Origin of the sequence: Edaphobacter sp. (assembly GCF_028283685.1) — a bacterium.
GTDB lineage: Bacteria > Acidobacteriota > Terriglobia > Terriglobales > Acidobacteriaceae > Edaphobacter.
In genome coordinates this window covers 632,550-863,235 of sequence record NZ_JAPWKF010000001.1, presented here as the reverse complement: position 1 = coordinate 863,235, position 230,686 = coordinate 632,550, and the positions used below count along the sequence as shown (strand labels likewise).

At 58.7% G+C, this 230,686-nt stretch carries 197 protein-coding genes, 1 tRNA gene, 3 pseudogenes and 1 riboswitch (2 of these 202 only partly in view); of the genes and pseudogenes, 81 read left to right on the top strand and 120 right to left on the bottom strand.

Annotation, left to right across the window (positions count from 1 at the left end; all coding sequences use genetic code 11):
- Positions 1–1,981, bottom strand: partial view of a TonB-dependent receptor gene (locus PW789_RS03675; RefSeq protein WP_299371415.1) — the 5' portion only. 1,595 nt of this gene lie to the left of the window's left edge; the window shows 1,981 of its 3,576 coding nt (coding positions 1–1,981); it begins with the start codon at positions 1,979–1,981; its stop codon lies beyond the left edge, outside the window.
- A 551-nt stretch (positions 1,982–2,532) separates the two neighbouring features.
- Entirely contained in the window at positions 2,533–3,834 is a 1,302-nt protein-coding gene (locus tag PW789_RS03670; protein ID WP_299371412.1) for a carbohydrate porin, read from the bottom strand.
- Positions 3,835–4,127: 293 nt separating this feature from the next.
- Here PW789_RS03670 and PW789_RS03665 point away from each other — a divergent pair, with 293 nt between their 5' ends.
- The 5 genes from PW789_RS03665 (at position 4,128) to PW789_RS03645 (ending at position 13,710) form a co-directional block, all read left to right on the top strand.
- Positions 4,128–6,065 (top strand): DNRLRE domain-containing protein, encoded by a 1,938-nt coding sequence (locus PW789_RS03665; RefSeq protein WP_299371410.1) that lies wholly within the window; start codon positions 4,128–4,130, stop codon positions 6,063–6,065.
- Positions 6,066–6,214: 149 nt separating this feature from the next.
- On the top strand, positions 6,215–6,337 hold the full coding sequence (locus tag PW789_RS03660; RefSeq protein WP_299371407.1) for a hypothetical protein: 123 nt from the start codon (positions 6,215–6,217) through the stop codon (positions 6,335–6,337).
- Between the two features lie 31 nt (positions 6,338–6,368).
- Entirely contained in the window at positions 6,369–8,330 is a 1,962-nt protein-coding gene (locus PW789_RS03655) for an Ig-like domain repeat protein (RefSeq protein ID WP_299371404.1), read from the top strand.
- Between the two features lie 539 nt (positions 8,331–8,869).
- Complete coding sequence (locus PW789_RS03650) at positions 8,870–11,923, top strand: TonB-dependent receptor (protein WP_299371401.1); 3,054 nt, start codon at positions 8,870–8,872, stop codon at positions 11,921–11,923.
- A gap of 227 nt (positions 11,924–12,150) precedes the next feature.
- Positions 12,151–13,710 carry a sulfatase-like hydrolase/transferase gene (locus PW789_RS03645; RefSeq protein WP_299371398.1) on the top strand — a complete coding sequence of 520 codons (1,560 nt, stop codon included), beginning with the start codon at positions 12,151–12,153 and terminating at the stop codon, positions 13,708–13,710.
- Positions 13,711–13,958: 248 nt separating this feature from the next.
- Here the strand turns inward: PW789_RS03645 and PW789_RS03640 are convergent, their stop codons facing one another.
- Positions 13,959–14,819 carry a helix-turn-helix transcriptional regulator gene (locus PW789_RS03640; RefSeq protein ID WP_299371395.1) on the bottom strand — a complete coding sequence of 287 codons (861 nt, stop codon included), beginning with the start codon at positions 14,817–14,819 and terminating at the stop codon, positions 13,959–13,961.
- Here PW789_RS03640 and PW789_RS03635 point away from each other — a divergent pair.
- The 3 genes from PW789_RS03635 (at position 14,785) to PW789_RS03625 (ending at position 19,631) form a co-directional block, all read left to right on the top strand.
- Positions 14,785–16,146, top strand: a complete 1,362-nt coding sequence (locus PW789_RS03635) for a PepSY-associated TM helix domain-containing protein (RefSeq protein WP_367182467.1) — start codon at positions 14,785–14,787, stop codon at positions 16,144–16,146. The two genes, PW789_RS03640 and PW789_RS03635, sit on opposite strands and share 35 nt — an antisense overlap.
- Complete coding sequence (locus PW789_RS03630) at positions 16,143–16,343, top strand: hypothetical protein (RefSeq protein WP_299371392.1); 201 nt, start codon at positions 16,143–16,145, stop codon at positions 16,341–16,343. Before PW789_RS03635 ends, PW789_RS03630 begins: the two co-directional genes overlap by 4 nt.
- 84 nt (positions 16,344–16,427) lie before the next feature.
- Positions 16,428–19,631 (top strand): TonB-dependent receptor, encoded by a 3,204-nt coding sequence (locus PW789_RS03625; protein WP_299371389.1) that lies wholly within the window; start codon positions 16,428–16,430, stop codon positions 19,629–19,631.
- 342 nt (positions 19,632–19,973) lie between these two features.
- Here PW789_RS03625 and PW789_RS03620 read toward each other — a convergent pair whose 3' ends face one another.
- Both PW789_RS03620 and PW789_RS03615 read right to left on the bottom strand, forming a co-directional pair.
- A complete protein-coding gene (locus tag PW789_RS03620; RefSeq protein ID WP_299371386.1) occupies positions 19,974–20,612 on the bottom strand; it encodes a DUF2306 domain-containing protein in 639 nt (212 codons plus the stop codon).
- Positions 20,613–20,923: 311 nt separating this feature from the next.
- Positions 20,924–22,648, bottom strand: a complete 1,725-nt coding sequence (locus PW789_RS03615) for a winged helix-turn-helix domain-containing protein (protein WP_299371383.1) — start codon at positions 22,646–22,648, stop codon at positions 20,924–20,926.
- Between the two features lie 142 nt (positions 22,649–22,790).
- Between PW789_RS03615 and PW789_RS03610 the strand changes: the two genes are divergently transcribed.
- The 6 genes from PW789_RS03610 (at position 22,791) to PW789_RS03585 (ending at position 29,856) form a co-directional block, all read left to right on the top strand.
- Entirely contained in the window at positions 22,791–23,333 is a 543-nt protein-coding gene (locus tag PW789_RS03610) for an SgcJ/EcaC family oxidoreductase (protein ID WP_299371380.1), read from the top strand.
- A gap of 26 nt (positions 23,334–23,359) precedes the next feature.
- Positions 23,360–23,695, top strand: coding sequence for a sulfatase/phosphatase domain-containing protein (locus PW789_RS03605; RefSeq protein WP_299371377.1), 336 nt, complete (start codon positions 23,360–23,362; stop codon positions 23,693–23,695).
- A gap of 962 nt (positions 23,696–24,657) precedes the next feature.
- Complete coding sequence (locus tag PW789_RS03600; protein ID WP_299371375.1) at positions 24,658–24,945, top strand: hypothetical protein; 288 nt, start codon at positions 24,658–24,660, stop codon at positions 24,943–24,945.
- Positions 24,946–25,022: 77 nt separating this feature from the next.
- Positions 25,023–25,148: an SDR family oxidoreductase gene (locus tag PW789_RS03595; protein WP_299371372.1), complete on the top strand. Its 126-nt coding sequence runs from the start codon at positions 25,023–25,025 to the stop codon at positions 25,146–25,148.
- A 25-nt stretch (positions 25,149–25,173) separates the two neighbouring features.
- Complete coding sequence (locus PW789_RS03590; RefSeq protein ID WP_299371369.1) at positions 25,174–26,109, top strand: fatty acid desaturase; 936 nt, start codon at positions 25,174–25,176, stop codon at positions 26,107–26,109.
- 480 nt (positions 26,110–26,589) lie between these two features.
- Complete coding sequence (locus tag PW789_RS03585) at positions 26,590–29,856, top strand: TonB-dependent receptor (protein ID WP_299371366.1); 3,267 nt, start codon at positions 26,590–26,592, stop codon at positions 29,854–29,856.
- A gap of 282 nt (positions 29,857–30,138) precedes the next feature.
- Here PW789_RS03585 and PW789_RS03580 read toward each other — a convergent pair whose 3' ends face one another.
- The 5 genes from PW789_RS03580 to PW789_RS03560 all read right to left on the bottom strand — a co-directional run bounded on the left by PW789_RS03580 (position 30,139) and on the right by PW789_RS03560 (position 37,294).
- The gene (locus PW789_RS03580) at positions 30,139–31,197 is read right to left on the bottom strand and encodes a 3-deoxy-7-phosphoheptulonate synthase (protein WP_299371363.1); all 1,059 of its coding nucleotides are present in this window, start codon (positions 31,195–31,197) and stop codon (positions 30,139–30,141) included.
- Between the two features lie 200 nt (positions 31,198–31,397).
- Positions 31,398–32,327 carry a diguanylate cyclase gene (locus tag PW789_RS03575; RefSeq protein WP_299371360.1) on the bottom strand — a complete coding sequence of 310 codons (930 nt, stop codon included), beginning with the start codon at positions 32,325–32,327 and terminating at the stop codon, positions 31,398–31,400.
- Positions 32,327–35,083 carry a response regulator gene (locus PW789_RS03570; protein WP_299371357.1) on the bottom strand — a complete coding sequence of 919 codons (2,757 nt, stop codon included), beginning with the start codon at positions 35,081–35,083 and terminating at the stop codon, positions 32,327–32,329. The genes PW789_RS03575 and PW789_RS03570 overlap by 1 nt, the downstream gene beginning before the upstream one ends.
- Before the next feature lie 140 nt (positions 35,084–35,223).
- A complete protein-coding gene (gene agaR, locus PW789_RS03565; protein WP_299371641.1) occupies positions 35,224–35,985 on the bottom strand; it encodes a transcriptional repressor AgaR in 762 nt (253 codons plus the stop codon).
- A 73-nt stretch (positions 35,986–36,058) separates the two neighbouring features.
- Positions 36,059–37,294 (bottom strand): DUF5009 domain-containing protein, encoded by a 1,236-nt coding sequence (locus PW789_RS03560; RefSeq protein ID WP_299371355.1) that lies wholly within the window; start codon positions 37,292–37,294, stop codon positions 36,059–36,061.
- A gap of 214 nt (positions 37,295–37,508) precedes the next feature.
- Here PW789_RS03560 and PW789_RS03555 point away from each other — a divergent pair, with 214 nt between their 5' ends.
- From PW789_RS03555 to PW789_RS03535, 5 genes are all read left to right on the top strand, one after another.
- Positions 37,509–38,840 (top strand): Gfo/Idh/MocA family oxidoreductase, encoded by a 1,332-nt coding sequence (locus PW789_RS03555; protein WP_299371353.1) that lies wholly within the window; start codon positions 37,509–37,511, stop codon positions 38,838–38,840.
- A 180-nt stretch (positions 38,841–39,020) separates the two neighbouring features.
- Entirely contained in the window at positions 39,021–39,878 is an 858-nt protein-coding gene (locus PW789_RS03550; RefSeq protein WP_299371351.1) for a formylglycine-generating enzyme family protein, read from the top strand.
- A gap of 76 nt (positions 39,879–39,954) precedes the next feature.
- Positions 39,955–40,353 (top strand): BlaI/MecI/CopY family transcriptional regulator, encoded by a 399-nt coding sequence (locus PW789_RS03545; RefSeq protein ID WP_299371349.1) that lies wholly within the window; start codon positions 39,955–39,957, stop codon positions 40,351–40,353.
- A gap of 2 nt (positions 40,354–40,355) precedes the next feature.
- Positions 40,356–41,669 carry a M56 family metallopeptidase gene (locus PW789_RS03540; RefSeq protein ID WP_299371347.1) on the top strand — a complete coding sequence of 438 codons (1,314 nt, stop codon included), beginning with the start codon at positions 40,356–40,358 and terminating at the stop codon, positions 41,667–41,669.
- A gap of 93 nt (positions 41,670–41,762) precedes the next feature.
- Entirely contained in the window at positions 41,763–43,235 is a 1,473-nt protein-coding gene (locus PW789_RS03535) for a Do family serine endopeptidase (RefSeq protein ID WP_299371345.1), read from the top strand.
- A 110-nt stretch (positions 43,236–43,345) separates the two neighbouring features.
- Here the strand turns inward: PW789_RS03535 and PW789_RS03530 are convergent, their stop codons facing one another.
- From PW789_RS03530 to PW789_RS03515, 4 genes are all read right to left on the bottom strand, one after another.
- Positions 43,346–44,773: a diguanylate cyclase gene (locus PW789_RS03530; RefSeq protein ID WP_299371343.1), complete on the bottom strand. Its 1,428-nt coding sequence runs from the start codon at positions 44,771–44,773 to the stop codon at positions 43,346–43,348.
- A gap of 238 nt (positions 44,774–45,011) precedes the next feature.
- Complete coding sequence (locus tag PW789_RS03525) at positions 45,012–45,188, bottom strand: hypothetical protein (RefSeq protein WP_299371341.1); 177 nt, start codon at positions 45,186–45,188, stop codon at positions 45,012–45,014.
- On the bottom strand, positions 45,185–45,601 hold the full coding sequence (locus PW789_RS03520; protein WP_299371339.1) for a DUF6677 family protein: 417 nt from the start codon (positions 45,599–45,601) through the stop codon (positions 45,185–45,187). The genes PW789_RS03525 and PW789_RS03520 overlap by 4 nt, the downstream gene beginning before the upstream one ends.
- A 51-nt stretch (positions 45,602–45,652) precedes the next feature.
- Complete coding sequence (locus PW789_RS03515) at positions 45,653–46,822, bottom strand: Xaa-Pro peptidase family protein (RefSeq protein ID WP_299371336.1); 1,170 nt, start codon at positions 46,820–46,822, stop codon at positions 45,653–45,655.
- Between the two features lie 395 nt (positions 46,823–47,217).
- Here PW789_RS03515 and PW789_RS03510 point away from each other — a divergent pair, with 395 nt between their 5' ends.
- Complete coding sequence (locus tag PW789_RS03510; protein WP_299371334.1) at positions 47,218–47,709, top strand: DUF3455 domain-containing protein; 492 nt, start codon at positions 47,218–47,220, stop codon at positions 47,707–47,709.
- A gap of 205 nt (positions 47,710–47,914) precedes the next feature.
- On the opposite strand, the gene PW789_RS03505 is transcribed toward PW789_RS03510, so the two are convergent.
- On the bottom strand, positions 47,915–48,880 hold the full coding sequence (locus PW789_RS03505) for a carbon-nitrogen hydrolase (RefSeq protein ID WP_299371638.1): 966 nt from the start codon (positions 48,878–48,880) through the stop codon (positions 47,915–47,917).
- Positions 48,881–49,094: 214 nt separating this feature from the next.
- Here PW789_RS03505 and PW789_RS03500 point away from each other — a divergent pair, with 214 nt between their 5' ends.
- The 5 genes from PW789_RS03500 to mqo all read left to right on the top strand — a co-directional run bounded on the left by PW789_RS03500 (position 49,095) and on the right by mqo (position 55,678).
- Complete coding sequence (locus PW789_RS03500) at positions 49,095–50,522, top strand: glutamine synthetase family protein (RefSeq protein ID WP_299371332.1); 1,428 nt, start codon at positions 49,095–49,097, stop codon at positions 50,520–50,522.
- Positions 50,523–50,665: 143 nt separating this feature from the next.
- Positions 50,666–51,574 carry a hypothetical protein gene (locus PW789_RS03495; RefSeq protein WP_299371330.1) on the top strand — a complete coding sequence of 303 codons (909 nt, stop codon included), beginning with the start codon at positions 50,666–50,668 and terminating at the stop codon, positions 51,572–51,574.
- Positions 51,575–51,632: 58 nt separating this feature from the next.
- Entirely contained in the window at positions 51,633–52,409 is a 777-nt protein-coding gene (locus tag PW789_RS03490) for an SIMPL domain-containing protein (RefSeq protein ID WP_299371328.1), read from the top strand.
- Positions 52,410–52,526: 117 nt separating this feature from the next.
- A complete protein-coding gene (locus tag PW789_RS03485; RefSeq protein ID WP_299371326.1) occupies positions 52,527–53,930 on the top strand; it encodes an NADP-dependent isocitrate dehydrogenase in 1,404 nt (467 codons plus the stop codon).
- A gap of 269 nt (positions 53,931–54,199) precedes the next feature.
- Complete coding sequence (gene mqo / locus PW789_RS03480; RefSeq protein ID WP_299371322.1) at positions 54,200–55,678, top strand: malate dehydrogenase (quinone); 1,479 nt, start codon at positions 54,200–54,202, stop codon at positions 55,676–55,678.
- A 76-nt stretch (positions 55,679–55,754) separates the two neighbouring features.
- Here mqo and PW789_RS03475 read toward each other — a convergent pair whose 3' ends face one another.
- Complete coding sequence (locus tag PW789_RS03475) at positions 55,755–56,276, bottom strand: peptidylprolyl isomerase (protein WP_299371319.1); 522 nt, start codon at positions 56,274–56,276, stop codon at positions 55,755–55,757.
- Between the two features lie 58 nt (positions 56,277–56,334).
- Complete coding sequence (locus PW789_RS03470; protein ID WP_299371316.1) at positions 56,335–57,087, bottom strand: peptidylprolyl isomerase; 753 nt, start codon at positions 57,085–57,087, stop codon at positions 56,335–56,337.
- Positions 57,088–57,311: 224 nt separating this feature from the next.
- Between PW789_RS03470 and PW789_RS03465 the strand changes: the two genes are divergently transcribed.
- Entirely contained in the window at positions 57,312–57,605 is a 294-nt protein-coding gene (locus PW789_RS03465) for an antibiotic biosynthesis monooxygenase (protein WP_299371313.1), read from the top strand.
- Positions 57,606–57,633: 28 nt separating this feature from the next.
- On the opposite strand, the gene PW789_RS03460 is transcribed toward PW789_RS03465, so the two are convergent.
- Entirely contained in the window at positions 57,634–58,764 is a 1,131-nt protein-coding gene (locus PW789_RS03460; protein WP_299371309.1) for a dipeptidase, read from the bottom strand.
- A 188-nt stretch (positions 58,765–58,952) separates the two neighbouring features.
- Here PW789_RS03460 and PW789_RS03455 point away from each other — a divergent pair, with 188 nt between their 5' ends.
- On the top strand, positions 58,953–59,153 hold the full coding sequence (locus PW789_RS03455; protein WP_299371306.1) for a hypothetical protein: 201 nt from the start codon (positions 58,953–58,955) through the stop codon (positions 59,151–59,153).
- A 129-nt stretch (positions 59,154–59,282) separates the two neighbouring features.
- On the opposite strand, the gene sdhB is transcribed toward PW789_RS03455, so the two are convergent.
- The 8 genes from sdhB to PW789_RS03415 all read right to left on the bottom strand — a co-directional run bounded on the left by sdhB (position 59,283) and on the right by PW789_RS03415 (position 66,799).
- Positions 59,283–60,044, bottom strand: a complete 762-nt coding sequence (gene sdhB, locus PW789_RS03450; RefSeq protein ID WP_299371304.1) for a succinate dehydrogenase iron-sulfur subunit — start codon at positions 60,042–60,044, stop codon at positions 59,283–59,285.
- A gap of 13 nt (positions 60,045–60,057) precedes the next feature.
- A complete protein-coding gene (locus PW789_RS03445) occupies positions 60,058–61,053 on the bottom strand; it encodes an acyltransferase (protein WP_299371301.1) in 996 nt (331 codons plus the stop codon).
- Between the two features lie 103 nt (positions 61,054–61,156).
- A complete protein-coding gene (locus tag PW789_RS03440; RefSeq protein WP_299371298.1) occupies positions 61,157–61,360 on the bottom strand; it encodes a hypothetical protein in 204 nt (67 codons plus the stop codon).
- A gap of 89 nt (positions 61,361–61,449) precedes the next feature.
- Positions 61,450–63,225, bottom strand: coding sequence for a succinate dehydrogenase flavoprotein subunit (gene sdhA, locus PW789_RS03435; RefSeq protein ID WP_299371295.1), 1,776 nt, complete (start codon positions 63,223–63,225; stop codon positions 61,450–61,452).
- A 75-nt stretch (positions 63,226–63,300) separates the two neighbouring features.
- On the bottom strand, positions 63,301–64,092 hold the full coding sequence (locus tag PW789_RS03430; protein WP_299371292.1) for a succinate dehydrogenase: 792 nt from the start codon (positions 64,090–64,092) through the stop codon (positions 63,301–63,303).
- A 177-nt stretch (positions 64,093–64,269) separates the two neighbouring features.
- Positions 64,270–64,896: a non-canonical purine NTP pyrophosphatase gene (locus PW789_RS03425; protein WP_367182466.1), complete on the bottom strand. Its 627-nt coding sequence runs from the start codon at positions 64,894–64,896 to the stop codon at positions 64,270–64,272.
- Positions 64,897–64,919: 23 nt separating this feature from the next.
- A complete protein-coding gene (locus PW789_RS03420; protein WP_299371289.1) occupies positions 64,920–66,212 on the bottom strand; it encodes a hypothetical protein in 1,293 nt (430 codons plus the stop codon).
- A gap of 212 nt (positions 66,213–66,424) precedes the next feature.
- The gene (locus PW789_RS03415; protein WP_299371286.1) at positions 66,425–66,799 is read right to left on the bottom strand and encodes a hypothetical protein; all 375 of its coding nucleotides are present in this window, start codon (positions 66,797–66,799) and stop codon (positions 66,425–66,427) included.
- 76 nt (positions 66,800–66,875) lie between these two features.
- Between PW789_RS03415 and PW789_RS03410 the strand changes: the two genes are divergently transcribed.
- Positions 66,876–67,307, top strand: coding sequence for a secondary thiamine-phosphate synthase enzyme YjbQ (locus PW789_RS03410; protein ID WP_299371283.1), 432 nt, complete (start codon positions 66,876–66,878; stop codon positions 67,305–67,307).
- Here the strand turns inward: PW789_RS03410 and PW789_RS03405 are convergent.
- From PW789_RS03405 to PW789_RS03395, 3 genes are read right to left on the bottom strand one after another with little or no spacing between them, the layout of a single operon-like run.
- The gene (locus tag PW789_RS03405) at positions 67,273–68,028 is read right to left on the bottom strand and encodes a flagellar motor protein MotB (protein ID WP_299371280.1); all 756 of its coding nucleotides are present in this window, start codon (positions 68,026–68,028) and stop codon (positions 67,273–67,275) included. The genes PW789_RS03410 and PW789_RS03405 overlap by 35 nt on opposite strands.
- A complete protein-coding gene (locus PW789_RS03400; RefSeq protein ID WP_299371277.1) occupies positions 68,025–68,804 on the bottom strand; it encodes a flagellar motor protein in 780 nt (259 codons plus the stop codon). Before PW789_RS03400 ends, PW789_RS03405 begins: the two co-directional genes overlap by 4 nt.
- A gap of 60 nt (positions 68,805–68,864) precedes the next feature.
- Complete coding sequence (locus PW789_RS03395; protein WP_299371275.1) at positions 68,865–69,140, bottom strand: flagellar FlbD family protein; 276 nt, start codon at positions 69,138–69,140, stop codon at positions 68,865–68,867.
- 232 nt (positions 69,141–69,372) lie between these two features.
- On the opposite strand from PW789_RS03395, the gene PW789_RS03390 reads away from it, so the two are divergent.
- The 3 genes from PW789_RS03390 to fliS all read left to right on the top strand — a co-directional run bounded on the left by PW789_RS03390 (position 69,373) and on the right by fliS (position 72,218).
- A complete protein-coding gene (locus tag PW789_RS03390; protein WP_299371272.1) occupies positions 69,373–70,224 on the top strand; it encodes a flagellin in 852 nt (283 codons plus the stop codon).
- Positions 70,225–70,374: 150 nt separating this feature from the next.
- On the top strand, positions 70,375–71,739 hold the full coding sequence (gene fliD / locus PW789_RS03385; RefSeq protein WP_299371269.1) for a flagellar filament capping protein FliD: 1,365 nt from the start codon (positions 70,375–70,377) through the stop codon (positions 71,737–71,739).
- A 17-nt stretch (positions 71,740–71,756) separates the two neighbouring features.
- Complete coding sequence (gene fliS / locus PW789_RS03380) at positions 71,757–72,218, top strand: flagellar export chaperone FliS (protein ID WP_299371266.1); 462 nt, start codon at positions 71,757–71,759, stop codon at positions 72,216–72,218.
- A gap of 11 nt (positions 72,219–72,229) precedes the next feature.
- Here the strand turns inward: fliS and PW789_RS03375 are convergent, their stop codons facing one another.
- From PW789_RS03375 to PW789_RS03335, 9 genes are all read right to left on the bottom strand, one after another.
- A complete protein-coding gene (locus PW789_RS03375) occupies positions 72,230–74,038 on the bottom strand; it encodes an ABC transporter ATP-binding protein (RefSeq protein WP_299371263.1) in 1,809 nt (602 codons plus the stop codon).
- A 96-nt stretch (positions 74,039–74,134) separates the two neighbouring features.
- The gene (locus PW789_RS03370; protein WP_299371260.1) at positions 74,135–74,830 is read right to left on the bottom strand and encodes an FKBP-type peptidyl-prolyl cis-trans isomerase; all 696 of its coding nucleotides are present in this window, start codon (positions 74,828–74,830) and stop codon (positions 74,135–74,137) included.
- Positions 74,831–74,868: 38 nt separating this feature from the next.
- Complete coding sequence (gene lptF / locus PW789_RS03365) at positions 74,869–77,241, bottom strand: LPS export ABC transporter permease LptF (RefSeq protein ID WP_299371257.1); 2,373 nt, start codon at positions 77,239–77,241, stop codon at positions 74,869–74,871.
- 63 nt (positions 77,242–77,304) lie between these two features.
- Positions 77,305–79,953, bottom strand: coding sequence for an ABC transporter permease (locus tag PW789_RS03360; RefSeq protein ID WP_299371254.1), 2,649 nt, complete (start codon positions 79,951–79,953; stop codon positions 77,305–77,307).
- Positions 79,950–80,294, bottom strand: a complete 345-nt coding sequence (locus PW789_RS03355; protein ID WP_299371251.1) for a PadR family transcriptional regulator — start codon at positions 80,292–80,294, stop codon at positions 79,950–79,952. Before PW789_RS03355 ends, PW789_RS03360 begins: the two co-directional genes overlap by 4 nt.
- Before the next feature lie 104 nt (positions 80,295–80,398).
- Positions 80,399–81,139, bottom strand: coding sequence for a response regulator transcription factor (locus PW789_RS03350; RefSeq protein ID WP_299371249.1), 741 nt, complete (start codon positions 81,137–81,139; stop codon positions 80,399–80,401).
- Positions 81,132–82,082 (bottom strand): ATP-binding protein, encoded by a 951-nt coding sequence (locus tag PW789_RS03345; protein ID WP_299371246.1) that lies wholly within the window; start codon positions 82,080–82,082, stop codon positions 81,132–81,134. Before PW789_RS03345 ends, PW789_RS03350 begins: the two co-directional genes overlap by 8 nt.
- Positions 82,083–82,235: 153 nt before the next feature.
- Positions 82,236–82,760 (bottom strand): DUF3011 domain-containing protein, encoded by a 525-nt coding sequence (locus tag PW789_RS03340; RefSeq protein WP_299371243.1) that lies wholly within the window; start codon positions 82,758–82,760, stop codon positions 82,236–82,238.
- 241 nt (positions 82,761–83,001) lie between these two features.
- Positions 83,002–83,994, bottom strand: coding sequence for a fatty acid desaturase (locus PW789_RS03335; protein WP_299371240.1), 993 nt, complete (start codon positions 83,992–83,994; stop codon positions 83,002–83,004).
- 597 nt (positions 83,995–84,591) lie between these two features.
- Here PW789_RS03335 and PW789_RS03330 point away from each other — a divergent pair.
- Complete coding sequence (locus PW789_RS03330; protein WP_299371237.1) at positions 84,592–87,600, top strand: hypothetical protein; 3,009 nt, start codon at positions 84,592–84,594, stop codon at positions 87,598–87,600.
- Positions 87,597–88,673: a VWA domain-containing protein gene (locus tag PW789_RS03325; protein WP_299371234.1), complete on the top strand. Its 1,077-nt coding sequence runs from the start codon at positions 87,597–87,599 to the stop codon at positions 88,671–88,673. Before PW789_RS03330 ends, PW789_RS03325 begins: the two co-directional genes overlap by 4 nt.
- Positions 88,674–88,677: 4 nt before the next feature.
- Here the strand turns inward: PW789_RS03325 and PW789_RS03320 are convergent, their stop codons facing one another.
- Complete coding sequence (locus PW789_RS03320; protein ID WP_299371231.1) at positions 88,678–88,857, bottom strand: hypothetical protein; 180 nt, start codon at positions 88,855–88,857, stop codon at positions 88,678–88,680.
- A 299-nt stretch (positions 88,858–89,156) separates the two neighbouring features.
- On the opposite strand from PW789_RS03320, the gene PW789_RS03315 reads away from it, so the two are divergent.
- The gene (locus PW789_RS03315; RefSeq protein ID WP_299371228.1) at positions 89,157–90,083 is read left to right on the top strand and encodes an alpha/beta hydrolase; all 927 of its coding nucleotides are present in this window, start codon (positions 89,157–89,159) and stop codon (positions 90,081–90,083) included.
- A gap of 51 nt (positions 90,084–90,134) precedes the next feature.
- Here PW789_RS03315 and PW789_RS03310 read toward each other — a convergent pair whose 3' ends face one another.
- The gene (locus PW789_RS03310) at positions 90,135–92,681 is read right to left on the bottom strand and encodes a glycoside hydrolase family 95 protein (protein ID WP_299371225.1); all 2,547 of its coding nucleotides are present in this window, start codon (positions 92,679–92,681) and stop codon (positions 90,135–90,137) included.
- Between the two features lie 337 nt (positions 92,682–93,018).
- Here PW789_RS03310 and PW789_RS03305 point away from each other — a divergent pair.
- A tRNA-Asn gene (locus PW789_RS03305) sits at positions 93,019–93,093 on the top strand.
- Positions 93,094–94,031: 938 nt separating this feature from the next.
- On the opposite strand, the gene PW789_RS03300 is transcribed toward PW789_RS03305, so the two are convergent.
- Both PW789_RS03300 and PW789_RS03295 read right to left on the bottom strand, forming a co-directional pair.
- Entirely contained in the window at positions 94,032–94,604 is a 573-nt protein-coding gene (locus tag PW789_RS03300; RefSeq protein ID WP_299371222.1) for a hypothetical protein, read from the bottom strand.
- A 44-nt stretch (positions 94,605–94,648) separates the two neighbouring features.
- A complete protein-coding gene (locus PW789_RS03295) occupies positions 94,649–95,023 on the bottom strand; it encodes a heparan-alpha-glucosaminide N-acetyltransferase domain-containing protein (protein WP_299371218.1) in 375 nt (124 codons plus the stop codon).
- Here PW789_RS03295 and PW789_RS03290 point away from each other — a divergent pair.
- Positions 95,015–95,566, top strand: a complete 552-nt coding sequence (locus PW789_RS03290; RefSeq protein ID WP_299371215.1) for a hypothetical protein — start codon at positions 95,015–95,017, stop codon at positions 95,564–95,566. The genes PW789_RS03295 and PW789_RS03290 overlap by 9 nt on opposite strands.
- 315 nt (positions 95,567–95,881) lie before the next feature.
- Here PW789_RS03290 and PW789_RS03285 read toward each other — a convergent pair whose 3' ends face one another.
- The 12 genes from PW789_RS03285 to PW789_RS03230 form a co-directional block, all read right to left on the bottom strand.
- Complete coding sequence (locus PW789_RS03285; protein ID WP_299371212.1) at positions 95,882–96,715, bottom strand: alpha/beta hydrolase; 834 nt, start codon at positions 96,713–96,715, stop codon at positions 95,882–95,884.
- A 127-nt stretch (positions 96,716–96,842) separates the two neighbouring features.
- The gene (locus PW789_RS03280) at positions 96,843–97,571 is read right to left on the bottom strand and encodes an SDR family NAD(P)-dependent oxidoreductase (protein WP_299371209.1); all 729 of its coding nucleotides are present in this window, start codon (positions 97,569–97,571) and stop codon (positions 96,843–96,845) included.
- A 169-nt stretch (positions 97,572–97,740) separates the two neighbouring features.
- Positions 97,741–98,052, bottom strand: coding sequence for an antibiotic biosynthesis monooxygenase (locus tag PW789_RS03275; protein WP_299371206.1), 312 nt, complete (start codon positions 98,050–98,052; stop codon positions 97,741–97,743).
- Between the two features lie 140 nt (positions 98,053–98,192).
- A complete protein-coding gene (locus tag PW789_RS03270) occupies positions 98,193–98,834 on the bottom strand; it encodes a DUF1109 domain-containing protein (protein WP_299371632.1) in 642 nt (213 codons plus the stop codon).
- Between the two features lie 2 nt (positions 98,835–98,836).
- Positions 98,837–99,436 carry a sigma-70 family RNA polymerase sigma factor gene (locus tag PW789_RS03265; RefSeq protein WP_299371204.1) on the bottom strand — a complete coding sequence of 200 codons (600 nt, stop codon included), beginning with the start codon at positions 99,434–99,436 and terminating at the stop codon, positions 98,837–98,839.
- Positions 99,437–99,479: 43 nt separating this feature from the next.
- A complete protein-coding gene (locus PW789_RS03260; protein ID WP_299371201.1) occupies positions 99,480–100,034 on the bottom strand; it encodes a DoxX family protein in 555 nt (184 codons plus the stop codon).
- Positions 100,021–100,830, bottom strand: a complete 810-nt coding sequence (locus PW789_RS03255) for a DUF2063 domain-containing protein (protein WP_299371198.1) — start codon at positions 100,828–100,830, stop codon at positions 100,021–100,023. The genes PW789_RS03260 and PW789_RS03255 overlap by 14 nt, the downstream gene beginning before the upstream one ends.
- Positions 100,814–101,668: a DUF692 domain-containing protein gene (locus PW789_RS03250; protein WP_299371629.1), complete on the bottom strand. Its 855-nt coding sequence runs from the start codon at positions 101,666–101,668 to the stop codon at positions 100,814–100,816. Before PW789_RS03250 ends, PW789_RS03255 begins: the two co-directional genes overlap by 17 nt.
- 137 nt (positions 101,669–101,805) lie before the next feature.
- Positions 101,806–102,135 (bottom strand): DUF2282 domain-containing protein, encoded by a 330-nt coding sequence (locus PW789_RS03245; protein WP_299371195.1) that lies wholly within the window; start codon positions 102,133–102,135, stop codon positions 101,806–101,808.
- A 272-nt stretch (positions 102,136–102,407) separates the two neighbouring features.
- Positions 102,408–102,812 (bottom strand): hypothetical protein, encoded by a 405-nt coding sequence (locus tag PW789_RS03240; RefSeq protein WP_299371192.1) that lies wholly within the window; start codon positions 102,810–102,812, stop codon positions 102,408–102,410.
- 116 nt (positions 102,813–102,928) lie between these two features.
- On the bottom strand, positions 102,929–103,171 hold the full coding sequence (locus PW789_RS03235; protein WP_299371189.1) for an ATP-binding protein: 243 nt from the start codon (positions 103,169–103,171) through the stop codon (positions 102,929–102,931).
- Positions 103,172–103,464: 293 nt separating this feature from the next.
- Positions 103,465–103,908: a helix-turn-helix domain-containing protein gene (locus PW789_RS03230; RefSeq protein ID WP_299371186.1), complete on the bottom strand. Its 444-nt coding sequence runs from the start codon at positions 103,906–103,908 to the stop codon at positions 103,465–103,467.
- A 179-nt stretch (positions 103,909–104,087) separates the two neighbouring features.
- Here PW789_RS03230 and PW789_RS03225 point away from each other — a divergent pair, with 179 nt between their 5' ends.
- A complete protein-coding gene (locus PW789_RS03225) occupies positions 104,088–105,227 on the top strand; it encodes an MFS transporter (protein ID WP_299371183.1) in 1,140 nt (379 codons plus the stop codon).
- Between the two features lie 502 nt (positions 105,228–105,729).
- Here PW789_RS03225 and PW789_RS03220 read toward each other — a convergent pair.
- Together PW789_RS03220 and PW789_RS03215 are read right to left on the bottom strand one after the other, a co-directional pair.
- Positions 105,730–106,089 carry a DoxX family protein gene (locus PW789_RS03220; protein ID WP_299371180.1) on the bottom strand — a complete coding sequence of 120 codons (360 nt, stop codon included), beginning with the start codon at positions 106,087–106,089 and terminating at the stop codon, positions 105,730–105,732.
- An 85-nt stretch (positions 106,090–106,174) separates the two neighbouring features.
- Positions 106,175–106,609, bottom strand: a complete 435-nt coding sequence (locus PW789_RS03215; protein ID WP_299371177.1) for a DUF6640 family protein — start codon at positions 106,607–106,609, stop codon at positions 106,175–106,177.
- A 130-nt stretch (positions 106,610–106,739) separates the two neighbouring features.
- On the opposite strand from PW789_RS03215, the gene PW789_RS03210 reads away from it, so the two are divergent.
- Positions 106,740–107,375 carry a TetR/AcrR family transcriptional regulator gene (locus PW789_RS03210; RefSeq protein WP_299371174.1) on the top strand — a complete coding sequence of 212 codons (636 nt, stop codon included), beginning with the start codon at positions 106,740–106,742 and terminating at the stop codon, positions 107,373–107,375.
- 179 nt (positions 107,376–107,554) lie between these two features.
- On the opposite strand, the gene PW789_RS03205 is transcribed toward PW789_RS03210, so the two are convergent.
- From PW789_RS03205 to PW789_RS03180, 6 genes are all read right to left on the bottom strand, one after another.
- Positions 107,555–107,815, bottom strand: coding sequence for a hypothetical protein (locus PW789_RS03205; RefSeq protein ID WP_299371171.1), 261 nt, complete (start codon positions 107,813–107,815; stop codon positions 107,555–107,557).
- 305 nt (positions 107,816–108,120) lie between these two features.
- Positions 108,121–108,576 (bottom strand): EamA family transporter, encoded by a 456-nt coding sequence (locus PW789_RS03200; protein WP_299371168.1) that lies wholly within the window; start codon positions 108,574–108,576, stop codon positions 108,121–108,123.
- An 11-nt stretch (positions 108,577–108,587) separates the two neighbouring features.
- Positions 108,588–109,082 (bottom strand): EamA family transporter, encoded by a 495-nt coding sequence (locus PW789_RS03195; protein WP_299371164.1) that lies wholly within the window; start codon positions 109,080–109,082, stop codon positions 108,588–108,590.
- Positions 109,083–109,172: 90 nt separating this feature from the next.
- Positions 109,173–111,482, bottom strand: coding sequence for an alpha-galactosidase (locus PW789_RS03190; RefSeq protein ID WP_299371161.1), 2,310 nt, complete (start codon positions 111,480–111,482; stop codon positions 109,173–109,175).
- 72 nt (positions 111,483–111,554) lie between these two features.
- Positions 111,555–112,565 carry an alcohol dehydrogenase catalytic domain-containing protein gene (locus PW789_RS03185; RefSeq protein WP_299371158.1) on the bottom strand — a complete coding sequence of 337 codons (1,011 nt, stop codon included), beginning with the start codon at positions 112,563–112,565 and terminating at the stop codon, positions 111,555–111,557.
- 269 nt (positions 112,566–112,834) lie between these two features.
- On the bottom strand, positions 112,835–113,737 hold the full coding sequence (locus PW789_RS03180) for an SMP-30/gluconolactonase/LRE family protein (protein WP_299371155.1): 903 nt from the start codon (positions 113,735–113,737) through the stop codon (positions 112,835–112,837).
- Between the two features lie 222 nt (positions 113,738–113,959).
- Between PW789_RS03180 and PW789_RS03175 the strand changes: the two genes are divergently transcribed.
- The 4 genes from PW789_RS03175 to PW789_RS03160 all read left to right on the top strand — a co-directional run bounded on the left by PW789_RS03175 (position 113,960) and on the right by PW789_RS03160 (position 121,613).
- Positions 113,960–117,478, top strand: coding sequence for a carboxypeptidase regulatory-like domain-containing protein (locus tag PW789_RS03175; protein ID WP_299371152.1), 3,519 nt, complete (start codon positions 113,960–113,962; stop codon positions 117,476–117,478).
- 156 nt (positions 117,479–117,634) lie between these two features.
- Positions 117,635–118,753, top strand: coding sequence for a mandelate racemase/muconate lactonizing enzyme family protein (locus PW789_RS03170; protein ID WP_299371149.1), 1,119 nt, complete (start codon positions 117,635–117,637; stop codon positions 118,751–118,753).
- 31 nt (positions 118,754–118,784) lie between these two features.
- On the top strand, positions 118,785–119,786 hold the full coding sequence (locus tag PW789_RS03165) for a hypothetical protein (protein ID WP_299371146.1): 1,002 nt from the start codon (positions 118,785–118,787) through the stop codon (positions 119,784–119,786).
- Between the two features lie 513 nt (positions 119,787–120,299).
- On the top strand, positions 120,300–121,613 hold the full coding sequence (locus tag PW789_RS03160; protein ID WP_299371143.1) for an ROK family protein: 1,314 nt from the start codon (positions 120,300–120,302) through the stop codon (positions 121,611–121,613).
- Between the two features lie 179 nt (positions 121,614–121,792).
- On the opposite strand, the gene PW789_RS03155 is transcribed toward PW789_RS03160, so the two are convergent.
- A complete protein-coding gene (locus PW789_RS03155) occupies positions 121,793–122,191 on the bottom strand; it encodes a helix-turn-helix domain-containing protein (RefSeq protein WP_299371139.1) in 399 nt (132 codons plus the stop codon).
- Positions 122,192–122,285: 94 nt separating this feature from the next.
- Here PW789_RS03155 and PW789_RS03150 point away from each other — a divergent pair, with 94 nt between their 5' ends.
- Together PW789_RS03150 and PW789_RS03145 are read left to right on the top strand one after the other, a co-directional pair.
- Positions 122,286–123,155 carry an SDR family oxidoreductase gene (locus PW789_RS03150; protein ID WP_299371136.1) on the top strand — a complete coding sequence of 290 codons (870 nt, stop codon included), beginning with the start codon at positions 122,286–122,288 and terminating at the stop codon, positions 123,153–123,155.
- A 257-nt stretch (positions 123,156–123,412) separates the two neighbouring features.
- Positions 123,413–124,540, top strand: a complete 1,128-nt coding sequence (locus tag PW789_RS03145; protein WP_299371133.1) for a glycosyltransferase family 1 protein — start codon at positions 123,413–123,415, stop codon at positions 124,538–124,540.
- A 20-nt stretch (positions 124,541–124,560) separates the two neighbouring features.
- On the opposite strand, the gene PW789_RS03140 is transcribed toward PW789_RS03145, so the two are convergent.
- Positions 124,561–125,136 (bottom strand): acyltransferase, encoded by a 576-nt coding sequence (locus PW789_RS03140; protein WP_299371130.1) that lies wholly within the window; start codon positions 125,134–125,136, stop codon positions 124,561–124,563.
- A gap of 220 nt (positions 125,137–125,356) precedes the next feature.
- On the opposite strand from PW789_RS03140, the gene PW789_RS03135 reads away from it, so the two are divergent.
- Complete coding sequence (locus PW789_RS03135) at positions 125,357–127,123, top strand: hypothetical protein (RefSeq protein ID WP_299371127.1); 1,767 nt, start codon at positions 125,357–125,359, stop codon at positions 127,121–127,123.
- A 23-nt stretch (positions 127,124–127,146) separates the two neighbouring features.
- Here the strand turns inward: PW789_RS03135 and PW789_RS03130 are convergent, their stop codons facing one another.
- The 11 genes and pseudogenes from PW789_RS03130 to PW789_RS03085 all read right to left on the bottom strand — a co-directional run bounded on the left by PW789_RS03130 (position 127,147) and on the right by PW789_RS03085 (position 140,689).
- Positions 127,147–128,640, bottom strand: coding sequence for an MraY family glycosyltransferase (locus tag PW789_RS03130; RefSeq protein ID WP_299371124.1), 1,494 nt, complete (start codon positions 128,638–128,640; stop codon positions 127,147–127,149).
- A 22-nt stretch (positions 128,641–128,662) separates the two neighbouring features.
- Positions 128,663–129,304, bottom strand: coding sequence for a glycosyltransferase (locus PW789_RS03125; protein WP_299371121.1), 642 nt, complete (start codon positions 129,302–129,304; stop codon positions 128,663–128,665).
- Between the two features lie 40 nt (positions 129,305–129,344).
- Positions 129,345–129,905 (bottom strand): annotated as a pseudogene (locus PW789_RS20030) (glycosyltransferase); the annotation flags it as partial.
- On the bottom strand, positions 129,902–130,498 hold the full coding sequence (locus tag PW789_RS03120) for a WcaF family extracellular polysaccharide biosynthesis acetyltransferase (protein WP_299371118.1): 597 nt from the start codon (positions 130,496–130,498) through the stop codon (positions 129,902–129,904). The gene PW789_RS03120 and the pseudogene PW789_RS20030, both read right to left, overlap by 4 nt.
- Positions 130,495–131,736 carry a glycosyltransferase gene (locus PW789_RS03115; RefSeq protein WP_299371626.1) on the bottom strand — a complete coding sequence of 414 codons (1,242 nt, stop codon included), beginning with the start codon at positions 131,734–131,736 and terminating at the stop codon, positions 130,495–130,497. The genes PW789_RS03120 and PW789_RS03115 overlap by 4 nt, the downstream gene beginning before the upstream one ends.
- A gap of 2 nt (positions 131,737–131,738) precedes the next feature.
- Complete coding sequence (locus tag PW789_RS03110) at positions 131,739–133,028, bottom strand: glycosyltransferase (protein WP_299371115.1); 1,290 nt, start codon at positions 133,026–133,028, stop codon at positions 131,739–131,741.
- Positions 133,025–134,392: a hypothetical protein gene (locus PW789_RS03105; RefSeq protein WP_299371113.1), complete on the bottom strand. Its 1,368-nt coding sequence runs from the start codon at positions 134,390–134,392 to the stop codon at positions 133,025–133,027. Before PW789_RS03105 ends, PW789_RS03110 begins: the two co-directional genes overlap by 4 nt.
- The gene (locus PW789_RS03100; protein ID WP_299371111.1) at positions 134,392–135,540 is read right to left on the bottom strand and encodes a glycosyltransferase family 4 protein; all 1,149 of its coding nucleotides are present in this window, start codon (positions 135,538–135,540) and stop codon (positions 134,392–134,394) included. Before PW789_RS03100 ends, PW789_RS03105 begins: the two co-directional genes overlap by 1 nt.
- Before the next feature lie 224 nt (positions 135,541–135,764).
- Entirely contained in the window at positions 135,765–137,402 is a 1,638-nt protein-coding gene (locus PW789_RS03095) for an oligosaccharide flippase family protein (RefSeq protein ID WP_299371109.1), read from the bottom strand.
- The gene (locus PW789_RS03090) at positions 137,399–139,666 is read right to left on the bottom strand and encodes a polysaccharide biosynthesis tyrosine autokinase (protein ID WP_299371107.1); all 2,268 of its coding nucleotides are present in this window, start codon (positions 139,664–139,666) and stop codon (positions 137,399–137,401) included. Before PW789_RS03090 ends, PW789_RS03095 begins: the two co-directional genes overlap by 4 nt.
- Positions 139,667–139,732: 66 nt before the next feature.
- On the bottom strand, positions 139,733–140,689 hold the full coding sequence (locus PW789_RS03085; RefSeq protein ID WP_299371105.1) for a polysaccharide biosynthesis/export family protein: 957 nt from the start codon (positions 140,687–140,689) through the stop codon (positions 139,733–139,735).
- Positions 140,690–141,431: 742 nt separating this feature from the next.
- Here PW789_RS03085 and PW789_RS03080 point away from each other — a divergent pair.
- The 4 genes from PW789_RS03080 (at position 141,432) to manD (ending at position 146,116) form a co-directional block, all read left to right on the top strand.
- Positions 141,432–142,481, top strand: a complete 1,050-nt coding sequence (locus PW789_RS03080) for an acyltransferase (RefSeq protein WP_299371102.1) — start codon at positions 141,432–141,434, stop codon at positions 142,479–142,481.
- Between the two features lie 206 nt (positions 142,482–142,687).
- On the top strand, positions 142,688–144,028 hold the full coding sequence (locus PW789_RS03075; RefSeq protein WP_299371099.1) for a Gfo/Idh/MocA family oxidoreductase: 1,341 nt from the start codon (positions 142,688–142,690) through the stop codon (positions 144,026–144,028).
- Positions 144,029–144,087: 59 nt separating this feature from the next.
- A complete protein-coding gene (locus tag PW789_RS03070) occupies positions 144,088–144,903 on the top strand; it encodes an SDR family oxidoreductase (protein ID WP_299371096.1) in 816 nt (271 codons plus the stop codon).
- 4 nt (positions 144,904–144,907) lie between these two features.
- Positions 144,908–146,116 carry a D-mannonate dehydratase ManD gene (manD, locus tag PW789_RS03065; protein ID WP_299371093.1) on the top strand — a complete coding sequence of 403 codons (1,209 nt, stop codon included), beginning with the start codon at positions 144,908–144,910 and terminating at the stop codon, positions 146,114–146,116.
- 1 nt (position 146,117) lies between these two features.
- On the opposite strand, the gene PW789_RS03060 is transcribed toward manD, so the two are convergent.
- Positions 146,118–146,897 (bottom strand): DUF3050 domain-containing protein, encoded by a 780-nt coding sequence (locus PW789_RS03060; RefSeq protein WP_299371090.1) that lies wholly within the window; start codon positions 146,895–146,897, stop codon positions 146,118–146,120.
- A 24-nt stretch (positions 146,898–146,921) separates the two neighbouring features.
- Between PW789_RS03060 and PW789_RS03055 the strand changes: the two genes are divergently transcribed.
- Positions 146,922–147,116, top strand: coding sequence for a hypothetical protein (locus tag PW789_RS03055; RefSeq protein WP_299371087.1), 195 nt, complete (start codon positions 146,922–146,924; stop codon positions 147,114–147,116).
- Between the two features lie 78 nt (positions 147,117–147,194).
- On the opposite strand, the gene gltX is transcribed toward PW789_RS03055, so the two are convergent.
- The 9 genes and pseudogenes from gltX to PW789_RS03010 all read right to left on the bottom strand — a co-directional run bounded on the left by gltX (position 147,195) and on the right by PW789_RS03010 (position 155,184).
- Positions 147,195–148,694, bottom strand: a complete 1,500-nt coding sequence (gltX, locus tag PW789_RS03050; protein ID WP_299371084.1) for a glutamate--tRNA ligase — start codon at positions 148,692–148,694, stop codon at positions 147,195–147,197.
- A 42-nt stretch (positions 148,695–148,736) separates the two neighbouring features.
- Complete coding sequence (locus PW789_RS03045) at positions 148,737–148,949, bottom strand: copper resistance protein CopC (protein WP_299371081.1); 213 nt, start codon at positions 148,947–148,949, stop codon at positions 148,737–148,739.
- Positions 148,950–148,959: 10 nt separating this feature from the next.
- Positions 148,960–149,733, bottom strand: coding sequence for a cytochrome c oxidase subunit 3 (locus PW789_RS03040; protein WP_299371080.1), 774 nt, complete (start codon positions 149,731–149,733; stop codon positions 148,960–148,962).
- 39 nt (positions 149,734–149,772) lie between these two features.
- Positions 149,773–151,233 carry a cbb3-type cytochrome c oxidase subunit I gene (locus tag PW789_RS03035; RefSeq protein ID WP_299371078.1) on the bottom strand — a complete coding sequence of 487 codons (1,461 nt, stop codon included), beginning with the start codon at positions 151,231–151,233 and terminating at the stop codon, positions 149,773–149,775.
- 97 nt (positions 151,234–151,330) lie between these two features.
- Positions 151,331–151,513, bottom strand: a pseudogene (locus PW789_RS03030) (cytochrome c oxidase subunit I); the annotation flags it as partial.
- Positions 151,510–152,244: a cytochrome C oxidase subunit II gene (locus tag PW789_RS03025; RefSeq protein WP_299371076.1), complete on the bottom strand. Its 735-nt coding sequence runs from the start codon at positions 152,242–152,244 to the stop codon at positions 151,510–151,512. The gene PW789_RS03025 and the pseudogene PW789_RS03030, both read right to left, overlap by 4 nt.
- A 33-nt stretch (positions 152,245–152,277) precedes the next feature.
- Complete coding sequence (locus PW789_RS03020; RefSeq protein WP_299371074.1) at positions 152,278–153,075, bottom strand: CpsB/CapC family capsule biosynthesis tyrosine phosphatase; 798 nt, start codon at positions 153,073–153,075, stop codon at positions 152,278–152,280.
- A gap of 20 nt (positions 153,076–153,095) precedes the next feature.
- Positions 153,096–153,797 carry a phosphoribosylformylglycinamidine synthase subunit PurQ gene (purQ, locus tag PW789_RS03015; RefSeq protein WP_299371072.1) on the bottom strand — a complete coding sequence of 234 codons (702 nt, stop codon included), beginning with the start codon at positions 153,795–153,797 and terminating at the stop codon, positions 153,096–153,098.
- Between the two features lie 43 nt (positions 153,798–153,840).
- Positions 153,841–155,184: an alpha-amylase domain-containing protein gene (locus PW789_RS03010; protein ID WP_299371070.1), complete on the bottom strand. Its 1,344-nt coding sequence runs from the start codon at positions 155,182–155,184 to the stop codon at positions 153,841–153,843.
- A 154-nt stretch (positions 155,185–155,338) separates the two neighbouring features.
- Between PW789_RS03010 and PW789_RS03005 the strand changes: the two genes are divergently transcribed.
- The gene (locus tag PW789_RS03005) at positions 155,339–155,821 is read left to right on the top strand and encodes an AI-2E family transporter (RefSeq protein WP_299371068.1); all 483 of its coding nucleotides are present in this window, start codon (positions 155,339–155,341) and stop codon (positions 155,819–155,821) included.
- A 14-nt stretch (positions 155,822–155,835) separates the two neighbouring features.
- Here the strand turns inward: PW789_RS03005 and PW789_RS03000 are convergent, their stop codons facing one another.
- The gene (locus PW789_RS03000; RefSeq protein ID WP_299371066.1) at positions 155,836–157,641 is read right to left on the bottom strand and encodes an ABC transporter permease subunit; all 1,806 of its coding nucleotides are present in this window, start codon (positions 157,639–157,641) and stop codon (positions 155,836–155,838) included.
- Entirely contained in the window at positions 157,638–158,990 is a 1,353-nt protein-coding gene (locus tag PW789_RS02995) for a nitrate/sulfonate/bicarbonate ABC transporter ATP-binding protein (protein ID WP_299371064.1), read from the bottom strand. Before PW789_RS02995 ends, PW789_RS03000 begins: the two co-directional genes overlap by 4 nt.
- A 166-nt stretch (positions 158,991–159,156) precedes the next feature.
- On the opposite strand from PW789_RS02995, the gene PW789_RS02990 reads away from it, so the two are divergent.
- The 3 genes from PW789_RS02990 (at position 159,157) to PW789_RS02980 (ending at position 162,519) form a co-directional block, all read left to right on the top strand.
- Complete coding sequence (locus PW789_RS02990) at positions 159,157–159,537, top strand: response regulator (protein ID WP_299371062.1); 381 nt, start codon at positions 159,157–159,159, stop codon at positions 159,535–159,537.
- Between the two features lie 523 nt (positions 159,538–160,060).
- A complete protein-coding gene (locus PW789_RS02985; protein ID WP_299371060.1) occupies positions 160,061–161,470 on the top strand; it encodes a UDP-glucose/GDP-mannose dehydrogenase family protein in 1,410 nt (469 codons plus the stop codon).
- 110 nt (positions 161,471–161,580) lie between these two features.
- Positions 161,581–162,519 carry a UDP-glucuronic acid decarboxylase family protein gene (locus tag PW789_RS02980; RefSeq protein WP_299371058.1) on the top strand — a complete coding sequence of 313 codons (939 nt, stop codon included), beginning with the start codon at positions 161,581–161,583 and terminating at the stop codon, positions 162,517–162,519.
- A gap of 32 nt (positions 162,520–162,551) precedes the next feature.
- Here PW789_RS02980 and PW789_RS02975 read toward each other — a convergent pair whose 3' ends face one another.
- From PW789_RS02975 to PW789_RS02960, 4 genes are all read right to left on the bottom strand, one after another.
- Entirely contained in the window at positions 162,552–163,388 is an 837-nt protein-coding gene (locus PW789_RS02975; RefSeq protein WP_299371056.1) for a thiamine pyrophosphate-dependent enzyme, read from the bottom strand.
- 78 nt (positions 163,389–163,466) lie between these two features.
- Positions 163,467–166,151, bottom strand: coding sequence for a pyruvate dehydrogenase (acetyl-transferring), homodimeric type (gene aceE, locus PW789_RS02970; RefSeq protein WP_299371054.1), 2,685 nt, complete (start codon positions 166,149–166,151; stop codon positions 163,467–163,469).
- Positions 166,152–166,292: 141 nt separating this feature from the next.
- A complete protein-coding gene (gene argJ, locus PW789_RS02965; protein WP_299371052.1) occupies positions 166,293–167,519 on the bottom strand; it encodes a bifunctional glutamate N-acetyltransferase/amino-acid acetyltransferase ArgJ in 1,227 nt (408 codons plus the stop codon).
- Positions 167,520–167,572: 53 nt separating this feature from the next.
- Positions 167,573–168,652, bottom strand: coding sequence for a Gfo/Idh/MocA family oxidoreductase (locus PW789_RS02960; protein ID WP_299371050.1), 1,080 nt, complete (start codon positions 168,650–168,652; stop codon positions 167,573–167,575).
- Between the two features lie 250 nt (positions 168,653–168,902).
- Here PW789_RS02960 and PW789_RS02955 point away from each other — a divergent pair, with 250 nt between their 5' ends.
- From PW789_RS02955 to PW789_RS02940, 4 genes are all read left to right on the top strand, one after another.
- A complete protein-coding gene (locus tag PW789_RS02955) occupies positions 168,903–170,450 on the top strand; it encodes a TolC family protein (RefSeq protein ID WP_299371048.1) in 1,548 nt (515 codons plus the stop codon).
- 2 nt (positions 170,451–170,452) lie between these two features.
- On the top strand, positions 170,453–171,694 hold the full coding sequence (locus PW789_RS02950) for an HlyD family secretion protein (RefSeq protein ID WP_299371046.1): 1,242 nt from the start codon (positions 170,453–170,455) through the stop codon (positions 171,692–171,694).
- Positions 171,695–171,801: 107 nt separating this feature from the next.
- Positions 171,802–172,398, top strand: a complete 597-nt coding sequence (locus PW789_RS02945) for a DNA starvation/stationary phase protection protein (protein ID WP_299371044.1) — start codon at positions 171,802–171,804, stop codon at positions 172,396–172,398.
- A 141-nt stretch (positions 172,399–172,539) separates the two neighbouring features.
- Positions 172,540–173,571, top strand: a complete 1,032-nt coding sequence (locus PW789_RS02940) for a VTT domain-containing protein (RefSeq protein WP_299371042.1) — start codon at positions 172,540–172,542, stop codon at positions 173,569–173,571.
- A gap of 7 nt (positions 173,572–173,578) precedes the next feature.
- Here the strand turns inward: PW789_RS02940 and PW789_RS02935 are convergent, their stop codons facing one another.
- Positions 173,579–174,301: an energy transducer TonB gene (locus tag PW789_RS02935; protein WP_299371040.1), complete on the bottom strand. Its 723-nt coding sequence runs from the start codon at positions 174,299–174,301 to the stop codon at positions 173,579–173,581.
- A 149-nt stretch (positions 174,302–174,450) separates the two neighbouring features.
- Between PW789_RS02935 and PW789_RS20025 the strand changes: the two are divergent.
- From PW789_RS20025 to PW789_RS02920, 3 genes and pseudogenes are all read left to right on the top strand, one after another.
- Positions 174,451–174,678 (top strand): annotated as a pseudogene (locus tag PW789_RS20025) (hypothetical protein); the annotation flags it as partial.
- A 94-nt stretch (positions 174,679–174,772) separates the two neighbouring features.
- On the top strand, positions 174,773–175,699 hold the full coding sequence (locus PW789_RS02925; protein ID WP_299371649.1) for a DUF5009 domain-containing protein: 927 nt from the start codon (positions 174,773–174,775) through the stop codon (positions 175,697–175,699).
- Between the two features lie 80 nt (positions 175,700–175,779).
- A complete protein-coding gene (locus PW789_RS02920; protein WP_299371623.1) occupies positions 175,780–177,369 on the top strand; it encodes a UbiD family decarboxylase in 1,590 nt (529 codons plus the stop codon).
- Here the strand turns inward: PW789_RS02920 and PW789_RS02915 are convergent, their stop codons facing one another.
- Entirely contained in the window at positions 177,370–177,900 is a 531-nt protein-coding gene (locus PW789_RS02915) for a molybdopterin-dependent oxidoreductase (RefSeq protein ID WP_299371038.1), read from the bottom strand.
- Positions 177,901–177,978: 78 nt separating this feature from the next.
- On the opposite strand from PW789_RS02915, the gene PW789_RS02910 reads away from it, so the two are divergent.
- The 5 genes from PW789_RS02910 to PW789_RS02890 all read left to right on the top strand — a co-directional run bounded on the left by PW789_RS02910 (position 177,979) and on the right by PW789_RS02890 (position 181,173).
- Positions 177,979–178,482 (top strand): NADH-quinone oxidoreductase subunit I, encoded by a 504-nt coding sequence (locus PW789_RS02910; RefSeq protein WP_299371036.1) that lies wholly within the window; start codon positions 177,979–177,981, stop codon positions 178,480–178,482.
- A 126-nt stretch (positions 178,483–178,608) separates the two neighbouring features.
- Complete coding sequence (locus tag PW789_RS02905; protein ID WP_299371034.1) at positions 178,609–178,977, top strand: hypothetical protein; 369 nt, start codon at positions 178,609–178,611, stop codon at positions 178,975–178,977.
- 83 nt (positions 178,978–179,060) lie between these two features.
- Positions 179,061–179,173: riboswitch (SAM riboswitch) on the top strand.
- Between the two features lie 127 nt (positions 179,174–179,300).
- Positions 179,301–180,587 carry a threonine synthase gene (thrC, locus tag PW789_RS02900; protein WP_299371032.1) on the top strand — a complete coding sequence of 429 codons (1,287 nt, stop codon included), beginning with the start codon at positions 179,301–179,303 and terminating at the stop codon, positions 180,585–180,587.
- A 2-nt stretch (positions 180,588–180,589) separates the two neighbouring features.
- Entirely contained in the window at positions 180,590–180,871 is a 282-nt protein-coding gene (locus PW789_RS02895) for a MoaD/ThiS family protein (protein WP_299371030.1), read from the top strand.
- Positions 180,872–181,023: 152 nt separating this feature from the next.
- Positions 181,024–181,173, top strand: coding sequence for a lmo0937 family membrane protein (locus PW789_RS02890; protein WP_299371028.1), 150 nt, complete (start codon positions 181,024–181,026; stop codon positions 181,171–181,173).
- Positions 181,174–181,238: 65 nt separating this feature from the next.
- Here PW789_RS02890 and lon read toward each other — a convergent pair whose 3' ends face one another.
- From lon to tig, 4 genes are all read right to left on the bottom strand, one after another.
- Positions 181,239–183,668, bottom strand: a complete 2,430-nt coding sequence (gene lon, locus PW789_RS02885) for an endopeptidase La (RefSeq protein ID WP_299371026.1) — start codon at positions 183,666–183,668, stop codon at positions 181,239–181,241.
- Between the two features lie 205 nt (positions 183,669–183,873).
- Positions 183,874–185,163: an ATP-dependent Clp protease ATP-binding subunit ClpX gene (clpX, locus tag PW789_RS02880; RefSeq protein WP_299371024.1), complete on the bottom strand. Its 1,290-nt coding sequence runs from the start codon at positions 185,161–185,163 to the stop codon at positions 183,874–183,876.
- 192 nt (positions 185,164–185,355) lie between these two features.
- Positions 185,356–185,946 carry an ATP-dependent Clp endopeptidase proteolytic subunit ClpP gene (gene clpP / locus PW789_RS02875; RefSeq protein WP_299371022.1) on the bottom strand — a complete coding sequence of 197 codons (591 nt, stop codon included), beginning with the start codon at positions 185,944–185,946 and terminating at the stop codon, positions 185,356–185,358.
- A gap of 56 nt (positions 185,947–186,002) precedes the next feature.
- A complete protein-coding gene (tig, locus tag PW789_RS02870) occupies positions 186,003–187,424 on the bottom strand; it encodes a trigger factor (RefSeq protein ID WP_299371020.1) in 1,422 nt (473 codons plus the stop codon).
- A gap of 236 nt (positions 187,425–187,660) precedes the next feature.
- On the opposite strand from tig, the gene PW789_RS02865 reads away from it, so the two are divergent.
- Together PW789_RS02865 and PW789_RS02860 are read left to right on the top strand one after the other, a co-directional pair.
- Positions 187,661–188,374: a uracil-DNA glycosylase gene (locus tag PW789_RS02865; protein WP_299371018.1), complete on the top strand. Its 714-nt coding sequence runs from the start codon at positions 187,661–187,663 to the stop codon at positions 188,372–188,374.
- A gap of 154 nt (positions 188,375–188,528) precedes the next feature.
- Positions 188,529–188,858: a YtxH domain-containing protein gene (locus PW789_RS02860; RefSeq protein WP_299371016.1), complete on the top strand. Its 330-nt coding sequence runs from the start codon at positions 188,529–188,531 to the stop codon at positions 188,856–188,858.
- A gap of 35 nt (positions 188,859–188,893) precedes the next feature.
- On the opposite strand, the gene PW789_RS02855 is transcribed toward PW789_RS02860, so the two are convergent.
- From PW789_RS02855 to PW789_RS02805, 11 genes are all read right to left on the bottom strand, one after another.
- Positions 188,894–189,325, bottom strand: a complete 432-nt coding sequence (locus PW789_RS02855) for a cupin domain-containing protein (protein ID WP_299371014.1) — start codon at positions 189,323–189,325, stop codon at positions 188,894–188,896.
- A 91-nt stretch (positions 189,326–189,416) separates the two neighbouring features.
- Complete coding sequence (locus PW789_RS02850) at positions 189,417–191,885, bottom strand: ATP-dependent Clp protease ATP-binding subunit (RefSeq protein ID WP_299371012.1); 2,469 nt, start codon at positions 191,883–191,885, stop codon at positions 189,417–189,419.
- Positions 191,886–192,140: 255 nt separating this feature from the next.
- The gene (locus tag PW789_RS02845) at positions 192,141–192,854 is read right to left on the bottom strand and encodes an ABC transporter ATP-binding protein (protein WP_299371620.1); all 714 of its coding nucleotides are present in this window, start codon (positions 192,852–192,854) and stop codon (positions 192,141–192,143) included.
- Positions 192,855–192,868: 14 nt separating this feature from the next.
- Complete coding sequence (locus PW789_RS02840) at positions 192,869–193,324, bottom strand: carboxymuconolactone decarboxylase family protein (RefSeq protein WP_299371010.1); 456 nt, start codon at positions 193,322–193,324, stop codon at positions 192,869–192,871.
- Positions 193,321–194,241, bottom strand: a complete 921-nt coding sequence (locus PW789_RS02835) for an energy transducer TonB (protein ID WP_299371008.1) — start codon at positions 194,239–194,241, stop codon at positions 193,321–193,323. The genes PW789_RS02840 and PW789_RS02835 overlap by 4 nt, the downstream gene beginning before the upstream one ends.
- Positions 194,234–195,487: an FtsX-like permease family protein gene (locus PW789_RS02830; protein ID WP_299371006.1), complete on the bottom strand. Its 1,254-nt coding sequence runs from the start codon at positions 195,485–195,487 to the stop codon at positions 194,234–194,236. The genes PW789_RS02835 and PW789_RS02830 overlap by 8 nt, the downstream gene beginning before the upstream one ends.
- Before the next feature lie 228 nt (positions 195,488–195,715).
- Entirely contained in the window at positions 195,716–196,399 is a 684-nt protein-coding gene (locus PW789_RS02825) for a trimeric intracellular cation channel family protein (RefSeq protein WP_299371004.1), read from the bottom strand.
- Positions 196,396–196,671: a hypothetical protein gene (locus tag PW789_RS02820; RefSeq protein ID WP_299371002.1), complete on the bottom strand. Its 276-nt coding sequence runs from the start codon at positions 196,669–196,671 to the stop codon at positions 196,396–196,398. The genes PW789_RS02825 and PW789_RS02820 overlap by 4 nt, the downstream gene beginning before the upstream one ends.
- Positions 196,622–198,589, bottom strand: coding sequence for a hypothetical protein (locus PW789_RS02815; RefSeq protein WP_299371000.1), 1,968 nt, complete (start codon positions 198,587–198,589; stop codon positions 196,622–196,624). Before PW789_RS02815 ends, PW789_RS02820 begins: the two co-directional genes overlap by 50 nt.
- Positions 198,590–198,714: 125 nt before the next feature.
- The gene (locus PW789_RS02810; RefSeq protein WP_299370998.1) at positions 198,715–199,722 is read right to left on the bottom strand and encodes an NAD(P)-dependent alcohol dehydrogenase; all 1,008 of its coding nucleotides are present in this window, start codon (positions 199,720–199,722) and stop codon (positions 198,715–198,717) included.
- A 134-nt stretch (positions 199,723–199,856) separates the two neighbouring features.
- Complete coding sequence (locus PW789_RS02805) at positions 199,857–201,686, bottom strand: SpoIVB peptidase S55 domain-containing protein (protein ID WP_299370996.1); 1,830 nt, start codon at positions 201,684–201,686, stop codon at positions 199,857–199,859.
- 184 nt (positions 201,687–201,870) lie between these two features.
- Between PW789_RS02805 and PW789_RS02800 the strand changes: the two genes are divergently transcribed.
- Positions 201,871–203,055, top strand: coding sequence for a VWA domain-containing protein (locus tag PW789_RS02800; protein ID WP_299370994.1), 1,185 nt, complete (start codon positions 201,871–201,873; stop codon positions 203,053–203,055).
- Positions 203,056–203,132: 77 nt separating this feature from the next.
- On the opposite strand, the gene PW789_RS02795 is transcribed toward PW789_RS02800, so the two are convergent.
- Positions 203,133–205,115 carry a M1 family aminopeptidase gene (locus PW789_RS02795; RefSeq protein ID WP_299370992.1) on the bottom strand — a complete coding sequence of 661 codons (1,983 nt, stop codon included), beginning with the start codon at positions 205,113–205,115 and terminating at the stop codon, positions 203,133–203,135.
- A 98-nt stretch (positions 205,116–205,213) separates the two neighbouring features.
- Positions 205,214–206,431, bottom strand: coding sequence for a lipid-A-disaccharide synthase (gene lpxB / locus PW789_RS02790; protein WP_299370990.1), 1,218 nt, complete (start codon positions 206,429–206,431; stop codon positions 205,214–205,216).
- A gap of 36 nt (positions 206,432–206,467) precedes the next feature.
- Between lpxB and PW789_RS02785 the strand changes: the two genes are divergently transcribed.
- A complete protein-coding gene (locus PW789_RS02785) occupies positions 206,468–207,142 on the top strand; it encodes a YdeI/OmpD-associated family protein (protein WP_299370988.1) in 675 nt (224 codons plus the stop codon).
- A gap of 6 nt (positions 207,143–207,148) precedes the next feature.
- Here PW789_RS02785 and PW789_RS02780 read toward each other — a convergent pair whose 3' ends face one another.
- A complete protein-coding gene (locus tag PW789_RS02780) occupies positions 207,149–208,306 on the bottom strand; it encodes an alginate lyase family protein (protein WP_299370986.1) in 1,158 nt (385 codons plus the stop codon).
- Between the two features lie 97 nt (positions 208,307–208,403).
- On the opposite strand from PW789_RS02780, the gene PW789_RS02775 reads away from it, so the two are divergent.
- Positions 208,404–210,620, top strand: coding sequence for a TonB-dependent receptor (locus tag PW789_RS02775; protein WP_299370984.1), 2,217 nt, complete (start codon positions 208,404–208,406; stop codon positions 210,618–210,620).
- Positions 210,621–210,695: 75 nt separating this feature from the next.
- Here the strand turns inward: PW789_RS02775 and pgm are convergent, their stop codons facing one another.
- Complete coding sequence (gene pgm, locus PW789_RS02770) at positions 210,696–212,342, bottom strand: phosphoglucomutase (alpha-D-glucose-1,6-bisphosphate-dependent) (RefSeq protein ID WP_299370982.1); 1,647 nt, start codon at positions 212,340–212,342, stop codon at positions 210,696–210,698.
- A gap of 311 nt (positions 212,343–212,653) precedes the next feature.
- Between pgm and PW789_RS02765 the strand changes: the two genes are divergently transcribed.
- Both PW789_RS02765 and PW789_RS02760 read left to right on the top strand, forming a co-directional pair.
- Positions 212,654–214,690 (top strand): DNRLRE domain-containing protein, encoded by a 2,037-nt coding sequence (locus PW789_RS02765; protein ID WP_299370980.1) that lies wholly within the window; start codon positions 212,654–212,656, stop codon positions 214,688–214,690.
- Positions 214,691–214,778: 88 nt separating this feature from the next.
- Positions 214,779–216,707: a glycoside hydrolase family 88 protein gene (locus PW789_RS02760; protein WP_299370978.1), complete on the top strand. Its 1,929-nt coding sequence runs from the start codon at positions 214,779–214,781 to the stop codon at positions 216,705–216,707.
- On the opposite strand, the gene PW789_RS02755 is transcribed toward PW789_RS02760, so the two are convergent.
- The 4 genes from PW789_RS02755 to PW789_RS02740 all read right to left on the bottom strand — a co-directional run bounded on the left by PW789_RS02755 (position 216,691) and on the right by PW789_RS02740 (position 220,825).
- Complete coding sequence (locus PW789_RS02755; protein ID WP_299370976.1) at positions 216,691–217,032, bottom strand: Hpt domain-containing protein; 342 nt, start codon at positions 217,030–217,032, stop codon at positions 216,691–216,693. The genes PW789_RS02760 and PW789_RS02755 overlap by 17 nt on opposite strands.
- A gap of 142 nt (positions 217,033–217,174) precedes the next feature.
- On the bottom strand, positions 217,175–217,594 hold the full coding sequence (locus PW789_RS02750; protein WP_299370974.1) for a response regulator: 420 nt from the start codon (positions 217,592–217,594) through the stop codon (positions 217,175–217,177).
- Positions 217,595–217,709: 115 nt separating this feature from the next.
- Positions 217,710–219,413, bottom strand: a complete 1,704-nt coding sequence (locus tag PW789_RS02745) for a response regulator (protein ID WP_299370972.1) — start codon at positions 219,411–219,413, stop codon at positions 217,710–217,712.
- Between the two features lie 344 nt (positions 219,414–219,757).
- The gene (locus PW789_RS02740; RefSeq protein ID WP_299370970.1) at positions 219,758–220,825 is read right to left on the bottom strand and encodes a deoxyhypusine synthase; all 1,068 of its coding nucleotides are present in this window, start codon (positions 220,823–220,825) and stop codon (positions 219,758–219,760) included.
- A gap of 128 nt (positions 220,826–220,953) precedes the next feature.
- Between PW789_RS02740 and pncB the strand changes: the two genes are divergently transcribed.
- Together pncB and PW789_RS02730 are read left to right on the top strand one after the other, a co-directional pair.
- Positions 220,954–222,258, top strand: coding sequence for a nicotinate phosphoribosyltransferase (gene pncB / locus PW789_RS02735; protein ID WP_299370968.1), 1,305 nt, complete (start codon positions 220,954–220,956; stop codon positions 222,256–222,258).
- A 44-nt stretch (positions 222,259–222,302) separates the two neighbouring features.
- Positions 222,303–223,244 (top strand): S1/P1 nuclease, encoded by a 942-nt coding sequence (locus PW789_RS02730; protein WP_299370966.1) that lies wholly within the window; start codon positions 222,303–222,305, stop codon positions 223,242–223,244.
- A 9-nt stretch (positions 223,245–223,253) separates the two neighbouring features.
- On the opposite strand, the gene PW789_RS02725 is transcribed toward PW789_RS02730, so the two are convergent.
- Positions 223,254–223,802, bottom strand: a complete 549-nt coding sequence (locus tag PW789_RS02725; RefSeq protein ID WP_299370964.1) for a DUF2062 domain-containing protein — start codon at positions 223,800–223,802, stop codon at positions 223,254–223,256.
- Between the two features lie 53 nt (positions 223,803–223,855).
- On the opposite strand from PW789_RS02725, the gene PW789_RS02720 reads away from it, so the two are divergent.
- The 3 genes from PW789_RS02720 to PW789_RS02710 all read left to right on the top strand — a co-directional run bounded on the left by PW789_RS02720 (position 223,856) and on the right by PW789_RS02710 (position 226,342).
- Positions 223,856–224,629: a 1-acyl-sn-glycerol-3-phosphate acyltransferase gene (locus PW789_RS02720; RefSeq protein WP_299370962.1), complete on the top strand. Its 774-nt coding sequence runs from the start codon at positions 223,856–223,858 to the stop codon at positions 224,627–224,629.
- Positions 224,630–224,722: 93 nt separating this feature from the next.
- Positions 224,723–225,532 (top strand): GNAT family N-acyltransferase, encoded by an 810-nt coding sequence (locus PW789_RS02715; RefSeq protein ID WP_299370960.1) that lies wholly within the window; start codon positions 224,723–224,725, stop codon positions 225,530–225,532.
- Entirely contained in the window at positions 225,533–226,342 is an 810-nt protein-coding gene (locus tag PW789_RS02710) for a 1-acyl-sn-glycerol-3-phosphate acyltransferase (RefSeq protein ID WP_299370958.1), read from the top strand.
- Here PW789_RS02710 and udk read toward each other — a convergent pair.
- The 3 genes from udk to PW789_RS02695 form a co-directional block, all read right to left on the bottom strand.
- Positions 226,238–226,900, bottom strand: a complete 663-nt coding sequence (udk, locus tag PW789_RS02705) for a uridine kinase (RefSeq protein ID WP_299370956.1) — start codon at positions 226,898–226,900, stop codon at positions 226,238–226,240. The two genes, PW789_RS02710 and udk, sit on opposite strands and share 105 nt — an antisense overlap.
- On the bottom strand, positions 226,897–227,763 hold the full coding sequence (locus tag PW789_RS02700; RefSeq protein WP_299370954.1) for a purine-nucleoside phosphorylase: 867 nt from the start codon (positions 227,761–227,763) through the stop codon (positions 226,897–226,899). Before PW789_RS02700 ends, udk begins: the two co-directional genes overlap by 4 nt.
- Before the next feature lie 69 nt (positions 227,764–227,832).
- Positions 227,833–228,342 (bottom strand): hypothetical protein, encoded by a 510-nt coding sequence (locus PW789_RS02695; RefSeq protein ID WP_299370952.1) that lies wholly within the window; start codon positions 228,340–228,342, stop codon positions 227,833–227,835.
- 214 nt (positions 228,343–228,556) lie between these two features.
- Here PW789_RS02695 and PW789_RS02690 point away from each other — a divergent pair, with 214 nt between their 5' ends.
- The 3 genes from PW789_RS02690 to PW789_RS02680 form a co-directional block, all read left to right on the top strand.
- A complete protein-coding gene (locus PW789_RS02690; protein WP_299370950.1) occupies positions 228,557–229,531 on the top strand; it encodes a glycosyltransferase family 2 protein in 975 nt (324 codons plus the stop codon).
- A 118-nt stretch (positions 229,532–229,649) separates the two neighbouring features.
- The gene (locus PW789_RS02685; protein WP_299370948.1) at positions 229,650–229,982 is read left to right on the top strand and encodes a YegP family protein; all 333 of its coding nucleotides are present in this window, start codon (positions 229,650–229,652) and stop codon (positions 229,980–229,982) included.
- 32 nt (positions 229,983–230,014) lie between these two features.
- Positions 230,015–230,686: the 5' portion of a quinone oxidoreductase gene (locus tag PW789_RS02680; protein ID WP_299370946.1), read on the top strand. 303 nt of this gene lie beyond the right edge of the window; only the first 672 of its 975 coding nucleotides appear in the window; it begins with the start codon at positions 230,015–230,017; the stop codon falls past the right edge of the window.

The following is a 230,686-nucleotide window of genomic DNA, read 5'->3' as shown; positions in this document are numbered from 1 at the left end:
CGGTGACCTTCCAGTCATCCTGCCCAAAGAAGCCAAAGTACTTGTAGGACTCGTACGGTTGATTTTTGTATTGAACGCTGCCGCCGTTGGGGTAGCCGAGGAGAAGATCGGCGATGGCGGAGCCGTCGTTGTTCTGGACGAAGGGGTTCTTCGAGGTGAAGTCGTTACTGCCATTGGCACCGAAGGCGAAGGTCCCGTTCGGCTGTCCGATGCCTCCTGTGACATCGTGGTAGAGAGAAAACTCGCCGCCATAGTGGAGAGTGTGGCGGCCGATAGTGTGCGTCAGCGAAGGGCCGATGTCGTAGGTTTCAAAGATGGAGGGTGAGACAGTGTTGCCGATGACGGAGTTGTAGCCGTCGCCGAAGGTGAACTCGGGAGCGTAGTTTTTGTTCGTTGTGGGGAGCTGCGGCATATTGAGGCCGAGATCCGAGGCGGAGAGAGAAGCTTGGCCTGCGGCGACGGCTCCATTCGGAGAGTTGGTGAAATAACGGTTGAAGGAGACACGAACGTCGGCTACGAGACGATCGTTGAAGGAGTGCGTGAGGTCGAGCACCTGCGTGAGGCTGGAACGATAGTTTTGAACATTTCCTCGCATGGCCGGGCCGGTGAAACCATTTTGGTTGCGGTACTCATTGCCGGCCCACCAGGCGAAGATGCCGTAGAGGCGCGTGCGGTCGGTGAAGCTGTAGTCGACGCGCGCAAGGGGCATGTTGTAGCTGTAGTTATCTTTGCCATTGAAGACAAAGTTGTTGGTATATCCGGGGCGGTTGGGCTCAGGGAAGAGGTTCAACACCGCACGCCCAGTTGGGGTAATACGCGAGGCGGGGATGATGTTGTTGGGGAAGGGGGAGCGCGTGTAGGTGGAGCAGCTGCCGGTGGTTGGAGTGGCGCAGGTTGTGGTGAGCGGGTCGTAGATGCCGGTCTTGTTGACGGAGGCGAGATAACCGCTCAGGTTGACGTTCCCCGAGGCATCGGGTCGCATATCCGCAGTGGGGACGCTGGTGACGACACCGGCAGGAAGGACTTCGCGCCAGCCTTCGTAGCTGAAGAAAAAGTATGCGTTGTGCTTGAGGAAGGGGCCGCCGATGGTGCCTCCGTACTGATGTTGGTTGTGGAAAGGCTTGGACGCTCCCTGCTGGTTGAGCTGGTAGGCATTGGCGTCGAAGATGGAGTTGCGCCAGTAGTCGTAGACGGTTCCGTGGAAGTTAGGAGTTCCGGATTTGAGAATCGTGTTCATGGCGCCACCGCCGACGCGGCCATATTGCGCGTCGAAGGTAATGGTCATGACTTTGAACTCCTGAACTGCGTCGATGGACGGAGAGATGTTCCAGCTGCCTGCGCTGCCGCCGCCCTGCACAGAGATAGGCGCGCCGTTGAGCATGAACTGGTTGTAGGCTCCCTGTTGCCCGTTGATGGAGTAGGAGTTTGATACATCCCAGCCGCGGGTACCGGAGTATCCACCGGCGCCGAATTGTGTCTGTGTGAAACGAACGCCAGGGGTAAGGGACATGAGCATGTAAACCTGGCGCCCGTTGAGGGGAAGGTTCTGAACCTTCTCCGGGTCCATGACGGTTCCGCCGGAGGCATCGGTTGTAGCGAGTTGCATCTGGTCGGTAGTGACGGTAACGACATCGGTGGCGCCGCCCGGCGTAAGCCTGACAGAGAAGTTCAGCTTCTGGCTGATGCTGAGAATCTGGTTGAGATAGACCTCTCTGCGGAAGCCAGGGGCCTGTATGGCGATGGTGTAGGTTCCGGGCTGGACAAGCGGAATAACAAAGTTTCCGTGGCCGTCGGTCTTAATGGTGTAGGTCTGCTGATCACTCCGGGCCTCAATAGAGGCATTGGGAATATCGAACTCTTGGGGATCAGTGACGTGTCCGAGGATGGAACCGCGGTATTCCTGCGCTGTAATGGTGAGGGGAAAGATGCTGAGAAAGAGGAAGAGAATAACGCGAAAAATGTAGCCTGCTTTTGGTGCCAATTCGGGCCTCCTGAAAAGGGGAAGTGAACGTTTTTCAGTACCCGGAAGAGCTCTTAGAAAGATGAAAAGGTACAACTCCGCAAGATTTGTAGCTTACTGAATGAAGTCGCAATTTCTTTATGTTTAAGATCTGCGTCGCTATGCGCGTCTTAATGATTCCGACCACTATAGTGAAAGTGATCGTTTTCTCCAACTCAAGGTGGTAGAACCATTTAGGGCAACGAGCGCGATGGCGGATTCTATGAAAGCAATACCTGAAAGAGATGCCTCTGCATGGAGTGACAGGCAGGTAAGCCGTCGGTCGCCTACGTAGAAATGCACGTGTCCCATACCAGCTCTAGTAGAGCAAGTTTGGAGTCTTGGGCTCCGAGCTTAGCAATCTTGCGCTCCATCTCCAGCGCGGCTAGATCGATCACTTCCGAATAGAAGGGCACGGACCTTGCGAGTTGCGAAACCGCGCGTCGAACTCGCCCGATCCTCGCTGCTGCCGGCAGGCGAAAGAAATGGGCGCTGACTAAAAGATGTTCTTAGGCTGGCTGCCCGCTCGACGATTAGAAAATGATCCGCATTCTTGCACTCAAGAGCGTTGTGACATATTCCTTGCTCGCGTAAGTCGGATGCACGGACACTTCCACGTCAGGACCGAGATCTACGCTCTGCGTCAGCCGAAGGCGATAAAACGACTCAAACACGCTCTCATGATGTTTACCCGCGCTGGGTTCGCTGTAATTGAAGGCAGTGCCGAACATGTCTCCATGTCGCCCGAAGGGATGGACCTGCGTCAAACCGAATGCGGCCACTTCTTTCAGAGATGTTCCGGTATCGGTAGCAAGGGCATATCGCATAAATGGTGCCCAGCCACTGGAAAACTCGTGCTCGACAGAGAAGCCGCCGCCATATCCGCTGCCCTGACTCTTTGTATCGTCACGCCACATGCCGATATGGACGCCCTGGTACCGCTGGCCGAGGGAGCCGGAAAACCAGCCCACTTCGACGGCCTCCATATACTTCCGGTCAACCAGCGTTGCCAGACCCCTGTCCGCCGCTCCTTCTGTATCAACCGCAACAGCATGGATATAAAGATGAGGAGTCGCCTGAAATTCAACCGCTGCGCCTCCAGCGTACGTGCCGTTATAAGCAATTGCAGCATTGCCATCGTTGGCGCCATTTAGGAATTGCGAGGTCTCGTCGTCATTAAACATGCTGAGTGCTATGTGCTGGTTAGGATGAATCTTGCCAATATAAAAGGAAAGCCTCCTGCCAAGCAGGTCTTGTCGCCAGTAGAGGATATTCAAAGTAATTGGTTGCTGAGCACCGCCTCCCTGCAGGCAGTTCAGGGTGAGCCCGGAACCCAGGCCGTTGCTCAGATTGAACTGCTGACTAACGCCAATGTTGGTTCCGGAGCGGACAAGCAGGCTGATGGATCCAGCAGATCCATGGTTCTGATAGGCGCTCCAGGCTCCCGTGAAATCAAGTCTTCCGCTCAGTTGGTTGTGCCGGACAGACTCTGGCGTGACCGTCGCGTACTGATTCAGAAAGGTATATGTCGCCCCTAACTTTAGCCGTTCCGCTTGGGCAGCTCTGTCCGTAAGGCGGTCGATCGGCTGAAAGAGGGCACGGAGTGGATCTGGCTGAATGAGCGGTGTGACATGTATCTTTGACAACGCCTCCGAGTCCACGTCGAGTTGCTGTCTGAGCACGCTGGTCGCTTCTTTTGGCCTGGGTTGATCGATTTGGGCAGATTGACTCGGAGTGCCCGCAGCAGTGGTGACGCTCTGTCCCGCCGCAAAAAAACTCGCTGTGAAGAAAACAGCACGAGAACGCAATTTCTCAATGTGAGTTCCTTTACGCAATGAATACAGGACACTCGCTTCTCGAGCCGGCCTGATTGCTGCGATCGACTAGAAGAGTACAACTGAATTCCCCAGCGGACACTTTGGATTCATATATCAAGACCATTGAGGATGCCCCGGAAGTTGTACGGATTTCGCGATAGGTGTGCTATAGGATTTCGTTGCCACCCGTGAATCTATATTCACTTGCGACGCTAGATAGCGCGCGTGAGTCAGCTTTTCTTTCCTTGTTCTCTGTAATGACACGGTAGTTTCCTGTCCAACTCTATTGTCCTTACCTAGGAGTATGCATTTTGAAGCGATTTGAATTCGTGCAGTCGGTGATCTTTCTTGGCCTATTATTTTTGAGCAGCCATGAAGCCTCTGCCTCGGATGTAACTTTGAGCGGCGATGCAAGTGTAAATTCGGCCCATGCATCCATGGCCTACGGAGCGCTCTCGAACCTGTATGTCGGTAATGGCAACACAACCTTCCTGAAGTTCGATTTGAAGACGTTGCCTTCGGGAACGACCTCGGCACAGGTCTCCCAGGCGATGCTGACGGTCTTTGTGAACCGGGTCAATACCGCGGGCACGGTCACGGTGGCGCCGATCACCTCTGCGTGGAACGAGTACGGTGTCACCTCCGCTACGGCGCCTCCCATTGGAACCTCGTTCGGAAGTCTTGCGGTGACACTGCCCGGCCAATTTGTCTCGGTCGATGTGACCGCGCAGGTGCGGGCTTGGTTGGACGCGGCGGCTACCAATACCGGGTTCGCTCTGTCCTCCAATGCTGCCAACGTTCTCTTCGACAGTAAAGAAAATGATGAGACGGGCCATCCTGCACGGCTCGATGTGACACTGGTCAATCAAGGGCTCCAGGGTATTCAAGGTGTACCCGGCGTTGCTGGTGCCATCGGGCCGCAAGGTCTACAGGGCATTCCAGGGCCGATTGGTCTCGTAGGTCCAGTGGGCGTTGCGGGAGCTACCGGCGCCACGGGCGCTGCCGGAGCCGGGCTGGTCTATCGCAATGTGTATGTTGCCGGAACGGCCTACGCTGTAAACGATGCGGTGACGTTCAACGGGTCAACCTACGTCTCCTTGCAGGATCCAAACGTAGGCCATCAGCCTGATGGCTCACCCACCTTCTGGTCAGTCCTGGCCGCAGCCGGTGCGACCGGTGTTGCTGGCTCTGCCGGTCCCATCGGTCCGCAGGGATCTCAGGGCATTCAAGGCGTCGCTGGCCCTGTGGGGCCGACTGGTCCCACAGGAGCTATAGGAGCGGCTGGTCCGCAAGGCCCCCCGGTCAGCTTTCAGGGCACATGGAGTACCGTCACAAACTATGCTCTCGGTGATGCGGTTTTCTTCAATGGCTCCAGCTATGTCTCACTTGTAGGAGGCAACACTGCGCATCAGCCGAATACAGCTCCGACCTTCTGGTCGCCGCTGGCTCAGCAGGGAGCCGCCGGTGCGGCTGGCACTGCCGGTCCCATCGGTCCGCAAGGCCTACAGGGCATTCAAGGCGTCGTTGGCCCGGCAGGCTCGACCGGAGCCACTGGCGCTGCGGGAGCTGCCGGTGCGACTGGTCCGCAAGGCCCCCCGGTCAACTTTCGAGGCGCATGGAGCACTGCGACGCTCTATTCCGTGGGGGATGCGGTCGCTTTCAACAACTCCAGCTATATCTCACTGGTATCCAACCTGAATGTCCAGCCCGGTACCGACGGTACAGTATGGGCCCTCCTCGCGCAGGCAGGTGCACAAGGTCCGCAGGGTTCAATAGGACCTTATGGGCCGACTGGGGCGACTGGGCCGCAGGGGCCTGTTGGTCCGACAGGACCTGCTGGTGCCAATGGCAGCGGGGTGAATGCCATTACCTTTGCCATGCAGTTCGTAAACCCGGGAACTGCCGGAACCTATTATCTTTCGCCGCTCAACACCAACCCCAATCTGAACTCGAACACGACTCTCGATAGCAACTTTGTGGCTATGCCGGTGGCCTGCACGATGAGCGCACTCAACGTCGGGGTCAATAACTACAACTTTGCGGGTGCTGATACGACAACGCTCACTGTCTTCAAAAATAGCGTTGCTACCGCGATGACCTGTTCCGTGACCACGAACGCGAATGGATCGAGTTGCCAGGATAGGACGCACACCTTCTCTGTTTCTGGAGGCGACAGTATCAGCCTTGTCTTCTCCGAAACCAATATTAATCCGTACAACAGGGTAACGGTCAGCCTGGTCTGCCAGTAGCGGCTGTCTTTGCCTACTGATGACAGGGCAATCGAAAATACCCGCCGGAGCGAAAAGAGACAGCAGGCTGGCTCGCTCGATATGGAGGCCGCAATTGCGACAAAAGGCAGCGGCATAGATTCGGAATGCGGGTGAATATGAGGTTGCAGGTGATGAAGGAAAGCGCGGCTGAAAGGCTCTATCAACGGCTCGACTTCAGGGGCACGGGCGAAGATCCGCTGCGCAGGCAAATGGTCTGGATTGGGCGAGAGTTTGAAAAAGACAAGGAATGATTTGCAGTTCGAGAAGGTGGATATGCCGGAGATGGCAAAAGCAAGCGGGGCGCGCTGGCGGCTATTGATGCGAAAGCACCTGATACCTGGCTTGTCGGCGGTGGCTCTTGTCATTGGATGGGCGGATGGGAGCTTCCCGGTACATGCGCAGGGCGGACTGGTAAACAACGTACAGGCGACAGCGGCTCCTTTGGCTGCTCCCGCGCAAGTCGCATATGACACCGCCGGTAATCTCTATATTGCGGACCTGAACGATAACATTATTCGCAAAGTCGACCTCGCCGGTATGGTGACGACCGTGGCGGGAACAGGGGAGCAGGGCTTTGCAGGCGATGGTGGGCCGGCGACGAGCGCACAGCTTGATTCCCCTGCTGGGGTTACAGTAGATGCTTCCGGGAATCTCTATATTGCCGACACGCACAATCAGCGCGTCCGCAAGATTAGCAATGGAACGATAACGACTATTGCTGGAACCGGTAGTGCAGGCTTCTCTGGAGAGAACGGCGCGGCTGTCTCTGCGCAACTAAGCACTCCCAGCGCCCTTGCACTCGATTCGAGTGGCAATCTTTATATCGCTGACACCGACAACCATCGCATCCGCAAGATCAGCGGCACAACGATTACCACAGTGGCCGGAAATGGAGAACAGGGATTCTCTGGTGATGGGGCAGCAGCAACCGCTGCAGGTATCGATTCTCCCAACGGCGTGGCGGTCGATGCGTCAGGAAGAATTTATATCGGAGACACCCACAATCAGCGAGTCCGCGTTGTTAATACTGCCGGCGTGATTTCAACACTGGCGGGCAACGGCAGCAAGTCCTATGGTGGTGATGGAGGAGCGGCAACCGGCGCTTTACTGGCTCGGCCGCGTGGACTCAGCATCGATGCGGCGGGCAACATCTATATTGCGGACAGTGACAACCATCGCATCCGCCTGGTTGCAACGTCGGGAAACATGACGACGGTGGCCGGTAATGGCTCCCAGGGCTTTGCTGGCGATGGCGGTCCGGCCGTCAATGCAATCCTCGATACGCCTCGTACTCCCGCCGCGCAGGCTTCCGGCACATTTGCTCTCTCCGACACGAACAATCAACTGGTTCGGTGGGTGGGCCTTGACGGCGTGATCCGCACTATAGCAGGCCAGGCTTCAAGCGGCGGTCGGGGAACCCTAACGCTCAACGGAGCATCCTCTATTGCCTGGGGCAGCGGCTCGCTGACGGCGACCTTCAGTAATGCGGGACGCACGGCAACAGGGCAGGTCAGCCTGCTGGATATTAACAGCACTGGATCAACTTCAGTCGGCTCAGCGAGTTTGAGCAACAATGTGGCAACGATCAGCACTGCTACACTCTCGCCCGGAACGCACCGTCTTATCGCAAGCTATGTTGGCGATGCTCTGAACCCTGCGATGACAAGCAGTGTCTTTGTGCTCACGGTTGTTCCGCCGCCCATCTCAGACTTCACCCTCACCGCAACCGGAGCGACGACTCAGTCCGTCAATCCCGGACATACTGCCACCTTCAATTTTTCGATACAGCCACAGGGCGGTGTCCTGAACTCGGAGATTACGCTGACAACTGCAGGCCTGCCCGCAGGAGCGACGGCAGTTCTTACACCTTCAACCATCGCCTCGGGGAGCGGCGCGACTTCATTGAGTCTGGCGATCAAAATGCCAGCACTCAAGGCTGCAGGCCATCTGCCATCAACACCGGCACGAGCCCCCCTGCTTCCGATCAGCGCGGCAGTCTTCCTGCTGCCGCTGTTGCGGAACAAGCATATCCGCGCGAGGTTTGTCCGGACGCAGCACATGTTGTTCAGCCTGTTCTTCCTCTTGATCGCTGGAGCCGCAGCCCTCGGTTTGACTGGCTGCGGCAGTGGCGAGTTCTTCGCACAGGACCCGCAGCATTACACGATTACAGTTACCGCCACCGCCACCGGCGCAGCGAATACAACCTTGCAGCACACGACCACAGTAACGTTGATCGTTCGATAAGAACTTAGAAAGATCATGGATGGAGCAGATTTTAGCGTATGAGACTTGAGCTGTTTTTAGTGTTGGCAGTATTGATGTGAACAGTAGCGGCAGCTTCTGCCAGGCTGTTCCGTCCGTAGCCGACGATCTGGAGTCAACAGTATCGAAGAATTACCCCATCGTGCTTTTCGTCCGAACTCTGGGGACGTCTTAGGCTAATCGAGCACGAAACTTCTGATCATGTCTGAAGACCAAGACTGATGGGCGTGGGCAGCGGTGTTGACAAGCACATTGCGCCAATGTATTTCTCTCTTATGAACGTCGAAACAACCAATACTCAGAGTGCCTCGCTCCGCATGCGCCTTCGCGCCGTGCGCATTGGTTGTTGCCTCTAAGTCCCTTTCACATTTAGGTGCATGATCCGCAGAATCGTCTAAAAGTTCTGCGTCTTTTCGTTCGTATGAAGGCCTAAGCCTTCGCACACGTGTCCTTGCGATTCGTAACGGCGAAATCGTATCTGCACATGAGAAATCCCTGTTTCACGTAAGGAAGGGTGACTTATGCGACGTCGATCTCGCAGCATTGCGTTCTTATTATTTTTTGCTTCTATATTTGTTCGGTTGAGCTATGGCCAAGTGGATGCCGGAACAATATCGGGTGTTGTCTCCGATGCGAATGGCTCCGTGATCAGCGGTGCGACCGTTCGATTGGAAAATGTTGCAGACCATGCAATGGTCACACTCACGACCAATCGCGAAGGGGTTTATAGTGCTCCTTCACTTCATGCAGGGACATACGACATTAGCGCAAATGCGAAAGGCTTTCGGACCATCACGCGGAAGGGCGTGGATCTGCGTGTACAGGACAGGCTCGCGATTGACCTCACGCTTGCCGTAGGGAGCGCCGACACAACAGTTTTCGTTACGTCGACAGAGCCTCCGCTTGAAACCGAAACCTCATCCGTGGGACATGTGGTCGAGCAGGGAACGATCCAGGCTCTTCCGCTGAATGGACGCAACGCGATCCAGCTTGCCACCCTGGCCCCGGGAACTACTCCGGCGCAGCGGACCCAGGAGCGCAATACATTCATATCCAATGGGCAGCGTTCCATTCAAAACAGCTACCTGCTCGATGGAGTGGATAACAAAAATAAGATAGTAGGTTTTGATAATTCCACGGCGCAGTCCGTTGAGCCCATCGTCGACGCAATACAAGAGTTCAAGGTGCAGACGAGCACCTTCTCTGCAGAGTTCGGCCAATCCGCCGGCGCGGTGATCAATGCAACCTTGCGATCTGGCGGGGATCAGTTTCATGGCAGCGTCTTCGAATACATCCGCAATTCGGCAGTAGATGCATCACCGTTCTTTCAACCTGCCCTCACAGCCAAGCCGCAATTTATTCAGAATCAGTTCGGCGCGACGCTAGGAGGCCCTATCTGGAAGAACCACACCTTCTTTTTTGTGGCATGGCAAAGTTCGCGCATCGTCGATGCTGCTCCTCAGCTTGCAAATGTTCCTACACTCGCGCAGCGCAGTGGAATCTTTAGCAAGACGATCTACGATCCAGCAACGACGAGCGCGAAGGGAAGTAGCTATAGTCGCGCGCAGTTTGCGGGCAATCAGATTCCAGCATCACGTTTCGATAGCGTCGCGGCGCGCTTGCTTGCGCTCTATCCTGCCCCCAACCTTACAGGAACGTTCAACTATCTTTCCAACCAGACGGAACGCGTAGATAGCGATCAGTACATCATCCGCCTGGATCACCATCTGAGTGCGAAGGACTCTTTCTTCTCGCACTTTGTTCAGGTGCTTGGCCAAAACACGCTCCCTGCAACGCTCCCTCCGCCCGCCAGCAATCCCAGCATCGTAAAGCCGGAGGCGCACTCTTTTGTTGCCAGCGAAACTCATATCTTCTCGCCGTCTCTGGTGAATGAGGCACGCGTTGGCTATCAGGAGACCCGTGAGCGGCAGAACATCAATAGCCCTCGTCTCTTCGATCAGTTCGGCATCATCGGTGCGCCGAACGACCCAACTGTGAGTGGTCTGCCCACATTTGCAATCTCCGGACTTACGACAGTAGGTTCTACAGGACCGGGAACACTGCTCACCCCCGCGACTGGATCGGGTAATTTACCAATCGATAAGCAGGGCCGAACGATACAGGCCAGTGACAATCTCACCTGGCAGCTTGGGCGTCATTCGCTTAAGTTTGGTGTCGATATGCAACAGGTAACGCTCTACGCAAACTCAACGCTGAATGCGCGGCCTGCATACAATTTCAACGGTTCTTATACACAAGACCCGCAGAACCGCTCGACGACGGGTGATCCATTTGCGGATTTCCTTTTGGGCTACACCAGTTCTTCCACGGTTTCAACACGGTCTTTGAGCGAGAGCAGACAACACATATATCAGGGTTACGTGCAGGATGACTGGAAGGCCACGAAGAAGCTTGCGCTAAATCTCGGTGTTCGTTATGAAGTGCCGTTGCCTTTCTACGAAACTTCAAATCACTATTCAAACCTGATCCTCGAGAACAATTCGCTTCACGGCACGATCCTCGATGCAAGCAACGCTGGACAGGCGGGGTATCGTCGCTCTTTCAGTGACCCTAACTATCGCAACTTCGCGCCACGTGTTGGATTTGCATATCAGATCAACTCTGCAACGGTTCTGCATTCTGCATTCGGCATCTTCTATGGGCGAGACGAGAATGTTCCCGTCGCACGCCGTCCTACTAATAATCCGCCCTACTTTATCCAAACCAGCTATACGTCAGATCAGATCAATCCCGGCATCATTCTGGCAACAGGATTTCCTGCCGATGCGGTGGATCCATCTAATGTAAAAACACCTGCGGTGAATTCTTATCCCAAAGATATGCCGACACCGTATGTCCAGCAGTGGAGTCTGAGCCTCCAGCGTCAGCTTCCAGGTGAGACGGTCGCGCAGGTAAGTTATGTAGGTTCTGGCACGCATCGCCTTTACTACCCATTGCAGATCGACCAGCCCAGGCCAGGTGCAGGAGCCATTCAGGCCCGACGTCCCCTACCGCAGTACAGCGCCGTCTATGAATACGGCCCATTTATAGGTTCGCACTATGGTTCTTTGCAGGCGCAGTTGGAACGGCGCATGTCGCACGGCCTCTACTTTCTCGCTGCATATACGTGGGGTCATTCCATCGATAACGGGTCCAGCCAGGTCGATACTTCTCCGGCACCGCAGGACTCGCAGAATCTTGCGGCGGAACGCGGCAACTCAAACTTCGACGTGAGAAATCGCTTTGTCGCAAGTGCGGTCTACGATCTTCCATTCGGCAAAGGTCGGTCATTCGGCTCCGGATCTCGTCTGGTGAGTGCGCTGTTCGGTGGAATCACGGCAAAGGCAATCTTCTCTGTTCAGGGAGGCATCCCATTTACCCCGACTGAAGCGGTTGACCAGAGCAACACAGGTACAACGGCGCGGCCCCAATCGAGTGGGCAGCGGCAGTCTCGCCGCTGGCCAGCGCAGCTTCACGAAGTGGTTCGACGCCTCGGCATTCCCAACGCCTGCGCAGTATACCTTTGGCAATTCGGGCCGCAATATTCTGCGCGGCCCCGGATTCCACAATCTTGATCTGGCGCTATCGAAAAACTTTTCTCTCTTCGAACGCCTGAACAGCGAGCTACGGATTGAGTCGTTCAATCTGCTCAACACACCGCAGTTTGGACTTCCCAATGCGACACTCGGCCAGCCCACGACTGGCTCCATCTCGACGGTTGTCAATCCTCAGCGCCAGCTTCAGGCCGCTTTGCGTATCGCCTTCTAACCATCCACGATCTTTCAACGATAAGGAGATTTCCATGAGTAACGAAACTACGCGCCGCTCTCTTCTGAAGAGCGCAGCCCTTGCAGGACTCGCAACACTAACAGGCGGCGCTGCCGAGACCGCTTCTGCGCAGGACAATAAGGCGCCAGCACCAAAGATCGCGTGGAAAGCTCCCGCAGCTCAGTCCGGTAACAATCTAAACCTGATCGTTCTGGTGTCTGATACCTTCCGCGCAGACAATCTGGAGGCCTACGGTAGCCAGTGGGTGCAGACGCCACATCTGAATGCCTTCGCAAAGGAAGCTGTTCTCTTTGAGCATGTATATCCCGAAGGTATGCCGACCATACCCATCCGGCGACAGCTCTATACGGGACGCCGCATCCTGCCAACGCACCTCTACTTCCAGCAGGACACCGTTACGATTCCTGGATGGCACCAGCTCTTTATTGAAGACGTTACTCTTTCCGAGACGCTGCGCGCGGCGAACTACAAGACGGCGCTCATCGCCGACCTTCCACATCTCTTCAAGCCCGACCGTAACTTCCATCGCGGTTTTGGTTCCTTCCAATGGATTCGCGGTCAGGAGATTGACGCGCTCGGAACGCCTGGACGCACACCTCTGGATCTATCGCCCTACTATCCAGCGGAGTACATCGACCGTGTGCAGGAGGCGAAGCAATTTGCCCGCGGACAGCAGTTTTCAAAGTTTCTCGAACAGTACACTGCGAACCGCAAAGAATGGACGAAGAATGGAGATTCAATCGTGCAGCAGACGGCGAAGACCGCAATTAACTGGCTCGAAGAGAATCACGCAAGCGGGCCATTCTATCTGCAGGTAGAGGCTTTCGATCCGCATGAGCCATGGGACCCGCCACAACAGTTCCTCGAAAAATATCTAAAAGAACCCACGAAACATTCGTGGCCGGAGCCTCCATATGGCGATGTGAAGGTGCCGGAGGAGGGAGTGAAGCGTCTTCGCGCAAATTACGCAGGTGAAGCCTCAAACGTAGACTATTGGTACGGGCAGGTACTGGAGAAGATCAAGCAGCTTGGACTGTATGACAACTCGATCATCGTGTTCCTGGCAGACCATGGCGCGCTGCTGAATGAGCAGAATCAGTGGGTGAAAGGGCCGGAGAAGCTGCGAAAGCAGGTTACCCACGTTCCATTCCTTGTTCGCCTACCGAAGGGTGAGCACGGAGGAAAACGCATTAGCGGATTCGCACAGACACCGGACGTTGTTCCAACGCTTCTTGGCCGGCTCAATCTGAAACCTTCAGAACGCGTCACAGGAGAGGATCTCTGGACGTACGTCGACGGGGGCAAGCAGAACAACCGCGAGTATGCAGTGTCTGCTTATGGCTGGATCGCGTCCATACGGACCCACGAATGGAACTATTCCGCTGTATGGAACCCTTCGCGCTACACCGGAAACTACACGCCCCAGCTTTACGACGTGCAGAAAGACCCCGAGGAGCTACACAACGTCGCGGACCAACACCCAGCTGTCCTGAAGGAATTGCAGTCAAAGCTGGACGCCTACATCGAATCCGGACGTCATCTTACAAACGGCTCGTTTTCACAGGAACTCTAGCTATGCAGGCCGCGCAAGGCATCTCTTGCGCGGCCTGCATCAGACTTCAGATGCTATGCATTTTCGGGTGGCATTACTTCAATCCTGAGGTGACCCCCAGCTGTCGCGATAGTCGGTCTCGATGCCGGATCGTCCGATTAGGCTATCGAAGCCCGCTGGTCTATGCTCCTTGGATTGCGACACGCGCTACGCTCATCGGTCAATGCAGCTGAAGAAGCCTTGAGTGGCAGATTTCGCTTTTGCAGGATTCATGGTCGCTGCGTCTGGCGTGAATCCTGCGTTGCCTCGAAGTAACGGCTCGGCAGCTTGCCTGTGACCCGTTTGAACATGGCCGTAAAGCTCCATGCTGTCTCGTATCCAACGGCATCGGCAATCTCCGCGATCGGGCGGCCTTCCGCAAGTAGTGGCAGCGCGGCAAACGTCCGCAACTGGTCGCACCACATCTGGAACGACAAGTGCGTTTCGCGTTCCAGCAGACGCGTCAACGTGCGCGGCGAGACCTTCAGGCGTTTCGCCCATGTTTCCAGCGTGCTGCGGTCGTGCGGCGCCTTCGTCAAGCGGTCTTCCATCTTTTGCAGGCGAGGATCGCGCAGGGGCGGCAACTTCACGGGATCAAGCGCGGTCCAATCGATCTCACCAAGCATTACTTCCACGATGCGAGCGTCCTGACCATCTTCGTCATACTCGTGCGGCATCTCGATCACCCGCATGACCAGCGCATGCATCAATGCGGGGACGCTAAGCATCACGGGTTCCCGCGGGGCCTGCGCCGGGCAGGCATCTTCGCGGATGTAGATCGTCCGCATCTCGAGCTCGCCGATGCTTGACGTCTGGTGCGGATAGCGCGGTGGCAGCCAGACTGCTCGCTGCGGCGGAATAATCCAGCAGCCGGCGGCGCTCTGGATCTTCATGCTGCCGCTGGCAGCGTAGAGAAACTGCGCACGCGTATGGAAGTGCATGTATCCCGCATAGCCAGCCGGATAGTCCTTCGCCATGGCCGATACAGGCCGGGGCACCGTTTGCAGATATTCGTGATCGATGGATCGCTTCTTCATGACCGGATAGCCGTAGGCGATGGCCGCTTGCGCGGAGCATCGGCGACGTTTCATTCGCTATTCTAATCGGACCAAAGTAGTCGTATATAAAAATCCTACGGAAGTTCCCGAAAAGCGCTTTCTGACGGATCCCGATTCGACCGCCCAACCGCGCAAGCCAAGGGCGTGCACAGTTGGAAGACTGAGAGTGTTTCCCATGATGAGATCGCATTCAATCCGACCGCAAACGGTTCGCACGTGGTATCGCATCCACAAATGGTCCAGCCTTATCTGCACGGCATTCCTGCTTATTGCCTGCATCACGGGCCTGCCGCTCGTATTCTCTGAGCAGCTCGAAGCCATCTTGGAGCCCCACGTCGCTCCCGCGCAGGCGATGCCCGGAGCGTCCGTTGCCAACGTCGATGCTATGGTCGCAACCACGCAGGCGCGCTTTCCCTCGCTGCATCCCTACAACGTCTATTGGGACGACGATGAGCCGCGTGTCTTCGTCAACATGAGCCCCTCCGACCGTCCCAAGGACGGAGACATCAAGCAGGCCGTCTTCGATGTGCACACCGGCAAGCTTCTTGAACTGCCGCAGGACAAGTTCAGTATCCTCGGCTTCCTGCTGACGTTGCACAGCGAGCTCTTTCTTGGCTTGCCCGGGGAACTGATCATGGGCGCCATGGCCCTATCCTTCGTAATTTCGCTACTGTCGGGGGCACTTGTCTACGGGCCGTTTATGCGTAACCTGCGCTTTGGCACTTATCGCGCCAACGGCAAGCCCAGGACCCGCTGGTTTGACCTTCACAACCTGCTCGGGATCGTGACGCTCACGTGGGCGGTTGTTGTTGGAGCCACCGGCGTGATGAACGCGCTGTCAACGCCGCTCTTCGGCTTGTGGCGCGCGCAGGTCATGCCCGCAATCCTGGCACCCTACCAGGGCAAGCCGCAGCCAACGCACTTCTCGTCAGTCGACGCTGCCGTGCAAACGGTCGCAACCGCATTGCCGCAGATGAAGATCACCTCCGTGCTGTTTCCCAACAGCGTTTTTGGTAGCCCGCAGCATTACCTGGTCTGGACGGCTGGCAGAACGCCGCTCACGTCTCGCCTGATGACTCCTGTTCTTGTCGATGTGCAAACTGGCGCGCTGACTATCTCGCAAAGCCTGCCCTGGTATCTGCGACTACTCGAAGTCTCGCGGCCGCTCCACTTTGGTGACTACGGCGGACTACCGCTCCGCATTCTCTGGGCGCTCTTCGATATTGCATTGATCGTCGTCCTCAGTAGCGGCGTTTATCTCTGGCTCGTGCGCCGCAAGGCTCCGTTGGAGAAGGAGCTGAACCGGCTGGTAGCAGCAGACGAAAAGTCCGTGGCCCAGCAGATCGAGGTCGCACGATGAGCACAACGCTACCTTTTCGAAAAATCTACGCCGCGCCCTTCATCCTTGCCATCATCACGGCCTACGGTCTGCTCTCCGCGCTGCTGGGGGACGGTCTGTGGGATGCACTCTCCTGGATTGCGCTCGCCATTCCGATTGCGGTTCTCGCTATCTGCATCAGCCGCGGCAAGCAAGTCAGGGGTGCCATGACTCGATAGGCGCTGATAACCGCTAACCAGAGAAAACATAATTCGACGCGTCCGCATTCACCTGGCCGCATACCACGAAAGGCACGCACGCATATGTCTTACCGACCCATCTTTGCCTCTAATCGCAGCCGCTATCTCTGCTCCGTCGTCCTGCTCGGCCTCGCCATTCTTCCCGGCAGAGTTGCCCTCGCGCAGAGCGCCGCTGTCACCGGCTCAATATCGGATGCTTCGCACGCCATGCTGCCCAATGTCGCAGTCACGCTCACAAATCAAGACACGAGCGCCGCATTGCAGGCGAAGAGTAACAAGGCTGGCCTCTACAGTCTGCCCTTCGTGCAGCCCGGCACTTATACGCTCTCCGCCGATGCCAGCGGCTTCGCGCACTACGAGCAGACCAACATTACCTTTGCTGTCGGGCAGAAACTTAACCTCGATGTGCGTCTACAGGTCGGTGGCACGTCGCAGTCCGTCACCGTTGACGGGAACGGCATTGAGATCAACACCACTGACGCGACGGTCAGCACCGTCATCGACCGCCAGTTCGTCGAAAACATTCCGCTCAACGGTCGCAGCTTTCAATCGCTCATGACTGCAGTACCCGGCGTCTCCACCGTCGCCTCGCAGGGTGTAGGTACCAGTGGAGAAATCACCGTCAACGGCCAGCGCACCGAGGGCAATCAATTCACCGTCGACGGTGTCAGCGCCAACACCGGCGCACAGGGCTATCCCGCCGGTACCGGCGCAGGCTACTCCGGCTCGCTGCCCGGCGAGAGCATCTTGGGCACCACGCAAAGCCTCGTTTCGATCGACGCACTGCAGGAGTTTCGTGCCTCCACCTCCACCTACTCGGCCGAGTACGGCCGCACGCCAGGTGGCCAGTTCAGCTTCAACACACGATCTGGAACCAACAACTGGCATGGCTCCGTCTTCAACTACTTCCGCAACGACGCGCTCGACGCGAACAACTACTTCAATAAGCGCACCACGCCCATCACGCCCCGTCAGGTCGAACGCCAGAACGACTTCGGTGGCACCTTTGCCGGTCCCATCTCTGTACCGCACCTCTATAGCGGACGCGACAAAACCTTCTTCTTCTTTTCCTATGAAGGACTCCGCCTCCGCTCACCCGTAGCAGCCTTCACCATGGAAGTTCCTGACATCGCGCTGCGGCAGAACGCACCCGCCGTTCTCAAGCCCTTCATCAATGCCTTCCCGTTGCCCAACGGAGCAGAAAGCGGTGATGGCTACGGCCTTGCTTACTATACCGCTGGCTACTCAGCACCCAGTTCGCTCGATACGTATAGCATCCGCCTCGATCACCACTTCACCGACCGTTCCAGCGTCTTCGTGCGCTACAGCGATTCGCCCACCAGTTCCACCACCCGGGCCGGTGATTCCTTCAGCCCCAACCTCGCAGAGATCGACCCGCAAACCCTTCACGTCCGCACGATCACGGGCGGCAGCACCAATATGCTCACGCCGAGGCTCACCAGCGAACTCCGCGTCAACGGCACGTGGAATGACTATGCCGACAAGCCTGCCGTCGATAACTTCGGCGGAGCAACGCCCATGACACTCGCCACTAGTGGTGCGCCCGGCCTTACCGATAAGAGCTGGCTCTTCTTCTATCTCACAGGCCACGGCAACTACCCTGCCTTCCGACTCTATCCGCACTCCGCATCGCAGAACCAATTCAATATTGTGGAGAAGGTTAACCTCTCTTTTGGTCGCCATCAGTTCAAGGCCGGCATCGATTACCGGCGTCTCGCTACCAACAGCCCTATCGCCGACCTTTACGAGTCCGCAGGCTTCGACGACGCGGCACAGGTTCTTGCCAACAACGGCAACCCCGGAGTGACCCGTGCCACCCTACCCGCGCAACCCGTCTATAGCAACCTCTCCCTGTTCCTTCAGGATGAATGGAAGGTCAACCAGCGCCTCAGTCTTTCGCTCGGCCTCCGTTGGGACATGAATCCGCCCCCGCGCGATGCCGGTGGCAACCAGCCCTACGTGCTAGACCAGATCACTGATCTCGCCACGTCCAAACTGCTGCCGCATGGCTCTGACCTATGGCATACAACCCACGCAAACTTCGCACCACGTATCGGTCTCGCGTATCAGCTCCGACAATCACCTGGGCATGAGACCGTTCTGCGCGCTGGTTTTGGCCAGTTCTACGACACGGGCAATGCCCTCGCTTCTGCGGGCTATCAATATGGAGTCGGTATCACGCGTTCGGTGGACTACACTGCCACCGCTTTTCCGCTCTCGCAGGCTGTGCTCGATGCCGTTGCGCCACCCAGCACCAGTGCACCTTATAGCGGTGCAGTCTTCACCTACGATCCGAATCTCAAGCAGCCCTACACCCTGCAATGGAACGTTGCCGTAGAGCAAGCGATCGGCAGCCAGCAGACCCTTACCGTTAGCTACGTCGCCTCCTCGGGACAACATCTTTTGAGCCAGCTCGAGTACGACCCCAGCGCAGTCGGCAACCCCAACTTCACTCCGCGCTGGAATCTATACATCACCCAGAACGAGGGTGAAGCAAACTATCAGGCGCTCCAGGTGCAGTTCCAACGAAAGCTTTCACGCGGATTGCAGGTACTCGGCTCCTACACCTTCGCGCACTCCATCGATAACTCGACCAGCAACTTTACGCTCTCAGAACTCCTGCGTGCTTCGTCCGATTACGACATCCGGCATAACTTCCAACTTGCACTCACTTACGATCTGCCAACCTATGGTGGCAACGGCTTCAAATCCTACCTGCTCTCGCACTGGTCCACGGATCTGCGCACCACCGTGCGTTCCGCACTTCCCATTGATGTTTTCAGCGACTATGCCATCACCGACCTAACCGGCACCATGGTGAGCTATCACCCCAACCGTGTCGCAGATCAGCCGCTCTACATCCAGGGCAATAGTGCACCAGGTGGTCGCACCATCAACTTCAACGCCTATACCCCAGCCTACGCCGCCGACGGCACCACTCTTGTCGAAGGCAATGCAGGCCGCAACAGCGCGCGCGGCTTCGATGCCGTTCAGCAGGACATCGCACTCCGCCGCGACTTCCCATTCACCGAACGGATCGGTCTCCAGTTCCGGATGGAGGCGTTCAATCTTCTCAACCACGCCATCATGGGGAACGTGAATAACTACCTCTCATCAGGTTCCACCGGAGCCAGCCCCTTCGGCATCGCTATCAACACGCTCAACGGTCAGCTCGGTGGCCTCAACTCGCTCTACCAGACAGGCGGCCCACGCTCCCTGCAGGCATCGCTTAAAATCCACTTCTAAACTCTCGCAGTTGTTCGCGCAGCCGGGCGGGAAGCCGGAGGCTTACTTCCGAAAAGCATGTTTATAAGATGGTCCACTGCTTGATTCTTCCGAGTTGCCGGGAGAATCAGGCAGCTTTCTGAAAACGAGGGATCATCGCTATGCGGATACACTCGATTGGCATGAGCTCGGCAAGACTTTCTTTCGCCTTGTGGTGCTCGGAGTGCTCCAACGCGTCAGATATTCCATCGGGCTTCACCGACCTTTTTCTTAAATGAGGCGCACCAGGATGCACCCGGTGAGTTTCGAATGAGTACATCTTGCTGACCATCTGAAGTATTTATTGATTGACGAGGACAGCTGCTATGCAGAAGGTTGGGCGCGGCTGGTGGTGAGCTCGCGCCAATTGAAGAAAACATCGGAGAAGAATAAATAAGCGACGAAGAAGCCCATCAGGATCATGAAGAAGTGAGGATCGTCGAGGTGCGACCATGCCGGTATGGGGTTGGCAACGCGCGTGAAGACGAAGTTGAGCGTGAAGATATAAGAGCGGATCATCCACTGGCGATGCGCCTGGAGTTGGCGATTGCGCGCGGTCTGGTAGGCGGCGAAGGTGCAGGCCGCCCAGAGAAAACCGCCGACTCCGTTAGCGAGGTTTGGGGTGAGGAGATAGGCCGTGGGTGCGGCGACTGCAACGCAGATGACATAGACGCGGCCCATGATACGGTGGCGTTTGAGATGCCGCTGGCGAAAGCGCGTGGAGAAGAGGAATGGCCCCAGTGCCGTGGCGATCACTCCGGCGGTGGCGTGCGGAATGAGGATCAGCAGCTCGTGGAGCAGGCGCTGCCGCGCGTGGAGGGGATCTGAGCCGAGGAAGATGGGGTAGTCGGTGAAGGCGATGACAGAGAGACCCATGACGCCGAGGACGATCCAGAGGTAGTGATGCGGCCGCAGGCGGCGGCGCAGAGGAGCGCTTGTAGATGCTGTGGGAAGCGTGGACATGACAAGTGCCTTGGGATGGGGTGAGAGCCTGCGGAGAGTGTATCTTGTTTCCGCCCGTCTCAAAGAGATCCTCGACGCTTCGTTGTTGACGGTGGATAAGGAGCTCTACGCCAGTTCGAGAACGAAGATACCACCGGAAATCGTTCCTCAACAGATCGTGCACGGCTCGTCTTGCTCCGGGGAGGCGATGTGGATCTTGCACTCCAAAGATCAATACCTATGAGCGCACATTGCAGAAGTGTTCAATCGCTCCGCTGGACTCGATGAGTACCTCGACTTGTTGACGACAATGGTGAATCCCTCGAAGGAGGTTACAGATTTGGCAGGCCGGCGCGCATGAGAATGGGGCCAAAATGGCCCGAATTTCGCAGCGGCAGCCAGCGGGATTCGACAGCGAGGAAGATGAGGCGAAGATCGCGTTCCTCGAAGGCCTGATCGATGAGCTGAAGAGCTGCGGAATGGTTGCCAAGGCCAAGGTGAGCGAGGGCGAGGTGGACAGGCGAGGAGAAGGCCGAGATGCGCTGATGCTCCAGTGCTGCGAGGTCCGCGAGAGCGGCTTCGCGGTGTCCGGTACTTGCGAACGTGTAAGCGCGGAAGGCCAGAGGTTCGGTGTTGCCGGAGGAAAAGCTGAGAGCCTTGGAGAAGGACTCTATGGCAGCCTCCGGCTGTTCGAGCAAACCGAGGGCTTTGCCGCACATGAGGTGTGCAACCCAGAACTGCGGAACAAGCTCAAGAATACGGTCGAGGGGAGAGAGAGCCTGTTGGAACCTGCCTGCGTTATAGAGGAAGTGGCCGATATGGGTATTGACAATAGGGGAAAGTGGATCGAGATGCCGGGCGCGGTGGATGGTTGCGATGGCCTGGTCGTGCTGCTGCAGGATGGAGTGGACGTGGGCGAGGAACATGGGGCCATTGCTGTCGGAGGGATTGAGCAGTTCGATCTGTTGGAAATGATGGACAGCGAGTTGCCAGTTGCGCCAGTACCAGAATTGCACGAGTCCAAGCGCCATGTGGGCCTCAGGCTGCGCCTGAGAGCCGGTTTGAATAGCGAGCGCCTGTTCGGCGAATTGCTGAGCGAGAGGAAAACAGTCGGAGGGCCGGGCATTGGAGGTAATCGGTAGGATGGCGTAACAGGATGCAAGCCCTGCGTAAGCGGGGGCGCATGCGGGATCCAGGGTGAGGGCTTGTCGGAAGTATCCCATGGCGGCCTCTATGGTGGGACGTGTGCGTTGGACCCAGAGGTGACGAGCGCGGAGAAGAAGGTCGTGGACTTCAGGATTGAGTGCGGGTGAGGACGGAAGAGTATGGGTGAGCCTGGTTTGGACGGCGTGTGCGGTGGCGAGTGCGATCTCGGACTGAAGCTGGAAGAGATCAGTGAGATTTCGCTCGAAGGTCTGAGTCCAGAGAGCGGTGCTATCGGAAGCGCGGAGGAGCTTGACGGCAATACGAACACGGTTGTCGTTACGGCGAACGGAACCCTCGATGAGGTAATCGACGGCAAGGTCCCGGGCTATGGTTTCGATGGGGAGGCTGGTGCCTTTGAAGCGCATGACCGAGGTGCGAGCGATGATGCCGAGTCTGGCGCCGAATAGGCGAGCCATCGTGGCGATGAGTTCTTCGGTAAGGCCATCCGAGAAGTAGTCTTCAGCGGGATCGGGGTTGAGGTTGGCGAGAGGGAGGACCGCGAGGCGTTGAACCGTCTCAGGCACAGCCAGCAGCGTGGCCGACGCTGGAGGGAGGTTGAGCCGATAACCACGGCCGGAGACGGTGAGGACAAGGGTGTGGTCGCCGAGCGCGCGGCGGATTTTCTTAATGGCAGTGTAGAGCGCTGATTCTCCGTCGACATACACTCCTTCGCCCCAGACACGCGCGAGGGCCTCGTCATGAGTGACAAGAGCACCTTTGCGCTCGGCGAGAAGGAAGAGGAGCTCCAAGGGCTTTGGATCAAGACGAACGGGCGTGTCGCCGCGGCGGAGGGAGAAGGTATTGCGGTCGAGCTCGAAGTCGAGGAAGCGGATGCTTGCAGAGTCGGTCATCGGGATGCCTGATATTCCGCCGCGAAGCGGTCGATTTCAGGAAATGTACAGCCATTGGTCAGGACTTCTGTCGCAGCGGATCTCAGTATAGGTCTTGACGGTGAGACGACCGATCCGGGGTCGACCTCAAAAGGAGATGGCAATGAAACAGAAGGCGATATGGACGATGGCGATGGCAGCAGGAGTACTGACGATGACAATGGTGGGCATTGAGGGTTGTGGAAGTAATATCGTGAAGGCGCAGGAAGCGGATCCGACGGTGATGCTGATGGGTATCACAGCCGGATTAGAGACGGCGTGGAACCAGGGCGATGGAGCAGCGTATGCATCATATTTTACGGACGATGCGGACTTCATCAATATCCGTGGGGATATCTTTTCCGGAAGCAAACAGATTGCGCAGGTACACGGGATTATTCTCGCGGGGCCATTCAAGGGTAGCCATATCGCGATCACGATGAGGGCATTGAAGGTCCTGGCAGCGGACGTGGCAATGCTGGACACGGACCAGACAGTCACGGATTTCGCGGCTCTGCCGGCGGGTGTGGTGCCGACGGATAATGGAACATTGGTGACGCATTTTAAGTATGTAGCAGTAAAACAGACGGATGGAAGTTGGAAGCTAATCTCCGGGCAGAACACTTCGGAGCTGCCAGGGCGGACAATATTGCCACCAACTATTTAACGTGAGCAGCCAGTGAGTAGAGCAAATTGACGAGGCAACGGTATCAGCCCGAACAGTTGAGCGTGGCGGAATGGGTGCGTGACGAAATGGTGGTGGATGTCGATCTTGCTCCGGCCTTCCTGGATCTGGCAGGACTTCCTATACCAGCGCATATGCAAGAGCAAGAGTGTTTCCCCCTTGCAGAGCGCTCGAATCCGTCATTCCGCAAGGACACGTACTACGAGTACTACGAATGGCCAAACGATGAGGCGGTCAGGCCACATCGCGGCATACGATCTGAGCGGTACAAATACATCCATTACACGACGCATCCCGAAGAGGCTGGCTTGATCGGCCGCAAAGGCTCATTGTTGCGATTTTGAGATAGCCTCGCCAAAGGCTTCATCCAATTGCGAAGGCGTCCATCGCGTTTGGTCGATATCAAGTTTCGAGTTAGACGAACTGCAATGGCTGTAATGTCGTCATTGTCTTCTACGTCAAAGGCGTTTTTGACTGAAGCGTACTGTGCGTCAAGATCTTAACGCTCACGCGATTACTTATATATTGATTGACTATCCCTAAGTTGAAGTGAGGTATTTACCGCTCAGTCGATGTGCGATTTGATTCGATCTTCGATTCTTTTCCATTATCGTCATGTTCCATATTTGCAAAGATCCAGAATCATGCGACGTAATCAATTACGTAGCAAGGAGTATGGACAATGTTCAACACACATGTACTGACGAAGGAAGAGCAGGATCGGCATAATCGAGAAGAGCGCACCGCCTGGGAGAACAATATCGTTTGGATTTTTTGGGGATTTCTTGCAGTGTTCACATTGATCACTACGGCAGAATCAGCTATCGGGATTTCGCTTACTCGTTTCATCCATATCTAACGAGCCCTGTATGCCTACGAGTTTGAATGGGGCGGATGGAACGCGATTCCGAAATTTCTTGAGGAGATTAGGTAGTGTTTCAAATACAGCCTGGGCAACAAACCTATCGTGACCGTTCCGGCCAAACGACCCTTAACCTGCTTTGCCTCTTCAATTGCGAAGGTGGATGCATTTCCACTATTCAGCATCGATCGGCAGGTTCTCAAAGCACTACCCCCGGCGTTCGGATCTTAGTGGATCGCATTCTTCCACGATCCGATGCGGGGAGAGTCTGACACAGAACATTTACTGATGTGTGTAGCCTCGAGCGATAAGGCTATGGAATCGCGACGATGAACTCTTGCGATCGCTGCACGCGCATCAAAAGCGACATTCTTCACATCGAAAATAGGTCGTTGATTTGTGCAGGTATTCGTCCAGTCGTCCGCAAATCGAAAGAGAGATCCCGTGTCTGCATTGCAAGGTAAGAAAGTCGTCATCATAGGAGGAACTTCAGGCATCGGCAGGCGCGTGGCCGAATTTGCTCTGAATGCAGGAGCGGCCATCGTGATAAGAGGACGAAACCTCGAACATCTTACCGAGACGGTTGGCGCGCGCATGTGGTTTGGTGACATTCAAAACGCATTTCAGCAAAAGGTCTTCGACTCCATGCGAATCGCTCAACTCGCGGCACCCTATCTTACTGAGGGAAGCAGACTCACGTTCACTGGCGGCACAGGTGGAAGCCCCCCATAACGCGTCTGGCGCTTCCCCCCCTTCTGGCAGGAAGGACCAACAAACAACGCGAGGGCATCAAGACATATTTCAGCCAGTTGATTCCGTTAGGTCGTACGGCAACCGTCGATGAGGTGGCTGATGCCTATCTCTTTCTCATTCGTAACAGCTTCGTCACCGGCCAGCAGATCGCAGTCGATGGCGGCGTAACACTGGTTGGCTGAACTCATCACGCAAAGGAACTCCAGTATGTCTACACTCGCTCCGGTACCCAAAACATCGCACACAACAGATTCAAAACCCATAGTTCATGAGCCGATCATTGATTTGAGCAGGAACGCGCAGGATCATGGTTGGAACTGGGTCACGACGATCGCATTATCGGCCCTCCATATCGGTGCCGTGGTGGCGCTGTTCTTCTTCACCTGGAAAGCCTTTGCAGTGTTTTGTGTCACCTATGTTCTTGGTCTGTATGTAGGCATCGGCATGTGCTATCACCGCCTCCTGACGCATCGCGGCTATCGAGTGCCCCGCTGGCTTGAGCGGTGCTTCGCTGTGCTGGGCTGTCTTTCACTGCAGGGAGGCCCAATCTTCTGGGTTGCAACGCACCGAGTCCATCATCAACTCACCGATAAGCCCGGCGATCCGCACTCCCCCCATGATGGTGGCTGGTGGGCACACGTCGGCTGGATTCTTCGCGGTGATGCTTTGCACCATCACGAGGTGCTGCTCGAGCGCTACGCCCCCGACCTCGTTAGTCAACGCTTTTACCGCGTCCTCAGTCGTTTTCATTGGGTTCCGCTCGTGATTCTCGGGCTCGCGTTGCTCTGGTTTGGTGGCTGGCCCTCTGTTTTGTGGGGCATCTGTCTACGCGTGACGCTGAGCCAGCACTCTACGTGGCTTGTGAACTCCGTGACCCACATGTGGGGCAGTCGGAGGTTCTCTACCAAGGACGAATCACGCAATAACTTCCTGATCGCGCTCATCACAGGTGGCGAGGGCTGGCACAACAATCATCACGCTCATCCTGTTTCAGCACGTCATGGCCTCGCTTGGTACGAGTGGGATCCTAATTTTTACGGCATCTGGTTGCTGGAGAAACTTGGCCTCGCCACTCGCGTGAACCGTGCCCTTTTCGATTGGTCAGACCCGCGCCCTGCGCGCTCCGGCAGATACGTTCCCTAGTGTGTTCTTCAGGAGCGTACCGGGTGCAGCGTGGTTCTCTCTGATAGAGGTAGGTCTGGAGGGAGCAGTGCGGCCTACATTAGCACCCGACGGTAAGCTGGCCGGGGCACATGACGATCAAGCTGTCACCGCGATGGGACGATCCAAACCTGTGATGGAGCCGGCATGTCTTATACTGGGAGCAATACGGGATTCAGAGCTTGATACGAGAGCCGTTCCCTTTGTTTCTTCGGTCGCTTAGCGGCCTACCCGCTTCGGCGAACCATCACTTGCGAACAACTTTAATTGTGACGCTGACACTGATCGGCTGAACTGCGTCCAGATTCCCACAGGAGACTGGTAGCGGTAGCTTCGCCTGTTATGCGGTTGCACCCGTAACTTGCTCGGCTATAGACCCAATCTCTCCAATTAATGTTTCGCAATTCACGGATAAGTAACGGAATTTTCATATTTGACCTCCAGACTCAGCCCAGAGGCAAAATGAAACTACTACGTCTACTCGCTGTTATGGCCCTTGGTGTGTCTGCAAGCTTTGCGCAGACCACCACGACGAGAATCGCCGGCTATGTGACGGATCCGTCCGAGTCCGTTATCCCTGGTGCTGAAGTTACTGTCACCAATGAAAAGACGGGGAACACCCGCGCGACTACCACGAATCAGGACGGCTTGTTCACGTTCAATTCGCTCTCCCCATCGACCTATACGCTCCACATCAAGCAATCCGGCTTCGCTCCTCTTGAGAGCAAAGGGATCGATCTGCAGATTGGCCAGGAGTTGAGCAGGACCTTCAAGCTGGCGTTGGAGGGCAATCAGAGCTCGGTGAGTGTGGAGGCCGATGCAGTTACACTCGACACTTCGAATGCAAAGATCGGCGGCAATGTGAGTTCGCGGGAGATCGAAGATCTGCCAATCAACGGGCGGCAGATCTCGCAGCTCTACCTGCTTGTGCCGGGAGCGACGAACTCCGGCTCCGGTACCTTCGACAATATCCGCTTTTCAGGTCGTGCCGTGGAGCAGAACATCCTGCGTCTTGATGGCATCGAGGCTACCTCGATCATCGATACGTCACCGGGAAATCTGAATGGCGAGTTGACCTCAACCTTTCGCCTGCAGCAGTCGCTGGAGGCCGTGCAGGAGTTCCGCGTTGATTCGTCGAGCTATCCCGCCGAGATGGGAACGGGCACGGGCGGACAGATCAGCTTTGTCAGCAAGTCCGGCGGCAACAACTTTCACGGCTCTGCTTTTGAGTACGTCCGCAATGATCTGTTCGATGCAAGGAATACCTTCAACCTTCGCGGCAAGGGCAACCCAAAGTTCCGTCTGAACCAGTTTGGCGGGTCCATCGGTGGTCCCATCGTGAAGGATAAGCTGTTCTTCTTCGCGAACTATGAAGGATTGCGGCAGGTCTGGGCTGCTCCGTATACGCAGGCGACGCTATCGAACTATGCCCGCTCGCTGGTGCCGACGACCTCGGCAATCTATCCTCTGCTCGCTGCCTTCCCCTCCGATCCGAATCCCGCCGTTGCAGGTGTGCTGCAACAAAACGTAACCACGGTAGGCGCCAACCGCATCCAGGAAGACTTCGGTGCCGTCCGCTTCGACTATCACATCAACGATCGCTTCAGCCTTTATGCCCGCTACAACCGCGATCAGGGCGTATCGCAGCAGGTGCAGGACGCTTCACTCAGCAGGTTTGGCCAGGTAATGGTTCCGCAGAACGGTGTCCTCGCACTGAACCAGGTCTGGAGCTCACACATCTTCAACGAGACGAAGTTCGGTTTCAACGGAATCAAGATGCGCGTGCAGGGTATTCCTGGTCCGAGCCCGAATGCTGACCTTAGCCGTGCTCGCATCGCTGTCGCCGGACTCACCAATGTGGGCTCTCTTATCAGCCTCTCCAGCTCGTTCAACGGAGTTGGCGCGCCGTACACCGGCCAGACGTACTCTTTCATCGATAACTTCTCGCTGCTCAAGGGCAATCACAATATGAAGTTCGGTGCGGAGGTTCGCCCCATCGGTCTTTATAACAATCAGCTTGGGGGAACGACCTATACCTACAACTCCGTCAGCTCGTTCCTGACCAACGCCCCATCACAGATCCAGTTCTATGGGGACCTCAGCGATCAGAGTCCCTTCACCGGTCTCAGCGGGAATGCGCATGTCAAACAGGTCTATTACATCGGCTATGCGCAGGACGAGTGGAAGATCAAGCCAACGCTTACGCTGTCGTACGGCCTGCGTTACGAGTACTACTCGCCCCTGCATGAGACGCGTAACAAGGATGTCTTCTTCGACATGGCGGCGGGCACAATCTATCCCAAGTACTCCGGCGACTGGTACAACAGTAGCCGCACCAACTTCGGTCCTCGCCTTGCGCTCAGCTGGGCTCCCGCTGCCTTGAACGGCGACACCGTGATTCGCGTAGGTGGAGGTGTCTTCTACGGCCCCGGCCAGACGGAAGATCAGATTCAGCCCGAAGCGAATGATCGCGTTACCCGCACCTTCACCTCCGGAAAAGTCTATCCCATCGTGCCGGCGACCGATGTGTACGCGAACTACGATATCAATAGCCCGACGCTCGGCTACCAGCCGCGCGCGTATTCACCGAACTACCGCATCCCGGAGCGCGTCACGACGTATACGGTCTCCATTCAGCAGCGCCTGCCCGGCGATATGCAGCTGATGATTGGATATGTCGGATCATCGGGACGCAATCTCTTCCTGCGTTCGATCACGAACCTCATCACTGGCGTCACGCAGAACGCGACGACCGGAGCGGGAGCTGCAGTTCGCCAGTTCGGCAACCGTTTTGCGGAGATCGACTACAAGACCTCTGGCGGCAACGACCACTACAATGCGCTACAGACGCAGCTGCAGCGCCGCTTCAAGCATGGACTGTCGCTTGGCGCTCAGTTCACATGGGCCAAGGAACTTGGAACCTCCTCCGGCTCGAATGAGGCAACGACGGCCCAGGCTCCCCTCCAGATCTACGGCAACACTCCAGAGTATGGCCGTGGCATCTATGACATCCGTAGCAGTCTCAACGTCAACTTGCTCTACGATCTGCCCTTCGGTCGTGGACGTTCTCTCAGCCTCTCCGGTCCGATGGACCTGATCGCCGGTGGCTGGCAGATTGGCGGCATCACGAACTTCCGCAGCGGTCTTCCGATCGATGTGCTGATCACGCGTCCAGACCTGGCCTACATCGGCAATCCCGGGACGGCGATCGCTGGGCAGACCCTTGCTTCGCCGGTCGTTACAAATGGCGTGGTGCAGACGACGGCGATCGTCAACACTCCGGGAGGCGGCAACTCGCGCAATGTGCGACGCCCCAATGTCGTCCCCGGCGTCAACCCCTACCTGAAGAACGGATTCAGCTATTTGAATCCGGCAGCCTTCTCGACCCCGGCTCCCGGAACGTTCGGCAACTATCGCCGCAACGATCTCACGGGTCCGAATCTTGCGCAGCTGGACCTGACACTCTCCAAGCAGTTTCACTTCACGGAGCGCACGAATCTTGAGTTCCGCTCCGAGATCTACAACGTGATGAATCATCCCAACTATGCCAACCCTGGCAACGTTCGCCTCGCTCAGACATTGACCACTGGCGCAGCGAATCAGCCTGGGGCAGCATTCTCTCAGGGGACGGCCGGCTCATCCTTCGGTCAGCTCTCGTCCACTGTCGGCAACCAGGTTGGTATCGGCGCGAACCGCCAGATCCAACTGTCACTTCGAGCTATTTTCTGAGTGCTCAAACAATGGGCGGGCTACCGGAATGTTCCCGGTAGCCCGTTCTTGTATTTAATAGGCTGACAGGAACGACTCGCTGGAGTGCCTTCCTCGCTCTTGGCTTCGACTGTGCGCCTGCCTGGCCGTCCGGCAAATTTCCCCGGCGTCTCTCTTATTTAGAGCGCGGCGCCTCCAGCAAGAAAGGAATATCGTTCAGCGTAAAGCCAAGTGGAGTGGCGTTTCATGCATCGGCGGCTAGAGGGTACTTCTTGTGCTCGACGTATTTGGGCCTGGCGCCTGCTACTGCCCGCGACGCTTCCGCACCGTGGCCGCAAGCTCCCGTAGCAGCGTATGCGTCTCCGCCCAGTCGATGCAGGCATCCGTGATGCTCTGCCCGTACACCAGCGGTTGGCCTGGCACCAGCGTTTGCGCTCCCGCAACAAGATTGCTCTCGATCATTACTCCCATGATGTGCCGGTCGCCCGCTGCCACCTGCTCCGCCACCGCACGACATACCGTACCCTGCTTGCGATAATCCTTGCCGCTGTTCGCATGGCTGCAGTCCACCATGATCGTCTGCTTCACGCCCGTCTTCGCCATCTGTTCTGCCGTCGAAGCTACCGACTCCGCATCATAGTTTGTCACCCCGCGTCCGCCACGCAGAATCACATGGCACTCCGGATTGCCCGACGTCAGCAGAATAGCCGACTGTCCCATCTCCGTCGTCCCCAGGAACGTATGCGGATGGCTCGCCGACAGGATAGCCTCAATCGCAATCTGCACATTGCCCGACGTCCCGTTCTTGAACCCCACCGGGCACGACAGCCCCGATGCCAACTGGCGATGCACCTGGCTCTCCGTCGTTCTCGCCCCAATCGCGCCCCAGCTCACCAAATCCGACACATACTGCGGCGAGATCATGTCCAGAAACTCCGTCCCAGCCGGCACGCCCATCTCCGCCAGGTCCAGCAGCAGCCTCCGCGCAATGCGCAATCCGTCGCTGATGCGGAACGACTCGTCGAAGTAAGGATCGTTGATCAGACCCTTCCATCCCAGCGTCGTGCGCGGCTTCTCAAAGTACACCCGCATCACGATCATCAGGTCGCCCGAAAGTTCCGCGATGGCCTCCTTCAACAGACCCGCATACTCCCGCGCCGCCACAGGATCGTGGATCGAGCACGGACCCACCACGACGACGAGCCGGTCGTCCGACCCGTTGAGAATGTCGGTGATCTCGCGCCGCGCCTCAAAGACCGTGCGCGAAGCGTTCTCTGTGACCGGAAGCTCGTCCTCAAGAAACATCGGAGGAAGGACAACTTTGCTGGATTTAATGCGGAGGTTATTTGTGGGATATGTCATGGCAGCTTGAACAGGATACTAGGATATGCCCCGCAATGCTCTCCCGAACAGAGGCTTATATTCTTCCGATATCCGGAGCTATCTGGGCTAAGCAATCGATGCCTTCAACGAGTTGTTCCGACCCCATTGGAGGCCCGATCAGCCTTCAAGATTGCCATTTAGAATGGATTTAAAAAGCGCGTCCAGCCGGTCTGGCGATTTTATAAAACTGCCATTGACTCAGCAAAGACAACACAGTTTCTTCCTTGCTCCTTTGCACGATAGAGAGCTGCATCAGCATGCGCGAGCAGGCTTTTCAACGGCATATCGCCGTTGCCAGACTCATGCAGTATCGATCCGATGCTGATCGTGGCAGGGAGTTCGTGGTTTCGTGTTGCTATCGGCGTACGGGAGATTGCCTCGCGAATTACTTCGCACCGTCCCTCCATGGTGGAAGGGGAGCAATCGTTGATGACGATTAGAAATTCCTCCCCGCCGTAACGGCCGACGGCGCCCCCGAGGCCAACAGCTGTGTTGAGCCGCCTGGCAATCTCTTCAAGAACGGCATCGCCTGTGGGATGACCGTACGTGTCATTCATTCTCTTGAAGTGATCGACGTCGCACAGCATCAGAAGTGTGACGGTTTCTGCGTAGGCAGGTCTGCTGAGCGACTCATGCGCGAAGGCTAGGATGGCAGCACGATTCCTAAGCCCTGTAAGGGAGTCATACGTGGCCTTGTATCTCATCTGCTCGCGTGCTTCAACCAGCTTGTCCTGAAGCTCAAGGATTCTGCGTCCAGTCCGGAGCCGGGCTTTCAGTTCTGCTGGAGCACAGGGCTTGACCAGATAGTCATCCGCTCCTGATTCCAGGCCTGCCACAATATCCTCACTGTTTTGACGCGAGGTAAGGAGGATGATGTACACGTAAGAGGATTCCTGCTGAGCGGTACGAATCTTGCGGCAGAGATCTGGACCATCCAGCTCAGGCATCATCCAGTCAATCAATGCCAGTCGAGGGCCATCATCTTGAGCAAGGATTTCGGCCGCCTTCCGGCCATCCTCCGCAATAAGCACGTCGTATCCAAACTGGCGCAGCATACGTTGCATCAGAACTCGGCTTACTGGTTCATCTTCGGCAACGAGGATCTTCATCAGGCATTCTCGGGGCACAGCGAGTTCAGGACATGAGCTACTCGATCCAGTTCCGGTGACAATTCATCCAGGGTGGCTTGCGCATTCGAGATGTGCTGAGCCCGTCCAAGATCTTCGAGGGTACTTGCCAATTCTGATGCCTTTATTGCGGAGAGATTCGAAAGAACGCCCTTCAACATGTGACCCACGCGCTGCAATGCAGCGGCATCCTGCGTGTCCAGGGCTGCCTGGGCCATCTGAAGTTGCTTCGGATAGTCATTGCGAAAAATATCTGTCAGATCCGCAAGAAGCGAGCGGTCGTCATCGATGCGATCCAGCAACTGTGCGATATCCACTGAGCTGTTGTTCGAAAGCGGGGAAGTCTCCTCCTCGGCTGACTTGGCCTTTTGCGACACATAAAGCTCAAGAACCTCATCGAGTTCTTCCGGTCGGATCGGTTTGGAAAGATAGCCATCCATGCCAGCGGCTATGCAGCGCTCTCGGTCTCCATTCATCGCCAGTGCCGTCATGGCAACGACCGGCTGATGCTTGCCTGTCTTCTTTTCCATTTCGCGCAGAGCCAGCGTGGCTTCAAAGCCATCCATCTCGGGCATCTGCATATCCATCAACACCAGGTCATATCCATCATGCGCGAGAGTGTCTAGCGCCTCTCGTCCGTTGCCGACAACCGTCACGGTATGGTTTCGTTTCTCCAGCATGCGTGTGGCAAGCTTTTGATTCACTGGGTTGTCTTCTGCAAGCAGTATCTTCAACGTCTTTCCTCCGCTGGCCTGTTCGCGCAGCGTATATCTCGTGATCAGAGCGGGCATTTGCGCGGCTTCTCGTGCCATCAAAACGCCGGCAATCGCATCGCGCAACTCGGCCTGCCGGATAGGCTTCAGCAGGTAAGCGGCAATTCCAAGTTGTCCACAACGCTGAGCGTCACCCTGCTGGCCGCCTGAGGTCAGCATCATGATGGTGGACGATGCTGAACCGGAGATCTCCTTGAGCCTTTGTACGAAATCAAAGCCATCCATTCTTGGCATGTGCATGTCGGTCAGCACCAACTGAAAGGGTTCACCATGTGCTTGCGCTTCCGTGTACATGTCGAGTGCCTGAGGCCCGTCGGAAGCTGCAGCAGAGATCATCCCCCAGCGCATCAGCAGTCCTTCAAGAATGCGCCTATTCGTTCTGTTGTCGTCGAGGATCAGCACCTTCACGCCAACCAGGATGGAGGAGTTGGCGGGTGCTAGTGTCGCTGAGGCCTTTTGTTCTTGGGCGCGCCCTAGCCTGGAGGTGAAATGGAAGTTGGAGCCGCGTCCCAGGATGCTCTCCACCCAAATACGCCCTTTCATCATGTCCACGAGCCGGCGAGAAATCGTCAGACCAAGACCTGTGCCGCCAAACTCGCGCGTCGTCGAGGTATCCGCTTGGTTGAACGACTCAAAGATCGAATCGAGTTTCTCAGGTGTAATTCCAATACCTGTGTCGGTGACCGTAAATTGAAGATGGACCTGAGCGTCATCGATGGTGACGGGACGAACCTTCAACGCGATTTCGCCCTGTTCGGTGAACTTAACCGCATTCCCGATCAGGTTCAGAATGATCTGGCGCACACGTCCAGGATCGCCTGTGACCCATGTCGGAATCTCAGGAGAGACATCGCACAGCAGCTCGAGGCCCTTTTCGTCAGCGCGGAGCGCAACCGTCTTCAATGCATTTTCAATGCATTCGTATATGTCGAAATCGATGGACTCAAGATCGACCTTTCCGGCTTCGATCTTCGAGAAGTCAAGAATGTCGTTGATAACATTGAGAAGTGCATCAGCGGAGAGTTTGACCGTCTCTAGATAATCTCTCTGTTCGCGTGTGAGCTCGGTCTCAAGCGCCAGATCCGTCATCCCGATGATGCCGTTCAGCGGGGTGCGAATCTCATGGCTCATGTTGGCGAGGAATTCGCTCTTGGCGCGATTGCTGTTCTCGGCTGTCTGGGCGCGTTCTTTTTCAATGTCGAGGTTGTAGCGCTGCTCAATGAGACGGCGGTCCATCATCGCCGAGATATAGACGAAGCCCAGCACGAAGATCGTGACCAGGCCGATAGCAGCCAGGCCCAGGTAGGATATCGCGATGGCGTGATGAAGCGAACTCTGTTCGAGCGGCATCGGCATGAAGGTGACAGCTGCCATTCCGGCATAGTGCATCACCGGGATAGCCAGTCCCATGATCACCGTGCAGGTGAGCTTTCGGATGCTGAATGAGGTCTTCTGATCGCGCGTGGAAAAAGTCAGTCTGAGAGCAACGAACGAGATGACAATGGCAAGCACGATCGAGAGTACGAGAATGCGCTTATCGTAGTGATGCATCGCGGGAAGGCGCATGGCCGCCATTCCGATGTAATGCATGCTGCTGATCCCAAGACCCATCAGCAGGCTTCCCGCGCCTGCCGCGGCGAGGCTCATGCTCTTGCGACTCACGACAAACAATGCGGCGGCAGACGCCAGGACAGCTGCCAGCATGGATAGCAGTACGGTTGGCCAGTCATAGAGGACAGGCACAGGCAGCCGAAAGGCTTCCATACCGACGTAATGCATCGACCAAATGCCAAAGCCAAGTGCGAATGCGCCGCCGCATAACCATGTCGTGCGTGAAGAGCCCGAAGATGCTGTGATCCGCCCTCCCAGATCGAGAGCAGCATAGGCAGCAAGGATGGCAATGACGATGGAGGCGATGACGAGACGATAGTCGTAAGTTCCGGTAAGTGCGCCGATATGATCCATGAAGGTCTCTAGGAAACACTTCAAACGCTACGCCGGTTTTGAGCGGTAGAATCTAGCACTATTGTGGAATGGGCCTAAGTTATTCAAATGACATAACTCGCAGCACAATAATGATAAGAATCGAAGACAGGAAAGACGAACTAAACGACGATGAGTTCAATACCGAGGCCCTGGAGTGCCTCGATATCTTCTTCTCGAATCTGATCGTCTGTAATGACGGTATGGATCGCTGTTGGCGGCACAATCAATGCCATGCTGCGCCGGAAGAACTTTGTAGAATCACAGACAGCCACGACCCTGGTTGCGGAGTGCACCATGGCCCGATTCACTCGTGATTCAAGTACATTGGGGGTCGTCAATCCAACCTGCGGGTCGAATCCATCGACACCCAAAAACAGAATGTCCGCACGGATCTCACGTAGAACATCTTCCGCCAGCGGTCCAACCAGAGAGAAGGAGTTCTTGCGCAGGCTTCCTCCCGTCAGGATCACATCGAAGTCCGTTCCTGCCAGTTCCGCCGCGATGTTCACCGCGTTTGTCACCACCGTCAGATGAGAGAACTCACGTAGCGCCCGGGCAATCGCCGTCGTCGTCGAGCCGGAGTCGAGGAGGACGCACTGTCCCTCTTTGACTAACTTTGCCGCTGCAGCTGCAATCAGCTGTTTTTCCCGGTGCTGATGTTGTTCCTTCTCTTTGAGCGAGGGATCAAGCAGCGCGCTCCCCTGTGGTGCGAGAGCACCGCCATGGGTGCGTTGCACCAGCCCCTTGGATTCCAGATGATCCAGGTCCTTGCGAATCGTGATCCGCGAGATTCCCAGCGTATCCGATAACTCTGAAACGAGTACGCGCCCATCCCTCTCGATGAGAGAGAGGATGTGCTGCCTGCGTTCTTCAATAAGCATGTTGCTGCCGTCGACCTGGTCCAAAGCTGTCTCTCGTCGGTGAGTTTCTTTCATCATAACGAAGATGGCCCGGTCAGATCCGCAGGAAGACCTTCCTGCGATACATCCAGTGGAGCGCCAGCCAATAGATCGCCAGGACGGCGATTCCCATCATCAAAGGCTCATATATAGTCCCAAACACTTGGAACGGCAGATGTCCCAGGTTGGTGTAGAGATTGCGGACGAGAAAGTCCTCCCACAGATGAGCCATAAGATACGCCGCAATCGAGTTCACACCAACAACCACCAGGGGAAAGGCAATACGCCGGTAGCCCTTCGTCTCGATGAGCCAGCTAAAGAGCGCTAAAAAGAAGAAGCAGGCACCTCCACTGAAGAGAGTCCAGCCTGGCGTCCATATCCTCTTGACGATCGGGCATATTCCCGTAGCGTGAAGGATGAGTGCTGAGGCCATCAACGTGGCGCCTGCGATCAGGAACTTCCTGAAAGGAATTTGTGGAGCAGAGGCACGCAGCCACTGACCTGCTGTCAGCCCCAGCAGCATGGTACCCAGCGTTGGAATAAAGCTGAGCGTCAGGTAGCCACCGCCGTTGTACAGAAATCTCTCCGGTCGCGGAAGCAGGTTCAGAAACCACAGATCGAAGGCCTGCCCCAGATTGCTGTTCTTGTTCCAATGCGCTGCGAAACCAGTAAAGTTGTGGTGCCAATCAAGTGGCACCCCGACAGCCGCATAGTTGAAGTCGGCTCCCGGAGCCGGATAAAGCGCCCATGCCGCCCAGTAGCCGAACAGAATCACTGCCAACGCGGTCCACTGCCAGCGAGGTCGGCAGAAGCTGAGCAAGAACGCGAACGTATATCCAAAGCCGATCTGCGAGAGAGTGTCTTCAAAGGTGAAGTTGGTCTGCGTGCTCGCAAGCGAACGAAGCAAAACCCCCAGCGCAATCAGCAGCACGGATCGCCATAGCGTATGAGCCAGCATCTTCGCGAAGCTCTGGCCCTTCTTCAACCGACTGTGGACCGAGTAGGGAAGTGACACGCCAACGAGAAACGTAAAGGAGGGCTGAATGGTATCGTGCAGGCTCATGCCGGCCCACTCCACGTGCGTCTGGTTGTAGGCCAGAATGCGCCAGATGAGGTTGCCTGGGGTCGCCTTGTGGATTGCGGCAAACTGAAGCACCTCACCCATCATCAGCAGCATGACAAAGCCGCGATAGGCATCAACCGAAATATTTCGTGGTGCAACCGCAGAGCTGCTGCTCGTAGAAGCACGAGAGGCCGGGATTGCGTCCGGAAGAGTCGCTGTATCCATCATTTACCTGCTCCTGCCAATCGTGATCGCGAAAGTCTCAATATCCCTTGCTGCTACAACTCCTGCCAACTAAAGGTATGCTTTCCAAGCTTCGATGGGGAAACTCTACTACTATTTGGAAATAATACGAAATTAAAGTGTACGAAATCGAAGTATAAAAGTACCTTGAAAGCACGGCATTAATTCTTTAGCGGAACAAATAAGGGAGGACCAGGGGATGAGCGATCTCTCAAGGCGCGGATTTCTGAAGATGGGAGCTGTCGGGGCAATGGCTGTCGCCGCTCCAGGTATGACGGCAGAGGAGCATAAGCCACAGGGCAAAACCGTTATAGGAATGCCGTTCCAGAAGATGAATCCACGCATTGGCATCATCGGGACCGGTGGCCGCGGAACCTCACTGCTGGGCAATCTTCTTGCTGCAGAGGCCAATATTCTTGCCATCTGCGATGCCGTCCCTGAACACGCCGAGCATGCAAAAGGCCTGGTAGAAAAGGCTGGCCAGAAATCGCCCGTCCTCTATACCAAGGGCGAAAACGACTTCGAAAATCTGGTCGCGCGTGATGATCTCGATCTCATCATCATTGCCACTCCCTGGAACTGGCACGTTCCAATGGCCGTCGCTGCCATGCAGCATGGCAAGCATGTTGCCGTCGAGGTGCCGGCGGCGACTACGCTCGAAGATTGCTGGAAGCTGGTCAATACCTCCGAGGCCACGCGCCGGCATTGCATGATGCTCGAAAACTGCTGCTATGGATATAACGAGACGCTCGTTCTTCGTCTGACGCATGCTGGACTGCTGGGCGATCTCCTGTACGGAGAAGGCGCTTATCTGCACGATCTGCGCGAGGAGCTCTTCTCCGGTAAAGGTGAGGGACTATGGCGTCGCACCGTGCATACTCAGCGCGACGGCAACCTGTATCCCACGCATGGCCTCGGCCCGGTTGCCAACTATATGGGTATCCAGCGCGGAGACCGCTTCGATTACATGGTCTCGATGAGCTCTCCCCAGCATGGTCTTGAGCTGTACCGCAAAGAGCATATCCCGGCATCCGACCCACGCTGGAAGGAGCGCTATCTCACCGGCGACATGAACGTCTCGATGATCAAGACCGCAAACGGGCGGACGATCACGGTTAAGCACGATGTCTCCAACCCTCGTCCGTATGACCGTATCAATCAGGTCGCTGGAACGAAGGGGATTTTCATGGACTACCCGCCGCGAATCTATATTGAGGGTCAGAAGGGCGGAGAAGACTGGACCAACCTCGATGGCTTCAAAGAGTTTCAGCATCCTCTCTGGAAGGAGGAGGGGACGACCGCGCAGCGCGTTGGTGGTCATGGCGGTATGGACTACATCATGCTCTATCGTCTGTTGCAGTGCGTGCGGCAGGGAATTGCTCCAGATATGGACGTTTACGATGCAGCGGCGTGGTCTGCACCCGGTCCGCTCAGCCGTCTTTCGGTGGCGCATGGAAGCGCCCCCGTGCAATTCCCCGACTTTACGCGCGGTGGCTGGAAGGAGCGCTCTGCGTCGGCGATTGCCTTGTAAATTGCATCTAGAATCGCTGACGATCAAACGAGCAGAGGATGATTCCTATTTGGTAGCATCAACCACAGGATGACCGAGGAAAAGAAAGGGTGCTGCACGCCGTCCGCTCAGCGAAGCGCGGCTGCTGTCGTTGTTCCAACAGCGATAGTGGTGCCCTCTGCCTCTCCCTCAGGCGAAGGCATGGTCGATCTTCCCGGCGGCCGCTTCAGGATGGGCACAGACTACGAGCATGGATTTCCGGCCGATGGTGAAGGCCCGGTCCGGTCCGTTGTTCTGTCGCCCTTCTCCATCGACATCGCGTCCGTAACAAACGATCAGTTTGACGCTTTCATCAAGGCGACCGGCTATCTTACCGACGCCGAGCGCTACGGCTGGTCGTTTGTATTCTGGGCTCTCCTGCCTGAAAGCAACTTCTCACAGCTTGTCGCCGATACCGTGGCTCAGGCGCCATGGTGGTGCAAGGTCTTCGGAGCCACCTGGAAGACGCCTGAAGGTCCTGGCAGCAATATTCGCGAGCGCAGTGATCACCCGGTCGTCCATGTCTCCCACAACGACGCATTGGCCTATGCTGCCTGGGCAGGAAAACATCTGCCCACCGAAGCTGAGTGGGAGTATGCCGCTCGCGGTGGCCTCGATCAAAATCTATTTCCCTGGGGCAATGAACTCGAGCCCGGCGGAGAGCATCGCTGTAACGTGTGGCAGGGGGAGTTTCCCTCAACCAACACCGTCGCCGATGGATATCTCGGCACCTGCCCCGTCACAGCATTTCCTCCCAACGGCTATGGTCTCTACTCGATCGCGGGTAACGTTTGGGAGTGGACCGGCGATTGGTTTGGGACGCGCCACCCAAAACACGAGACCACCGACCCAAAAGGCTCTCTCCATGGAACCAACCGGGTGATCAAGGGCGGCAGTTTTCTCTGTCACGAGAGCTACTGCAACCGCTATCGTGTCGCTGCCCGTACGCAGAACACCCCCGACAGCTCTGCCAGCAACATCGGCTTTCGCTGCGTCTCACGTAAGCCACCCATCTCCTGATATTTACGCGCGCTCCGAGTATTCGGTGGCAGACGTTGCTAACTAATTGATTAGTTGCTTCGTCCTATATGTCAGGATGCCGCCAAAGCGATCCAATACGCTGACCGAGGCTGAGCTCAGACTCATGAAGGTTTTGTGGGACCGCGGTGAATCCGCCGTCTCCGATCTTGTCTCCGGGCTGGCAGATACCGTGCCGCTCGCCTATACCTCTGTCCTCACCACCATCCGCATCCTCGAGAAGAAGGGCTACGTCAGCCATCGTCAGGAGGGCCGGGCATTTCTCTACAGTCCATGTGTCGCTGAAGATGACGCCGGAAAGTCTGAAGTCCGCCAGCTGTTACAGCGCTTCTTTGGCAACTCCCGTGAGCGGCTGCTGCTTTCGCTGCTGGGCGATAACGAGATCACGGCGGAGGAACTGCAGCGCCTCAAAGACGCCATAGCCAGCACTCCCGACGAGATGGGGGAGGAGGCCTGAGGATGCATCTGACTGGTTGGGCAATGCCGTTCACAGAACTCCTTGCTGGCTCGCTTGTCAATGCGATCGTATCGGGAGCGTTGCTGGTTCTGGTCGTTGGCGTGTGCCTGCGTCTTACCTCGCGCATCAGTTCCACCAATCGCTTCATGATCTGGGGCGCAGTCCTCTCCGTCTCCATCGCGCTGCACTTTGTCTCGTGGAGTCCGGGGCTCGCTGCCCTTCGTTCTTCATCGGGCGCAGGTCTTCATCTGGACCCTCGCTGGGCCGTTGCTTTGATCGCTGCCTGGGGAATCATGACAATCGTTCGTTCCGTCAGGCTTCTGCAAAGCGCTCTCTATCTGCGCCGCCTCGCCGCAGAGGCGATACCGGTTTCATCTGATGTGACACAAGCGCTCTTGCGGGAGCCGCAAGCGTCAGTCTTGCTCTGCACCTCCTCGGAGGTGGATCGTCCAAGTGTCATAGGACTCCGTCACCCTCGAATCCTCATTCCGGAGTCAACTTTTGCCAGCCTCTCCAGCGCAGAGCTGGAACAGATCGTCATGCACGAGATGGAACACATCCGTCGCGGCGATCATTGGACCAATCTTGTACAGAAGATCGTTCTCGCTCTCTTCCCGCTGAACCCTGCCCTTAGCTGGGTTGAGCGCCAACTTTGCATGGAGCGCGAGCTGGCCTGCGATGACTGCGTTCTGAATGCGAGTCCGTCGAGAAAATCCTACGCCGTCTGCCTGGTCAGTCTTGCCGAACAGTCTCTGCTGCGTCGCCAGCTCTCGCTTGCATTAGGCGCGTGGGGACGGCGTTCGGAGCTGGCGCACCGCGTTCACCGCATCCTTGATCGCCCTGCCAAACCTATGGGACGCCGCGCAGGGTACGCCGTCACCGGAGTCTTCATCGCTGGCCTCGCTGGCGGTGCGCTTACGCTCTCACATGCACCTGCGCTGGTCAGCTTCTCGCATGTGGACTCCACCCTCGCACAGTCGCCATCTCCGGTAGGCATTCCGACTGAGATGCCTGCGTCCGCGGTTCCGGCATCCATCTCACGCTCCGTTCGGCCTCCGACCGAGATGCTCGTAAAGGCCGTCATGCCGCAGCCGAAATCAGCACAGCATCTGGCTTCGAGTCATGCAAAGCCCGCGATGCGAGCCGTCAAGACACCTCGCTCGAAGCGCGTGCCTCTCCCGCAGACCTTTTTCGTGCGTACCAGCATGGAGCAACGGATCGCTGTCACCAGGCCAATGCTCACCCTGGAAGCAAACGATGGATCTTCTTATGCAGCCGTTCCAGTAGGCAACGGCTGGCTCGTCATCCAACTTTAGCCAAAGAAAGAGCCCAGAGGAGGGCATGTATGTCGCAAGCAACTAATCAATTAGTAGCAAAGCTCGGTAAGTTCAAAGCGCCATTGGCGATTGTTGGGCGCTTTCACCCTTGGTGCTGCCTTGTTCGTCGGCTCCGGGGGCGTGCACGCCGCATCTGTCTTCAGCGCTTCTCCGCTCGATGACAACAGCGTCTCTGCTTTATCTTCTCTCGATCAGGCAATGGAGAATGTAGCCTCCCGCGTTACGCCTTCCGTCGTGAACATCTCCGTCACCTCGAAGAGCCAGGAGCATCAGGTCGCTGATTCCGACCAGATGCAGGGGCTGCCTCCCGGCTTCGCACAGTTCTTCGGGCAGGGCGGCGGTGGCCAGCAACAGCAGACTCCGCAACTCGAGCATGGTATTGGAAGCGGTGTCATCATCTCGCCCGACGGCTATATCGTCACCAATGGTCATGTGGTCGACGGTGCGACACAGATAAAAGTGACACTGAACGATCGGCGTGTTCTGCCCGCCAAGCTCATCGGTGTCGACAAGCTGACCGACCTCGCAGTCGTCAAAGTGGACACCAAAGGGCTTCCCAGCATTGCATGGGGAGATTCCGCAAAGCTTCATCCTGGTCAGACGGTTCTTGCCTTCGGCAGTCCCTTCGGCTACTTCCAGTTTTCGGTGACGCGTGGCATCGTAAGCGCCGTCGACCGCCCAAATCCCTACTCTGACGATGCCCGTAAGCCAGGCGGATTCATCCAGACCGATGCTGCCATCAATCCGGGCAACTCAGGCGGAGCGCTGGTCAACTCGCACGGTGAACTTGTCGGCATCAACACCTTCATCATCTCCAACAGCGGTTCGTTCGCCGGCGCAGGATTTGCCATCCCCGCACAGATCGTTCGAGCCACAGCGGAGCAGCTGATGAAGAATGGCAAGGTCGAGCACGGCTATCTTGGCATCAGTCTCAACGACGTTACGCCGGACAACGCAAAGTTCTTCAACATGCAGGAGGCATCGGGTGCCATCGTCTCTCAGGTCAGCCCGAACTCTCCGGCAAGTCGTGGAGGTCTACATCAAGGTGATGTCATTGCTCAGCTCAACGGAAAGAAGATCGTCAACGGAGGTGCTCTGCAGGTGGCCGTCAGCGAACTCACTCCGGGAACGAACATCTCTCTCAGCGTCATGCGTGACGGTAAACCGGTCTCCCTCAACCTGACCCTCGGGCAGTTCCAGAAGGATGCGGATGTCGCCGACAACGGCAACAATGGATCGTCGCAGCGGGGCAAACTTGGTCTCGCCGTCGCCGACCTCACTGCCGATGCCCGGCAGCAGATTAACGCCCCGGACCAGCTCAAGGGAGCCGTCGTCGAAAGCGTCCGCCCCGGCAGCCCAGCCGAAGATGCTGGTCTTCAGCCCGGCGATGTCATCCTTGAGGTGGATCGTAAGGCAACCGGTTCAGCGAGCCAGTTCGTCAACCAGGTACATGGCAGTGCCGACGGCAAGGATCTGTTGCTCCTGGTCTGGTCTCGTGGAAACGCCAGCTACCGTACCATTCACCCCGAAGATCAGAACGGCTAATCCTCATACATCGTTACAAACAGACTGGCCGCCGCGATTCGCGTGCGGCCAGTTTTACGTGTGCTGTTCGATAAGAGCAAATGGTGCAGAATATGGCTTCAGCGCTAAGCTCAGCCGCTGTGAACCATGACGCGGTTCTTGCCGGCTCGCTTTGCCGCGTAGAGCGCCTCGTCGGCCAGCTCCACGAGCTGATAGCCATTGTTCAGCGATTCGTTAATCGCAGCCATTCCCATGCTGATCGTCACCGCTTCGTTGTCCCAGTCCTCAGCAGCTACACGTGCCATTACGCGGCGAGCCAGTCCCATCGCGCTCTCCTCACCGCTCTCCGGCAGAAGGACGACAAACTCTTCACCGCCATACCGTGCCGGAAGATCGGGAAGGCGAACGGTCGTACGCAGAATCATTCCCAACCGACGCAATACCTCATCACCGGCAGCGTGACCATACCTGTCGTTGGTCATCTTGAAGTTGTCGACATCGATCAACAGCACCGCCAGCTCGCGTCTGCGGCGGCGTGCCATGGAAAACTCCATCACCAGGCGTTCCTCGAAGGCGCGCCGATTGCGCAGCCCCGTCAGTTCGTCGGTAACAGCGAGCCGGCGCAACTGCTCATTCGCCTCTTCCAGCTCGCGATGATAGCGTTCCAGCTCGCTTTTATGGGCGACCTCCGCGGAGATGTCCACGGCAACTCCAGCCAGAAGCACATTACCCGCAGAGTCGCTGCAAGGAAATTTGAAGGAGCGAAGGGAACTGAGAGTGCCGTCCGCCGCACGAATGTGCTCCTCCGTCTCCACCATCCGTCCACCGGCCATCACCTCAAGATCGTGCGTCCGTACCGATTTCGTAAGGTTGCGTGACCAGAGCTGCTCGTCCGTGCGTCCCAGCCAGGCCTGCTCGCTGACGCCAAATCGCTGCGCGAAGGCTCGGTTGTAGAACAGCAAACGTCCGGCGGCATCCTTGATGTAGCTCAGGAACGGGCTGGCATTCATAAACGCCCGGAAGAGTTCTTCGCTCGCTCGCAGCGCGCTCGTGGCCCTCTCTTTCTCAAGAAGAGCCTGGTTCAGAACCCGCCGCTGCATGCGTAGTTCGAGCCGCGCGCTGACCTGCCGGGCCAGCACCTCGAACGCCTGCGTCTGCTCTGCACTCAAAATGCGGGGGGTCGTATCGACCACGGAGAAGGTGCCTAGGATGTAGCCGTCTGATGTCGTCAGAACAACGCCGGCGTAGAAACGAATTGGAGGATCGGCGATAACAAGGGGGTTCGCCCCAAATCGATTGTCGAGCAGCGAATCCTTGACGACGAAGACCTCTTCCTGACGGATGGCATGCGCGCAGAAAGCGATCTCGCGTGGTGTATCGCCAAGCTTCAGCGATTCCGAGGCACGAAACCACTGCTGCCTTTCATCGAGAAGCGTTACTAGTCCTAGAGATGTTCCGCAGATGGACGACGCAAGGCGGGTGAGCTCTTCGCAATCCTGTTCCGGTTGCGAGACCAGAAGCTCCCTGACCCACGAAGCCCACAGCTGGGCGTTTTCCATCTCAGCGCGCCGTAAAATCATTGTTCACCGTGGGGAGGTAGTAACAGAATACTGCACGAAGGTCGCCAGACCATTGATTTTTATGAGGTATTGCAACTTCAGTTGCACGAGCCCTTGAATTTGGTTTCAGGCGTGCTGGGGATTATCGGAAGGTAAATTTATTTATTGCAATGATTTACGGGAAAAACAAAAAGTCGAACTTTGAAATCTATTCTTGCCCGCGAGGGCCTGATGCGGTTTAGTGCTTGATCAGCCACATCAGCCAGCTCGCAACAATTGTTCCGCCAACGAACAGTGCAAAGCAGAAGGCTCCAAAACGGATCATCGTCCGGGGCTCCGAGCGCTGCGTAATACCGAAGACGATCGACGTAAACAGAGAGAAGAGAAGGACGGCGCCGAAGTGTGAGATGGTCACGAGGCCTTCCTTCCGGTGGCGAGCGAATGAGCGTCAACCGCCGCGATTACGTTGAGCAGTCCTGCCACAACGATGAACTTGGTGCCATAGTCGGCGATTGCGATCTGCACCGTGGACTGGCCAAGATCAAAGACGCGGGCGATGACATAGAGCAGCCCCGCGCCAAGATCACCGGCGAAGTTCAACATGTCGAGAAGCTCGGCCGCGTTGGGGGAATAGACCTTGCCCTTCAGCGCAAGGCCGATGCCGAACATGGCAATGATCGAGATGAAGAGCAGGGCGGCACGGGTCCACTTCTTCAGCAGAAGATGGCCTGCTCCCGGTACCAGCCAGCCTGCGATGAGAATCAGCGCTGGAGGCAGGGAAGTAATCTTTTTGGCAGCCATGGACTGCGCCTGAACGTTCGTCGTCATTCCGTATCCGATGATACCAGTTGCCTCATGCGTGTTGCAGTATGTCTGCGTTCAGATGCGAACGAGCTCGGTCTGGAGGCGGCCAGTCACGGATGCTTTGCCTGGCAGGGCGATCATGTCGACCTCGCTGCGAACGCCGAACTCGCCGGGGAAGTAGAGGCCGGGTTCGACGGAGAAGCAGGTCTTGGGCAGGATCAGCCGCTCGTCGTGGGTCTCGAGATTGTCGAGGTTGGCTCCATTGCCGTGCAGCTCGGCACCGATGTTGTGTCCAGTGCGGTGGGTGAACCAGTCCTTGAAGCCGGCGGCGGCAATGACGTTGCGGGAGGCGTCGTCGGCCTGCCAGCCGGCGATGGGGATGTTGGCAGCGAAGGCGGCTTCAACCGTCTGAATTGCGGCGTCGCGTGCGTCGCGGACGGTCTCAAAGATGAGCTGCTCTTTGGCGGAGGGCTCGCGGCCGACGACGCCGGTCCAGGTGATGTCGTAGAAGCAGGCGTCGGGCCGGTCGATTTTGCCCCAGATGTCGATGAGTACGAAGTCGCCCTTGCGAATCGGCTTTGAGCTGGCTGCGGTGGGCTCGTAGTGCGAGTCGGCGGAGTTGGCGCCGGAGCTTACGTTGGGACCGTGCTCCCAGACGATGTTCTCGCGGGCCATGGCCTCGGAGAGCCATTCAACCATGGCGTGCTCGTGGGTGCCTCCGCTGGCGACGCGGCGGCCGATCTCCTGCCAGGCGGCGGCCAGGACGACGTCGATCTTCTCCTGCGCGATGTAGTGCGTGGCGATCTGCTCGTCGGTGAGGACGGCCTCGAACTGGCTGACGAGGTCGGCGGAGGTTACAACCTGTTTTCCGAGCGAGCGGATCAGCTCGATGGTGCCTGCGTCGACCAGCGAGACATACATGATCGCGTTGTTGGGCGAGTACTGCATGGCGATCTTCGTCGCGCCTTCGGTGAGGGCGGTGATCTGCGCGGCCAGCTCCTGCCAGGAGGAGTAGACGGCTTTGGAGCCGGGCAACGTGTCGAGGCGGCCGGACTCGATGCGGTGGACCAGCTTCCTGGGCTCGCCCGTCGCGGGGATGAAGTAGAACCAGCGGCGGGTGACGTGGAGACCTTCGCCGAGCGAGAGGATGCGGTAAGCCAGCGGGTCGCGGTAGTGGTGGTCGTAGAAGAGCCAGCCGTCGAGTTGCTGGTCGCGAAGAGCTGCCTGAATCGCTGCGAGGTCCATGATGGCAATCATAGTTAGCCGGGCGTATGGATGGGGGCTACCCCCGTATCAAATCCTGCAAAATCTTATAAAGAAAGGCTTTATCGGAGATGATTTTCGTAAAATCTTGATTTCAAGTGGCTTATATGCAAAATCTTCAAAAGAAAGGACTTGCATGCGATGCCTTCTTCTTCTCCCTCTACTGTTTCTATTTTAGAGTTTTCAGAAGGGCGGATCGGCAGGCTGCTCCTGGTGGATTGAATGCTGAATAAGCTGTTTGTTTGTATTATTTACAATGAATACCTCATCTTTTTGATTGAGTTTTAGGGCTTGACAGGTTTCTGCCGGGTGGGCGGAAACCACGTACGGGAAGACGTTCCGGGTGGCTATCGGGTGGATGGTAAGCTTGAGGCGCAATGTGGGCTACGATCTCGTTTTTTCTCTTGTCGCTTGCGCAGCAGGGTGTGAGCCCGGTGACGCCTTCCCCTACGGCTCATCCGGTTTACGTGGTGGAGGGGCGCGGCGTACAGATCTACGACTGTGGGCCGCAGGAGTCGAAGTTCGTCTGGGTCTTTCGGGCGCCTGAGGCGCAACTCTTCGACGTCGCTACGCACGAGCAGGTGGGAACACACGGCGCCGGGCCTGAATGGACGTGGAAGGACGGGAGCGTAGTCACCGGGAGAGTCAGGGAGAAGACGCCTTCTCCGGATGCCGACAGCATTCCCTGGCTGCTGCTGGAGGCTACGCCGGGAAAAGCGGGTTCGGGTGCGCTCTCAGCGATTGCGTGGATTCGCCGGTCAGAGACACATGGCGGCAACGCTCCTGCCACAGGGTGCGATGCGCAGCATGTGGGGCAGTCGATTCGTGTTCCGTATACGGCTACCTACAGCTTCTATGGCTCGAAGTGAGCGGCGGTGCATTTGTCCGAAGCTCTTCTGTGATGCAACGACTTAATTCAGATCTGCGGTGAGCTAAGCCGGAAGCTGGTTCGCGCTTTGCGCGAATGCCCACTCATGCGATGAGACTGCATGAATGGGGCACCCGATTGTGGCAAGTCCACCGCCGATAGGGTCGAGTTGTTACTTGTCCGAAATCATCAAAGGACGTTAGCCGCTAATCCAGGAAACGCCTGGCGATGCCTTCGTAGGCGTCGATGCGGCGGTCGCGCAGGAAGGGCCAGTGCTGGCGGGTGATCTCGATGAGTTTGGTGTCGAGGTCGGCGATGAGGATCTCTTCCTTGTCGTGGCTGGCCTGGGCGAGGATGCGGCCGAAGGGGTCGGCGATGAAGCTGCCTCCCCAGAACTCGATGCCGGATTGGGGCGTGTGGTCGCCGGGGCCGTGGAGTTCGACGGTGGCAGGGTTGCCGTCGGAGGCGGTGGTCTTGAACTTGACGTCGCCGTGCTCGTGGCCGACGCGGTTGACGGAGCAGACGAAGACTCCGTTGGCGATGGCGTGGGCGCGCTGGGCTGTCTGCCAGGCGTCGTACTGCGCGGTGCCGAACTCCTCTTTCTCGGAGGGGTGCCAGCCGATGGCGGTGGGGAAGAAGAGGACCTCTGCGCCGCGGAGGGCGGTGAGACGGGCACCTTCGGGATACCACTGGTCCCAGCAGACGAGGGTTCCGACGGGGCCCTGCGAGGTCTGGGTGGACTTGAAGCCGAGGTCGCCGGGGGTGAAGTAGAACTTCTCGTAGTAGAGCGGGTCGTCGGGGATATGCATCTTGCGATACATGTCGGCGATGCGGCCGTCCTTCTCGATGGTGACGGCGGTGTTGTGATAGAGGCCCGGGGCTCGACGTTCAAAGAGCGAGGCGACGAGGACGACGCCGGTCTCCTGGCAGACGCGGGTGAGGATGTCAGTCGAGGGGCCGGGGATGGACTCGGCGATATCGAAGAGGGCGTGGTCTTCGCGCTGGCAGAAATATTGCGCTCGGAAGAGCTCGGGCAGGCAGACGAGGGTGGCACCCTGTCGGGCGGCTTCGTAGACGCGCTCTGCGGCTTTATCGAGGTTGACGCGGGTATCCGGGTCGCAGGACATCTGGATGAGGGCGACGCGCTTGATGCTGGATTTGCTGGAGGTCATCGTCATGGCAGTCATCCACTATTTTATAGGCATCCTGCGGGTAATTTGCTCTCCTGGAGGGGTGAAACCACTTCGCCGTGTATGAAATTTCTGTTAGCTTGAAAGGGTTAGGATTTTCTGCCCACGTCGCCAGGGAGTCCTGCCATTCCAACCTTTCAAACACACTGAGCCGACCACGCAGTCGTGTATTTCACCATGCCGAAGGAGCAAGACGTTGAGCGAATTTCGTGACTTCCTGGAACTTTCTTACTCAGAGCTAGAAGACCTGAACCTTGCAGCAAAGGAACAGCGCAAGAAGCGTGTTCCGATCGATGTGATCCAGGAAGAGCGGTTGAAGTACCTGACCGACGAGCGCCGCATCAAGGCGGTGACGGTTCTGTTCAGCGATCTCGAAGGCCGGCTGCACATGCTGGACTACGATAAGAAGTTTCTGGTGAAGAGCTACGACAACCTGACGTTCGACGGGTCGTCGATCCGCGGCTTTACGGCGCAGCGTGAGAGCGATCTTCGCCTCGGCATCGACTGGAGCGCGTTCTACTGGGCGCCCGCCGATGTGTTTGGCGCGGGCAAGGTCCTGGTCTTCGGCGAGGTGATCGACAAGAACGGCGGCACGTACTCTGCTGACATTCGCGGCGTGCTGAAGCAGTTTGCCAACGAGCAGTTTGCGTCTAACGGCTACACGCTGAACGCGGCCAACGAGATCGAGGGCTTCCTGTTCGAAGGGATCGACGCGGAGCGCAGCTTCCACGAGACGGGCGTGTTCGAGTACGTCAACAAGGGTGGCTACTACCACTCGCTGCCGGGCGACCCGCTGCGTGAGTTCATCGACACGACCGCTGAGGTTCAGCGCGCGATGGGCTTCGAGAACGAAAAGGATCATCCTGAGGTTGCTCCCTCGCAGTTCGAGATCAACTACACCTATGGCGACGTGGTGGCTGCTGCCGACCAGATTCAGCTGTACAAGCTGATCTGCCGCCAGATCGCAACCCAGATGGGCATGACGGCGAGCTTCCTGCCGAAGCCGGTGACCGGCGTGAACGGTTCGGGCATGCACACCAACGTCTCGATCACGAAGAACGGCAAGAACCTGTTCTGGGATCCGAAGGGCGAGGAGAAGATCTCCAAGCTGGCGTGGCAGTTTACGGACCGCATCCTGACGCACGGCAACGATCTTTGCCTGCTTTTGAATGCCAGCGTGAACTCGTATCGCCGCCTGGACCCGCACTTCGAAGCTCCGAACCAGATCAAGGCTTCGGCGACGGATCGTGGCTCGATGGTTCGTATTCCGATCGGCAACGAGAAGTCGGCGCGCGTCGAGGTTCGTTCGGTTGGCCCGGATGCGAACCCCTACATGGTGCTGTACTCGATCTTCAAGACCGGCCTGCAGGGCGATCTGTCGAAGATCAAGAACCTGCGCCAGGCCGAGCGTTACCTGCCGGACAACGTCTACACCGCGATCGAGAACTTCCGTGCTGCGGAGTGGAACTCGAAGTTGCTGGGCGCCGATGTTGCCGGCCGCTATGCGGACCTGAAGCAGGCTTCGGCCGACCGTTGCCCGCGTCTGCTGGGCACGATCGTCAAGTCGTCCGAGGTTCAGTTCCACCACGATGTCTATAACCAGCTGCTCTGGAACATCTTCTAAATCAGGGCAGGGAGTTGTACGAGGCCGGCGAGAGATCGCCGGCCTCTCTGTTTAATTTCATGGATGCGCAGGGGTGGTCGTGCTAAATTTCAGGCGATATGCACGTACCCGGTCGATGGATAGCTGTTGTTGGTGTAGCAGTCATGCTACTTAGTGGATGTGGGGGCAGTACGGCACCGGTAGCTGCTCCTGCGACGGCGACGCCGGTTCCGGTCAATCCAGCGAGCGCGCTCTCGGGCAACTGGTTGATCACGGCGGCTGCCCCGACTGAGTCGTTCAGCAGCACGAGTGGGGAGAAGCTTCGACTGGCGCTGACGGTGGATGTGGTGGGAGACAACGTGGTCGCGGCAGGCTATGGAAACCGCTTTTGTGGAGCCACTCTGAGTACAGGCATCACTGGAGCCATTTTGAATTCAGGCATCTCGACGGCGCTCAGCGGCACGGTCGCCCAGGACGGGACGTTTAATTTACAGAGCCAGGCAGGCCTTCCGACGGCTGCAACGATAAAAGGGAAGGCTCCTGGAACGCTGGGTTCGCCGTGGTCTGGGACTTATGCATTGACGTTCATGGATTTTTCCTCCCGCTTTCTTCAGGGCTGTAACGAGACGGTAACGGACTCGTTTACGGCGACGTATCTGCCTCTGGTCGGCGGAGTCTATGTGGGGACGGCGACCCCGATGCCCCCTCTTCCAAGCGGAAGCTCGACGGTGGGTCCGATGACTGTGGAGTTGACGCTGCAGCAAGGTGGAACGACGACCGACGTGGTTTCGGAGAAGACGATCTCAGGGAACGGGGTTCTGACGGGCAGTATCAAGGTGCAGGGATCGCCTTGTTTCACGACAGGCACAACGACTGGAGGACTGAGCAACGTTGTGGGGAATCGGGTGCAGGCGATGTTTGCCATGGACGATGGTTCCTCCCTTATCATTGTCGGGACAGTGAGTGATCCAACGGAGATGAAGATCGCAACGAGCATTATTCGGATGAGTAGCCCGTGCGGGAATACACCTTCTGTGCTCTATTCGTTGCCTGAACTAGACAAGCAGATGTAAGGACGTTGACATGATTTGAAGAGTCCAGCATTCTGCTTCTGTATCAAGGGAGGTTCGCTTGGAGTCATTCACGGAAGATCGGTTGGTTCGGCCTGCGGGGATTCTGGGTGGTTGTCTGCTGATTGGACTTGTTGTCGGCGGGTGGCTGCTGGGCAGACAGATCAAGGAGACGCGGCTTGCCGATCGTTATGTCACGGTGAAGGGGCTGGTGGAGCGGACGGTGAAGTCCGATAGCGCGATATGGCCGGTGAGCTTCAAGGAGACGGGCAACGAGTTGCAGCAGGTGTATGCGAAGAGCGAAGAAGATCGCGCTGCGGTGCTGAAGTTTTTCAAGGAGCAGGGGATTACGGACGCCGAGATCTCGGTGGGGCAGATTCAGGTGGCGGACAAGCAGGCGAATGAGTACGTCGCCAACAACGTCGGCGGGCCGCGGTATATCGTGCAGCAGACGGTGACGGCGAGCTCGAACGATGTGGACAAGATTGCGAAGGCAGGGCAGAAGACGGCGCAGCTGCTACAGGCAGGGATCGTCGTGATCGGCGGGTATGGACAGGGGATTCGGTATGTCTTCAACGGGCTGAACGCCTTGAAGCCGGACATGATTACGGAGGCGACGAAGAATGCGCGCGCCTCGGCGGACCGGTTCGCGGCGGACTCGGGCAGCGAGGTGGGGTCGATCCGTTCGGCGAACCAGGGCGTATTTTCGATCTCGGCTGCGGATGGGGGTAGCGGCGCCCCGGGCGAAGAGGGTGGCGGTGCGGCGAGTAGCCCGGACGCGAGCATCATGAAGAAGGTTCGTGTTGTGGCGACGATTGACTACTACCTGGTGAAGTAATCCTGTAGCCCTGCATTTGAAAAGCAGGTGAAATCGCATCTTTGCGTTCGGGTGCGATTGCCACCTGTTTCCTGCGGATGGTAGCTTGTTGCTCTCAAAATTGAGGGAGGATAAGCGATGCAGGAGAGTTACAACGGGATTGCGGTGCCCAAAGACGGGGCGCCGATTCAGTATGCAGACGGCAAGTTCACGATTCCCGACAACCCCATCATTCCTTTTATCGAGGGCGATGGAACGGGCCGCGATATCTGGAAGGCCTCGCAGAGGGTGTTCGATGCGGCGGTGGCGAAGGCCTACGGCGGCAGGCGGCAGGTGAAGTGGTTCGAGGTGCTGGCTGGAGAGAAGGCGTACCGCCAGACGCAGAACTGGCTGCCGGACGACACGGTGAAGGCCACGGTGGACTATCGCGTGTCGATCAAAGGACCGCTGACGACGCCGGTGGGTGGCGGCATCCGTTCGCTGAACGTGGCTCTGCGGCAGCTGATGGATCTGTATCAGTGCGTGCGGCCGGTGAAGTACTACGCCGGTGTGCCGAGCCCGGTGAAGCACCCGGAGAAGCTGGACGTCGTGATCTTCCGCGAGAACACCGAGGACATTTATGCCGGGATCGAGTTCCGCCAGGGGACACCGGAGGCGACGAAGTTCATCAGCTTTGTAAACGACGAGATGCTGAAGGGCGGCAAGAAGAAGATTCGCACGGATTCAGGCGTAGGCGTGAAGCCGATCTCGATTACGGGATCGAAGCGGCTGGTGCGGGCGGCGATCCAGTATGCGCTGGATAACGAACGCAAGACGGTGACGCTGGTGCACAAGGGCAACATTCAGAAGTTTACGGAGGGAGCGTTTCGCGAGTGGGGTTATGAGGTGGCGTCGCAGGAGTTCCGCGAGCAGACAGTGACCGAGCGCGAGAGCTGGATTCTGGGAAACCTGGAGGCGAATCCGAAGCTGACGCCTGAGGAGAATGCAGCGCTGATTGAGCCGGGGATCGAGTTTGCCGCGAAGGAGTTTGGCGAAGAGGTTATCGCCGAGGTGAAGCAGGTCGTAGCTTCCATTGGGGCGTCACATGGCGATGGCAGGTGGAAGAAGAAGATCCTGATCAACGATCGCATCGCGGATTCGATCTTCCAGCAGATCATTCTGCGTCCCGAGGATTACAGCGTGCTGGCGACGACGAATCTGAATGGCGACTATATCTCGGACGCCGCTGCGGCGCAGGTTGGCGGCCTGGGCATCGCTCCTGGAGGCAACATCGGCGATGGCTATGCTGTCTTCGAGGCGACGCACGGCACGGCTCCGAAGTATGCGGACAAGGATGTGATCAACCCGGGATCGGTGATGCTGTCGGGTGTGATGCTGTTCGACTTTATCGGCTGGCCGGAGGCGGCACGGCTGATCGAGTCGTCGATGGAGAAGACGATCGGGCAGAAGTTCGTGACGTACGACTTCGAACGCGGCATGCAGGGCGCGACGAAGGCGAAGACGAGCGAGTTCGCCACGCGCATGATTGAGAACATGGGATGATCTCCACGGTGGAACGAGGCGGCAGTTGGAATCGAGCTGCCGCCTTTGTTTTTGCGGAAATCGATAAACGCACGGAATTGTCGGATATCGTGCCAGCCGTACATCATGCGACGTATCATGGAGGGCAAAGAGGCGCGATTTTGCGCTGGTGTTAACGGCGTGAATTTCTGGCCTGCACGATAGATTCCAGTAAGTGACGAAGCATGCGTTGGTCCTATGTTCCGGCCTGCTGCCGCGTATCTGTCTGCCGCTGAGGTTGAGGAAAGAGAATGGGGATCGGTCCCGGCGAAGAGTTTGATGTAGTGCTGATAGGCGCGGGAATTATGTCCGCGACCCTTGGAACCCTGCTGAAGCAGCTGGCGCCGGAGCTTTCGATTGCTGTGTTCGAGAGCAGGGATCGTGTTGCGTCGGAGAGCTCGGAGGCGTGGAATAACGCCGGTACCGGGCATGCTGCGCTGTGCGAGCTGAACTACACGCCGGAGAAGGCGGACGGCTCGGTGACGATCGAGAAGGCGATCAAGATCAACGAGCAGTTTCAGGAATCGCTCGCCTTCTGGACGTATCTGGTGGAGCAGGGACGACTGGGCGCTCCGGAGGAGTTTATCCGGCGCGTGCCGCACATGAGCTTTGTGTGGGGCGAAAAGAACGCTGCCTTTCTGCGAGCGCGCTACGAGGCGATGAGCCGCAATCCGCTGTTTCGCCAGATGCAGTTTACCCAGGACGCACGGCAGATTGGCGAGTGGGCTCCGCTGCTGATGGATGGCCGTTCGAGTGGCGAGATGCTGGCTGCGACGAAGGTCGACCGCGGTACGGATGTTAACTTCGGCAGCCTGACGCGAAAGCTCCTCGATGGTTTTAACGGCAGCGTCTATCTTGAACATCGCGTGCTGAAGCTGGAGCGTGAGAGCGACGGCAGGTGGTGCTCGACCGTGATGGACGAGCGGGCTGGCGTCAGCGCGCAGGTCCGCTCCCGGTTTGTATTTATCGGGTCTGGCGGAGCGGCGCTGCTGCTGTTGCAGAATGCGAAGCTGAAGGCGGGAGCAGGCTACGGCGGCTTCCCGGTGAGCGGGCAGTGGCTGCGTTGCGTCAATCCGCAGGTGATCGAGCGGCATGGCGCGAAGGTGTATGGGAAGGCTTCGGTCGGCGCACCGCCGATGTCGGTGCCGCATCTTGACACGCGGATGATCGACGGCAAGAGGGAGCTGCTGTTCGGACCGTTCGCGGGATTTTCGACCAAGTTTCTTAAGAGCGGATCGTACCTCGATCTGGTGAAGTCGGTGCAGGCGGACAATCTGTATCCGCTGATCAAGGTCGGCATCGACAACGTTCCGTTGACGAAGTACCTGATCGGCGAGGTGATGCAGTCGCCGGAGGACAGGCTGAAGTCTCTGCAGACGTTTATGCCGACGGCGCGGATGGAGGACTGGAAGCTGGAGATCGCGGGTCAACGCGTGCAGATCATCAAGCCGAACCATGAGAAGGGTGGCGTGCTCGAGTTTGGCACCGAGGTGATTCGCGAGCCGGATGGCAGCATTGCGGCTCTGCTGGGCGCTTCGCCGGGAGCCTCGACCGCGGTGAGCATCATGCTGGGCATGATTGCGAAGGGCATCAATGTTCTGCAGGGGCGCAAGGATGTGGCCGAGATGCTGCGCGCGATTGTGCCTTCTGCGGGACGGAAGCTGGTCGAAGAGACTGCGCTGCTGGAAGAGATCACGGCGCGCTCGAATGCAGCACTGAAGCTTGGCTGAGGCGCGTAAGGATTGATGGCTTTAAAGAAAGAGAGCCTGCCACGGATGGCAGGCTCTCTTCTGTTGCGGAGGATGACTAGGCGACGCGCTCGATGGTGACGGATTCGAGAACGACTGGGGTCTTGGGCCGGTCCATGCCATCGCGGGAGACCTTGGAGATCTTCTCGACGATGTCGTAGCCCTCGACGACTTCGCCGAAGATGGTGTGCTTGCCGGTGAGCCACGAGGTGGCGGCGACGGTGATGAAGAACTGCGAGCCGTTGGTGTTGGGGCCGGCGTTGGCCATGGCCAGCTTGCCGGGCTCCTGGAAGCCGTGCTTGGAGCCGCGGGTTTCGTCGGCGAAGCGGTAGCCGGGGCCGCCCATGCCGTTGCCTTCGGGGTCGCCGCCCTGGATCATGAACTCGGGGATGACGCGATGGAAGACGGTGCCGTTGTAGAGCTTGGAGTCCTTCTTGCTGGGGCTGTTCCAGTCCTTGGTGCCTTCGGCGAGACTGATGAAATTTTTGACAGTCTCGGGAGCGTCCTGCTCGAAGAGCTCGGTGACGATGGTGCCTTCGGAAGTCTTAAAGGTTGCGTAGGTTCCTGGCTTGCGTGCCATTTTTTCTCCTTGTGATGTGAAGGTTGGAGCACTCTCTTGAGATGCGAGAGGCTGGGAGCTAATTGGTTGGCGCAGCCGCTGGTGTGGCGGCTGCGGGAAGAGAGGGCTCGGGCGGGATCGGCTGACCGTCTCGCACGATGGTGATCTTGTTGATGACGACGGGGGTGTCGGGCTTGTCCTCCGCGTTGCGCGCTACGCGAGCGATGGAGGCGACGAGCAGGACGGTATGCGAGTCGCACTGACCGAAGATGGTGTGCTTGCCATTCAACTGCTCGACAGGGTCTTCGGTGATAAAGAACTGCGATCCATTGGTGTTGGGCCCGGAGTTGGCCATGGCGAGGCGGCCCGGCTCATTGAAGGTGAGCGTGGGATCGAACTCGTCCTGGAAGTAGTAGCCGGGGTCGCCGGTGCCGTTGCCGACGCGGTCGCCGCCCTGGATCATGAAGCCGGGAATGACACGATGGAAGGTGGTGCCGTTGTAGAAGGGTTCACCGTGCACCTTCTTGAGTGTCTTGGAATCTGTCCAGTCCTTGGTACCCTCGGCGAGACCAATGAAGTTGGCGACGGTGGCGGGCGCCTGCTTGTCGTAGAGCTTGCACGTCAGGCGGCCCATGGTGGTGTCGATGAGGACCGTGGGGCCGGTAGGGATGACGGGAGGCTTGGCCTGCGTGGTGGTCGAAGGGGCATCAGGCAGCGCATCTGCCGACGATGGCGGCGGGGTAGCCGGAGCCTGCGGCGTCTGGGTGGTCGTGGTCTGGGCCAAAGCGGTTGTGCTGAGAACAAGAGCCAGTGCAAAGTGACGAAGCATCATGCGTAAGCGGTACTCCATCTATCAGGCTAACGCAGAGGCCGGGATGGGGCAATCGCGCAGCTTTTGTCGTAAGGGGTTACAGCAGCCGTTTGAGCATGTAGGTCGCCTCGTGTTGAGCGGTGTGACGTCCGATTTTTGCATCACGAGGTGTGATGCGTTTTATCAAACGAGGGGGGAAACTGTGGTGTTCCAATTCGGCATCCAATGCAGACAAGGAGAATGCGATGCCAAAATTTGCGCTGTACGTTCCGCTGAAACCCAAGCCGGGAAAAGAGAAGGAGCTGGAGGCTTTCTTGAAACAGGGAGCCGGGATGGCAGCCCAGGAGGCGGGAACCGTAACGTGGTATGCGCTGGATGAGGACGATGGCCGCTACAGCATCTTCGACACCTTCGAGGACGAGGCCGGTCGCGATGCCCATCTCAATGGGCCGATTGCCAAGGCGCTGATGGCGAAGGCCGAGGAGCTGCTTGACGAGCCTGTGCAGATTCACAAGATCAAGCTGGTGGCCACGAAATAGAGATGGCAGAGCCTGGCGATGCGGCGGCTTATGCCTTCGACTTTGACTGCTCAACTTCGCGGAGGACGCGAAGCAGATTCTGTCCGAGAATCCTGTGCATGTCGGCGGCGGTGTAGCCGCGTTGCATCAGCGCCGCGGTAATCTTCGGCAGATCCGCGGCTGAGTCGATGCCGTCGGGCGCCTGAGGGATGCCGTCAAAGTCGGTGCCGATGCCGACGTGTTCGATGCCCGCGATTTGGATGATGTGATGGAAGTGCTGAATGAGGGCCTCGAACGGGGCGCGGCCGATGCGTTCGGCATATTTTTTGTCGATGCGATTCGAGGCGAAGAATGGAACGGGCTGTCCCTGGGCCTTGTATTCGGCCTGGAGAGCATCGTGCTCGCGTTGCCGCTCGGCGCGTGAGGCGTTCCAGGCGGCTCGCCACTGCTCGTCGATGAAGGCGGGATAGAAGTTGACCATGACGATGCCGTTGTTTTTAGCGACGGCGCGGATCATCTCGTCGGTCAGGTTGCGTGGAGCAGCGGTGATGGAGCGCGCGGAGGAGTGCGAGGCGATGATCGGCACGCTGGTGGTCTCGAGGACATCCCAGAAGGTCTTGTCGGAGGCGTGCGAGACGTCGATCATCATGCCGAGCCGGTTCATCTCGCGAATGACGTCGCGGCCGAAGCTGGTGAGGCCGTTGTGGCGCGGCTTGTCGCCTGAGGAGTCGGCCCAGTCATTGCTATTGGACCAGGTGAGGGTCATGTAGCGTACGCCGAGTCGGTAGTAGTTGCGCAACAGTCCCAACGAGTTCTCGATGGAGTGACCGCCTTCGATGCCTAGCAGAACGGCGAACTTTCCTTGGCGATGCGCGGCGAGGATGTCGTCGGCACTGAGGCAGAGCGCGAGCTTGTCTGGTGCGCGCTGGACCTGTTCGAGGGTGGCGTCGAGAAGCTCAAGGGTGCGACGTGCGCTGTGTTCGGCTGGATGATGATGAGGATCGACCCAGATGGCGAAGAACTGCGCGTTGAGACTGCCTTCGATAGCGGAATCGTAGCTAAGCATGCCGCCATGAAGCGCATCGGTGAAGTTCCAGCTCTCATCGAGAAAGCGCTGCGGCGTGTCGGCGTGTCCATCGATGACAATGGCTTCTGCGTGAACCTTTGCGGGGTCAGCCATGATGGATTTCCTGCTTCTTTGCGGTCGCATGCAAGGCGCAGGCACGGTATGTGCCTGAGGAGAAATGCGGTTGAATGACGAGGTGAAGGGTTGTCTCGCGCATGAACAATAAAGCGATTGTAGCAACGAATGAGAAGGGCAACCTGATGGCGCGAGGCCTTCATCTGTTGTTGTAAGAGGTGATGATTATGGCTATCGGAGTGAACTCATCGAAGACCGGCGCACGTCCTGCTCATGAGGCGGTTGAATCAAATGCCGATGCAACGATGGTAGGAAAGAGCGGGCAGCAGAAGGTAGAACATGCTGCGATGCAGAGCGCGAAGCGCGCGGAGAACCGTATCCACGACAATGAGCAGAAGACACCTGGCAACACTCTGTTCACGAAGTAAGTGATAAGACGAGTTACATGAAAGAGCCCACCATATGGTGGGCTCTTTCTTTGTTGATGCCAGCGATTGATCTCGTCGCCGTTGAATACGGAAGATGAAAATCGTCTTCGGGTATTCGGCTGACAGGCGCTATCGCGTGAAGATGTCCTTGACCTTCTGCACGAAGACGTCGCGGCCCATGTCGCTAATGGCCTCGGTGAGGGGCAGCTCCTTGGGGCAGGCTGCGACGCAGTTCTGAGCGAAGCCGCACTCCTGCACGCCGCCGTCGCCGGAGAGAGCGCGGAGGCGATCTTCCTTGAGCACGGCACCGGAGGGGTCCATATTGAAGAGCTTGGCCTGCGCGATGGTGGCGGCGCCGACGAAGTTGGTGACGTCGTTGAACTGGGGGCAGACCTCCATGCAGCAGCAGCAGGAGATGCAGTTGGAGAGCGGATAGCGCTGCTCCTGTACCTGGGGAAACTGCTTGGGGCCCGAGCCAAGGTCGTAGGTGCCGTCGATCGGTACCCAGGCCTTGACCTTCTTCAGGTTCTCGAAGAGCACGGAGCGATCGACCGCGAGGTCGCGCACGACGGGGAACTTGGAGAGCGGGGCCAGCGTGATGGGCTGCGCCATGTCGGAGCCCATCAGCTTGTCGACCAGCGCGGAGCAGGCCATGCGCGCCTTGCCGTTGATGAGCATGGCGCAGGAGCCGCAGATCTCTTCGAGGCAGTTCGAGTCGTAGGTGATTGGCGTCGTCTGTTTGCCTGCAACATCGACCGGGTTGAGCGCGATCTCGCCGAGCAGCGAGGTGATGTTCATACCCGGGCGATAGGGAATCTCGAACTTCTCGGTGGTCGGTGTGGTGCCGGGGTTGGACTGACGCTTGATCTCGACTTTAATTGTGCTTGGCATGAGTCGTTTTTCCTTAGCTTGGGGTGACGGCGGGATAGGGTGTCTTGATCCGCCGTGAATGTGCAAGTGCAAGAGATGGCTTTTCGACAACGAACCACGAGAGGGTGGCGCCGACAGCGACTGCTATGAAGGTGACAATCAACGCAAGCCACGGCCGGACCGCGAAGAGTCCGGTGGCGACGATGATCTGGATGATCGGCCAGTGCAGCACGTAGGCGCCGTAGGAGAAGTCGCCCCAGCGCGTGGGGCCTTTGACGACAGGCAGCAACAGGGCGGCGCTGAGCGTGAGGGTGGCTACGGCAGCCGGCCGGAAGGCGAACCAACCGGATTTGACGCTGATGACGTAGGAAAGGATCGCGACGAGGGTAATCCACTTACCGTGCTTCTCGAACCAGTCGAGGTGGTAGTGGATGAGGGCGCCGATCATGAAGAAGGAGAGCTGGCCGGGAAGCTGGAGGGCCAGCGTGTTGTGCTCTGCCATGGCGACGCGATAGATGATGGAGAGCGCAAAGATCGTCCACAGCACGGCGTCGCGGTGGAGACGGCGGCAGAGCCAGACGATGATCGGGACGGCGATGTAGAACATCACCTCGATCTTGATGGTCCAGAGAGCGCCATTCATGCCGTGCTCAGGATTTGCGACAAAGACCCCGGGAATCGACCCTGCCAGGAAGTTGGCAAAGATGAGATTCGCGAAGAGGAAGCGCCCGACGTGATAACTGCCGTAGCTGAAGGCGATGGCGAGGCAGAAGAGCGTAGCCAGCCAGTATCCGGGAAGGATGCGGGCGGCGCGCTTGATGGTGTAGTCGCGGATGCCGGAGCAGCGCTCCCAGCTGGCAAAGATCAGGAAGCCGGAGATCGCGAAGAAGCCTTCGACGGCAAGGTGACCGCTGAAGTAGTGGGGCAGGGAGGCGAAGACAGGCGCACCGCAGATGTATCCGACGTGAAAGAGCACGACGACAATTGCGAGGAGAAGACGAATGATATCGAAGTTGTTCTCGCGCCTCACTGAGAACACCTCGATCTTGAAGGAGTTACAGGGATGGAGGGCGCGGCTGACTTTACCGCAGGCATTTCCCGCAGACTCTCAGGCGAGAGTCCCTGGACGCGTGCTACCTCGTATGCGCTGGCTTTGCCGGCCGTTGCATCGCTGCAAGGATTCCGGCTTCCACGCTGTCGAGGTGACCGTTGGGACCTTCCATCTCGTGCATTCTTAGACGAAGACGCCTGTTGTACAGGAAGGCGTAGGTCCAGACTGATAGAAAGATCAACGGCAGCACGATGAAGACGAAGATGTTCGATTCCAGTTCCGTCATAACCGGTTAGATGGTGAAGACGAGTTGGAGGGATACCTGTCATCTGCGAATCGTGTGCCGTGTCTCTCTAGATCTCTCTTTTCAGCGTATTAGGCGGTAGCGTCGTAGCGGCGCGGGCGCGGTTTGATGTGGCTGATGTCGACGTCCTCAAGCTCGAACTTGGGCGCACCGTCGACGAATGCAGCCTTGGTCGTCTTCAGGAACTGCTCGTCGTTACGCTCCGGGAAGTCCGGTTTGTAGTGGGCTCCGCGGCTCTCGTCGCGAAGGCGAGCGCCCTGCACGATGACGCGGGCCAGCTCCAGCATGTTGTAGAGCTGGCGGGCGAAGGCGAAGCTGGTGTTAGCCCACTGGCTCTTATCGGAGAGATTGATGTTGCGATAACGCGCCTGCAGTTCGACGATCTTGGCGTCGGCCTCATCGAGTCCACTGTTATAGCGGATGATGGTGGCGTGCTTGGTCATGGTGTCGCCCAGCTCGCGCCAGATGCGGAAGGGGTTCTCGGTGCCGGGGTTGTTGAGAAGGATGTTGTTGTACTCCTTCTGGCGCTGCAGCTCGGCAGCGTGGCCGCCGTCGCCTTCCTGAGCCGGCAGCGCCCTGGCATACTGCAAGGCCTGCGGACCGGCGACGAAGCCGCCATAAATGCAGGAGAGCAGGGAGTTAGCTCCGAGGCGGTTGGCTCCGTGGATGGAGTAGTCGGCCTCGCCCGCGGCGAAGACACCGGGGATGTTGGTCTGCTGGTTGAAGTCCACCCAGAGGCCGCCCATGGTGTAGTGCATGCCGGGGAAGATCTTCATCGGGACCTTGCGCGGATCGTCGCCGACAAACTTCTCGTAGATCTCGAGGATGCCTTCGAGCTTGTGCTGGCTGGACGGCGGCAGGTGTGAGACGTCGAGGTAAACCTGCGGCTGGCCGTCGATGCCCATGTCGTGCTCGTAGACCACCTTGAAGATGGCGCGGGTGGCGACGTCGCGGGGAACCAGGTTGCCGTACTTGGGGTACCACTCCTCGAGGAAGTACCAGCGGTCCGAGTCAGGGATGGACTGCGGTGCGCGCTTGTCGTTCTTGTCCTTGGGCACCCAGACGCGGCCGCCTTCGCCGCGGGCGGACTCGGACATGAGACGCAGCTTGTCTTCGCCGGGGATGGCGGTGGGGTGAACCTGGATGAACTCGCCGTTGGCGTAGTACGCGCCCTGCTGATAGAGCGCCGACTGAGCGGAGCCGGTGCACACCACGGAATTCGTGGATTTGCCGAAGATGGCTCCATTGCCGCCGGTGCAGACGATGATGGCGTCGGCTGGGAAGGTGCGCAGCTCCATGGTGCGGAGATCCATCGCGGTAATGCCGCGGCATTCTCCCTTGGAGCCGAGGACGGCGGAGAGGAACTCCCAGCCTTCGTACTTGGTGACCTTGCCGTCGGCCTCGAAGCGGCGTACCTGCTCATCGAGCGCGTAGAGCAGCTGCTGGCCGGTGGTCGCCCCGGCGAAGGCGGTGCGCTGATAGAGCGTTCCACCGAAGCGGCGGAAGTCCAGCAGGCCTTCGGGGGTGCGGTTGAAGGGGACGCCCATGCGGTCGAGCAGGTCGATGATCGCCGGTCCCTGCGCCGTCATGTTCTTGACTGGGGTCTGGTTCGCAAGGAAGTCGCCGCCGTAGACGGTGTCGTCGAAGTGCTTAAGGACGGTGTCACCCTCGCCCTTGAGGTCTTTGGCGGCGTTGATGCCGCCCTGGGCGCAGACGGAGTGCGAGCGCTTGACCGGGACGATGGAGAAGAGGTCGACCTTGCCGCCAGCCTCGGCGATCTTGATGACGGCGGAGAGGCCTGCAAGGCCTCCGCCTACGACGATGATTCTGGGAGTTGCTGCTGCCATTTTTGTCCCTCAGGGGCTAAGGCCCCTTTTTATCTCAGGCGTTGCGGCACGGCTGAAGCCGTACCCTTAACACAACTATTTCGAAGATGCGACTGTGGCGACTGCCGGTAACGGGGCAGTCGCAGAGGCTGCAGGAGCTGACATCGTCGTCTCAGGCATGACATCCTCGGGCGCGTTCTTGTATTTATCCATGCCGACGAAGGCGTACATGCTGGCGAGTCCCATGAGGCAGAGCGCGATGCCGAAGACGGCACAGACGTAGCCGAAGGTCTTACGAGCTTTCTCACCCGGGGTGATGCCCCACTTCGCGGCGAAGAGCCAGATGCCGTAGCTGAAATGCCAGGTGGTGGCGATCATCGCGACGACGTAGATGGCGAGCATCCACGGGTTGGAGAGCTCCATCTGGACCTTGTGGAAGGCGGCGCCGGGATGCTCGGGCAACATGACGCCGGTGAAGCGCTGGCGCCAGAGATGCTGGACGATATAGAGGAGCGCGATGATACCGGTGACACGCTGCGACAGGTACATCCAGTTGCCCGCCCACGGATAGACGTTGACGTTGGAGCGGCCGCGGATGGCGATGAAGACGCCGTAGAGGGCGTGATAGGCCAGCGGGATGAAGATGAGTCCCCACTCGAGCACGCGCACGAGGGGCAGGGAGTTGAGGAACTTGACCTGCTGGGCGTAGGCGAGCGGGCCGTTCAGGGCCTCGAAGTTCGAGACGATGTGCTCGATCAAAAACGCACCAATCGGCACAATTCCGGTCAGCGAATGCAGCTTGCGCCAGAAGAAGGAGTTGCCCTGACCTGCGCGGAGAGGTTGCACTCCACGAAGCGGCGGTGTGGCTGGCGTTGCGGCGGTTGCCATGATGGAACTCCTTGAAAGTCTGATGGATCAGTGGGAGTGCGAAACTTTGCGGGATTTCCGCAGCAGGCTGATTATTCCGCTGTGCTGATACCAGCGTCAAGAAATCAAAGGGGTTTCGTGCGGTTATCGCTTTACTTGTGCGATTTTCCCGCTTTGCGATTTGCGACCAATTTAGGCCTATATTTCGAGGTTTCGGAGCAGATGGCGGAAGGCCTCTCCGCGATGACTGAGAGACAGCCTGGTCGCGGCGTCGATCTCTGCCATGGTCTTGCCGAGCGAGGGAAGGTAAAAGAGAGGGTCGTAGCCAAACCCCAGCGTTCCGCGTGGAGCATCCAGGATCTCGCCTTCTACCGCTCCGTCCCCTTCTGCCACCACAGCGCCGTCACGCGCTGCCGAGAGCACGCAGCGATAGCGGGCGGCGCGCTGTGTCGCCGGGATCTCTGCCAGGGCGGCAAGCAGGCATAGGTTGTTGCGCTCGTCGAGGGTCTCTCCTGTTGGGAATCCTTCATCCTCTGCATACCGTGCGGATCGGACACCGGGCGCGCCGTTGAGTGCGTCGACCTGAAGGCCGGAGTCGTCAGCAATGACGATGTTGCCCGGGGAGAGCTTTGAATAATAGATGGCCTTGATGCGAGCATTTCCGGCAAAGGTTGACTCGTCCTCTGCCGGGGCCGGAATCTCTTTCAGGCCGGGCAGAGGAGCGAGTTGGATGGGCTCGCGGTTGCGCGTCGCCGCTGCAGCGGCGAAGTCGCGCAGCTTACCCTGGTTCGTCGTAGCCACGTAGATGATCATCTCTTCATTCAATCATCTCCGGGAGCGTTCCGAGACTATCGCGCGATGCGAACGCGTACGAAGGCTGCGACTCCCCAGGGGTGATCGCCGTAGACGGATTTGAGCGTGTCCGGTGTGGTGTAGCTGGTGAACTGCGCTCCAGGAGCCGCAATGATGTGGCGGCTGATCCGAAAGTCGCGATCGTAGCCGAAGCTGTAGCCCTGGACGTGGCCGATCGACTCCTCCTCGAAGTTGGCCGGTAACGGCGAACCCGGTTGGATGAGCAGTTCGCTCGATCGAGCGGCGTTTTCAATTCGTGTCCAGACATAATTACGTCCGGAGAACTTCAGCAGGGATTCGGCGAGGTAGCTGTTCATGACGCCATGCGAGCTGGTGCGCCCCCAGAGGAGCGTATTCGACCAGTTTCCCGCCGAAAGACCGTTGGCGTCGCGCGAGCCGAAGGGGCGGTTGTACATGATGGAGGCCGTCTGCCGCTGCTGATCCTCGTGAGGATAGAGCGCCTCCGGACTGGTGATGTGACCGATGGAGTACTGCGCGCTCCAGTTGGCGTTGGGGGCGAAGGTCAGCCGTGTGGAGTAGCTATCGACGGCGAGTCCGTTGGGCGATGGTTGAAACTGCCAGCGGCCTTCTCCGGGTTCGCCGCCGTGGAAGCCGGAGACCTCTGCCCGAAGCCAGCGCCAGGTGAAGCCGGTGGTGAGCACGTTGAAGGCGATGTGGGTGGAGTCCTCCTGGTGATGACCGAGTGCGGCGATGGGGTTCTCAGACGCGGACATGCGATGCGGATAGGAGGTGGGGCCAAGCGCCGGATCGCCGATGGGGGCGGCGTAGAAGCTGAGCAGCGTGTGCTCGCTGAGGCGAATGTCGTAGAGCGCGGCAACCTCCATGAAGAAGTCGTGCGGATGCTGGCCGTCGACGATAGGAGTGCCGAAGGCCGTCTCCCCCTGCTGGAAGAGCAGAGGGTACTGCCTGCCGGAGATTGTTGCGGGTTCGAGTGAGAACATGGCGCGCACGGTCAGCTGTCCTGGGCCGAGTCTGCGCATCGCCATCGGCATGATCCAGTTGGCCGAAAAGAGCTTGTCGCCGCCGCGCTCGCCCTGAGGCGTGGAGGCCGCCTTCTGCTGGATGTCGGTGACGAAGGCTTCGCCGTGGAGCATCCACATCCATGCCCCGTGGTGGCCCATCATCATGTACATCGGCGTTGACGCGGGCTCGGAGCTGGTGCCGGAGGAGAGGTGATTCAGCTGTGACTCGATGAGATTGGTGGGCTGACGCATCATGAGCATGCCGGGCATGTTCATGGGCTGCTGGGGCGCAGAGGGAGTGGACATGTCCATGCCTGGCATGTCGTTGTGATCATCATGGGGCTGCTGCTGGGCCGATGCGATCGTGCCAAGAGATAAAACAACGGCGGACACTGCCGCGCAAAGAATGTGACTACGAGATAGCACGTGGAACTCTCCGGAATGTCTGAGAAAAAGGACAGCACCGACGCAGATGGACGAGGCCACGCATCGGCGAATTCTTCAGAGCAGAGGAGAGATCAGATACGAAGGTTATGCGCGGGGCGACGTGGCGGTGGGCCAGTCTTCTTGCTCGCCGGAGGAACGACCGTTGCACTGTTCAGCAGGACTCCGGTCAGATGTGCTGAAGCGATCGCGAGCGAGGCGCTGGACGCATCATCGCTGGAGGCTACAGCGGGCTGGTGATGCACGATGCAGCAGGAGATGCTGCTGTGCTGCATGGGAGAGTGCGATGGGCAGCACTCGTGTGCTGGGGCGGTAAGCGTGGTGGAGGGCATCGTGGAGTCCGCCGTCATCGATGCCTGAGACATCGGCAACGCAACACAAGCCGCCGAGCTGACGAAGAGAATCAGCAGGCAGAGCGTGGCGACGGCGGTGGAGAGGATGCGCTTCATCGTGCTGGAGATAGTTTACTCCTCGTATCGGCTATACATAGAAAGACGAACGACGATAGATGTCGAAGGAGTGACGATGGCAGAGATGAAAGCCCATACAGAGTATTTGACGTTCCGCACGAAAGAACGGTATGAGATGGTGCATATCACAGGCGAAGTGGAAGAGATTGTGCGGCGCAGCGGGATCGACGACGGTCTCTGCTTTGTTTCGCCGATGCACATTACCGCCGCGATCTACGTGAACGATCATGAGGATGGATTGATCGAAGACATCAGTGTGTGGCTGGAGAAGCTGGCACCGAGCTGGCCCGGATACAAGCACCATCGCACGGGCGAGGACAATGCGGATGCTCACCTGAAGGCGTTGCTGCTGCACCACGAGACGACGCTTCCGGTGACGAAGGGGCGACTCGACCTGGGAACATGGCAGCGGATCTTCTATGCCGAGTTCGACGGCCAGCGATCGAAGCGGGTTATTGTGAAGGTGCTTGGTCTCGCAAAAGGATGATATCGACGCGGCGGTTTCTGCGGCGTCCTTCTTCGGTTTCGTTGGATGCGACCGGGTGAAACTCTGCGTAGCCAGCGGCGGAGAGATTTGCGGGCTGGAGCCGTCCGTGTTCGAGCAGGAGGCGCGCGATGGCGCTGGCACGGGCTGTCGAGAGCTCCCAGTTGGTCGCATACTGCGCGGTATGGATGGGGAGGTTGTCGGTGTGGCCTTCGATCCGTAAGGGGGCATCGGGCAATGTCGCTGCAAGATTGATGAGCAGGGCGAGCGCCGACGGTTGAATCTCGGCGGTGCCAGAGGGGAAGAAGCCTATCTCCCGCAGCGAGATCACCAGCCCTTTCGGCGTCATATAGGCTGCGGCGCTTCCCGGCGGAATGCCTCCCTTTGCCACCTGCGCGCGCAGCAGCTGGTTGATGCGGTGTTCCGTCAGGTCGAGCCGCAGCCTGCCTGCGGGAGGAAGCGGCAGGGCGATGGCGGCGGGTCTGGTGACCTGCGCCGGCGAGCTGTTCGTTGCGATGGGCGGAGTTCTGCTGTGCTGCTCGAAGCTGCCGAGAGGCCTGAAGGCGGACTGCATGGCCGCAGCCACCTCGCTCTGCTTCTTCTTATCGGACTGGCTCGAAGCGAAGAGGACGACGAAGAACGCGAAGAGCAGCGTGATGAAGTCCGCGTACGAGACCAGCCAGCGTTCATGATTGACGTGTTCGTGCTTCCGCTTGCGGCTCATGCGGTGGCCTCTGCGATGTTCTCGCCGGGCTTGGCTTCGGGCAGGTAGGTGCGCAGCTTGGTCTCCATCATGCGCGGGTTCATGCCCTCAAGGATGGAGATGACGCCTTCGAGCATCATCTCCTTGACCATCTGCTCTTCGCGGTGACGGATCTTAAGCTTGCCGGCCGCGGGGAGAAAGATAAGGTTGGCCAGCGCGACGCCGTAGATGGTGGCGACAAAGGCGACGGCGATACCGCGGCCGACCTCAGTGATGTTGTCGAGGTGCTGCATGACTTGAATGAGTCCGAGGACGGCACCGATAATACCAACCGTCGGCGAATAGCCTCCTGCGGCTTCGAAGACCTGCGGAATCTTTTCCTCCATCTCTGTTTTGTTCTCAAGCTCGAGCTGCATGATCTTGCGGACTTCGTTGGGCTCTGTTCCGTCGATGGCGAGCATCAGCGCCTGCTTGAGATAGGGATCGCTGATGGTGGCGAGATCCTGATCGAGAGAGACGATGCCGCTCTTGCGTGCCTTGTTGGCGAACTGGACGAGCTGCGTGAGGATACGTTCTCCACTCGCAGAGTTGCTGAAGAAGATGTTGGCGATCTTCTTCAGTGCAGCCAGAAAGATATGGAAGGGGAACTGGAGCATGACGGCTCCGATGGTTCCTCCGAGCACGATCAGGGCAGCGGTGGGCTGCGTGATCTGTGCGAGGTTTCCACCTTCGATCATCATGCCGGTGAGGATGCCGAGGATGGCGACGATGATGCCGCCGATGCTGGCGATGTCCATAAAATCTCCCTTTGCCGGTAGGCGGCGATTGGCAATTCGATTGGCAACTTAAATTGGCGGCTATAGATCAGAAGTTTCTGATGGCTGCGGTGAAGCGGCAGAGGCAAAGTGTGCGCCGGAGGCAGCGAGTGCCGATGCGGCTTCGGGCCACGCGGCCTTGAGCACGGAGGCGCGATAGTCGAGCGTGCGGCGCAGGACCTCGGTTCTAGGCTCGAGGACGACGAGCTTCTCGCCGGTGATCAGGGTGAGTACGGTATCCGGCGCCGACTCGGCGTACTTGATGAGATCGCAGTTGATGCAGAGCCGGCTTCCATTCAGGCGCGTAAGTTCGATCATGAGCGTCCCTTTCAATCTATTCATCGGCTGAGGGGAGAAGGGCAATAGGCGATTGCGCGAAGGTAACGTGTTGCCTGCGGTATCGCTCAAGTTGCCCGGGGCAGGGCCGATGAGGGGGGTGAACGCAAAGCCCTTTCGCTAGGACTGCCGGATCGAGGACGACAAGATTCCGGCAGGCCAGGGAGATGGCGGTGCGGGTAACTCAATCGAGTGATAACAGGAGCGTTCCCCAATGTCCTTGGGCGTATTGAACAATATCTCAGCCATTTACGCGCAGAACTATCTGAACCAGACCCAGACCCAGCTGCAGGGCACCCTTGAGCAGCTGTCCTCGGGTTCGCGCATCAACAGCGGCGCCGACGATGCCGCGGGCCTTGCTCTCGCGGATGGTCTTTCGGCCAACGTCTCGGCGCTGACGCAGTCGGCGCAGAACGCCAGTTCCGGCGTCGGTATGCTGCAGACCGCTGACGGCGCTCTGGCGCAGGTGACCAACCTGCTCAACCGCGGCATTACGCTTGCGACCGAGGCCGCAAACGGCACGCTGAACACCAGCCAGGTTGGTTCGGCCGACCAGGAGTACCAGAACATTCTGACCGAGATCGGCAACATCGGTTCGACCACGAACTATAACGGCATGGGCGTTTTTTCCGCGACGCCGGTTTCGATCTTCGTAAGCGATGGAACAACCTCCGGCGCAAGCACCTTCAGCGATACGATCGGTGTCCTGACGAAGGCAAGCGTGGGAACGACCACGGGCGGCGCTGCCGGTGAGGACCTGACGGCGAATGCAACGCTCGATGCGACGACCGCTTCGTCGATTCTGACATCGCTGACCGCTGCCGTGCAGGATGTCGCGTATCAGCGTGGCACGATCGGTGCGGACATCAATCAGCTCAATGCTGCATCGAATGTCGCCAGCACACAGTCGGTCAACCTTGCCGATGCCGAGAACAGCATCCGCGCGACGAACTACGGAACGGCGACCAGCGACCTGGCCAAGTACAAGGTGCTGAGCGAGACCGGAATCGCGGCTCTCTCGCAGGCCAACTCGGTACAGCAGGACGTTCTGAAGCTGCTCCAGTAGTCGTAAAGGCGACGAGTGCTCCGGCTGGAAGCAGCCGGAGCTTCTCGCTGGCGGAGGCCCTGTTTTCATCTAAGACGCCTCTCATCCTTCGGTCTGCAATTTTGGCAACGCGCGTGCAGTGAGTGTTCGCAGAGTCTTTCAGGGGGCAGCATGGGTACGGTTGGCTTGAACTATGGATCGATTTCCAGCGGCCAGGGAATTGACGTTGCCACGACGGTCGCGCAGATCATGGCCACAGAGCAGCAGATCGAAGACCCGTGGAAGACGCAGCTGGCTTCCTTGCAGGCTCAGGACACCGCGTTCAGCAAGATGGGCACGGATCTCGCGACACTGTCCTCGTCACTTCAGGCACTGACGGACTTTACAGGTGTCTTTGCCTCGAAGCAGGGTTCAAGCTCAAATACTGACGTTCTCGCGCTTACCTCGGCCTCTCCAACGGCCTCGGCGGGCAGCCATACGATTACGGTCAGCTCCCTGGCGCAGACGTCGTCGAATTACTCCAACGCGATGGCGACGACGGATACGCTGAACGGGACGCTGACGATCAATATTGGCAGCGGAAGCGCTCAGACCGTCTCCATCGCCAGCGGCAGTACGTTGAACGATGTGGTCAGCGCGATCAATGGAGCTGGTATCGGCGTGCGTGCGGCGATCATCCAGGACACAAACGGTGCGAGGCTGTCGCTGGTCAGTACGACGAGTGGTTCCGGAGGACAGATTACGCTCTCCTCGACGCTGACGGATGAGACGAGCGGAACGGCGCTCGCGTTCCAGGTGGGTCAGCAGGGGCAGGATGCCAGCATCAATGTGGACGGGCTCAACGTGACGACATCTTCGAACACCGTCTCGAACGTGATTCCTGGCGTGACCTTTCAGCTGCTTGCGACCTCGACCTCTTCGGACCCGGTTCAGGTGCAGATCACCAACGATGATGCGACGATCGAGTCGGCGATGCAGAGCTTCGTGAATGCATATAACGCGGTGGTTGCCGATCTGCAGACGCAGGAGGGTAAGGATACGAGTGGTAACGCTGAGCCGTTGTATGGCGACCCGACCCTCTCGCTGATTCAGAGTCAGATGTCGAGCGGTCTGCTGGGAGGAGTGGCCAGCGGTTCGATCAAGAATATCGGGCAGCTGGGGCTGTCCTTGCAGCGTGATGGAACTCTTACGCTGGACTCAAGTGTCCTGGGGACCTCTCTCGACAGCGACTTTGACGATGTCGTGGGGTATCTGCAGAACACCAACAGCTTCGGCAACACGATGACACAGTCGCTCAACAGTCTGAGCAGCTCACTGACCACAGGCGCGATTTATCTGGCGTTACAGCAGAACTCGTCCGAAGAGACGTCGCTGAAGAATAGCATCGCGGACGAAGATGCACGGATTGCGACCGATCAGGCGAATCTCACCACGGAGCTCAACACGGCGAACCAGATTCTGCAGGGACTGCCGGATCAGCTCAACGAGGTGAATCAGCTGTACAACGCGATTACCGGTTACAACCCAACCACCTGATCGAGGAAGGCGAAGCGATGAGCGGTTATCGGGAGCAGTCTCTGACGGGGGCGACTGGAGTAGAGCTCGTCCTGGCTTTGTACAACGGGCTGATACGTTTTCTTCTTCATGCGCGAGCATGCGTGGTCGAAGGCGATGTCCGCGGTCGCAGGTTGTCGGTCAAGCGGGCGCTGGACATCGTGATGTATCTGCAGGCGCGCCTGCGGATGGACCTGGGCGGAGAGACGGCTGTCGCTCTCAATGACTTCTATGTTGCCGCGTTCACGCTGATCCTCGAGGCCTCTCAAGCGGCTTCGCTGGAGAAGATGGATGAGGTCATCCAGTGCGTGCGCGGCGTTCGCGAAGCCTGGGTGATTGTGGCGCGTGATCCGAAGGCGGGGCGCGTGCTGCCGCAGGACCTGCGACGTGGCGAGTCGGCGCTGCTGCTGTCCTCGGAGGAGCCGTTCGTCGAACGGACCTCTGCCGGATGGTCAGCCTGAGCGTCGGAAGATCAGGCGGTGACGGAGATCTCTTCTTCCAGCTGCTGTTTTTCGAAGAGGCTGGTGTAGTAGCCGTTACGAAGGATCAGCTCGTCATGCGTGCCAAGCTCGGCGATGCGGCCCTGCACGAGGACGGCGATCTGGTCGGCGTTGCGGGCGGTGGAGATGCGGTGTGAGATGAAGATGGTGGTGCGACCCTGCATGACGTTGGCCAGGCCAGTGAGGATGCGCTCTTCGGTGTAAGTGTCGACGGAGGCGAGCGCATCGTCGAGGATGAGGACGCGCGGGTCCCGGACGACGGCCCGGGCGATGGAGGTTCGCTGTTTTTGTCCACCGGAGAGGGTCACGCCACGTTCGCCGACGATGGTATCGAAGCCGCGGGGAAACTCCAGAATCTCGGTGCGGATGTGCGCGACGGATGCGGCATCTTCGATCTGCAGATCGGTGGCGTCGGGGCGGCCGAAGCTGATGTTGTGACGGATGGTGTCGGAGAAGAGGAAGGTCTCTTGCGGAACGAAGCCGACGCTGGTCCGAAGCTCGGCGAGAGGGAAGGAACGGATCGGGGCGCCGTCGATGAGTACCGTGCCGGGATCGGCGTCGAGGAGACGGGGGATCATGGAGATCAGCGTCGATTTGCCCGAGCCTGTTGGGCCGACGATGGCGAGCGAGGAGCCGGCAGGGATGGTCAGATTGATGTCTTCAAGGACCGGAGGCCCACCGGGATAGGCGAAGTTGAGATTGCGGAACTCGATGCTGCCTGCGATAGCGCAAGGAGGCTGAGAGGCAGCGTCTGACTGGGGGATTTCAGAGAGCGTGGGGCCGATGGTGTCGCGACACCGGAGGAGCGCCGGGTCGTCTGCAATTTGAGGCTGCTGGCGGAGCAGCTCGTCGATACGGACGACGGAAGCAGTGCCGCGCTGAAAGAGATTGACGACCCATCCGATGGCGATGATGGGCCAGATCAGCTGGACCATGTAGACGTTGAAGCTGGTGAACTGACCGAGAGTGATCTGATGGGAGACGACCTGGTGGCCACCGACCAGCAGCGTGATGACCATGGAGAGGCCCAGGACGAACTCCAGTGTGGGCCAGAGCATGGCCATGAGGCGCACGAGGAGGAGTGAGCGGCGGATGTACTCCTGATTGGCTTTTTCGAAGGAGGCGATCTCTGCTTCTTCCTGCGCGAAGGCTCGGATGAGCCGGGCACCGGAAAAGTTCTCCTGCGCCTTCGCGGAGATGTCGGAGAACATGGCCTGGATGCGCTCGAAGCGTCGATGGATACGATTGCCGAAGTACTGAACGAGCACCGAGGCTGCGGGCAGAGGAACAAAAGCAAAGAAGGTCAGCCGCGGGCTGATGTGATACATGAAGGGCAGCGCCGAGCAGGCGAAGACCAAGGTGTTGGCGCTGTACATGATGGCCGGGCCGAGGAGCTGGCGCACGGCGTTCAGATCATTTGTGGTCCGGGCCATAATGTCGCCGGTGCGGTAGGTGTGATAAAAGCCGGGCGATTGGCGCTCGAGGTTGGCGAAGAGATCGTTGCGCAGGTCGTACTCGATCTCGCGGGAGGCTCCGATGATGACCTGCCGCGTGATGTAGAGGAAGATGGCGGAGAGGCCCGCGACAAGCAGGAGCCGCAGCGCGTGATAGAGGATCTTCTGCTGCGAGATGCCGTGGCGCATGTCATCGATGGCGTGACCGATGACGAGGGGAACCAGAACCTTGATGACGTTATAAAAGACGACGGCAACGCCGCCCCAGGCGAGCGACTTCCAATATCGCTTGAGATATGGATTGAGCGGTTTCAGCCGGTTCATCATAGAACCAGTTTATTGAATTGCTGACTTGCTGGAAATGCATACGGGCCAGACGGAGATACTGTCTGGCCCGTATGGAAAGACGGGAATCGCGGAAACCTAGCGGGTTGGCGGCGTTGCGGTGGTTGAAGGTGCTTGCGGCTGGGGTGTTCCGCTGGGTGTAGGAGGTGTGGGAGGTGTCGCTGGCTCGGCCGGTTTCGTTGCCGGCTGGGGTGCGGGCGCGGGCTCTGGTGGCGCGTCCGACTGGGATACCAGTTCGACGTCGAAGATCAGGTCGGCCTTTGGCGGAATGACAGGGGGACGTCCGCTTTCGCCGTATGCCAGCTGATAGGGGACGAAGAGACGGCGTTTGCCGCCGATGTGCATGCCTTCGAAGCCGGTGTCCCATCCGGGGATGACGCGGTGGCCGCCGTAGGGGAAGACGATGGGTTCGCCGCCGTCATGGTCGTGCGAGGAGTCGAACTTGGTGCCGTCGGTGAGCCATCCGGTGTAGTGCACGGTGTAGAACTTGCGGGTCTCGGCGAGCGGGCCGGTGCCGACTTCGATATCGATGTAACGCAGCGAATAAAGGGGCTTGGGGGTGCCCTCCACCTTGGGGACGTTGGGAGGATTGTCTGCGGGGTTGAGCTCCGGCGCAGTTGCTGCTGCCTTCTTTGCCGCGGCTGCTTTGGCCGCAGTCGATGTTGTGTGATGCGTGGTGGTGGTCTTGTGCGTAGTGGAAGGAGTCGTCGTCGTGGTCTGGGCCGCTGCGGTGGCAGCGATCAGAGCCAGAGTCATAGAGAGGTGGCGTGTCATCGTCGCTCTAGTGTAGGTCAGTCGCGGCTACTTGTGCGCTAGGTCGGGGTGCGAAGAAGCAGGTAGGTGCCGGCGATTCCAAAGAGGAGGTCGGGTGTCCAGGCGGCGAGGACGGCGGGCAGGGTATTGATGTTGCCCATGGCCTGGAAGATGCCGTCGACGACCCAGTAGGCGATGGCCAATCCGATGGCGGTGCCGATGCCAGCGAGCGAGCCGCGTTTGCCCATGGAGAGGGCAAAGGGGATGCCCAGCATGGCCATTACGAGCGTGATCATGGGATAGGCCAGCTTGCGATTGAGCTGGACGCTGAGCCGTTTGGTATCGAATCCGGATTGCTTGAGATCGACGATGTAGCGGGAGAGCTCGTTGTAGCTCATCTCCTGCGAGGGGCGATCGTCTTTTACGAAGTAAGCGGGCTGTTCGTGGATCTCGGGAAAGGTCGTGATGGTAAACGGAGTGTAGGACTCGATGGTCTCGCCCTGAAACGTGCGCTGCCAGCCGTTTTCGAAGACCCACTGATTGACGTGTTCGTTCCAGTGCGCGGATGCGGCAAAGATGCGGCGCTTGAGGACGTAGCCGGTGGGATCGAACTCGAAGACGTTGAGATTGGCGAAGACGTTCTTGGTGGGATCGAAGAACTGGTAGTAGAAGACACGGGATGATGCGCCTTCGGAGGTGGTCTGTCCGGAGATCCACTTGCGATCGGGGCGCAGAAAGGTCTGCGCAGGGCGATTCTTGATGACGGAGCGCAGCGCCTCCTGGCGGCGATTCGCGGCAGGGAGATAGAGCTCGTCGAAGGCGAAGAGTCCGGCGGCGATCAGCAAGGTAAGGACGAGCACGGGCGCCACGATGCGATAGAGGCTGATTCCCGTGGCCTTCATGGCGGTCAGTTCGGAGGAGCGGCTGAGCGCGCCGAAGGTGACGAGCACGGCCACCAGGCAGCAGAGCGGGGTGACGTTGTAGATGATGTAGGGAATCAGGTTGAGCAGGTAGTCGCCGACGGTGACCAGCGGGGTGCGATTGCGGATGATGTCGCCGATGAGCTCAAAGAAGGTGAAGATCAGGAATAGCATGGCGAAGGAGACGAGCACCATGGCGAAGTTGGTGGCGTACTCGCGCATGACGTAGTCGTCCAACAGGAGTGGGAACTGGAGACGGAAGGTGCTGCGGAAGCGGCGCAGCCTGGTGGCGATATCGTAGCTGCGGGCGTCCGGCGTGTTCTGATTCCGGCGAAACAGCCGCGTCATGAGCTTGTTGAGCGTGACCCCGGCCGAGGAGACGATGCTGAGGGCGATGCCGCCGCGCGACATCTGCATCAGCAGTAAAACACCGGCCGCGGCAAAGACCAGGTTGGCTCCCCATACTCCAAGGAAGGGCGTCAGCTTGCCGTTTTTGGCGAAGGCGATGCCGATCGACGACATGAAGTAGTAGATGAAGACCAGCATGATCGTGAGGACGAAGCCTGTCGATTTGCCGCCGCGCTTGGAGGAGATGCCGAGCGGCACGCCGACGAGCATGAGCACGAGGCAGGCGAAGGGATAGGAGAAGCGCTTGTTCAGCTCGATGAGATAGGTGCGCTGGGCGGGACCGCTGATGTTTTTATCCGAGCCGTTGGCGCGCCGCCAGAGCTCACGAAACGGCAGAGCAAGGATGGGGGTGTCGGAGCGGCCGAGGTGCGGGTCTTCCTGCGCGCCGGTCTCGATGGGGAGATCGGTAGTGACAAAGGTGGAGATGTTGTACTGATTGGGATCGTTGGGCGAGATCTCGTGGCGCCCTCCGTTGAGCATATGGAGGCGAAGGGTCTGCTGGTCGCCGTTGACGACGATGGCCTGGTCGGCGGTGGTGATGTTGGGGTTGGCGGGCTGGGTCAGATCGGCGAGAAAGACATGGTGCCACAGAGAAGCCCCCGCCGCGGGGCGGACATCCTGAATATAGAGGACGTAGTTGCGGAAGTCCTCGTAGAAGACGCGAGGCTGAATCTCGAAGGAGGCCTGCGAGCTTTCGAGCGCCTGCCCGAGCTTCAGCGTGGCGTCTGCTGATTTGGGAGCGAGATACAGAGAGTTGAAGAGCCCGAGCAGAAGCGCGGCGAACGAGAGGATAGAGACGACGCGCACGAAATCGAGCACGCCCATGCCCGAGGCTCGCATGGCTGTGATCTCGGAGTCGGACGCGAGCCGCGATAAGCCCAGCAGGATGCCAACCAGGACCGCCATGGGAATCGTGACGATCAGGAAGCTGGGCAGCATGTACAGAAGGATGCGCAGCACATCGCTGACCGAGGCAGAGTTGCGGACGACCAGCTCGAGGATATGCCCGAGGTCGCGCATGAAGAGCACGAACGTGAAGAGAATGCCGCCGAGCAGAGCGTGGGAGGTAACTTCGCGAAGGATGTAGCGTGTAATGATGCGCATGCGGGGATTCGTGCTCTGCCTTTAAGTGTAAAGCAGAGGCACGAAGGATGGGCGAAAGCGGCGTTATTCGGTGCGGAGGGCTTCGATGGGGTTGATGGAGGCGGCACGGCGCGCTGGAAGATAGCTTGCCAGCAGAGCAGCCAGGGAGAGCACGAAGACGACGGCGGCGAGGGTAGCCGGATCCCAGGAGCGGGTGCCGAAGAGCAGCTTCTTGATCAGCGAGGCCGATGCGACGGAGCAGATGACCCCGCCGAGGATGCCGGTGATGGTAAGCCGTCCGGCTTCCTTGAGGATCAGCTGGTAGACGGAGCTGCGTGCGGCACCAAGGGCCATGCGGACGCCGATCTCGCGGGTGCGCTGGCTGACCGAGTAGGCAACGACGCCGTAGAGGCCGATGACGCTGAGTAGCAGGGCGAAGGTTGCGAAGGCTCCGACGAGCCATGCCGATGAGCGATGCAGGTAGGCAGTCTGGGAGTTGCCGATGCGCTGTTCCATGCTCTGCGGGTCGGTTGTCCCAATCCCGGGATCGACCTGATGGACTGCGGTGTTGAGCGCAGGAAGTAGGGATTTTTCGTCGCCGGAGGTGCGCACAATAAGAGCAAAGAAGGTGTCCGAGTCCTGGTTGTAGGGTTTGTACTCAGCGGGCCAGACCTCTTCATCGAGTCCGCTCTCGCGGATGTTGTCGACGATTCCTATGACCTCCTTGATGGAGTCGGGACCAAGATCGCCGTTGCCGTACTTCTTTCCGATGGGGTCTTCGCCGGGAAAGTATTTGTCGGCGAAGGCTTTGTTGATGATGGCAACGCGAGGACGGGTGCGATCCTCCTGCTCGTTGAAGATACGGCCTCGCACGAGTGACGCCTTGATGGTCTTGAAGTAGTCGACGCTGACATCGCGTTCGTTGACTTCGTTGTGCTCGCCGTGAAAGGGATGCCCGATGACACGAATCCAATCGGTGTTTCCGTTGCCGCTGGTGGGCAAAACGCTTGTGACGGCAACCGATGTCACTCCTGGCAGTGCGGAGACGCGATCGAGGATTTTGCGGGTGACGATGATGACATCCTCGTCTTTTTTATAAGTGGAGGATGGGATCGAGATGTAGAGGGTGGAGAGCTTCGACGGTTCGAAGGAGAGGTCGACATGGAGAAGGCGATAGAAGCTCTTGCCCAGGAGGCCGGCGGCTACGAGCAGGATGACGGCGATGGTGAGTTCGAGGACCACGAGGCTGGAACCGAAGCGCCGCCACACGGTGCCGGCCGATCCTCGTGCGCCATCATTTAATGCTTCGCGAAGACCGGTGATCGGAAGGCGAAGGACGGGCGCGATGGAGAAGATGGCCATGGCGAGAAGCGTGATGGCTGCCGCAAACGCGAGGACGTGGGGCGTGATTCCCATCGATTGCAGATAGGGCATGTTGGCGATGCGTCTCGCCGGGATGAGGTGCAGCATCGCCTGCATGCAGCCATAGGCTGCGCTCAGGCCGAACATGGCACCGCAGGTCACGAGCAATGCGGCTTCGGTGGCGAATTGACGGATGAGCCTTCGCGGTGTCGCGCCAAGAGCGCCACGCACGGCGAACTCATGGCGGCGGCCTTCTGAGCGAACCAGCAGGAGACTGGCCACATTGAGGCAGGCAATCATCATGAGCAGTGCCGAGCCGCAAAGCAGGACAAGAAGAATTGGCCGGATGTCGCGGATGATGAGTTCGGAGAGTGGAGCCAGCGCGGCACCCTGATCCTGGTTGGAGCCGGGATACTGGACCTCAAGCTGCTTAGCGATGGTGGCCATCTCAGCGAATGCGGTCTTGATGCTGACGCCGTCTTTGAGGCGGCCTACGCCGAAGAGATTGTGGCAGCTGCGGCGCTTCTCGCATGGCGTGCGCGCGTGTGTTGTCGCCCAGAACTCAGCGCCGCCGCGAGGGGCGAAGTGAAAGTCCTTGGGGAGTACGCCAATGATGGTGGTCGGCGTATTGTCGAGCGAGATGGTCTGCCCGACCACGCCGGCCCGGCCCCCGAAACGATTCATCCAGGTGCTGTAAGCGAGCAATACGGTGGGAGCGGCGTTGGTTTCGTCTTCACCGGCGTAGAAGTCACGACCAAGAATGGGACGCACACCCAGGGTGCGGAAGAAGCCTGCGGTGACGCGCGTTGCGAAGACCGGTTCCACGCCGGACGAGGTTCGATAGAGAAAACCGGAGCCCGAGTACGCATCGAGGGAAGAAAACACGGTGTTGAGGCGTTTCCAGTCCTCGTAGTCAAGGTAAGAGAGGTTAGAGCGTGGAAGCATGGCGCCGCGCTCAGCGACGTCTACGAGGCTATTGGGATCGGCGTAGGGCAGCGGCTTGAGCAGGGCCGAGTCGACGAAGGCGAAGATGGCGACGCAGGCCCCGATGCCGAGGGCGAGCATCAGGATTGCGGTGATGGTGAAGCCGGGACTGCGGCGAAGCTGACGCAGGGCGAAGCGTATGTCCTGCAGCAGCGTCTCGGCGAAGGGAATCGTGCGGCGTTCGCGGTGAGCTTGCCGGGTATGCTCCAGGCCTCCGAGTTTGAGGTGAGCTTCGCGTCGCGCCTGCTCAGGCGTCATGCCGGAGCGCAGGTTATCGTCGACGTGCATTTGCAGATGACTGGCGAGCTCATCGGAGAAGTCCTGTTCCTGTCGCTGTCGGGGAATGATGCCCGCGATGCGTCGCAGCCATGCGCGCAGATGTCTCATGACGCCTCCTCTGTGGGATTCAGGAAGCGGGCGAGGATGGCGGTGGTCTGCTCCCAGCTGCGGGTCTCGTGCTGAATCTGACGGCGGCCGACGCGGGTGAGCGTATAAAACTTGGCGCGGCGGTTGTTGTCGGAGATACCCCACTCTGCTGCGATGGATCCTTCCTGCTCCAGACGAAGCAGGGCAGGATAGAGGGTGCCATAGTTGAGGGCGATCAGGTCGCCGCTGGTCTGTTCGATACGCCGCGCGATGCCGTATCCGTGCAGCGACCCCATGGCTTCAAGGGTCTTGAGAATCATCAGGGCCAGGGTGCCCTGCCAGACATCAGTCTTATCGCCCATGGCAATCTCCTATTGGATGACAATACGAGATTGCCATCATATCTATGGCATGGCAATAGGAGTCTTGGAGTTTGTGACGAAGGGCGCCATTTTATTGCCAGGGTCTACGGATTAGCGAGGAAGCGGTAGCCTATGCCGCGCACGGTGACGAGGTGCTGCGGGTTGGCGGGATCATCCTCGATATATCGGCGGAGTCGGACGATGAAGTTGTCGATGGCGCGGGTGTCGGTGTCCTCGTGCACACGCCAGACCTGATCGAGGATCTCTTTGCGAGAGACGACCTGACCTTCGCGTTCGGTGAGATAGCGCAGGAGATCGGCCTCCATCACGGTGAGCTGGGTGGTGCGATTGGGAGCGACGAGCTCCAGCAGATCGAAGCGGATGGTGCGGTGGTTGAAGGAGTATTCGACGGGCTGGGCGGAGGGCACCTCCAGCTCGCTGCCAGGCGGCGCGGCGTTGCGATGCCAGGCGGTGCGGCGCAGCAAGGACTTGATGCGTGCCAGCAGGATGCCCAGATCGAAGGGCTTGGGCAGGTAGTCGTCGGCACCGGCGTCGAGACCTTCGAGGACTTCTTCGGGACGCGAGCGCGCGGTGAGCATGAGAACGGGGGTGTATTGCTCCGCCTTGCGCATGGCGCGGACGATGTTGAAGCCGTCGGTGCCGGGGAGCATGCCGTCGAGTACGACGACGTCGACCCGGTCGTTGGTTTTGAGGAGATATTCGAGGGCGGTATCGCCGTCGGCCTCGTGGTGGGTGCGGTAGCCCTCCGCCTGCAGGTTGAACAGCAGGCCCTGGGCGAGGTGTTCTTCGTCTTCGATGACGGCGATCAGAGGCATTTCACTCATGCACCCTCCGGGATGGCTTCTTCGCTGTGAGCTGTTGTCGCGATCCGGCGAGCGGCAGCGTCAGGGTGACGGTGGTGCCCTCGTTCAGCCCCGGGCTGGAGGCGAGAACATCGCCGCCGTGCTGGCGGGCGATGTTGCGGACCAGAAAGAGCCCGAGGCCGGTGCCCTTGATGCGTGACATGCTGCGGCCGGGGACACGGTAGAAGCGCCGGAAGATGCGCTTCAGCTGATCGACGGGCAGGCCGACGCCGGTGTCGGTGATGCGGAGGGTAACGTTGGTGTAGTTGGTGATGGAGAGAGTGCAGTGGACATCGACGCCGTCAGGGGAGTACTTCACGGCGTTGTCGAGCAGGTTGAGGATCGCGGTGCGGAGGTCTTCCGCGATGCCGCGCACATTGAGCCGGACGTCCCCAGGTATGGGTTCGAGGAGGATGGCATCAGGCGGGAGATGGTGCCGCTGCAGGGCGACGGCGATGCACTCTTCGACGAGCGGCTGCATTTCGACGATGGTGCGATTCTGCTGCCGGTCGCGCTGGCCCAGCTGGCCGGCTTTCAGGACCTGTTCGACGGTAGCAAGCAGCCGGTCGGAGTCGGCCAGCATGCTGGCGTAAAACTGCTGGCGCTGGTCCTCTTCGAGCGGACGGCGCTGGAGGGTCTCGAGGTAGAGGCGAATGCTGGCGATCGGGGTCTTCAGCTCGTGGGTGACGGCGTTGAGAAAGGAGTCCTGGCGTTCGTTGCGGCGAACCTCGCGGACGAGAAAGACGGTGTTCAGGACGAGGCCGGCGATCAGCAATGCGAAGAGGATGACGCCCAGGACAGCAAGGGCAACCTTGCGCTCATTGAGGACGATCCAGCCGATATTGAGCGTGACGGCGACGCCGACCAGCAAGGCGCCGAGCGTGATGAAGAAGGCGATGGCTCCGCGACGTCGGGTAAAGTTCATGAGCTTCCGCTGAAGTGCGCTAGAGAAAGTATAGCGACTCTTCTACACGGTAAAGGATTGTGTGCAGGGGCTTTCCGTCTGTTGTGCCTCTGCGGACACGAAAAGGCCGCGCTCCGAGGGAGAGCGCGGCCATAGCCATAGGAGATGCGATGATTAGCGCGTTACGAAGTCGGCCCGGCAACCGTTGTCCACCCAGACACCGCGTCTGTCATAGCCCCAGGTCCGTCCCTCGATACAAGCGGAGCCACTGCGCTGGCGCACCATGCGGACGCCGTTGCGAGAGTTGACGCTGCAGTAGTTTCGCTTGCCGTCGTCTGAGGCGCAGTAGAGGGTCTGGCCACCACCACCGCCTCCAGCCCAGCCATTACCTGAGCCATTGCCAGGACCATTACCCGGGCCGTAACCGTTTCCTCTGCCGGAGATAAACTCCGCGCGGCAGCCTTGGTCGACCCAGACGCTACGGTTGTCATAGCCCCAGGTCCGTCCCTGGATGCAGGCGGAACCACTGCGTTGTCTGGTCATCTGTACGCCGCCACGGGTATTCATGCCGCAGGAATGGCGTCTGCCGTCGTCGGAGGCGCAATAGGTGGTCTGAGCATGGGCTACCGTGCCTCGAGCCAAAACAATTGCCAGGAAGAGAAAGACGGAGAAGGACAGGAAGCGGGCGTTGATGGTCATGCAAGCCTCTTTCGTTAGTGAGATCTGTAAATTCAGCAATACTTCGGAGTCTGGCTAATAAATCTATGCTGTGCGGTCATTCACCATACGCCCGCATCCAGCAGATGTCGAATGGGATGCAGATTGCATCTGGTGGGATAACTCTATGTTGTCGATCTTAGCTGGAAATATTTTCCGTTGTGTTAAATAGCTCAGGGCGCGGAGGTTATCCGCGCCCTGAGAGGGTCTGTTGTCCGACGGCTTACATGCCTGCCGGCTTGGGATCTGCCGGGTCGAACTTGGCAATCTGGACCTTCTTGGCCAGGCCAAGCTTGGACAGAGCCCAGATGCCGTAGTAGTTGACGTCGAACTCGTACCAGGCCAGACCGTGACGGGCGCTGACGGGGTGCGCGTGGTGGTTGTTGTGCCAGCCCTCGCCACCGGTGAGAAGAGCGACCCACCAGCTGTTGCGCGAGTCGTCGTGCGTCTCGAAGCGGCGATTGCCCCAGAGATGGGTGGCCGAGTTGACCAGCCAGGTGGCGTGGAGGCCGAGGGTGACCCGCAGGAAGGTTCCCCAGAGCATCATGCCGAGGGCGCCGACGAGGCGATGACCGGGCGAGGCGAGAGCGGCGCCGAGGCCGAGCTGCAGGAAGCCGGCGATGGTCAGCGGAAGCCAGTGGTACTTCGAGAGCCAGACATGGACCGGATCGCGGGTCAGGTCGGGAGCGTAGCGGCCGAGCAGCGCGGTCTCGGAGTGAAGGGCGCGGCCGGAGATGATCCATCCGGCGTGAGCCCACCAGGTGCCGTCGTGCGGGGTGTGGGGGTCGCCCTCGTGGTCGGAGTTCTGATGATGAACGCGGTGGGTGGCAACCCAGAAGATCGGTCCGCCCTCAAGCGCCAGGGTGCCGCAGATGGTCAGCAGGTACTCCATGAAGCGAGGGGTCTTGTAGCCGCGATGCGTCAGCAGGCGGTGATAGCACATGCCGATGCCGACATTGATAGCGAGAAAGTACATGACCGCAGCCACGGCGAGGTTCTTCCAGGAGAAGAAGAACAGGGCCGCAATCGCTCCGACGTGGAAGACGCCCATGGCAATGGCCGTGATCCAGTTGATCCGGCCTTCCTGGTGATCGCGTCCCATGCGCAGGTCCTCACGGACCTTACGCGCCGCCTGGGCTGCGACGTGAACGGCAGGTGTGGAGTGGGTGCTGGCCGGGGCCTGTACGATCTCTTCCGAAGAGGTGATAGGGCTCATAGTGCTTGTTCTCGCTTCCTTGAGACTTTCTATTTTCGAAACTATCAGGGCTCAAGGCTGCATGGTGTAAGACTTTTGTAATGACTTAAAACAAATGGCAAAGGCGGCCAAAGGCCATGCCGTATGAGCGAGATAGCCTCGACCTGCCTGGACGGAGTGTTCGTGGAAATACAACTCAGCGGAGCGATCTTTCAATCGGCCCTTGACGGCGTGAGGTGCTGGTGCAATCCTCAGGCTCATCGTTTTAACGGTCCGAATGGAAACTATCCGAGGGGTATGACGATGCATGGCTCTGGCGGATGAGTGGTGGCTGATTCCTTAATTGATTCCGGCGGCCTAATGATTCTGGCTGCCGATCAAAGGCCATCGCGCAGGAGCATGCACAGCCGGGCATAGCTGTTACGTCGCCTCAAGGTTGCTGACGAGGTGAACACGATGAAGTTCCGACTTCGTTGTCTCGCAGTCCTTTTCGTGGAAACAGCGTGCCTGCTGTTGGTCCAGGGGACCTATGGTCAGGTGCCGCTCTCCTCGACAGTGCCGCCACGTCCTGCTTCGCGCACGATGCCCGTGGTCGAAGCGCGCCCTCGAAGCGCTGAGATGGTCAATATTCCTGGTCCGCTGCGTTCATTTCTGCGAATGGCGGGCATCAGCCAGAAGATCAATGCAGATGATGTTCTGCCGCTGCTGTCGCGGAATGTCTATATGCAGGGGTACATGCGGGGACATCCGACGGAGTTCCTTGTGCTGCTTGACCGTTACGTGGAGCAGGCCAGGGAGCTGCAGATTCTTGCCGGCCCGGGGCAGAGCATCCACGTCAGCCGGTGTGAGGACGCCGGGACGCTGATCCAGATCCTGGGCTACCGGATCGTCGGCAACTGTCAGCAGAAGGATCTGACACTTGCAACCTCGAATCCCGATCGGGCCTTCCTGACCATCGACTCCGGCTTCCCCCTGATGGGGCTGGAAGAGGCGTTGCAGAAGGGCGTTCCCTTTGATTACAGCTATCCCTCGGCGCGTGTGCCGGTGTTGCTGCGCGCGGCGGAGTGGCTTTCCATCAGCCGGAAGAGGACCTCGAGCAACGTCGTCGATTTGCTTCTGCAGGAGCCGGAGGTCGCGCGGCTGTACTGGGCCATGGCGCGAAACGATTCTGAGACAAATCGTGAATTGCAACACTCACCCGGGCTGATGAAGCTTTCCATCTATGCCCCAGTGATGGATTTTTATGGCAGCCAGATCTCGATCCGGTCGGGCCGCGTGCATGTCCCCGGCGGTCCCGCCGCCGATCCGGTATGGCGAGATCTGGTCGGGGCAAGCCCAACGACGCCGGGAGAGTTCGTTCTGAAGCTGGTGTCGAAGGACAACGGATGGCTGGCGGCCTACTTCGATGCGATGAGCCGCGTCAGTATGAGCCAGCAGGAACACCTTACCGAGCCGTCGAGGCTCAAGCACCTGTACGAGGCGTTTCGATCTCCGAATGCAGAACCTGCAGCGACGGCCAGCATCTTTCGCAAAGCGCCTGGCCTGCTGGTGTTGTTTACACGGGTGAACTGGGACGCCGACGGGCAGCCGCATATTCCCGGTGGCTTGCCGGTGTGGAAGGAGATTCTGAATGATAAGAGCGACTCGAAGCTTGTGCATCTGTGGGCAAAGCGTTCCCGCAGCTGGACGGCAAGCGATCAGTTGCTGGAGGCGATGGCGTCACTCTCCCGACTGGATTCGGACACCGGGCCGCTGCAGAGTTACATGACCTTATTGGCTATCGATGCGGGCCGGTCGCCAGAGATGAAGCTTTCTCCAGAGACCGTCCATCTTCTGGCGAAGCGGTTCGAGAGATTTGGCAGCTGGTACATGCTCTTTTCCGAGTTTCCCGATCTGACGGACGAGTCGATTACACGCTTTATGAGCGTCGCCGATGCCATTGGGGATATCTCGAACCAGACACTGCGCGGCAATGCCGTTGGAGCTTTCCAGGCGAACATCGGGCTCTGGCAGATCATGGCACGGCAGGGCGAGATTCCTCCCTCCGAGCTGAACAGCAGCTGGATGGGCATCATCGCTCCATTCGACAAGATCACCTCGCCGCCGGAGTTGTTTGATGGTGTGCGGGCGTCGCTGGGTAACATGCTGATCGCTGCGGCCGGCAGTCGCAGCGTGACCCAGGAGAAGCTGGTCGAGCTGCTGGCCGGGCCGCCGCAGCAGGCAGTTGACGCGCAGAGAACGCATGAGGAGATCGCCAATCGCGTGCGTAGCGTACTGGACGATCAGCGGCTGGTTCCTCTGGATACGCTCTTCTCGTTGGGCGATGGTCTGAGCGCGATGGAGCAGGGAACACCAGCGGCGCAGAACATGCTGCAACTTGCCGGGGAGCTGCGCGAGTTCGATATGCCGCGGCCGATCTTTACCAATAACGAGAAGATCACCTGGGCTCCAGGTGTTTACAGCACGCATCACGCTGAGCTGCAGATCAAGACCGACCTGACGAAGATCATCAAGAACTCCGGCAGCAAGGCGCAGCTTGAGACTGCGCGCGGACAGCTGACACCGTTCCTGCGCGATACGCTGGTTGGGCTGAACTATGCGTACTACGAGCCACCCGGAGCGCAGGTGCTGCACAATAACTCGTTATTTGTGCGGTCGCATGATTTTTCGGGAATGTCGGTCGTCGCCTCCGAACGCTACTGGCTGGCACCCGAGTTGATGGGGATGGGGGCTCCGGCCGGGGGCGGAGCGTACCTGATGGGATCGCTGGCCGATCTGCCGTATGCTCTGGCCTCGACCGAGCAGGACTTCATTGCGCCGGAGAACGTTCAGGCCCTTATCTGGAAGGAGCTGGTACCGGATCTGATGGTGAGCGCCACGGTGCCGCGCTGGTGGAACGTTACTCCGGCAGAGCTGCATGCGGTGACGCTGTATCAGCGTTCGGGAGAGGAGATCCTGGTTGCTGCAGTGTCGAACGTGGAGCTGCGCGGCCAGGTTGTGGCGATTCTCTCCAACAGACTGGCGCCGCAGCGGCTGGAGGTTCTTGATTCGTCGCTGGCGAACGGAGAGGACGCTGTGGCGCTGCTGACGCAGGTGATGCCGGCAGATACCTTTTACCTGGCAGCAGAGTATCGAGCGACGAACCCCGGCAAGTCAGCTGCTTACGGGGTGGCGAGTCAGCAGTTGGAGGCGCTCTGCGCTCAGTACCCGACGGAGACGAATGCACTACGGCTGGCGCACGACTTTGGCGTTCCTCATCCTGTGCTGACGCGCAGTTATGCGTCGGCGTTGCTGTACGTGAAGCCCTTTCCGTCTTTCGGTGGAGAGTCGAGCCGCCTCTTTGGCGAGTCGTGGGAGTCGAACAATCTTTACTGGGCGCGCCTGGTGGACGAGAAGGGATACGCGCCTGCGACCCTCAACTATCTGGTTCCCGAGCTGACGCGCCGCATGTCGGCGAAGATCTTTGCCACCGACCTTGAAGACTGGCCGGCGCTCAATCGGGCCATGAGGGAGGCGGGAGAGGATCTGCGCCAGGGCAAGGTGGGGCCACTGCCGATCGCCACGAACACGTCGTTACGCAATACCGAAGATGTCCGGCCTGAATCTGTGATGGGAGGAATCCGGTGAAAACGTCCCTGTGGTCTCTGCTGCTCGTGTCATGCCTCTTGCTGTATGGAGGAGCTAAAACGTCTGCCCAGGATGATTCACGCATCACCGTCAACGTTGTTCTGGTGCAGTTGAACGTCGCGGTCACGGACCGCAAAGGGAACTATGTGACCGGGCTGAAGCCGGAGGACTTTGTTGTTACAGAGGACAAGATCCCGGAGAAGATTGCGACCTTTGAAGAAGGCAATGAACCGACAACCCGTCTGGTGATCGGACCGGACGGAAGGATGGTCTCGCAGTCGACCGTGGAAGAAACCACTTCTACTGCGGGAACCGCTGTTGTGAAACCGGCAGCTTCCGGGGTGATCGGAGCGAATGTCTTCATTCTGTTCGATACGAGCAACTATATGTATCGCGGCTTCGTGTTTGCCCAGGACTCGATCGCAGACTTCATCCGTTCGCTGGAAGGAGCGGGACGTGTCGCCTTCTACTCCTACAGCCGCGATCTTTCGCGAGCCGTGCAGCTGACGGCAGACAGGCCGACGGTCCTGCGAGGCGTACGCAGCACGGTGGCAGGCGACGATGCCGCACTCTACAACAGTCTTCTGCTCACGGTGAAGGATGCAGCCCGCCTCACTGGGCGCAAGGCGATCGTCGTCTTCTCCAATGGCCCCGACAATGCGAGCCTTGTGCCTCCCGAAGATGTTGCAGAACTGGCGCAATCGACCGGCACGATCATCTACATGATCAGCACGCGCGACGCGCAGGCCGAGCCCATCTCGACGGCGGTCTTCGAGCGTATGAGCAAGGCGACCGGCGGCAAGGCGTACTTCTCCAAGAGCTGGAAGGATGAGAAGGATGCCTTCGCCTCCATTCGCGAAGACCTGGCGCACTTGTATTCGCTCAGCTACTATCCGCAGGCGAATGCGAATCGCGGATGGCGCACGATCTCGGTGAAGCTGGTAGGCGAGGCGGCGCAGAAGTACCGGATTCGTACCCGCGACGGCTATCGGGTGCTGAAGCAGGCGCAGTTTGTCGCTGCGCAGCCTCCATCGGCAAGTGCGTCGGAATCGGAGGCGATTCCTCAGCCCTGAACGGCTATTCGTCGTTCTCGGTGAAATAGCAGCGCAACAGGCCGCAGACCACGGCTATGATCGCGCCGCTCAGCATCAGGAAGGGCGCAAATCTGGAGCGTTCCAGGACATAGGGCAGCAGGAAGATAAGGACGCCGCCGTACATCAGAAGCGTAAAGACGATTCGCGCTGTTCCGCGGTTCATGTTGCCAGCCTTCCTCCTCAGCGTCCGGCCAGTCACTCTACACGATTTGGATCATGTTGATGTAAAGTGGCCACTGAGTGCAATGGAAAACTCTGTCCGGACATATATACCTTTCCAAGCAGGTCATCGCAAGATGGTTCTGACGTTCTGTCGATGTCGTTGATGCCATCTCCCCCGGGCGGCGTCCGTTCTTCCTTGCCACACGATCATGCCTTGCTCCGTATCGCTTTGCGTGCAGGAAGTTCCCATTTGTAATCGGCGTTGCGATGTTTCCTTCCCCTCACAAAGAAAGGATCTGTGTGCGCTACTCTTCTCTCGCTCATCGTGTTGATCGCCTGGTGATGTTGCTTGCTCTGTTGCTTGTTGTTCCTGGATTTTTAGTGGCACAGGGGCCTCCGAAGGACGATCGCGTTACGGCGTATGACATCAAACTGCATAGCGGAATCACGCTGAACTATGTCGTTCAGGGCAATTCGAATGGACCGGTGATTGTCCTGCTTCATGGGGCTGGCGACTCCTGGCACTCGTATCAGCGCGTGCTTCCGCTTTTGCCGGAGACGTATCGTGTCTATGCGGTGACACTGCGCGGCCATGGACTTTCGGATCATCCTGAGGAGGGGTATTCACGGAACGACTTCGCCGCCGACATCCTGGATCTTCTCGGCGAGCTGAAGCTCCAGCACGTCACTTTGGTTGGACACTCGCTGGGAAGCTTCGTCGCGCAGAAAGTCGCGGAGCAGGACCAGGCAGGCCGTTTGAGCAGGCTGGTGCTGATCGGATCGGGTCCTGGTGTGAGCAAGGCAGGCTCTTCAGAGCATGAGATCTCCGGACCATTTGCTTCGCTGAAGGATCCGATTCCATATACCTTTGCCCGTGACTTTCAGGCAAGCACGATCTACCATCCCGTTCCTGCATGGTTCTTCGAAATGATGGTTGGTGAGTCGCAGCGTGTGCCTGCGGCGACCTGGCACGGATTGGCGCAGACGATAGCCGGGGGCAGCTCCATCGATGATTTGAAGAAAATCAAGGTTCCTACTTTATTGCTTTGGGGAGAGAAGGACTCAATCTTTCATCGGGAGGATCAACAGGCTCTCCTTGATACGATTCCGCATGCCACGCTGAAATCGTATCCCGAGACCGGACACGCTTTGCACTGGGAGCGGCCAGAGGAGTTCACACGCGATCTCCTGGCGTTTATCGACGGAAGCGGAGCGAAGCCACGTTGATGAGGCAGCGAGCAGGCCTGAACGAATGGAGTAGACCGGGCGCTGAAGGCCTCAGGAGAAATGGATGGTGTAGGTATCTCCCGCCTGCACCGGAAGCAGTAGCTCTCCCGGGTTATCGGTGGGGATCGACTGCTCTAATGCCGGTGTGACCGAGGCGATGCGCTGACCGGCAGGAGCGATGATGTGGTGGGTCAACTCAAGGTGAGACCGCAGAACTGCGGTTGTCGCCTTTCCACCCTCCCACTCCAGGTCGATCTCCAGTCCACCGCGAGCGCGAAGGCCATGAAACGAGCCGGCAGCCCAGTTCTGCGGCAGAGCTGGCAGCAGGCGGATGATATTCGCTGCTGCCTCTACGCCGCGCTGCCGTGGTTCTCCGGTGCCTCCGGCGTGCGATTGCAGCAGCATCTCAACCATGCCGGTTGGTCCGCCAATGTTTCCGTCCAGCTGGAACGGCGAGTTTGCCTTGGTGCCGCAGACGTCAAAGAGATTGCTGCGGGTGGAGTCAGATAGAAGCTTCATCAGGCTGCTGTAGGCTGCGTCTCCGTCACCCAGCCGCGCCATGCAGCAGACGATCCATGCGCGCGACCAGCCCGTGCTTCCGCCACCCGCAGCGAGGCGGCGATCGAGGGTGACGCGAGCAGCCTTGGCCAACTCCGGTGTGCGGTGAGGCGTGATCTGATCGTCGGGAAAAAGCGCAAAGAGATGAGAGATATGGCGGTGTCCGGGCTCGGGCTCGGCGTAATCGACTTGCCACTCCTGAAGGTTGCCAGACTTGCCGATCTCGAATGAGGGCAGCTTGATGAGCGCAAGACGAGCACGATTGTGAATCTCTGCGTCGGTGGTCGCGTCCCACTCGGGGGATGCAGCCAGCACGGCCGCAGCCTGCAGCAGCCGGGTCAGTACTGCGCGGACGATCTCGATGTCCATGGTCGGGGCCATGCAGAGATGGTGCTTCGTGCCGTCCGGCAGCAGGTAGGAGTTCTCCGGCGAGCAGGAAGGACCGGTAACGAACTTCTCCGTCGCCGGATCGGTCACCAGATAGTCGAGCAGGAACAGCGCATTGTCTTTCAGGCGTGGATAGCAACGGTCTCGCAGGAAGTTGATGTTGCCGGTGTAGTCGTAGTGGTCCCACAAATGGAGTGATAGCCAGGCTGCTCCCATGGGCCAGACGCCACCACCGAGGCCATCGACGGGGACGGCATCACCCCAGATGTCGGTGTTGTGGTGCGCCACGATGCCGCGTGCGTTGTAGTAGCGCTCTGCGGTGAGGTGGCCGGGATTGCGGCTCCGATCGATCAGATCGAAGAGCGGGTTATGCAGCTCGGAGAGGTTCGCCCGCTCGGCGAGCCAGTAGATCATCTGAATATTGATGTTGATGGTGTACTTGGAACCCCATGGAGGATCGACCGATTCATTCCAGATACCCTGCAGATTCGCAGCCATGGTGCCGTTGCGTGAGCTTCCGATCAGCAGGTACCGCCCGAACTGAAAGTAAATCCCCAGTAAACCGGGATCGTCAGCACCGGCCTTCAGGCGCGCAAGTCTCTTGTCCGTCGCCATACTTGCGTTGGGATCGTCGCCTTTGACCAGGGTGATTCCCGCGCGGCGAAAGAGACGGCGGTGATCGGTTATATGCCTCAGGCGCAGTTCTTCATACGGGCGAGCCGCGGCGCGAAGCAGGTTATTGACCACGGCCTGACGCATCGCTGACTCGCCTGCGGGGTAGCGAAAGCTGGTGGCACAATCCAGAAAGAGGGTGACGGCCGTGGCATTGGCGATCGTCAGGAGAGCTTCCTGCGTGTTGGTTGTGCCGTCCGTCGAGACCGCCAGCAGCTCGGCGTAATACTTGATGCCGACCTGGCGCTCCTTGTCCTGCAACCCGGGATTATCGTTCACTGGCAGCGCCGTGCCAAAGAGTGTGAGCCGATTTTGTGCGATAGCGGCAGTTGTGAAATTGGCGGGGCGATCGAGCGTGGCGCGAAGATTAATCTTGCCCGGCCGGCTTGCCGTCAGGCGAATCACGATGGCCTGATCCGGAGAGGAGGATAAGACCTCGCGGCGGTAGTCGACGCCCTGGTGAGTGAACGTGGTCGTCGCAATGGCGGTGTCGAGATTCAGCTCCAGCCGGTAGTTGGTGATGCCCTCCATCTGGCCAAAGTCCAAGTGCAGATCTCCAAGCGTCTGGTAGCAGGGAAGCCGCTGAGGAATCGCAAGAAATTCACTGGGAACCAGGGCTTCAGCTTCGGCGACCTTTCCGGCGAAGAGTAGCTGGCGCATCGTCTCCACCGCTGTGCTGGCCTGAGGGTTGTTGCGGTCTCGAACCTCACCATCCCAGATGGACTCTTCGTTCAGTTGAATGCGTTCACGCGAAGGCTGCCCGAAGATGCACGCGCCCAGCCGGCCATTACCGACGGGCAGGGAATCGGGCCAGGCGTTTGCAGGCTGCTCGAAGAAGAGCTTATAGGGAGTCTGTTCGTCGTCCGCTGCTGCGCCGGACGGCGTCGCTTGCATTGCCCATCCCAATGGCCCCACCTGTGAGGCTGCTGCCGCGGCGGCGGAGTTCGCCAGGAATTTGCGGCGGGTTGTCGGGGAATGCATCGGTGAGTAGCTCCTTGTCCAGGGCATCTCTCGATGGCCGCGGGACACTTACGGATAAACATCAGACTGGATCACAATCCAGCATTTACAGCGATGAGAGATGCATCAGATCGCAAGACTCATGAAGCGTTCCAGTTAGTGGGCGAATGCTCCCCTCTATTATGAGTCCTTCCTCTCTAAAGCGGGTTGTATGTTGTTGAAGTGAAAGCCATCCGGCAGTCACGCTTCACCAGCTCGCCTGCCAGCATGACCCGCATGTCAGGATTTTGACCCAGAGGCCATCCTTTGCTATAAATAATTACAGCGCAGCACGTTGCTGAGACGTGTGGCACGGCATTCCTGAGTAGCTCAATGGCAGAGCATTCGGCTGTTAACCGAAGGGTTGTAGGTTCGAGTCCTACCTCAGGAGCCAATCAAACCAACAATTTAGGCGGCATTGGTAGTCTCAATTGAGGAACAATGCGGGATATTTTGTTTCTGTGCTTTTGAGATTCCTGTCTTTTCCGTTCATTCTCCAGTCCTAGAATCTCGTTCGTTGTGGCGTTGACGGCAGCCCGAACTGTCTCCGGAATCTCCTGCACGTAGATATTCCCCGTGGTCGTGATGCTGGCGTGACGCAAGTGTGCCTGCACGTCCTTCATGGAGCCATGCTTTGCATCGTGCTGCCAAAGGTTTGGTGCTAGAGATCTTCGCCTCCGTTACCTCGCCCTGTTGTCACGTCCCGGCGCTGATTCGTAGCTACCGCAGGATGTCGCAAGTGCAATACGCGTGGAGATGGACCTACCGCTAAAAACGGCTGGTTGCTTCTGTGTGGCCGGTCAGTTCGGACGCAGCTTCTTTTTAGAGAGGAGTTGCAACTGATCTCCGCGAGGTACATGCATGTCGCTAAGAACTATTCCGGGAGCATGCAAATAAATCGCCAATACGCCGTTTGTAAGCATTCAATGACTTTGCACGACTGACATTCCGCACGCAATTGATTGTTCTTGTCACTCGATTTGTTTCGCGATCAAGGAGGAATGTGCATGTTCGATTCTCGTCTATTCAGGATGCTCTTGTGCATCGTTTCCATGGAACTCATTCTGGTTGGCACTGCGACAGCGGAATGGAAGGCTGCGAACAATCAAAGTTGCTGCGGCGGCTAAAGATGTTGAGATCGCCGCTGTCCCTTGAAGCTGTCAACCGAATCGACAACGCTCTCATTGCAGATGATCGGGCTTCCTTTCAGAGAGAACTCCCATACAGATCGAAGGACCTTCGATCACTTCCATCTCCTCCTGTGTGACCGCAAAATCCGCCGAGTAAAGTGATTCGCTTCCATGTGGGATAAGAATCCCTCCATACAGACGCTCAGAGATAGGACAGCCACCAGGAGTGGTTCCTGGATTTGAGAGATGCCCTCCAACGGCATAGCGGATAGAGCAGGAGCAGAACGCCTAACCACACCGCAAAGATGACCGGCAACGGAAAACCCGAACCAGCGAGCTTTTCCGGTTCGAGAAAGGCGGTGCGCGTCTGGTCGAAGGTACCGAGAGTCGGGCGGTGGGTAAGCACGAGCAGCGCTACATTCGCCGCATGGAGAAGATAGATATGCAAGACGTAGGCAAAGAGCGGAACGGAGCCGAATACGCGAAGAACGTCGGTGAGACGACCGCGCCAGCGATCGAACAGCGTGGCGAGCAGACAGGCGATGCCGAGGGTGACAGTGAGGTAGAGCAGGGAGGGCGGGTATTTCTGCACGTTGAAGAAGTGCATGACCGTCTGCCCTGGCGTCGCACCCATCGCCCAGGGGTGCGGGTCGCCGTAGACATTCAGAGATCGGAGCGCAAAGAACAACGCCAAAAGAGACGCACCGATCACGAGGAAGAGTCGGCTGCGCTCGCGAGAGACAAAGAGCGGGCCCATGCCGTAACCGAGAGCCATCACGCCTGCCCGGTCGTCAGCAGCACGGGCGAGTTACTCTGCGGCTACTGTCCGCCCATATGCAACACGGCCCATAGCGTGGGGAGATGGCCGAAGATGCCAGGCGGAACGCGGTCAAGAAGGTTGTGTCCCACGACGATGGCCAACCCCATGACCAGCACGGCGACGCGCGGGAGCCACACAAGAGCAGCAAAGGCAATCATCGCGCAGCCGATGGCCCACATCACCTGGAAGAAGATCAGATAGGGAATGGAGAACGTCCATCCAAAGCTGATGACCGTGGCCTCGAGAAAGATCAGCCAGAGGCCGCGAGTCAGTAGAAAGAGAGAGAGGCCTGGTGTGGACTTGCCCCGATCATGCTGAAGCCATGCCGATGTGCCTGCAAGAAGAATGAAGGTTGGTGCGCAAAGATGCTTCATCCAGCGAGTAAGAACCACTGGCTCGACCTTCTGGTTGGCGGGTGGAACTTCAACGACGTCACGATCATTCAAAACGGGAGCCCTCTCGCGATCGTACAGACGAACAACATTACCTCCTACGGCAACAGTACACAGCGGCCATCCCTGATTGCTGGGATGAATCCCTGCAGGAGCGGAAGGCCGCAGGATCGGCTATCGCAATACTTCAACCCGAAGGCCTTCAGCATTACGCCTCCTCCGACGGTGGGCGGCAGCCTGCCGTTCGGAACAGCTCCGCGCGCTGTAGGCTGCCAGGGGCCGGGTTATGCCAACTTCGACCTCTCGCTTAACAAGCAGTTCCATATCAAGGAACGCATTCGAGCGGAGTTTCGCGCCGAAGCTCTGAATGCCTTCAACACACCGCAGTTCAGCACGCCCAACCTCACCGTGGGCAGCTGGAGCACCTCGACCAATTCAGCTGTTTACAACTCCGGTGCTGGACAGGTCACAGGAACGCTCGGCTTCCCGAGACTGATCCAACTCGGTGGCCGGGTCACGTTCTGACAGATAGCATAGGCGGTGCACTCGTCGTGAGTGCATCGCTATTTCGTGCAGCCTGCATGGCTGGAGAGCATCTTGTATGGGCATCTACAGGATTCTCGCGGTTGGATTCATTCAGAGAATCGGCTGAAATTCAGAATGCTGCGGACAGACATTGGACTGGGCAAAGAAATGAAGCCCTCCCCATAGAAGTTGCGGGAGAGGGAGGTCGTTCCGGTTTTCCTCTCCCGCAACTTTCAATGAGTCGACTGCATACGACGGGCTAGTGCTCTGAGTAGCTTCCAACCAGTCTCAGGTTCGTCAGAATCCCGCTTTCATCTACCAATGAAATCCGAGTGCGGCGAGCGTGACAACAGATGCCACTACCTCCGGGTGAGAGAACATCACCACATGGCACGAGCGGACGCTAATCGTGGAGGCTGAGATTCTCTTGGACATGAAGCGCTGCAGCTCTGTAGCGACTGCGCGATCGGTTTCGGTGACGATATACCAGGAAGGCTTTTCTTTCCACGACGCTACCGTTACGGTGCCTCCTAGCGATGCTGCGTTCGTCGGCTCTTGCGTTGCGGCCAGGATCCTCTGCTCCTTCTCAGGTATTCCCTCGACAAAGTCTGCGAGGTATCCCTTTTCAGATACCTTCAGGAATCCATGCGCGTCTTGCGAGAGCTCGGAGAAGAGTGGCGTTGCAGAAACAGAATTAAGGAGCGAGGAGGTCGATTCGCCAACCTCTGGCGCAAGCGCGGCTAGATACACTAAACCAACGACCTTAGGATCGTTACCGACTTCGGTAATGACCGCACCGCCATAGGAGTGTCCGACCAGCAGTACTGGGCCATCTTCCAGGGCCAGGGCCCTTCGCGTTGTGGCTACATCGTCGGAGAACGACGTCAATGGGATCTGGACGGAGACCACGTGGAACCCCTCGTCCTGAAGCAGTGGAATCACCTTTTCAAAGCTGGATCCGTCTGACCATGCGCCGTGTACCAATAATATGTTTCGCGCCTTCGCGCGCCTGGCTGCACCCTTCGTCTCCATTTGTGACGCGGAAAGCTGAGCCGCGGATCGTGCAGGCATGGCTGCAAACGTGAGCAGGCAGAGTGCGATGGCTGTGAGCAAGGGCCATCTCTTCTTCATGGATGAGGCAAACGACATAAACATCTCCTTGTTGAGGGGGTGGCTGAGGGCACGCGTGTCGATGCATGTCAGCGGCGGCTGTGCTGCCGGACGCGGCAAACATGTCCGGCAAAGTTATGAGAGGGAGCGCCTGTTGCAAGCCGGTTCAGGTGTACAGGCCGCCGTCGATCTTGAACTCGGCTCCTGTGATGTAGCTGGCCCGGTCGCTGACAAGAAAGGCGACGACGCGAGCGACCTCTTCTGGAGTGCCGATACGACCACAGGGAACAAGCTGTTCGTATTGCGCGGCGGCCTCCTCACCGGCATCGCGCATCATCTGCGTATCGATCATGCCCGGCAGAACGGTGTTCACGCGAATACCCAATGGTGCAAGTTCCACCGCAGCGTTCTTGCTCATTCCGCGAACGGCCCATTTGCTGCCGGCATAGCCAAACACACCGGGGGTCGCTCGAAGCGCTGCGATGGAGGAGGTGTTGACGATACATCCCTTGGTCTTTGCAAGACTGGGAACCACCGCTTTCATGCCGAGAAAAGTGCCAAGCTGATTGACACGGAAGTGGTTTTCCAAATCCTGCTGCGACTGGTCGAAGAGTGTGCCGTATCGGGCGATCGCCGCATTGTTGACCAGGATGTCGATCTTTCCGAAGTGAGAACAGGCGATGTCGACGACGATCTTCCACGACTCGGACTCGGACACGTCGTGATGCATCATCAGCAAGCTGCTTGCAGTATCGATCTCCTGCAGGTTCGAACGAAACTGAATATCGGTTGCGAGTACAAGGGCACCTTCCTCCGAAAATAGACGGGCTTCAGCGGCGCCAATGCCTCGTCCGGCACCAGTAACGATTGCGACTTTTCCTTCTAATAGACCCATGAGCTCAATTCCTCCGTAGCATTTTGGGACGTGCGAGGCCTACCAGGCTGGCAGGCCTGTTGTGTGAGACAAGTGCATGGTTGAAAGTTGCGAGCCTAGGCGAGGCGGTTTCTAGGAGGAGAGGGGTGGATTTTCGTCCTCCTATTCGGTCCGCATGACGTTCGTATGGCTACGACATGAATCCCTTGGCCGCAATCAGGTCGGAAGGATGCATGACAGGCTCTTCAGCAAGAAGTTCGGGAGCTGTAGCAAAGATGAGCTTTGCCGCATCTCCAGTCATATGTGCCGAACGGCTCTCCGCGTTTTGAAATAGATCAACCAGAAAGACAGTTTCCGGATCAGCATTGGAGCGAAGTACCAGCCAAAGCGGCGTACCCGGCTCTTCCTGCACGTGAGGCAGGGCAGCGGCGATTAGGTTAGCGAGTTCGGAGCCGCGATTTGGCTTTGCTTTGAAAGAAATGACACCTGCAACGATCGACATTTTGTACTCCTTTGGGAGGTACGGAGTGCGGTGTCCGCTGCCGCCTCAGATTTTGAGCGCACGAAAGCAATCAGCGCGTGCGGACACGCAATTCGCTGTTGGCTTACGAAGGAAATATTATTGGGCTGCGCCTGGCGCGATCACTCCAGCTGAATGGCTCTTCGACCAAAGAGCATTGCCAGGAGAGCAAAGATCAGAGCGACTCCGAGATTCCATCCCAGGATCATGACGGTCGCATCCATAGGATGAAACATCGAGAGTGCGTTCGCAGTGAGCGCAGAGACCGCAAGGCTTGCCATCAGGATGACCGGCATCGGCCGGAAAGCGGCCGAGTAGCGGAGCATCGCAAACATTGCGAGCGATAGCGGCAGGCTGGTAAGAACTAACGTGGCCAGGCAACTGGTAGCAATGCCAAGCGAAACGTCGCCATGACGGACGGGAACCCACCCTTCCAGGCATTGGTAGCCGATATTTGCGACCCAGAGCAGAAGCGTCGGGAGTGGGAGCAGCAGCCAACGCCTGGAGCGGTCAGGAAGGCTGACCATGAACGTCGCAATGGTAGCGAATACTCCGGTCAGTAACGATGCAAGCATTCCAATGAAGAAGGAGGGCTGCTGCATCTTCTCCATAAAGTTTGGACGAACACCCTGCATGACAGTCAAGAGGCCCAAGACGACCGAGGCCAGCAAGAGCCAACGGCTGGCACGCACCCAGGGCGAGCGCAGACGCTTCACGGGCGTCACATTATTTGTCAAAGAGGAAATCAGGTCAGAGGTCCGCATCGTCACTCTCCCCCTCCGCCAAGAATTTTACGTAAACCCTTCATCGCACGATGTGTCGCAACTTTAAGCGAGGTTGTGGAGAGGCCGCTCCGCGCTGAGGCTTCTTTCAGGGACATCTCCTCCAGCTTAAGCATTCGGACCGCCGTCTGCTGTGTCGGAGGTAGATTCTGGATAGCATCCTCCAGGAGTTTGCGGTCTGCCAGTGCATTGATCTCGGATGGACCCTTGGAGTGGATGTGCTGATCTGGCTCAAATGCCTCCTCCCGATGAATCTCGCGGATCCTTCGGCGAAGGCGATCAAAGATGCGGCGGTTGGCAATCGCCACCAGCCAGGGACCAAAGGGGCGAGAAGGGTCGTACGTTTGCCGGATTACGTGGACGGTCAACAGAATGTCTTGAACAGAGTCTTCTATGTCGCGAGGGTCGCGGTGCCGTTTGGATGCGAGGTGGCGAAGATAGGGCGTGATCTGCTCAAGCAGGCGGCGATATGCTTCGGTGTCACCATCCTGAGCGCGTGCCATCAGAATGCTCCAGTCCAGATCGCGTGCCTCCGGGTAGGCGGCATTCTCTGCGCTTCCGGAAGAGGACTCCAGTCGCGGCACAATCTGCATCCGATCTGATTTAGGAGAGGTCATTCGCACGCGCTCACTGCTGCTGTTTCCATGAAACCACGGGTTGGTCTTTCTCTGTAATAGATAATTGCCTGCGATTTCGTGCCGCGACTTGCATTGCAAAGTCTAAAGAAAGCTTGCCAGGGCCCAGGGCCAGAATCGCCAGTGCGATGGCGGCCCAGTAGAGGTGGAAATTGGCCCAGCCATCGGGTGCGACCAGTTGAATCACGCCCGTCATGATCAGTAGTCCGAGAGCGGCTTGGCGAGTGGCCAGTCCGAGGACAAGCAGCGTCGGCAAAACAATCTCGGCGACGGCAACAACATAGGCTGTCACCACAGGTGAGGGAAGGCTGAATGCATGACCCAACAGGTGCAACTTGAAGACATCTTCGAAGAGAAAGGGGGTAGCAAATGCAAGATGAGGGAATCCATCCCATCGGGTTTTGCCCGAACGAAAAAACGGGAGCGCAAGTGCAACTCGCAGGACAGGAGGCGCCAGCGTATGTCCCAGGGAACGCAAGCTGCCCTCTATTGCACAGAGAAGAGCTAGCGGCTTCGACGATCCGTCTTTCATCTCAGCGTGCATCATTCTGTCTCCCAAGGTGGTTTGTCGGATCGAGTTGAAGGCCTTTGACTGCGTTTGACTCCATGAGAAGCACAAGTGCGGCGGCAGGATCGAAGTCGGAGATGCACTCAAGCACGCTCGCTGTCGCAGAAAGAACAGTCTCACCGCGTATTAGCTGTTGGATCCAGAGTGCATGGCTATGGAGCAGACCTCGCACCTCTACGTGCGACCGCGGACGCACGATCAGAACTTCTTCTGCCTCGCTGTCCGCAAGGGCAATCTCTGCGGGTTCGATATCTCCCAGATTCATACGCCATATCGTCAGCGCAGGATATTTCGAAGAGACCAGACGAGTAGAGGGATGAAAGTGAAATCGCAGCCCAGGCAGGTCCTCTGGCGCTATGGTCTCGAGCGTACTGACAGCAAGAGGCTCGGACTCCTCTGCGTGATACGACTCAACCCATGCATACTCCATCCTTGCAACATCGGGAAGATACGGTAGATCCTTCACTGGCTCGAAGCGCTCGAGAAAGCCTGCAAAGGAGGCGCCATACGAGATCAGGACGGGGCTCTCCGGCGGATGCTGTGTGGCATACATTCTGGCCATGGCGAGAAAAAATTCTTCTCCAACAAGGCGGCAGACTGCAGGATAGGTGCCGCGCAAAGCATCTACAAGGCCGACAATTACGTTGTTACGATACACGCCAAAACGCCGCACACTTGGTCTGCCATCCGGGCCGACCAGTCCAGAAGGAATACTCGCGGTGGGGTCGAGGAGGGCCGCCGCGAACTCATATTGACGTTCATGCAATGAGGTCACAAAACGCTCCTTCGGCCGCATGTGAAAACAGGATCTCTTCGGCGCGTCTGGCTTCGCGCTGTAGGACGGGCCAATCCGGAAGTTCCGTGTCCCACTCGATCAACGTGGGCACGTGGCCGATCTTTGCAACGGCTAATTCGTATAACTGCCAGACAGTTTCGTCGACAGGACGATCATGCGAATCGATTAGAAGCGGACGGCCGAACTCATCCAGCTCATCGGCATGACCAGCAAGGTGAATCTCCTCCACCGAATGCAGCGGATATTCTTTGAGGTACTTCGCCGTGTTCCATTGTTGATTGGTGCAGGCAACAAAGACATTGTTGATGTCCAGCAACAGCCCACACCCTGATCGCTTTGCCACTTCAGCTATAAAGTCTGTCTCCGCATAAGTGCTTTCTTCGAAGGCAAGATATGTGGAAGGATTTTCGAGAAGCATCCGCCGCCCCAGCGCCTCCTGCACTTCATCGATATGCTCGACGACTCGGGAGAGCGTCTCGTTCGTGTATGGGACGGGAAGAAGATCGTTGAAGAAGCCTGCGTTGTGAGAGGACCATGCCAGATGCTCAGAAAAGAGTGCAGGCTGGTAGCGGTCAACCAGGGCTTTCAGTCGCTTCAGATGCTGTAAATCAAGCGGGCTATCGGCGCCAATCGACAAGCCTACACCATGAATCGACAGAGGGTAGTATCTGCAAATCTCTGATAGATATCGGTGTGGAGGTCCACCAGGTCCCATGTAGTTTTCAGCGTGCACCTCGAAGAAGCCCATCATCGGACGTTCTTCCAGGATGCGAGCGTAATGCTCAGCCTTCAATCCAACGCCCGCTCCATAGGGCATTCTCTTTGTGAACGAATTTTGCTTCGAAGAGTGCATGACGCCTTTGCCTTAGCATTAATATTGGAGTGGTCGATATAGGTAGAGCGCAGCGGCTAACGCTTGCCGGCCGCTGCGCTGCAGAAGAATTCTGTAACCTGTTATGCCTTAGGGCTAAGAGTGCCGTTGCCCTTGGGCGTCTGGATCGCGGTGCATGTTCCCTTGGGAACCAGCCTGAATGCATTGCCTTGATAGTCCGCGGTGCTCGTCCCTGCGCACGTTGTTCCTGCGCCGGCAAAGCAGTCGTTCTTCCCTTTGAGGGCAACGCCAAAGCAGGGCTCAACCTTGCCGGACTTAACCAGCTTGGTGTTGTGCTCTCGGATCTTCTGCGCCTCAGGACTTGGAGCATCCTGGGCGTGCGCGACGAGCGCAGGATTGAGCACGGTTGCGAATGCGCCAAGAATAAGGGTGGACAGGACACGGTTGGTCATAAATTCAATCTCCTAGTGAGTGCTTTACAAAAATGATGTGGGCACGTCGGTTACATTCTGCCTACCCACTCACTAGCAAGGTTCGATCCAGAGGCGGAAAAAGTTACCTACGGACCGAGAAAATAATTGTGGAGTTTGGATATGGGCCGAGAGAGGCGTCTCGCTAAGCTTGGAACTGCCCGTGAGGTTCTCGATAAGTTCTGAGCTGAAAGCCAGGTGCGGCAGAGCCGGTCTGCGGTTTCTGCCGCACGTAATAGAAGAAGACAATATCTCTAACGAGTGCGAACGGCGCTGCCGCGTGGCCCGCTGCGACTCACTGTTGCCGTGCCAGTGCCGCGCCCTGAGACATTGCGGGTCGCGGTTTGTCCATTGGGGCCAGTCATGGTGCTCGAGCTGCCCCCGGCATAACGAGAAGTTGAGCGAGAGGCAGTGTTGCCATTGGGGCCAGTTGTGGTGGCGTTGACATCGCCCGTGCCACGTCCGCTCACAGTGCGGCTTGCGGTATTGCCATTCGGGCCGGTCGCGGTCACGTTTGTCTGGCCATCCTGCCGAGTGGCAGTGCGCATCGCAGTGTTGCCGTTGGGACCTGTGGCCGTGGTGGAGGTGCTTACCTGTGCGAACGCAGCCGAAGCACACAGCACAGAGACTGCAACGAGAGAAGACACTTTGTGTTTCATTAAACTCTCCTGAGATTAAAATTTTGGCCAGTGCATGCCTGCGCCGACTTACTCATTTGGAACCCGGAAAGCGTGACCTGTTGCGCTGAGAAGTGTAAGGAAGTGTAGAAAGCAATTTATGCAATCGGCAGCAGAACGCGGACGATCAGACCTGAAGTGTCTTTGCGATTTTTGGCGAAGATGTCGCCGTGGTGAAGCTCCGCAATTCTCCGCGAGATGGAAAAGCCAAGACCGCTCTCACCGTCTTCCTGATTGCGCGATTCGGAGACTCGGTAGAAGGCATCGAACAGGTATGGTAGCGCTTCTTCGGGAAACCCTGGGCCGTGGTCCGCTATGCGTATTTCGCAGCAGTCGGGCATCGAAGAGTTTCTGTTGGGCAGCATTGCAGAGCGACGATAACGTAGTCCTCGTATGCTTGGTACGACATCCGCCATCGGTTCATATCAAAAGCCTACTGGCAGGGTCCAGTGTGGACATGTGCTGAGGCTTCGTTCGAGTCGCAAATGTTCCCATCACGAATCGTCAACGTTTTCCAACGAGGCTTGGCACTCATCTACATTCGATCATTGAGTGAGTTGGCGATGATGTGCTTATCGAGACAGACATGCAGATTTTTTACCTGCGCGGCCCCTTCAAAAGCTCCTGACATCTCCTATCTTGACGTCTGGATCTTTCGAACCACGACGTCATCCGGGGTAAGCGATTTTCCTGTACGAGAACGCAGCGCGAGTGGCCCAATCGGCTTGCCGGATGCCCGCTCGACTAGGGCCGAACGCTCTTCCCGCGGAGCAAACAGAAAAGCTTCTCCCCATTGCCTGAGCCCCACGATCACATGAAACAGACCGCGCCCCTTTTTAGTCAGCTCGTATTGCTGATAAGCACTGCCATCCTCTCCAGGCACCACATGAAGAACGCCATTCGATACGAGCACCTGAAGGCGGCCAGCCAGCACACTTTTGGAAAGTCCGAGATCCCTTTGAAATTCGCCGAAGCGGCGCATTCCATCAAATGCGTTACGAAGTATCAGCAGCGACCAGCGATCTCCAATGATCTCAAGCGACCGCGCGACCGGACATGTTTCTTTTGTTGGCTTCATTTGAGGCTTCAAGCATTCACTCCAATTGGTTTGATTATCGAACCGGATTCTGTATGATTCAAGTGGTTCTGATTTAGAACCACTTGGAGTGAATCATGTTGTGCGCAAAACCGCCGGCAGCCTGTTCGCGGATTGAGATTGAAGCAAGCCACACCGGGCAGCTTACAAAAGTTACTCTGTTGCTGTTTGCCATAGCTGCCGGGATCAGCGTCGCGAATATTTATTGTGCCCAGCCGCTTCTTGACTCGATGGCGCAGGAGTTCGGCTTCAGCCGGTCGTCGGCCGGCTCGGTCATCCTGGTGACCCAGATTGGCTATGCTGTGGGACTTCTCTTCGTCGTACCTCTCGGCGACCTCTTGAACCGCCGGCGGCTCGTCTTAACTCAACTCTCGTTGTCCGCAATTGTGCTTGCTCTTGTGGGTCTGGCTCCTTCGGAATGGCTGTTGCTCATCGGCCTGTTCTTCGTTGGGCTCCTGGCCGTGGTGGTCCAGGTATTGGTGGCATTTGCCGCAAGCCTTGTCCCTCCCGAGAAACGCGGTCGCGCGGTCGGTACGGTAACCAGCGGTGTCGTGCTGGGCATCCTGCTGGCTCGTGTAGTCGCAGGAGCTTTGAGCGATATAGGAGGCTGGCGGGCCGTCTACCTTACGTCGGCGCTGCTAACTCTGGTCTTGGCCGGCACGTTGTCTCGAATCATTCCGGATTCCGGGTCCGAAATGCGAAGTTCGTACGCGCAGCTTCTTCGCTCAACCTTTGCGCTTTACGTCACAACTCCTGTCCTGCGTGTCCGGGCAGCAATTGCACTGCTGCTGTTTGCTGCATTCAGCACGCTGTGGACCTCTTTGGTGTTGCCTCTAAGCGAGCCGCCGCATCCACTCTCGCATACGGCGATTGGCTTATTTGGGTTAGCAGGCGTGGCAGGCGCAGTTGCCGCCGGAAGAGCAGGACAACTGGTTGATCAGGGGTGGGGACAGTGGACGACCGGTATTGGCCTGGGGATTCTGCTCATCTCGTGGATATGCATTGCATGTCTGCACCGATCACTTCTGGCGCTGGTCATTGGAATTATTCTTCTCGATTTCGCCGTACAGGCGGTGCATGTAACGAACCAAAGTATGATCTTCGCTGCACGGCCTGAGGCAAAGAGCCGCCTGGTGGCTGCATACATGGTGTTTTATTCCGTTGGTAGCGGCGTCGGCGCTCTCGCCGCTACCAGAACATATGCAGCTTTTCACTGGGCTGGTGTGTGTGCGCTGGGAGCCTCTTTCAGCATGGCAGCTCTGGGAATCTGGGCTTTGACTACACGCGTGTCTCAGAGGTGAGAGATTTCAAACGGCGCGGGGCTCTTCGGCACACGATCTCATCTGGCGAGAACAGGCCAACGCACTCATTCGCGTTCGCTCGATGAGCGCATTAGCGATTTTCGAGCCGGGAAGCGCGTTGTCCGTCATTAATCCTTCATCGCTCGAATCACTTCGATGAGATTACTCAAAGGATCTGCAAAGAAGGCGACTCGAAGATTTATGTTCACCGATCCCCAGTACCGCAAAGTCTCATTTGGTGTTATCAGGGCAGTCTTTTAGAGGCATTCCCAATTGCCGCTTCAGGTCATCGCTGATGTGATTATGGTAACCCCTTCAGCCAGAATTGGTCCTCTAACCCTCTCCGGGGTGTTCCCCTTCTATTCCTCGTCATTTCCAAGATTTACCCGCCAAACCGTAGGGCTATCTCCATTGCAATGACAAAAAGAAGGCACAACGCGTAGCCTGGGAGTTGTTGGGGATCCAGTCTGAGCAGGTGAAAACTACCGCATCAAACACTGGATCATTCGTTCATCGCAAGCGCGCTTAGGGGCCTGGCTTTGTTTCTGCTCCAAAATGCATATGACCCTGCGAGGAGGAGGAAGAACACGAATGGTATCGGTGCATGAACGAAGTCCCGGCTTAGCAGGTGCGAAGCCGTAGCACCCAGAAACAGGATGCCGAAGCCTGCGTAGGCCCATTCCGTCCATGGGCGGTTTCGATCGATCAGGATGACGATCGCTCCCAGGATCTTCGAAAAGCCGAGGATCTTCATCAGGTAGAGCGGATATCCAAGCAATTGGTAAGACTGGACGGTAGCCTTCGCACCTCCCGCAAAAAGTTCGGGGAACGCGGAGCCTGCGGTGGGCAGAAGCACGAGCAACGTCAATATCCAGTACAAAATTCGACTTGGTTTCTGTGTGTTCATTGTGACCTCCATTTCATGCGGTTGTACGAGTCCATTTGCGTCACTCCATCCAGCGGGATGTTCTGCGCCCAGCCAGATATGAGGCCACAGAGATAAGGCACAGAGCTATGACATCAATGACTACCTGTGCGGGCAAACCCAGGAGATAAGCGCTCGGAGTATTGAACTCGGGATCAACGAAAGCGGTGCCGGGATACACGATTGCCAATGCCTGCGTAACCCAGTACAGGGCGGCAAACGAGGTGGTTGCGATCAGCGTGACACTTCTGTCCTGTGTTTTGCTTAGGGCGAAAAAGATAGTAAGCGCCGCGAGAAAGATGGAGAACATGAGGGTCTGACCATCATGAAATTTTGCGTGGGGCGGCCAGAGAGGATCGAGCAGGTGTGTGCGGCTATAGTCGGCGATGTGAGCGCCGACGACGAGATAGAGGCTTACGAAACAAAATAGGATACGACTGACAATCGGCATGCGCATCGATGTCTCTCCTGGACGGAAACGTTCAAAACCCAAATGGAAGGGCAGTGATCGGCCTTTCCATTAATGGTACCAATTAGTACCATTAAACAGATGAAGCTTGGTGAAGAACGATGCAAAATAGAAACTGATGGCAAGACCGAAATCCAGTGGACTCCCGAAGGCAGTAGAAGAGCAGCTGCGCCTGACGCAACTGCTCGATATTGCGGCGGAAGTTTTTTTCGAAGTGGGATACGAAGCGGCGAGTACCGCTGAAATCGCGGCTCGTGCCCACTCATCGAAGCGTGCCCTCTACTCTCGCTTCAGCAGTAAAGAGGAGTTGTTCCTGGCTGTCATCGACCATCGCACATCGAAGATTGCGGACCGCGTCACCGAGCTCTTCCAGGAGGAGCGACCCATCCGGCCGCTGCTGCTCGATGTAGCCAGGGAACTCCTTCGATCCCTACTGAGCGACGAGCACACGGCGCTCATACGTCTGGTGTACGCGCAAGCGCCGCAATTTCCGCAGGCTGCCGAGTTCATGACAGAGCGTGGTCCAGATCGCGGCATCGCGAAGATTGCGGCCCACCTGAAGGAGCAGGCAAGGCGAGGAACGCTGTCTATTTCCGACTCGCAACTGGCCGCCCAGCAATTTGCGGGGTTGCTGGTAGGGGACCTGATCCATCAAGCCTTGCTGAGACTTGACGTTCCTCGGTCACAGAAGGCGATGGAGGCAAGAGCGCAATCTGCTGTGGAGGCCTTCCTGAAAATCTACGGAGCAGCGTGACTTGATGCGATAGCCGATTAGCCGTGATCAATGGGAACAATCCTCAGGAGGACCTGCTCCCATTTTAAGAGCCGTGTGACGGATTGACCCTACGGAATAACGAAGGCTTGCTCAAGTTAGCCTATAAAAGTTGGCGAACCGGCATAGCCTCGCCAAGTCTGCTCGCGACCAGAGCTGGTTCAGCCGAGTTTCCATATAGACGAAAATTCGACTTGATCCGAGCGTTGTGTGCTTGCGCCCTCAGACACAGCTGCTTCAGCCTCCGCCCGGTCGGGCGCGTTTTCCAAATCCACAATCCGGTCGTCGCCTGGGAAACTTCCCCTGATCGGCGTCAGCCCCGTCGACGACATTCTTGAGGTCGCCCAGGGATGAATCGTCTGTTGTGCAAGAGCCATCGGTGAATAGAACGCGCACAACGCCGACAACACGCAAAGCTTCATGTAAAACTCCACCACAGCTTAGACGGTCTGATGTGCATTTTTGCGAAATTGGATTGGCAGCGATCGGAACAATTCTGGTGCTGCCGTTTGTTGCGAGGTCGATGGCCCTTTAAATATATCTATGCGTTCGCCACAATTCATTTACGTACGGGGTCTGGATGATGCGAATAGACGGCCGTCCAAAGCTTACGAAGAAATCCCGGGATATTCGTGGCGACAATCTTTGCCTGGTTTAAGATTCCAAAACTCGAAAAGGTTTATGTGTGCGAAGAATTCCACGCATCTCGTAATGGAAGATGTGCCGATCACCGATCGGGCACTTGCTCCGGTAGAGTCTCTGTCTTCTCCTGTGAGAGCAGAATAGCGGCAGCGATCGCAAGTGCAATACCTATAGCCTGCGCAACAGTCAAATGCTCATGTAGAACCACGATGGCAAACGCCACCGTGGGTAGCGGAAAGAGCGAGATGAGTGAGATAACAATCGAGGCTTTGCCGCCGGATTCGAGGGCCAAGAAACTAGTGAGAGCCCCCAGGCCATTGAGCGTTCCGCCAGAGACGGCGAGCCAGAACGTTAATCGAGAGACGTGCCAGTGCATAGGTTCGAACAGAATCAGAGCTGCAGAGATGAGGACCATCGCACATGTAAACCATAGGAAAGAGAGTTCGCTGGAGATCCGATTGGTCGATAGCTTCTGCGTAACGCCACTTATACCCCAGAGCAGCAGAGAAACGAATACAAAAAATAACGCGGCAGCTGGCATGAATGAACCTCCTAGGCACTTAGTAAATAGATAGCGATGAACGCAAGCGCAAGCCCGAACCACTGCTCAGTGCTGATCCTCTCGTGCAGTACGATGACTGCAAGGACGACGGTCACCAGCGGAAAAAGCGCAGTCGTCGGCACTACGATTGAGGCTTTACCGCCAATTTCAAGGGCACGAAAAAATGCAATGTTGCCCACGCCGCCAAGTAAGCCGGTGAAGAACGCCCATGCTATGCCACTGCGTCGCTGATGGCCACCCCGGATACGCGGTGAACGCAGCACAAAGAACATCAGCGGAAGAAGACCCAGAGTAAAGAAAATCTGGTTCGTATTGGCATCAATGCCATCGGAAGCCACTTTGGATGTTGCGCCCCACGCTCCCCATACAAGAATGGTCAGAAGCGAATAAAAGAGCCAGGCAGGCAAGCCAAGGAAGAAAGCACGCCGGGTATTCGAAGATGCTGGAGCGGAAAGGTATGAATTGGGGACCGGACTCTGAGACATAGGCTCCATAGGAAAACCTTAAAGAGGAAATGTTCCTGCGGTTGGATTGAGAGTGCTCCCTGTGAGAAGGCGCGGTAATATCAATGCGAATTACTGCGACTCTTCCTGGAAGAAGACGAGGTCAGACGAGATTGGAACGGGCAGCGAGACGTCCACGCCCGCCTGCATGAGCGCCAGGCCGGAGACCACAACGTCGCTGCTGGAGCCGCGGTCATGGAAGGTGAGACGGTAGGACCTCTTCGGATTGATACCCTGCAACTGGAAGTGGTGCACGCTTTCAGTTGTTGTCGAACCATGAAACGCAAAGAGAACGCCACGGCGGGATTTCGGATCAAAATATTCCATGCCGTCCCAATGAATACCATCAGGGCGCTCCGATACGTGATACAGATCCGCATTGCGGATGAGCGGGCGGAGCTTGTCTTTGTATAGCGCGAACTCCTCGCGCGCGGCTGCGTAATCGTCTGCGGTCCACTTTGGAATGGTAACGAGTCTGCTGATGTCGAGCGTATTTGGGTTGCCTGCCAATGTTGGATCAAACATGAGTGAGAACCATCCCATCATGCCGCTTCGCAACATGTAGCGGAAATTTTCAATGCGGGGGGTCGGCCATCTATCCACGTAAGTTTCGAGCATCGCAGGAGGAAACACATAGCTGGCGTCAAAGAAAGCCCGCCGATTCGAGAGTGGGTCGTACGTATCGGTAATGGATATGTAGTCGCCATGAGCTGCGCTTCCAAAGTCCACCATTCGGCCACCGTCATTACAGATTTCAAACATCAAAGCAGGGTGTTGTTCGCGTAGATGCGAATAGATTTCATAGTACGATCGCACTGCGTGATAGCTCACGTCTGTTGAATTGGAGGATTCAGGCATGGCAAGACCGTTTCCTTCCACCGCCGTAGATGTTGGCGGCAAATTAGAAGCCGCGTGAGGATGATCGAGGCGGGAGCAGCTATTCGCAACGAGGTAACCATCATGCTCAAGCATGTCGAGGTGGTTATCGCGCACAATCCGCTCTATCTCATGTAGCGTGTAATCCTTGACGGCAGGTACTCCGATATCCATCGTTCTACCGACGAACGAATCCGGTTTCCAGTCCGGAGGTGTATCTGCAATAAGCCAGTCTTTAACTTTGGGATCATTGACGTTGAGGGAGCCAGGTTCTGTGCCAATTCCGGCCTGTGCCCAATTCACCCACATGCCAAACTTCAAGCCTCGCCTATGAGCTTCGTCAGCGATTGGAGCCAGTCCATGCGGAAATTTGCTGGGGGATGGATACCAATCGCCAACTCCCTTAAACCAACCAGCATCAATATGGAGCATCTCAAGCCCAAGTTGTGCTGCTTGGTCAATCATTCTGTAGGCTTGGGTCTCATTGATTTCCAAGCCCTCTCCCCACGTGTTGCTGGTCATCAGGGGATAGGATAGATTTTGTACGGTGAGCGGATTGTTAAGTACTTGCCGCACCCAGCGCCTGAGAATGTTTGCGGCCCCGTCAGGTCCGCCACTGAAGGTACCCAGAAAGACCGTGGGGGTTTCAAATGACTCGCCGGCTAGCAGGCGAGTTTGAAAGGGGCCAGGATCTGGGTTTAGACCGACTTCGCCCCGTACTGAACCCCGGTCGCGACCCAAAGTAATGCGAGTGCGACCGCTAAACTCCATGCCTATATACCAGCCTGAGCGGTCTCCTCTGGAATTGCTCACCAACGCGTAGGGAATCATCTCGCGCGACTGGTAGCTCACAGGATTTGCATAGCTGGTAGAAGTACCAGTCCAGGAGTCGCCCGGGTGAAGATCATCGAGATGGGTGCCAACGCTCGAGGGTGTGCCGCTGCCTTTTTCTACCCATAACCGTTGTAGGGACTGCTTCGGATCGACTTTCCAGTCAAAACGAAAACTCGGCTGTAGGGGAAGCCAAACTTCGCTCTGGCCGAGGTTTTGAATAAAGATGGTGTGCTCGATAGGCCCTTTGTCGGCACGGACGCGCCATTGCCACGTGAGTCGCAGATGTGGTGCAGCGACCGTCTCATAAATCAAGCTAACTGTATCGGCGGAGGCCGTAACTTTAGACGTCTGCAGGTGCCATCGCAGCGGATACATAACCCCGCCGATGTCGACGTGGTCGATGAGCGCCTCCGAAATCTGATTTCGCCAGCGGTCGCTATTCTGATTCTGTAAGCGAACCTCTACAAGTTTAGGAGCGTCTGAGCCTGCTTCCACCGTGATTGCTGTTTCGGCGCTGCTCAGGACAATCTGTTGCGGAGTGGCGGCAAGGGTATTGGCCGACAGAGCTAAGATTGAGAGCGCAACAGCTGTCAGTAAGATTCCGCGTTGTCTACGCTTTCTTTTGAACAGATAAAGCATATCCTGCATAATTATTCCTTCTTTCCTTTTCATGAGGTCTACCTCGCGGAGCTTGAGAACGCGGCTTTAGCAACGCGTGCGGCTGCACTCGTCGTACCGAGCGATCTACAGTAATAGAACTGCCTTGATGAGGCCTTGGGAACGATTGCGGACTGCATCGTAGGCCTGCGCTCCATTCTCAATGGGGAAGCGGTGGGTGATTAGACTCTTGAGGTCGAGCGCCCCTGATGCGGCCAGTTCAACCACATCCTCCCAGCCGTTTCGATCGCAGAGCGCACCATACACAACCAGATCTTTCAGCACGATCTGATTAATGTCGAGACTGTCGATAGCCTCTTCGTGGACGCCGTATAACAAAACCCTCCCGCACGGCCGTACTGCTCGTAAAGCATATTGCGTACTAGCTGACGTACCGGCGCAGTCCAAGATTACGTCATACGGAACGCTGGAGTAATCGGTGGAAGCATCGTTCAACGGAGCTGATTCATAGGCGTCTGCCAGCTTCAGATCCCTCGCGATGCGAAGCCGGTCCTGTATTGAATCGCTAAGGGTAATATGCCCGGCACCAAGGATGCGCGTCAGTTGACTGGCGATCATTCCAATTGGTCCGGCACCCAGAATAAGCACGCGGTCTTTGGGCTGGATACCGCATTTACGAACGGAGTTCCATACTTCAATGTCCAAGACGGCGGCTTCTTCAAATGAGATGGAGTCAGGAATTCGATAAACGTTGCGCTCAGGTACGATCAGGTAGTCTTGGCAGGCACCGTCGCGATTAATTCCTAATTCATATCCATTGGGGCAAAACTGCGAGCGACTTTGTTTGCAAAGCTCGCACTTACCGCAGCCAACTACTGAGTCCACGGTGACCCGATCTCCAACTTGGACGCGATTAACATTCTTACCCACCGTGGCGATTTGCCCCGCGATTTCATGTCCAAGCACCATTGGTGGGTATGCACCTGGAAGCGCGCCCTTCATTATGTGTATATCCGTGCCACAAATGCCAACTGCTTTGATTCCAATAAGAACCTCACCTTCTCCAGGTTGGTTCGGACCGGATGGATTTTTTTGCAATCTTACGTCTTCATTGCCATGCCAAATAAGTTGTCTCATACACTCTCTCTCCAATCCGAACTTGCTCTCTGATGATTCACCGAACGCATCCCGTATATGCACGGGAACGGACCCAATAGAGTCCCTCAAAAGAGCGAAAAGTCGATACATCTATCGATTGCCAATGGTGCGTTGAAGTAGGCGAAATACCTCCACCTGTAACCGCCGCAAAACGTTGATTAAAGGTTTATGGAGCTGTTTCAAATCGCGCTGTTTATGTGTGCAGTTAAACCGAAAGGAACAACTTTCCTGTCCATTGAAGCTGCGGCTTATGTGTGATCAGGAAGCCTCACTTTGTACTCCCGCACCCCTTGAATGCCAAGGTTCAGGTGAAAGAGTTGCCCACCAATATTTTTTCCGCCAGTTGCATAGCATGCGGGAGCAAGCGATAGTGCGTCGCTCATGCTGGCCGAGGTGATGAATATATCGGTCAGATCAGAACCTCCAAATGTAAGTGAGGAGGTTTGAGTGGCTGGCACTGAAATTCTCTGTACCTCGACGCCGTCGGGATCGTAGCGGACGATGCAGCCGCCAAACCACTGGGCGGACCAAACGAAGCCTTCTGCATCCACAGTAAGTCCATCTGGAATACCTTGGTCCGCTGGAACCTTTATGAAGTTCCGACGGTTACGGATCTGCCCGTCCACTGCTCGGTAGTCATAGGCATAGATGATTCGCTGTGCGGAGTCTGTGAAATAGATCGTTGAGCGGTCGGGGGAAAAGCCGAGCCCGTTTGCGAGATGAATGCCTTCGTCAACAATATGTGCGGACCCGTCTGGGTCGAAGCGAAACAGCTTCCCAAGGGGATAATCCCCGTGTGGATTAAAAAAACAGGACCCTGAAAAAAGACGTCCTTCGGGGTCTGCAATGCAATCGTTGAGCGCGCATTTTTGGCCGTCCACTTCGGATGCGATGAGGTGAAAGTACCCTCCTTGTTTCCATCGCCATAGTCCATTGCTATTGACGACGACCAAACCGCCTCCTTCATGTAGAGCAAGTCCGCTGACCTCAACATCCTCCAGAACAATCGAGTGGGAACCTGATGGCCAGTCGAGGTGAAAAACTTTGCGTCCAGCAATGTCTGCCCAGTAGAGAGACATGCTGCTGGGTTCCCATAGGGGGCATTCTCCGCAGAGATCTCCCATCCTTGCAACGATCTGAACAGCGGTCATGGCACACTCCAAAGGCGTCCGGTAAGGGGGCTGGCCCGCTAGGCTTGCAAGCCGCCTTACCTCTGGACTTAACTAAAATAAAACATAAAAGACGGGATTAATAAAGCGTTATCCATAAACATTTGCCAATGATTTTATTAATGTTCTTGACATAAGGCATAACTATCCGGATGATTCAATCATTCAAGAAATCAACTTCACCGATGACTAAGGAAAATACATATGCCAGGTCGTGTCGAGGGAAAAGCCAGGAGGCGTGTGGATTGCGAAATGAACTGTATGTCCACCGTCGGGAAGGTGTCGTTAGTTTTCTTTTTCTTTTTTTTTTTTACGTGTGTGACGGGGTGGGGTGCGGTGGGGGGGCAGATTTCCGGTATCGTCAGCGATTCGACCGGAGCCGTGATTCCTGGAGTAGATATCTCGGTTATTGATACAGCGACAGGCGTAGTGCGGCACGGAAAGTCGGATGCACTCGGTCTCTACTCCTTTCGGGATCTGCCCGTCGGCCGCTACGATCTGGAGTTAAAGAAGGAAGGGTTTCGCGGCCTGAAGAAGCAAGGCCTCACAGTAGATGTGAATGCGGTGGTCGACACGCCAGTGACACTCGAGGTCGGTGCTGATACAGAGACGGTCAGCGTCAACGCAGGCTCCGTGCAGGTAGATACAACTAGTACACAGATGGGTGAAGTGATCTCGGAGCAGAAGATGACGACTGTGCCGCTGAATGGGCGAAGCTATCTGGATCTGCTGGCATTACAACCGGGTGTTTCGCCAACCTCATCAGGAGAGTTCTCTGGCGGGGGGACGCTCTCGGTCAACGGGGGGCGCGAGTCTGCCAATGCATTCATGATCAACGGTGGGCTGGTAGAAGAAGGAAATCAGAATAGTGCGGGTATCGTTCCCAATCTCGACTCGATAGCGGAGTTCCGAATTCTGACAAATAACTTTGACGCAGAGTATGGCGAATTCAGTGGCTCACAGGTCAATGTCATTACTAAGTCCGGAACCAATAGCTATCACGGTAGCGTGTTCGAGTTTCTCCGCAATACTCTGCTCGATAGCCGCAATTTTTATGCTCTCGACCGAGCTAAATATATTCAGAGCCAGTTTGGGGCTACTTTTGGTGGACCGATCCTTCCCAAGCGGCTTTTCTTCTTTGTCGATTATCAGGGAACCCGTCAGGACATCGGGCAAAATACTGGCCTCATTCCTGTACCGTCGGCAAGCAATCGCCTAGGGGATGTATCAGATCTAAGTAGTCAATTGTCCGGCACAGTCAAAGGAGACTACTGGGCAAGTCTGCTGTCGCAGAAACTTAGGTATAAGGTTGCTGCCGGCGAGCCTTATTATTCGTCGGGTTGTACGTCTACCGCAAGTTGTGTCTTTCCCAATGCAGTCATTCCAAGCAATGCGATTAGTCCGATAAGCACGAACCTTTTGGCGTACATTCCTCAGAGAAATTCGGGAAATTATTTCACGACTTCTAGCTACAACAAGCTAAATAATGATAACGAGGGGGCTGTCCATATCGATTGGACGGCTAAATCGAATGCGATTTCAGGCTACTTTTATAAGGATCAGGCAGAGAGTACGGAGCCCTATCTTTCCTCCACGCTTCCCGGATTCAGCGATACCGTCTCTAATCGCTCCATTATGCTGAATGTCTCCGACACGACAACGATTAATTCATCCATGCTCAACGAGTTCCGGATCCAATACTTTCGGTTTTCGCCAAGCACCATTCCTTCCGGCGGTGTTGGTGTGAGCCTTGCTTCCCTCGGCTTTCCATCGGATGCAACCGGAATCGTTCCGCAGAATCCCGCTGTCGAAGGTGTTCCGTCCATTACGCTCAACAACTATACCTTTGGTGTGGATACTTATTTCGCGCCTAAGTGGGTTCATAACACGTACGAGATCATGGATAACTTCTCGATTTCAAAGGGAAGGCATGACATCAAGTTCGGGGGCATGGCGAATTATGCCAAAATATCACTGCACTTAACAGCCGATAACAACGGTTTGTTTGCCTTTAGCGGGGCGGAGACCGGCAGCGACTTCGTAGATTTTCTGCTGGGAGCCCCGTCCGGGTTCGATCAGGGCGTTCAGGCGCCCATGTATGCGCAAGCTAAGTATATTGGTCTCTATGTCCAGGATACATGGCGGCTGAATTCTCAACTTACGTTGAACTACGGTTTGCGCGAAGATATACCAACGCCATGGTCGGAAGCACAGGGGCGGATCGAAACCATCGTGCCAGGATTGCAGTCACAAATATTTCCTGGAGCCCCAAAAGGCTGGGTCTTCCCCGGAGACCCTGGAATCCCGAAGACCCTGGCACCCACGCGCTATAAGAACCTAGCTCCTCGCGTTGGCTTGGCTTATGCTCCGAAGGCGACGAGCGGACTGCTGTCGCGATTGATTGGAACTCCCGGCAATACAAGTATCCGAGCTTCGTTTGGAATTTTCTACACTTCCTTTGAAAACGTAGGAGGTCAGAATGAGGCCGGAGATGCACCGTACGGCAATTTTTGGGCAAGCCCCGCGCCGCCGCTATTCGCCACACCGTTCGTAAATCGGCAGACCGGGTTTGACAACGGTCAGCGTTTCCCAGTTGACATTCCAACGGCGCCCTCTATCAATAACCCGAATACAACTTTGAATTGGGCTCAGTTTCTTCCCATTTCAGGTTCGCCCGGGTTTTGGTATAAAAATCGAGTTCCTTACGCCGAAGACTATAGCCTATCTATCCAGCGTCAGCTCGGCCCCAACAGCCTGTTCATGGTGTCCTACGTTGGTACACAGGGCCATGCGTTGCTGAGCAACATGCAAGCCAATCCAGGCGACGCGGCATTGTGCCTGAGTGTGAGCCAGGCCAGTCAGGTGGCGCCAGGAAGCGCCACTTGCGGCCCCGGGGGGGAGAGTGGCGTGTACACGACCAACCGCGGCACGGTGATAAATGGCACGCGTACTACTCTGGGCCCGAATTTTGGCAGCGACAACTATGAGATCACGATCGGAAATTCTAATTACAATTCGCTTCAAGGTACTTGGAAATACCGAACGGGCCCAATAGAGTTCCTGGTGGGTTATACGTGGAGTAAGTCGATCGATAACTCCTCCGGCTATAGCGACCTGATCAATCCCTTTAACCATCGTCAAAGCCGAGGGCTTTCAGCATTCAACGTATCTCAAAACCTGGTAGCCAGTTATCACTATGAGTTGCCGTTCGATACGCTTACAAGGTCTAACCGACTGACTAAGGGATGGACGTTATCAGGAATAGTCCGCTTCGCTTCGGGGCAGCCTGTGACTATGGTTGAAACAGACGACCAGTCTCTGACGGGAACAGGCGGTGGCGGTGGTGGCGGTACTAACGATGTGCCCAACTATAAGCCAGGTTCCCTTCAGCGCGGAGCCGATCCTCGTGCCTGTGTGAAGAATCCTAGCTGCAAACCATATTTCAATACGAGTCTCTTTTCCCAGGAGACAGAGGGTGTCATCGGCAACTCCATGCCCAGGTTCTTCAGCGGACCCGGTATCAACAATCTCGACGCAGCGTTGATGAAAGACACGCGGCTGACCGAGGGCAAACGTCTTGAGCTTCGTGTCGAGTTCTTCAATGTGCTCAACCACGCACAGTTCCTAACGCCTTCTGGAAATATCAACAACGGAGCGTTCGGATTTGTCACATCGGCGCGTGACCCACGAATCGGACAGGTGGCGATGAAATTTCTGTTCTGAGTAGCTATCAATGCGGCTGCGAAGTTCTTATGAAAATCGCGAACTTCCGTCCGTCAGTGCGTACCAGCTTCTTCAGTCAGTGGGCTGAGAGTCTAAATTATGCGCATTGTCGATTGAACATAATGCGAAGTCCAAGTAGGAAAGGATTGGGTCAAAGTGAAAATAACTCGGGTTGAAGCGATTTATGTTCGGCTACCGCAGGTGAAAGAGCAATGCGATAGCGGGCAAGATGTGATTATCGTACGTGTGGAGACCGACGCTGGCATCACGGGTATCGGCGAAGTGGACTCCAATCCTATGGCTGTGAAGGGCGTGATCGAGGGTCCATTCTCGCATACCATCACGTCGGGACTTGGTCATCTGGTAGTGGGAGAAGATCCCATGGAGACCGAGAAGATATGGTACAAAATGTATCGGTCCAACATATACTCGGGCCGACGCGGCATAGCTATTCATGCCATGAGCGGCATTGACATGGCTCTATGGGATATCAAGGGGAAGGCTTTGGGGCTTCCAGTGTGGAAGCTCCTGGGGGGAGGATTTCACAAGACAATTCGTTGCTATGCGAGTTCGTTGTTTGGAGCGACTCCTCAGCTGACCGGAGATATCGCGAGGCGCTACCGTGACATGGGCTTCACCGCAGTGAAGTTTGGCTGGGATCCGATGGGGCAAAGTGAGCAAAGCGACATCGCGCTGGTGCGTGAGGCACGAAAGGGGCTCGGCGATTCAGCTGACCTCATGATCGACGCAGGTCTGGTTTGGGACGCCAAAACGGCGATTCGCCGCGCTAAAGCATTTTCCGATTTCAATCTCTTCTGGCTGGAAGAGCCGTTAAGTCCTGATGATTACCAGGGCTACCGCCGCTTGAGCGAGGCAACGGAAATAAGGATCGCAGCAGGCGAAGAGGAAAGTTCTCGACTCAGCTACGTTGACCTGATGGATGTCGGGAAGATCGACGTAGTGCAAGTAGATTTGGCTCGCTGCGGCGGTTTCACCGAAGCGATGAAAATTGCCAGCCTTGCTTGGGATCGTGGTCTACCGGTGGCAAATCACGGTTTCACGACCTACATCAATGTTGCCGCAGCCCTTCACTGGCTCAACGCTGTACCCAATTCGTTGATCTGCGAATTCGTGGCACAGGACGGAACCAACTTGCGGAACATGCTAACTCATCAGCAATTCACGGCGAAGGACGGATATCTTCAAATACCTGATGAGCCTGGTTTGGGAGTGGAGCTGGACGAGGATGCGGTGCAAAGGTATCGAGTATCGTGACGATTGATTCTCGATCTCCGGATTGGATAAGATGAGCAGCGACTTGGAACCGCGAAATGCAATGGAGTTGTCGAATGCCGCAGACCCACTCCATTGCGTGATAATCGAGAATGACAAACTTAGACTGAAGATCATGCCGGGGCTGGGCGGCAAGATCGCATCTGTGTGTGTGATGCCTGAGGGCTGGGAGTTGCTTCAGCAGCCCTTGAAGCCTTATGACTTACGCACATGTGACATGAACTTTGAAGACTCAGATGCAAGCGGCATCGATGAGTGCCTGCCGAGCGTCTCCGCATGCCATGCTGTCACACCAAATGGTGTGGTCTCGGTGCCTGACCATGGCGACTTCTGGCGGATTCCATTTGCCTTCATGCAGACCGGAAATGAAGTGACGCTCGAGGCGAAGGGATGGTCGTTGCCGCTTCTTTTTCGGCGGGGCATCCTGCTCGAAGAAAATACGATTAGGTTCACGTATTCGGTAGAGAATATAAGCGACCAAGCTGTGAAGTATCTTTGGTCAGCGCATCCGGCGTTTGTAGTTCAGGCCGGAGATCGCATCACGCTGCCAACTTCGATCGGCGAGGTGGTAGTGGAAGACAGCCAAGGGTTGCGCTTGGGAAAGCCAGGCAGTCGCCACAAGTGGCCATGCTTCGCAGATGAATCGGGCAATCGTGGGGATTTAAGCCAAGTGCTCGGCCCAGAGCAGGAGATAGCGGAAAAAATATTCTGTACGGCACCAGTTGAAGGGTGGGCCGCATTAGAAAGACTGGAACTTCAGCGACGCATCATCGTCCGTTTCGATCCAAAGCAAAGCCCCTACTTAGGGATGTGGCTTTGTTATGGCGGATGGCCGATAGAGGGGTCACAGCGCCAACAATGCGTTGCGCTCGAGCCATGTACGTCTCCGGTTGATTCCCTAGCCCAGGCCATTGCTATGGGACAGGCGAGCGAGTTGATGGCGCATGGCACAGAGGAATGGCAAGTCGTCATAGAGATTCATCCCCTAACATCGCAGTCGACGCAAAATGTATGAGGAGTGAGGCTTCTATAGCCGTTCCTTTTTCTTTAGAATGCCATGTCTTAGAAGAGCCGCCCGGGCATTTTAAAAGATTCGTAAAGCAGTCAAAGAGGCGTTTGTAAGCTTGATCGTCTTACAGAGACGAGATGCCGTAGTAACTAGCGGAGCTCAGAGTATTGGGTGCGCAATAACTAAGTACCAGTCTGGTAAGCGTGTGCGTATTGAATCACGCATCTTGGATGCGTTCTTATCAGTTCAAGCGCTGGTCGCTGAATATCGTGTATTTGACCGGACGAAGTAGTATGGCTATTGCATAGATTGAATATGTCGCTCTGCAAGCATTGTCCTGTGACAATGGAAGTTAGTTTGCTGGTTAGCTATCAATTTTCAGTCGATAAGAATAGCGACAAGATCATCGTCTCTTCGTCGACAAGATGGTCTCTATCGGCACTCTGATGTCCAATGCAGTATGTGAGACAATGAGATGATTTTTGCGTACAGCGATTGAGGAAACTACGGACCGTAATCATGTCAAGACTTCGCCTCTCTCAGCAACACACACTTCAGATTCTTCAGTTGATTCGATCTTCTGGCTCTATATCTAGGGCTGATGTAGTCGCCAGAACAGGGGATAGCCCGTTCCTCATCTCAAAGGTTTGTGATGAGTTATTGCAAGGGGAGTTCATCACTGAGGCAGGTGTCGGGGAGTCGACTGGTGGGCGACGGCCCACGCTTCTTTCACTGCGCCCGGGTTTTGGCCGTCTGGTCGGCGTGCATCTGGGGACCGTTAATGTTCGCATCGCATTGACGGATTTTCAGGGCAACACTATCGCGTACATAAAAGATTTGAGCCATGCGGCGGAAGGGCCGGACGTTGCCATGAACCACGTTATCAAATTGATTAACGGAATGGCAGAGAGTCATGGGCTTATCCCCTCAGATATCAACGGCATCGGGATCGGTATTTCCGGCGTGCTGGATCGGTCGATCGGGACCACGCTGTATTGGCCTAAACTACCCCGATGGGTAAATGTGCCCGTAAAGAAGATTCTGGAAGAACGCTATCAAACTCTGGTTGTGTTAGAAGACACATCACGAACAAGCGCTCTTGCGGAGGTCTGGTTTGGAGGCGCTCACGCAGCAAAGCACTTTATTTTTATCAGTATTGGCGCGGGGACAGGAGCAGCACTTTTCCTGAATGGCAGTTTGTATGAAGGCGTTGGCGGATTCGCCGGGGAGTTCGGCCATATTTCCGTTGCGGAGAAAGGACCCTTGTGTTCATGCGGGAATCGTGGCTGTTTGGAAACAATGGTTTCCGCTTCGTCTTTGCTTCGTAAGGCACGGCATGGCCTTTCTATGGGGCTAAGCAATACGCTGACGAAGCTTTCTCACGGGAATCCTCAGAATATTACTCTAGAGCTTTTGGCGCAGGCCATGCGTGAGGGAGATCGTTTTGCAACTCGCCTGCTTTCGGAGATGGGCGCATATGTGGGACGTGCAACTGTTGGATTGGTTAATTTACTAAATCCAGAACTAATCGTGATCGGTGGAGGTATTGCTTCGGCTGTAGGTGAACTAATTCACCCCGAAATCGAACGTGTTGTCCGAGAGAGCGCAATGGTCCAGTCAGTAAAGCAGGTGCAGATACGTATGTCAAAAATGGAGGAGAAGGATTGGGCTAGAGGAGCCATGCTGCTGGCTGCGGAAGAGGCACTCTCAAATTCGTTCGTAAAGTGGAGTGAATCAGGCCGCGCGAAGGCGAGCGCTGTCCCGTTTTCCGGATTAAAAGTACGGAAGAGCAATGCGACTAGCGTAAGCGAACTAACTCCAGGAACAAACTGAGTTCGATAAATACCTCTACCTCCTTGAAGCGCCATTGTGCTTCAGGGCCAGACTCCAGGCTTTCTCGCTTGTTTGGTGCTGGACTGCCCGATGTTTTGTGCCAGTGAGGAGTCCTGTAACGCAGCTTGATGGGCGCTTTCGTTTGAGCTCTGTTTGAGGAAGGTGTGCAGGAAGAGTGACTAGCCAGCCTCACGCTCTTGTGCGTTGTCACGGTTTTTGAGCACTCGACCGGCATTCTTGTGCACGAAGTTCAGCAGTGACTGCACATGTTTGCCGAGTTCGCAGCCGAGTGGCGACAAGCTGTACTCAACTTTTGGAGGCTTGGTGGCATGCACCTTCCTGCGCACAAAGCCGTCCATCTCGAGTCTGCGCAATGTTTGCGACAGCATCTTTTCGCTCACGCCACCGATAAGGTAGGCCAGTTCACTAAAACGGTAGCTGCGCTCCAAGAGGAGCACGAGCACGAGGGAACCCCATCGCGACATCACATCGTCGAGAATGATGCGAGTCGGACAATCTGCAGAGTGGAGATTCGCTTTCGGAACACGAGCAGTTTTTGTGGACTTTGGCCAGGGCATGAGACGAGCTTACCTCAAGGTACGTACTTACAAACGGTAAGCTGATCGCAGTACTCTTCTTCCAGTAGGCCAGAGAGGCTAACGGGAGGAACACATGATCGTTGTCACGGGAGCAACAGGACAGCTAGGCCGTCTTGTCATCGAGGAGTTGCTGAAAACGACAGATGCGGAAAACATCATTGCCGCTGTTCGTACGCCTGAAAAGGCAAAGGGCTTCGCAGATCGGGGTCTTCAGGTGAGGGAAGCGGATTACGCGCGGCCGGAGACACTCCCAACCGCCTTCGACGGAGCCTCCAGGCTCCTGCTGATTTCAGGAAACGATCTGGGCAAACGCGAAGAGCAGCACAAAGATGTCATTGATGCGGCGAAAGCCGCTGGCGTCAGTTTCGTCGCGTACACGAGCATTCTGCACTGCGACACCTCTCCAGTGTTGCTGGCGGCGGAGCATCTGGCGACCGAGCGGTACCTTCTTTCGAGCGGGTTAGCTTACTCTCTTCTGCGCAATGGTTGGTACTACGAGAATCAGACCGCAGCCATCACGCAAGCCGTGCAGAATGGTGCCTTCATTGGTGCGTCTGGCGACGGAAGGTTCGCTGCCGCTTCGCGTTCCGACTACGCAATAGCAGCCGCCAGGGTATTGACCAGGGAGAATCATGAAAACACGGTTCTAGAGCTGGGCGGCGATCAACCTTATACCCGCGCCGAACTGGCGGCAGAGGTAAGCAGGCAGACCGGCAAGGTAACTGGGTACAACAATCTCTCTGAGATGGAATACAAGAAAGTCCTGAGCAGTTTCCTGCCAGATGCGCTGGCTGCTGTCGTAGCAGACGCGGAGGCATGTGCGGCGCAGGGTGCACTGGATGATAGCTCTCGCACGCTGAGCCGCTTGCTGGGACGGCCGACGACTTCGCTCGCGGAAGCCGTTGAATCCGCGCTCAGAACGCCTCCAGCCTCTCACTCATAGAAAGCGTCTCGTCACTCGGAGTGTGATGAGACCTTCCGGAACGACAACCTTTTCGGCGAACGATGGAATCCTCCGTCTCAGGAGGCCAAAAAGGAATTACTCTTTCCATGGACACGGATGCCTAAAGCTTTACAGATTCTTTTTCCTGCGTGAGCTCGGCCTGAAGGGAAGAACGATTTCCGGAATGAAGCCGCGGTTGGCGGCTGGTAGACCTTCGTTAGTACCGGGCCCGATTCCATGGATTCTTTGGTTCTCCTATGGACCTTCTATCTTACGTTCATCTCCGGAATATCTACCGCTCGACCGGCGTGGGCCGCGTTGCGCGCGAGTTGACGCAGAATATGGCGCGTCTGCCAGATGTGCAGGCCAGGATCCTGGTGGATCGCGGGGATTATGACCGTGTCATTGCCAAGGTCGGGAAGCCCTGGACGGGATTTGAGTACCGCTTCATGCAGCATGAGACTTCACGACAGCAGGCGATCTGGTTTTTGACGAATCGGCCGAAGGCTGAGGACTATTGGCCAGATGTGGAGGTCGTTCATTGCACGGCGGAGTCATATGTGCCGGTACGCAAGGCGCGGTTGGCGGTCTCATGCCATGACGCCCAGCACTTTGAACCTGGCGTACACAAGTTGTCTCCATGGCTGTTGCGCCATCGACTGAAGTGGAAGCTGCTGTTCGATCGCCTCGATCGCGAGGCAGACATGTTTCATATGATCTCGGAGTTTGCGGCGGAGCGTACGGCCCACTACTTCCCGACGATCGCCTCGCGGCTGCGCGTGGTGCCGAACGCTGCTTCGGAGAGCTTCTTCCAGCCGGCGACGGAGAAGGGGCTTCAGGTGCTCAAGCAGCTCGGGATTGAGGGCAGACCATTTATTCTGGCGCCCGGAGGGCTGCAGCACCGCAAAAATGCGGAGCTGATTCTCGATGCATGGCCACGTATTCACGAGCGGAACGCTGAGCTGATTCTTGTGGTTATCAACTGGACCGACCCGGTGTATCAGGAGCGGGCTGATGCGCTCGGCGCCTCTTGTGTGCTTGGAGGATTCCAGGAGGAAGAGGAGCTTGTGGCGCTCTACCGCGCTGCGGAGCTGGTTTGGTTTCCGACGCGATACGACGGGTTTGGTATGCCGGTGATCGAAGCGATGGCGAGCGGGACGCCGGTGGTAAGCAGCAATACGAGCGGCATACCTGAAGTGGCTGGCTCTGCCGCTCTCCTGCTCTCGCCCGATCGGCCCGATGAACATATTGACGCGATCTGCGGGCTGCTGGAGGATACGGCGGCGCGCGAGGATATGACGCAGAGGGGAATGCAGAGGGCACAGCAGTATCGCTGGGAGCGATCTGCAGAATCACTGGCAGCCCATCTGCGTTCACTTCTGTAAGAAGATTCGATGCTGCAGGGCTATGTACGGTAGCGCAGTACGCGGGCGGGCACTCCAGCGACGATGGCCAGCGGGGGAACGTCTTTGGTTACGACCGAACCGGCGGCGACGATAGCTCCTGAGCCGATGGAGATACCTTTCAGAACGATGCAGTTGGCTCCGATCCAGACGTCCGATCCGATAACGATCGGAGCTCCGTTTTCGGGTTGCTCCTTCATGGTGGAACCGAGGGCGGTGCCGTGGTCGTGATCGATGAACTTCGCTCCGCTTGCGATAAGCGTGGAGGAGCCGATCTCAATGCGACTGAGGATGTTGAATTCGCAACCCCAGCCGATGAAGCAGCCTTCGTGAATAATGATGGCGAGCTGATCGCTGTAGCCGCCAGCGACCTTGAGATAGACATCGTGCTCGAGATTGCATCGATTGCCGATAGAGATGCGATGAGGCCAGGTGACGTGCACTCTTCCGAGCCGTGTCTCTCTGCCGATCTTCATTCCCAGGGCGCGCCAGTAGAGCCGGCGAAAGGCGCTGCGTAGCAGCAGCAGGTCATGCCAACGGATGCGGAAGAGAGCTTTTCGATAGAGTTCTGCGAGCATGCCCGTGTCAGCGTCGATTGAGCTAAAAGTCTACAAGCGGAGGCACTTAGTGGAAAGCGCTTATGTGGGGGAAAGAGTCGGAATGTTGCCTGTCGGCGACACGGCAGACGCCTTGACGTGCAGTCTGATATGGTTGTGCCGAATTGACTGCAATGCGCTGGCGTTTGCGGGCCTGTGGGTAACCTGATGGGTTTGCGTCTCGGCATTCGTTAGGAGATTCATGAGCTATTCCATCAAATTCAGAACGGTTGCGATCGTTACTGCCGCCTTTGTCGCGTGGATGCTCATATGCGGCCTGCAATCGAATGCTCAGCTGAGCGTGACGTACGGAGCGGCGGGGATACAAACGTTGTCCTACGCAGGAGCCGTGTTGGAAGATCTGGCGGCCTCTCCGAGCGATGCCTTTCATATCTGGCATATGAAGGTGACGGATATGAAAGGTGTTGTGCTCTCAAGCCCTGATTATGGATGGGGCGAGAACAACAAGGGAAGATCCTGGGACAGCGCGATGCATACCTGGACGTACCAGTTTGTGTGGGGTGCGATTGCAGTTCACTATGTTCAGCGAGGGAACGTGCTGGATCTTCAGGTGACTGAGTCGAATCTGCCGAATTCGGGGGTCATTGTCTGCGGCGCATCGATCTATCCGTTGGTGCTGCACTTTCCCCAGCTCCCATCGGGGTTTGTCGACGCCAGCTATCCGCAGCTGGCCTTCAATACGACGTCCCCGAGCGTCACGGTGGCGGACTTCGGCGCGGGCGAGGTTGCGGTTGTTGTCCCCGATGCGCAGCGTCCCTTGTACAGCGGGTTTCTTCCGACGGGGAGCGGGACGGCTTACACGACAATGATCAGCACCACGGCACCGGATGGGCTGGCGACGTTTCAACCGCATAACGACCGTCCGATACAGCCGGGGCAGACAGACAGCTTCACCGTGTCGCTTCGGTTTGCTCCTGCAGGGACGGCGACGTCGCTCCTGGCTTCTGACGCCTACGAAAACTGGGCAAGTACATGGCCAGCGCAGCTTCACTGGAGCGATCGCCGGCCAATCGGCACGGTGTACCTTGCCAGCTCCCCGTCAGGAGGGGATGTCACGCAGCCTGGAGGATACCCGAACAATCCGCGGCGATATTTCAACAACTCGAATGCTGAGAACTTCGACACGACTACGGCTGAGGGTCTCGTGCTCTTCCAGGCGCGCATGCTGCAGCAGGCGAAGAGCAACGTGGAGAATATGCAGCGGCTGGGTGCGCAGGGCGCGATTACCTGGGACATCGAAGGGGAGCAGTATCCGCAGGAGACGAGCTACGTCTGTGCGCCGGATAACATCTCGCAGATTGCTCCGGAGATGGAGAGCATCATCAGCGACCGGAACTCTCCGTTCTACGGGATGAAGCTCGATGACGCCTACTTCAAGACGATGACCAACGCAGGTCTCCGCGTGGGGGTCTGCATACGGCCACAGCACTTCAGCCTGAACCCCAACGGCACGGCGCAACAGATCAGCCTTCCTGTCGCTTCGGTGAAAGATGAGATCGTCAGAAAGATTCAGTTCGCGCACGATCGCTGGGGAGCTACCTTGTTCTACCTCGATTCGACCGTGGAGCCCGATGGCGCAGTGCTGGATGCGGAGATCTTTCAACAGGTAGCGGCGCGCTTTCCTGATTCGCTCCTGATTCCGGAGGAGTCGACGCCGAAGTACTATGCCTACACGGCTCCATTCCTCAGCTACATCTTTCATGGAGCTACGGGGACGAATCCGGAGATCCGCAACTACTATCGGAGTGCATTCAGCGCGATCCTGGTGAATGACGCCGACGCGTCGGCGCTCGCGAACAATACCGCGGCGCTGGTGGCAGCGGTGAGAGCGGGCGATATCCTGATGGGTCATGTGGGCTATTGGCAGGCGAATAACGCTACCATCGTCTCCATCTATGCGGAGGCGGGCAAGACGGCACCTACTTCGGCTTCATCCACGCCTCAGTAAGTCAATAAAGCGGGGCGCTCTCCTTATATATTTACCAGGCGTATGGCTTCGGCCTGCCGCGGCGAGGTCCGGATCAACGAAGAAGTCTGGATCAACGAGCTGGCCGGGATGAGTTCCCGCTCCCGTTTACTGAGGTATCGCTGCACCAGTTCGATGACGGGCATTGCGATGGCGGGCGGAGTCAGAAGGTTGGGGCGGCGAAGCTTCATGTATCCGCGTTCACCGAGGGGGATGGTGAGCGCCCAGTCGCAGGGTTCCGTCTCTTCGAGGTCCGTGGAGTAGAAGTACGCTTCGTGGAAGTACATCTCAATAGAGGTGAAGTCGAGAGCTTCGCAGACGCGAACGATAGTCGGCCAGCACTCCTCGGCTGATTGCAAGGAGGCAAGCTCCCGCTCCAGATCGTTGAGGTAGATCTCTTCCCGCATACAGCGCATGAGGTTACTACGGAAGATGGCTCGGCCAGCGGCCCCGAACTCTGCGTAACGAAGGTATTGCAGTCCGGCTCCTATGAGAAGCAGGAAGACGACAAGGATAACGATGTGCAGGTAGCTGCCGGCAACGCTTTGCAGAACGGCTAGCGATGCGGCGAGACCGCAGGCTGCATAGAGGATGAGAGCGGCATGTTTTGTTTCGAAGCCACGCGCCATCACCATGTGATGGATGTGCCCGCGATCGCCTGCAAAGATGGGTGCGTTGCGCAGGTAGCGGCGAACGATCGCCAGGGATGCATCGAGCAGTGGGAGCGCCAGTACCATGAGCGGGGCAGCAAGGCTGTAGCTTCGACTGTTGTGATGACTCCATACCAGTGAGAGGGCGCCAAGCATAAAACCGATGGTCAGGCTGCCGCAGTCTCCAAGATAGATGGATGCAGGAGCGAAGTTGTAGCAGAGGAAGGCAAGCAGGGCTCCGGCGAGCGGCATGGTTGCCAGAACCAGGCCGGAGTTTCCTGTGAAGAGACCCGCCAGCAGCGTTGTTACGGTTGCAAACAGGCCGACACCTGCGGCCAGTCCATCGAGCCCATCGATGAGGTTGACTGCATTGGTGCATACGATCAGCCACACCAGGGTGAGGGGGACGCCGATCCATAAGGGCAGTGAATTCTGCTTCGTCGCGATGGTGATGATGCCTGGCGCATAGTGCATGCCCAGTCCGATGGCGGCGGAGGCTCCTGCGATCTGGCCAAGAAGCTTCTGCCAGGGCTTAATGTTGAGGAGATCGTCGATCAAGCCGGTTAGGAAGATGATGCCGGCGGAGGGCAGGAGCACGCGGAAGAGATCCCAGTGCTGGATGTGAATCTGGCTGCCGGAAGGCGCGAAGCGAATGACAAGAAAAAGTGCGCCGGCGTATGAGGTGACGATGGCGAATCCGCCTAGTCGCGGGATTGGCGTGGCGTGCAGCTTTCTGTTGGAGTCGGGTTGGTCGAGCAGGTTCAGGCGAATCGCGACGTCACGGCAGATTGGCGTCAGAAGGAAACACAGCAGGAACGCAGCCGTTCCGAGTGCGTAGAAGGTATACATGGCAACACTCCCCAAGGAAGATTCATGAATTGGAGATGAGCGCACGTTCCCCTTTGGTGTTTTCGACGCACCAGGAGGGATCGGTCGCTGGCCCAGAACTTAGATCTCTGAGAAGCAGTGATGCAATGCGTGATGTCCCGAGGTGAAGATCGAAGTTTTCAAGGAGTGCCTGACGTCCCTGGATTCCCGCTTGAAGGACTTCATCACGGTGATCCGAGAGGTGCATCAGGAGCTGCGTGAGCTTATCGACATCGCCACACGCAACGTGCCAGCCGCATTTGAAGCGTCGAATGATGCATGCGGGTGTTGCCGCGGCCGGCCCGATAAACAGGATTGGTCTGCCAGCTGCCATCAATCCGTAGACCTTGCTTGGCACGATCGATCCACAGCACTGATCGCGTTGCGTCACCAGGCCAATGTCCCCCCAGGACAGGCTGGAACTTAGCTCGTTGCGCTTGACGTAGGGCAGCATTTCGATGGAGGTGATGCCTTCCCGCTGGACGAAGGCAGCCAGTTCGTCGCGACGTCCTCCACCACCGACGAAATGGAAACGAAAGCGGCCGCTTCCGTCGAGGACTTTGATTGCGGCGGTCAGCGTATCCAGATCGTGCGCGAGCCCAAGGTTTGCCGGAGTAGAGGATCTGCAGTTGATCGGTCGATTCAAGGGGACGGCTGGCGAGAATACTGGCGCTGTCGGCCCAGTTGTTGCAGATCTCGATATGGCTGGCAGGGATACCCCGACTTGTCAGGCGATCTTTCATGCATTCGCCCAGGGCGATAACGCCGCTTGCCCGTCTACGGGACCAGTCTGCGAGGGCTCCCACGGTAGTAGCGGCAACGCCGCGTGCCTTCATATAGCCCAGGTCGACCGCAACGTCGGGATAAAGATCCATCTCCCAGATCCAGTGTTTGGATCCGCGCAGGCCTTGCAGAACATTCCCGATGAGAGAGAGGAGAGGCGGAGTGGTCAGGGTAAGAACCACGTCGGGTTTTGGAATGAAAAGGCTGAGCTGCGCGGCGCGTATGTAGAACGACGCGTAGGAGAGGATGCGTCCAAGTCTGCCGCGAACGAAGCGGGCCGCCTTCACGCGGTGAAGACTGACTGCTGGCGCGCTCTCCTCGCTGGCGGAAGCGTAGCAGGATGCGGAGCAGATCACGTGAACTTCGTGTTGCTGGTTGACTAGATCGCGCGCAAGATCGGTCAGAAGCTGACTGGTTGCGGCTGAGTCGGGCCAGAAGAATTGATTAAGCAGAAGAATCCTCATGAGAGCCCTCCTACCTGCTCGGCTGCATGATGGGACGACTTGCCGATTTCTCGTATTCGAACGAAAGAAGCAGGATTGCCTGCGTGGATTTCAAAGCGTGAGATTGTGCCCGAGGCTATAGAGCCCGCTGCGACGATGGAGTATTCTTCGAGCCGCGTCCCGGGAAGCAGAACGCTCATCGCTCCTGCCCAGGCACCATTCTCCAGGCTGACGGGACGAAGAAGAAGGCCGAAAGCAGGGTCGGTCCAGTCGTGATTGCCGGTGCAGAGATAAGCGCCCTGGGAGATGCACACATCGTTGCCTAGGCGGACCGTGGTCAGATTGTCGATCCATACTCTCTCCCCAAGCCAGCAATCGTCACCGACGATGAGATGCCAGGGATACTTCACCTGCACGCAGGAGTGAATGACGACTCCTTTGCCGATCTGTGCTCCGAAGGCGCGGAGCAGGGCAGCTCGAAGGCGAGAAGACGGCAGCAGCGAGCAGCCGAAGATGGGCTGACCCGCGAATAACCACAAGGCGCGCCACAGCAGATTTCGTCCCGGATAGAACCATCCGTTGTCATAGCGCGCGAGATGAACGTATTCGTTCATATGCGTCTACTCCGGAGAGAAAAGCTAATTGGTTCAGGGCCGCCAGAGAGCCAATCGTAGAGTTCGGTCATTTTTTCCGCTACGGTCTTCCAGCGATACTCTCTTGCCATCGCCTGCCCGCGGGCGCCGATTGAAGCGTTTACGGACGTGCTGTTTTCAAGGACAGTCTTCAACGCCCTGGTGAGCGAGCCAGTCTCGGCCTGGACGATCCAGCCCGCACCAGTTCGTTCGATGGAGGGCATGTGGCATTGCTCGGAGACGATGACTGGAACGCCCATGCTGAGGGCTTCGAGGATGGCGACGCTCAGACCCTCGGAGTAAGACGGCAGGACGAAGCATGTGGCGGATGCGAGGGCACTCCATTTGAAGCCCCTCTCGAGCATGCCGGTGCACAGTACGCGATCGCCAAGGCCGTACTCTTCGATGCGGTTCCGGACCGAGGCCATGGAGTTCTCGGAGTCAGGCCCGGCCAGCACCAGGATGGCATCGGGATGCTGCTTTGCTATGGCTGCCCAGGATGAGACCAGAATGTCCACTCCCTTTTTGAAGTGAATTCTGCCAAGGAAGAGAAGGATCTTCTTGTGTCTTAGGCCAGGGAAGCGATCCAGGAACAGGTTTGCGTCCGCCGACGGAGGAGATTCGACGCCGTTTGGGATGACCGCAATCGGCTGCATGCAGCCGTAGCGCCTGTAGTCCTCGGCCTCTGCTTCGGTGAGCGCATGGAGACACTGGGCGTGCTGAAGATTGGAGCGCTCCAGCAGGGTTGAGTAGAGAAGCTTTTTGAGGCGCTTATTCTCAAGTGCCCAGGGTTCCAGCATTCCATGTGCGGAGACGACATAAGGCTTGTTGATCGCGCGTGCCATCCGCGATGTAACGGTGGAGCTGCTCTCCCAAAGACCGTGAATGTGAACGACATCTGTCCGCGCAAGAGCAGCCCTAAAATCGGCTCTGAGCGAGGAGTCACGAAGCCATGAGGCTCGTGAACTCGGCCACGTCGAGAGATGCAGCGGACCATCGAATTGTCCATGAACCTCCTCTTCCGCGCCACGAAAGACGCATAGTTCGACATCGAATCCGTATCCTTCAGCAATCTCTGTGCAGAGGCGAGGTACTACGGCGCTTATGCCCCCCAGGCGCGGATCGAGGTGCGAGATGATCTGATGAATTCGTCTCGCAGTGAAGCGCGGCTCTCTCCTTGAGATGCTCTCTACGGCAACGAGTGGAAGAGTTCCTGTCATCGTCATCCAACTCTCTCTGCAGTATCTGGTGTTGCGTTTGGCCTGTCGGCTCGTATGGAATGTCCGGGAGCCGGCAGACTACGTTGCGACGCGGCCTGTTTTGCTCGTTGCACCTTCGACCATGTAAGGATTCGGGAGATCTGCTCGCCGAAGTCGCGAGGTGTATAGCTGGCGATTCTGTGCGCAGAGCGGGTTCCCCAGACAGGCAATTGATCGGACGCGAGAGAGGAGATCTTCTGGAGGCAGTTCACGAGTGCGCCATCTTCCTCTGGATCGAAGATGAGGCCGTTAACTCTGTCTATGACGAGATCTTCGACGCAGCCACATTTTTTCGAGACGATCACTGGCAGGGAGCTTGCCATAGCCTCGTTGACCACCAGTCCCCAGGGTTCTCTTGTGCTTGGGAGCACGAAGCAGCGAGCGAAGGCGAAGCAGGGTATCAGCTCGCGGGAGCTTCGATGCCCCATAAACCGCACGTCGTCGCGATGGGGTGATTCTGCAAGGAGGCTGCTGATGGCGTCACGCTCCGGGCCATCGCCGGCCAGCACGAGCGACCAGACGCCGCCCTTCTCGCGGTAGTTAAGCCACGCTTCGACCAGCCCGCGCACGTTCTTCTCTTCGGCCAGCCGACCGACAAAGAGGAAGTAGTTTTGCGGAAGTCCGTGGCTCTGCGGAGAGTCTGACTTGCGCAACGCTTCGGTGCTGGTGCGAATACGTTCGTTGCACACAACATCGTAGAAGTGGGCGATTCTGTCAGAGGGAAAGCCGAGCTGCTGTAAGTAACGTACGTGTGCGACGCCGCCGGTGACGGCCCAGTCGAACATCGTTCGAATCACCGTGGACTTAAGGCGTTCCTTCCAGGGGATGCGGAGGTGATCGATGGCTGCCGTCTCGGTCATCAGCACGCTGGTCCGACGGTGGAGTTTGGTCCACGCCATGGCGGCGAAAGCGGGAAGGGTGTAATAACCGGGGATGAGCACGACTTGCGGATTCAGACGTGAGAGTGCCCGGAAGAGAGTGATGGAGAGCCCCAGCTTGCTGACGTTGTGCCAGTCGCTGTTCGGGCGTAGGGTTTCGATGCGGAGGTGATCGGGGCGATCTTCGCGGAACTGCAGGCCGGTGTGGACGCCGATTCCACCGACCAGCTCAATGCCAGCAACTTCGTTGATACCTGCTGCCGACTGGAGGCCATTGAAGCGGGCGAGATGGTATGGATACCAATCGATCCAGATGACAGCGATCTGGCATTGTCCGGCGTGCTGAATTCGAGAAGGTCCCGTGTGAGGTGTCATTTCATTGCCTCCTTGGGTAATAAGGTCTGCGGCCGGCTCTGGGGAGCCATATGCCGCGACGGGATTGGGGATCTGTGTGAGGAGGGCGCGAGTGCATAACGCCATGTAAGCCAGCAGGGAATAGAGAGAAGCAGCGTGCGGAAGATCACAGCCTCCATGGTTTGCATCACGAGGTAGATGGAGAGAGCTGCGATGACAACATATTGGCTGGCCCAGGCTCCTCCGCACGTTACGGCGCGGCGCCACACGCGTCCGTAGACGCGGCCCAGCAGGGCCATGATGAGCGGAGAGAACCACCACACCTCTGCCCACAGGTCGGCGACAATTCCTGGGGCTGAGCCGTCGGCTCCCTTCCAGCCGAGAGCATCGCCGAAGCCTTCGCCAGTCCCGGCATTGTGAAGCAGCTCCGGAACGCCGAAGTCCTCATACTTGGTGGGCCACACCGCGCTGGGAATGGGTCGCACGATGATTTGCGCGAGATAGCGACGCATCCAGAAGTAGTGATCGCGATGCTGAGAGCTGAGAACCGCGCCGGCACCATAGATCCATTCGTTTCCTGTGTCGGATGTCTCGACGATCTCGCTGACATCTGTCTTCACGTCGAAGTCGGAGCCGAGATAGATGCTTCCGCGATTGGTCACCAGGAAGAGAACAAGCCAGCCGACGCAGAAGCCGGTCATGGCGACCGCCGCGATGGCCGGCCTCGACCTGCGGTTGATGTACCAGCCCATAAGGAGGACGATGAGCATCTCGAAGGTCGGTCCTCGGCGCGCCATCAGCAAAGCGCCCAGCAGCCAGGGGAGGCCAAAGGTGGCCAGCATGAGGTAGCTGAGTATGCGCGGACCACCTTTGGCGAGAGAGGCGACTGCCATGATAAGTCCCACGAGCAGCAGGAGGCTGCCATCCCTGATGTAACCGCTGTCGTCCCAGCCGCCGGTATATGACTTGCTGTATGCGTTGACGAAGCCACCCACGTTGATGATGGTGATCGACCAGCATGCGAAGCCGATGCCACCAGAGATGCAACCGCCGACGAGAAGGCGATTCAGCTGTTCCGTAGTGAGGCGGAGGCGCGGCTTGAAGTTTTTTCTGGAGAGGCGGACGCCGGAGGAGAGGCAACCGACGACGAAGGCCGTGACGCCAATGAGATTGAGGGCCGCCACAAAGAGGAGTTGATTCTCGTCAAAGAAGCGGTCGAGGCCGTGAGCGAGATAAAGCTTCCAGGGCATCCACCAGTAGAGAAAGGCCAGCATCGGCCCAATAAAGACCAGAGGGTGAAAGACATCGCGACTTCCATCGAGCGCAATGGCTGCTCCTGTGAGCGCTACAACCGCAGCCGCGATGAGGAGAAAGGGGAAGAGCATCAGAATGCCCCTCTCTCGGGCTGCGGTACGGCTTCAGACATGAAGTCTTCAACCGCGGCGGCCGCTGCTGTGCGAAAGCGTTCCCAGGTGAAGAGTTCCGCACGCTTGCGAGCCGCGATGCCCATTGCGCCGAGTTCTCTCCGGTGTTCGGCTGCCCAGGTGATTCTGTCTGCGAGCAGGTCGGATCTCTGCGGCTCAACGATGAATCCCTGTGCTCCGTCCTCGATCAGATCGGGCGCTGCGGTACGGGTGGTGGAAAGTATCGGGAGCCCTGAGGCCAATGCCTCCAGAAGAACCTGGCCGAAACCTTCTGCAAGGGAGGGAAGGACGAACAGATCTGCTTCCTGATAGGCAACGACAAGTTCTTCGTTGCTGATGGAAGGACGAATGAGGATGGGGATGGAGCAATTGCCGAGACCTTCCACGCTATCGAGAACGCGACCGCAGATGGCGAGCTCTACCATTCCATGCGGTAGCTGTTGCAGCGCCTCCACGAGGTAACGGAGTCCTTTTCGTTGATTGATGCGGCCGACGAAGAGCAGCTTCAGCGGGCCATCGGCTGGCTTCGGTGATTGCGTGCGTGGATGAAAACGCAACAGATCGACCCCATAGGGCACGACGCGGATCGCTGATGGTACAGCGCCGTTTTCGATGAGGCTGTCGCGCGTGAAGCTGGAGGCTACGATGAAGCTGCGGGCCATCTGCGTCTCCATGACGAGATGATCGAAGTCGTGCTCGGGAAGGGAGAGCTCCCACTCCATTCTGAGCGAGTCCGCCGATTCGGGATGCGCGGCCATCTCCTCGTTCAGAAGCCGCCGAATGGTCGCCGGATGCGGGTGTAACTGAAAGAGCATGTCGGAACGCCCGAGTGCGCGGAAGCCATCGAAGCCGTAATAGCTGTAGCTCACAAGGTAGGTGCCTGTTGTGCGAGCCAGCCTTCCGGCTGTAGCGCCCAGTTGCGAATCGGATCTTCGGGTGAGCCAGCGACGAACACTGAATGGCACGAACCGGGCTTTGTCGAGAAGCAGGCCGCCGAATCCTGTCATGCGCCGCTGAATGACTCGTGCCGACGTCACACCAGGATTACTGCGCAGCAGGAGCTTGTTATGGATCGCGGATGGCAGCAGACGAGAGATGTTGTGGGGCAAGCCCCGTTCATTCGACCAGAAGAAGTCTGTAACCAGAGCTTGGAGAAGCCCCGCTTCGTCAAGTCCCCGAGCCAGCTGATAAGAGTCACGCGCCCCGGCGTGAACGACTACCGCTCTCTTGTTGACAGGTCTTATCGCTTTGCCTGTTGTTGAAGTTCCGGGAGCTGCGCTCGCGATGGCAGTGTCGTCAGCATAGAGAGAGGCTTTATGGAGAAGGTCATTCGTCATAACGATGCCTTTCTCCCGGCAGCCTTCAGAACAAATCCTCGGACTGTTGCTGTGAGGGAAGAGAGATGAGTGCGGATGCTGCTGAGCGACGACATCCATGCGTGCTTTTTCGCCAGGAGATAGAGAATGCAGGTGCAAAGGATCGCGATAAGACACATGGCCGCAGTGATGGAGAGGGAGTGGTCGCCGAGGCGTTCGCGCAGCACGGCGAGAGCAGACAGGGCGATGACGCCACCCGTGCTTAGAGCAAAGAGGGAAAGCAGGCCCTTGGGGAGGTGATCCTTGCGTGCCAGGACAAGGAAGATGAGGCAGGAGGTAATGACGTGAGCCAGAAAGAAGACGGCCATGGCTCCGGCGGCGTCGCCCCACCGGAGCATGAGGAGTGTTCCACCTGCCGCTGTGAGGACGGCCCAGAGAGTGTTGATTGCAGCGACGGCTTTGATGGAGACGACGCTGACTCTTGCGGATGGAGGCGTGTTGCTCATCTGGAGGACCGCGACAGACATGCCGATCGCAGCCGCTACGCTGGCTCCTGCATAACGTGGACCGTAGACGAGGCGCAGCATCCAGGGGATGAGGATGATGCCCAGCGACGCAAGGGTGAAAGAGACTGCTGTCGACGCAAAGGTGCAGAGCGCCATGACGCGTTGCGGCATGTGTGTATGCTCCTCGTCTGGTGAGGCGATGGCGGCATAACTCCCTTCGGTCATCAGTGCTGGCAGAATGCCGGTCAGGTTGCGCAGCTGGCTGGCGATGGCGAAGAATCCCATCTCGACGAGGGTGGAGTCGCCACGAGCGACGAGCGCGGTGATCCACCAGCCGGCGAGATTGGCGCTAAGCAGGCCGGATAGTTGAATGAGGCCAAAGCCCCAGACCTCCCTCAGCATGGACGCGAAGTGAGTTGGAGATCCGCTGCCTTTGATCAGCAGGCCGAGCGGCTTCGCGAGGACGAGGCAGACAATGACAGCGGATAGGGTCACGGCGCCATGGGTAGCCACCATGCGTGCGGGAGCTTTGCTCAGTGCTGCCGCAGGTAGAAAGGCGACCATCCCGATGCCCACGAGAAGCGAGAGCAAAGCAAGAGCAAGGAGCCGCCGCTGCCCGACGAAGAAGCCACGGGCACATTCGAGGAGCAGCATTCCCGCAGCTGGGAGCGATGCCCATCGTAGAAGCCCGGTGAGGCTTTCTTTGTGGAGGACGTGCGCGATGAGTGGAGCTCCAAAAAAGAGAACGCACGCTGCGACAGCAGCCGAGATCAGAGAGATGGAACCGAGCACTTGGGCGAAGGTTGTGTAGCGATCGCTGCCGTAGGGGTACTTGCCGGAGAAACGGGTAGCGGTGGCGCCGATGCCGCCCGCAGCGTAGGTGGAGATGTTGTTTGCTGTGCTGATGCCCACGGAGAAGGCGCCGAAGACTGCAGCGCCAGCGAAACGGGCGGACATGATGTTGGCAGCGAAGGTAGCGCCCCGTTCAATGACGACCGCGATGCCGAGGGTGGAGGTTCCCGCGAGGATGTGTCGCGTAACCTCGCGGGAGACCGCGTGGCTCTCTGGAGCGGATGAAGCCTCTTCGGCAACGGTTTCTATCAGAACCTCGTTGACGGGAGGCTCTGCGGTCAACAGCGAGTCGATCATGATCGCACCGCCGCATGTTCTTCGGAGCCCTTACGGTACGCCGCATAGGACGCATAGTAGCCGTAATCGCCAGTGGTTCGGGGATTGAAGTCGTTGAGGATGGTTCCGACGACTTTGATCTCATCGCGAGAGAGCATCGTGCGTGCGGACAAGGCGTCCTTCTGCGTTGTGACACCGGCCCGGAAGACAAGTATGGTTCTCTCGACTTCTTTTGCGATGATGCGTGCATCGGCCATGTGAAGCATGGGAGGGGTGTCGACGAGGATGACATCGAATTGCAGTGCAAGCTGAGCGATGAGCTTGCCGAGTTCCTTGGAGTGAAGCAACTCAACGGTCGTATCCTCGCCTGATCCCGCTGAGATAACGGAAAGGTTCTCAAAGTCGGTGGCGTGGCAGAAATCAGTCAGCGGAATGCGTTGGCCGCTCAGGATCTGGCGGAGGCCGATCTTGTTGGAGACCGAGAAGACCTGGTGAAGACTGGGTTTGCGAAGATCTCCGTCGATCAGCACGACGCGCAGGCGGGCCTTGCTGAGTGCGACGCCAATGTTGCAGGTAACCGTCGTCTTGCCTTCTCCAGCGCTGGGCGAGGAGATGGCATAACTTGTGGCTGTACGTTTGTGGTTGGAGTTGAGTATGGAGATCGTTGTATTTCTGTATGCTTCGGCGACCAGGGAGAAGTTGTCATTCCAGCGTGCCGTTTCGAGCGCGGCGTGGCTGGCCCCAGAGGTGAGTGTTTTCCGTGGTATTCCCGTGGTCAGTTGAAGATTTCTCGCGGAGATCAGTCTGCGAATCGGTTGTGGCGACGGGATAACTCCGAGCTCGTCTGTGCGCAGGAGTCGTTCGCTATCACCGGGCGCGCGCAGTAGCGCGGTAGAGCGTTCCCTGTAGAAAGCGAGGAGCAGTCCTATGAAGCCGCCGATGAATAAGCCAGACAGGATTGTGGGAATCCTTCGTGGAAGGGCTGGCATCTGCGGAACCTTCGCGGCATCGACTACACGGATGGTGGAGGCAGGCATTGCAGAGGCAAAGCCTGCCTCTTTGGCTCGCTGCAGCAGGGTTTGATAGAACTGCTGTTCCGACTCGACCTCCTTGCGAAGCAGACTGACCTCGGAGCTTCTCTGGAGGGTTGACGAGACATGGCTCTCCTGCGTGCTGTATGCATTTACCAGTAGGGCCTCGCGTTGTTTTGCGGCGTCATACTCGTCCTGCAGCTTGCGCTCGCTCGCGAGCTTTTCTTTGCTGAGGTTCTCCTCTACCTGGTGAATCTGAGCGCGAAGGTGAATGACGCGAGGATTGGATTCGGTCAGCGGTGGTACCAGGGCGGCCAACTGGGTCTGCAGCTCGGAGAGACGGACTTTATCTGCGGCATAAGCCGGAGACTCTTCTACGGCAGCGGTTTGATTTGCAGCCTGCCGCGTGGCGAGCTTCGCTTCGATCTCCATGCGTGCCCCGCGCGCGCGCACCAATTCGGACTGCATGGAACGGAGCCCGTCTTCGCCCACAGAGTTACCCTGCTCGCTCAGGATGAGGCCGTCGCCCTTTGTTGCGGCGACGAGTCGTTTTTCGGATTCTTCAGCCTTCTGGCGAATGTCGCCGGCCTGACGCACCAGCCAGTCGCTGGTCCGCTTTGCCTCATCGCCCCGGCTCTCGAGATCGATCTCGCGAAACTCTCTGGTGAGAGCATTGCAGAAGTTGGCAGCGAACGTTGCGTCAACGGAGTCGCACGTGATCTCTATTAGCTGGGTGATGCCCATTGGCTTGATCTTCAGACTCTTGGCGGTCTCTGTCAGCATGTCCTCGTAAGGGATCTGCGTCATGCCGCCGAGATGAATGAAGCGCTGTAACTGCGAGAGAAGATCGTTGCGCAGGATGAAGCCAGGATGAGGTTGGTTGCGGAGATGGGTTGTGACGCGATCGATCAGGGCATCGCTCTGCAACAGCTTCACCTGGGTTTGCACAAGCGTGTCGCTAGGCGTGGAAGAGGTTGGATTGACGGAGTGCAGATTCAAGAAATCGGAGTTCACGCTTTGAATGTTGAGTGAGGTGCGTGTTCGATAGGTCGGCTGGGTGGTCAGCTGCGAAAGCAGGGCCACACAGGCACAGGCTACCGCTGCTAAAACGATAAGGGTCTTGTGCCGCACAAGGGTTCGGTAGTAGTCGACGAACAGGCCGGGGGATGGATTGTCGTCGGCCGCCGACTGCTCCCATAGCGAGAGTTCATCCGATCGCGTCTGGTAGTTAGGGGACTGCTTACCCTCTATCACTGTGTTCCTCCCTGGCGTGTGCTCATTGAAGAGCCTGGTTGAAGATGGGCCCGGAGTATTGTTCTTTTAGCGATAAATCAGGACACCGGTAGCGACCTGCAATGCAATCTCTGCAGCTCTCTTCGCTCCGGCTTCTGCCGTGCTGTGGGGGATGTATAAGATGTCTTCGGCAAGAAGTGATGGGTCGTTTGCCTTGCCTGCCAGGATCGCCTGGACATTGACCGGTATCTCTGTGGGTTTGCCCTCTCCTGTGGGATTTGGGCGAAGGATCCTTGCACTGCGCGATGCATTGTTGCTGGTAAGCCCCTCTGCAAGCGCAATCGCCTTGATGACCGACATCGTTGAGCGGGCAGGCAGGGGAAAGCCACCCGGCCGATGCACGTCGCCTACGACGTAGATGATGGAAGCTTTGGGAATCGAGACGATATCTCCTGGGCGCAGCGTGAAGTTGTCGGAAGGATTCTTCAGGCTAAGCAGCCCGTCCAAAGAGAGCGATACGGTGGAGAATTGACCACTGTCGTCGAGCTTGGAACCATCGATGGGAAGCGTGCCGTTTTTGATGGATCGCGTGACGATGACCGTAGAGCCTGCATCCGTCTTGACGCCGCCAGAGCCGGAGATGGCTTCGATCAGGGTCGTCGGGCCAGAGAGATCGCGTACGCCGGGAGCATTGACCTCTCCAACCACAGAAATCTTGCCACTCTGGCTTGCCATCAGGCTGATGGAGACTTTGGGCGAATCGATGTACTTCGAAAGTCGTGTGGCGAGATCCTGCTTAAAACTTTCGATGGTAGCGCCTGCGGCCTGCACCGGACCGATGAGCGGGAGATCGAGATCTCCGTCAGGGCCTACGCGCACGTTCTTATCGGAATACTCTTCCAGATCGACGACACGGATCGTGAGCTGATCTCCCGGGCCCAGAACATAACTCGATGGATGAGCCCTGGTGAGGAGCTTCGGAGTCGGTGAAGAGACCTCTTGCGCTCGCCCCTGCATCGGAAGGAGGCAAAGCGATGCAGCCACGACCGCACAACTAAAGGTTCCCCAGAGAATGAGTTGTATCTTGCGGCTGTGTAGCCGAGAACGAAATCCGCGGAAGCTCGCTGGCCATTGATTGCGGCAATATGGGACACCCCTCCCTGGCTTCTGGTTGTTCGGTTTCATAGGTTGCCTCCAAGGTTTACAGCTGACCCAGGGGCCCGAATGCCCAGTGCACGGGGGAACGGAAGTATCTAATTCCTGAAGATGAGAGAAGTAATATTTAGCCCAATTAGCCCAATTGCGACTTAGTGGTGATTGAACTCAACATAATTGGAGTCTGGACCGTTTGACGAGATAATTAGCACGTCCGCTGCGAAAAAAATGCAAATATCGGATATTTTTTTCGTACTAATCACGAAAGTTTCCAAATTTTGCAGTCATAGATGACAAAAGTAATCCTATCTCCTCTTTGAGAAGGCATCTGCGAGACGTTACTCAAACTCTGCTTGAGTTTCCGAGCCGCGAAGTCTGTTATTACTTGTCAGGAAATTTCTATAGATGCAGCTTGCTGAGGAGCGAAAACTCGGATATTACTTTGTCATCCTGTTTTCTGTCCTTTGCAACCCGAAGGACCGGGTCTTGCAGTTTTGGCTTTTGGGGCCTTAGTCGATTCTCCTTGCATCTCGGGCTCATCGTCGATGGGGTGTCTGCCAAACCGTTGTGATGCTCTTGTTTTCGGGCTACTAGTTGAATCCCTGATGCATTCGTAGTATCTGAGGCGCGTATGCCCAAGCGATTCTATCGCCCACAGCTTGATGTGGTGCGTTGCTGTGCTTTCCTCGCTGTCTTCTGCCATCATGAGCTGCCGCGGACCGACGTGTCGCGTTTAGCGGCCGCGATCGCGAACGGGATGGGATTTGGACTCTCCCTCTTCTTCGTGCTGAGTGCGTATCTGATCACCCTGCTTCTGCTGAAGGAGACTGAGGAGACTGGTTCCATCCATCTTGGGGCTTTTTACAAACGGCGCATTCTGCGGATCTGGCCGCTCTACCTGCTGGGAATCGGGATTGGCGTGTTTCGGTCATACCATCATGGCGTGCTCGATCAGGACAAGGCATGGTTCATCGCGGCGCTGCTGTTCTCGGGAAACATGGTCAGTTCTGCCGGGGTTCTGATGTCTCACCTGTGGAGTATCTCCATTGAGGAACAGTTTTATCTCCTGTTCCCTTCATCGGGGAGTCGCTTTGGCCGGCGTGGAATGCTGGCCTTCGCTTTGATTCTGATCGCTGGTGCGAATGCAACGATGGTCTACTTCGCTCATGTGCATGCGGAGCTTGATACGACGGTCTGGTTCAGCAGCCTGGTTCAGTTCGAGATGTTTGCTGCGGGAATTCTGCTGGCACTGGCGGACTCAAGATTGCCGCGCTGGGGTCTTGCTGGAAGCATGGCGGCAGCTGTCTTCGCACTCTGCACATGGTTTGCTGTAGCTGGTCTGTTCCAGCTGAAGACGCAGAACGCAGTGGCGCAAACAGCAGCTGGCCTATGCTTTGGATACCTGATGATTGCCGTGGCGTGCTGTGTCTTTATCGTCGCGCTGCAGGGACTGCCTGCATGGCGGCCGTTCACTTACTCCGGGAGGATCTCCTATGGTCTATACGTCTTTCATATCCCGGCGATCGCATTGCTCGGAAGGCACTTCTCTTCAGGCCTGTTGAATGCAGGCGCGGCGCTTACGATGACCTATCTGTTGGCGGCGCTCTCCTATAAGTTCTTCGAGAAGCCCTTCCTGGAGTTCAAACGAAGCCTGGAGCTTATTCCTACTCGCGCGGTCTAGCGTCAGGCGCACCGGACTGGTTTGAGAATGCAGGCAATCTCTCCGAAGTTGGAGATGTTGCTGCAGACTTCTGCTTGCAACAGATCAAATGCGTGTGAAAGGATGATCGCGAAATTATTTGCCTTCAATGACGTGCGGTACAGATCGGCCAGGCCCGGGGAGATGGAATGACGACAGTGCGTGGAGAGCAGAGCAGGCGGCGGTTCATGAAAACAGCCGTGTCTGCTGTTGCTGCAGCGGGTTTCCCAACCATTGTTCCGTCCTCGGTCTTCGGGCAGAACGCTCCCTCGAACCGGATCCACGTTGGGGCTATCGGCGCAGGCCGCATCTCGCGTGGTCATGACATGCCAGGGGTGTGGAAGTACGATCAGGCGCAGATCGTCGCCGTCTGTGATCTCGATCAGGGCCGCGTGGAGTCTGGCAAGGCGCTTCTCAACGAGGTCTACACGAAAAAGATGGGACGCAGCTACAGCGGCACGCTGGGCTATAGCGACTATCGCGAGATGATCGGCAACAAGGAGATTGATGCCGTCATCATCTCAACACCCGATCATCAGCATGCACGTCTCGCCGTCGACGCGGTGCATGCGGGCAAAGATGTCTATCTGCAGAAGCCGGCCTCGCTGACGATTGCGGAGGGCCGCACGATGGCTGACGCGGTCAAGCGCTCTGATCGAATTCTTCAGATCGGTTCGCAGCAGAGATCATGGAAACAGTTTCGTCGCGCATGCGAGCTGGTTCGCAATGGGCGCATCGGCGAGATCAAGCACGTGGAGATCGGTCTGCCGGGCGATCCTTCGGGTGGAGATGCGACCCCGATGCCGGTTCCGGCGAGCTTCAATTACGATGCGTGGCTTGGCTCCACGCCTGTTGTTCCGTATACCGTGGATCGGGTCATGCCGCAGTCCGGGTTCGACCGTCCCGGCTGGCTGCGGTGCGAGCAGTTTGGTGCCGGCATGATCACCGGGTGGGGAGCCCACCACGTCGACACCGCGCACTGGGGGATGAACACCGAGCTGACCGGTCCTGTTGAGATATGGGGAACCGCCGAATTTCCCAAGCATGGTCTGTGGGACGTGCATGGCCCCTTCAAGACGCAGGCCGTCTATGCCAATGGCGTCACGATGACGATCAGCGGAGAGTTTCAGAACGGTATTAAGTTCTACGGAACCAAGGGATGGATCTTTGTCTGCCGCGACGAACAGGCATCGCCGACGGCAACTGCTGGAGAGAAGGTGACGATTCAGCCCCTGGTGGCCAGCGATCCCAAGATTCTGGACAGTGTGATCGGGCCGAATGAGGTTCATCTGTACTACAGCGATGATCAACACGGGAACTGGCTGGATTGCATCCGCTCGCGAAAGGCGCCGATTGCTCCCGCCGAGGTCGGGCATCGAGCCTGTTCTACCTGCCTGTTGCACCACATCGCGATGAAGACGGGGCGGCGTCTGCACTGGGACCCCGTGAAAGAGCGCTTCATCAACGATGACGCGGCGAATGCGATGTTGAGCCGACCGCAACGGAAGCCGTACGTCCTGCATGCCTGAGCTCGATGCATGATGGCGAAATCTTTCAAACACAGGGATCGTGACAGCTGTCTCGATCAATGCCGTTGATTCCATTTAGTCTGGATGACACTGCGATTCGAGGAGAGCGTGCTGTCGTGGATCTCAAGGGAATGAAGGCAGTTGTTATCGGTGGAACCTCCGGCATTGGAAGAGCGCTTGCGCTTGGGCTGGCACGGTCTGGAGCGGATGTCGCGGCATCCTCACGCTCGCAGGAGTCGGTTGATAAGATCGCCGCCGAGATCGAAGCGTATGGCGTCGGCAGCATGCGCATTTCGTGCGATGTCTCCGATCGCCAGTCGCTACTGGCCCTCCGCAATTCTGTGCTGCAGCAGTGGGGAGTGATCGACATCTTAATTAACTCCGCAGGCATGACGAAGCGGGTTCCGTCGCTGGAGATTGACGAGGCGCTGTGGTCACAGATCTTCGAGGTCAACCTGACCGGCGTTCTCCGCGCCTGCCAGGTCTTTGGCGAGCCGATGATTGCACGCGGGTTTGGTCGCATCATCAACATCGCGTCTCTATCCAGCTTCGTGGCATTTCACGAAGTAGCGCCCTATGGAGCCAGCAAGGCGGCCGTCGCTGCTCTGACTCGTTCGCTTGCCGTGGAGTGGGCAAGCTCCGGTGTGACGGTCAACGCCATAGCTCCCGGCATCATCCCCACCGCTCTCAATCGCAAGATCCTCGACAGCCCGCGTGGCCATGAGTTGCTGATGCGTACCCCGATGGGGCGTTATGGAGAGGCGGAAGAGTTGGTCTCCACGGCGGTCTATCTTGCGAGCCGGGAGACCAGCTTTACGACCGGACAGATTGTCATTGTCGATGGCGGAATTCTGGCAAGCGGAGTGAATCAATAACTCGATGAAGATCACGAATCTTAAACTGATTGTCTGTTCTCCCGACCGCAACTTTGTCACCCTCAAGATCGAGACCGACGAAGGCATCTACGGTCTCGGCGATGCCACGCTGAACGGCCGCGAGCTCGCCGTCGCCGCCTACCTCAGCGAACACGTCGCTCCGTGCCTGATCGGGCGCGATCCCTTTCAGATCGAGGAGATCTGGCAGTATCTGTATCGCGGCGCGTACTGGAGGCGTGGACCTGTGACCATGAGCGCCATCGCCGCAGTCGATGTGGCGTTGTGGGATATCAAGGGCAAGGCTCTCAAAACCCCTGTCTATAACCTGCTCGGCGGTAAGAGCAGGGAAGGCGTGCTCGTCTACTCTCACGCTAATGGCGCCGATGTTGCCGAGGCCGTCGACAGTGTACAGAAGCATGTGGAGATGGGGTATCTTGCTGTTCGTGTGCAGAGTGGCGTTCCTGGCGTCAGCTCCAGCTACGGTGTTCCAAAGGGAGGCAAGCCGTATGAGCCCGCCGAGCGTGGTGCGCCGAGCGAGAGCCTCTGGTCCACAGAACGCTATCTTAACTTCGTTCCCAGCCTCTTTCAGACCGTGCGGTCGGCCTGCGGAGAAGACCTGCATCTGCTGCACGATGTGCATCATCGTCTAACGCCGATTGAAGCGGCACGGTTGGGGAAATCACTGGAGCCATTTCATCTCTTCTGGATGGAAGACCCCACACCTGCTGAGAATCAGGATGCCTTTCGCCAGATCCGCCAGCACACCGTAACGCCGATCGCTACGGGCGAGGTCTTCAACTCCTTCTGGGACGCGCACGATCTGATTCGCAATCAGTGGATCGACTATCTCCGCATGACGATCGTTCATGGCGGAGGCATAACGGCTCTCAAGAAGGCGGCGGACTTCGCCGGGGTCTACCAGGTGCGCACGGGCTTCCACGGCGCGACGGATCTATCCCCGGTGACGATGGCTGCTGCGCTGCACTTTGGTCTTGCGATTCACAACTTCGGCATCCAGGAGCATATGCCGCATACCGCCCTGACGGATGAGGTCTTTCCGCATGCCTACACGTTTCAGAGTGGCTACATGCACCCCGGAGATGAGCCCGGACTCGGAGTCGATATCGACGAGGCTCTTGCAGCAAAGTATCCCTACCAGCGAGCGTATCTTCCAATAGCGAGAAAGCTCGACGGGACGCTGACGGACTGGTAGATCAGAGCGCGTTGATGCGTTCGAGGATTCCATCCCACAACGCGATGCGTGCACGCAGAGCGATGGCGGCGCTCTCGGCGGCTTCCAGCCAGTGCTGCGGCGTGGGGCACAGGTGACGCATCATCGCAAGTGCCTTAGGGCCGTGCTCATCTCCGTCCAGCTCGATGTGACGCTCCAGATAAAAGCGGAATGGAGCGATGCGCCCCGGCATCGCGGAGTCGAGGTTGCGAACGAACTGCGTGAACATCTCCGGGATCAGATCTTCTCGTCCGAAGGTGAAGGCCGCTGCGATGCGATGAGGTGCTCCGGTCGCGATTACCTCGAAGGTTGTGCGAACGAATGCTGCGGCTTCGGTCGGCAATGTCGTAAGTGCTTCGTCGAGCGATGTGCCTGAGGCCAGTGCCGCAAGCAACGATTGCATGGGGACCGTATCGGCACCTGCGGACTGCATGGCCAGCAGATACAGCTCGTAATGCGAAAGCGGCTGACCCTGGTATTCATCCGTCTCTTCACCAAGCACGATCTCGTTGATCAGGCGGCGCGAGACGGGATCAGGCGAAGGAGTCCATGGAACCTCGACGCACGTAAGGCTGCGTTGCAACGCTTTCAGCAGCGACATGAAGTCCCACACCGCGTAGATATGCGACTGCATGAAGAGGTGCAGAGCATCCAGCGATCCGATCGACCGATAAAGCGGGTGAGTCGCCAGTGCGTCCTGCAGCGGTGTGAGTGAGGAGAGCAGGTCTGCTTCAGTAGAGATCGGTGCGGTTGCGGTGCCCATTTCTCTCTATTTTAGCTGCCTCCCATGCGCGAACCCGTTCGGCCGAGCGCAACGCATGGCGTGAGGGCCGGCGTTGTGGCACTCTCTGGCGTGACCGCAGCGATCGTTGGTGGTCGTAACACGAAGCAGGTAGACGGTGTGATGTCCGCGGCGAACTTCCGTCTATTTGAAGAGGAGTTTGCAGAGATCCAGGGTTACGTGAAGGAACATGTGTCGTAACGATTGCCCGAAGACGAAGATGCCCGGCCACACAGGCCGGGCATCTTTTTACTTCGCTCAAGACGACACAGTGGCAAACTATTTTTTCTGGTTTGCCAGTTTCTTCTGCGCTTCCAGGAAGCGGCGCACGCGGTCAAGCGAGCGAGCTTTACCGAAGACGATCATGCTTTCCAGCAGTGGCGGCGACATCGTCGATCCGGTGAGGATGGCGCGCAGCAGCATGAAGTTCTCCTTCACCGACCACTGCTTCTCTTCGCCCAGTTTGCGCAGGGAAGCATCGAGCGCATCGTGGTTCCAGTCGGCGGCTTCGATCGCGGCCAGCTGATCCTGTGCGAAGGCAAGGGTATCTTCCGGCGTGCGCTTCTTGGGGACCCAGGTGTCCTGCGGTGGCAGGACATTGTCGGAGAAGAAGAAGCCCGTCATATCGCCGAACTGCGTCAGTGTCTCGATGCGATTCTGCATGAGTGCCGAAATTTGGCGCAGGTAGTCATCGCCGAAGACGCGTTCGCGAATGGCGAGGAAGAAGTCCTCGGGCGACAGTTTACGCAGGTACTCGCCGTTGAGCCACTTCAGCTTGGCGAGATCGAAGACCGGCCCGCCGACCCGGATATCGGTGAAGACAAAGTTGGCGACCATCTCATCGAGGGTGAATTTTTCGATGACACCGTCGCCTCCGGCGAAGTCCGAAGGCATGCCGCCACCCATCAGGCCGAGGAAGTTGATGATGGCCGGTGGCAGATAGCCGGAGTCGCGGTAGTAGATGAGCGAGACCGGGTTTTTGCGCTTGGAGATCTTCGACTTGTCGATATTGCGCAGCAGCGGCATATGCCAGAAGCGCGGCACCTGCCAGCCGAAGGCCTTGTAGAGCAGAACGTGCTTGGGCGTGGAGGAGATCCACTCCTCGGCGCGAATCACGTCCGTGATCTGCATCAGGTGATCGTCAACGACGTTCGCGAGATGGTAGGTGGGGTAGCCATCGGACTTCATCAGCACCTGGTCATCGACGTTGCCGTGCTCGAAGGTGATGGAGCCGCGCAACTCATCGCGGAAGGTGGTCGAGGAGCTAAGATCGTTGCCGTGCGGCGGGATAGCGAGCCGGATCGTGTAGGACTTTCCGGCAGCGATGTTGGCATCGATCTGCTCCGGCGTAAGACGACGGCAGGTGCCTGGATAGCGTGGCGGGAGCTTGGCCGCTAGCTGCTGCTTGCGAATGTCGTCAAGCTCTTCGGCGGTGCAGAAGCAGCGGTAGGCCGTGCCGTTCTTGAGCAGGATGTCGGCATGCTCGCGATAGATCTCGGTACGCTCGGACTGGCGATAGGGGCCAAAGGGGCCGCCTACGTCCGGGCCTTCATCCCAGTTGAGGCCGAGCCAGCGCAGGGAGTCGAAGATCATCTCCTCGGAGGTGGAGACGAAGCGCGTGCGATCCGTGTCCTCGATGCGAAGGATGAACTGGCCACCACGCTGGCGAGCGTAGATGTAGTTCAGCAGGCCAATGTAGGCAGTGCCGACGTGGGGGTCGCCGGTAGGTGAAGGAGCGATGCGGACGCGGATAGGGGCTTCAGTGCTGATGCTGTTCATGTCAGTGGTCAATCAATTAATGCTAGCAGAGCGGAGGGGGAATTACCGGCTGCGCCGCATCATCAGAACGGCGCCTGTGAAGATACCGCTGGCGGTCACCGTCAGCAGCAGGATGGCGTGCCGATAGCCGCGTTGGGTGGCCGGTGAGGTTGAGGCGGTGTTATCGCGGCACTGGCTGCATCCCTGCGCGCGAAGCGGAGAAGGCGAGCATACGCTACACAGCACAAGCAACAGGGCTGGCCAGAGGCGTCTCATCGGCGTTTGCCTATTGGCAGAAAGCGAGCAGAGCAAAGAGAAAGATCCAGAACAGCCCCATCGCATGCCAGTACCAGGAAGTGCAGTCGACGATGATCTGTCGCGTTTCCAGCTGCTTTGAGGCATAGAGTGCCGTCAGCGAGGTGATCAGCGCGCCGATGCCGAGGAAGAGATGGGCGGCGTGGGTGTACGTGATCAGGTAGAAGAAGTGGCTCGAAGGATTGGAGCTGAAGAAGACGTGCTGGATCGCCAGCTGCCGCCATGCGACCCACTGGCCCGCAAGAAAGAGGAACCCCAGCGCGGTCGTGGCGACCAGCCAGGGCAGCACACGGCGGGTGAGCGGCTTGCCCAGGCCCAGCCATTCGTCCATGACATCGGTCTCACGGAACATGCCGCGGCGGGCGATCTCGACGGCGAAGGAGCTGGCGATGAGCACAGCTGTATTGAGCCAGAGGATCGGAGGGATAGCCGTCGGCAGCCACTGGTTGACGTAGCGGTTGTAGGAGTCGATGTGGCTCGTATTCTGTGCGACGAAGAAGGCGCTGACGATGGCAACGAAGAACATCAGGTCGCCGGCGAGGGCGAAGAAGAGTCCCAGGCGGGCGCGGCTCAGCTTCTCGCGAGGACCGCGTCGGCCGGATGGCCTGTCGTTCCAGTTGTCATTGTCGCCTCCACCACCGGTTCGTTTGTCGGTAGGTGGCCGCCGACCATGGCCGCCTTCGTGGTCATCGAGGCCGCGCTTTTTCTCCCGATCGGTATGGTTGGGCGTAATGGTCGATGGCATGGATGGCCTCTCGCAAAGGGAACGCGCTTGTGTAACAGATTACTCCGGTTTCATCCTTTTGATGTCATGGATTGCATCTGCGCTCCATTGCGGAAGATAACTTTCTTCCCCGGGGGTAGCCTCGAGGTACCAGCACGGTGGTCTGTGAACGATAATCGGAGCCTCATCCTCTACCTCGCTGGCTGAACCAAAGGCCAGCCGTGGATGCCACTCCAGCGTGGTTGCCTCCCAGGGATTCTGGTCGGCCAACGTGCCGTTGCGCAGGCTTCGGGCCAGATTATAGAGAAAAACCAGCTGCGCCGAGGCCAGGATAAAGGCGGAGATGGTGATATGCAGATTCAACGGAATCGTCCCGGCCAGCAGGCGGCCCCCGGCATTTGGAATCTGAATCAGCTGCGCATAGTGGCGCGGCTCACCGGCCAGTCCCGTGAAGTGCATCGGGAGGAAGGTGTTATAGGCGCCGTAGAGCGTGAGCCAGAAGTGCCAGCGACCCAGGCGCTCGGAGAGCAATCGTCCATGACTGACCAGCGGAAACCAGTAGTAAATCGCTGTATACAGGCCGAAGATGCCCGCCATCGCCATGATGAGATGAAAGTGGGCGACCACAAACATCGTATTGTGCAGGTACTCATCCAGGATCGGTTGCGCCAGAATCGGGCCGGATAGGCCGCCGGTGACGAACAGCGAGACGAACCCCAGCGCGAAGAGCATCGCTGTCGTGTAGCGTGGCCGCGTCCGCCAGACCGTAGCGATCCAGCTCAGCACCTTGGCCGAGGACGGCAGCGCGATCGCCAGCGTCGTCACCGAGAAGGCAGTGCTGGCAAACGGATTGAGGCCTGCGACAAACATATGGTGGCCCCAGAGCAAAATGCCGAGAAGCCCGATCGCCAGTGTGGTTGCGATCATCAGGCGGTACCCCACCACCCGCCTTCGGGAGAAGTTCGCCAGCACCATCGAGGTGAGACCCATCCCCGGCAGAATGGCGATGTAGACCTCCGGATGCCCGAAGAACCAGAACAGATGAAGCCACAGCAGGGGGCTGCCATTGCCCGGATGCCCTGCGGCCTGAACGACGCCGTTGACGATATCGCCCGGAGGGATGAAAAACCCCGTTCCTGCATGGCGATCGCAGAAGAGCAGCAGCAGTGCGGCGAGGAGCACAGAGAAGGCCAGCACCGAGAGCAGAGCTGCCGTAAACCATCCCCAGACGGTCAGCGGAAGCCGGTCCCAGGTCATGCCTTCGCAGCGCAGGCGCACGATGGTGACAAGCGTATTGATCGAACTCATCGTGGAGGCGATTGCGAAGAGTGCGATGCTCGCTAGCCAAAGATCGAGGCCCAACCCCTGTCCCGGTCCGGTGGCAGCTATCGCGCTCAGCGGGGGATAGGCCGTCCAGCCGGAGACGGCCGCCCCTCCTGGTACAAAGTGCGAGGCCAGCAGGACCGCGAGCGCCAGCGCCGTCAGCCAGAAGCCGAGCGCATTCATCCGCGGAAAGGCCATCTGCCTCGTCCCGATCTGCGTCAGGCAGCACCAGGTTGCCGAAGCCGGACTGCGGTGCGGTCGTTAGAACGAAGAACAGCATGATCGTTCCATGGAGCGTCACCATGGCCAGGTAGTCTTCCGGCTTGATCGCCCCGAACAGCGGTATCGGCAGACTCGGCCATGAAAGATGCAGCCGCATCATCAACGACAGCAGGGTTCCAGTCGCCGCAGCAAACAGAGCCAGCCCAAGGTACTGGCGGCCGATGGTGCGGTGGTCGGTCAGACGCAGCGTCCTCATGGGTGCGCCGCCTGCTCCCGCTGCGTCAGCCAGCGCTGGAACTCGTCGACGGGAAGCACGCGCAGGTTCGCGCTCATGCGGTAGTGTCCAAGACCGCACAGTTGCGTGCAGAGGATGGCAAATGTGCCCGTCTTCGTCGCGGTGAAGTGGATGTGCGTCGTCTCGCCGGGTACGGCATTTTGTTTGAGTCGAAGCTCCGGCACCGCAAATCCGTGAATGACGTCCTGCGCACGGAGCGTGAGGTCGATCTCGCGGTCGACAGGGATGACCAGCTCCGTGGTCACCAGATCGTCTGCTCCATGGGAGTCGTGCGCGTCGATGCCCAGCGGATTGCCCTCGGCCGCAGAGGCCAGCTGTGGTCGTGTGATACCGAAGGTGGCATCCGGGCCGGTATAGCGGAAGTACCAGGCAAACTGGAGGCCGGTAGCCTCCATCTGCATCGCCTCATGCGAAGCCCCTGTATAGCGGGTGAGTGCCCAGAGACGTTCCGCGCGAATGCCAAGCGTGGCGAAGAGGATGATCAGCAGCGTAAGCGGAAGATACTCGATAGCCCATAGTGAGCTGCGAGCCTGCGTGCGGCGGCCCACTAGGCCGACGATCAGCAGAAGATGCGCCAGCACGGCCAACCCAAGTGTGATCCACAAGCTCAGCTGTAGCTGATGATCAAGCGCGGGACCGTGGGCGCTGGCATCAGTCGGCAGCAAAGACGCGATGAGCGGGAGCAGGGACACGCCTCCAGAATACTTGTCGTGATGCGGCGATGCTTAATAACGGCCCAGCAGGCGCTGCCACCAGCTTCTGTTCGGTACCTCGTCCTCGTAGAGGTTGATCGGTTCCAGCTGCTGAGGCATGGCGTTGTTCATGAATGCCGCCAGAGGATTGGAGACGCAAAGCAGATGAGCGTACTCGGAGCCATATTTGTCCGCGATCACATCGTGAGCCTGACGCATTCGAGGAGGCCGCGACGAGGTGTTGTGCGCATCGGTTGCGATGAAATGAACCCAGCGATTGGCGAGGAGCTCATGCGCCATCTTCTGCGCCCTCCGTCCCATATCTCCGATCACGGAGCCTGCCGTTACCTGCACCAGGATGCCGCCCCTTAGCCACTCAGCCACGAGCTCCGGCTCCTGCTGTAGCGTTGGGTTGCGCTCCGGATGCGTCAGGATCGGACTCAACCCGCTGATCTGCATCTCGTAGAACGTCTCGCCCAGGCCGCGGGGCAGGGCATAGTCCGGGATCTCGACCAGCAGATACATGCCATTATTCAGGGAAAAACGGGTCGGTTCTTCATGTGCCACCTGAATGTTGTCATAGGTCATGTGAAAATCGCAGCCGCGTCCGAGCTTCAGCTTGAGGCCCTCGGCGTCGATCAGCCGCTGCAGCTCTTCGATCTTGGCATCGATCTCTTCGGGGATGTAAGCGTACTGCCCGTTCGCATGTGGCGTGCAGGCGATGTGCGTGATGCCGTCTGCCGCTGCTATGCGTGCCATCTCGAGGGAGGTTTCAAGGCTTGTGGAGCCATCGTCCTGGTCCCAGAGAAGATGATGATGAATGTCGATCATCGCTCGGCCTCTATGAGAGATTACCTTGCTGTAGCGGCGAGTGACTCAGCCAGCGACTTGAAGAGGAGCAGGCCGTCCGCCGATCCCAGCAGAGCTTCGCTGGAGCGGTCAGGATGAGGCATCATGCCCAGGACATTGCGACCCTCGCTGAGCACACCGGCGATGTTCTCGAGCGAACCGTTGGGATTCGCAGCCGCCGTAATCTCTCCGTCCGCCGTGGCGTAGCGGAAGGCGATGCGATCCTCGGCCTTGAGCTTCGCCAGCGTCTCGCTGTCGCAGAAGTAGTTGCCCTCCATGTGGCCGATGGGCATCTGGAGAACGCGGCCCTGATCCACTCCCGCTGTGAACGGTGACTCCTTGGTCTCGGTACGCAGATACACCTGCTTGCAGATGTAGTGCTGATTGGCGTTGCGCATCAGAGCGCCGGGCAGGAGACCAGACTCGCAGAGGATCTGGAAACCGTTGCAGATACCCATTACCAGGCCGCCATTTTTTGCGAACCTGGCCACCGACTGCATCACCGGGGCAAACTTTGCGATCGCGCCCGTACGCAGGTAGTCGCCATAGGCAAAGCCGCCGGGAACAAGAATGGCGTCGCAGCCCTGGAGGTCTTCGGAGGCGTGCCAGAGAAACGTGACCGGCTGCCCGACGAGGTTCTCAATGACGTTATAGGTGTCGTGATCGCAGTTGGAACCCGGAAAGACAAGGACGCCGAATTTCATAGCTTAAGGATAGCACCGCCCTTTCCCTGTCTTTCCAGACGCTTTACCCGGCATTTTCTTCAAAGACAGGGGCGTAGACACAGTAACCGCGCGGCGGGGCCGGGAACTCGGCGTTACCCTCGGCGTCGGTCGTGCGCTCGTCCGGATGGGCGATATCGTGGCCGTCCCAGGCGACGGGCCTGAACTTCTGGTTCTTCCACTGTGTCTTTACCGCGGTTCCCGACCATTTGTCCCCGAGATTGTTCAACACATAGATGCAGCCGGTCTTCCCCTCGAATCCACCCCGCTGAAGGATGTACAGGTCTGGATCGGCGTGCAGGATATAGGCCTCACCGCCTGCGTACCTGTGGTGTGCGTCGATCAGGGCGTCGATGCCGTTCGGCGTGCCCGGCCGAGCCAGTCCCAGGTTGTAGTAGTCGTACCAGAAGATGCAGGGGTACCCCTCGTTCATCAGGATGAACGAGTACGCAAGATTCTTGTCGTTGACGATCTCGTTGCCGCCCATGTCGTGGTTCTCGACAAAGGTGACCGCGTTGAAAGGACGGTTGGCGACGACTGAGCCATCTGAGGTCAGATTGCGCAGGTCATACTGCAGCGTGTCGCAGAGATCCTTGAGCTTGTAACGCAGCGGAAAATCGAAGGCCGCCACCTGCGAGTCGGTGACCGCTCGCACGCCGTCGAGCCATCCCGCGATGTCTTCCGGGCCGGACCAGTACTCGCCGACGACAAAGGGCGTGAACTCCTTGCCGTCGCGCTCGTAGCGGTACTTGGCCAGCAGGCCGATCATCCACGCCCCGAAGCCCTTCGCGAAATCAAAACGGAAGCCGTCGAAGCCCAGCTCCTCGATGATCATGCGGGCATACTCGAACATCGCGGTGTAGACGCGCGGATTGCGATGGCACAGGTGAGGGAAGCCGGCGAAGTTTTCTCCCTCGATCATGACGCGCTCGTAGCGCGAAGGATGAAAGCAGTTCCAGTCCCGCGCGAAGCGCTCCGACTTCGGATTGAACTTCGTCCAGCGCTTCTGCCCGTCGATCGGATTGACCTCTTCTTCGTCGGCGCCGGAGTTGTGGTTGATGACCATGTCCGCGTAAGCGCCAATCTTGTGCTCCCGCAGAACCTTGATCAGGTTCTCCAACTCCGCGCGGTTGCCGTAGAGCGTCTTGACCGCTCCCCTCTGGTCGTAGTCTCCGAGGTCGAAGTAGTCGTAAGGATCGTAGCCAACCGAGCGTGCCTCTGCCGCCTTGCAGATAGGGGGAAGCCAGATCGCATTGAAACCGGCAGCACCAAGCTCAGGCGCTTTCTCCGCGAGATAATTCCACCACTCGCCCTCTTTCTCTTCCTTGATTGGGGAGTCCCAGTAGAATGCCTGCATCATGACGGCCATGAGTTTTGTTCCTTTCGTGCGGCGCAGAGATCCCTCGAGCAAGCCCATATGCGACGGGCTGCATCGAAGAGGTTGAGTTGTGAACGAATACTTCGCAAAGGAAGTTTTCTGGTTCTGTCGCATTCTGATGCAGAGCCGGGTATGAGAGGTTGGCATGGCAGCTGAAGGACCGCAATCTCATCTGCGCACCGCAGGCACCGCCCTGGTGGGCTGGTGGCGCGCCGCGACGCTCGACGCCTTGATCGTCGGCGTGCTCTGGTTTGTCGGGCTGGAGCTGATCCACGTCCCGCTGGCCCCCTTCTGGTCGCTGCTGGGGGCTGTGCTGCAGATCATCCCCACCTTCGGCAGCATGATCGCCCTCGTCGGCCCTGTACTGGCCGTCGCGTTCAGCGGCCACGACGAGTGGCGCCTGGGCCTCGTGCTGGGCCTCTACGGCCTGATCATCGTGCTGGAAGGATTGGTCATAGGGCCGTATATCCTGCACCGAACCACCCGGGTGCCGTGGTGGGCCGCCTTTCTGGGGCCGATCGCGCTCGGGCTCATCATCCCTTTTTGGGGAGTGCTGCTGGCTCCGCCACTGCTGGCCATAATCTTTGCCTTTCGCAAAGACCAGCCCGACCAGCACACGCGCAACTAGTTTGCGTGTGGCGTCTACGCACCCAGCTTGTAGCGGGTCTCCGCCAGCCGATAGAGCGGCCGCCACACCAGGCGGTTGATCGTCACCACCATCAGCGCCATCACGATGGTCGCCAGCAGCAGAATCTGGAACTGGCCGCTATCGGTCGCCGCGCTGATGACGGCACCAAGCCCGGTAGTCTGCAGCGTCTGGTTCTTCAGGTGAAAGTACTCGGCGACGATGCTCGCATTCCACGCTCCTCCCGAAGCCGTAACCAGCCCCGTGATGAGATACGGAAAGATGCCGGGCAGGATAACCGTCCGCCAGCGCTGCGCCCGGGTGAACTTGAACAGTCGAGCGACCTCGCGCAGATCGTTCGGAATCGCCATGGCGCCGGCGATCACGTTGAACAGGATGTACCACTGCGTGCCGAGCATCATCAGCGCGATCGATCCGACACCGAGTCCGCCTCCCATCTGCACCAGCGCCAGCAGGATGACAGGAAACAACGCCGTCGCCGGAACCGAGGCTGCAATCTGTGCCAGGGGCTGCGCAATGCGGGCGAGGCGCGGGTGAAAGCCGATGGCCACGCCGACAGGAATCGTCCAGAGCGAGGCAAGCACCAGGGCAACATTGACGCGGAAGAACGTAGCAAGCGCGCCCTTCAGGATCTCGCCCGACTCATGCCAACTGATGTTATTCAGCAGCGACAGCGCGTGGGCCGCGGAATACAGCACGCCACCCAGGACGAGCGCCAGCACGACACCGCGCGCGATGCCGATCCATCGTTCCTGGCGCTCCATGTCCGCCTCGGCAGTGCCCTTGATGTAGGACTCGCGACGTCGCTCGAAGGCGGCACGGCGGTTCTCGTCCACCCGGCGATAGAAGCTGTCAGCCAGCGGATCGACCGTATGCTTGCGCAGGCTGCGGACGGCCTTGGAGTGCTGAAATAGCTGTAGAAGCGGAGACGTCACGCGCGATCCGGTCTCCACCTGCTCGAACTTGAACTTGTCGCTCCATGCGATGATGGGGCGCCAGATCAGCTGATCGGTCGCGACGATAATGGCGATCATCGTCGCCAGACCCCAGCCGATGGCGATGAAGTCGCCCGTCGAGGCCGCAGTCTGCAGGTACGATCCAAGCCCCGGCAGCCGAAAGTCTCGTGACCCGAGTACGAACATCTCGCAGGCCATCAGAAAAAACCACCCGCCGGCAACCGAGACCATCGAGTTCCACACCAGGCCGATGGTGGCGTAGGGAAGCTCAAGCGTAAAGAGCCGCTGCCAGCGCGAAAATTTGTAGATCGTCGAGGCTTCGCTCAGCTCGCGCGGGATGCTCTTGAGAGAAGAGTAGAAGCTGAAGGCCATGTTCCAGACCTGGCCGGTGAAGATCAGCAGAATGGCCCCCATCTCCAGCCCGATCTGCCGGGTGGGGAAGAGCGCGACCATCGCCAGCATCACACCGGGCAGAAAGCTCAGCACCGGGATCGACTGCAGAATATCGAGACCCGCGATCATCAGCGCCTCGAATCGGCGGCTATACGCCGCGACATAGCCATAGCCGACGGCGAAGAAGAGGCTCAGCAGGTAAGCCAGTCCGATCCGCACAACGGAGTAAAACGCGTAGCGCGGCAGAGCGTGAGGGCTGAGAGAGATCTGTATTTCAGGAGACGGATGCCCGAACCAGTATTTGGCCAGCTGCACGACGCCGTAAAAGCATGCCAGTCCGATGCCCGCCACACACAGGTCCAGCACAACAGGCCAGCTGCGGCGAAACACCTGCGAACGAGCCAGCGTCTCGCGGCTCCGGACATAACTGAAGCTGTCCGGCAGACGGATCATGCGTCGATCTCCGATGCTGCTTCCGACTCTGCCTCGGGGTTCTCGTTCTCCGGCAGCATGAAGCGCCGGCGGGAGGCGTCGTAGTCGAACAGTTCGGCGTAGCGGCCCCAGTTAATCGCCGTCTCCAGCTGACGCAGCGTCTCGTCTTCGCTGAACTGCTCGTCCAGCACATCGTGGAAGAACTCCTCCGAGACATTCTTGTCGCTCTTGGCCTCAATGGCGCGAACGATCTGGCGCAGCAGCAGGACATTTTCAAGCGCAGCGGTACGGAAGAGCTCCTTCTGACGCAGGATCTCCGAGTTGGCAAACTCCGTACCCGTTGGCGTAATCACTGCGTCGCCCTCGGTGACCTTCAGGAAGCCCAGAATCTGCGCGGCGTCGACGATAGGAAGCAGGTCATCGATCTCGAAGGCGAGATCGTCGGCCAGCTTGTAGATGTCGTCCCGGCCGTTGTGATCGACCAGCAGCTCCAGCAGACCGGCGATGCCGCCAGGCCGCGCATGAGGCAGCATCTGATATTGCATATGGCGCTGGTCGCGAACTTTGCGCCCGGTCGCCGTCTGCGGCAGTGCAGGGGGTTGCGCGTCCGGCTGCGTGAGCACTTTGTAGATGTAGTCGACCAGCTGGGTGAAGGCAGCAGCCTTGCGGTCCCGCGGGTGCGCCAGCGAGACACGGAAGTCGGTGCGGACGTGGCCGGGATTGCGACCCAGCACAATGATGCGGTCCGCCAGCAGGACGGCCTCCTCGATATTGTGCGTCACGATGAAGATGGCCCGCGTCGGGATCGTCTTGTTCTGCCAGAGCTCCAACAACTCCGAGCGCAGGTTTTCGGCGGTGAGTACGTCGAGCGCGGAGAAGGGCTCATCCATGAAGAGCACCTCTGGTTCGACGACCAGGGCGCGGGCAAATCCCACGCGCTGCCGCATGCCGCCCGAGAGCTCCTTGGGGTACGCCGCCTGGAAGCCGTCCAGTCCAACCGTGTCGAGAATCTTCATGGCGCGCTTGCGCCGTTCAGCCGGATCCATGCCACGCGCCTTCAGCGGGGCCTCGACGTTCTCGAAGACCGTCAGCCAGGGAAAGAGGGCAAAGCTCTGGAAGACGATGGAGACATTGACATCGGCCGAAGCGATCGGCTTTTCGTGCCAGTACACACTGCCTGCCGATGGTATCGACAGCCCGGTGAGCATGCGCAGCAGGGTCGATTTCCCGGAGCCGGACGGTCCCAGGAGCGCGACGATCTCTCCCTCGCTGATGGAGAGATCCGTGGGCGAGATAACCTGAATGCGATTCTCGCTCGGCTGCGCATAGTATTTTTCGACCTGTTCGGCGCGTATGATCGCTGGCTGCATAGAAGGTGTGTGTAACGTGTAGGATAGATCAATTGGAATTGCTGCGGTGTCTGTCCGAAGACTCTGCGGTCAGCGTATCATTAGTCCATAGAACCATGGTAAAGCGACGTACGCAGATCGCATTCCAGTGACCTAACGAAATAGAAAAATGGGGAAGAACATAAGCATGTCTGAGATGCCGTCCACTCCAGGGAAGCCTAAGGTTCTCGTCGCCGATGACGAGCAGGTGATCGCCAATACCTTGGCCATCATCCTGAACCAGGCAGGATTCGAGGCGCGCGCTGTCTTTAGCGGCGAAAAAGCTGTTGAACTACTGGATAGCTTTCAACCCGACATGCTGATCAGTGACGTCATTATGACGGGCATGACGGGCATTGAGGCCGCCATCATCACACGGGAAAAGTTGCCGAAGTGCAAGATCCTGCTCTTCTCCGGCCAGGCCGCCACGGCAGACCTGCTGGAAAAGGCACGCGAACAGGGGCATGAATTCGAGATTCTGGCCAAGCCAGTCCATCCCACCGATCTGCTCGCTAAGCTGCGCGGATAAAGCAGCCTCAGCTACGCCATCAACCGGCCGTCGTCCCCGAGTGGGGGCGGCGGTCTTTCACTTCTGGGGTCGGAAGCCAGAGTAGATGCTCTTCCACAGACTGTGTTGACTACGGATGCTGGCCCAGGCGCATCTCTCCCCCATCAAATCACAGAGCTTCAGATCTCGACGACGCGAAGGACCTGCCACGTTGTATTTATCAGCTGCTTCATGATGCGGTTCATGGTTATGTCGTGCAGAAACGCCAAACTGAGCGCGGGCGACGACGCATGGACGCCTTGATGGATTGTGCGGTCATCCTCTGGATGGCTTCCGCCCCGAAACAGACTCCTCACGTTGTCTTCTAATGTTAATAACGTCCCTGCATATTGCCCTTCAATGGTGGAGGATTGCTGCTGCAGGGGGGATTTGCGTATTCTGGATTTGCCTCTGTCTATTTCATGAAAACCGACTCCATGTAAAAACCTGGAGTCAGATATGCTTGAAGCAGCCCAAACCAAAGGATGACTCCCCAAAAGGACTTATGAGCAAAGCTATTTCCATCGCAGTTGTCGGTTCCGGATATGTTGGTCTTGTTGCTGCCGTCTGCTTCGCCGAGATGGGGCACGATGTGATCTGCGTTGATAACGACGAACGTAAGGTAAAGGCTCTGCAGGGGGGAGATAGCCTGATCCATGAGCATTACCTTCCAGAGCTGCTCGAGCGATATCGCAACGGCAAGGTGCGTTTTACGACGGATCTGGCGGATGCCACTCGAACCTGTTCGGCGATCTTTATCGCCGTCGGCACGCCCCAGAGCGAGACCGGAGATGCCGATCTCTCTTATGTGGAGGCCGTTGCCTGTGAGATTGCCCGCTCGCTCACCACATATAAGGTGATCGTCGAGAAGAGCACGGTTCCGGTCTACACCAACGAATGGATCAGCCGCGCTTTGGTGCGCAACGGTATCGACCGCGAGCTCTTCGACGTCGTCTCCAATCCCGAGTTCCTGCGCGAAGGTACTGCCGTTGCCGACTTTCTGCATCCCGACCGCATCGTCGTCGGCGCGGATAGCGAGCGGGCAGGGAATCTTCTTCGCGACATCTATGCTCCTCTGACAACGGGCGAGTATTACAAGCGCGAAGACGGCATCCCCGGCATTTGCTCCGTGGCTGAACCTCCACCGCTGCTGCTGACCTCCACGAAAAGCGCGGAGATCATCAAACATGCGTCCAATGCCTTTCTGGCGCTCAAGATCTCTTTTATTAACGCGGTTTCGAACCTCTGCGAAACAGCAGATGCGAATGTCGAGCAGGTTGCCAAAGGCATCGGTCTCGATACACGCATCGGCCCCAAGTTCCTGCGTCCCGGTATTGGATATGGTGGCTCCTGCTTTCCGAAGGACGTCGCTGCGTTCCGTTCGGTGGCCGATCAGATGGGCATTGATTTCAGCCTGCTGACCGAGGTCGAGAAGATCAATGTGCAGCAAAAGAAGCGCTTTGTCAGCAAGGTGCGTGCGGCGCTGTGGAACCTCCGTGGCAAGAAGCTCGGTGTGCTTGGCCTTGCATTCAAGGGGGATACGGACGATATCCGCGAATCCCCGGCGATCGAGATCGTCAAGATGCTGATTGCGGAAGGCTGCAGCATCGCTGCGTTTGACCCGGCGGCGATATCCCGTACAGAACAGGTTCTGCCTGCCAGCGCGAACCTCCGTTACGCCAGCGATGCCTACGACGCAGCTTCAGATGCGGATGCTCTGTTGATCCTCACGGATTGGTCTGAGTTTGGCGAACTCGATCTTAAGCGCCTCGATCAGTCGCTGCGTTACTCGATCATCATTGATGGACGCAACCTGTATGACCCGCAGGTAGTGGCGGATCAAGGATTCACGTACATCAGCGTAGGACGTCCAGCGGCTCATCCTGTTCGTGATCTGGCAGCTGCGTCCCATTGATCAGCGCGAGGGCTTCGGCAAAGGCAATATGGATGCCGAAGCCCTCGCCAATCATCTGGCCCATTTTTCACCTACGGCCTGTCCAGAGGACGGCTTAGAAAGGTTTTGCCATGTCGTCTCAGACCATCCTTGTGACAGGAGCCGCGGGTTTTCTTGGATCACATCTCTGTGACACCCTGCTCAACGAGGGGCATAAGGTTATAGGCAGCGACAACTTTGCAACGGGGAAGAGCACGAATCTAGCGCACCTCGCAGGGGAGTCCCGCTTCAGCTTTCTTGAGCAGGACATCACGCGCGCTTTCGATCCCGGCCCTGTCGATTATGTCTTCAACTTCGCATCGCCGGCCAGTCCTGTCGATTATCACCGCCTCGGCATCCAGACCCTCGAAGTCGGCTCTATCGGTACGCAGAACACGCTTGAGATTGCAAAGAAGTACAACGCTGGCTATTTGCATGCCTCCACATCTGAGTGCTACGGAGATCCGGAAGTACATCCTCAAGTGGAGAGCTATTGGGGCAATGTGAATCCAGTAGGACCCCGCTCGGTCTACGACGAGGCCAAACGCTTCTCCGAGGCTATGGTGACGGCCTATCATCGCTATCACGGCGTCAACACGCATCTCGTGCGTATCTTCAATACCTATGGCCCCCGGCTGGCGTTCAATGACGGTCGTGTGATCTCGAACTTTATGATCCAGGCTCTTCGAGGAGAGCCGATCACGATTTACGGAGATGGAAGCCAAACGCGCAGCTTCTGTTACGTCTCTGACCTGATCGATGGGATCGTGCGACTCTCTCGTTCTGAGGAACACTTGCCTGTCAATATTGGCAATCCTATCGAATGGACGATTTTAGAATGCGCCAATGAAGTATTGTCGGTGACTGGCTCTAAATCTGAAATTGTGCGTAAGCCGCTTCCTCAGGATGATCCGACTCGTCGTCGCCCTGACATTACCCGCGCAAAGACGTTGCTCGGATGGGAGCCGAAGGTTCCCCTGCGTGAGGGGCTCGAGCGTTCTCTCACATACTTCCAGTCCAGCAACGGCTGATTGTTGAGATCTCAGTCCTCGCTAACGTAGAGTTAGCGAGGACTGAGGCGCTTGCCTGCGATCCTGTCTGCTTGTATCAGCCACTTTTCGCTAACGATTTTCTTGCCGAGCAGGAAATGTGCGAGGTACGTTATCGGGTCCTGAGTGGCCGCAGAGACCTTGCCTCCCACTGGCTTCCATCGGACGCATTCGATCAGCACGGGGCCGTCTCCGCCCCGCGTTCGTCCCAGGGACTCCTGAACCACGCGATAGAGCGCCACGGAGTCCGAGGCGTCCACCGGGATGCCGGGTACGCCGGCCTTGCCCGACACCTTGGAGATCAATGCGTGGCTGCCACCAGTCTTCGATGAGGGAAGCACAACCAGGATGAGTGGAAGTTCGTTCGACGCGGCAGGGCGCAGGATCCGTCGATACTGCGCATCGCTCAGGTCGAGGCGGGGAATAAACGCAACCACCACACCCTGCTTCTGCTGGGCTTTGAGCGCGTAAGCTGCCCCCAAAGCCACCTCCAGCCGACGTAAAGGCTCGCTGATCGGCGCAAGCAGCCGCGAGATCGCCGGCAAGTGATTCTTCTTGGTAGAGGTGTAGGCCTTGAGCAGTTCACGAGGTTCCGCCCCGAGAAGAAGCCCCATGCCCGGACCCGCCGTTACATCGCTTACCAGGTCTTCCTGACCCAGTTGCAGCACCGAGCTTGCGCGAATCGCCTCTTCGCCGCGAATCGAAGAGATCTTCAACTTCGAGCCCCTGGCTTTTGCCGCGATCGCCTCTTCCAGCTTCCTGGCCTCGAGCATCGTCCCGTAAAGCGTCCGTAAAGTTGCGTTTGGTACCAGCGGATTCTCGCCGGCCTCTCCCTTGCTCTTCACCGCCATCCTCGTACGTCTCCTTGCAATGCACGAAGAGGGTTCCCGCAGAGGAACCCTCCTGATCGTGGTGTAGTTCTGGTCGCGTTACGCGCGAGCCGGATCGACCGCTTCGGTATCGAGACCAAGCTCCGCAAGTGCCTTCTGGGCAGTCTTGGGCTTGATCTTGCCATCGCGAGCCAGACGCGAGAGCGTTGCTCCGGCGATCGCCTCGGCGCTGACCTCGAAGTGGCGCCGCAGGTGTTCACGGTTGTCACTGCGTCCGAAGCCGTCCGTTCCCAGCGTAACCAGGCGGCCCGGCAGCCACGGCGACAGGGCATCAGGCAGCACCTTCATATAGTCGCTCGCTGCGATGATGGGTCCGTTAGCTCCCTCAAGCGCCGTCTCAAGATAGTTCTTCTTCAGGGCCTCCGCCGGGTGCAGGCGGTTCCAGCGCTCCGTCGAGAGAGCATCGCGGCGCACCTCGGTGTAGCTGGTGACGCTCCACACATCCGTCTCCACCTTGTACTTCGACGAGAGGATCTCCTGCGCGCGAAGCACCTCGTTGAGGATGGGGCCGCTGCCGAACAACTGCGCAACCGCCTCGCCCTTGATCGCCGGCTTCAGCTTGTACATGCCGCGGAGGATTCCTTCCGTTACGCCCTCCGGCATCGCCGGCATCGCGTAGTCCTCGTTGTACATGGTGATGTAGTAGAAGCAGTCCTCGCCGTTTTCATACATCCGGCGCAGGCCATCCCGCACCACAACCGCCAGCTCGTAGACGAAGGCCGGATCGTAGCTCAGGCAGGTGGGAACCGTGCTCGAGAGCACGTGGCTGTGGCCGTCCTGGTGCTGCAGGCCTTCACCCAGCATTGTGGTGCGTCCTGCGGTGCCGCCCATCAGGAAGCCCTTGCCGCGCGAGTCCGCAAACGCCCATGCCATGTCGCCGATGCGCTGGAAGCCGAACATCGAGTAGTACATGTAGAAGGGGATCGTCGGCAGGTTGTAGTTGGCATACGCCGTTCCCGCAGCCGTGAATGAGGCCATGGAACCCGCCTCGGTGATGCCCTCTTCGAGGATCTGGCCGTTCTTCTCTTCGCGATAGCTCAGCAGCATGTCCGAGTCGTGCGGAATGTACTTCTGACCCTCAGAGGCGTAGATGCCTACCTGCTTGATAACCGATTCCAGGCCAAAGGTACGTCCTTCATCGGGGACGATCGGGACGACGAGCTTACCGAAGCCGGGGTCCTTCAACAGGTGGCGCAGCAGGCTGACGAAGCCCATGGTGGTCGACACGGCACGGTTGTTTGAGCCGCCGGTCCACTCCTTCAGCGTGTCAAGCGCCGGGGTCTTGAACTCAAGCTTGGGAACCTCGCGCTTCGGCAGGTAACCGCCAAGCTCCTGGCGGCGCGCATGCAGGTACTGGATCTCCGGAGCAGACTCATCGGGACGGAAGAAGGCGCCATTCTTGGCTGCGTCCTCGCTCACCGGAATCTCGAAGCGAGCAATGAACGACTTCATCGAGTCGTCGGTCAGCTTTTTCTCCTGGTGCGAGGCATTGCGAGCCTCGGTCGATCCCAGGCCATAACCCTTGACCGTCTTGGCCAGGATCACCGTCGGACCGCCCTTGTGCTCCAGGGCGCGCTTGTAGGCGTTATAGATCTTCAGCGGATCGTGGCCGCCGCGATGCAGACGTGCCAGCTGTTCATCGGTCTTGTCCTCCACCAGCTTCAGCAGCTCCGGGTACTTGCCGAAGAAGTGCTCGCGCAGATAAGCGCCGCCCTTAGCCTTGAATGCCTGGTAGTCGCCGTCAACGCACTCTTCCATGCGCTTCAGCAGAAGTCCCTGGTGGTCGCGCTCGAACAGCTCGTCCCAGTCCGAACCCCAGATGACCTTGATGACGTTCCATCCCGCGCCGCGGAACATACCCTCCAGCTCGTCGATAATGCGCTTGTTGCCGCGAACCGGGCCGTCAAGACGCTGCAGGTTGCAGTTGACGACGAAGATCAGGTTGTCCAGCTTCTCGCGCGAACCCAGCGAGATTGCACCCAGCGTATCGACCTCGTCCGACTCGCCGTCGCCCACAAAAGCCCAGACCTTGCGGTCGGACTTTTCGATCAGGCCGCGATTCTCGAGGTAACGCATGAAGCGGGCCTGGTAGATCGCGTTCAGCGGTCCGATGCCCATCGAAACCGTAGGGAAGCGCCAGAAGTCCGGCATCAGCCAGGGGTGTGGATAGCTCGAAAGGCCCGGCTCGCCGCGCAGCTCATGACGGAAGTTCTTGAGGCGCTTCTCATCGAGGCGGCCCTCAAGATAGGCACGCGAATAGACTCCGGGTGACGCATGACCCTGGAAGTAAACGAAGTCGCCGGGAAGGTCCGCTGCACCTGAGGTGCTCGAATACTTCGCATGGAAGAAGTGATTGAAGCCGACCTCCAGCAGGGTCGCCAGCGACGAATACGTCGAGATGTGGCCGCCGATGCCCGCGTCCTTCTTGTTCTGCGCATGCACCATGGCCATTGCGTTCCAGCGCAGAAGAGCCTCAATGCGGCGCTCCAGCTGGCGGTCGCCCGGGTATGGAACCTCGTCGTGCTTGGGAATGGTGTTCAGGTACGGCGTGGTCACATCGCTCGAGACCGGAACGCCTGCCTCACGGGCACGGGTACGCAGAGCAGCGAGCAGCTCTGCGCTCTGCTCCCAGTCTCCTGCGACGACCTCGTCGAATGCCTCAATCCACTCTGCGACCTCTTTGGTGAAGTCGACCTGCGCCGCTGTCTCAAGCTTTGTCGTCATAGGTTCCAACCATCCTCGGTAAAACTAATGCTTATATCGCCATAACTAAGATAAATCCACTCGGTCGGAATCGTCACCCTTAGCCGGTGTTCGCACAACATCGCGATAACCGGATTCGGACGACGAGAAGCCCTTCCTCGCCTAGGTCGAGTAGTCCGCGTTGATGCGAACATACTCCTCGGTCATGTCGCAGGTCAGGAAACGGCAGCTGCCGTCGCCCTGGCTGAAGTTCATCGCAATGGTGTACTCCCGCTGCTGCATCGTCCGGTGGGCCTGCGCCTCGTCGAACGAAGGGGATCGCATGCCGTTCTCGTAGACCGGAACATCGCCGATGTGCACAATCACCCGCTCCGGATCGAACTCCACCCCGGAATATCCTGCGGCTGCCATCAGGCGGCCCCAGTTCGGGTCGGCACTCGACCACGCCGTCTTGCACAGCGGCGAATGCGCGATCGACTTCGCAATCTGCTTCGCCTCGGCGGCACTGCGGCAACCCGAAATATTGAGCGTCACCACATGCGTCACGCCCTCGCCGTCGTCGACAATGGCATGCGCCAGCTCACCGCAGACCTGGCCAAGCGCTACCGCAAATCCATCGCGATTCGCGGCACTCAGTTTTACTCCGCTTGCTCCGCTGGCCAGCAGCAGAACCGTATCGTTGGTCGAGGTATCGCCGTCGATCGAGATCGAGTTGAAGCTGCTCTCGGCCGCAGGCTGCAGAAGCTCTCTCAGCTCAGCCGACTCCGCCGCAATATCGGTAAACAGGTAGACCAGCATCGTCGCGTGCGGCGGTCCCAGCCGGGGATGAATCATGCCTGCGCCCTTGGCCGCTCCGAAGATGCTGACCTCGATGCCGTCGATCAGAACCGTCGCCGTCGCAACCTTCATACGCGTATCGGTCGTCATGATCGCCCTGGCGAAGATCTCGGCATGGGCCGCCGTCTCGCCAAGCTCTCCCTGGAGCGCGGGCAGCGCCGCCAGAACCTTGTCCCCTGGAAAGGGAACGCCGATGATGCCGGTCGAAGAAGGAAAGACCTCGTCGAAGATGCATCCGAAGGTCTCTGCCGCTGCAACGCAGGTCTTATTGCAGGCGTCGATGCCTGCCTGCCCGGTCGCGCAGTTTGCGTTTCCTGCGTTGACCAGCACAGCCTTCACGCGCCCGTTTGTCGAGGCGATATGCTTCCGCCCCACCGTAACGGGGGCAGCAACCATCTGGTTACTGGTAAACATCACTGCAGCCTGAGCGCCCGCTGGCGCCACCGCCGCCGCGAGATCCAGGTTCCCGCTGACCTTGATGCCTGCTTTGACTGCGCCCCACTGAAAGCCCTTCGGCAGGGCTCCCGTACTCCACGTCGACGTGCCTTCCATGTTCCTACTCTAGCAAGCGTCGAGCGCGTTCGCTGTGGAGCGCAGATCAGGCATTACACAGGGAAGTCGACCGTCATGGTTTTGCCCTTCGCCGAGCTCTCCCGCGCAAGCTCCAGCAGTCGGATGACGCGGTATCCGTCCTCCGACGGCACACCCAGCGGAGCCTTGCCGAGGATCGCGTCGCGCACGCTGGCATAGTAGTCGCGATAGTCTCCCCGCTCCGTCTTCACCGTCGTCCGGTTCAGAACGCCGGGGTTCGCCGGGTCAGGTGCAATCGTCAGCGTTCCCCACGCCTCCTCCGGCTCGCTCAGCCAGTCGCGCGTATCGCCAACCGGCGGAACCGCCCCGCCAGCCACCAGGGCCGGCTCCTGCGGGTCCAGACCGTATTTCCGGAAGCTGCCCTTAGTGCCGTGGATCAGGAAACGCGGCGCCGGGTCGGCGGCAATCATCGTAGCCCGGCAGTACGCCTCCAGCTTGGGGTAGTGCAGCGTAATGTCGAAGGCATCCTCGATCTCGGTGGTATCGCGGTCCCGGCGTACGCTCGCCGTGATCCCCTGTGGCGCACCGAAGAGCGCCAGAACCTGGTCCACCAGGTGTGGCCCGAGGTCAAAAAGCATGCCGTTGGCGTCATTCCCGGCCTCCTTCCACGTGCCCTCCCGTGGCATGGGCCGGAACCGGTCAAAGTGCGACTCGAAGGTGGCAATCCGCCCCAACTCCTCTGCCTCCAGAATCTTGCGAACTGTCTTGAAATCACCATCCCAGCGCCGGTTGTGGAACGGAGCCAGTACCAGCTTCTTCTCCGCCGCGATCTCGATCAGTTCGCGGGCCTGGATGCTGGTCGCCGCAAACGGTTTATCAATCACCACATGCTTGCCGGCCAGCAGTGCCTGCTTGGCCAGGTCGTAATGCGTCTCGTTCGGAGTTCCCACCACAATCAGGTCGATGGAGGCGTCCTGGATTGCCTCCTCAAACGAACGCAGAATACGCGCCGAAGGATATGCCTTCTGCGCCTCATCTCCGCGCCGCTGCACAATCGCCGCCAGCGTCAGACCTGGAACCGCGTTGACGAACGGCGCGTGAAAGACCCGGCCGGCCAGGCCGAACCCGATGACTGCAACATTAATCTCTGCCATGAACACTCACTCCTTGGTGGATAACATTGTGGCATGCAGTTCCTCGCTAAACCCTGGCTAAGCTGAAGATAGTTCGATGCTTGTCTATTTGAGGTGTAGCGGAAATGTTGCAAAAAACTGAAAAGATTTTGAGGCGTAAGGCTTATCTAAGCATCTGAAACTGTAAAGACATTTGAGAATTGCCGGTAACCACCGGCTTCGTATGTCTAACGGGATTCAAAATACACAGGATGCAGTTACCATCGGAGATATGGTTCAACCCAGAAAAAATAGTACAGGGAAGCGTGTGACTGATCGCGCCGGTTCCATCGCTACGTTTGGCCTGTCCCTGTGCCTCGCCGCCACGGCGGCCTCTGCTCAGACGGCGTCACCCTCCGGCAATCAGCCGCGGCCGACCCAGACCGGCACCAGCTCAGGCCCCGACAGCTCGGCGATGGCCGGTGCCCAGCAGCAGCTGTACACCGTCTCAGGCTCCAGCAACTCCACGGCAACCCAGGACAGCTTCAAGGGCAGTGTCGTCGAGGGCAAGTCCAGCGGGACGACCATCGATCTTCCCCTCGATGACGCCATCCAGCGCGGCCTGCGCAACAACCTCGGCATCATCCTGCAGGGCGCCTCGCAGAGAAACGCCAATGGCCAGCGCCTCGAAGAGCTGCAGGCGCTTCTGCCCACGATCACCGGTGCGGTCAGCATCAACGTGCAGCAGGTCAACCTCGCGGCCTACGGCCTGAAGTTTCCTGGCTTCAATCCCATCGTCGGACCCTTCCAGGTCGTCGACTTCCGTGCCTACCTCACGCAGAACCTGATTAACGTCTCGGCGCTCCAGAACTACATCTCGTCGAAGCACAGCTTCAGTGCTGCCAAGCTGACGGCGCAGGATGCCCGCGATATGGTCGTCCTGACCGTAGGCAACGCTTACCTCCTCTGTGTCGCGGACACCGCGCGCATCGAAGCCGTCACCGCCGAGCTGGCCACCTCCAAGGTCTCGCTCGATCAGGCCGCGGCTGCGCACGATGCCGGTACCAGCCCCAAGCTCGACGTTCTTCGCGCTCGTGTGGACTACCAGAACGAAGAGCAGACCCTCATTTCGGCCAAGAACCAGCTGGCCAAGGACAAGCTGTCGCTGGCTCGGGTCATCGGCCTGCCGCTCGATCAGGACTATCGCCTGACCGACCTGGTCCCCTACGCCGCCTTCAACGACATCGACCCGCAGGCCAGCGTAGATCAGGCCCTCAAGACGCGTAAGGATCTCGCGGCGCAGGGCGAAAAGGTCACCGCCGCCAAGGCGACCAAGACCTCGGCCTGGGCCTACCAGTTGCCTGTAGCCAGCTTCAGCGGCGACTTTGGCGACCTGGGACAGACCCCGGGAACCTCGCACTCCACCTATACGGCCACCGGCCAGGTCACGATGCCCATCCTTCAGATTGCGAAGACCAAGGGGCAGATCGAGACCGCCACGGCGCAGTATGACCAGGAAAAGGCCCGCCTCGCCGACCAGGCGCAGCAGGTCAACGCCGACGTCCGTGACAGCCTTCTCGATATTCAGGCCGCTGCCAAGCTTGTCGAAGCGACACACTCGAACGTCGAGCTGGCCAACGAGGCTCTCAGCGAAGCGCAGCAGCGCTTCAAGGCTGGTGTCTCCGACAACCTTCCCGTCTCGCAGGCTCAGTCTCAGACCGAGCAGGCCAACGACCAGTACATCAGCGCGCTCTATCAGCACAACGTCGCCAAGCTCGCCCTGGCGCGTGCTCTTGGAGCTGCGCAGACCAATTACAAAGATTACCTCGGAGGAAAGTAGCCTTGGCAGACCAAGCGGAGCAGAAGTACGACGATACCAAGAACAATACCCCGGAGGAGGAGTCCCCGGAGAAGAAGTCTCGCCGTAAGCTGATCATCATCGCCGTTGTTGTTCTTCTGGCGATCGGTGCAGCCCTCTTCTACTGGCACTCAACCTTCACCGAGGACACCGATGACGCGCAGGTGGACGGTGATCTGTACCAGGTCAGCGCACGTGTCGCCGGCCAGGTCATCAAGGTCTACGTGCAGGACAACCAGGCTGTGAAGGCCGGTGATCCCATCGCCGAGATCGACCCCAAGGACTTCCAGGTCGCGCTCGAGCAGGCTCAGGCGAACCTCTCCAGCGCCGAGGCGGCTGCGATCCAGGCCAACGTCAATGTGCCGATCACCAGCATCACCTCGAACACCAGCATCAACACCACGAGCTCCGATGTTCTGGGTTCGCAGGCCGCCGTCTCGCAGTCGCAGAAGCAGGTAGCCGCAGCCCAGGCCCGCATCGATCAGGCCAAGGCGAACGCCATCAAGTCTGATCTCGACGTCGAGCGTTACAAGCCGCTGGTCGAAAAAGATGTGATCTCGAAGCAGCAGTTTGACGCTGCTGTTGCGACCGCAGCCTCCAACCGTGCCGCCGTGCTTGAGGCCGAAGCCACGCTCATCGGGCAGCAGGAAGCGGTTCGCCAGTCGCAGCAGAAGTTGTTGCAGTCCCGCTCCACGGCAATCGAGGCCTCGAAGAACGGCCCCAGCCAGGTCAAGGCGCAGCAGGCTCGCGCCGAGGCCGCTCTTGCTGACGTCAAGCAGGCTCAGGCCAGGGTCGACCAGGCCAAGCTCAACCTCAGCTACACCCACGTTGTTGCTCCGACCACCGGAGTCATCAACAAGAAGAACGTTCAGGTCGGTATGAACCTCTCGGTCGGGCAGGATCTGCTGACCATCGTTCCCCTGACCGATCTCTGGGTGACGGCCAACTTCAAGGAGACCCAGCTGGACAGGATGCACCCCGGACAGAAGGTCACCATTGAGGTCGACGCTCTGGGCGGACGCAAGTTCCACGGTGAGATCAAGCAGATCGGCGGAGCCACCGGCTCGCGGCTCTCGCTCTTCCCGCCGGAGAATGCAACCGGCAACTACGTGAAGGTTGTGCAGCGTATCCCTGTTCGCATCAACTTCACCAACCTGGATGACGAAAATAAGGATCTGGCTCTCAGGCCCGGCTTCTCTGTCACGCCGATCGTTGCCGTGAAGTAAATCTCCAGAACCAGTTTCACTCACCCGGAACGGGCGGCCGAAGCCGCCCGTTCTTCTTTTGCATCAAACAGAATGAAAACGCTGTGAGCTGTGAAAGGAGTGGAGTTATGGCAGTCGCCATCAAAAAGACAAGCATTGCGAATGTAACCAATACGCCTCACTGGCATGCAAAGGCGCGTGAGATTCAAAAGTTCGGTACCGTCATTGAGGACCTTCCCCATTCTCTCGACGCTGGAGTTCGCGCCGACATGGTCGCCAAGCTGAATCAGTTGCTCGCCGATTCCATCGCCCTGCGCGACATGTACAAGAAGCACCACTGGCAGGTCTCAGGCCCCACCTTCTACCAGCTCCACCTGCTCTTCGATAAGCACTTCGGCGAGCAGGTCGAGATCGTCGACACCATCGCCGAGCGCATCCAGATGCTGGGCGGCGTGACGATCGCCATGGGAGGCGATGTCGCTGAGATGACGAAGATTCCCCGGCCGCCGCGCGGCAGGGAAGAGGTTCCGGTGCAGATTTCGCGTCTGCTCGAGGCCCACAAGCTGATCATCAAGGAGTGCCTCGCGCTCTCCGAGGCAGCGGACGATGCCGGCGATCAGGGAACCAACGATCTCGCCGTCAGCGATGTCCTGCGTCCCAACGAGCAGCAGTCGTGGTTCCTCAGCGAGCACCTCGTCGAGATGCCGCTCATCCTGGATAAGTGACGATGAGTAACGGCAAGTAACCGTAGCCTTCGTTCATAAGATACACAGCCCGGTGTTCTCGCAGACCACCGGGCTGTGTATCTTTAAGAAGCGCCGGACATCTAATCAGAGTTAGGCCTTTAACTGTCCGGAATCGCCTTTATGCCGATAGCACTCGCATTCTTCGTCCATTACGCCTACTTCATCCTGTTTATCTGGGTGCTGGTAGAGCAGCTCGGCATTCCTGTGCCGAGCGTCCCGCTGTTGCTGACGGCGGGAACGCTGAGTGCCACCCACAGAATTCATCACCTGACGGCCCTGCTGGCTGTTCTTGCCGCCTGCGCTCTCGCCGACTCGATGTGGTTTCTCATGGGCCGCCGCTATGGCAGCAGCGTGCTGAAGCTGCTCTGCCGGCTCTCCTTCGAGGCATCCACCTGCGTCAGCAAGACCGAGGGCTACTTCACCCGCCGCGGTCCGGCCACGCTGCTGTTCTCGAAGTTCATCCCCGGACTCAGCACCGTCGCCCCTCCGATCGCCGGTCAGATCGGCATGCCGTACCTGCGCTTCCTGATGTGGGATCTCGCAGGCTCGTTCCTCTGGGCCGAGGCCTTCCTTCTGCCCGGCCGCTTCTTCGGCGACGTAGCGCAGAAGAGCGCGCCGTTCTTCCACTGGCTCGGCCACTTCGCCTTCTTCATCTTCATCCTGATGGTGCTGGGCTTCATGTCCTACCGCTTCCTCAAGACCAGGAAGTTCCTCCAGCAGGTACGCGAGATGCGCCTTGAGCCGGAAGAGCTGAAGGCGATGATGGACCAGGCAGAGGAGCACGGCAACCGGCCTCCCTTCATCGTCGATCTGCGCCATCCGCTCGACTACAAGCCCGATCCCCGCGTCATCCCCGGTTCGCTGCGCATCGGCCCCAACGAGATTCGCCAGCACAGCGAGATCATCCCCCGCGATCGCGACGTCGTCCTCTACTGCACCTGCCCCAGCGAGGAGACCAGCGCCAAGCTCGCCCTCCAGCTGCACAAGCTCGGCGTCTACCGTGTCCGTCCACTTCGCGGTGGCTTCGACGGATGGAAGGAGGCCGGCTACCCGCTGGTCGATTATGTCGTCGACACGCCCGCAGAGGCCGTACTCCCGTCAGAGATCGCGCCGGCTCCACAGGAACCGAAACCGGCGCTGCCCCTTCTCTGATCGCTCCTCAGGCTCCCAGCCTGAAGTTCACCGTAAACGTCGTCTGCACCTCCGTCGGATCGCCGTTCAGCCGATAAGGCTGATAGCGCGCCGAGCGGATTGCATCCAGTGCCGCCGCGCGCAGCATCTCCGGCCCGCTCAACACGCGCAGGCTCTCCACTGCGCCCGTCTTCGAGATCACAGCCTCGACAATCACCACACCCGCGATGCCCGCAGCCTTCGCAATCGCAGGGTAGACAGGTCGTATCGGCGTCAGCAGCAGTCCGGCGGAGACTCCTGACGAGACGTGGATGCGCTTTGCCTGCTCTGGCTTCGCGACCGAAACGTTCGTCCCTGCTCTGTCGATTCCCGCAGCCAGCGCAGAAGGCAGACTATCGCTTGATCCTGTTCCCATATTCACCGGCCCAAAGGCCACCGGGGCATCAGCCGGGGCTGCGGGGCCATGGGGAATCAGCGACACGATCGTGCGTGTCACTGCTTGCAGAATCGGTGACGCGTCCGCGCTCGCTGATTGCGGCCTGCTCTCGACTGGCAACGGCGGCTTTGGTGGAGGAGGCGTAAAGACCAGCGGCGTCTCCATATGCAGGGAGAGCCGTTCCGGGTGCAACAGTGGAAATGTGATGAGCGCGATGGCTACAGCTGCCTGCAGGGCCATCGACCCAAGCATCGTCCAGCGCGTCGCCGTGGTAGCCTGTGCAGCCTGCGATTCAACGAAACTATCCTCGAACATAAGCTCCTCCGAACCGTCTCAGATTCAAAGAGCGCATTGAGCGAGAATGCGTCTGTTGTTAGCGTTAGACCCCTGCGGCGACGAATTTGTTCCCGCAGCTGTTGGATTTGCGTGCACAACGTCTTCGCTTTGAGCGATCATGAATCACCATGGCACATACGTCCCCCACGCTCACCGAGGCGCCACCAGCGTTCAGTACGGTCACAGCTCCAGCCAAACGCATCCTGTCGATCGATGTGCTGCGCGGCATCACCATGGCCTTCATGATCCTGGTCAACGATGCAGGCGACGGCCATCACACCTATGTGCAGCTGGAGCACGCCGCCTGGAACGGCTGGACCCTCACCGACCTCGTCTTTCCGACCTTCATGTTCGTCGTGGGCATGTCCATCATCCTCTCCATCAACGCCCGCCTGCAGCGCGGCGCCAGCAAGCGCGACCTCGCTCTTCACACCTTCCGGCGCGCTGGGGATGATCTACCTCGTCTACACCTTCCTCTCGCTCTATCCCCACTTCAACGTCACCCACTTCCGCTTCTACGGCGTGCTGCCACGCATTGCGATCTGTTACCTCATCGTCGGCCTTATCTGTCTGGTCACCCAGAGCGCCGGTTCGCTGCTGGCGATCGCTGCGGCCCTGCTGGTCGCCTACTGGGTCATGATGCGCTTCGTTCCGGTCCCCGGCTTCGGCGTACCCGGCATCGACATACCGCTCCTCGATCCGGATCGCAACCTCGTCGCCTGGCTCGACCGCGGCATCATCGGATTCCTGCAGCGCACCATTCACACCGGCAGGCTCTACGAGGGAACCCGCGATCCTGAGGGTCTCCTCAGCACCCTCCCCGCCATCGCTACTCCACTTATCGGCGCCGTCGCGGCTCTCTGGCTGCGCCGCGCGGAGGGCAAGTCGCCGCTCATCACCCGCGCGCAGTGCGCCTGGGGATTCGTCGCTGCAGGCATCGTCGGCATCACCTCCGGAATGGTCTGGAACATCTGGTTCCCGATCAACAAGAAGCTCTGGACCAGCTCCTATGTGCTCTTCGCCGCGGGCTGCTCGCTCCTCGGCCTTGCGCTCTGCTATTGGCTGATCGACATCAAGCACATCAACGAGACCAAGCTCGGCCAGAAGCTCACCTGGCCCTTCTTCGTCTTCGGCTCCAACGCCATCGTCGCCTACGCCGTATCCGACCTGCTGGTGGAGACCTTCGGCAACATCCACACCTCGGTCCTCGGTCCCAACGGCAAGCCGCTCTCCCTCTGGGGCTGGACCTACTGGCACGTCTTCGCCAGCCACGGCTCCACCAATAACACCTCGGCGGCCTTTGCACTGGCCTACGTGGTGCTCTGCTTCATTCCCAACTGGATCCTCTGGCGGAAGAAGATCTTCGTGAAGCTCTAAGAGCGTCTGCCATTTCGTTCCATGCCGTCTGAGCCGTTACCATAGACCACGGCGCGGCTTACCGCGGCATGGAGCAGAAATTGGCGTACAACGATCTTCGCGAATGGATTAACGAGCTTCACAAGGCAGGCGAGCTGAAGCGCATCAACATCGAGGTCTCCACCGACCTTGAAATGGCGGAGATCGCCGATCGTGCCGCGAAGATGGGCAAGGGAACTGCCAAAGCAGGCGGGCCTGCTTTGCTCTTCGAAAATGTCAAAGGTCATCCCGGCGCGCGCGTTCTCATGAATCAGTTCGGCAGCGAGCGCCGCATGCGTCTCGCCCTCGAAACCGACTCGCTCGATGCCATCGCCGATCGCATTCGCCTCCTCCTCAAGCCCGAGACGCCTAGCAGCCTGATGGACAAGCTGAAGATGCTGCCCAAACTTGCCGAGGTCGGCAGCTTCTTTCCCAAAGTTATCTCAGCGAAAGACGCACCCTGCAAGCAGGTCATCCTGCGCGGCGATCAGGTCGACCTCAATCGCATCCCCATCCTCAAAACCTGGCCCCAGGACGGGGGCCGCTTCATCACGCTGCCCTGCGTCATTACGAAGGACCCGCATACCGGTAAGCGCAACGTCGGCATGTATCGCATGCAGGTCTACGACGGCAAGACCACCGGCATGCACTGGCAGCGCCAGAAGGTCGCCGCCGAGCACATGCGTGAGCGTCTGCGCGCTACCTCCGAAGACGCTGCAGCAGCGGTTGATCTGATGGCGCAGACCGCAGGCGGCACAACGGCAGCCTCATCTCCCGAGAGCATCCCTGCGGCAAGCCTTAACAAGATTCGCGGCCAGCGTATGGAGGTCGCCGTCGCCATCGGCGCCGATCCCGCGACCACCTTCTCCGCCATCGTTCCTGCACCGCCCGATGTCGAGGAATACCTCATCGCAGGCTTCCTGCGTCAGAAGCCGCTTGAGCTGGTCAAGGCCGAGACCGTCGACCTCGAAGTGCCCGCCAACGCCGAGTACATCCTCGAAGGTTATGTCGAATTAGGCGAGCTCCGCACCGAAGGCCCCTTCGGCGACCACACCGGCTTCTACACCATGCAGGACGACTATCCCGTCTTCCATGTCACCTGCATGACTCACCGCAAGGACCCCGTCTACACCGCCACCATCGTTGGCAAGCCGCCCATGGAGGACGCCTGGATGGGCAAGGCCGTCGAGCGCATCTTCCTTCCGCTCATGCAGCTCACCCTGCCTGAGATTCGCGACGTCAACCTGCCGCCCGAGGGTGTCTTTCACAATTTGATGATCGTCTCGATCCGCAAGTCCTACGCCGGACACGCACGCAAGGTGATGAACGGCATCTGGGCCATGGGGCAGGCCATGTTTACCAAGTGCATCGTCGTCGTTGACGAGGACTGCGATGTGCAGGATGTTGCCGAGGTCGTCCTGCGCGTCACCAACAACATCGACCCCGAGCGTGATATCCAGTTCACCCTCGGCCCCGTCGATTCGCTCGACCACGCCAGCCGCCTGCCCAACTACGGCAGCAAGATGGGCATCGACGCCACGCGCAAGTGGGCCGCTGAAGGCTTCAACCGTCCATGGCCTCCCATGCTCACCATGGACAGCAAGGTCAAGGCAAAGGTAGACGCCATCTGGTCGAAGCTGGGAATCGATTAGCTACTCGGCTGAGACCAGCGTAATCGCCGTCAAATTTCGCACCCAGCGCTGCGGCTTCTTGTCGGCCGAATCGATCAGCTTGATCTGGCCGTCATCGCCCAGCGGCTTGCCGTTCATGCTCGTGGCGACGATTACGTCGGCGGCATGCTCCGAGCCCTCGATCTCCGTCACCGAGTAGAGCACCCAGTATTTGTCCGTGCCCTCGGCCTTGATGTAGCTCCGCAGCATCCTGCGATGCGTCGCCTGCCCGACAGCAAATCCATTGCCGGCGAGCAGGTCGCCCAGCGCGACCCCCGTGTAGGTTTCGTCCGCCTTGGTGTGCTCGTTGTGCACGGTCACTGTCTTCTGGGGCAGGGCCGCGAGATCAGCGACGCTCAGGGTCTTCGTGTTGCCCTCGACCGTCAGTTTCAACTCCGTCGAAGGCGGTGCCATCGTGTGCTCATGGCTGGCCATCGCCTGGCCGTGGACAGCGTACGTCGCGGAGACAAGGCCTGCCGTGGCAAGCAGGATTGCGGAGCGGAGTGATTTCATGCGCTTATCGTACCGGAAGACCTCAGGAATCCTTCCTCCTGCCGTGAACAATCTGCGGCCTCACGCTATACTTCCAGTATGTCCATCGTCAAAAATGCCACTGCGATCGCTAAGGGAATGGGTATCACGCTCAAGGAGGCCTTTCAGCCAACCGAGGTAGAGAACTACCCCGACGGCAAAGGGCCCATGCGTGGCGCGCAGTTTCAACAGCGCTTCCGCGGCAAGCATCAGCTGCAGCGCGACGAGAACGGACTGGAGAAGTGCGTCGCCTGCTTCCTCTGCGCAGCGGCCTGCCCCTCCAACTGCATCTACATCGAGGCGGCGGAGAATACCGAAGAGAAGCGTATCTCCTCGGCAGAGCGTTACGCCAAGGTCTACAACATCGACTACAACCGCTGCATCTTCTGCGGCTACTGCGTCGAGGCCTGCCCCACCGATGCCATCACGCACGGCCACGGCTTCGAGCTGGCTTCGCTCAACGCCACCACGCTGGTCATGCGCAAGGAAGACCTTCTGGTCGCCACTCATGGCCTGCCGGATGTCGTGCAGTCCGACAAGGACAAGGCCGAAGTCCTCGCCTGAGCGGTCTTCAAATAGGCCTTCCGGCCTGTCCGCGCAGATGAAATAATAGAGCCATCCTTGCAGATGGATACGGCTGAGAACTCCCTTTTCGGCAGCGCTATGTCTGTAAGTGGGAGTTCACGTATTATGGTCGCCGTTTCAGAGAAGTCCTCTATCCTTCATGTTTGTCATCGCGAGATGCTTCGCCCCCTGCGCGACCAGATTCTTCGCCTCTCCGGCTTCGACGTCGATTCCACCCTCAGCTACGACGAAGGCTTGAAGATGTTCTGGGCGAAGCACTATGACCTCGTACTAATCGACGTGGACGGAGAGTCCGGCATTCAGTACGCCGAGAAGCTTTGCTCGGAGATCAAGACCGCACAGCATGGCCAGAAGATCGCCTTCGTCTGCAACTGGCGCGTCGCCATCCTGACCGACTGCCCCGATGACATCGTACGCACCGAGTTCGATCCCGAGGCCTTCGTTGGCGGCGTACGAGAGATCTTCCAGCACTAGCCCGGGCATCGACGGCGTTTGTTGCGATCCTGTCCTGGGTGTGATAAAACAGTAAATACATTCAGTCTGCCCAGCAGACGCGAATTTCATGAAGAGTGGTTGAGGGACGAGCCCTGTGACGCCACGACAACCGGCCTGAAACCATTATTTCAGGCGACCGGTGTCAACTCTCTCCTGGAAACAGGGTACATGAGATTCGAGGGGCCTACCCTACATAGCCCCGCGAACTTCAGTCCACCCCGGACTGCGTGCATTTTCAGCACGCGGTTCTTCCATCAGAGACGTCATAGGCCTATTCCTCCTCCACCTTGGGAGAGAGTGTAATGAGCTATTCCTGTTCGGCCGTGGCGTATGAACTAAAGTGCAACGAGTGCGGAAAGCTATACGGTAACCAGCCCCTCTCAGCTTGCCCGGACTGTCTTGCTCCCCTCGAAGTGACCTACGACCTAGACGCGGCGCGAGGCGTCTTTACCCGTGAGGCCATCGCGAAGGGTCCGGCCAACATCTGGCGCTACGCCACCCTGCTTCCTCTACCCAAGGGCTTCGAGCCAGAGTTGCCCGTCGGCTTTACGCCGCTCCTCCGCGCGAAGCGGCTCGGTCAGCGCATCGGCGCGAACAACCTCTACATCAAGAATGACGCCGTCTGCTTCCCGACGCTCAGCTTCAAGGACCGTGTCGTCTCGGTCGCCCTCGCCAACGCGCAGGGCTTCGGCTTTAAGACCGTTGGCTGCTCCTCCACCGGCAACCTGGCCAACTCTGTTTCTGCACAGGCTGTCCGCCTCGGCCTCAAGGCTTGTGTGCTGGTCCCCGCCGACCTCGAGCCCGCCAAGATCCTCAACAGCCAGGTCTACGGTGCTCGCCTCGTCCGCATCGACGGCAACTACGACCACGTCAACCGCCTTTGCACCCTCATCGCCGACGAGTACAACTGGGGCTTCGTCAACGTCAATCTGCGCCCCTACTACGCCGAGGGCTCCAAGACCGTCGGCTACGAGATCGCCGAGCAGCTCGGCTGGAAGCTTCCTGACAACGTCGTGGTGCCCATGGCAGGCGGCTCACTCATCCGCAAGATCCGCAAGGCCTTCAACGAGCTGATCTATCTCGGCCTCGTCGAAGAGAAGCCTGTCCGCTTCTTCGGAGCACAGGCCACCGGCTGCTCGCCCATCTCCCATTCCGTCAAGGAAGGCTGGGACTACATCGAGCCGCAGCGGCCCAACACCATCGCCCGCTCGCTCGCCATCGGTAACCCGGCAGACGGCCCCGCCGCCTCCAAGATGATCCGCGAGACCGGCGGATGGGCTGAGGACGTCTCCGACGTCGAAATCGTCTCCGGTATCCAGGAGCTCGCCGAGACCGAGGGCATCTTCACCGAGACCGCAGGCGGCGTCACCACCGCCGTCACCGCCAAGCTCTTCGCCGAAGGCCGCATCTCGCCCGACGAGATCACCGTCAGCGTTATCACCGGCAACGGACTCAAGACCACCGACGCTCTCGTCGGCCACTATCAGCAGGAGCGCGCCGTGAAGCCCCGCCTGGCTGAATTCGACGCCTACCTCCGCGAGCTCGACGGCGCAGCGGAGCCCGAACTTGCAGTTGCAGGAGGAAATTGAACGTGTCCATCAAGGTAACTCTTCCCACCGCCTTCACCCGGCATACCGACGGCAAGAAGCAGTTTGACTCTGCCGCAGAAAACCTGTCCGGTCTGCTGACCGATATCGACCAGAGCTTTCCGGCGCTCGCCACCCAGATCAAGGGCGACGATGGAAAGCTCCGGAAGTTCATCAACATCTATGTCAACGACGAGGACATCCGCTTCCTCGGCGGCGAGACCTACGCCTTCCAGGATGGTGACGAGGTCATGCTCATCCCCTCGATCGCTGGCGGTCGCTGCTAAATAGGGCAGGGACGCACGCTTCAGGGCGCGCCGCGTGCGCGCCCTTTGTCTTGCCCATTCATCTATTTTTCCCCGGTACAACGTACGGATCGCCTTTTCTCTCTTATGACATGGAGCTATTGGAGCGCCCCAGAAGAGAGGTGTCATACACAATGTTTCTTATTCTTGCGATCGTACTTTTCGCGGCCTGGATCGGTGGTTTTCTCGTCTTCAAAACAGCCGGAATCCTCATTCACCTGCTGCTGATCTTGGCTGTCCTGTCCCTCATCATGAACTTCGTCGCCGGTAAACGCTCAGTCTAAGTCTTTAAAGAAGAAGGGCGGCCCTTTGAGGCCGCCCTTACTGCTTAGCGTTTGTTTCATTCTGACTACTGGTGCTGTTGCGGAGCAGGCTGCGGAATCTCGATGTTGCTCGTCAACACCGGCGCAAGCGCATCCGGGGTCTCTTCCTTTAACTCCGGCAATTTACCTTCCAGCGCAATCTGCAGCACCTGGTCCATCTCTTCGACAAAGTGCAGCTTCATGCTGGTCTTCAGCAGCTCCGGCAGATCGGCCAGATCCTTCCTGTTCTCCTCCGGCAGCACTGCTTCGAAGATGCCCGCACGATGTGCCGCCAGCAGCTTCTCCTTCAGACCACCGATCGGAAGTACCTTGCCGCGCAGCGTGATCTCGCCGGTCATCGCAATATCGCGACGCACCTTGATCTTCGTCAGAGCGCTGGTAAGCGCCGTCGCCAGCGTGATGCCCGCGGACGGCCCGTCCTTCGGAATCGCTCCCTCCGGCACGTGAACATGGATGTCGACGTTGCGATAGAAGTCCTTCGCCAGTCCAAGATAATGCGCACGCGAACGCACGTAGCTCATCGCAGCCTGTGCCGACTCCTGCATCACGTCGCCCAGTTGTCCGGTCGTCGTCAGCTTGCCCTTGCCGTCCAGAACCTGTACTTCGGTCTGCAGAATCGATCCGCCAACCTCCGTCCAGGCGAGCCCGGTCACAAGACCGATCTCGCTCTTCTCATGCACCTGCGAGTCGCGGAACTTCGCCACGCCCAGCAGGTCGGCGATGTTGTCCGCCGTGACCACCTCGCTGTGCTTGGCGCCGTTCTTCACCACGCGGCGAGCCACCTTGCGGCATACGTTACCAACTTCGCGCTCCAGATTACGCACACCCGCCTCGCGCGTGTAACCGCGAATGATCTGGCGAATTGCGTCGTCGTCGAACTTGATCTGCTCCTCGGTCAGGCCAGTTGCCTCGCGCTGCTTCTTGACCAGGTACTGCTTCGCGATCTCCAGCTTTTCAAGCTCGGTATAGCCATGCAGCCGCAGGATCTCCATACGATCCTGCAACGGGCCGGGAATCGTGTGCAGCACATTGGCCGTCGCGACGAACAGCACCTGCGAGAGGTCATACTCCACGTCGAGATAGTGATCCTGGAACGACGTATTCTGCTCCGGGTCCAACACCTCAAGCAGCGCGCTCGCAGGATCGCCACGGAAGTCCGAGGCCATCTTGTCGATCTCATCCAGCATGAAGACCGGGTTCTTCGTTCCCGCCTTCTTCATCGACTGGATGATCTGCCCCGGCAGGGCGCCAATGTAGGTGCGGCGATGTCCGCGAATCTCAGCCTCATCACGCACGCCGCCCAGCGACATGCGCACAAACTTGCGGCCTGTCGCCTTCGCGATCGACATACCCAGCGAGGTCTTGCCCACGCCTGGAGGCCCGACGAAGCACAGGATCGACCCCTTCGGATTCTTCACCAGCTGACGCACCGCAAGAAACTCGAGGATGCGCTCCTTGATCTTTTCCAGGCCGTAGTGGTCCTCGTTCAACACCTGTTCCGCGTGATCGATCGAGCGGATATCCTTCGACCGCTTCTTCCACGGCACAGCCAGCAGCCAGTCCAGGTAGTTGCGCGAGACCGTCGACTCCGCCGACATCGGCGGCATCGCCTCCAGCTTCTTCAGCTCCTGCAGCGACTTGTCCAGAGCCTCCTTCGGCATTCCGGCGGCGTCGATCTTCTTCTTCAGCTCATCGAACTCCGACTTCTCGCCGCGGCCCAGTTCCTTCTGGATGGCCTTAATCTTCTCGTTGAGGTAGTACTCTTTCTGCGCCTTCTCCATCTGGCGCTTCACGCGCGACTGGATGGTGCGGTCCATGTTCAGCTTCTCGATAGCGAGATCCAGCACGTCGGCCACGCGGACCAGGCGATCTTCCGGATCGAAGACCTCAAGCAGTTGCTGCTTCTCCTCGATGGGGAGCTGAAGGTTGGCCGCAATAATATCGGCCAGCTTCGCAGGCTCGTCAGGACGCACACTCGCGGCCATCGTCTCGTAGTTCAACGACTGCTGCAGCTTCACATACTGCTCAAACAGCGAGTGGACCCGCTGCATCAGCTGCTCTACCTGCGGCGTCTGCTCCAGCTGCGTCTTGCCCGTGCGTACTGTGGCGACAAAAAATCCGTCGGCGTCGCTAACCTCAACGGCTCGTCCGCGCTCCACGCCCTCGACCAGCACCTTGATGTTGCCGTCGGGCATCTTTACGCTCTGCACGATGTTGCCGATCGTTCCCGTCGCATAAATATCGTCCGCGCTCGGCTCATCCACCGAGGCGTCGTGCTGTGTCGCGAGAAAAATCTTGCGGTCCCCCGAGAGCGCCTCTTCCAAGGCGCGAACACTCGATTCCCGCCCCACGACGAACGGCGTCATCATGTGCGGAAAGATGACCATATCGCGAATGGGCATCATGGGAAGCTTACGAACGTCTGCGCTCAGTGTGTCTTTGGTCTGGTTACTCATCGCTCTCCCTGATTAGACGCTCGACTTGCGGCGACGATGCAACGTGCCTTTGCCGCGGCTTTCAGGTGATTGTAATGCTTTCATGAAATTCCTGCGCATCGGAGTTAGGCAAGAGGAGAAGGGAATTGGTCTTGTAGCGAACATAGAAAAACGCGGCAAACGGTATACCGTCGGCCGCGTCTCTCGTTGATATTCTTTCGACCGCTCAGCCTGCTTTTTCCAGCAGGATCGGCAGCGTCAGATCGCGATTCTTCACCATCGTCTCGGTGATCGTGATCTCCTTGACCTTCTTGTTGCCCGGCACGTGATACATCAGGTCGAGCATCAGCTCCTCGATGATCATGCGCAGTCCGCGCGCACCGACCTTGCGCAGCAGGGCCTCACGAGCGATCGCGCGCGCTGCCTCGTCGGTGAACGTCACCTTCACGCCCTCGAAATCGAACAGCTTCGCGTACTGCTTCAGGATTGCGTTCCGCGGCTTGGTAAGAATCTCGATCAGCGCCGCCTCATCCAGCTCGTCAAGAATGCCCATCACCGGCAGGCGTCCCACAAACTCCGGAATCAGGCCGTACTTCAGCAGGTCCTGCGGTTCCGCCTGGCGCAGCAACTCCGAATCGCGCTGTGCACGGATCGGCATCACTTCGCCATCCTTGTTCGGCTCCGTCTCGCCGATCGCGCGGAAGCCCAATGCCTTCTTGCCGACGCGGCGCCCGACGACCTTCTCCAGGCCGACAAACGCGCCGCCGCAGATGAAGAGAATGTTGGTCGTGTCGACCGCGGTGAACTCCTGGTGCGGATGCTTGCGTCCACCTTGCGGCGGAACGTTGGCAACCGTGCCTTCGAGGATCTTCAGCAGCGCCTGCTGCACACCCTCACCCGAAACATCGCGGGTGATTGAGGGGTTCTCATCCTTGCGGCCAATCTTGTCGATCTCGTCGATATAGATGATGCCCGACTGCGCACGCGCCACATCGCCATCAGCCGCCTGCAGCAGCTTCAGAATAATGTTCTCGACGTCCTCACCTACGTAACCGGCTTCCGTCAGAGTGGTGGCGTCCACAATGGCGAACGGGACATCCAGCATCTTCGCCAGCGTATGCGCCAGCAGGGTCTTACCGGAACCCGTGGGTCCAACCAGAAGGATGTTTGACTTTGCGAGCTCGACATCGTTGCCGCGCGTCTTGTTCATCTGGATGCGCTTGTAGTGGTTGTAGACCGCAACCGCCAGCTTCTTCTTGGTCATCTCCTGACCAATCACGTACTCGTCGAGGAACGCCTTGACCTCCTGCGGCTTAGGCAGGTGGGCAGGCGCAGCGCCTGGCTGTGCCTCGGTGCGGTCGTCTTCGAGGATGGAGTTGCAGACCGCCACACACTCATCGCAGATGTACGCGCGCGGATAATCCGAAGGCGATGAAATCAGCTTAGCGACGGCATCCTGAGATTTGTGGCAGAAAGAGCAGCGTAGTGATTCCTCTGAGCCCCGTGATGTTTTCATAGATGCGGCAACTCCTCGCGAAGCGTGCTGGCACGAACTTCTGACATCAGTCTACACCTGTTCTTCGAAGGAAAAGAGGGACGCCACGGTACGGGAGGTACCCCATCCGGTGACCACCGGATGTCACAAAGGTGTTAGACAGCAAAGGCCCGAATGCTGGCATTCGGGCCTCTGCTGGAGAAAGTACAGGGTTTAGGTGCGCGGACGGTCGATGATGTCGTCGATAATGCCGTACTCCTTGGACTGCGACGCCGTCATGATAAAGTCACGCTCCACATCGCGCTCGATCCGCTCAAGCGACTGGCCCGTGCTGGCGCTCATCAGCTTGTTGGTGATCTCGCGGATGCGCAGGATCTCGCGCGCATGGATGTCGATATCCGTCGCCTGTCCGCTCAGACCGCCCATCGACGGCTGGTGGATCAGGATGCGGGAGTTGGGCAGAGCGAACCGCTTGCCCTTCTTGCCTGCCATCAACAGGAAGGCGCCCATCGACGCTGCCTGGCCGATGCAGAACGTCACAACATCGTTCTTGATGTATTGCATCGTGTCGTAGATCGCCAGGCCGGCCGTAATGGAACCGCCCGGCGAGTTGATGTACAGCTGGATATCCTTCTCCGGGTCTTCACCGCTCAGAAAAAGCATCTGCGCAATGATGACGTTCGCGATGTTGTCATCGATCGGCGTCCCCAGAAAAATGATGTTGTCGCGAAGCAGACGGCTGTAGATGTCGTAGGCACGCTCGCCACGACTCGTCTGCTCGATCACCATCGGTACCAATCCCATAACGCTCTCTTTCCTGTTAGTCGTTCCGTCCGGGTTGTGATTGGAGGGGATAACTGCTACGAGGCCAGCTTCTCGTAGAGCACGCTTGCAGTCTTCTCGCGGCGCATCTGCTCGCGAATCCTCTCGAGGCCGCCATCCTTCTCCAGGCGCTCACGCAGACCCTCGAGCGGCTCGCGCGACTGGAGCGAAAGCATCAGCAGTTCGCGGTCCATGTCGTCCTCGCTGACCGTAATGCTCTCCGCTTCGCCGATCTTGTCGAGAAGCATCGACGCCTTCACCTCGTTCAGAGCCTGCGGGCGCTGTGCATCGCGCAGCTGCACGAAGTTCAGCTGACGCATCGCCTCGGTCGTCATGCCCTGCTGGGCAAGCGCACGCAGACCGCGATCCAGCCGCGCATCCACCTGCTGCTGCACGAACGATTCGGGAACCGGGAACTGGAACTTCTGCACCAGCTCATCCAGCATCTTGTCGCGTGCCTGGCTCTCGAGCGCGTTCTTCTTGCGGTCGGCGGCCATCTCGCGCAGCTTGGTCTCAAACTCCTCCCAGCTCTCGTAGTTGCCAAGCTGCTTGGCAAACTCCGCATCGCGCTCGGGGAAGATCTTCTTCTTGATCGACTTCACGGTGACGTCGTAGCCAACCGTCTGTCCCGCCAGGCGGGGCTCGCCGAAGTCGGCCGGATAGCTGACCTCGAAGGTCATCTCCTGGCCCGGCTTGGCGCCGCGCAGGGCATCGTTGAACGCAGGCAGCGTATTCTTGCCGCCAACCTCCACCAGCACATCCTCGCCGGTGATCGGATCGCTCTGGGATGCGTTCTCCACGCCATCCTCGGTCACTGTCTGCGCAAGCTCCTTCACCTCGCCCTTGAACGAGATCTCGGCCCAGTCGCCTTCAACCAGCGGACGATCCTCGTCCACCGGCTCGACCGTCGCATGGCTGTCGAGCGCACGCGAAAGCTCTGCCTGGTACTCGTCCTCGGTCAGAGCGACATCCGGCTTGGCAACCTTCACGCTGTCATAGCCGCTGATGTCGATGGTGGGTGCAATCTCGAACGCCGCCTTGAACTTCAGCGGCTGGCCATCGTGAAGCTGCAGATCCAGCAGTTGCGGCTGCGAGACCGGACGAAGCTCCTGCTCGTCGATCGCCTTGCGGAACCGCTCCGACACCAGGCTGTCCAGAACCTCCTGGCGCAGCTCCTTGGCAAACTTCGAGCGCACCAGCGACTCCGGAACCTTGCCTGCGCGGAAGCCGGGGATGCGTGCCAGCTTCGTGTAACGCTTCGTCACGACCTTGAAGGTCTTCGAAACCTCGTCCGCCGGAACCTCAACCTCGATCTCGCGGGTCAGTTCAGGGTTTAGCGAAGGGCCGTGTTGGTGGTGCTCATGGTCGTGGTCATGAGCGTGATCGTGCGTGTGCGCGGCCTCGATGGTGGTGGGCTCTGCGCTAACGATGTTCTCGGTCGTCTCTGTCGGGGTGGTCAAATCCATGCCTTCCAATGGGTCGCGCAAAATTACGCCGCAGTCTCGGCCCTTGCCTGTACTGCGCGATACGCGCCTCCTTACTACTGTACGAGGCTCGTTGCGGAGGGTCAAACCCCCGCAGCACGCTCGAAATCCACTTTGGGAGCTTGCAGTTTTCCTGTCCCTTACTTGCGGCGTACAAGCCTTCTAAATCGTGGCATGGCAACCGCAGGGCACAGGTTCTATGATGGGATGCAGTGAAACGCTCCACCGTAAAACCCCTGCCTGAAGCTTTCCAGCTCATCCATCAGTCGATTTCCTCCTGCGAACGCTGCGAGCGCTTGCGAAGCTACTGCAAGAACATCGGCGAGGTGAAGCGCCGCGCTTACCTCGACCAGACCTACTGGGCCCGCCCCGTGCCCGGTTTCGGCGATCCCCGTGCCCGCGTCCTCATCCTCGGCCTCGCCCCCGGAGCGCACGGCGCCAATCGCACCGGACGTCCCTTCACCGGCGACGGTGCCGGCTACTTTATGTACCCCGTCCTGCACGAGACCGGCTTCTCCAACCAGGCCGAGAGCCACTCCCGCGAGGATGGCCTCCGCCTGCGCAATGCCTGGATCGCCTCCGTCGTCCGTTGCGCTCCACCCGGCGACAAGCCCACCCCAGCCGAGCTGCGTGCCTGCGCCTCCCATCTCTCAGCCGAGATCGAGCAGCTCACCCGCGTTCGCGTCGTCGTCTGTCTCGGCAAGATCGCCTTCGACGGCTATCTCGCCTACCTCGTCTCGCAGGGCATCATCGAGCGCCGTTCCGCCTACCGCTTCACCCACGGAGCGCAGTACAAGCTCCCCAACGGCCTCCATCTGCTCGCCAGTTACCATCCGTCGCTGCGCAATACCAACACCGGTCGCCTCAATGTCGCCATGTTTACCCGCATCTTCATTCGCGCGGCAGAGCTCGCCGGCCTGGCCTAAGCAGCCCGGCAAATGCATCACTCTCCAGCTCTTTGGCCCGTATTGCTCTCATCCTGCTCTGAAGCCAACCCCTGCAGAAAAGCGGGAATCCTACCTAGATAGCTGCAACAGCAGGGAATTAACCGTCAGGAATTTAAGACTGCGAGGATAACGCATGAGTGCAAAGAACTATTGGCTGGCTTTTGGGATTGGCGTCTCTGCCGGAGCTGCGATCGCGCTGCTTTATGCGCCACAGAGTGGAGTTCGTACCCGTAAGCAGTTGCGTAAAGGCGTTGAGGGTGCCGTGGAAGACGCCAACGACTATCTGCAGGATGCAGGCGACTATCTGAAGTCGCAGGCAGAGAAGTTCAGCGACGAGGCGCAGGGGGCTGTGAAGCGCGCTCGCAAGTTCGCCGACAAGGCAGGCGATCGGGCCTCCGATGTGGCCGACTCTGTCTCCGGCGCCGTCGGCAGTGCCGTGAAGTCGGCTAAGTCGCTCGTCTAAACACCTAAACAGGAAGTTCTTTACTAACCAGCGACCTACTCTGGAGGGCCTACGGCCACCACCAGGTAGGTCGCTGGCGTATTACCCGTGTTCTGGATGTAGTGCCGATCGCCTGCCACGCAGATGCCGACATCTCCTGCCTGTAACTTCTTCGGCGTGCCATTGATCGTCAGCGTCACCTCGCCCTCCTGCACAAACCAGATCTCGGTGTGCAGATGCGTCTCCTCCGGCTCGTGCGGCGCTCCCACCTCCTGCGTCGTCTGGTGAATCTCCAGCTGAATATTGCCAGCCTTCAGCAGACCCTTCGTGAAAGCGCGGGACGTGCGCTTCGGGATCGATCCCGCCTTCGCCGCGGCAGGAGGGTAGGCGCCCGAGACGACGGCAGAGAGGGAAGCCGCCTCCGCATGGGGAACAGAAAAGGCAGCCAGAAGTGCAGGCACAAGGGACGCAAATTCGCGACGATCCATTCAACGCTCTCCGATAGTCATATTCGATTGCGTTAAAAACAATACGCCCCGGTCACTGCGACCGGGGCGTATCTTTCTGCTTGTTGTCGGTTTACACCGTGGTGAGCGCGAAGCCCGAAACCCTGTCGCCATCGCTCGAGATCGGACGATAGAACAGATGATTGTTATCCAGGTAGACCTCCAGGAACGCCGGGCGCTCCTGAATGCCGCCGGCGATCAGAGCCTCCGACAGCGGGTCTTCGATGTACTTCTGCAGAGCTCTGCGCAGTGGGCGAGCGCCATACGTGCGGTCCGAAGCAGTCTTTTCAATGATCCACTTCTTCGCGTCGTCGGTCACTGAAATCGTGATCGCCTTGTGCACAAGATTTACGTTCAACTGCTGTACCAGCAGCTCGAGAATCTGCATCAGGTCCGAATCCGACAGCGAGGTGAAGATGATGATCTCGTCCAGACGGTTCAGGAACTCCGGGTTGAAGGTGCGCTTCACTTCGCCCTTCACCAGCTCCTCCATCTTGTCGAGCACCATGTCTTCCTTCTCGCTCTGGAAGCCCAGTCCCTGCCGCTTCTGCAGGTGCTTGGCGCCGATGTTCGAGGTCATGATGATGATCGTGTTCTTGTAATCGACCGTGTTGCCAAGGCCGTCGGTCAGCTGTCCGTCTTCAAACACCTGCAGCAGCAGGTTGAAGACATCCGGATGCGCCTTTTCGATCTCGTCCAGCAGAACGACGCAGTACGGATTGCGCTTCACACGCTCGGTGAGCTGGCCGCCCTCCTCGTATCCAACGTATCCCGGAGGCGAACCGATCAGCTTGCTCACGGAGTGCTTCTCCATGAACTCCGACATATCGAAGCGGATCAGCGACTTCTCGCTTCCGAACAGGAACTGCGCCAGCGTGCGCGCCATCTCCGTCTTGCCGACGCCCGTCGGCCCCAGGAACAGGAAGCTGCCGATCGGACGCGAAGGATTCTTGAGGCCCGCACGCGAACGACGAATCGCCCGTGCCAGCGCCGAGATCGCCTTCTCCTGCGAGATCACGCGCTTGTGCAGCTCTTCCTCCACGCGAAGCAGGCGTTGCGTCTCCTCTTCCTTCAGCGACGTCACCGGAACACCCGTCCAGCGGCTCACGACATCCTCGATGTCCTCGCGCGTCACAATGCCAGCGCTCGAATCATCCAGGTGATACTTGTCGCGCAGCGCCCGCAGGTTTTCGCGCTCCTTGCGCTCCTCGTCCGAGTAGAACCGCGCCTTCTCGAACTCGTGGTTCGCAATCGCGTTCTCCATGCGGTGCACGATGAACTTGATCCGCTTCTGAACCTCGGTCAGCTCCTCGGGCAGGGAAGTCTGCCGCAGCTTGACCCGAGCTCCAGCCTCGTCGATCAGATCGATCGCCTTGTCCGGAAGGAAACGATCGGGGATGTAACGGCTCGAGTGCGACACCGAGAACGTGATCGCATCGTCCGTATAGCTGACAGCATGAAACTTCTCATACTTTTCCTTGATCCCCATGATGATCTTGATCGCATCCTCTTCGTTCGGAGGCGGGACCTTCACTGCCTGGAAGCGGCGCTCCAGCGAGCGGTCCTTCTCGATCGACTTGCGATACTCCGCCGGGGTCGTCGCGCCGATGCACTGAATCTCGCCGCGGCTCAGCGCCGGCTTCAGGATGTTCGCCGCATCCAGCGATCCCTCTGCCGATCCTGCGCCCACCAGCGTATGCAGCTCGTCGATGAAGACGATGGAGTTCTGGTTTTCCATCAACTCCTTCATGATCGTCTTCAGCCGTTCCTCAAACTGTCCGCGATACTTCGTGCCAGCCACAATCAGAGAAAGATCCAGCGCCAGCACGCGCTTGTCCGCAAGAAAGCTCGGGACCTCGCCGTCGGCGATCTTCTGCGCCAGCCCTTCCACAATCGCCGTCTTGCCCACGCCGGGCTCGCCGATCAGCACCGGGTTGTTCTTGGTGCGGCGGCACAGGATCTGGATCACGCGGTCGACCTCGGTATCGCGGCCCACCAGCGGGTCCAGCTGCTGGTCCAGCGCAGCCTGCGTCAGGTCGCGCGAAAACTCCGCCAGCATGCTCTGCTCGCCGCGCTGCGATGATTTGCTCGACTGCGACGCCGGGGTCTTCTCCTGCGTCGTGCGCTGAAGCTCCTCGCGGATCGCCGGCAGCCTCAGGCCGCGCTCGGTCAGGATCTCTGCCGCAAAGCACTTCTCTTCGCGCAGCAGGCCCAGTAAAAGATGTTCTGTGCCGATGTGCTTGTGGCTCAGACGCTCCGCCTCTTCTGCGGCATACGCCAGCACACGCTTGCACTCGTTAGAGAGCGGCAGATCGACCGAGGTCGATACCTTCTCGCGAATCGTCGTATGCCCTTCAATCTGCTTGCGAATCGACTCCACCGACGCGTGCGACCGCAAAAAGCGGTTTGTCAGTGCCTTGTCCTCGCGCAGCAGTCCCAGCAGAAGGTGCTCTGTCTCAATGTATGGTGACCCGAACTGGCTCGCCTCGTAGCGGGCAAAGAAGATCACCCGCCGCGCCTTCTCCGTGTAGCGTTCGAACATGTTCTCCCCTTCGAACCGGCCACCACCACTGAGGCCTGGGAGCCCAAGGTGGCGCCATTACCTACCATTCTCCCCGCCTCAAACCGACTGCGATGAGAACACATCAGGTGCTACCGCTTCGTCTGCGGCGCATACCCATCCACTGATACTAGTGTAGCCGCCGCGTCAACTCGTTCTGTGCCCGCGAAAGTTACTGCTTACACTACATCAATAGCTATTCGACGCAATATGTGAAAAATAGGTGCGGCCGTCACCCTAAAGCCGTAGATCTTCTTCCAGGCGGCCACTCTTCAGCCGCAGCATCCGGGTGCATCTCCCTGCAAAATCAAGATTATGGGTCACCAGAACACTGGTCAGACCATGTGCCTGGTGCAGCCCCTGAATCAACTCGAATACCGCCTCGCCGGTTTTGGTATCCAGATCGCCCGTCGGCTCGTCCGCCAGCAGCAGCTTCGGCTCCGTCACCAGCGCCCGGGCCAGCGACACCCTCTGCTGCTCGCCGCCGCTCAACTCGCCCGACCGGTGATGCCCCCGGGCTCCCAGCCCGACCTCCGCCAGCCAGTAAGCCGCCTTCTCCAGGGCCTCTTCACGCCGCACCCCGCGAGCCAGCAACGGCATCGCTACATTCTCCACGGCAGAAAACTCCGGCAGCAGGTAATGGAACTGCCACACATATCCCACCTCGCGGTTGCGAAACTCCGACGCCTGCCGCGAACTGAACCGGCTCAGCTGAGCCTCGCCGCAGTACACCTCGCCCGCCGACGGCTTATCCAGCGCCGCCAGCAGGTGCAGCAGCGTGCTCTTGCCCGCGCCGCTCTCCCCCACAATCGCCACCATCTCCCCGGCATGCACCGTCAGGTCCAGCTCGCGAAACAGTTCCAGCCCACCCGCACCCTCGGCGACCTCGGCATACACCTTCGTCAGCCCCTCGGCGCGCAGCACCACGCGCTTCGCCGCGCCGGTCTCCATCACCGCTCCGCCGCTCAAGCCTCCACCTCGCGCCCGGCATGCGAGCCTAAAGAGATCGCGATCCGGTTCCACGCATTGATCGTCGTAATCGCCAGCGTCAGGTCCACCGTCTCTCTCTCGCTGAAGACCGCCCGCACCTCGTCATAGATCGCCTCAGGCGCATGGCCGTCCTGGATATTCGTCACCGCCTCGGCCCACGACAGCGCCGCCCGCTCCCGCGCTGTAAACGCCTGCGAGTTCCGCCACTCGGCCACCGCGATCCGCTCCGGCGTCTCGTTCAGCTTCTTCAGCTCCGCCGTATGCATCTCGATGCAGTAGGTGCAGTCGTTCAGCAGGGAAGCCCGCAGCCGCACCAGCTCCAGCAGCCCATGCTCCAGCCCCGAGGCTGTATTCACGTAGTGCTCCAGCTGCTGCATCTTCGCGATGCCCTCCGGAGCAATCTCCCAGTACTTCAACCGAATATCACTCACTGTGTATTGCCTTTCATCCAATCCAGCGATCTCGGATCGAGTTGGCGAGCCTCTTCCTGCAGATGCTTCGCCTCCTCCGGATGCTGGGTTTGCATCTCAAGCATGGAGTGGTACGCATACGTTCGCGCCAGGTAGCGGGCGTAGATCGTCTTCATCGCCGGCAGATGGTTGATGGCCTCTTCAAGGCTCCTCTCCGATCGCGCATAATCGCGCTCTGCATCGGCCTCCATCTTCGAGACGTGTTCGGCCAGCCCCTGCCAGTAATACGCCATTCCGTACTCCGCATCTTTCTCCGTCAACGACTGATCAGCCATCGCCGTCCCTACCTGAAACTCATGCAGGGCAGCTTGTGAATCATGCGAAAACAGCAACGCGATTCCATACTGCTCATGGGAGCTCCGAATCTCGTTCACCCGCTGCTTCTGATCCGGGAAACGCTCGGCGATCGACACCAGTTCTTTACATGCGACAACCGCTGCGGCCCAGTCCTTGGCGGCATTTGCCGTTCGGCACTCGGAATCTTTCGGGAAGTAGGACTGTCCGATCGCCTGATCGGATCGTTCCGTACTCTCAGGAATTCCCAGTGAGAACGGCACTTCGACTGCAACACGAACCGGAGCGACCTTTCCATCCACCTCAAACGGACGATAGTGCCACCTCCTCACCGCATCGACTGCGGCTGCTGTCAGCATCGGAGGCCCCGCGATCACATCCACCTTCGTAACCTCGCCCTGCGCATCCACGTTCGCCTGCAGCATCACCGTACCCTGCACATGCGCAGCCTTCGCAATCGCCGGATACTCCGGCTCGACACTCTTCGCCAGGTGCTGCGTCGCCTCGTTCTCGACGATCACACCTTGTTCCTGCGCATGGCTCCACAGCGACAGGCACAACACCGCGACCGTAAATCTACTCATACCGCAGCGCCTCCGCAGGCAGCACCCTCGCCGCGCTTCTGCTCGGATACAGCGTGGCAATCAGGCTCACTCCCAGCGACACCAGCGCGACAATCACCCCATCGCGCACGCGGGGTGCAAACGGCAGGTAGTCCAGCGAGTACACCGCGGAGTCCAGATGGATAAACCGGTAGTGCCCGCCCGCCCAGCTCAGCGCATAACCCAGCACCAGTCCCAGCACCGTGCCGATCACCGAGATCAGCAACCCCTGGAACAGGAAGATCCTGCGCACCTGCATCTCCGTCACGCCGAAGCTCATCAGCACCGCGATGTCCCGCGTCTTCTCCATCACCATCATGGTCAGCGCAATCAGAATATTCAGCGCCGCCACGCACACAATCAGCGCCAGCACGATGAACGTCACAACCTGCTCCAGCTGCAGCGCGCGGAACAACTCGCGGTTCTGCTGTATCCAGCTCGTCGTCTGAAAACCCTTACCTGCGGCCCCTTCGATCTCGACGCCGATCTCGTTGGCCTTGTACAGGTCATCCACCTTGAAGCTGATCACCGAGATCAGGTCCGGCTCACTGAACAGCCGCTGCGCATCCTTCAACCGCATAAACGCATAGCTCGAGTCGTACTGGTAAAACCCTGTACGAAAGATCCCCGTCACCATGCAGCGCTGATACTTCGGCACCAGGCCGAACGGTGTCATCTCGCCCTGCGGGCTCGTCACCACCAGCGTGTCGCCGACCTTCGCGCCCACCGTCTCCGCCAGGTCCTTACCTATCACGATTGGAGGCGTCGGAGCCACCTCTCCCGGCACAGGCAGGGAGGTCGAGGGCTCCAGCGAATCCGCCGAGCCCTCCGTGATCTTCTGCAGGATGTCTCCCACCGTCTTCTCATCCGCCGGCAGAATGCCCTTGATCAGGCCGCCGCCGCTTCGCGCTCCACGCGAGATCAGCACCTGCCCATACAGCCCCGGGGCCGCCGCCGTTACATGCGGCAACTGGCGCAGCCTCTCCAGCAGGGGGCGCCAGTCGCGGATGCCGTCCGCCGCAATCCGCATCAGGTCGACGTGCGCCGTCGATCCCAGCAGGCGGTCCTGCATGTCCCGCCGCATCCCATTCGTGATCGCCAGCGCAATAATCAGCGACGCCACGCCCGCTGCCACGCCGATCACCGAGATCGCCGTAATCACGCCCACGACCGCCTGCCGCCGCTTCGCCCGCAGGTATCTTGCCGCTACAAAAAGCTCAAATCGCATCGAACCTCAGCTTACTATCCGGCACGCAGGGTCCCTGTCCGACCTGTCAAGTCCTGCTCATCCATAAGATGCTTACTATCAGTCAATTACAGTTGCCGATCAGTTATCCTCCGCAGGCTATTTTTAACTTGGAGGCCTTTGCGTGTCCTTCCAGGCTGCAAGATAACTTTCGTAACCGTCCAAATAAACCCAATGATTCGAAGACTTTGCGCAAAACAGTGGGGAGGGTCAGGGTGCCGCAATCATCTTCGGCAGGTTCCAGTGCTGCCATACCGCCACCATCCGCAGCACAAAACAGACCACGGCTCCAGCCGTCATCACCACCCAGCGCGGCACCTTGAATCGCAGGCCTACCACCACCACCAGCGCTCCCGCCAGCGCCGCTGCTGCGTAAACATCTGAGCGCAGCACGCCCGGCACACGGTTCAGCAGAATATCCCGAATCGTCCCTCCGCCCACGCCGGTCACCGCACCCATCATCACCGCCAGCAGTGGATTGATGCCAAACTCGACCGCTTTTCCCGCACCCGCAATGGCGCACAGCGCAAGACCCGCCGCATCGAGCGTGATCAGCAGGTTCGGCGGAACCTCCTGGATCAGCCGGAAGCAGAAGAACACCGCTCCGCCGCCCAGCAGAGCCGTCGCCGGATATCTCCAGTCACGGATGCTGTTCGGAGGGATCGCCCCAATCAGCACATCGCGGATCATGCCGCCGCCCAGTGCTGTGGCAAACGCGATCACCAGCAGCCCAAGGATGTCCAGATCCGAGCGGATCGCCGCCAGGCCGCCTTCAACGGCAAAGACGAACGCTCCCATCAGGTCGACGATCAGCAGCAGGAAGTCAGGATGATAGAGATTGAAACGGCCGACTCCGCGACTGGTGCGTTCTTCCACTCCAGCCGTCTCGCTCATCGCACCACGGCCTTCGCCGCAGACATGTTCTCGTAGCGGTCATACACGCGCACCGCGACGACATGCTCCTTGGCATCCTCGATCGGCGCGGTCGCCTTCGGAATCTCCGCCGTGAAGTCGTAGTGCTCCGTCAGCGAGTCCGAAACCCTGCCCACCGGCTCCAGGTACTGCCACGGACCGGCGTCGATCGAATACTCCGCGTGCGCGATCGGCGAGGTCGCATCACGTGCCTCCAGCGTGATGTGAATCTTCTTCGCATCGCCCGCAACCAATGCAGCCGTCAGCGGCTCCCGGAACCGGCGGCGTCGTATCGACGACAAACACAGGACTCTCGCGCTCGCCCGTCATCGCATCCGCATCGGTGTGAGCCGGACCATCGCTGGCGACAACCTTCACGCTGTAACTGCCGTCCGGCAGCAGGGAAGAGTCGAAGCTGTAGTAACGGTCGGTGATCTTGTCCTTCAGCAGCCGCCAGTTCTTCTCGCCGACGCCGCGATACCAGACGGCGAACATCATATCGTCGCCGTTATCGTCATGCGCCAGCCATCGCGCCGTTACGCCACTCTTGTCCTTCTGAGCCGTCAAAGGCGTGCTGTTCGGGTCCTGTTGAAAGTTCATCGTCGGCGAGCCTGCGGGCTGCGGAAAACCAACCTGCACCGTCGTCGTCGGAGTCGGTGTACTGGCCGCCATGCGTGCGCCCGGCTGCACGACGATCTCATCAACGACCGGCGCAACGTTGCGCGTCAGGTAGTTCACGCCAACCGAGTCGATCGTCGCCTGCGCTCCTGAACCGGGATTCGCTTCCGCACTCGGATGAAAGACAGCCTTCCACTGCGCGTAGCGTCCGGCAGGAACCGTCACCGCTCCATCCGCTGCGATGCGCGACCACTCGCTCCAGCCCATCAGCGGGCTCTCGACGTTCCCGCTGCGCATCCACAGTTCGTAGCTCTTCTCCGCGCCGTCGATGCGCGTCTCGATGCGGCCCCACTGCGAGAAGCTCTGCGCATCGAAGACCTCGCTGGTATACGTCGACTCCTTCGCCGCAGCATCCGTGATCCGGAAGAGCTTGCCGCTGTTCGCGGTCGCGATCATCACGCCATCTCTCACCGGAGCGAAGGCTATCCCCTGGGCTGCATCCAGGTGGGCCAGGTCGGTGAACGTTCCCGGCCGATTCGTATCGATGCGATAGATCCGTCCCCGATTTCCCGTAGATGCCAGCAGGGCGTTGTTGCGGAAGGTCAGCGCATACACCACGTCATCCTTCAGTTGCACCAGCCTGCCGGGCGTGCCGTCCTTGTCGATGCGATAGATGTCGCTGCCTTCAGGCACCAGCGCGTTGGCTCCTGCAGCCGTCGAGGACGCGGGCTGCACAAACGTGATCGAGACGCCGACATTGCCGGTCACGGGCAGCGGTGGCAGAGGCGTCGTTCCCTTGCCGCCCACGCCTGCAACGTAGATGTTTCCCGCGGCATCCGCGGCCAGTGCGGTGATCTCGCGGCGCGGGGCGGCGTAGACGGCAAACGGCTTGGCATTGGCCGCTTTCGTGTCGATTCGGTAGACCACGCCCGAGCCATCGGAGCCCGCCCAGAGCGTTCCATCGGCTGTCATGAGAAGGCACCGGATATGCTGATCCGCCGTCTTGAAGAGCAGCTGCGCCTTACCGCCTGCCGCCGGAATGCGATAGACCGCGGCAGGTGCTCCTGCGGCAACATAAACGTCGCCCGTCTTGCTGACGGCGATATCCCACAGATACTTCGGTTTCTCCTCGGTCGTCGACGGATCGAAGATCGCTGTTCCCGTGCCGCCCGCCTGCGGGATGCGGTAGACTTTGCCGTCCGGCGAGGTGGCAGCGATGACCGAACCGTCGCGCTCGACTGCCAGACCCTGAATCGCAAGCTCCCTGGCTTCGAAGAGCTTCGTTGCTTTGCCATCGCCGCTCACGCGCATCACCTGCGCCGATCCCGCCGAACTTCCGCCCAGCCCCACATAAGCGTTGCCAGCAGCATCGCTGGCCAGAGACCACGCATAGCTCTTCGCGGAGTCATAGACCTGCGAGACAGCAGGTCCGGCCTCGAGGCGGCCGTCATTTCGGATGGCGACACCATCGGCGCTGCCACGCTCCATCGTGTCGTAACGATCCACCGTCCAGAGCTTCGTACCCTGTGCGAGTACCGCGGAAGACAGTGTCATTGTTGCAGCCAGAACCAAAACCGAATGCCGTCGCATCATCGTCCTCTGAGTCTAAAGCACCCGTGAAATGAAAGAGGCGAAGAGTGTGACCTCTTCGCCTCCGCAGAATCTGTGTCGGTTTGTGATTAGTTGGCGAGCACTGCGCGGTAGCGCACCTGGTTCTTCTTTACCTTGGCCACGGCCTCGTTCGCCTTGGCCATCGCGAACCGCTCCGTGATCGCCTTGATGTTGTGCCGCGCGGCGACATCGAGCATCTCGTGCAGATCGCGTGGGCTTCCCGTCGGGCTGCCCGAGACCGCCTTCTGCCCGCTGATCAGCGAGAAGGCCTGGATCTGCATCGGCGACGGTGACGCTCCAACCACGCACACGATTCCCTTGGGACGCAGAGCGTTCACATAAGCGCTCCAGTCCTGATCGGCGCTGACCGTCGAGAGCAGGAAGTCGAACGCCCCGGCGACCTTCTTCAGAGCGCCTGTATCGCGTGTATTGATGAAGTGATGCGCGCCCAGCTGTCTGGCCTCTTCTTCCTTGTCCTTCGAGGTGGAGAAGGCCGTGACTTCGGCTCCGAAGGCGCGGGCAAACTGCACGCCCATGTGACCAAGTCCGCCGATGCCAATGATGCCGACACGCGAAGACGGACGTATTCCGTGATTCCGCAGCGGGCTGTAGACCGTAATGCCTCCGCAAAGCAAGGGCGCTACGTTCTCGCTGTCCAGGGCTTCGGGGACCGGAATGGCAAAGCGTGAGTTGACGCGAATCCTGTCGGCGTAGCCGCCGTTGCGGCCAACGCACGTGGGCTGACCCTGTGCGCAGAGATGCTCATCGCCCTGACGGCACCACTCGCAGTAACCGCAGCTGTCAGCCTGCCAGCCAACACCGACGCGCTCGCCGACGAGGCGATCTTTCACGGAATCGCCGACAGCGATGATGGTTCCGACGATCTCGTGGCCGGGGATAAACGGATACTTGCTGACGCCCCAGTCGTTGTCGATGAGATGTACATCGCTGTGGCAAACTCCACAGTGCGAGATTTTGATCTCGACGTCGGTCGGCTTCAACTCGCCGGGATCGTACTTGTAAGGAAGCAGCTGCGCACCGGCTGCGTGCGTGGCCAGTCCATGTATCTCACTCATCAGGAATCCGTTCCTTTTCCATTCGCACTGGGGAGAGGTGCGAATCTGTCTTCGATGCTACATCATCGATCTGTCGAAAAGACTGGGCCCGGATTGCGCCATCCTGTTGTCCTTCAAGAAGAAGAGTAGAAATGTCAGCGTATCAAAAGATTGAGAATCTGCGATCCGCTCACGGCATAATCGGTCGAAATGGACGCGGCCTCCACCAAACTCTCCCCGCTCAGCTGGAGCCGCTGCGCGTCCTTGAGCGGCGTGAGAACGTTCGCCATCGAGAGCGGGAGCTGGGGCATGGTCTCGCCATCGAGGATCGCCTGCGCCGTCTTGCTCAGCAGGGTTACAAAGACCTTGTCGTTCTCGTGAAGACGATTGATCTGCGCCACGGTGTCCGCCAGGCCGAGCTGGTGCGCCGGTCCCTGCCCGTGTGCCAGCCGGTCGAGGCTTGCGGCATCGCTCACCAGGATGCGGACCGTGCCCGGAGCGGTTCCTGCGGGGACGGTGAATTTAAGATGAACGACGTGCGCCTCTGCCTGGTAAGGGTCGAGCGTGGCCTCGACCTCGACCGTCTCGCCGGGGCGGGCTTCGATCGCTCCCAGGCGCGCCGATTCGATCACCGCGGTCCTGCGCTCGGCGATGCCCTCGAGCTTCAGGTTCATCCCGGTGACGACCGGTTGTTCCAGAGCATTGCCGTAGACGCGCCCGAATCGATCGCCGACGAAGAGCGCTGCCGTGATGGCAGCCGGGTTCAGCTCGGTCTGCGTCATCAGGCCTGCCATGTGGACATCCGGAAGGCCCTTGACGGCGATGTCCCCGGCGATCCGGTAGCTCATCTCGGCGGCGGCGGCGTTGGTGGACTGCAGGCTCTGGTAGACGGAGACCAGCATCGCTGATGGAGTCAGCTGGCGATTGTCCAGAACCTCGAAGTGAAAGGTCTTTGCCCTGGACGCAGTGCCTGCCGCGACGGCGGGCTGGGTGACTTCCACGGTGACTGGAATCATGCGCGCCTTGACGCCAAAGCGTCCCATGATCGCGGAGGCGCGGTCTTCGGTGAAGGCGCCCACGGTCTCGGTCGTATTGACGATCTTGAAGGCGTTCAGCGGGGAGGGAAGGGTTGCAACGACAGCTGCCTTGGTCATCGGCATATCGATGGGGCCATACTGCGTGATGGGGTGGCCGCAGGCCAGCAGATGCGTCGGGTCGACGTAGGTGACGGTGCAGGTGCCGGCGACCGAGAGATCGCCGCGTACCAGCACGGCGCTGACGGCGGAACCGGGAACCAGCGGTTCGGGCTGCAAGGCTTTGGGGTCGGCGCTGCCCAGTCCGGCGACCGGAGTCATCCCCAGGGCGCGGAAACGGTCGCCGAAGAGTTGGACGGCCTCGGTGCTGAAGCCGCTGAAGACAAGAGGCGTCTCCATGGCCTGCATCTCGATACCGGAAGATGTCGTCATGGGGGCGGACAAGGCTCCGGCCGAGATGGTTTGCTTTGTCGAGGCAGGAGCCGGGCGTATCTCGCCGTCACGGACCTCGAGCATCTGCTCGATGGGGGTGATGCCGGCGATCGGCTCCTTGCTGAACTGGCCGATGCGGTAGCTGATCGCCCCCAGCAGGCGACCGTTGATGTAGACCGGACTGCCGCTCATACCGGCGACGACGCCGGTGAACTCCGGCTTGGTGCCGCGCAGGCGGGCCAGGATCATGTCCTGGCCGGGGCCGAGCGAGTCGTGCAGAACGCCGAGGATCTCCACCTGCATGGGCTCGGGATCGACGCCCTCGAAGACGGTGTAGGCCACACCCTGCAGTCCGCGCTTGACCTCGGACAGGGGGAAGACGCGCATCCCGGAGGCTCCCATGGCCGCGGCTGCGGTCGGAGGTAGTGCTGTGCCGCTGGCACTTACGCCGGTGGCAGCTGTCTGTGCCTGGAGCGCAGTGGCGCCCATCATGCAGCCGAGGGCGGCCCGTCGAATCAAACTCCGCGTCTTTCTTGTTGCGATCACGTCTACAAGACTAGAGCCTAACCTCCCGTAAGCACCAGTCATCCGTGTCCCTTTGCCCGCAGGAGCGGCTCGTTTCGTTAGACGCCGGAGGACGGAAGAGGCCATCACGCCCGACCGTCTGCCACGTCCAACATGAGACGGAGTAGAGTTTTAGACGATGACTTCTCTTTCGCGTATTCGCCGCGTTGTCGCCGTAACCCTTGTTCTGCCTGGCCTGTTTTTTCTTTCTCCCGACATCTGGGCGCAGTCGCAACAGCAACAGCCTCCACCACAACAGCAGACGCCAGCAGACGACTCCGCCGGACCCAACACCGACTCCGGACCGATCGTCCTCAAAAAAAAGAAGGAAGACGAGGACAACACGCCTCCTCCCGCTCCCGCCGCTCCAGCTGAGCCCAAGGTCAAGAATCCCAACAACGACACCTATTCGCTGCGCGTCGATGTGCCGATCGTCAATCTCGACGTCAACGTGATCCTCGACAAGACGCATCAGTTCGTTCCTGGCCTGAAGGGCAATAACTTCCTGGTACTCGAAGACGGCGTTCCGCAGACGATCACCAGCGTCCGTATGTCGAAGACGCCGATTACAGCGGTCATGCTGCTGGAGTTCGCCGCGAACAGCTACTACTTCATCCGCGACATGCAGAACGCCTCCTTCAGCTTCTTCAACACGCTGAAGCCGGAAGACTACATCGCCGTTGTCACCTACGACCTGCGCACGCACATCCTGACCGACTTCACGAACAACAAACAGGTTGTCGGCGATGCGCTGCAGTCGCTGGTGATCCCCGGCTTCTCGGATACGAACTGTTTCGACGCTCTGTACGAGACGCTGGATCGCATGAGCCGCATCGAGGGACGCAAGTACATCATCCTCATTGGGACGGGCCGCGATACCTTTTCGAAGATCACGCTTGACAAGATTCTTGCCAAGATCAAAGCGACTCCCAACGTGACGATCTTCACGATCGGTACGGGCGCGCTGGTACGTGAGCTCGCCGATGCCCGCGGTGCGATGGGGCCGGTCACGCGCCTCGATTACCTGCAGGCCGACAACCAGATGAAGACCTTCGCCCGGATGACGGGTGGCATGAGCTTCAATCCGATGTTCCAGGGCGCGTTGCCGGATATCTTCTCTCAGATCAATGATTCGATTCGCAATGAGTATGTGCTGACCTATCGCCCGAGCAACAACAAAAATGACGGCACCTATCGCCGCATCCAGGTGAAGCTGGTCGATAACGAAGGCCAGCCGCTGCAGATGCAGGATGAGAAGCACAAGCCGCTGAAGTACTCAGTGATCGCGCGCGACGGCTATCGCGCCAAGCAGGAGGTCGAGTAAAACTCGGCTACCTGAAGAAAGAGAAAGCCCACCGGATTCGGTGGGCTTTTCTGCGTGCGGAGATGCCGATGAGTTGGCTAGTTGTTGCTGCTCTCTCGCTTGTAGGGTTTCTGCATCAGGGAGCGCGCTTCGTTGATGGCTCCCTGGGTGTTGTCGTTGGTCTGCACGGCGAGACGGTACTCGTTGACGGCGCGGTCGCGCTGGCCGGTCAGGTCGAAGATGCGTCCCAGCTCGATGTGGCTCCAGACCTCAACCCACTTGGGATCGCCGTCGCCGCGCAGCGCGTCGCGGAAGGAGTTCGCGGCCGACTGGTAGTTGCGCTGCATGAAGAAGACCTCTCCGATGCGATAGGAGGCCAGCGAGCTGTTCTTGTTCGCGTCCAGAGCCTTCTGATATTCGATCAGCCCGGCGGTCAGGTCGCCCTGCGCCACCTGCTGCTGGCCGCGCAGCACCGCTACACGTACGGCGAGGTCGGGCGTGCTCTTGAGCACCCAGTTCTGCGGGTCGACGGAGATGCGACGCGGCCGGCCAAAGGTCTCCACGGAGAAGTTGCTCTCCGTCCCGTAGACGTCGACGCGGCGCATCTCGGTCTTGCCGTCCGTCTCGATCCGCAGCTCGATCGGCATGCGGAAGAGATCGAGATCCTGTGCGACAGAGCCGACGGTGCGGAAGCCCTTATTGCTGCCCAGGCGGAAGACGGTGTACTTGTTGGTGAAGGTCGGCGCTCCGGTGCCATCGCACCACTGCGCGAAGAAGGGCTGCAGCGCCAGCTGCGACTGAGCCTCCGCAACCGATTGCACGTTGTCGGTTCGCACGCCCTTGTCGGTGTACTGCGACAGCAGGCCGCGCAGGAATTTCAGGAAGACGTCATCGCCCATCTCCCAACGGAGCATGTGAAAGACCATCGCACCCTTTTCGAGGGTCATTGACTGGAACTGGGGAGAGAAGGGGTCCAGGCGGCCGAGAGTGGTCAGCGGCTCGGTGTCGTATGCCAGCGCTCCGGCCTGGACGTCGGTGACGGCGGTCTGGAAGGCGTTCTTGCCGGCGGAGTCTTCGACGTACATCAGTTCGGCATAGCGGGACATGCCGTTGGTGATCCAGGCGTCGTTCAGCGTTGCGGGAGAGATCTCTGATCCCCACCACTGGTGAGCGAGCGTGTTGGCGAGCAGGCGGGAGTAGGTTCTCCCTGCAACGCGCGAGCCTGCGATGCCTGCGATCTCGGGCGCCCAGGTGGCGGAGACAGCATCGGAGGGCATCTCGACCAGGGCGATGTGCGAGCTCTCGGGCTGACCGAAGGTCGTAGTGAAGAACTCGAACTGCCGCGCGGCATCATGCGCGAAGGCGAGAGCGTACTGCTTGTTCTTTTCGGTGACGTAGACGCGAACATTGCCGCTTGTGGCTGGATCGATAAACTTGCCGGCGATGATGGTGCCGGGGAAGCCGGGCTTGGTCCAGTTGAAGGTGTACTCGGTGCGGTTGCCTGGAACGCTCTTTGGCGCGGCTACGCCGGAACCCGAACCGACGACGCGCTCATCGGTGGGCACGCGGATGTGCATCTCCGCGGTGAAGCGGTTGGTATATAGACCGACCATGGGGAACCAGCGCCCGGGATAGAGCAGGATGCTGATGGGGTCTTCGACCGAGGCGAGTTTGATGCCTTCGACGGGGCTGGTCTCGGAACCCTTGAGCGTGCCGGAGTATTCGAAGGCCCAGGTGGTCGAGGTGCCCTTCGGAATCGGGTTCGCAAGGCTGAAGCGGACGCTGGAGTTGGTCGTCAGCCGCTCAGCCTCCAGCGACTTGCCGGCGGCGTCGGAGACCTTGGTGAGCTGCAGGCCGTTGTTCAGCTCGAAGGTAGGATTCGTGAGATCCTGCAGCGCCGTGAATGTGACTGAAGCAGTCGCCGAGAGCTTGTTGTCCGCGGGGTAGAGATCGGCATTGATGACATAGCCGGTGATCTGGAGCTGCGGTCGCGCAGGCGCGGCGAAGACAGGAACGCCAGCGAAGAGGAAGAGGGCCAGGACAGCAAGCGGAAATCGAAGACTGCGAGCAAAAGAGCGCATGAAGGCAAAGTTCCTCAACAACATGGTACTGCGTGATCCCTGCTGATCCGCAGGCTGACATGTTAGACGCGCGACCCGGTAATTCGGCCAACGGCAGGCTAAACTTTGGCTCCTTCATGCAAAAGGGCCTCGACCGCGTCGGCCACCTGGGCGATGGGCGAGGCCCCGGAGCGTGACTGAAGGCGCTCGCGAACGGATGAGAGGTCCTCGATCATCTGCATTCTTTCGGGCGTGTCATCCAGCAGGCTTCGCAGCGCGGCGGCGACGTTGCCGGGGGTAAAGTTCTGTTGCAGCAGCTCAGGCACCACCCGCTGGCCGGCGATCAGGTTGACCATCGCGATCGGAAGGTTGCCGTGCTTGTCGGTGGAGCCTTCGGGCCAGACCTCCGGCGAGTAGCGGACCAGTTTTTTCGCCAGACCGAAGGTCAGCGCGGAGACGTTATAGACCACGACGAAAGGATTGCCGATCAGCGCTGCCTGCACCGTTGCTGTACCGCTTGCCACCACAGAGGCGCGAGCGTGCCTGAGAGCCTCGCGCGCGTCGGAGACGATGTGGATGGGGCCGGTCTTCTGCCAGACCGTCTTGCTGGACACAAATTCGTTGAGCTGGTCCCAGGCGATCGTCGAGGCCAGCGGGATAAGCAGCTCATAGCCTTTGCCCAGCTCCGCCGCGGCTTCGACCATGCGCGGCAGGTTCGCCTCGATCTCGCGCCAGCGACTGCCGGGAAGCAGGGCGATCCATGGCAGGCGGAGGTCAAGATGTCCCTCTCGACGGGCATACTCCTCCCGCGAGATGGTCGGTACGGGCAGCTCGGAGAGCGGATGCCCGGTGAAGGTGGCATCGACGCCGCGTGCACGGTAGAAGTCCTCCTCGAAGGGGAAGATCACCATCATGCGATCCACGCGCTCCTGTATCCATTGCAGGCGACGGCGTTTCCAGGCCCACAGCTGCGGGCTGACGAAGTAGATGACGGGAATGCCGAGTGCCTTCAGCTCCCGTGCGAGCCGGAGATTGACATCGGGGAAGTCGATGAGGACGGCGGCCTGGGGACGGCGCTGCTTGATCGACGAGACCAGGCTGCGATACGAGGCATAGACGCGAGGCGCGTGACGCACAACCTCAGTGATACCCATGTGCGCGACATCTTCGGCGCGAACGATGCGCTCCTGTCCAGCCTCTTCCATCTCGCGCCCGCCGAGGCCGAAGAAGCTGGTGCCCGGACGGCGCGCAAGGATCTCTCTGACGATCTGTGCGCCATAATGATCTCCGGAGGCTTCCCCGGCGGACAGAAAGATCGCCGTGTTCTCTTGCTTCACGATGACACCAGTGTAGATTCTTCTCGGAGGGTGTGCATGGCCAAACAGATTAAACGTTTTCGAGCGGTGTTGGAACCCCTGCCCGGAAATCTTGGCTGGACCGTGGCACGTCTCCCCTTCGATCCCGCAAAGACATGGAAGACCATGATCCGTCTGCGGGTGAAGGTGACTGCGGGCGATCAGATCTTTCGTTCCTCGCTGTTTGCCGACTCGTTGCACCATGGACACTTTGTGCTGGTGAACAAACAGATGCAGAAAGCTGCCGGAGTCGGCCTCGGCGGCATGCTCGATCTGGCCATCGAGCCCGACCTTGACGAGCGTATCTCGCCGGTTCCGGCGGAACTCGAAGCGATCTTTAAAAAAGAGAAGGCTCTCGCCAGATGGTATGAAAAGCTGAGCGACGCTATCCGGCGCGATATCGCGCGAGCAATCGAGGGCGTCAAGAGTCCTGAGGCCAAACGGCGCAGGGCAGAGCAGATGGCGGAGCGCATGCTGCTTGCGATCGAAGGAGAGAAGATGCTGCCGCCGATCCTTGAGGTGGCCTTCCGCAGGCATCCGACCGCTCGCAAGGGGTGGGAGCAGATGACGGAAGTGCAGCGCCGGGGACACCTGCTTGGCGTCTTCTACTACCAGAGCCCGGAGGCGAGAGAGAAGCGTGCCGGTAAGGTCGTTGAAGACTGTCTGCGAGTCGCAGAGAAGAAGAATAAATAGCCAGTTTTATGGACGGGGCCGCGTGACCCACAGCAATGGCTGCCGAATGGGAAAGCTGCGGTCGAGTTCGGGATTGGAGGTGTCGGCTGGAAGCGTCCTCCAGACATCGGCGTACTCCGGCCGGCTGTAGGCCCGCGCGGCCAGCAGAAGGGCCGGACGGCGCAGGGGAAGTTGCGTGAAGAATGCGGCATCGGCTCGATACGGCCATGCATTGCGATTCGCGATGAAGGGAAAGTATCGAGCGATTGCGACGCGCATACCGGGGCCATCCTGCAGTTCGTAGTCCCATACCTTTTCAAAACGGGTGGAGAGCAATTCGCAGGCTCCGCAGAGCAGGTCGAGATTGAACAGCGAATTGCGATACGGATTGGGCGTCGAAAGCTCGCGAGAGAAGTTACCGTCGTAGGCGATCTGTGCGCGTATGGTGGTTGAGCGAAACTGATGGCGTAGTGTCGTCAGGGCGCTATCGTCCTTCAGGTTGAGCCGGGCGCATGCGGCAGCCTGCAACATCCACGAAGAGCCATTGTGGTCGTGCGCATCTCGTGCCAGTCCCGCAGAGCGGGCGCTGTTCAGCCAGTCGAGATATTGCATAAACCATCGAGTAACGCCACCGGTCAGCTCCTCAGTAAAAGATTCAGAGGTTGCGAGGAAGGGAAGCGACTGTGCGATCTCGATCAGAGGCAGACCTTCAAGAACTCCCTCCATGCGTCCGGTCTTCGCACTGGTTGCCACCTGGGCGAATTCCAGAGTTGGGGTCATGGCCGTCTCCCTGGTAACGAACCATGCCTGCATCTGCGCGGCGGCTAGTTTGGCGTAACGCTCTTCATGGGTGATGAGGTAAGCCGCTGCGAGCGCCGGAACCGTGTGGCCCAGCGTGAAGAGAGCGTCACGGTGCGCCAGAAAAGGGTCTGCCTGATCGGTCGGCTCGGAGTAGTAATCGTGCACGGGCCCGGGAGAGCGATCGGCCGCGATGGCGGTGATGGGCATGACCGGTAGCGCGAGGGCGCGTTCCGCCTGCGCGAGGATGCGGTCGCGATCGATGGCGGCGACGTTTGGCCGGGCTGTCGATCCTTCCGGGGCAGCTGCGCGCGTCTGCGCAAAAGAAGACGAATGCAGCAGCATCGTCAGGGCACCGGAGCAGAAGTCTCGTCGCGTCGAAGACATGGCACAACCTTTGCGCCGCAGAGTAACACGAGCGGAGACAGCGGGATTGCGCCGTACCTGGCTTCGTTCGATGGTGCTGAAACGATAGGATGAATGCATGCAGTTTTTGGTGAAGCTCGTTCTGTCCGTTGCCTTGGGTAGCGTGTTGGCGTATGCGGATGATCGTGCCGTACGTGTATGCGTTCACGATGAGCAGGGACGAGCGATTGGCGATGCGCAGGTGCTGGCGCATACCAAACCAGTGCGGCTGAGCTCAAGTGATGGCTCCGGCTGCGCTGTAATTTCTGTCAGCGACCCGGCAGCCATGCTCGAGATCTCGCATGCCGGCTTTGCGACGCTGAAGCAGCAGGCGGGCGTGGGCGATGTGGATGTGGTTCTGCGCGTGGCCTCGACCAACACAGTCGTCGACGTTACGGCGCAGCGAACCCCGCTGTCTCTCGATGCCAGCGCCAGCAGCGTGCGGACGATGACGAAGGAGCAGTACGAAGAAGCTCCAGGCTTCAATCTGGATGATCGGCTGCGGCAGGTCGCGGGATTTCAGTTGTTTCGCCGCACCGGCTCCTGGGTGGCGAATCCGACGACGCAGGGGACTTCGCTACATGGACTCGCTTCGACTGCGGCCAGCCGTACGCTGGTCCTGAGTGACCAGATTCCGCTCAACGATCCATTCGGCGGATGGATTCATTGGAACGAAATTCCGCAGCTGGCGGTCCGCAACATCGAACTGATGCGTGGCGGAGCCTCCGACCTCTACGGATCGAGCGCTATTGGCGGCGTCATCAATGTGCTGCCGGTTACGCCGGAGAAGTTCTCCTATGCGCTCGACCTCGCTGGAGCGAGCGAGAATACCTCGAGCCTGAACGGCCTGCTCGCGGGCACTTACAAAGGGTGGAAGGGCCTGGCTGCCACGAGCATCTTTCAGACAGGCGGTTACATTCTGATCGCCCCTGAGATTCGTGGCGCGGTCGATGTTCCATCGAACGTGCATTCACAGAGCGGACGCATCGAGCTGCATCATGACCTGGGGCCGGGCTCCGTCTTTCTGCGCGGCAACCTGCTCAACGAGGCGCGCAGCAATGGTACCCCGGTGACGACCAACGCGACCCGCATCTGGCGCTACGCCGCCGGCGGCGATTGGAGCGACGGTGGCGATGGGCGCTTCCTGCTGCGCCTGCACGGAGCCAGCCAGGGATACAGGCAGTCGTTTTCGTCGGTCGTCGCCGACCGTTCCAGCGAGCGATTGACGCGGTTGCAGGTTGTGCCGTCGTCGCAGCTGGGAGCCATCGGGCAGTGGGCTCACACCTACCACGCCTGGACGGTGGTTGCCGGATCGGATGTGCTGGACACGCGCGGCAATGATCGCGAGACGCCGTATGGAACCACCGGCGCGCCACAGACGACGGTGAGCACGACGGCGCGGCAGCGTGATACAGGAGTGTACGGCGAGGCGTTGTGGCAGCCGAAGGGCTGGTCGGTGGCGTTGTCGTCCCGCGTCGATCGCTTCTCGACCTTCGACGCGAAGCAGGCCGGTGCGACGACTCCTCTGCCCACCGTGAGTGAGACGATCTTCAATCCTCGGCTGGGTGTGGTCAGGCAGCTGCCGCACGGTGTTGCGTTGACCGGCTCCGTCTTCCGCGCCTTTCGCGGACCGTCTCTGAATGAGCTGTACCGCACGGGACAGGTCGGGCAGCAGACGACGCTGGCCAATCCCTCGCTGCGTTCCGAGCGTGCGACAGGTTGGGAGGCGGGCGGGCTGATCAATTTGCATCACATCGGCACGGTGCGCTCAAGCTACTTCTGGACCCAGGTAAACCGTCCTATTGCTGCGGTTCAGATAAGCGCCACCACGACCTCGCAGACGCTGATGCGTCAGAACCTTGGCCAGCTGTTGAGCAAAGGTGTTACGGCAGAACTGGAGATGCACCCCGTCAGCTTTCTCATGCTGACGGCCGGCTACCAGTACGCCAACTCGACGGTCTCGAAGTTCCAGGCAGATCCAACGCTGGCAGGGAAGTGGACGGCGCAGGTACCGCGCAACTCTGCGACGGTGCAGGCGAGGATGGAGAAGAGCCAGTGGGGTGTCTTCGCCGTCGATGTCAGGGCCAGCGGCAAACAGTACGATGACACGGCAAACCAGTATGAGCTCGATCCCTTTGCGCAGGTCGATCTCTACGCAGAGCACAAGCTGAGAAAGTCGTTGCGGCTTTATATGTCGGTGCAGAATCTCGCAAACTCGCGCATCCAGGCAGGACGGACGCCACAGCTCACGTTGGCTGCACCACGGATCATCATGGGCGGCATTCGCCTATGGTGATGTCTGCTTAAACGATGAGCGGCGCAACGCCTTGTTCAGACATGCTGCGCCGCTCACGAGCATTATGAAGGGATCTCAGGCGATGGCAGCATTGACTAATGCCTGTGCCTCGGTCTGAATCTTCTTCAGGTGATCGGCGCCCTTGAAGCTCTCTGCGTAGATCTTGTAGACGTCCTCCGTACCGGATGGGCGCGCCGCGAACCATCCGTTTTCAGTGGCCACCTTCAGTCCACCGATCGGAGCCTGATTGCCGGGAGCCTCGGTGAGGATGGCGGTGATAGGCTCGCCAGCCAGTTCTTTCGCGGTGACCTGCGAGGGAGAGAGTTTGCCGAGCTTGGCCTTCTGCTCCTTGGTGGCGGCTGCGTCGATGCGCTGGTAGACCGGATCGCCGTACCTGGTGGTGAGCTCCTTGTAGAGCAGGCCGGGATCCTTGCCAGTGCGTGCCGTCATCTCGGCGGCGAGCAGACCGGGGATGAGGCCGTCTTTGTCCGTAGTCCAGACCTTTCCGTTGCGGCGCAGGAAGGTGGCTCCTGCGGACTCCTCGCCGACGAAGCCGAGTGAGCCATCGAGGAGGCCGTCAACGAACCACTTGAAGCCGACCGGAACCTCGAGCATGGGGCGATTGATTCCCTTGGCCACGCGGTCGATGATGCTGGACGAGACCAGCGTCTTGCCGATGGCCGTCTTCTCGCCCCACTCCGGCCGATTGGTGAAGAGGTACTGAATCATGACGGCGAGGTAGTGATTCGGATTGAGGAGGCCGCTGGAGCGGGTGACGACGCCGTGACGGTCATGGTCGGTGTCGCAGGCCCACGCGACGTCGAACTTGTCTTTGTTGGCGATCATTGACGCCATGGCGAAGGGGCTGGAGCAGTCCATGCGGATGCGCCCATCCCAGTCCAGTGTCATGAAGCGGAACGTCGGGTCGACGTGTGTATTGAGGATCTCAAGCGGCAGCTTGTACTGCTCGACAATACGCGGCCAGTAGTGGACGCCTGCACCTCCAAGAGGATCGACGGCGAGTTTGAGGCCGCTGCTGCGGATGATGTCGAAGTCGATGACATTTTCCAGGTCGGTGACGTAGGCGGTGATGTAGTCGTGGCGATAGGTCTTGTCCGCTTTAAGAGCGTTAGCGTAGGTCGTGCGTTTGATGCCCTTCAGACCGGCGGCGATCAGCTCGTTGGCACGGTTCTCGATCCACTTGGTGGCCGAGGTGTCGGCCGGCCCACCGTTGGGCGGGTTGTACTTGAAACCGCCATCCTCCGGCGGATTGTGTGAGGGGGTGATGACGATGCCGTCGGCCTTGTGTAGCTTCGGGTTCGTGTTGTGCGTCAGGATGGCGTGCGAGAGCACGGGCGTGGGCGTGTAGCCGAGATGCTCGTCGATGAGGACCTCGACATCGTTGGCCGCAAGAACCTCGAGCGCCGTGGTGAAAGCCGGTTCGGAGAGAGCGTGCGTATCGCGGGCGAGGAAGAGTGGCCCAAGCGTGTGCTGCGAGGTGCGGTACTCGACGATGGCCTGCGTGATGGCCGCGATGTGGTCGTCGTTGAAGGAGGCAGCGAAGGCATTGCCGCGATGACCGGAGGTGCCGAAGGAGACCCGTTCGGCTGCAACGGCGGCATCGGGATGCAGCGCGTAGTAGGCAGTGATGAGTCGCGGAATGTCGACCAACGAGTCGAGGGAGGGGAGGTGGCCGGGCTTATTTGTCTCTGGAGCGCTCATGTCGTCGGTTCTTCTTCCTTTACTGAAACTAGATGCAGTCTTTGCACTATATGAGATGCGGGTTAGAAGAGGAAAACTTGTCTGGAACGGTGACTGTTGCAGGATTCGGTTCGAATAACGCCGAAGTCGTATGGAAAGATGTCGCGATTTCGCTACATTGAGCGCATACGGAAGAGTTTGAGCCGCAACCAGAACGCAGTTCAAGCTACGTCAGGCCTCCTTACGGCCAGCGTGCACCGCAGAGCAGGAATCGTTGAGCATGTCGGCTGTCCCCTCTTCCAGGGATGGCCCTAAATGGAGAAGGGGCCTTGATGAGGGTATCTCGTGGGGGAGTGCGGCTTGCCGCGTTGACGCTGGCCGTGTGGCTAGCGGCTGGGGGCAGGGCAACTGCTGTCGAGGCACCGCTGGTTGCCGATGCGCACGTTGACGTAGCGCGACCTGCAGTAAACAGCGGATCCATCTCGAATCTGAATGTAGGTGGAGGCTACACCACGCTGCTCCAGTTTGACCTGGGGGCTCTCCCTTCGGGAACGACAGCGGCCCAGGTCTCGCGGGCGCTGTTACGTCTCTACTGCAATCGCGCGGATACTCCAGGGCAGATCAATCTGCAGCCAGTTAATGCGGCATGGGGGGAATACAGCGTCACCTACAGCACGATGCCCGCGCTGGCAGCGTCGGCGCAGAGCGTGACGGTAGGGCAGGCCGGCGCGTTCGTGTGGATCGATGTCACGTCGATCGTGCAGGGATGGCTGACGACGCCCTCAACAAACAATGGCCTGGCGCTGACCGCGGCATCAGCAGCGATTGCCTTCGACAGCAAGGAAAATGATTTGACCGGACACGCTCCGGCACTGGATATCTCGATCGTCTCGCAGGGACCGCAGGGAGCTCCCGGCCCAGCTGGGCCAGCAGGCGCGAAGGGCGACTCCGGGGCGCAGGGGCTCCAGGGCTTGCAGGGGGCACAAGGTGTGCAAGGTATCACAGGTACAAAAGGGGATACCGGGCCACAGGGACCCCAGGGTATGCAGGGACCACAAGGCCCGCAAGGGAGCCAAGGAGCCCAGGGGGCGAAAGGTGATGCCGGAGAGCAGGGGCCACCGGTCAGCTTCATCGGAAGCTGGCAGTCTACGAAGGCCTACTCCATCGGTGATGCTGTGAGTTATGGAGGAGGAAGCTATATCGCCCTCATCCCGAACCAGAGCGTAGAGCCGGACGTCGATGCTTCAACCTGGGCAGCTTTGGCGAAGCCGGGTAACCCCGGAGCTGCCGGGCCACCTGGAATACAGGGTGCTGCAGGGCCCCCGGGATTACAGGGAGCTACCGGGGCACAGGGACTACAAGGTTTACAGGGGCCACTAGGCGTACAAGGACCGCAAGGCGACCAGGGCATTCAAGGAGTTCAGGGGGCCAAAGGTGATACCGGAGCGCAGGGCCCACCGGTTAGCTTTATTGGAAGTTGGCAGACTACGAAGGTTTACTCCGTCGGCGATGTGGTGGGCTATGTCGGAGGAAGCTATATCGCTCTCGTCGCCAATCTGAATGTCGCGCCGAATACGGATGCTTCAACCTGGGCAGTCTTGGCGCAACCCGGTACTTCCGGGGCTCAGGGGATCCAGGGCCCCGCCGGGCCGCAGGGGCTGCCGGGAATCGTCTACAAGGGCGCGTGGGACAACACCGCCGGTTACATCACTAACGATGCCGTCACCTATGGGGGAAGCACCTATATCGCCCTGGGTACGAGTCTGGCGTCTCTGCCCGATGTATCGCCTGCGAAGTGGGCGATGCTGGCACAGTCGGGTGTCGCTGGCCCCAGTGGTCCGGCGGGGACCGCTGCCACCATCAGCATCGGTACGGTCCGCACGGTAGATTCAACGACGCCTGCCTCTGTCACCAATAGTGGATCGTCTTCGGCCGCCGTGCTGAATTTTTCCATTCCGCAGGGCGCACCGGGGCAGTCTGGAGGAGGGAGTGGAGGAGGAAGCGAGATGACCGGTATCCCATTCGCCTCGATGTACCACGCCGTCTCCTTCAATTCGAACTACTACTCGCTGAGTGCGGCGACGGCCAGCTCGACGGAGACGGACACGGTTCTGACATGGGTGGCCAGGGACTGCACGGTGTCGCAGCTGTCGGTGTACTCCAAGCAATCGAACAACATTACGGTCACGCTGCGCGCCGGACCCGCGGGTGCGATTGTCAGTACCTCTCTGGCATGTACTCTTTCGACTAATACCGCATGCACTGCGACGGGTTCACTGGCCGTTACGGCCAACAGCTTTCTGGATATCCAGATCTCTGGAGCCAGCGGCACGGCTGCGGGTGTTTGGACGGCAGTGGCCTGCAACTGAAGCGGCTCGAGGAGCCGGTCGCCGGGAATGCATGCGAGCGGGTATGCTGGTGGCGTTCGAATTCTTTCCCCGGGAGAGTCTCTTCACGATGAAGCTGTGGTCTGCTGCTGTTGGATGCGTGGTGGTATTGTCTGCAATCTCTGCTCACGCCGATGGGGCTCTTAAGGTCGACGGAGCCTCCGCGCAGATGGCCGTTTCCATCATGAAACAGTGGCCGCGCGGCGTGGTGACCACGGATGGAAAGACAAGCGACTGGACTTACGAAGAAGGCGTTCTGCTGGACGGTATCGTGGCTCAGTGGCATGCGACTGCCAACGGAGACGAGTTTCGCTATGTGAAGGACGCCGTCGATAAGTACGTCGGTGACGATGGTTCGATCAAGGGATACCGCCCGAAGATTCATAGTCTCGACGAGATCGCCATGGGACGCGCTCTCCTGCTGGTGTACCGTGTCACCCAGCAGCCGAAGTATTACAAGGCTGCGCGATATATCCACGATCAGCTGGCCGATCAACCCCGCACCGCGAGCGGAGGCTACTGGCATAAGGACGTCTATCCGAACCAGATGTGGCTCGATGGAGCCTACATGGCCGAGCCGTTTCGCGCGGCCTATGCCTACACCTTCCACGAGCCGGACGACTTCGACGACATCACCAAGCAGCTTCTGTTGATGTATGGGCATATGAAGGACCCGAAGACAGGTCTGTTGAAGCATGGCTGGGACGAATCGAAGACGATGCCATGGGCGGACAAGAACACGGGACTATCGCCGGAAGTCTGGGGCCGCGCAATGGGCTGGTACATGATGGCGATGGTGGACGTGCTGGACTGGCTGCCCGCAGATCATCCACAGCGTCCTGCGTTGATCGCCGCGCTGAAGGACCTCTCGCAGTCGGTGGTGAAGTATCAGGACAAGACGACTGGGCTGTGGTGGCAGGTGATGGCGTATGGTCCGCGCAAAGGGAACTACCCTGAAGCCTCGGCGAGCTGCATGTTCGTCTATGCCATTGCGAAGGGCGTTCGTAAAGGCTATCTGCCGCAGTCGCTGGAGCCGAGTGCAACACGGGGATGGAAGGCGATCCAGAGGGCGTTTGTGAAGACTGCGCCGAACGGCGATCTTGAGCTGGATGGCACGGTGAAGGTCGGCGGATTGGGCGGAAAGCCCTATCGCTCCGGCACCTTCGATTATTACGTCGGCGAGAAGACGCGCGTGAATGATGCCAAGGGCATCGGCGCGTACCTGCTGGCCGGCTCGGAGATGGGACAGGTTGCCACCGAGGCGCTGGGGCAGGGCAAGACGGTCATGGTCGACGCCTGGTTCAACTCGCAGACACGCAAGAACGCTGCTGGACAGACAGAGCTGTTTCATTACAAGTGGGACGATGACACGAACTCCGGATTCTCGTTCGTTGGTCGCGCCTTCGAACGCTATGGCGTCAAGCTGGCGACACTGAAGACGGCTCCGACAGTCGCTGATCTTAAGAGGGCACAGGTCTACTTTCTGGTGTCTCCGGATATCCCGGCGAAGAACCCGAATCCGCACTACATGGATAAGGCGAGCGGCGATGCCATCGAGGCCTGGGTGAAGGCGGGCGGCGTCCTGATTATTCTGCAGAACGACAAGAACAACTCCGAGTTTGAGCACTTCAACTCGCTGAGCGAACGGTTCGGCATCCACTTCAATGCCGTGCTGCGCAATACCGTGGACAATAACAACTGGCCGCAAGCGACGGCCATGATTCCTGCAGGCACCGGCGGCATCTTCACCTACCCGCATAAGGCGTATCTCAAGGAGATCAGCACCATCACCGTCTCAGGTCCCGCGAAGGCGATCCTGAAGGACAAGGGCGATGTGCTGATGGCGAAGACGAAGTTCGGAAAGGGGACTGTGTTCGCTGTAGTTGATCCGTGGATCTATAACGAGTACGTTGATCGTCGCAACACGCTGCCGCTGGACTTCGACGGCTTCGACGCAGCGATCGATCTGGCAGGATGGGCCATCAGGCAGCCGAAGTAAGGTAAGGGGCGAGCATCTCGCGCAGCTGCCGGGTGAGCTCCGGTAGCTGGCGTAGCTCCTCGGAGGTCGGCTGCTTCAGAATTTCTTCGATCTCGCTGGCGACCTCGCCCGCGTGCTTGTGACCAAACATGCCGAGATTGCCTGCAAGTTTGTGCGCCACGGACTGGGCTTCTTCGCGCTGCGTTTCAAGGATGCCGCCATCTTTTGCGGAGCGCGCTGCCAGTTCCAGAACGTCGAGCCGCTCGCGGGTCGTGGGAAGATGGTTTTTCCAGAGATCAGCCAGGAGGGTTTTGATCTCCGTCTCGGTGCTCGATTGAGTGTTCATGTGCCTCTACGCCTTCGCTTTCAGTCTCGTCGGACGGCCCGGGAAATCCCATGGACTCAGCGGCAGAAATACGTGCAGGGGCAAGAACTACAATAAACACAGTGTAGTGATTCGAGGTGAGAAGCCGCGTGCCCCAAAAGTGTTAGTGCTTTGCAGAAGGCCTTTCGGCATTTGATTCGTCTACGGCGGTGCCCGTCCAGTGCAACGTCTCGGCGATCTGGTCGGCGAGGGTCAGCGGATCGAAGGGTTTGAAGAGAACCCCGGCAACTCCGAGTCCGGCGAACCGGCGTTTGTCGATCCCTTGAACCTTGGCCGTCAGCAGCAGGACTGGAATGTGTTCGATGGCCGGATTGGCTCGCATTTGAAGAAAGGTCGTTGGCCCATCCACCCCGGGCATCATGACATCCATCAGGATGGCATCGGGCTGCCGTGCGACGGCGACTTCGATGCCCTGGGCTCCTGAACCAGCGGTCAGAACCTCCCAGCCCGCGGTTGCTTCCAGCGATAAAGCAGCTACCTCGCGGATGTCATCCTCGTCATCAATAATCAACACTCGTCGCATGAGACATCATTCTCTCACGCGAATGGGGGATGGCCAGATGAATAAAAGTGTGATCGGCGTGGATTTATAGCGGAGGAAGAGATGGCCTGCAGCGGATTCAGCGAAAAATACTGCTCTAGGAGGCAGGCCCGGTTGTGGTGAGATCGGAGAATTTTGTGCGGATGCGCTGCACCATGGAGATCACCAGCTCCTCGACTTCGTGAGGCTGGACCTTGGCCTTGGTGAGAAACTCCGTGGGGCCAAGGCGCAGGCGGGACATCTCGGTATCCGAAACCTCGCGGCCGGAGTAGACGACCAGGGGAAGCGTGCGCAGCGGAGGCTGCTGGCGAAGCCATTCGACGAAGGTGAAGCCATCGCCATCCGGCAGCGTCAGGTCGAGGATCAGCAGGTCAGGCTTGCGATTGATGCACTGGCGGATAGCCTCCTGCCGCGAGGAGGCGTGGTCGACATGCACGGCGGCATCCTGAAAGTTGGCGATCAGGATGCTGGCCAGATCATCGTCATCCTCGACAAGCAATACGTAGGCAGGGCCTTCTCCATGATGGAGGACGCGACCAAGCTCGGCGAAGAGCAGGTTCTCGTTGAAGGGCTTCTGCACCCAGCCCTGTGCGTCGCCGGTAAGCTGTGGGCGCAGCGTGGACGAAAGAACGCTGAGCACAACGACAGGGATGTTGGCCGTGCTGGGGGTGTTCCGGAGGCGCTGGAGTGTCTCCCATCCGCTGAGGCCGGGCATGTAGAGGTCGAGAAGGATGGCTTCGACCTGGGTTCCACTGGCGATGGTAAGCGCCTCGTCGCCTGAGCTGGCCTCGATGACGGTGTAGCCCTGGCGGGTGAGATGTTCAGAGACGACCGCGCGTATGCCGGCGTCGTCGTCACAGACAAGAATGGAACCTTCTCCGCGGGGCGGAAGAGAGGCCGGAAGCGAAACGTCGCTGGCCCGCGTGGTGCGCGGCAGCATGACGTACAGTGTGGTGCCCTTGATCAGGTTGCGCTGCGCCCAGATCGATCCGCTGTGCTGCTGCACGATACTGCGGCAGATGGCGAGGCCCAGGCCGGTACCGCTGTTCTGGCGGGAGTCGGTAGGCTCAACCTGCTGAAAGCGGTCAAAGATGGCGTCGAGCTTTTCGGCGGGAATGCCGCGGCCTTCGTCGACGACCTTCAACAAGATCGAATCGGCGGTGGCGTCGGTATGAATGCGGACCGTGGAGGCCGGGGGAGAGAATTTAATGGCGTTCGAGAGGAGATTGGTAAGCACCTGCAGGACGCGGTCGGAGTCGCCATCGAAATAGAGTGCCTCGGGGGCAGCGGCCTGGGCGACGGTGAAGCCGACGAGCTCCAGATGGACAGAGGAGCTATCGGCCATGGGAGTCATGGTCTCGATGGCCTGCTGGCAGAGATCGCGCAGGGAGCAGCGGCGGATCTGCAGGGGAGCGCGACCGGATTCCATCCGCTCCAGATCGAGGATGTCGTTGATAAGGCGGATCAGGCGATCGGTGTTAGTGGTGGCGATACGCAGCAGATTCAATGCTTTAGCATCGAACTGGCCGATCGTGCCGGAGGAGAGAAGGCCAAGCGCACCGCGGATGCTGGTCAGGGGAGTACGCAACTCGTGCGAGACGGTGGAGATGAACTCGTCTTTAAGGTGATCCAGCTGCGAGCGCTCATTCAACTGCTTTTTGTCTTCATGCTGTTGCTCGCGGGCGCGGCTGAGCTGTGTCGCAAGCTCGCGCGTCGTGCGCTGGGCCCGTAGAAATGCATAAAGCAGAACTCCGTACGTGGCGACAAGTGATAGACAAGCCAGAATCGGAAGTATGTGCATGCAGCGATCTAACCTCGGCATCCCAAAGACTACAGCTATAGTAACTTGGTGAAGTAACGTCCAAGTAACCGAAACGGATTGCAGATATCTCAATTTATTACAGGCTCTTTGGCCCATGTGCTATTGGCAACCTATGGACCATGGGTAACCGGCGTGTATAAAACCTGATTACTTTCGTAGTTATATGCTCCAAGCTATTGAAAATGTGTCGTTCTCCGGCATTTTCTCCTTATCTGTAAGACACTTGAATTTGAGTGCGCGCGATGCCTTGGGCCAGAAAGTGCCTTAAATAGAAATCGGGATCTTATCGATCCCGATTTGTGTTCTGAGAATTAGCGTTTCAATCAGGCGCTTACGGCAACCTGATCCAGGATGGCGGCCCACTTCTTTCCTGTACGGCTGGCCTGCGCATTCTTATGGAAGGCATAACCGGCGATAAGCGGGAAAGCCATGGTGGCTTCGGAGTAGACCATCTGCTCGTAGGTGGTATCGACCTTACCCCAGCTGGAGGCTTCCTTCAGCGTGGAGCCCGAGAGCGCGCCGTCGCGGGCATCGGCGACGGTGATCTGGATGGCGTACTTGTGCATCGAGGCTTCGACGCCGAGGATGTCGGCGGCTACGACGATGTCCTGGGCGAAGTTCTTCGGCACGCCGCCGCCGATCATCAGCAGGCCGGTGGTCGGGCACGCGATCTTCAGCTGGGTGAGCTCGTAGAAGTCCTTCGCCGAGTCGATCGAAACCGATGGCTTGCCGACGCGCGCATGCTGGTGGGCAACAAGGCCGAAGCCCGCCGAGCAGTCGGAGAAGGCCGGGCAGAAGATCGGCACGTTCTTCTCATAGCAGGCGAGAACGATGGAGTCCTTGCCGCCGTTGGCTGGGGTCTTGCCGTTCTTGACGAGGTAGGCGCCCATCTCACGGATGAACTCACGCGAGCTGTAGGGGCGGGGTTCCAGTGAATTGGTGATCTGGTGCGTGGTCTCGTCGCAGATACGCAGCTCTTCCTCGTCGATGAAGGTGTCGTAGATACGGTCGATCATCAGTTCGCGCAGAACATTGTCGCGCTCACCGTACTTGAACTCGTCGCCAGCGACGTAGTGGTAGTAGCCGAGAGCCTCGAAAAAGTCCTGATCGACGATGTTGGCGCCGGTCGAGACGATGGCATCGACCATGTTGTTGCGCACGAGGTCGACGATGACCTTCTGGAGGCCTGCTGAGATCAGCGATCCGGCGAGGCAGAGGATGACGCCGCACTCGGTGTCGCGGAGCATCATGTCGTAGATGGTGGCGGCACGGGCGGTATCGCGCGAGCTGAAGGCCATCGTCTGCATCGCATCGACCAGGGCAACGACGTTGTGCTGCTTGATGTCGATGTGCTGGATGGTCTGGTTGAGGAGTTCTTTTTTCGTAGACATAGCCTCTATAGGATACCAAGCAAAAGTCTAAGAACGACGCGGGTTTTATGAATTTTTAAGCGTTGGCCTGCAGTACGGGACGGCGAAAGAGATTGCTTCGGGCTCGCCGACCGGCGAGACTGGTTGGCATGAACGTGAACCTGGCTGAGCGAGCCCACAACCACAACTGGAAGCTCGATCCGATCGTGCGCTCGCTGCTCGATACGGACTTCTATAAGCTGCTGATGCTGCAGTTCATCTGGAAAAACTTTCCCGATGTCCGCGTGACGTCAGAGACCTCCAACCGGACGACGCAGGTGCTCCTCTCCGAGCACATTTCGGCCTCGGCCCTGATCGACCAGATGGAGCACGTGCGCCAGTTGCGGTTCCGCAAGAGCGAGATGATCTGGCTGGCCGGTAACACGTTCTACGGTACGCGCACCATGTTCGAGCCGGCGTTCCTCGATTGGCTGGAGAACGGCTTCCGGCTTTCGGACTACGAGGTCGTGGAGCACGATGGGCAGATCGGCCTTCGGTTTGCGGGATTGTGGACCGAGGTAACGATGTGGGAGGTCTACAGCCTTGCCATCATAAGTGAGATGAGGACGCGCTCGGCGCTCTCGCGGCTGAGCGAACTGGAGCTGGACATCCTGTATGCCCGGGCGAAGACCAGGCTGTGGGAGAAGATCGAGCGTCTGCGCCAGTACCCTGAGATTCGCATCTCGGAGTTCGGCACGCGGCGGCGGCATAGCTATCTCTGGCAGGAGTACGTGGTGATGGCGATGCGCGCGTCGCTGGGGCCGATCCTCTCGGGTACGTCCAACACCTATCTCGCTTACAAGCATGACCTGGAGGCGATGGGAACCAACGCCCACGAGCTGCCGATGGCACTGGCTGCGCTGGCCAACGATGACGAGGAGCTGCACGCCTCGCAGTATCGCGTGCTCGATCTCTGGCAGAAGAGCTATGGCGGTGAGCTGTTGATTATGCTGCCGGATACCTTTGGAACGACGCAGTTTCTTGAAGGAGCGCCGGAGTGGGTCGCTGACTGGACAGGCCAGCGTGCGGATTCGAAGGATCCGTTCGTAGCCGGAGACGAATACATTGCCTGGCTGATGAGCCGGGGGAGGGACGCGCAGAGAAAGCGCTTTATAGCCTCTGACGGATTGGATGTCGATGACATCATCTCGCTGCAGCGTTACTTCGAGGGCAGGATCCGTTTCAGTGCGGGTTGGGGAACGCTGCTGACCAATGATTTTCGCGGCTGCCACCCCCGGGGCGAACATGACTTCGAGCCGATCAGCCTGGTGTGCAAGCTGATGACGGTCAACGATCGTCCAGCTGTGAAGCTGAGCGACAATGCCCGGAAGTCGACGGGACCTGCGGATGCGGTGGAGCGCTACCGGGGTGTCTTTGGCAGCACGGCGGTGGTCGGGTCCGAGGTGCTGGTCTAGCGCTCGTTCTCCTGAGATTCATAGGCGGCGACTATACTTGCTGCATGCCGAAGTTTGCTCGTGTGGTTCGTTTTGTCATGGCGACAGCCATGGTGCCGTGGCTTGCTGTCCAGCCGTCATTTGCCTGGGGTGCGGACGGGCACAGGATGATCAATCGCCTGGCAGCGGCGAACCTGCCGAAGGATGTTCCTGCCTTCCTGCGTAACGGCAATGCGCTGGACATGATGGAGTACATGGGGCCGGAGCCGGATCGCTGGCGTAACAAAGCCGTGCCGGAGCTGGGCGACGAGCAGGCGCCGGAGCACTTTATGGACATGGAGTACGTGTCGCTGATCGACGGTCCACTGCCGAAGAAGCGGTTTGACTTTGTCCGCGCGCTCGAAAAAGCCCAGGCGCAGCACCCGGAGATGAAGCTGCAGCCGGAGGTTGTCGGCCTGTTGCCCTATGTCACCGAAGAGGTATGGCAGAGGCTGCGTAACAGCATGCACGAGTATCGCAACCTGCTGGCGGCAGGCGAAGATACTAAGCCGGTCGAGCAGGCGATTCTGTTCTACGCTGCGTGGCTGGGGCATTATGTCGCAGACGGGTCGCAGCCGCTCCACACGACGGCGAAGTACAACGGATGGACCGGAGCCAATCCCAATGGCTACACGACAGATCACAAGATTCACTCGTTGTTTGAGTCCGTGTATGTGACGGCGAATGTGAAGCCGGCCGACGTGGCTCCGCTGGTGGCCGAGGCTCAGCCAAAAGTCCTGAACGACGAGTGGACGGACTTTCTGGACTATCTGCATAACTCATCGGCGCAGGTGGAGACGGTCTACCAGCTGGAAAAGGTAGGCGGCTTTACAGGAACGGGAACGCCGGAGGCGAAGAGCTTTACAGAGCAGCGGCTTGCAGCGGGAGCGATCGAGCTGCGCGACATGATCTACACCGCCTGGGTCCGCAGTGGCGATCCGGTAGAGGAGTATCACGGGCCGAAGTAGGGACCGCTCCTAATGATGAGCAACGATGGGGTACTGCCGTGTCTTCACGCGTTCGAGCAGCCTGCGCAGAAGCGGCGTCAGGATGAACGCGATAGTGGGCACGGCAACCACAGCCAGCACAGCCCAGATAACAAGCGCGTGCCACTCCCAGCGCCATAGCTCACGTACCAGATCGAGCGGATGGCGCCTCGCCATCCCCATGATCGCGGCGGCGGATAAAGGGAGCGGAGCCGTGTGAAAGACCCGTGTTCCGATATGCAGAAATGGTACGAAGAGCAGAATCTCCAGCGGATAAACGGAGTGGGTCGCCACCTGCGATGCGGCGACGTTCAGCCGGAGGGCCCAGGCCACCACAAGGCAGAGCACGGTTGTGCTGCCCAGCAGGGGATTGATACCAATGATGATGCCAATAGCGATGCTCCACGCCAGCCGGCGGGGCGAGGCACCCACCCGCAGCAGAGCGAGAATAGGCAGAACGGTGCGACGGTAGAACCAGCCGTGATGGACTGGATCATGGGTCGCAGTTGCATTGGCAGGACTTGTCTGACCGTTCGACACAAGACTCAGGATAGACTGCCCTCGAGGAGTTTGCTGGTGGGAGGGGACATCGGGTGAGTATTTTGCGGTCTCTGGCGCGGAGCGTCCAGCTGGTGGGTTACTTTGCGCGCTATGGCGCGGAACTGCTGATTAAGCGGCCGCAGAGCCGCGAAGAGCGGGCGGACTGGCTGCATCGCTTTGCCGCGGCTGCGATCTCCGGGCTGGGGATCGAGATCGAGGTGGAGGGCAACTTCCCGGCGCGGGGCGCTATGATCTCGAACCACCTGAGTTACCTCGATATTGTTGTGTACGCCGCGTTGCAGCCATGCGTCTTCGTCTCGAAGATCGAGGTGCAGAGCTACCCGGTGCTGGGATGGATGACGACGATGGCGGGCACAGTCTTTGTGGCTCGTGGTCATGGAGGTTCTGCGGCCAAGGCTCGTGCCGGCATGGATGCCGCGCTGCACGCCGGTCTGCCGGTGGTCTTTTTCCCCGAGGGAACGACCTCGAACGGTAATGGGCTGCTGAAGTTTCACAGCGGCCTTCTCTCGCAGGTGCTCTCTGCCGAAGCTTTGATTACTGCAGGCCATGTCTGCTACAGCATGGATGGGGACAATAGTGACGCCACGGTGTCCGATGATGTCTGCTACTGGGGCGATGAGGTGCAGTTGCTGCCCCATATCTTCGGCCTGCTGGGGCTGACGGGCATCAAGGCGCAGGTACGTTTCGCCGAGGGTGCGATTGACTTTGCCTCGGAGGCGGTAGACCGCAAGGGAGTGGCGCGCGAGGCGTGGGTAGCAGTCGCCGAACTTTCACAAAAGAGTACCGAACCGGTGCACCATTTCTGATTCAACGAATCTTCATTTGGCGTGAACATCCTGTAACAGAAACCGACGCAGACTGACCTCGAAGCACCTAGCCCTGGGTCTCAAGGAGTCTCGATGGTTCGTGTTCAGGAGTTATCCGTTCCGGTTGTTCCCCCTGCGCTTCTCGCTTCTGAACCTCTATTGACGAAGGACATTCGGCTGGAGGCCGGTCCGTATGTTGCGCGGCTGGCGCTTACGGAAGCAGAGCGCGAGATGACCTACCGACTGCGCTTCATCGTCTTCAATCTGGAGATGAACGAGGGGCTGGAGTCGGCATTCGTCGATGGCATGGATCGCGACCGCTACGACGATGTCTGCGATCACCTGATCGTGGAGGAGAAGTCGACGGGCGCGATTGTCGGTACCTATCGGCTTCAGACAGGCGATGTCGCAGGACGCAACTTCGGCTATTACAGCGAGCAGGAGTTCAGCTTCGCTCCCTACGAGCACATGCGCAGTCAGATCGTCGAACTGGGGCGTGCCTGTATTCATCGTGCCCATCGTTCGGCAGAGGTGCTGAACCTGCTGTGGCGCGGTATCGCGCGGTACGCGCTGGCCAATGACATTCGCTACATGATGGGCTGTTGCTCGCTGAACTCGCAGGACCCCGGGATGGGCCACGCGGTGTCTGCTTCGCTGGCGAACTGCATGGCGGAGCCCGAGTTGTGGACGGTTGCGACCGAGGCGTTTCACTTGGAGCGGCCCGAAGAGATTCCCGGGCAGGAGCGCGCGCCTAAGCTGCTGCGTGCCTATCTTGCTATCGGTGCCAAGATCTGCAGTGAGCCTGCCATCGATCGCGAGTTCAAGACGATCGACTTCCTCACATTGCTCGACCTGCATACACTGCATCCGCGCGTGGCGGCGCGCTTTCTCGAGGCCCGCTGAGTGCGTCTGCTGCGTTCAATCTGGCGATTGGTCTGCGTCTTCCTGATGATGGCCTGGCTCGCGGTGGACCTTCGACTGCGACCGGCACGAGACACCGTGGATGGCGCGACACGCATGCATCGTTGCTGTCGACGCATTGTTCGCGTGCTCGGCGTTCGCTGGACGACGACGGGGGAGATGCCGATGTCGGGCGCCGTCGTCTCCAATCATCTGAGCTACCTTGATATCCTGCTGTTCTCTGCGGCGCGGCCCTTTGTCATGGTGGCGAAGTCGGAGGTCGCGACGTGGCCTCTGATCGGGTGGCTGACGAAGCAGGCGGGGACGGTCTATGTTGTGCGCGGCGGCGGCCCGTCCACTTATCCTGCGGTGAACCGCGCGATGGCAGAGGCATTTCGCAGCGGACTTCCGGTCCTGTTCTTTCCCGAAGGCACGACGACGGACGGGGCTGGCGTGCTGCCGTTTCGTCGTGGCCTGATGCACTCGGTTCTGCGGGAAGACGCGGCACTGTATACCGCGGCACTGCGTTACACCGATGAGCGAGCATGCTGGTGGGGCGATGCAACGCTGCTGCCTCACCTTATCCAGATGGCGGGACGAAACGATTTGCGGGCGGAGATACGTTTTGGCGATGCTGCTGCCGAGCGTAGAGACCGTTTTGAACTTGCTGCGAGTGCACGCGAATCTGTGGCAGCGCTTTATCGCGGATTATCCGCGCAGCATACCGAGCTCGCGCATCCGCTTGAGCACCTGCTCGACCGACCAGTCGAGGGCGTCGGTACCTTCGACGGTCACGGATGCGTGTTGCGCTGAAGGGATGACGTAAAGGTCGGCCATGGGTTTTGCCGTGGCTTCAAACTGAGCTCGCACACTCTCCTCGGTGCGGCCGCGCTCGCGCATGTCGCGATAGATGCGGCGATTGAGGCAGATCTCGTTTGGCGCGTTCACATAGATGCTGAAGTCGTACTGCGTGCGCAACTCGGCATAGTGCAGGGCAAGGATGCCCTCGACGATGAGGACGCGTGCAGATTCAATGGTACTGGTGCGGTCCCTGACGCGCGTATGCGTGGTGAAGTCGTAGATGGGGCGTTCAATGGCGTTGCCCGCGGCAAGATCTTCAATATGACGAGCCAGCAGGGAGTGTTCGAGGGAGTCCGGATGATCGAAGTTCTGCAGCGCACGTTCGTCCGGTGGCAGATGGCCGAGACAGATGTAGTAGAAGTCGAGCGGCAGCAACGTAGCGGCAAGCTGACTGGTCAGCTCGCGCGCCAGCGTCGTTTTGCCGGAGCCGGAACAACCTGCGATGCCGATGATCAGCGGCCGACGATGGAAAGAGAGCTGCTGCGGCAGCGCATCGTTGCGCTCTGTCATCGAGCCGCCATCTGCGCGGGCTCACCAAACTTTGGAATGATCGCCGTGAGCAGGCTGGTGAACTGGCCCGCAATGCGGCGGCCGATCTCCATGACCTCTTCGTGATTGATGGGCTGATCGAGAACGCCTGCGGCCATGTTGGTGACCACGGAGAGGCCAAGGATCTCAATCCCCATGTGCCGCGCGACGATGACTTCATGCACCGTCGACATGCCGACCAGGTCGGCTCCAAGTGTACGGAAGGCGCGGATCTCGGCAGGGGTCTCGTAGCTCGGACCGAGCACGCCGATGTAGACTCCTTCGCTCAGCTCCCAGCCTTGTTGCGCTGCTTCGCTTACGGCGAGTTGACGCAGGGCAGGGGAGTAGGCGGTCGTCATATCGAAGAATCGCTGGCCAGAGCCCGGAAGCAGGCCGAAGCGAGGCTCGTTGGGGCCGAGAGCGGCGTTGCTGCCCGTGAGGTTGATGTGGTCGGAGATAGCGACGATGGCTCCCTGACCGTAGAGCGTGTTGATGCCACCTGCGGCATTGGTGACGATTAGCCGCTGAGCCCCAAGCAGGCCAAGGACACGCATAGGAAAGGTCACCTGCTCCATGGTGTAACCCTCATAGGCGTGGACGCGACCCTGCATGACGGCGACTGTTATGCCGCCGATCGTGCCGAGTACCAGCTTGCCGGAGTGTCCGGCGACAGTGGACTGGGGGAAGTGAGGAATCTCGGAGTAGGGAATCGTGACGGCATCTGCGACCTGAGAGGCGAAGTCGCCAAGGCCGGAGCCGAGGATCAGGGCAAGTTTTGGCGTCGAAGGGAAGCGGGCGCGGATGAAATCCGTCGCGGCCTGTGCCTGCGTGAAAAGATCGTTCATCGTGAGTGTGAAATGTCCTTCGCCATTATCGCGCAAAGTCTTTGCGGAGCAGGAGGATTCTGCGAAGAGTTAGTTTCTCCCGCAGCCGGCACGATACACCTTCGCCTTGCGCCACTCTCCATCGGTGGCAAAGAGAACGCAGGTGTGGCCGGTTTCGGTGTCGAGTCGCCAGGTGAGATTGCCCTGACGGTACAGCTGGTATCTCCCGGAGCCGGCAAAGGTCATTCCGTTCGGAGGATTGGGCCGGATGGTGTCGTTTGCCGGGGTATTTTCTGCCGTGGGTTGCTGGCTCTGCGTCACCTGGGGCTGCTCGTGCTCCGGCTGCACGCTCTGACCTGCGGGCATCTCCGCCGCACTTGCCGTAGCTGAGGGCTGAAGGGCAGAAGCAGCTGCCGAGGCGCCGGCGGGATGGGGGTAGACGATGGGCTCGGAGTCGTCCTCGTCGCCATGCTGTGTCGATTCGATCTTTGCGGCAGAGCCGTTGGCCGCACTTCGCTTGGTGTCGTAGGAGTGGTATCCCACATAGGCGAAGATGGCCACGAAGACTACCAGCGCAATCGGAAGAATGCGTTTTGCCATGGTCCCTTTCTTCGCCGGCTACGAAGATGCCCGAACGCTTCGATCCCATCATAAACCCAGCTGGGGCAATGTGATACCAGCAGATGGAGGTCGAAAGCCGGCTGCGGGGTTCCATGCCTTGCTCTTCACCTTTGGCTGACAGGAAGGCGTGGCCGTCACTTCGGCGTTACCATCTGGTCACTACGGTGGCCCTAACAGGAGTATCATCATAGACGTGCCAAAATACTCGATCGTCGTCCCGTTTCACAATGAAGAAGATAACGTAACCACTCTTTACGACCGCCTGAAGGCCGTCATGGAGCAGGTTGGGGAGAGCTTTGAGCTCGTCTTCGTGGATGACGGATCGCGTGACCGTACCTATCGTCTGCTGGAAGAGATCGCCGCCGTCGACTCGCGTGTACTGGTGGTCAAGCTGCGCCGTAACTTCGGCCAGACCTCGGCGCTGGCGGCCGGCTTCGATCATGCACAGGGAGAGTTCATCCTGGCGATGGATGGCGACCTGCAGCACTCGCCCGACGAGATCCCGAACTTCCTGGCGAAGCTGGAAGAGGGCTACGACGTAGTCAGCGGCTGGCGTTCGCAGCGTGGCGACAATTTCATCATGCGCCGCATCCCCTCACGCGCAGCCAACTGGTTGATGGCGACATTGAGCGGAGTCAACATCCACGACTTCGGCACCACCTTCAAGGCCTATCGCCGCGAAGTGATTCACAATATTCCACTGTACGGCGAGATGCACCGGTTCATCCCGGCGCTGGCATCCTGGTATGGCGCGAGCATCTGCGAGATTCCCATCTCGAATCCGAAGCGTGAGTTCGGCAAAAGCCACTACGGCATCTCGCGAACCTTTCGGGTCTTCTTCGATCTGCTGACGATCCGCTTCCTGCTGAAATATATGACGCGGCCACTGCACTTCTTCGGCACCATCGGCGCGCTGGGCGTCTTTACTGGCCTGGGCATGTCGGCATGGCTTCTGGCGCTGAAGATTCTGACTGGACAGCATGTCATGGACAATCATGGGCCGATGTTTGTCGTTGCCGGTGTCCTGATTCTTGCTGGCGTGCAGATGATGGGCATCGGTCTTCTGGGAGAGTTGCAGGTGCGACACTTCCATACTGCGTCGCATCGGGCTCCTTACGCGGTCGATCGTATTCTGCGCCTACGCTCCGAAGAGAGCCTTCTGCAGTAGGACTTTTGGCTCCCGCCATCTTATAAATTTCAGCAACACTCAGGTTCTGCTGTATCGTTTTCAGCGAAGTGGAGGAGCGCATCTGCGTCGCCACTATTTGCGAAAGGCGGAACGAACGATGGCAGCACACTACGAGCTAAAACGCACAGCGAATAATCAATTTCTCTTCAACCTGAAGGCAGCCAATGGTGAGATTATTCTGACCAGCGAGACCTATGGCGCCAAGGAATCGGCCTTGAAGGGGATCGAATCCGTGAAGACGAACTCCCCTGAGGATGCTCAGTATGAGCGTAAGGTCGCGTCTTCGTCGCAGCCCTACTTCCTGCTGAAGGCGAAGAACCACGAGGTCATCGGCCGAAGTGAAACCTACTCTTCCGAGGGAGCGCGGGAGAAGGGGATTGACTCGGTCAAGCACAATGGTCCCATTGCCACGATCAACGATATAAGCTGATCCCAACTGATTCGAAGCGCATCCAAGACTGCATGCAGGCGATTCAGATTCAACAGAATGGCGGCCCCGAGGTGATGGTGCTGCGCGAGATCCCCACACCATCCCCAGCCGCTGGCGAGGCCCTGGTGCGCCTGGAGGCTTCGGGCGTCAATTTTATTGACGTCTACTTCCGTGAAGGACGCTACCCGGCAGCGTTGCCATTTGTCCTGGGCCAGGAGGCTGCAGGAACTATCGTTGCTCTGGGCGAGCAGACCGAAGCCAGCGGGTTCAGCGTCGGCGATCGCGTTGTGTGGTGCAGCGTGCCCGGCACCTACGCGCAGATGGCGGTTGCTCCAGTGGGTCGTCTGGTTCGGATTCCGGACGGCGTGACCTCGCAGCAGGCCGCTGCTGCCATGCTGCAGGGCATGACAGCTCACTATCTGTCGCATGCGACGTACGCGATCCAGCCAGGAGATGATGTTTTGATTCATGCAGGTGCCGGCGGCGTCGGATTGCTTCTGATCCAGATGGCAAAATCGCTCGGTGCCCGCGTCTTTACAACGGTATCGAACGAGGAGAAGGCTGAGTTGGCCCGCGAAGCAGGAGCGGACGAGATCATCCTCTATACCCGTGAAGACTTCGTCGACGTGGTCAAGAAGCGCATCTCTGGCCCGGGTCTGGCAGTCGTCTACGATTCGGTGGGAAAGACAACGTTTGAGAAGTCG

Coding starts and splice junctions, on each gene's coding strand:
- PW789_RS03655 (WP_299371404.1), top strand. CDS start 6,369: ATGGCAAAAGCAAGCGGGGCGCGCTGGCGGCTATTGATGCGAAAGCAC.
- PW789_RS03650 (WP_299371401.1), top strand. CDS start 8,870: ATGCGACGTCGATCTCGCAGCATTGCGTTCTTATTATTTTTTGCTTCT.
- PW789_RS03645 (WP_299371398.1), top strand. CDS start 12,151: ATGAGTAACGAAACTACGCGCCGCTCTCTTCTGAAGAGCGCAGCCCTT.
- PW789_RS03635 (WP_367182467.1), top strand. CDS start 14,785: ATGGCCGCTTGCGCGGAGCATCGGCGACGTTTCATTCGCTATTCTAAT.
- PW789_RS03640 (WP_299371395.1), bottom strand. CDS start 14,819: ATGAAACGTCGCCGATGCTCCGCGCAAGCGGCCATCGCCTACGGCTAT.
- PW789_RS03630 (WP_299371392.1), top strand. CDS start 16,143: ATGAGCACAACGCTACCTTTTCGAAAAATCTACGCCGCGCCCTTCATC.
- PW789_RS03625 (WP_299371389.1), top strand. CDS start 16,428: ATGTCTTACCGACCCATCTTTGCCTCTAATCGCAGCCGCTATCTCTGC.
- PW789_RS03620 (WP_299371386.1), bottom strand. CDS start 20,612: ATGTCCACGCTTCCCACAGCATCTACAAGCGCTCCTCTGCGCCGCCGC.
- PW789_RS03615 (WP_299371383.1), bottom strand. CDS start 22,648: ATGACCGACTCTGCAAGCATCCGCTTCCTCGACTTCGAGCTCGACCGC.
- PW789_RS03610 (WP_299371380.1), top strand. CDS start 22,791: ATGAAACAGAAGGCGATATGGACGATGGCGATGGCAGCAGGAGTACTG.
- PW789_RS03590 (WP_299371369.1), top strand. CDS start 25,174: ATGTCTACACTCGCTCCGGTACCCAAAACATCGCACACAACAGATTCA.
- PW789_RS03585 (WP_299371366.1), top strand. CDS start 26,590: ATGAAACTACTACGTCTACTCGCTGTTATGGCCCTTGGTGTGTCTGCA.
- PW789_RS03580 (WP_299371363.1), bottom strand. CDS start 31,197: ATGACATATCCCACAAATAACCTCCGCATTAAATCCAGCAAAGTTGTC.
- PW789_RS03575 (WP_299371360.1), bottom strand. CDS start 32,327: ATGAAGATCCTCGTTGCCGAAGATGAACCAGTAAGCCGAGTTCTGATG.
- PW789_RS03570 (WP_299371357.1), bottom strand. CDS start 35,083: ATGGATCATATCGGCGCACTTACCGGAACTTACGACTATCGTCTCGTC.
- agaR (WP_299371641.1), bottom strand. CDS start 35,985: ATGCTTATTGAAGAACGCAGGCAGCACATCCTCTCTCTCATCGAGAGG.
- PW789_RS03560 (WP_299371355.1), bottom strand. CDS start 37,294: ATGATGGATACAGCGACTCTTCCGGACGCAATCCCGGCCTCTCGTGCT.
- PW789_RS03555 (WP_299371353.1), top strand. CDS start 37,509: ATGAGCGATCTCTCAAGGCGCGGATTTCTGAAGATGGGAGCTGTCGGG.
- PW789_RS03550 (WP_299371351.1), top strand. CDS start 39,021: ATGGTCGATCTTCCCGGCGGCCGCTTCAGGATGGGCACAGACTACGAG.
- PW789_RS03545 (WP_299371349.1), top strand. CDS start 39,955: ATGCCGCCAAAGCGATCCAATACGCTGACCGAGGCTGAGCTCAGACTC.
- PW789_RS03540 (WP_299371347.1), top strand. CDS start 40,356: ATGCATCTGACTGGTTGGGCAATGCCGTTCACAGAACTCCTTGCTGGC.
- PW789_RS03530 (WP_299371343.1), bottom strand. CDS start 44,773: ATGGAAAACGCCCAGCTGTGGGCTTCGTGGGTCAGGGAGCTTCTGGTC.
- PW789_RS03520 (WP_299371339.1), bottom strand. CDS start 45,601: ATGACGACGAACGTTCAGGCGCAGTCCATGGCTGCCAAAAAGATTACT.
- PW789_RS03515 (WP_299371336.1), bottom strand. CDS start 46,822: ATGGACCTCGCAGCGATTCAGGCAGCTCTTCGCGACCAGCAACTCGAC.
- PW789_RS03510 (WP_299371334.1), top strand. CDS start 47,218: ATGTGGGCTACGATCTCGTTTTTTCTCTTGTCGCTTGCGCAGCAGGGT.
- PW789_RS03505 (WP_299371638.1), bottom strand. CDS start 48,880: ATGACCTCCAGCAAATCCAGCATCAAGCGCGTCGCCCTCATCCAGATG.
- PW789_RS03495 (WP_299371330.1), top strand. CDS start 50,666: ATGCTACTTAGTGGATGTGGGGGCAGTACGGCACCGGTAGCTGCTCCT.
- PW789_RS03485 (WP_299371326.1), top strand. CDS start 52,527: ATGCAGGAGAGTTACAACGGGATTGCGGTGCCCAAAGACGGGGCGCCG.
- mqo (WP_299371322.1), top strand. CDS start 54,200: ATGGGGATCGGTCCCGGCGAAGAGTTTGATGTAGTGCTGATAGGCGCG.
- PW789_RS03475 (WP_299371319.1), bottom strand. CDS start 56,276: ATGGCACGCAAGCCAGGAACCTACGCAACCTTTAAGACTTCCGAAGGC.
- PW789_RS03470 (WP_299371316.1), bottom strand. CDS start 57,087: ATGATGCTTCGTCACTTTGCACTGGCTCTTGTTCTCAGCACAACCGCT.
- PW789_RS03465 (WP_299371313.1), top strand. CDS start 57,312: ATGCCAAAATTTGCGCTGTACGTTCCGCTGAAACCCAAGCCGGGAAAA.
- PW789_RS03460 (WP_299371309.1), bottom strand. CDS start 58,764: ATGGCTGACCCCGCAAAGGTTCACGCAGAAGCCATTGTCATCGATGGA.
- PW789_RS03455 (WP_299371306.1), top strand. CDS start 58,953: ATGGCTATCGGAGTGAACTCATCGAAGACCGGCGCACGTCCTGCTCAT.
- sdhB (WP_299371304.1), bottom strand. CDS start 60,044: ATGCCAAGCACAATTAAAGTCGAGATCAAGCGTCAGTCCAACCCCGGC.
- PW789_RS03440 (WP_299371298.1), bottom strand. CDS start 61,360: ATGACGGAACTGGAATCGAACATCTTCGTCTTCATCGTGCTGCCGTTG.
- sdhA (WP_299371295.1), bottom strand. CDS start 63,225: ATGGCAGCAGCAACTCCCAGAATCATCGTCGTAGGCGGAGGCCTTGCA.
- PW789_RS03430 (WP_299371292.1), bottom strand. CDS start 64,092: ATGGCAACCGCCGCAACGCCAGCCACACCGCCGCTTCGTGGAGTGCAA.
- PW789_RS03420 (WP_299371289.1), bottom strand. CDS start 66,212: ATGTCCACTCCCTCTGCGCCCCAGCAGCCCATGAACATGCCCGGCATG.
- PW789_RS03415 (WP_299371286.1), bottom strand. CDS start 66,799: ATGAAGCGCATCCTCTCCACCGCCGTCGCCACGCTCTGCCTGCTGATT.
- PW789_RS03410 (WP_299371283.1), top strand. CDS start 66,876: ATGGCAGAGATGAAAGCCCATACAGAGTATTTGACGTTCCGCACGAAA.
- PW789_RS03405 (WP_299371280.1), bottom strand. CDS start 68,028: ATGAGCCGCAAGCGGAAGCACGAACACGTCAATCATGAACGCTGGCTG.
- PW789_RS03400 (WP_299371277.1), bottom strand. CDS start 68,804: ATGGACATCGCCAGCATCGGCGGCATCATCGTCGCCATCCTCGGCATC.
- PW789_RS03395 (WP_299371275.1), bottom strand. CDS start 69,140: ATGATCGAACTTACGCGCCTGAATGGAAGCCGGCTCTGCATCAACTGC.
- PW789_RS03390 (WP_299371272.1), top strand. CDS start 69,373: ATGTCCTTGGGCGTATTGAACAATATCTCAGCCATTTACGCGCAGAAC.
- fliD (WP_299371269.1), top strand. CDS start 70,375: ATGGGTACGGTTGGCTTGAACTATGGATCGATTTCCAGCGGCCAGGGA.
- fliS (WP_299371266.1), top strand. CDS start 71,757: ATGAGCGGTTATCGGGAGCAGTCTCTGACGGGGGCGACTGGAGTAGAG.
- PW789_RS03375 (WP_299371263.1), bottom strand. CDS start 74,038: ATGATGAACCGGCTGAAACCGCTCAATCCATATCTCAAGCGATATTGG.
- PW789_RS03370 (WP_299371260.1), bottom strand. CDS start 74,830: ATGACACGCCACCTCTCTATGACTCTGGCTCTGATCGCTGCCACCGCA.
- lptF (WP_299371257.1), bottom strand. CDS start 77,241: ATGCGCATCATTACACGCTACATCCTTCGCGAAGTTACCTCCCACGCT.
- PW789_RS03360 (WP_299371254.1), bottom strand. CDS start 79,953: ATGAGACATCTGCGCGCATGGCTGCGACGCATCGCGGGCATCATTCCC.
- PW789_RS03355 (WP_299371251.1), bottom strand. CDS start 80,294: ATGGGCGATAAGACTGATGTCTGGCAGGGCACCCTGGCCCTGATGATT.
- PW789_RS03350 (WP_299371249.1), bottom strand. CDS start 81,139: ATGAGTGAAATGCCTCTGATCGCCGTCATCGAAGACGAAGAACACCTC.
- PW789_RS03345 (WP_299371246.1), bottom strand. CDS start 82,082: ATGAACTTTACCCGACGTCGCGGAGCCATCGCCTTCTTCATCACGCTC.
- PW789_RS03340 (WP_299371243.1), bottom strand. CDS start 82,760: ATGACCATCAACGCCCGCTTCCTGTCCTTCTCCGTCTTTCTCTTCCTG.
- PW789_RS03335 (WP_299371240.1), bottom strand. CDS start 83,994: ATGAGCCCTATCACCTCTTCGGAAGAGATCGTACAGGCCCCGGCCAGC.
- PW789_RS03330 (WP_299371237.1), top strand. CDS start 84,592: ATGGTCAATATTCCTGGTCCGCTGCGTTCATTTCTGCGAATGGCGGGC.
- PW789_RS03320 (WP_299371231.1), bottom strand. CDS start 88,857: ATGAACCGCGGAACAGCGCGAATCGTCTTTACGCTTCTGATGTACGGC.
- PW789_RS03310 (WP_299371225.1), bottom strand. CDS start 92,681: ATGCATTCCCCGACAACCCGCCGCAAATTCCTGGCGAACTCCGCCGCC.
- PW789_RS03300 (WP_299371222.1), bottom strand. CDS start 94,604: ATGGCTCTCGGTTACGGCATGGGCCCGCTCTTTGTCTCTCGCGAGCGC.
- PW789_RS03290 (WP_299371215.1), top strand. CDS start 95,015: ATGCTTCATCCAGCGAGTAAGAACCACTGGCTCGACCTTCTGGTTGGC.
- PW789_RS03295 (WP_299371218.1), bottom strand. CDS start 95,023: ATGAAGCATCTTTGCGCACCAACCTTCATTCTTCTTGCAGGCACATCG.
- PW789_RS03285 (WP_299371212.1), bottom strand. CDS start 96,715: ATGTCGTTTGCCTCATCCATGAAGAAGAGATGGCCCTTGCTCACAGCC.
- PW789_RS03280 (WP_299371209.1), bottom strand. CDS start 97,571: ATGGGTCTATTAGAAGGAAAAGTCGCAATCGTTACTGGTGCCGGACGA.
- PW789_RS03275 (WP_299371206.1), bottom strand. CDS start 98,052: ATGTCGATCGTTGCAGGTGTCATTTCTTTCAAAGCAAAGCCAAATCGC.
- PW789_RS03270 (WP_299371632.1), bottom strand. CDS start 98,834: ATGCGGACCTCTGACCTGATTTCCTCTTTGACAAATAATGTGACGCCC.
- PW789_RS03260 (WP_299371201.1), bottom strand. CDS start 100,034: ATGATGCACGCTGAGATGAAAGACGGATCGTCGAAGCCGCTAGCTCTT.
- PW789_RS03250 (WP_299371629.1), bottom strand. CDS start 101,668: ATGCCCTATGGAGCGGGCGTTGGATTGAAGGCTGAGCATTACGCTCGC.
- PW789_RS03245 (WP_299371195.1), bottom strand. CDS start 102,135: ATGACCAACCGTGTCCTGTCCACCCTTATTCTTGGCGCATTCGCAACC.
- PW789_RS03240 (WP_299371192.1), bottom strand. CDS start 102,812: ATGAAACACAAAGTGTCTTCTCTCGTTGCAGTCTCTGTGCTGTGTGCT.
- PW789_RS03235 (WP_299371189.1), bottom strand. CDS start 103,171: ATGCCCGACTGCTGCGAAATACGCATAGCGGACCACGGCCCAGGGTTT.
- PW789_RS03230 (WP_299371186.1), bottom strand. CDS start 103,908: ATGAAGCCAACAAAAGAAACATGTCCGGTCGCGCGGTCGCTTGAGATC.
- PW789_RS03215 (WP_299371177.1), bottom strand. CDS start 106,609: ATGCGCATGCCGATTGTCAGTCGTATCCTATTTTGTTTCGTAAGCCTC.
- PW789_RS03210 (WP_299371174.1), top strand. CDS start 106,740: ATGGCAAGACCGAAATCCAGTGGACTCCCGAAGGCAGTAGAAGAGCAG.
- PW789_RS03205 (WP_299371171.1), bottom strand. CDS start 107,815: ATGAAGCTTTGCGTGTTGTCGGCGTTGTGCGCGTTCTATTCACCGATG.
- PW789_RS03200 (WP_299371168.1), bottom strand. CDS start 108,576: ATGCCAGCTGCCGCGTTATTTTTTGTATTCGTTTCTCTGCTGCTCTGG.
- PW789_RS03195 (WP_299371164.1), bottom strand. CDS start 109,082: ATGTCTCAGAGTCCGGTCCCCAATTCATACCTTTCCGCTCCAGCATCT.
- PW789_RS03190 (WP_299371161.1), bottom strand. CDS start 111,482: ATGAAAAGGAAAGAAGGAATAATTATGCAGGATATGCTTTATCTGTTC.
- PW789_RS03185 (WP_299371158.1), bottom strand. CDS start 112,565: ATGAGACAACTTATTTGGCATGGCAATGAAGACGTAAGATTGCAAAAA.
- PW789_RS03180 (WP_299371155.1), bottom strand. CDS start 113,737: ATGACCGCTGTTCAGATCGTTGCAAGGATGGGAGATCTCTGCGGAGAA.
- PW789_RS03175 (WP_299371152.1), top strand. CDS start 113,960: ATGCCAGGTCGTGTCGAGGGAAAAGCCAGGAGGCGTGTGGATTGCGAA.
- PW789_RS03165 (WP_299371146.1), top strand. CDS start 118,785: ATGAGCAGCGACTTGGAACCGCGAAATGCAATGGAGTTGTCGAATGCC.
- PW789_RS03160 (WP_299371143.1), top strand. CDS start 120,300: ATGTCAAGACTTCGCCTCTCTCAGCAACACACACTTCAGATTCTTCAG.
- PW789_RS03155 (WP_299371139.1), bottom strand. CDS start 122,191: ATGCCCTGGCCAAAGTCCACAAAAACTGCTCGTGTTCCGAAAGCGAAT.
- PW789_RS03150 (WP_299371136.1), top strand. CDS start 122,286: ATGATCGTTGTCACGGGAGCAACAGGACAGCTAGGCCGTCTTGTCATC.
- PW789_RS03145 (WP_299371133.1), top strand. CDS start 123,413: ATGGACCTTCTATCTTACGTTCATCTCCGGAATATCTACCGCTCGACC.
- PW789_RS03140 (WP_299371130.1), bottom strand. CDS start 125,136: ATGCTCGCAGAACTCTATCGAAAAGCTCTCTTCCGCATCCGTTGGCAT.
- PW789_RS03135 (WP_299371127.1), top strand. CDS start 125,357: ATGAGCTATTCCATCAAATTCAGAACGGTTGCGATCGTTACTGCCGCC.
- PW789_RS03130 (WP_299371124.1), bottom strand. CDS start 128,640: ATGTATACCTTCTACGCACTCGGAACGGCTGCGTTCCTGCTGTGTTTC.
- PW789_RS03120 (WP_299371118.1), bottom strand. CDS start 130,498: ATGAACGAATACGTTCATCTCGCGCGCTATGACAACGGATGGTTCTAT.
- PW789_RS03115 (WP_299371626.1), bottom strand. CDS start 131,736: ATGACAGGAACTCTTCCACTCGTTGCCGTAGAGAGCATCTCAAGGAGA.
- PW789_RS03110 (WP_299371115.1), bottom strand. CDS start 133,028: ATGACACCTCACACGGGACCTTCTCGAATTCAGCACGCCGGACAATGC.
- PW789_RS03105 (WP_299371113.1), bottom strand. CDS start 134,392: ATGCTCTTCCCCTTTCTCCTCATCGCGGCTGCGGTTGTAGCGCTCACA.
- PW789_RS03095 (WP_299371109.1), bottom strand. CDS start 137,402: ATGATCGACTCGCTGTTGACCGCAGAGCCTCCCGTCAACGAGGTTCTG.
- PW789_RS03080 (WP_299371102.1), top strand. CDS start 141,432: ATGCCCAAGCGATTCTATCGCCCACAGCTTGATGTGGTGCGTTGCTGT.
- PW789_RS03075 (WP_299371099.1), top strand. CDS start 142,688: ATGAAAACAGCCGTGTCTGCTGTTGCTGCAGCGGGTTTCCCAACCATT.
- PW789_RS03070 (WP_299371096.1), top strand. CDS start 144,088: ATGCCGTTGATTCCATTTAGTCTGGATGACACTGCGATTCGAGGAGAG.
- manD (WP_299371093.1), top strand. CDS start 144,908: ATGAAGATCACGAATCTTAAACTGATTGTCTGTTCTCCCGACCGCAAC.
- PW789_RS03060 (WP_299371090.1), bottom strand. CDS start 146,897: ATGGGCACCGCAACCGCACCGATCTCTACTGAAGCAGACCTGCTCTCC.
- PW789_RS03055 (WP_299371087.1), top strand. CDS start 146,922: ATGCGCGAACCCGTTCGGCCGAGCGCAACGCATGGCGTGAGGGCCGGC.
- gltX (WP_299371084.1), bottom strand. CDS start 148,694: ATGAACAGCATCAGCACTGAAGCCCCTATCCGCGTCCGCATCGCTCCT.
- PW789_RS03045 (WP_299371081.1), bottom strand. CDS start 148,949: ATGAGACGCCTCTGGCCAGCCCTGTTGCTTGTGCTGTGTAGCGTATGC.
- PW789_RS03040 (WP_299371080.1), bottom strand. CDS start 149,733: ATGCCATCGACCATTACGCCCAACCATACCGATCGGGAGAAAAAGCGC.
- PW789_RS03035 (WP_299371078.1), bottom strand. CDS start 151,233: ATGGCCTTTCCGCGGATGAATGCGCTCGGCTTCTGGCTGACGGCGCTG.
- PW789_RS03020 (WP_299371074.1), bottom strand. CDS start 153,075: ATGATCGACATTCATCATCATCTTCTCTGGGACCAGGACGATGGCTCC.
- purQ (WP_299371072.1), bottom strand. CDS start 153,797: ATGAAATTCGGCGTCCTTGTCTTTCCGGGTTCCAACTGCGATCACGAC.
- PW789_RS03010 (WP_299371070.1), bottom strand. CDS start 155,184: ATGGCCGTCATGATGCAGGCATTCTACTGGGACTCCCCAATCAAGGAA.
- PW789_RS03005 (WP_299371068.1), top strand. CDS start 155,339: ATGGCAGCTGAAGGACCGCAATCTCATCTGCGCACCGCAGGCACCGCC.
- PW789_RS03000 (WP_299371066.1), bottom strand. CDS start 157,641: ATGATCCGTCTGCCGGACAGCTTCAGTTATGTCCGGAGCCGCGAGACG.
- PW789_RS02995 (WP_299371064.1), bottom strand. CDS start 158,990: ATGCAGCCAGCGATCATACGCGCCGAACAGGTCGAAAAATACTATGCG.
- PW789_RS02990 (WP_299371062.1), top strand. CDS start 159,157: ATGTCTGAGATGCCGTCCACTCCAGGGAAGCCTAAGGTTCTCGTCGCC.
- PW789_RS02985 (WP_299371060.1), top strand. CDS start 160,061: ATGAGCAAAGCTATTTCCATCGCAGTTGTCGGTTCCGGATATGTTGGT.
- PW789_RS02980 (WP_299371058.1), top strand. CDS start 161,581: ATGTCGTCTCAGACCATCCTTGTGACAGGAGCCGCGGGTTTTCTTGGA.
- PW789_RS02975 (WP_299371056.1), bottom strand. CDS start 163,388: ATGGCGGTGAAGAGCAAGGGAGAGGCCGGCGAGAATCCGCTGGTACCA.
- aceE (WP_299371054.1), bottom strand. CDS start 166,151: ATGACGACAAAGCTTGAGACAGCGGCGCAGGTCGACTTCACCAAAGAG.
- argJ (WP_299371052.1), bottom strand. CDS start 167,519: ATGGAAGGCACGTCGACGTGGAGTACGGGAGCCCTGCCGAAGGGCTTT.
- PW789_RS02960 (WP_299371050.1), bottom strand. CDS start 168,652: ATGGCAGAGATTAATGTTGCAGTCATCGGGTTCGGCCTGGCCGGCCGG.
- PW789_RS02955 (WP_299371048.1), top strand. CDS start 168,903: ATGGTTCAACCCAGAAAAAATAGTACAGGGAAGCGTGTGACTGATCGC.
- PW789_RS02945 (WP_299371044.1), top strand. CDS start 171,802: ATGGCAGTCGCCATCAAAAAGACAAGCATTGCGAATGTAACCAATACG.
- PW789_RS02940 (WP_299371042.1), top strand. CDS start 172,540: ATGCCGATAGCACTCGCATTCTTCGTCCATTACGCCTACTTCATCCTG.
- PW789_RS02935 (WP_299371040.1), bottom strand. CDS start 174,301: ATGTTCGAGGATAGTTTCGTTGAATCGCAGGCTGCACAGGCTACCACG.
- PW789_RS02925 (WP_299371649.1), top strand. CDS start 174,773: ATGATCTACCTCGTCTACACCTTCCTCTCGCTCTATCCCCACTTCAAC.
- PW789_RS02915 (WP_299371038.1), bottom strand. CDS start 177,900: ATGAAATCACTCCGCTCCGCAATCCTGCTTGCCACGGCAGGCCTTGTC.
- PW789_RS02910 (WP_299371036.1), top strand. CDS start 177,979: ATGTCCATCGTCAAAAATGCCACTGCGATCGCTAAGGGAATGGGTATC.
- PW789_RS02905 (WP_299371034.1), top strand. CDS start 178,609: ATGGTCGCCGTTTCAGAGAAGTCCTCTATCCTTCATGTTTGTCATCGC.
- thrC (WP_299371032.1), top strand. CDS start 179,301: ATGAGCTATTCCTGTTCGGCCGTGGCGTATGAACTAAAGTGCAACGAG.
- PW789_RS02890 (WP_299371028.1), top strand. CDS start 181,024: ATGTTTCTTATTCTTGCGATCGTACTTTTCGCGGCCTGGATCGGTGGT.
- lon (WP_299371026.1), bottom strand. CDS start 183,668: ATGAGTAACCAGACCAAAGACACACTGAGCGCAGACGTTCGTAAGCTT.
- clpX (WP_299371024.1), bottom strand. CDS start 185,163: ATGAAAACATCACGGGGCTCAGAGGAATCACTACGCTGCTCTTTCTGC.
- clpP (WP_299371022.1), bottom strand. CDS start 185,946: ATGGGATTGGTACCGATGGTGATCGAGCAGACGAGTCGTGGCGAGCGT.
- PW789_RS02860 (WP_299371016.1), top strand. CDS start 188,529: ATGAGTGCAAAGAACTATTGGCTGGCTTTTGGGATTGGCGTCTCTGCC.
- PW789_RS02855 (WP_299371014.1), bottom strand. CDS start 189,325: ATGGATCGTCGCGAATTTGCGTCCCTTGTGCCTGCACTTCTGGCTGCC.
- PW789_RS02850 (WP_299371012.1), bottom strand. CDS start 191,885: ATGTTCGAACGCTACACGGAGAAGGCGCGGCGGGTGATCTTCTTTGCC.
- PW789_RS02845 (WP_299371620.1), bottom strand. CDS start 192,854: ATGGAGACCGGCGCGGCGAAGCGCGTGGTGCTGCGCGCCGAGGGGCTG.
- PW789_RS02835 (WP_299371008.1), bottom strand. CDS start 194,241: ATGAGTAGATTTACGGTCGCGGTGTTGTGCCTGTCGCTGTGGAGCCAT.
- PW789_RS02830 (WP_299371006.1), bottom strand. CDS start 195,487: ATGCGATTTGAGCTTTTTGTAGCGGCAAGATACCTGCGGGCGAAGCGG.
- PW789_RS02825 (WP_299371004.1), bottom strand. CDS start 196,399: ATGAGCGAGACGGCTGGAGTGGAAGAACGCACCAGTCGCGGAGTCGGC.
- PW789_RS02815 (WP_299371000.1), bottom strand. CDS start 198,589: ATGACACTGTCTTCCGCGGTACTCGCACAGGGTACGAAGCTCTGGACG.
- PW789_RS02810 (WP_299370998.1), bottom strand. CDS start 199,722: ATGAGTGAGATACATGGACTGGCCACGCACGCAGCCGGTGCGCAGCTG.
- PW789_RS02800 (WP_299370994.1), top strand. CDS start 201,871: ATGACTTCTCTTTCGCGTATTCGCCGCGTTGTCGCCGTAACCCTTGTT.
- PW789_RS02795 (WP_299370992.1), bottom strand. CDS start 205,115: ATGCGCTCTTTTGCTCGCAGTCTTCGATTTCCGCTTGCTGTCCTGGCC.
- PW789_RS02785 (WP_299370988.1), top strand. CDS start 206,468: ATGGCCAAACAGATTAAACGTTTTCGAGCGGTGTTGGAACCCCTGCCC.
- PW789_RS02780 (WP_299370986.1), bottom strand. CDS start 208,306: ATGTCTTCGACGCGACGAGACTTCTGCTCCGGTGCCCTGACGATGCTG.
- PW789_RS02775 (WP_299370984.1), top strand. CDS start 208,404: ATGCAGTTTTTGGTGAAGCTCGTTCTGTCCGTTGCCTTGGGTAGCGTG.
- pgm (WP_299370982.1), bottom strand. CDS start 212,342: ATGAGCGCTCCAGAGACAAATAAGCCCGGCCACCTCCCCTCCCTCGAC.
- PW789_RS02765 (WP_299370980.1), top strand. CDS start 212,654: ATGAGGGTATCTCGTGGGGGAGTGCGGCTTGCCGCGTTGACGCTGGCC.
- PW789_RS02760 (WP_299370978.1), top strand. CDS start 214,779: ATGAAGCTGTGGTCTGCTGCTGTTGGATGCGTGGTGGTATTGTCTGCA.
- PW789_RS02755 (WP_299370976.1), bottom strand. CDS start 217,032: ATGAACACTCAATCGAGCACCGAGACGGAGATCAAAACCCTCCTGGCT.
- PW789_RS02750 (WP_299370974.1), bottom strand. CDS start 217,594: ATGCGACGAGTGTTGATTATTGATGACGAGGATGACATCCGCGAGGTA.
- PW789_RS02745 (WP_299370972.1), bottom strand. CDS start 219,413: ATGCACATACTTCCGATTCTGGCTTGTCTATCACTTGTCGCCACGTAC.
- PW789_RS02740 (WP_299370970.1), bottom strand. CDS start 220,825: ATGTCTACGAAAAAAGAACTCCTCAACCAGACCATCCAGCACATCGAC.
- pncB (WP_299370968.1), top strand. CDS start 220,954: ATGAACGTGAACCTGGCTGAGCGAGCCCACAACCACAACTGGAAGCTC.
- PW789_RS02730 (WP_299370966.1), top strand. CDS start 222,303: ATGCCGAAGTTTGCTCGTGTGGTTCGTTTTGTCATGGCGACAGCCATG.
- PW789_RS02715 (WP_299370960.1), top strand. CDS start 224,723: ATGGTTCGTGTTCAGGAGTTATCCGTTCCGGTTGTTCCCCCTGCGCTT.
- udk (WP_299370956.1), bottom strand. CDS start 226,900: ATGACAGAGCGCAACGATGCGCTGCCGCAGCAGCTCTCTTTCCATCGT.
- PW789_RS02700 (WP_299370954.1), bottom strand. CDS start 227,763: ATGAACGATCTTTTCACGCAGGCACAGGCCGCGACGGATTTCATCCGC.
- PW789_RS02695 (WP_299370952.1), bottom strand. CDS start 228,342: ATGGCAAAACGCATTCTTCCGATTGCGCTGGTAGTCTTCGTGGCCATC.
- PW789_RS02685 (WP_299370948.1), top strand. CDS start 229,650: ATGGCAGCACACTACGAGCTAAAACGCACAGCGAATAATCAATTTCTC.